Source organism: Streptomyces sp. NPDC127595, assembly GCF_042671685.1.
Taxonomy (GTDB): domain Bacteria; phylum Actinomycetota; class Actinomycetes; order Streptomycetales; family Streptomycetaceae; genus Streptomyces.
The window spans coordinates 671,349-900,696 of sequence record NZ_JBHXWK010000002.1; the positions used below are offsets into that span (position 1 = coordinate 671,349).

The following is a 229,348-nucleotide window of genomic DNA, read 5'->3' on the forward strand; positions in this document are numbered from 1 at the left end:
AGCTGCCGTTCCAGGACGGACAGCGCCGGATGGCTGTCCGGCAGGTCGAGCGCCAGCAGCTCGGTCGCCGCCGTGGCGGCCGCCAGCGGATTGCGCAGCTCGTGCGAGAGGGTCGCGATGAACCGGTCCTTGGCTCGCTGCTCCTCCCGCAAGGTCTCGCCCGCCGCGTCGAGATCGGCGTTGGCGCGGCTCAACTGCTCGTTCACCTCGCGGATCTCCCGTGCGCGCACGAAGAGGTCGATCTCCATGCCCTGCGCGCGCATCTGCGCGTCGGCGACGGCACGCTCCTGCTCCCGTCCGACCTGGCGCAGATGGACGAACTCGGTGACGTCCTCCACGCGGTGGATGATGTGCGTGACGTGCCCTTCGCCGTCCAGCACCGGGGTGTTCACGGGACTCCAGTACCGCTCGGCGAACGCGCCCGCCCCGCCCGTCGGGATGTCGTAGCGCTGCAGCGCCATGGTGTCCGTACGCCCGGTGTCCACCACCGTCCGCAGGGAGCGGCGCAGGTTCGCGACGCCGTCGGCGGACGGGTCGCCCGGGTTGTCGGGGAACACGTCGAAGATGGGGCGCCCGACGATGCTCCGCCCGGTGCGCGTGGCCGTCAGATATGCGCGGTTGACCTCCACGATCGTGAAGTCGGGCGCCAGGATGAGGAGCGGGGAGAGCGTCGAGTCGAACAGGAGCCGGAAGTCCGGCCCGGGGTGCGGGGTGTTCTCGGACATGGCGGCCTCAGGGATCGAGTCGGTAGCCGAAACCGCGCACCGTGGTGATCCGTGGCGCGGGGGTGGGCAGGCCGGTGAGCTTGCCGCGCAGCCGGTAGACGTGCTCGACGACGGTCGCGGGCTGCTGCCAGGACGCTCCCCAGATCTGCTCCAGGAGCTGTGCGGCGGAGAAGACCCGGCCGGGGGAGCGGGCCAGCAGCTCCAACACGGCGTACTCCTTGGGCCGCAGCGCCAGCGGCACGCCCGCGATGTCGGCCCGGCGGGCCGCGGTGTCGACGCGCAGCGCCCCGACCTCCAGTACGGCCGGCGCCTCGGGCGGCTGCGAACGGCGCAGCACCGCGCGGATACGGGCCACGAGTTCGCGCTGCGAGAAAGGCTTGACCAGGTAGTCGTCGGCGCCGATCTCCAGCCCCGCGACCCGGTCCGCCTCGTCACCGCGCCCGGAGACGACGATCACCGGGAGGCGGCTGCTGGAGCGCAGCGACCGCAGCAGTTCGAGGCCACTGCCGTCCGGCAGTCCCAGATCGAGGACGACCAGATCGATACCGCCGTCGTACAGCACGGCTTTCCCGGCCCGTGTGTCGATGGCCCACGCGACGGTGAACCCCGCACGTTCCAGATAGGAATGGCACATCAGTGCGAAGTCGGGATCGTCCTCGATCAGCGCGAGGTGTGGACGCATTCCGCACCACCCGGCCCAGCTGCCGCCCCCATGTTGTGCCGCTGGTGAGCGGGCGTTGATGCCCCGACCATGTGGCGAAGGTAGAACAGGAGACACCCACGGTTCAAGGGGGAGCCGCCCGGGGGGATTTCCGGCGCGGGCTCGTGCGGTGCGGGGATCGTTCACCGCCGTACGAACCCGCGCCGGGGGCGCGCCGACTGTCACCCCCCGGGCGCCGGGTGACCGGCCCACGTACGGTGTACGACCCCGGCGCACGGGCCGCGACACAGGGCGCGCGTGGGGTCAGTCGCGTGATGTGGTGTGTCCGCGGCGTGGGAGTGGATCCGGTCCGCAGAAGGCCGGAGAGACGGACACCGACGTCGTACGGGCGTAACCGCTCGCAGCGTCCGCCAGGTCTCACGTCGGGTTGCGTCGGCGGATACGGGCGGCGAGTACCGCCACATCGTCCTCCGCCTGACGGGCGTTGAGACGCACGAGTACCTCGTCGAGCAGTTCGTCGACGCCCGCTCCCGGCGGCAGTCGCATCTCGGCCAGCCGGGCGAGCGAGGCGTCGATGTCCTCCCCGCGCCGCTCCACCAGACCATCGGTGTACATCACCAGGGTGTCATCGGGAGTGAGCTCGCGGGTGGCCTGTTCGTAGCCGCCCACCCCGGTGCCCAGTGGGGGACCGACCGGCAGTCGCAGCAGCTCACCGGTGCCGTCCCCGGTGAAGACGACCGGGGGCAGGTGCCCGGCGGAGGCGATCGCTGCCGTACCGCGTGCCGGGTCGACCTGGACCAGCAGACAGGTGGCAGGGCGCCGGTTGCCGTCCTCGGCGACCGCGGCGTCGAGCCTGCGCAGCACCCGGTGCGGCGGCAGGTCCGTGGAGGCGACATAGCGCAGCATCGAGCGGTACGCGTTCATGTCGACCGCCGCGTTGAGGCCGTGCCCCATGACATCGCCCACGACCAGCAGGGTGCGCCCGAAGTGCAGCCGCACGGTCTCGAACCAGTCGCCGCCCACCAGGGTGGTACCGCCGGCCGGCAGATAGCGGGTGGCCAGGTCGAGGTTCGGGTGCGGTCGGCCCGGTTCGGCCAGCAGCGCCTTCTGGAGGTTCAGCACCGTGCCGCGTACGGCGTTGTGCTGGCGCGAATGGCCGATGTGGACGGCCGCGAGGCGCGCCGCGTAGTGCGTGCCGGAGGTCTCCGGGTCGGTGAACTCCTTCCCCTGCCGGACGGCGAGCAGTACCCCGTACAGACCGCCGTGGGCGAGCAGCGGAACGGTCATGACCTGCCGCGGGACCCGTCCGGACAGGTCGATCGAGGCGCTGATCGGGTGCCCCTCGTCCAGCGCCTGCACGGACAGGGGCCGTGCCCCGTGCGCGGGCCAGGGGGTGAGCAGCTCGGTGTCTCCCGCCGTGGCGACGCGCGACAGGTCCGGGGCGTGCGGGTGCTGCGTGGTGGCGGGGGCGTCCGCGGGCAGCAGGTCCACCGCCGAGGCGTCGCAGAAGTGCCGGCACACGAACGCGGCGAGCTCCTCGCAGGTGACCCGTTCGTCCAGCGTGGTGCCGATCGACTCGACGGCATCCTCCATGGCACCGAACGGCGACTGCGCACCCGGAGCGTCCTCACCGCCTAGGTCCGTCATGCCACCTCCACCGCCCTGCGTACCTGGGTCCATCCACGCACGGGGGAGACGGGCCCGCACCCCGGTCAGTGCCGGGGCGGTATCTCGTTCACCAGCACGGCAGCTCCGTCGAAGCGGCCGGCCTTGAGGTCCTGGAGGGCCTCCTGGGCGCGTGACAGCGGATAGGTGTGCGTGGTCGCCCGTACGCCGTGGCGTGCCGCGAGCGCCAGAAACGCCCGCCCGTCCTCGCGGGTGTTCGAGGTGACGCTGCGCAGCTCCTTCTCGTAGAACAGCTCCCGCTCGTAGTCGAGGGGCGGGGTGTCGCTCAGATGGATCCCGGCGACGGAGAGGACCCCGCCCCGGTCGAGTGCCCGCAGGGCCACCGGGACCAGCTCGCCGACCGGCGCGAACAGGATCGCGCTGTCCAGCGGCTCGGGAGGCTCCTCCTGCGCCCCGCGGGCGGATGCCGCCCCGAGGCCGAGCGCCAGCCGCCTGGCCGCCGGGTCCCGCGTCAGGACGTGCACGGTGGCACCCTGCGCGAGCGCGAGCTGCGCGCACAGGTGGGCGCTGCCGCCGAACCCGTAAAGGCCTAGCCGCCCACCCGGCGGCAGCGCGGCCCGCAGCAGCGCCCGGTAGCCGATGATGCCCGCGCACAGCAGCGGGGCCAGGGCGACGTCGTCCATGTCGCCGGGCAGCCGGTACGCGAAATCGGCGGCGACGGTCGTGTACTCCGCGTAACCGCCGTCGGCGTCCCAGCCCGTGTACGACGAGTCCGGGCAGAGGTTCTCGGCGCCGCGCGTGCAGTACCCGCATGTGCCGTCCGTGCCGCGCAGCCAGGCGACGCCCACCCGGTCGCCGAGGGCGTGGCCGCGCACGCCCTCGCCGAGCGCCGCGACCACGCCGACGACCTCGTGCCCCGGCGTCACTCCCGGCCGGTGTACGGGCAGGTCGCCCTCGGCGATGTGCAGATCGGTGCGGCAGACCCCGCAGGCACGGACCTGGACGAGGAGTTCGCCGGCGCCCGGCACCGGTACCGGTTTCTCGACGAGACGCATGGGCCCCTGTTCGATCGGCCCGGGCCGATCCACCTCCCACGCTCGCATCATCCCGTGCCCCGTCCCGTCGACGAATGTCGTTGTCCGCCTTCCAGTTTCATGCGGAACGTCCCGTTCGGCGCGCGGCCCGGCGCCCGGCTGACTAGCGTGAAACGTGCAACCAGACACCCAACCGGAGAAGGTCGACGTCATGGCCGTACAACCAGAGGGAACGCCCTGTTGGGCGGACGCGATGTTCAGCGATGTCGAGGGGGCCAAGAGTTTCTACGGTGACGTGCTCGGCTGGACGTTCGGTGAGGCGTCCAGCGAGTACGGCAACTACACGCAGGCGTACAAGGACGGCAAGACGGTGGCCGCGGTCGTCCCGCCGATGCCGGGGGCGGAGGGCCAGTCCGCCTGGTGCCTGTACTTCGCCTCGCCCGACGCCGCCGCGACCACGCAGAAGATCCGGGACAACGGCGGCACGGTCCTGATGGAGCCCATGCAGGTCGGCGACTTCGGCACGATGGCCCTGGCCAGCGAGCCCAGTGGCGCCGTCTTCGGCGTCTGGCAGGCAGGCGTCCACGAGGGCTTCGAGGCCACGTCCGTGCCCGGCGCCTACGCCTGGGCCGAGGTCTTCACCCGCGAGCCCGAGAAGACCGACGGGTTCCTGCCCGCCGTCTTCCCGTTCACGGCGAAGCAGATGGACCACGACGAATTCGACTTCAGGGTCTTCAACGTCGGGGAGGACACCGTCCTTGGCCGGATGAAGATGACGGACGACTTCCCGCCCGAGGTCCCGTCGTACGTGAACGTCTACTTCGCCGTCGACGACTGCGACGAGGCGGTGGCAAGGGCGACCGGGCGCGGCGCCGTCCTGCGCTTCGGGCCCATGGGCAGCCCGTTCGGCCGGTTCGCGGCGCTGAGCGACCCGCAGGGCGCGTCGTTCTCCGTCATCGACCTCAACACGACCGAGGGCGAGATGCCCAAGCTGACCGACGTGTCCTGAACCCGGCGCCCGCCGGGGCAACCGTGCGGACGTGGTTGATCGTCCCTTCTTGTGGCCGCCGCATCTTCGGGTGACCGAACCCCCACAAGAATCGCGGGAGATCACATGCTCCGCATTCACTTCACGTCGCACGATCTGCAGAACATCCGGGTGGCCCGGCAACCGGATCCGCTGTGGGAACTGGTCTGCAGCGTCTGCCGGTTGGAGACCGGACAAGGGCCGCTCGACTTCGGTCACTGGCGCCGTGCGGCCCGCGACCGGCTCTCCACGGACCCGGTCGCGAGCCGGGCGCTGCGCCCGCTGCGGACGCTGATTCCGGCGGCGGGCTACATACCGGACTTCCTCACGCCTGCGGTGTCCGGCGGCGAGCTTACGGCCGGTCTCGACGAGCTGCGGCGCACCCCGCGCACCCGGCTGGTGCGCGACCTGACCCGGCTGGCCGACTCCCGTCCCGTTCCGGAGTGGGCGACCTCGCTCGGCAGACCGGGCGGCGACTCACTGAGGTCCCTGGCCAACGCTCTCGGGATCTACTTCCGTGCCCTGCTGGAGCCGTACTGGCCGCACATCCGCAGGGCGGTCGCGGACGACGTCGACCTGCGCTCCCGGCACCTCCTCGACGGCGGCACCCAGGCGCTCCTGGACGGGCTGGGTCCACTGGCGCGCTGGAGGTCACCCGTGCTGGAGGTGGACTATCCCATCGAGCGCGATCTCCACCTGGAGGGGCGCGGCCTGCTCCTCGTCCCCTCGTTCTTCTGCTGGCGCCGGCCGACCGCACTCGCGGACCCCGGACTCGACCCGGTGCTCGTCTACCCGGTGGGGAAGGCCCCGCTCACCATCGCGCGCGCCACGGACGACGGCGTGGAGCGCCTGCTGGGCCGTACCCGCAGCGCCGTACTGGCCGAGGTGGCGGGCCGGCACGCCCGGACCACCTCCGAGGTCGCCGCGGCCGTGGGGATCGGGCTGCCCAGCGCCAGCTACCAGATCGGCGTCCTGCGCGACGGGGGACTGGTGGCCAGCCGCCGTGACGGCAAATACGTCCTCCACACGGCCACCCCGCTGGGGCAACGGCTGATCGGGGAGCGCGGCCGCCTTCGACCCGGTACGGGAGCAGCCGTCCGGCCGTGACATCATCGGCGCCATGCCTGAACGTGTAGTGGCCGCCTGTGACGGGGCGTCGAAGGGGAACCCGGGACCCGCCGGATGGGCCTGGGTCGTGGCCGACGGGGACGAGACCCCGACCCGATGGGAGGCCGGCGCGCTGGGCACGGCGACGAACAACGTCGCCGAACTCACCGCACTGGAGCGCCTGTTGACGGCGATGGCGCCGGACGTTCCGCTGGAGATCCGGATGGACTCCCAGTACGCGATGAAGGCCGTCACCACCTGGCTGCCCGGCTGGAAGCGCAAGGGCTGGAAGACGGCCTCCGGAAAGCCCGTCGCCAACCAGGAACTGGTCGCCCGCATCGACGAACTGCTCTCCGGCCGTTCCGTGGAGTTCCGCTACGTCCCCGCGCACCAGGTCGACGGCGACCGCCTCAACGACTTCGCGGACCGCGCGGCGAGCCAGGCGGCGATCGTCCAGGAGCCCGCGGGCAGCGACCTCGGTTCCCCGCAGCCGCCGGCCTCGCCGGACACCGTCCCGGCCGCCGCCGCGCGCCGCCGCGCACCCGCCAAGACCGCGCGGCCGAGCGGCGGCCCGGCCCGCACGATCAAGGCGAAGTTCCCCGGCCGCTGCCTGTGCGGCCGCTCCTACGCTGCGGGCGAGCCCATCGCCAAGAACGGCTCGGGCTGGGGACACCCCGAGTGCCGTACGACGGAGACGGCCGACGCGTAGGGCCTGTCCGTATGACGGGGGCCGTGGACGTATGGGGCCTGTCCGTATGACGGAGACGGCCGACGCGTAGGGCCTGTCCGTATGACGGGGGCCGTCGACGTGTGGGGCCTGTCCGTATGACGGAGGCGGCCGACGCGTAGGGCGCCTTCGGCTGTCAGACCGTGTCGAACGTGTAGTGCGCGGTGTGATCCAGCAGGTCGGCCGGCCGGACGTCGCCCCACGGCTTCATCGTCTCGTTGAGGTCGACGACATCAGGGGTCCCGGCCACGGGCAGATAGCCGGAGCCGGGGTGACGGCGCTGCCAGTCGGCCCACAGCTTGTCCATGTAGGCGTGGTGGAGCCAGAACACCGGATCGTTCGGGGAGACGCCGGTGGCCATCTGGCCGCCCACCCAGACGTGCACCCGGTTGTGGAGGTTGACGCCCCGCCAGCCTTCGAGGTGGTTGCGGAAGCCGTCCGAGGAGCTGTTCCAGGGCGCCATGTCGTACGTCGCCATCGCGAGCACCGAATCCACCTCGGCCCGCGTGGGCAGGTCCCGGCCACTTCCGCCGAGCGACCGGCGCAGATACGTACGGCTGTCGACCCGGACGTTGATCGGCCAGTTGCCTGCCGACGCGGCGAAGGGGCCGTCCATCACCTGACCGTCCCGGCTGCGCCCGGTGCCGCCCAGGAAATCGGGTGCCCACAGGGACGCCCGCGTCGAGCGGTCGGTGCTCCAGTCCCAGTACGGCAGCGCGACGGAGGAGTCGATCGACTGCAGCGCCTGCTCGAACTCGATGAGGAATCTGCGGTGCCAGGGCAGGAAGGACGGCGAACGGTGGCCCGTCCGCTCGCCGTTGTCCGTGTCGCCGAGTATGAAGGCGTTGTGCGTGGTGACGAAGTCGTCGTACCGGCCACTGCGCTTGAGCTGGACCAGCGCGTCGGTGAAACGCCGCTTCTCGTCGGTGGTCAGGCTCGCCTGGTTCTTGCGTACGGTCATGTGCGGGACTCCACAGTCTGCTTGCGGGGCGGGTCAGTTGGCGCCGAACGGGACGAGCGGGGCCCCTTGCAGTTCCAGGACAGCGGCGTGGGCGGCGGCGCGCGGGGTGGCCACCGGGTCGTAGTGGCTGACGACGCTGATCCAGCTGCCGTCGGCGTTCCGCATCACGTGCAGTTCCACACCGTCGACGAACACGGCGTACCCGGCGCCGTGATGGTGCCCGCTCCCGCTGAGCGGCCGGCCCGTGATGCGGCGGCCCCGGTAGACCTCGTCGAAGGCTGCGGGAGCGCCGTGCTCGTGCCCGGCGGCGGAAGCCGTGGGCGCGGTGACGGACTGGGAAGCGGCCACGGCGGCGAACGTGGCCGCGGCACCGAGGGCACGGCGGCGGGTGAGCTCTGGCATACGGAGTCCTCCTGTATCTGGCTCTGTTGAACGACTCGGTATGCCTATCGGTTCGTCGGAGAGTGGGAGAAATCGGCGCATGCCGGTTGGCTGTGATCCGGACAATTAAGCAAATGTCGCGTGCGACCTGGCGCACAGCCCTCCACTGTTACGCTTCGCAGTCACTTGACCGCAATGTGCAACAAAGGGAGTGCGCGTGAAGATCGCGTGCGTCGGTGGCGGACCAGCCGGCCTGTACTTCTCGATCCTGATGAAGCGTCAGGACCCGTCCCACGACATCACCGTCTACGAACGGAACCCGGCCGGTTCGACCTACGGCTGGGGAGTGACGTACTGGGCGGGCCTGCTCGACAAACTCCGTGAGGGTGACCCCGAGTCCGCGCTCGCCGTCAGCGAGAGCTCGGTCCGCTGGAGCGAGGGCGTCGCCCAGGTGAGCGGATCCAGGACGGTGCACCCCGGCGACGAGGGGTTCGGCATCGGCCGCCGCCGACTGCTCGACCTGCTCGCCGAACGGGCCGAATCCCTCGGCGTACACGTCGAGTTCGAGCACGACGTGGCCGCCGACCGGCTGCCCGACGCCGATCTCGTCGTCGCGGGCGACGGAGTCAACAGCGCGCTGCGCGAGCGCCACGCCGATCACTTCGGCAGTGACGTCACGCTGGGACGCAACACCTACGTCTGGCTCGGCACCACCAAGGTCTTCGACTCCTTCACCTTCTCCTTCGTGGAGACGGAGCACGGCTGGATCTGGTGCTACGCCTACCCGTTCAGCGGGGAGCACAGCACCTGTGTCGTCGAGTGTTCCCCCGAGACCTGGACCGGCCTCGGGCTCGACGCGACGACCGAGGGCGACGGCCTGGCCCAGCTGGAGAAGCTCTTCGCCGACCTCCTGGACGGGCACGGGCTGATCGGCCGGGCGCAGAGCGACGGCAGTGCGCAGTGGCTGAACTTCCGCACTCTGACCAACCGGACCTGGCACCGCGGCAATCTGGTCCTGATCGGCGACGCGGCCCACACCACGCACTACTCGATCGGCGCGGGTACCACCCTCGCGCTGGAGGACGCCCTCTCGCTGGCCGGGGCGCTGCGCGAGATCCCGGACCTGGACGCGGCCCTCGCCCGCTACGAGCGGGAGCGCAAGGCCGAGCTCCTGGCGATCCAGAGCGCGGCCCGCCACAGCGCCCAGTGGTACGAGAACCTCCCGCGCTACATCCACCTCCCGCCGGCGCAGATGTTCGCCCTGCTCGGCCAGCGCCACTCGCCGCTGCTGCCGTACATCCCACCGCAGATGTACTACCGGATCGACCGTGCGGCCGGACAGCTGGAGGCGCTGCGCCGGTTCAAGCGCTGGCTGGGGCCGCGGCTGGCCCGCACGGTGCAGGCCGCCCGCTCCCGCGGGTAGCCGTTGCCAGGATGTTTCTTGGGTGAATAGCGATTCACCAGCTAAGGTGAATCGCTATTCACCCATCTTTTGTGTACTACTGGAGTATCTGTGGCGGCTCTGCGTGAGCGATTGACGGTCCCTGTGCTGGCGTTCGGCGGGATCCTCATGGCTGTCACGCAGACGGTGGTGGTGCCGCTGCTGCCGGATCTGCCGCGGCTTACGGGCTCCTCGGCGGGCGCGGTCTCCTGGATGGTGACGGCGACCCTGCTCTCCGGAGCGGTGCTCACCCCCGTGCTGGGCAGGGCAGGAGACATGTACGGCAAGAGACGCGTGCTGCTGATCGCGCTCGCGCTGATGACGCTCGGCTCGCTCGTGTGCGCCCTCACGTCCGACATCGCCATCCTGATCGCGGCCCGGGCGCTCCAGGGCGCGGCCGCCGCCGTCATCCCCCTGTCGATCAGCATCCTTCGGGACGAACTGCCGCCGGAGCGCACGGGCTCAGCCGTGGCGATGATGAGCTCCACCCTGGGCATCGGCGCCGCCCTCGGCCTGCCGCTCGCCGCGCTGATCGTCCAGTACGCCAACTGGCACGTCATGTTCTGGGTGACCACCGCGCTCAGCGCCACCGGCCTCGCCCTCGCCCGGTGGGCGGTGCGGGAGTCGCCCGTCCGCGAGCCCGGCCGCTTCGACACCCTGGGCGCGCTGGGCCTCGCCGCGGGACTGGTCTGTCTGCTGCTCGGCGTGTCACAGGGCGGCCAGTGGGGCTGGACCAGCCATCGGATCCTGGGTCTGTTCGTCGCCTGCGCCGTCATCCTGACCCTCTGGTCGATCCAACAGCGGCGCGCCGAACGGCCCCTGGTCGACCTGAAGTTGGCCACCCGCCCACGTGTCGCCCTGCCGCACGTGACCGCGCTCCTGACCGGCTTCTCCTTCTACGCCAACACACTGGTCACCGCCCAGCTCGTGCAGGCGCCCGTGGCCACCGGTTACGGGCTCGGCCTGTCGATCGTGGCGACCGGTCTGTGCCTGCTGCCCAGCGGGGTGACCATGCTGCTCCTCTCGCCGGTCTCGGCACGCATCTCCGCGTCCCGGGGCCCGCGTGTGACGCTGGCCATCGGCGCCGCGATCATCGCCTGCGGCTATGCCGTACGCATCGCGGACAGCCGCGACCTGTGGATGATCATCCTGGGCGCCACGGTCGTGTCGATCGGAACGACCTTTGCCTACTCGGCCCTGCCCACCCTCATCATCCGCGCCGTGCCCGCCGGGCAGACCGCGTCCGCCAACGGCGTCAACGTCCTGATGCGGACCGTCGGCCAGGCCGTGTGCAGCGCCGCCGTCGCCGCCGTACTCGTCCACCACACCAGCCTTGTCGGCGGTGTCTCCATACCCACGCTGCACGGCTATCTGCTCGCCTTCGCCATCGCGGGTACGGTCGCCCTGGTGGCGTGTGCCGCCGCGCTCGCCATACCCGCCGACCCCGCCCCCCGTGACATCCCGCCGACCCGAGACCGTACGGCAGTGACCCACGACGAGGCGCTCGAAGGAGCCTGACCACCGTGACCACCCCGCCCCCCGGTCTCGTGGCGCCCGCCACCGCTCCGCCGCGCCGCGACGCCGAGAAGACGAAGGCGGCCATCCTCCGCGCGGCCCGCTATCTGCTGGCCCGCCGCGCCCACGCGGACATCACGCTCAAGGCGGTCGCCGAGCGGGCGGGAGTGAGCGCGCCGCTGGTCCTCAAGTACTTCGGAAACAAGGACGCCCTCTTCGCACGCGTCATTTCCTTCGAGTCCGACGCCGACGACCTGCTGGACGCCCCGCTGGAGGACCTCGGCCGGCACATGGTCCGCCATCTGCTGATCGGCCAGACCGAGCGCGGCGCCGACCCCGTCCTGCGCATCGTGTTCGCCCCGCTCCAGGGCGAGCAGGGCGACATACTGCGCGCCAACTTCCGCACCCAGGTCAGCGGCCGCCTCGCCGAGCGCCTCGGCGGCCCCGACGCGGGCCTGCGCGCCGAACTCGCCGTCAGCACACTGCTCGGCCTCGGCGTCATGTACGGCATCGCCCGCGGAACCAGCCTCCGCGCGACCCCGATCGAGGACATCGTCGACCGGTACGGCCCGACGGTGCAGGCGCACATCACCCGCCCGGTGTGATGAACAGGCGGCTCAGTTCACCCCGTGCGGGCGGAACTGGACGCTGATCCGCGGCCCCGCCGCCCGTGCCGACTTGGGGACGGCGTGCTCCCAGGTGCGCTGGCAGGAGCCGCCCATCACGATCAGGTCGCCGTGTCCGAGCGGCCGCCGCACGGTGTCCCCTCCGCGGCGCGGGCGCAGCACCAGATCGCGCGGCGCTCCCACGGAGAGGATCGCGACCATGGTGTCCTCACGTGCTCCCCGCCCGATCCGGTCCCCGTGCCAGGCCACGCTGTCACGGCCGTCCCGGTAGTAGCAGAGCCCGGCCGTGGTGAACGGTTCACGGAGCTCGGCTGCGTAGTGCGCGGACAGCGCGTCCCGCGCCTCGTCGAGGACCGGATGCGGCAGCGGATCGCCGGCGCCGTAGTACGACAGCAGTCTCGGTACGTCCACCACGTGCTCGTACATCTGCCGCCGCTCGGCCCGCCACGGCACATCGGCGACGAGCCGCGCGAAGAGGGCGTCGGCCCCGGCCAGCCACCCGGGCAGGAGGTCGATCCAGGCGCCCTGGCCGAGCACGGTCCGGCGCATCCCGTTCAGCGGGGAGAGGCGCAGTTCGTCGGTCTGGTCGAAGAGCGAGGCCTGGAGGTGCGTGGACATGAGTCCAGCGTACTCCAGAATCGAATAAGTGTTCCATTGGTGGGTGGGTGGAGAGGCCGCGATGGCTCTCAGTGGTCCTCCCAGGAGACCGCCTCCGGATCGGCGAGCACCTCGCGGATCACATGCTCGGCGTTGGCCGCCATCACCGGGTTCGTCGTGCGGTAGTACGGGAGCTGGTTCAGGGCCATGGACAGGGCCCAGCCGCGGCCGCGTGCCCAGGTGGCGTGGTCGGCGCCCGTGGCGTGCCAGAAGGCGGGTCTCGCCTCCGCGGGGAGGAGGTTCCAGGCGGGGATGAGGTCACAGGCGGGGTCACCGATGCCGAGGGTGCCGAAGTCCAGGACGGCGCTGAGACGGCCTTCGCGGGTGAGGAGATTCATGGGCATCAGGTCGGAGTGGAGCCACACCGGCGGCCCCGTCCACAGAGGCGCCGCCAGCGCCGCCTCCCAGGCAGCCGCGGCCGCCGAGGTGTCGATCATGCCGTCCAGGTCGGCGAGCGCGGAGCGCGTCGAGGCGTCCACGGAGGCCAGCGGTCCGCCGCGGTAGGCGGGCGGCCCTCCTGGCAGGTCGACCTGATGCAGTGCGGCGACGAACCTGCCGAGGTCCGCGGCCAGCCGGTCCGGGTTGGCGAGACCGTCCGCGACCGGGAGTTCGCCGTCGAGCCAGCGCCCCACGCTCCAGGACCACGGATACCCCGCCCCGGGAGCACCGGTGGCGAGGATCTCGGGAATGGGGAACGGAAGCAGCGGGCCGAGGAGCGGCAGCCAGCGCCGCTCCTTCTCCACGTCACCGGCGCCCTCCGGGATGCGGGGGAGGCGTACGGCCATGTCGTCGCCGAGCCGGTACAGGGCGTTGACGGTCCCGGACGACGTGACGCGCTTGAGTGGCAGCTCGGCCCAGCGGGGGAACTGTGCGATGAGCAACTCCCGTACGAGCGAGTCGTCGATCGGCGCTTCATGGGCGTGCATCGGGCCTGCGGACATCAGCGCCTGCTCTCGGTCTCGAAGGTCAACTTCCGTCATCCTCGGGCTGTTTCGAGCTTGTTCGCAATGCCAGGCAACCCTGCGGCCACCGTCTTCGTCTTGATCGGCAACGGCCGGGCAGCGCGTCGACCGTACTGAGCGAGGGATTCCCAGATGGAAATCCGGTGCACTATGCGCTCTGTGTATACATGGTGTGTATACGTGAGGTGTATAGCGGGATGTCCGCGCGCTGCCCGTTGACAGCCAGTACCACCGGCGGGCGCTGTGACGTGGCCGACCGGTGGCAGACAGAAAGGCACTCATGTACGGCAAGGCTTTCGCCCCGGAGTACCAGGGCGCACTGACCACCCTGTCCGTGAACTCCTCGCTCACCGATGTCCTCGCGGCCGGCACCGAGCAACTCCGCGTGGCCGAGCGGGCGGGCGCGCGGGCGGAGGCGGCGCGTTCGGGCCTCGCTGTCGCCGAGGCGCACCGCCGCCTTGGGCAGGTGGCGGAAGCCGACCGGGCGTGGAAGGCGAGCTACCGCACCGCCCGCGAGGCCGGGGACGCGGCAGCCATGGCGTGGGCGCTGTGGAGCGGCGGCACGCTGGCCCGGCAGCGCGGCGCCTTCCCACTGGCCTGGCGGCTGCTACGGCTGGCCGCCGAACTCGGCGAGCACGCCGGTGACGTCGTGGTGCGCGGCTACTCCCTGGCCGGGATGGCGGAGACCGGCCGCATCCAGGGCGACTACGCGGCCGTGACCGCGCTGCACGAGCAACTCCTGGCCGAGGCCCGGAAGCGGGGTGAGGCCCGGCACACCGTGTGGGCCCTGGAGGGCATCGCGCAGATACACCGCAACACCGGCGCCTACGACACCGCCTACGCGATGTTCGAGGAAGCGGCAGGGATCGCCGCCCGCGCCGAGGACAGGCGCGGCCACGCCTGGGCCCTGCGCGGACTGGCGGACATCGTCTCCGTACGCGACCAGGACCCCGACCGCGCGCTGGAACTGCTGAGCGAGGCAGAGGTGTCCTGCCGGGCGATGAACCTGTCCGGCGCGCTCGCCTACAACCACAAGATGCGCGCCAACGTCCTCTACCGGGCCGGGCGTTACGAGCAGGCGCGCGACGTCTACATGCAGGCGTTGGCGGAGTTCGAGGCGATGAGTGAGCCGCGCGGCCGGGCCCTTGCCCGGCTCGGCCTGGTCAAGTCCCTGGCCCGGCTGGGCCGCGACCGCGCGGAGACCGACGCGGACCTGACCGACCTGGCCGGGGTCCTGGAGAGCATCGGACTGCGCCACGCGGGACGGATGGTCGAGGGGGCGCGGGCGGAGCTGGGCCTTGCGGTACCGGCCGGCACCTCCGCCATGGAGGTGACGCGATGACGCTCCTGTCCACATCCCTCCAGTCCCCGCCGAAGGCCCCCGCCGCCCCGCAGATCCTGCACCGCTGCCGCGAACTCGTCGCCCCCGCACTCACGAAGGCGATCGGCGGACTGCACCCCTGGATCGCCGAGATGGCCGGATACGCCCTGGGCCACTGCGAGGTGGGCGGCGCCCCCGCGACGTACAGCCAGGGCAAGGGCGTACGGCAGGCGCTGGCCGTCCTCGGCGCGGAGGCGGCCGGGGGTTGTGCCGACGCCGGTGTGCCGGGCGCGGTGGCCGTGGAACTGGTGCACACCTTCTCGCTGCTGCATGACGACATCATGGACGGCGACGCACTGCGCCGGGGCCGTCCCGCGGTGTGGAAGGCGTACGGCACCGGCCCCGCCGTCCTCGCAGGCGACGCGCTCTTCGCCCTGGCGGTGGAGACTCTCACGGCGGTGCCGGCGACTCCGCACGGCGCCACGGCGGTAAGTCAGTTGACGGCGGCGCTCGGCGATCTGGTCCGTGGCCAGGCGGACGATCTGCTGTTCGCCCACCGTCCCTGGACCGGTCCCGACGCGGTGGGCGTGGGGGAGTACGAGACGATGGCCGAGCACAAGACCGGAGCCCTGCTCGGCTGCGCGCTGGCCCTCGGGGCTCAACTCGGGGGTGGGCAAGGGGAGTCCGTGGACGCCCTGGACCGCGCCGGTCGTCATCTGGGCGTGGCCTTCCAGATCGCCGACGACCTGCTGGGCATCTGGGGCGATCCGGCGGTCACCGGCAAGCCGGTCCACAGCGACCTGCGCCAGGGGAAGAAGACGCTCCCGGTCCTCGCCGCGCTGAACGCCCCCGGTCACTCCGCGCTGGCCGAACTCCTCACCTCCCGGGCCGCCCTGGACGACTCCGCCGTACGCCGGGCAGCCGCCCTCGTCGAACAGGCGGGCGGCCGTGCCGCGGCCCTGCGCGAGGCCCGGCGCCATCTCACCGCCGCGCACTCCCTCTTGTCACGCGCGTCCTTGGCCTCGCGGCCCGCCCGTGACCTGCGCACCCTGCTGTCCTCCCTCGCTCACCGGGTGATCTGACACTCCAGGCCTCCGGTCCGGGACGGTCCGGACCGGAGGGCGCGCTGCGACCTCGGTCACATCCACGTGTCAACGCGTCCCACCAGGCAACCTCTTCACCTCCCGGCACATCTGTCGCCCCGGGGCGGGACAGCCCCCACGGCTTTCAAAGGTGCCGTGCGTGAGGGCGGTTGGCGATCCCGGCCGCCCCTTTTCGAAGGAACTCAGTGCGTATACCCCACATACGTCGCGTGGCGATCGCCGTCGCGGTGACGACGACCGTCACGCTCCCGACGGGCCCCGCCTTCGCTGCCGCGCCCGGCGGCGCCCAAGCTGTGGCCTCCTCGCCGGTGGACGCCGCCCGGGCGGCCGCGTTCGCCCACGCGTCGGCCACCGGTGTCGGCCGGGGAGACACCCTCCGGGCCAAGGACGTCATGACGGATCCGGACGGCAAGCAGCACGTCCGCTTCGTGCGCGCCCACCTCGGGATGCCGGTCCTCGGCGGTGACCTCGTCGTCCACCTCAGCCGGCAGTCGGCCTACCTCGGTGTGACCAGGGCCGCCGACCACGCCGTCGAGCCGGCCACGACCGAGGCGAAGCTGACGCCCGAGCAGGCCGAGCGGAAGGCCGCCGAGGTTGCGCAGGGCGACGCGGGCGAGGCCCAACTCGTCGTCGACGCCCGCGACGGCGCGAGCGCGCTCGCCTACCAGGTGCGCGTGACGGACAGCGACACGACCGAGGCGGGCGGCTCCCGCACGGTGGTCGTGGACGCCGGGTCCGGCCGGATACGCAGCGACGTTCCCGACAGCGACGAGTTCATCTCGCCGTCCCTGGACGAGACACTGCGCGAGCGCGGCGAAGAGCTGAGCCCTGAGACGGGCACGTCCGCCCAGCCGGGAAGCCTCCTGAGTACGGCGGCTGCCACCGCCTACCCGGTCAAGGCCACCGGCAGCGGTGCTTCCCTCTTCGCCGGCAAGGTGACGCTGACCACCACCCGGACGGCCCGCACCAGTTACCTCCTCAGGGACCCCACCCGGTGGAACACCGAGACCCGGGACGCCAAGGGCCAGGAACTGGAAGCCTTCTCGCGCGGCAAGAAGCTCACCGACGCCGACAACAAGTGGGGCAACGGCGCCACTTCCAGCCGGGTCACCGCCGCGGTCGACGCCCAGTACGGCATCACCCAGACCCTGGACTTCTACAAGAAGACCTTCGGCCGCAACGGCATCAAGAACAACAGCGCCGGAGCCCGCGCGATGGTCCACTTCGGCAACAAGGTCGGCAACGCCTTCTGGGACTCGACCTGCGGTTGCATGCTGTACGGCGACGGAGACGGCGACATGCTCAAGAAGCCGCTGGTCGTCCTGGACGTCACCGGCCACGAGCTGACTCACGGGGTCGTCGACGCCACCGCCGCACTCGAACCGACCCGGGTGGACCGGGACGGCAACCAGTACGGCGAGCCGGGTTCGCTGAACGAGTCCCTCGCCGACATCTTCGGCTCGGCGGTCGAGTTCTCCGCCAACAACCCGAAGAACCCGCCCAATTACCTCGTGGGCGAGAAGCTCGGGCTGGCCCAGAAGTTCCTGCGCCGCCTCGACCGCCCCTCCTTGGACAAGCTGGAGGGCGCGGTCGACTACTGGTCGCCCGAGGCCTACGACACCGAGGTCCACGCGGGTTCCGGCGTCTCCTCACACGCGTACTACCTGCTCGCCGAGGGCAGCGGCCGGAAGACGATCGGCCAGGTCGCCTACAACTCGCCCACGTACGACGGTTCGCGGGTGAGCGGCATCGGACGCACCAAGGCCACGGCGATCTTCTACCGCGCGCTGACCCGCTACATGGTCTCCACGACCGACTTCCACGACGCGCGCGAGGCCACCCTCAAGGCCGCCGCCGACCTGTACGGCGCAAGCAGTACCGAGTACAAGACGGTGGCGATGTCCTGGGCCGCCGTGAATGTCACCGCCACCAACGGATGACATGAGGGTGCCCCACCACCGGGGCGGGGCACCCTTCGCCGGTCCTTGCCTCAGTGCTGCTGAGCCTTCTGCGGTGTCACCTCACTGGGCCGTACGACGACGTACCCCTCGCCCTCCAGCTTGAGTTGTACGGCTTCACCCGAGCCGCCGCGGATCATTGAGCCGATCGACTGCGAACGGTGCAGCGAGGTGTGCAGGTTGGCGGTCCAGCCGACGATCGCGTCCGTGTCGACGAACACCGGCTGCTGCGGCGAGACGGGGATGACCAGCGGATTCCCCTCGCAGACCAGGCCGAGTCTGCCGTGGCCGGTGAAGACGCTGTTGAAGAGACCGCCGCCCGAGATGCCGGCGCCCTTCACGGTCTTTATGTCGTACGACACCGTGGCGTCGAAGCAGAGCACATTGCGCCCGTTGACGGTGAACAGGTCGCCGGGCTCGATGTCGACGATGAAGCAGTTCTGCGCCTCGTGCGCGAACCAGGCCTCGCCCTGGCCCCGGACGGTCATCAAGGGCAGCCCCTCGCCGGTGACGGCTCGCTTGAGCATGCCGCCGACGCCCTGGCCCTTGCGCTCGAACTGCAGATTCCCCCGGTAGGCGATCATCGCCCCCTGGCGCGCGAGCATGTCGCCGTTGACGGCGTACTTGATCGACTTCGCGTTCTGGATGGTCATGCCCGGCGCGACGGCGGGTTGCACCATGTGGTCACTGGAAAAGAGATCACCCTTCATGCGGGCATCCTGTCCCAGAGGGTGCCGTTCCGCCAGGATCCGGGTCGGCGGGAAAAGACATGAGAGGCCGGCCCGGATCAACCGGACCGGCCTCGCACGGGAGTTGTCAGGCGGCGCTCGGCGCTCCGACGTGACCGAAGAGGGCGTCGATGACTTCGCTGAGCTGAGCGGCGACCTCGGCGTCGTCGGCCGGGTGGGTCTCGGCGAAGCGGGTCACGGAGCCCGGGATGGACAGCTTGACGTCCTCCAGGACGGTACCGCCGGCGATGCCCACGGCCTTGCGGGCCTCGTCCTGCGCCCACACACCGCCGAACTGTCCGTACGCGGTGCCGACCACGGCGGTCGGCTTGCCGGCGAGGGCACTGGCGCCGTAGGGGCGCGACAGCCAGTCGATGGCGTTCTTCAGGACGGCCGGAATGGTGCCGTTGTACTCCGGCGAGAAGAGCAGGAACGCGTCGGCGCGGGCGGCTGCCTCACGCAGCCGGACGGCGGCGGCGGGCACGGTGCCCGCGACGTCGATGTCCTCGTTGTAGAAGGGGATGTCGGAAAGGCCCTCGAAAAGCTCCACCTCCGCGCCCTCGGGCGCGAGCTTGACGGCCGCCTCGGCGAGCTGGCGGTTGTGGGAGCCGGCGCGAAGGCTGCCGACGAGGGCGACGATGTGTACGGACATGAATGACTCCCGAAGCTGAAACATTGCTGCAACAAAGCGGACCAAGGTCCGTTTAAATGTGTATCACTGAAGCGGACCGCAGTCCAGTTGTCCTGGTGTGCCGTTACGCTGGCTTCATGTCCACCCCGCTGCCGCCCTTTCCGAAGAGACAGGAACCGAGCGACGAGCCGGTCCTGATGGAACTCGCACCCCAGGGCGACGCGCCGCAACTGCGTGCCGACGCCGCGCGCAACCGTGCGCGTCTGCTGGAGGCCGCCACCCGGCTGGTGGAGGAGCGCGGGGTGGCCAATGTGACGATGGAGGCCGTCGCCTGCGCGGCATCGGTGGGCAAGGGGACCGTCTTCCGGCGGTTCGGCGACCGCACCGGCCTGTTGATGGCGCTCCTCGACCACAGCGAGCAGCGGTTCCAGACCGGCTTCATCAGCGGGCCGCCCCCGCTGGGGCCCGGCGCCTCACCGGTGGAGCGCCTGCACGCCTTCGGCTGCGCCGCCCTGCGTCAGACGTCCGACCGGCTCGACCTGTACCTGGCCGCCGAGCCGGACGCCGGCCGTCGCTTCAGTTCGGCCCCGTACCGCGTCCGCCTCATGCACGTCGCGATGCTGCTCCGCCAGGCGGTCCCGGCCGCGGACACCGAACTCCTCGCGCAGACACTCATGGGATATCTGGAACCCGCCCTGATCAATCACCTGATCCGCCAGTGCGGGATGTCCCTCGACCGCCTGGAGTCCGGCTGGCACGACCTCGTGAACCGGAGCACCTGCTCGGTCTGATGGCGGTACCCCACGCCGCGGGAGGACAATTGCGCCATGGCGCATCGCCTTGGTGACGTGAGCGGGCCTGCCCAGGTGGCCGGGCCCGGTGAGGGAATCAGCCGGCAGGAACTGGCCCTCGCCGCCCGCAATCATGGGCTGCCACTGGAGGCCCTGCGGTACGACGTGACCCCTCCGGGGCTGCACTACGTACTCACGCACTACGACATCCCGTACACCGAGGGCTCCCCCTGGCGCCTGGACCTGGGGGGCCGGGTGCGGCAGCCGCTGGTACTCGCGATGGACGAGCTGAAGTCGTATCCCGCTGTCACCGAGCGGGTGACCATGGAGTGCGCGGGCAATGGCCGGGCGCTGCTGACGCCACGGCCGGTGAGCCAGCCGTGGCTGGTCGAGGCGGTCGGTACGGCGGAGTGGACCGGTGTGCCGCTGCGGGTGCTGCTCGCCGAGGCCGGAGTCCGGGCCGGGGCGGTCGACGTGGTGTTCACCGGCGCGGACCACGGAGTCGAGCGAGGTGTCGAGCAGGACTACCGGCGTGCGCTTCCGCTCGACGTGGCCACCGGAGGCGAGCCCGAGGTTCTGGTGGCCTACGAGATGAACGGCGCGCCGCTGCCTCCGCAGCACGGATGTCCACTGCGACTGGTGGTGCCCGGCTGGTACGGCATGGCCCACGTGAAGTGGCTGCGCGACATCACGGTGACCGACACGCCGTTCACGGGCTTCCAGCAGGCCGTGGCCTACCGGCTCCGGAAGGACGCCGGCGACGAGGGCGAACCGGTCACCCGGATCGCCCCGCGTGCCCTGCTGGTCCCGCCCGGCTTCCCGGACTTCATGTCCAGGGCCCGGGTCGTCCGGCCCGGCCCGGTGCCGCTGGAGGGACGGGCCTGGTCCGGGCGCGCGCCGGTCGCCCGGGTCGAGGTGAGCACGGACGACGGACGCAGCTGGTACGAGGCGGAGCTGGACCCGGTGCACAAGTACCGGTGGTCCTGGCGGACTTGGCGCTTCGACTGGACTGCCGCGCCCGGCAGCCAGGTACTCGGCGCGCGGGCCACCGATGCGGAGGGGAACACGCAGCCGCTCGATCAGCCATGGAACCGGGGAGGCTTCGCGAACAACCTCGTCCAGCGGGTCCCCGTGCTCTGCGTGGAACCTGACTGAACGCCCGTGCGGGCGGCCGGAGTTACCTTCACCCCGGCCGCCCCGAAGCCTTGTCAGCTGAACGGGTCCAGCGTGATGTAGGCCTGTTGCGGGTTGCCGTCATGCACGAGCGACTCATGGGCGCCGACGTCGTCGAAGGCGAACGCGTACGCCTTGCCGTCGGCCATCTGCGCGTGGATCTGGCGGGCGTAGTGGTTGGTCACCGAGTCCTGGTAGAAGCTCGCCGAGCTGGTGTCCGGCTGGTTGGGATTGACCAGGAGGGTGGTTCGGTTGAAGCCCGCGCACAGGGTGCGGGAAATCGGGCCGCGCACCAGGTCGTTGGGTGCGTCGAGGAGCTTGTGGCAGCCGAAGATGCTGTCGGCGTCCGGCTTCTGGAAGCTGGTGACGACCGCTCCGGCGCTGTTGGTGAAGTTCATGACGTTCCCGGAGACCCGGCCGAAGTACTTCGTGTTCGGCTGGTCACCGAAGGGCGTCACCGTCAGCGTCGAGGAACTGTACTTGGTCCACACGCGGTTGATGTAGTCGTTCATGACGGTGGTGGGCAGTACGCCCGAGCCGACCGCGTGGCCGGGGGCGAGGGCCCGTAGGACCGTGCCGTCGGACCGGGTCTGGATCAGGTTGGCCCAGCCGCCGGACTGAGCGCGCAGGGCGTTGATGACCGCGTTGTACCCGCCCGCCTTGAGGTGCCCGGTGTTCTTCGTCGTCCCGTCGGCGAGCTGGACTCCGACGGCGTACGGGGCCGAGAACATGTCCACCTGTGTGCTGTTGAGCCACAGACCGGAGTCGTTGAGCGTGTATTCCGACCAGTTGAAGAGGATGTTGCGGTTCGGGTCGCTCGGGTTCTGTACGGCCGGCTGTACCAGCCCGCCGGTCGTCAGCCGGAAGTCGAGCTTCTGACCGTAGGAGAAGTAGATCCGGCCGGAGAACTTGGGGATCCGGATCGTCTTCGACTGTCCGTTGGCGGGTCCGGCTATCGACGCGTCCGGCGCGGGCGTCGGCGGATTTCCGCCGGCGGGCCAGGCGTGGAACGTTCCGTTCACGTCGGCCCAGCCCTGCTGTCCGGTCGTCAGCAGTGTGCCGAGGTTGTAGATGTAGATCGGGTCGGCGCGGCCCGAGTTGTTCGTGAACTTCAGCGGGATGGTCGCCGGGACGGCGGCCTCGGCCCCGGACGGGGCCCCGAACGTGAAAAGGGCTGCGGCGAGGGTGGCCCCGGCCACTGCCAGGGACCGCCACCTGAATCGTTTGAGCACGCTCTTGTCCTCCTTCGGACGGGACGCCTCCGGTTTTTCTGAGAGCGCTCTCAGAATTGCGTCGGGCTGCGTACATGTCAACGCTTCGCGCAAGAATTGGTCTGGTCCAGGCGGACGGGCCCAATCGGGGCGGGGTACTCCAATGGGCCCACGCCGTTCGCGCGGCCCGGCACCGCCGCAGAGCATGAGGGAGTCCCGTACGGCAGGAAGAGGACGAGCCCCATGACCAGACGCATCCCCGCCGGTACCGGCCGGTCGAACCGATCCCGCAGGATCGCCGCCGCCTTCCTGGCCACGCTCGCCTGCGGCGCCGCGCTCGTCTCCTGCAGTTCGGACAGCGACAACGACACCGGTACGTCCGCCAGCCCGCGGCCCACCGCACCCGACGAGTCCTCCTTCACCGGGTCGGCGCCGTCCGCGTTGGCTTCCGAGGCCGCCTCGGCCATCGACTCCGCCCAGGCCTCCGCGTCGGCGGCGGCCTCCTCCGCGTCCGCCGAGGCCTCCGCGTTCGAAGCGTCGGTCTCGGCCGACACGGCGGCGGCCGCCGAGGCGGCTCAGGTCGAGCTGAAGGACGTGCGGGGCAGCGGCAACGCGACATCCGACGTGGCCGTCACCGGGTTGCCCAGGGCGCAGACCGGCGGGCTGCTCGCCGTGCTCGTCGCCATCACCAACAAGACCGAGCAGCAGGCCTCGTACGCCGTGCAGATCGACTTCGAGGACTCCGACGGCAAGGTCGTGGAGACCCGGTTCGTGGGAGCGCAGGACCTGGAACCCGGCGAGCGCGCCGAGCCTGTCGCCATCAGCAGGGAGCCCGTCGAGCCCAAGCTGACCCCTCGACTGGCGAAGGCCCAGCGGTACTGAGGCGCCGCCGGTTCCTGGTGGCGGAGCTTTGCGCGGGGGACATGGAAGAAGCCGTGGACGCGCTCAACACCAAGCGCGCCCACGGCCGTTGAGAAACCTCAGGCTGCCGGTTCCCGCACCAGGTGCAGGGCCGCGCTGGACCAGTCGCCCGGCGGCAGGGGGACGTGCAGGCCGTACTCGGCGAGCACCGCGGCGTGGTGCACGGCACCCGTGCGGGCGTCGCGGTAGCGGGCCCCGGGGGTCAGGCCGCGCAGCCGGACCGGCAGCTGCGGGGCGCCGTGGCGGGAGACACGCCGGTACACCAGGAGCAGGCTCTCCGAGGCGTCCGCCGCGGTGTACTGCACCGCGGAGACGGCGTCCTCGGCCGGTGGCGCCAGGCGGTCGAGCCTGCCGTGCTGCACGAGATGGCGCACCTGCTTGTACTCGGCCACCAGGGCCGCACCCTCGCGCAGTTCCTCCTCGGACCAGTGGGTGAGATCGCCCCCGATGCCCAGTGCGCCGGCCATCGACACATGGAAACGGAAGCGCAGCGGAACCGTACGGCCGGTGAGCTGGTTCGGCACGTCCGTCACCCACGCGCCCATCGTGCGCGCGGGATAGATCTGGCCGTAGCCGTGCTGGATCCCCATCCGGTCGGCGGCGTCGGTGTTGTCCGACGCCCACGCCTGGTCCGTACGGGACAGGATGCCCAGGTCGATCCGGCCGCCGCCACCGCTGCACGCCTCGATCCGCAGCTCCGGATGGTCCGCGCGGAGGCGGTCGATGACGCCGTACAGATTGCGGACGTACTGAGGTCCGAGCCGGTCGGCGCCGTCGGTCTTGCCGGGCCAGCCGGCCTCGCTGAACGCCCGGTTCATGTCCCACTTGAGGAAGTCGATGCCGTGGTCGCCGACCAGCCGGGTCAGCCAGTCGTACGCCCAGTCAGCGACATCGCGGCGGGCGAAGTTCAGGACCAGCTGGTTGCGCAGCTCCGAGCGGGGGCGGTCGGTGAAGTGCAGGACCCAGTCCGGGTGTTGGCGGTAGAGATCGCTGTCCGGGTTGACCATCTCCGGCTCCACCCACAGGCCGAAACTCATCCCCAGCCGGTGCACCGCGTCGACCAGCGGGGTCAGTCCGTCGGGGAAGCGGTCGGGCGTGGGTGTCCAGTCGCCGAGGCCCGCGTGGTCGCTGCGGCGCGCCCCGAACCAGCCGTCGTCGACGACGTACAGCTCGACGCCGAGCTCCGCCGCCCGTTCGGCGAGCGCCTTCTGGCTGACCTCGTCGACGTCGAAGCCCGTGGCCTCCCAGGAGTTGTAGAGCACCGGCGCGACCTCGTCCGGGTGCGGCAGGACATGGGCCAGGGTGTAGGCGTGCCAGGCGCGGCTGGCCGCGCCGAAGCCGCCTTCGGTGAACAGGCCGGCGAACGGGGGAGTGGTGAACTCCTCGCCCGGCGTGAGCGGCACGTTCATGCCGTCGTGGCCGACGCCTCCGGTGAATCCGGCCCGGCCGTCGGGGGTGCGCTGCGCGGTGATCCGCCAGCTCCCGCTCCAGACGAGGGCCGCGCTCCAGACCCGGCCGTGCTCCTCGGTGGCCTCGCCCGCGTCGAGCATCACCCAAGGGTTGGCGTGGTGGCTGGTGATACCCCGACGGCTGGTCAACACCGTCTCGCCGTAGGGCAGTTGGTCCCGGCGCAGCTGGCTCTCGGCGGACCACTGACCGGTGACGTGGCTGAGGCGGTAGTCCCGCAGCGGAGGCAGGCTCCAGGCGGCCGAGTCGGTGCGCAGCAGGGTGACGGGTTCGTCACCGGCGTTGCGGACGGTGGTCCAGCGTTCGATGACGTCCGTGTCGCCCTGGACGCGGTAGTGGAGCGTCACATGCAGGGGATAGTGACGGTCACGGAAGGCCAGCGCCAGCTCGTCGTCGGTGACCCGCAGGCCGGTGGACTGCCACTCGAAGGCGCGTGATCCGTCCGCGAACCGGACCTGGAGCGAGGGGGGTCCGTAGCGCGTGCCGCCGTCGACGGGAAGTTCCTCCCCGACGGGGGAGATGCCCTCGAAGCTGCTGGCCGCCGGAGCCGGGGGTACGACAAGGGACTCCGCCTCCGCGAGCGTCAGACGTGGGCCCCACGCGAGATGGCAGGGCGCCCCGGTCTCGTCGACTCTCAGCGCGTACGACGTGTTCGGTGTGGCCAGCAGCCAGACCCCGGTGTCCGGGGCGAAGGAGATCATCTAGAGGGGTCCTCACGTTCCAGGTGGTGCCACGAGACGGTACAAAGCCAACCTCGACCTTCGATCATGTGTCAACACCTGGTTGAGATCTGTCTTTTACAGGCGAGGTGGCGGTCAGGGAAGGTGCCCAAGATAATCTTGCTTCTTTTATTGACAGCAGAAAATAAGGGACTTAGGTTCCGGCCATGCGCTCGACCAGTCGAACAGAGACGTTCCCCGGTCACACACCGGCCATCTCCCAGATCTTCACCACCGTGCTCTCCCACGGTCCGCTCACGCGGTCGGAGATAGCGGGGCGGACCCAGCTGTCCGCGGCGGCGGTGACCAAGGCGGTCCGGCCCCTGATCGAGGCCGGGTACCTCCAGGAGGACGTCGACGAGGACGCACGACAGGCGTCCCTCGGCAGGCCGGCCAACCCGGTGCTGGTCGACGGGGGCCGGGCGCTGTTCATCGGGATCAAGATGACGGGCGACGAACTCATCGCCGTACTCACGGACCTGTGCTGCCGCATCCGGGTCGCCCGGCATGTGCCGCTCACCGCGCGCGCCCCCAAGGCGGTGCTGGCCTCGACCGCGGGTCTTGTGCAGGAGCTGCTGACGGAGGCCGACGGTTTCGGCGTCCAGGTACAGGGCCTGGGCATCGCGGTCTCGGGCGATGTGGACCGCGCGGCGGGGGTCGTGCGGTACTCACCCTTCCTGGAGTGGCACGACGTTCCGCTCGCCGACCTGGCCCGGATGACGACGGGGCTGCCGGTCACCGTCGACAACGACGTCCGGGCGCTGACCGTCGCCGAGCAGTGGTTCGGCGCCGGAGTCGGCCTGTCCGACTTCGCCGTGGTGACCGTCGGCGCCGGCATCGGCTGCGGTCTCGTGGTGCACGGGCAGGTCGTGAACGGCGCGTACGGCGTGGCGGGCGAGATCGGCCACGTCGCCATCGACCCGGCCGGCCCCCTCTGCCACTGCGGCAACCGCGGCTGTGTGGAGGCGATCGCGGCGGACTCGGCGATCGTCAGCAGGGTCCGGGAGGTGACCGGCGTTCAGGTCGCCGACGCCGCCGAGGCCCTGGACCTCGCCCATGACGGGAACCCCGGAGCGCGGGAGGTGTACGCCCACGCGGGGGAGGCGATCGGCCGCGGTATCGCGACCGTGGCCAATCTGTTCGGACCCGAGCGCGTGATCATCTCCGGTGAGGGACTGGCGGCGTACGACCTGTTCGCCGAGCAGATCCGCGACACGTTCGCCGCCGCCGCCTTCGGGTCGGCCGGGCGGTGCGACGTACAGACCCGCCCCCTGCCCTTCGAGGAATGGGCGCGCGGAGCCGCGGCCACCGCGATCCAGTCCTTCATCCGATCCGACACGTCCTGACCTTCGGACGCGTCAACACCCCAACCCACCAGCAGTGACAAGCACTGATACGCACGAGGAGCAACGATGACGCAGCAGAGCCGCAACCCCTTGGCTGCGCGCGGACCCAGCCGCCGCAGAGTGACCGGTGGTCTGATGGGGCTCGGGGCCGCCGCCCTGGCCGCGCCCGTTCTGACCGCGTGCGGTGGGGGACCGGGAGCCGACCCGAAGACGGTCACGTTCGGGTCCAACGGCGCCGACGCCACCCCGAAGAAGGCCTACACCACCGTCACCGACGCCTTCACCAAGGACAGCGGGCTGACGGTCAAGACGAACACCGTCGACCACGACACCTTCCAGAAGAGCATCACCACCTATCTGCAGGGCACCCCGGACGACGTCTTCACCTGGTTCGCGGGCTACCGCATGCAGTACTTCGCCAAGAAGAAGCTCGCCAGCCCGATCGACGAGGTGTGGGACAAGATAGGCGGCGGCTTCAGCGACGCGGCCAAGCAGCTCTCCAAGGGCGAGGACGGCAAGTACTACTTCGTGCCGCTGTACAACTACCCGTGGGGCGTCTTCTACCTCAAGAGCGTGTTCGCGGACCGCGGCTACGAAGTCCCGCAGAAGTGGAGCGAGTTCGTCGCGCTCGCCAAGAAGATGAAGGCGGACGGCCTCGACCCGGTCACCTCCGGATACGGCGGCGGCGACACCTGGAGCATCCTCGGCGCCTTCGACTACATCGACCTGCGGGCCAACGGCTACGACTTCCACATGTCGCTGCTGCGCGGCGAGACCTCCTGGACCGACAAGCGCGCCGTCGCGATCCTCGACACCTGGCGTGAACTGACCCCCTACTACCAGGCGAGCGGCGGCGGCCGTTCCTGGCAGGACGCCGCGCAGAGCCTGATCGACAAGAAGTCCGGCATGTCGGTCACCGGTCTCTTCATCGGCCAGCAGATCACCGACGAGGCGGTCCGCAGCGACCTCGACTTCTTCCCCTTCCCCGAGATCGACTCCGCGTACGGGCAGGACGCCGTCGAGGCCCCCACCGACGGGTTCATGCTCAGCCGCAGCCCCAAGAACGAGGCCGGCGCCACGAAGTTCCTGGAGTTCCTCGGCGGCGCGCAGGCCGAGGAGCTGTACGCGGGCGTCGACCCGAGCAACCTCGGTGTCAACGAGACGACCTCCACCGCCTCGTACAACGCCCTGCAGAAGAAGTCGGCCGAGCTCATCGGCTCCGCCAAGAACATCAGCCAGTTCGCGGACCGCGACAGTGACCCGGGCTTCATCTCCACCGTCGTACTTCCCGGCCTGACCGAGTGGCTCAGCCACCCCGACGACGGCACCGAGACGCTGAAGAAGATCGAGTCCCAGCGCTCGCGCTACTTCACGGCCTGATCAGGACCGGAAAGGTCGCACGCACCGTGTCCTCCGTACCCTCACTCCGCACCGTCCGCAAACGCGCCCGCAGTCTCGGCCGCGGCGACCGGATCTTCCTGACCGTCATCATCGGCATCCCGCTCGCCGCGCTGCTCTTCTTCGTGTGGCTCCCCGCACTGGCCTCGATCGCGCTGTCCTTCACCACCTGGGACGGCATCGAACTGACCGACATCCAGTGGATCGGCCTGGAGAACTACAAGGAGATCTTCACCAACTACCCGCCGTTCTGGCCCGCGGTGCAGCACAACGTGATCTGGCTGCTGTTCACAGCCCTGCTGCCCACGCCGTTCGGCATCTTCCTCGCCTACCAGCTGGACCGGAAGATCCGCTTCACCAGGATCTACCAGACCGCGATCTTCCTGCCGATGGTGCTCTCCCTGGCCGTCGTGGGCTTCATCTGGGAGATCATCTACAACCCGGACACGGGGCTCCTCAACGGCCTTCTGAGCTCGGTCGGTTCCAGCGAGCACATCGACTGGCTCGGCAACCCCGACCTCAACCTGTGGGCCGTGCTTGTCGCTTCGGCCTGGCGGCACACCGGCTACATCATGATCCTTTACTTGGCCGGCCTGAAGGGCTTCGACCCGGCGCTCAAGGAGGCCGCCGCGCTCGACGGCGCCAACGGCCGCCAGACCTTCCTGCGCGTGGTCTTCCCGGCCCTCAAGCCGGTCAACATCATCATCCTGGTCGTCACGGTCATGGAGTCCCTGCGGTCCTTCGACGTGGTGTACGTCCTTGGTGGCGGCGTCGGCAGCAAACCCGGCATGGAACTGCTCTCCCTCCTCATCACCGACAACATCATCGGCGAGTCCAGCCACATCGGTTACGGGTCAGCCCTCGCGGTCATCCTGCTCGTGGTCTCCCTTGCCGCCATCGGGACCTTCCTCTTCCAGACCGTCCGCAAGGAGGACCAGTGACCACGACCGTGCCGCGTCCGGCCTCCCGTCTGCGGGCCAGGCGCGAACCCCAGTCCCATGACGGCCCCTCCAAGCCCCGTAGCCAGGTCGGCCGCCACATCATGCTGGGCGGCATCGCCCTGCTCTGGCTCATCCCGCTGCTGTGGGCCATCTACACCTCGCTGCGTCCGTACTCGGACACCGCGAAGAACGGCTATCTCTCCTGGCCGCACAGCCTGAGCTTCGGCAACTTCACGGACGCCTGGGAACAGTCCGGGATGCCGCACTTCTTCTGGAACTCGATCCTCATCACCGTTCCGGCGGTTCTCGGCACCCTGCTGTTCTCGTCCGCGGTCGCCTTCTTCGTCTCCCGCTTCGACTTCCGCTGGAACATCGTCCTGTTGATGCTGTTCACCGCGGGCAACCTGCTGCCGGCCCAGGTCCTCATCACCCCCTTGTACAAGCTGTATCTCCTCGTCCCGCTGCCGTACTGGATGACTGATTCGCTGCTTCTGTACAACTCGATCTGGGGCATCATCTTCATCCACATCGCCTACCAGTGCGGGTTCTGCACCTTTGTCCTCAGTAATTACATGAAGACGATCCCCAAGGAGATCTCCGAGGCGGCGCTCGTCGACGGCGCCCCCGTCTGGCGGCAGTTCTTCCAGATCATCCTGCCGCTGTGCCGGCCGGCCTTCGCGGCTCTCGCGACCCTCGAGTCGATCTGGATCTACAACGACTTCTTCTGGCCGCTCGCCCTCATCGAGACCGGCGACAAGCGGCCCATCACCTCGGCCCTGGCCAACCTCCAGGGCGCATACTTCACCAACCCCAACCTGATCGCGGCCGGTGCGCTCATGACCGCGATCCCCACGCTGCTGGTGTACTTCGCGCTTCAGCGCCAGTTCATCAGCGGGCTCACGATCGGCTCCGGCAAGGGCTGAGCCGCCGGAACGCAGGGGCTTGAGCCGCCCTGTGCCCCAACCGTCCCGTTGACAACGTCGTCCTGGAGGTCGGACCCATGCGGTCATCCTCGTTCTTCACCATGCCCGGAGCCACTCCACGCTCCGGCCGTCGTGCCATAAGAGCCGTGCTCGTCATCGCCCTCACCGCGGGCGTGGCGACCGCCGTCCCGGCGGCTCAGGCGGAAACGCCCACTCCCGCCGCCGCGCCGGCCACCACCACCGCGCTGGCCGCCAAGCCGTTCATGGGCTGGTCGAGCTGGAGCATGCAGTCGTCGAAGTACCCGGGCCTCAACCCGGACGGCGACTACAGCTACCTCACCGAGGCGAACGTCCTCAAGCAGGCGGACGCCCTCGCGGCCAAGCTGAAGCCCTACGGCTACGAGTACGTCAACATCGACGCCGGCTGGTGGATGGACAAGACCTGGAAGTCCGGGTTCGACCAGTACGGCCGCCAGACGCCCGACCCGGTCCGTTTCCCCAGTGGCATGAAGTCGGTCGCCGACCACATCCACTCCAAGGGCCTCAAGGCCGGCATCTACCTGCCGGTCGGCCTGGAGAAGGGCGCGTACAACGACGGCAAGACGCCGATCTGGAACGCCGAGGGCTGCACGACGGCCGACATCGTCTACAGCGACCTGCGCACCACCAACGGCTGGGACAGCGCGTACAAGATCGATTTCTCGAACCCGTGCGCGCAGAAGTACATAGACTCCCAGGCGCAGCAGTTCGCCGACTGGGGTTATGACTTCCTGAAGCTGGACGGTGTGGGCCCCGGCTCCTTCAAGAGCGGCGACCAGTACAACAACGTCGCCGACGTCGCCGCGTGGCAGAAGGCCATAGCCACCGCCGGACGACCGGTCCACCTCGAGGTCTCCTGGTCGCTCGACATCGCGCACGCCGCCGACTGGAAGCAGTACTCCAACGGCTGGCGCATCGACACCGACGTCGAGTGCTACTGCAACACCCTGGTCACCTGGGAGAACTCGGTTGAGGACCGGTGGGACGACTCTCCCGCGTGGAGCAACAAGGGGGGCCCGGGCGGCTGGAACGACCTCGACGCCATCGACGTCGGCAACGGCGAGATGGACGGCCTCACCAAGGCCGAGCGGCAGAGCTACATGACCCTGTGGGCCATCAACAAGTCGCCCCTCTACACCGGTGACGACATCACCAAGCTGGACAGCTACGGAGTGTCCCTGCTGACCAACAAGGAAGTCATCGCCGTCGACCAGAGCGCCTCGCCCATCGCGCGTCCGGTCACCTCGGTCAACGACCAGCAGGTCTGGGGCACCAAGAACGCCGACGGCAGCTACACCGTCGCCCTCTTCAACCTCGGCGACTCGCCTGCCTCCGTCACCGCCAACTGGGCGTCCTTCGGCTTCACCGGCAACGCCTCCGTGCGCGACCTGTGGAACAAGTCGAACCTCGGCACCTACCAGAACAAGATCACCGCGACGCTGCCCGCGCACGGTTCGCGGCTGTTCACCGTCAAGCCCGGCGGCACCACGCTGGCGACGACGAGCTACGAGGCCGAGGCCGCGGCCAACACCCTCTCGGGCAACGCCTCCGTCGGCGGCTGCGACGCCTGCTCCGGCGGCAAGAAGGTCGGCAACCTCTACACCGGCGGCAAGCTGCAGTTCAACGACGTCACGGTGAAGAAGGACGGGATCTACACCGTCAAGGTCGCCTACGTCAGCGGTGACGCCCGCTCGGTGAACGTCTTCTCCAACACCGGTAACGGCACCAGCCAGAAGTTCCCCTCCACGGGCGACTGGAGCACGGCCGAGACCATCAGCGTTCAGCTGGCGCTGAAGGCGGGCACCAACACGATCACCTTCGACAGCGGCAGCGGATACGCGCCCGACATCGACAAGATCGTCGTCCCGCAGTCCGTCTGAGTTCAGTCGACAGGGCGGTCGTTCCGCAGACCGCCTGAGTTCAGCAGTCCGTCCGATCTGCTTCCCCGCGGGGCCCGGTGACCTGAACCCGGGCCCCGCGGGGAACCACCCCAACGCCGACGTCGCCTGCGGTGATCCCCCAACTCTCATTTCCGCAGCGGTCGTTCCCCCACCGGCCATGCCCGTATGAGCCGTTCCCGCACGAGCCGTTCCCCCGGATATGGAGTGCACAACCGTGGACATCCAGCACACCGAACCCAGCGACAACACCCCCAGCCGCAGAGGCTTCCTCGCCCTCGCCGCCGCTGCCGGCGCGGGCACCGCACTCGGCATTCTGCCCACCTTCACCGCTTCGGCGGCCCCCCTGCGCCCCACCGAGTCGCCCCTGCTCTCCGCGGCCGACGCCGCGAAGAACCAGCTCTGGTGGCAGGCTCCCGGCTCCCACAACTCGATGATCGAGCAGGGGCTGCCGGTCGGAAACGGGCGCCTCGGGGCGCTCGCGAGCAACGACCCCTCCAGCGAACTTCTGATGATCAGCGACGCCACCCTGTGGACCGGCGGTCTCAACGACAAGCTGGAGAGCGACGGCCAGTTCCCCTACGGCCGTGCCGACTTCGGCTCCCTGACCCTGCTGGCCGAGCTCACCGTCGCCATCCCGGACCACGACCTGGGCAACGTCAACAACTACCGGCGCACCCTCGACCTGGCGCAGGGCCTGCTCAGCACCTCGTACGAGATCTCCGGCGTGACCTACAAGCGGCAGGTCTTCGCCAGCCGCCCGGACGACGTCATCGTCCTCTACTTCTCCCAGCAGGGCGGCGGCTCCTACACCGGCACCGTCTCCCTCGCCGGCACCCACGGCGAGACCACCACCGCCAACAGCGCGGGACGGTACGCCTCGTTCGGCGCCACCTTCGCCAACGGCCTGAAGTACGGCGCCGCCGTCACCGCCTACAGCGGCACCGGCCGGGTCCGCGTCGACGGAACGTCGCTCACCTTCAGCGGCTGCAAGGACCTCACCGTCGTGTTCAGCGGCGGCACCGACTACGCGCCCGACGCCGCCGCGAAGTACCGCGACCCGTCCGTGAATCCCCAGAGTCTGGCCAGGACCAAGGTCCTGAACGCGGCCGGCCACTCGGTGAGCAGCCTGCTGCACACCCATGTCGCCGACTTCCGCCCCCTGTTCGCCCAGCTCGACATCAGCCTGGGCACCTCGTCCGCCGCACAGCGCGAGCTCGACACCTGGGAGCGGGTGCAGGCGCGCCACCGGGACGGCGTTCCCGACCCGGAACTGGAGGCCGCCTACCTGCAGTTCAGCCGCTATCTGATGATCTCCGGATCACGGGGCAGCCTGCCGATGGGCCTCCAGGGCCCGTGGCTGGACGGCAACGACCCGGACTGGATGGGCGACTACCACACCGACATCAACATCCAGATGAACTACTGGATGGCCGACCGGGCGGGCCTCTCCGACTGTTTCGACGCCTACACGGACTACTGCCTCGCGCAGCTGCCCGACTGGACAGAGGTCACGCAGCGGCTGTTCAACGTCTCGACCAACAGGTTCCGCAACTCCAGCGGCAAGGTCGCCGGCTGGGCCGTGGCCTTCTCCACCAACCCCTATGGCGGAAGCGGCTGGTGGTGGCACCCGGCAGGCAACGCCTGGCTCGTCCAGAGCCTGTTCGAGCACTACGAGTACACCCAGGACCGCGCCTACCTCAAGAAGATCTACCCCCTGATCAAGGGAGCGGTGGAGTTCTGGGAGGCCCGCCTCATCACCACGACCGTCACCGACGCGTCCGGGGCCAAGCGCGAGGTCCTGATCGACGACAGCGACTGGTCGCCCGAGCACGGACCGCAGGACGCCAAGGGCCTCACCTATGCCCAGGAGTTGGTGTGGGGCCTCTTCGGGAACTTCCACACCGCTTCCGAGCTGCTCGGCAAGGACGCCTCGTACAGGAAGACCATCGACGGACTGCGTAAGCGTCTGTACCTGCCCGTGGTCAGCCCCACGACCGGCTGGCTGGAGGAGTGGATGTCGCCCGACAACCTCGGCGAGACCACACACCGACACCTGTCCCCGCTCATCAACCTGTTCCCCGGCGACCGGATCCGCCCCGACGAATCGACACCGAAGGACATTCTGGACGGCGCGACGGCGCTCCTCACCGCGCGCGGCATGACCAGCTTCGGCTGGGCCCAGGCCTGGCGCGCCCTGTGCTGGGCGAGGCTGAAGGACGCGGACAAGGCGTACCAGCTCGTCGGCAACAACCTGAATCCGTCGGTCAACGGCAGCAACGGCAGCGCCATGAACCTCTTCGACATCTACGAGGTCGAGCAGGGTCGCGGCATCTTCCAGATCGAGTCGAACTTCGGTACCGGCGCCGCGATCATCGAGATGCTGCTCTATTCGCGCCCGGGACACGTCGAGTTGCTGCCGGCGCTGCCCGCCGCCTGGGCGGAAGCGGGCTCGGTGTCCGGCGTGGGCGTCCGCGGCGGCTTCGTGGCCGACCTGAGCTGGAAGAAGGGCAAGGTCACGCAGGTGAAGCTGAAGAGCGTCGGCGGCCGTGCCACGACGCTCGTCGCCGGCGGTGCCTCGCGGAAGATCAGCCTGAAGCCCGGTGAGTCCGTCACGCTGCGGAACCTGGGATGAGGGCCGCCTCTTTCGGGCGCCTGGCGACGGGCGCCGTCTCCGCGCTGATCATGGCGGTCTGCATCCCCCTGGGGTCCGCGTCCGCGACGCAGCCGCAGGCTCCGACCGTCACCACTGCGACCCCCGCCGCCGCGAAGGGCAAGCACTCCGTCGTCACCTGGGGTGCCAGCGCCGACCGGCAGAGCGAGGGCCCCGCCGACCGCAGTTACCGGCTGATCGTGCGCACCAGCGTCGGCGGCTCGAACATGCGGATCCGGCTGTCCAACGCCTTCGGCGAGAACCCGGTTACCTTCACCACCGCCTACGCGGGCCTGCAGAAGCAGGGCGCGGAGCTGGTCCGCGGCTCCAACCGGAAGCTCTCCTTCGGCGGGGCCGCGTCCGTCACCGCCCCGGCCGGCGAGACGGTGCTCAGCGATCCGCTGCCCGGAAAACTGGCCGCCCAGAGCAATCTGGTCATCAGCCTGTACGTGACGGGCGCCAAGGGACCGACGACCGGCCACGGCATGGCCATGCAGACCAACTACGCGACCGCGGGCAACCACGCCGCCGAGGAGGGCGCGGCCAGCTGGACCGATCCGATGGGGTCCTGGTACTGGCTGGACGCGGTCAACGTGGAGACCTCCACGTCCATCGGCTCACTGGTGGCGCTCGGCGACTCCATCACCGACGGCTGGCAGTCCAGCACCGACCTGAACCGGCGCTGGCCTGACTATCTCTCCCGTCGGCTCCAGGAGGCGGACACCCCCGTCAAGGGCGTCGCCAACGAAGGGATCTCCGGGAACAAGGTGCTGGCGGACGGCGCCGGGCAGAGCGCGCTGAACCGGCTACAGCGCGATGTGCTCTCCCAACCCGGCGTGCGCACGGTCTTCCTGTTCGAGGGCGTCAACGACATCAAGGCGCACTCGGGAGTCACGGCCCAGGACATGATCGACGGCTACCGGAAGATCATCGATCAGGCGCACGCGGCCGGCAAGTGCGTCGTCGGCTCCACCATCGCGCCCTTCAAGGGCTGGTACGAATGGGACGTGGCGGCCGAGTCCGTACGCCTGGAGATCAACGAATTCGTCAGGAACAGCGGCGAGTTGGACGCTGTCACCGACTTCGACAAGATCCTGCGCAGCCCCTACGACCACGAGAGGATCTCGCCGTTCTTCGACAACGGCGATCACCTGCACCCGAACGACGTGGGGATGGGTGCGATGGCCGACGCGGTCGACATCGGGAGCCTGACCTCCTGCTGAGGCCAGGCTCCGGACAATGGTGCGGTCAGGGGAAGTTGACCACCACCGAGGGAACCGTGGTGGTGCCCGAGGTCGGCGAGCCCGTGTCGTTGATGACGCGCTCGTACTGCCCCTGACCGCCCAGTGAGACGACCATGATGTTGTGGAACTTCACGTTCGCGTTGACCGGTGTCGCGAATCCGTGGTGCTGGAGGATCGTCGGATCGACGTTGTAGTAGCAGTAGCTGCCCAGGCCCCATGCTTCGTGCGTGGTCACGGTGTCGGCGACCTTGTAGGCCGCGTACCCCTTGATCGCGCCGTTCTGGATGGCGGCCTGGTTCGGCGCGTCGTACGCCTTCTCGTTCTGGAAGAAGATCGTGCGGCCGCCCTGCCCGTACCACTGGACGTCGTACTTGTTGAAGTGCTCGACGAACAGCCCGGTGGCCAGCACGTTGTTGCCGTTGACGCGGAGGCCGTAGTCGGCCCGGTTGGTCTCCCAGCCGACTCCCGTGCCGTGGTCGGCGCGCCAGATCCAGGTGTGGTCGATGATCGTGTTGCGGCTGTTGACGACGATGCTGGTGGTGGCCTTGCCGGCGCCCGCGCCGCCGATGCGGACGAAGACGTCCTGCACCGTGGTCGGGTTGACGGAGTGGTCCGCCGAAGCCCCGGTGGGCCCGACCTCCAGCAGAGTGGGGGAGTTGACGGTGCCGGCGTCGATGAGGAAGCCCGCGAGGCGGACACCGTCGACGTCGGCCACCTTGAGCGCGGTGACGCCGTTGTCCGGGATCAGGGTGGCGTAACCGAGGCCCAGGACCACGGTGTTGGCGCGGTTGACCTGGATCGGCTGGTCGAGGTGGTAGATCCCCGGCGTCAGCAGCAGATGGAGGCCCTGTGTGAGCGCCTCGTTGAGGGTGGCGGCGGTGACGCCGGGCTTGGCCACGTAGAACTGCGTCAGCGCCAGTGACGTACCGCGGGGCGTACCGGCTCCCCAGGTGGTGCCGCGCGCGTTGACACGCTTCTCCGGCAGGAAGACGCGGTACTCGGCGCCGTTGAGGTAGAGGAACGGCTTCTCGCGGGAGATCGGCGTGTAGGTGAGCGTGGTGTACGGCGGGTTCGGGAAGGTCTGCGCCGGGGCGCCGTCGACGCCCGAGAACACCATGTTCCAGACGGCGTTGAGCCAGCCGCCCACAAAGCTGTCGCGGGTGTACCACTGCTGCTGCGAGTACGGCCCGACCGTGCCGTCGATGCGGCTGTCGGCGATGTAGCCGCCGCTCGCCCAGCCGTAGCCGTTGGGGGAGAGGTTGAGCCCGCCCCTGACGTGCATCCGCCGGAAGGGCGCGGCCTGCGCGACGGCCCACCGGTTGGTGCCGTTGACGGGCGTGATCGCGAGGTTCTCCGCCGAACGCCAGAAGTTCTGCGTGGCGTTGCCGCCGAACCAGCCCGCGTCGACGGTGATGTCACCGTTGATCGACGTGTCGTCCGGGGACAGGCCGAGGCCCGAGATCGAGGTGTAGAAGCCGAGTTGGGCGTTGAGCCCGTTATAGGTGCCCGGCTTGAACAGGAACTGGTAGCGGCCCGTGCCGAACTGGGCCGTCTCCTGCTGCGCGAACACCTGGTCCAGTCTGGCCTGGATACCCGGGGTCGAGGGGTCGAAGACGATGACGTTGGGGCCGAGGTCACCGCCGCCGGGCAGAGCCAGCGGCTTGACGGGCGCGGCGGATGCCGGCGTGGACAGGCCGAGCAGCGCGGGCGCGGCCGCCGCTGCGGCCATCGCTCCGAGAACGGACCGGCGAGCGGGCGTGGCGGGGACCGAGTCCGAGGAATCCGAGGAATCTGTGAAGTCAGAGGGCATGGGGGCGACTCTCCTGGTTCAGGAAGTGAACGGGGGAAGGTACGGGGAGCGCTCTCTTGCCGATGCATGCTTCATCCGTGTGAACCAGGCGTCAAGAGTTGTGACCGGGATCCCGAATGTTGTTGCCGAGTGAACGGTCAAGTCGACGGCATTGTGCGTGAGTTCATACCCGTATGCGACCAGGCGGTGTCTCGTGCAGGGACGGCGACCGCGTTCAAGAGGTGCGCGAACGGCGGGCTCTGCCACGCGGAGCGCTTGCCGGCCGGCATCCTGCACGCCCCTCCCTGAGAGCGCTCTACGGCAGCCACGACAAGCGGGCCGCTATGGTGCGGAGACGGGCGGACAGGCTCCCACGCCGGAGTTCGCCGCTCGGCCGTGGGCGGCCGTGGGCGGCCGTGGAGAAGCCGACCGGTCATGTTCGTAGCTCGAGAGAGGCACATGTATGACGCACCCGATCACCGTGGGCGTGGACGGATCGGACGAGAGCCGGGCCGCCGTGGCGTGGGCGGGCAGGGAAGCCGTCCGGCGCCGACTGCCCCTGCGGGTGGTGTACGCCTGGCACGGGCAGCCGCACGAACTGGCCGGCGGCCCGGACCCCGAGGAGCAGGCGCAGCGAGCGCGGGACCTGGCGGAGGAGGCCGCGCGCACGGTGGCCGAGCGGCATGCGGACCTCTCCGTTTCGGCCGAGGTACTGGTCGGCGACGTTGTGGACTCACTGGTCGGAGCGGCCTCGGACGCCGAGACGCTGGTCCTGGGTTCGCGCGGGCACGGAGCGATCGTCGGCTTCCTGATCGGCTCCGTCGGCCAGCAGGTGATCGCCGAGGCGGCTCGTCCTGTCGTGCTGGTGCGTACGGATGACCAGGCCACGTCCGAGGCGGCCGGCCGCGAGATCGTCGTGGGTCAGCAGGGCGGCCCCGATGACAGCGCCGCCGGTCTCCGGTTCGCGTTCGAGACGGCGGCCGCCCGTGGCGCCTCGGTGCGCGTCGTACGTGCGTGGAGCCTGCCGCCGCTGTTCGCCTACAGCCCCGGTTCACTGAAGCTGCTCGACGAGGCCGGCGGTCTGGAGCCGTTCGAGACGAAGGCTCTCGCCGAGTCGGTGAAGCCGTGGCGCGAACGGTTTCCCGAGGTGCCCGTCACCGAGTACGTCGAGATGGGCAGCGCCGGCCAGGTGTTGCTCTCGTCGGCCGCGCGGGCCCAGCTGGTGGTCGTCCAGCGCCGTGCCGAACGCTCGGCGGTGGGATCACGGATCGGATCGGTGGCCCATGCGGTGATGCACCACGCGCCGTGCCCCGTGGCGGTCGTGCCGCACGCCTGAGTATCGCCGGAGCCGCTATTCGGGGTGACGCACGCCGCTGGTCTCGGGGGTGGCTGAGGCTCACCGGCAGCCGGTCCTGGGGCGGCTCACATGCCGAGGTGGGTTTCACGCAGAGGGTGGCGCGCATGCCGAGGTGGGTTTCACGCAGAGGGTGGCGCGCATGCCGAGGTGGGCCTACCCGCAGCGGCCGGGTCGCCAGTCGAGCCCCGGTCACAGTCCGACCGCTCCGTCGATGCGTTCGCGGAGCAGGTCGGCGTGGCCGTTGTGCCGGGCGTACTCCTCGATCATGTGGATCAGCACCCAGCGCAGCGACACCGCCCCGAGCCAGGAGTCCTCGCCCTCGACGTCCAGATCGGGCGCCTCGGTGACGAGGCGTTCGGCGAACTCCACCTCGGCGCGCCAGGCATCCCAGGCCGAGGCGACGACCGCGGGGTCGGGCACCGCGCCGTCGAAGTCCTCGTCGGGGGAGGCCTCGGTGGCGAACCGAGGTCGCGCGTCCTGCCCGGCCAGCACGTTGCGGAACCAGCGGCGTTCCACATCGGCGAGGTGCCTGACCAGTCCGAGGAGCGAAAGCGTCGAGGGTTCCACCGACCGCCGGGACAACTCCGCACCCAGGCCTGCGCACTTGAGCTCCAGCGTCGCGCGCTGGGCCGCCAGGACGGAGACCAGCATGCCGCGCTCGTCCCCGGTCGTACGGGCATTGAGACCGCGGTGCTTCTGGTCCGGTGCGGTGGACAAGTCGGCTCTTCGCTGCGGGGTGCTCATGCGCACGATTATGGGCGTGAGGCGCCATTCTGTCCGGCAGCGTTCAAGTCCCATACGCAGTAAGCATGTTGGGGTCACGCGAAAGCAGTTTTGGCGTGAACTATTGACGACAACATGACAGTCCGGTTGACTCGCCGCCCAGCGCCGGAACCGGTTCCGGAACCGGTACCGGCCCTGGGCGCGAGGACGAGACCCCCGTGATCCGGAGGCAGTCATGGCTGTGACCATCGCCGACGTGGCCCACGCGGCGGGCGTGAGCAAGACGACCGTTTCCCGGGTGCTCAACACCCGGGGCGAGGTCGACGCGTCGACGGCTGCCCGGGTCCGTGAGGTCATCAACCGCATGGGCTATGTGCCCAGTTCGGGTGCGGTCGGCCTGGCCCGGGGCAGCAGCCGGACCGTGGGCATGCTGGTGCCCTCGCTGACCTGGCCGTGGATGGGCGAGGTGCTGCAGGGCGTCGTCGACACCGTGGAAGCCGCCGACTTCGGCCTGCTGCTGTTCACCTGCAACCGGGGCACGGAATCCGTCCGTCGCTTCACCAGCCAGGTGTCGGCGCGGGCCTTCGACGGGCTGCTCGTGGTGGAGCCGGAGAACACCCTGGACATGCTGACGGCGCTGCACCGCGAGGGGCTGCCCGTCGTCCTGATCGACGACCGCGGGCACCACCCCGAGTTCCCGTCCGTCACGGCCACCAACTTCGAGGGCGGGGCCTCGGCGGCCCGCCACCTCCTGGCCGGTGGCCGGCGCAAGCCGCTGGTGCTCACCGGGCCCGCACGGTTCGGTTGCGTACGCGACCGGCTCGCCGGTTTCCGGGCCACCTTCGCCGAGCACGGTGTCGGGCTCGAGCTGGTCGTGGAGGGCGACTTCACCGAGACCGACGGCCGCCGGGTCGTACGCCGACTGCTCGCCGAGGGAAGGGAGTTCGATGCCGTCTTCGCGCACAACGACCTCGCGGCGGTGGGCGTCCTGGGTGCCCTGCGGGACGCAGGGATCAGCGTGCCCAAGGACGTCTCCGTGATCGGCTTCGACGACATCCCGATGGCCCCGCACACCGAGCCCTCGCTGAGTACGGTCCGCCAGCCCATGCGGGAGATGGGGGAGACGGCCGCACGCATGCTCCTCACCCGTCTGTCGGGCGAGGAACTGCCGACGGCTCCCGTGGTCCTGCCCACGGAAATGATCACGCGCCGGTCGGCGCCGGCGGCCTAGCCCTCGCCGAGCACCAGACGCACTGCCCCTCAGCTGCCCAGCCCTCGCCGAGCACCCACGCGCACTCCCCGTTGGCGGGTTGGCCGCCGACGAGCACCGCACGTACTGCCCGTCGGCGGCTCAGCCCCCGCCGAGCATCAGACGCCCCCCGGGCGGCCCGGCCCCCGCCGAGCACCCCACCCGCACTGCCGGGCGGAAACAACCGGAAGCACCAGAGCACGTCGACGTCCGAGCTCCCCCGCACCGCAGGACGTCGGCTTCAGAGCCGTACCACCGCACACCCGCACGGAGCACTGGCACCCCCAACTCCTTAGGAGAGCCGCATGCCTTCCTGTACCCCACCTCCCCGCACGGTCATGACCGCGCTGGCGGCCACCCTCTCCGCCCTGTCGCTGCTTGCGGCAGGACAGGCCTTCGCCGGCCCGGCGGCCGAATCCGTCGCGGCCGTCGCGGCCGTCGCGGCCTGGGACGCAGACCAGGCAGCTGCCGCCTACGCCGTGAACCCCGCCGCCGTCACCGCCTCGGGAAGCGAGAACGCCGGCACCGCCCCGGGTCTCGCCTTCGACAACAACGCCGCCACCCGCTGGTCCAGCCAGTTCGCGAACGACGCGTGGATCCGCGTCGACCTCGGCTCCACCCTCCGCATCGACCGGGTCGTCCTGGACTGGGAGGCGGCCTACGGCAAGAGATACGTCCTGGAGGTGTCGAAGAACGGCACGGACTGGACGCCCTTCTACACCGAGACCGCCGGCACCGGAGGATCGGTCACGGCGCACACCTACCCGCAGGAAGTCACGGGCCGCTATGTGCGGCTGCGCGGCGTCGAACGCGCCACGGCGTACGGGTACTCACTGTTCGCGTTCAAGATCTACGGCGGCGAACCCGCCCCGGCCTCGACGACCCGTACGAACCTCGCCCTCAACCACCCCGCCTACTCCAACCTCTACCAGCACGCGGGCAATTCACCGGCCTTCGTCACCGATGGCGGCTGGCCCGCCGACCTCAAGGCTGATCAGACCCGCTGGTCCAGCGACTGGAACGCCAACCGCTGGGTCTCCGTCGACCTGGGCGCGACCTCGACCATCAACTCCGTCGACCTGTACTGGGAGGCGGCCTACGCGGTCAACTACCAAATCCAGGTCTCCGCCGACAACGTGAACTGGCGCACCGTCTACCAGCCGTCCGCCACGGAGGTCGCCGCCCGCCGAGCCGACGTCAAGTCCCCGGCGGACGCGGTGGGCCGCCGCGACACGGTCACACTGGCGACGCCCGCGACCGGACGGTATGTGCGGATGCTCGGCACAGAGCGCCGCTCCTTCTACAACCCGGCGCCCGCGACCGCCCAATTCGGCTACTCCCTCTACGAGTTCCAGGTCTGGGGCACCGGCGGCAGCGCCGCGGCCGCCTACCCGGCCCTGCCCGGCGAGCAGTCGGGGACGTACCAGACGACGTTCTTCGACGACTTCACCGGGGCGAGCCTGGACCGCTCCAAGTGGCGGGTCGTGCGCACCGGTTACGAGATGGGCCCGGTCAACGGGGAGTCCCAGGCGTACGTCGACTCCACCAACAACATCGTCACCCAGAACGGCAGCCTGCTGCTGAAGTCCAGGTACTGCAACGACTGCACCTCGACACCGGCCGGGACCTACGACTTCACCTCCGGCCGCATCGACACCAACACCAAGTTCGACTTCACCTACGGGAGGGTCAGCGCCCGTATCAAGCTGCCGGTGGGCGACGGCTTCTGGCCCGCCTTCTGGCTGCTCGGCAGCAACGTCGACGATCCGAACGTCTCGTGGCCGGCCTCCGGTGAGACCGACATCATGGAGAACGTCGGCTACGCGGACTGGACCAGCACCGCCCTGCACGGCCCTGGCTACTCGGCGGACGGCAACATCGGGGCCCGCCAGACCTTCCCCGCCGGAGGCCGCGTGGACGCGTGGCACAACTACGCGGTGGAGTGGACACCGACCGGCATGCGCTTCTACGTCGACGACGTCCTCGTCCAGGAGACGACGCGCAACAAGCTGGAGTCGACCCGCGGCCAGTGGGTCTTCGACCACAACCAGTACGTCATCCTCAACCTCGCCCTGGGTGGCGCCTACCCGGCGGGCTGGAACCAGGTCACCACGCCCTACTGGGGTCTGCCGCAGTCGAGCGTGGACAAGGTCGCGGCCGGGGGAGTGCAGGCCGAGATCGACTGGGTGCGCGTCGAGCAGAAGAGGTGACCCGGACCGCCGTGAGGCCGTGAAGACGGGTGCGCGCAGGGACTCTTGACGAAAACTTGGTCTAGTCCTACCTTCCAGTCAACCGTTCAAAGACTGGGCTGAAGTTCACCCACGTGAACGTCAGCACCCCCCACTCAAGGGAGCCCGGATGCTCACACGTCTTCGAACACTCGGTGTGGCCGGCGCGGTGTGCGCCTCATCGCTGCTGGCCGCGCCGACGGCCTTCGCCGAAGTGGAACCCGGCGGCTGGACATCTGTCTCGCCGACGTACACGGTTCAGGAGCGGGGCTGCGGTACGGTCTCCGGCCTGACGTTCACGCTCACCTGCTCCACCGCCAGTGGGGACCAGCGAGCCGAGCGGCGGTACGCCACGTACACCGGCGGAACGCGGCAATTCGAGGGCTACTTCAGGATCTCCAGCCTCAGCGGCACCCGGATCAGCCTCAAGCAGACATTCAACGAGTCGGCGGCGGGCCCCTACTTCATGCTCGCGGTCGAACGCGGTGGACGGCTCTACGCGGTCCACGGCGGCACCACGCTCTCCAACGCGGGCACCGTCGGCGCCACCGTCCGCGTCAACACGGTCCACCAGGTGGGCACTTCGCACCGCACCTACATCAACGGCTCGCTCCAGCACACCTACGCCAGTCCCTCCGGAAGCTTCTACGACAAGTTCGGCGCCTACCGCACCGACAGCGGCACCGGACCCGCGACCGTCGTCTGGAGCAACGTCCAGTTCTGGCGGAAGTAGCAGCCACCGGATGCGTACCTCCCTGCGTATCGCAGCGCCGACAGTGCTCCTCCTTGCACTGTCGGCCTGCTCCGCGCCTCAGACGACAGACGAGGCAGGTGGCGACGCCGCGGTCGCCGCAGCAGCGGGCTCCGTGCTGCGTGCCTCCCTCACCACTCCCACGGACATCGATCTGAGCTGGCCGAAGGGCAGCTCAGGAGTATCAGGACACGCCCTGGAGTTCGCCACCGAGGAGTCGGGCCCGTACACCGTCCTCCAGTACCTGCCGCCGGGTGTGACGGCCTACCGGCACCCCGATCTGATGCCGAACACGACCTTCTTCTACCGGCTCCGAGCCTTCAACGGCCCGGCCTCTGCCCCGCTGGGCGTCACCCTCCCGCCCGGGGAACTGACAAAAGCGGACGAGGACTCCGGCCACGACTGGCTCCCCGCCCGCAAGGACCCGGCACGCGTCGCCCCGGGCCGGCCCCTGAACAATTCCGGTGCCGGCGCACCCACCGGATTCAAGGCCGTGGTCAAGCATGCGAACGGCATCCTGTTCACGTGGACGGACCACGCATCCGACGAAGCCGGCTTCCTCCTGGAGGCTCGTACGCCGGAAAGCTCCGAGTACGAGCCCCTCGTGGTCCTCGATCCCGACATCAACTCCACCGGACTGATCACCCTGCCCACGGAGAAGCAGGCTTCCTACCGCGTCCGGGCCTTCACCTACGGCGAAGTGTCGAACGTGGTCCACCTGACCACCGGCGAATGACTCCTACGCGCTGTCGGCCCGCGACATCCGCAGGGCGAGATCCTGGAGCAGGTCGGCCGTCTTGACGTCGGTGCGCCCGGAGTCATGGAGGTCGGCGAGTTCGGAGAAGAGGAAGGCGAAGGCGCCGACGAGCGAGATGGTGGCGGGCAGGTAGGCGTCCGCGACGGCCTGGCCCGCCTCGGCGGGTCCGGCGTCGGCCGGCACTTCGACCCTGGGGAAGACCTCTGTCACGAGCGCGCCGAGCTGGGTCTCGGTCGACTCGACCTCATCGTCGTCGGCGGAGTCGTCATCGGATTGGGCGATCCTGCGGACCATGGCGTTGGTCTCGGTGAGGACGCCGATGGCTCGCAGGATGATCTCCGTCTGTTCCATGCCGTGAGCCTAGACGGGCGATCCCCGACTGTGGGTTCGGTGTTCGGGTCGTAATGGTAGACAGTCGGCGTGAACAACCTTTCCCGCTCCCGCCAGGACCCCGCCCGATGACCGCCGGCATCGACATCCCGGACCGCCGGGGCCGCACCGGACTCGACCAGGTCGGCCGCGACCTGACCGGCAACCCCCGGATCAAGATCCGGGAGGTGACACTCCTGTCCAGCCACTGGTACGTGGAGCGCACCACGACCTTCGACTTCCAGCACGCCGACGGCACCTGGAGCACCCAGGAGCGCGAGACGCACGACCGCGGCAACGGAGCCACCCTCCTGCTGTACGACACCGAGCGCGAAACCGTGCTGCTGACCAGGCAGTTCCGCTACCCCGTGTACGTCAACGGACACCCCGACGGAATGCTGGTCGAGACACCGGGCGGCCTGCTCGACGAGGACGACGAGCACCCCGAGGTCGCCGTACGGCGCGAGGTGATCGAGGAGACCGGGCACACCGTCGGCGACGTCCATCACGTCTTCGACGTCTATATGAGCCCGGGCTCGGTGACCGAGCGGGTCAGCTTCTACGCCGCCTCCTACGGCCCCTCGACCCAGACCCACGAAGGCGGCGGCCTTGACGAGGAGGGCGAGGACATCGAGATCGTCGAACTGCCCTTTCGCCGGGCACTGGACATGATTCGCACCGGCGAGATCGCCGACGCGAAGACGATCATGCTGTTGCAATGGGCGGCTCTGGACGGCCCGTTCAAGGGATCCACGCGGTGACATGAGGTGCTCCCGCCCCGACCCGGGGTGCCGAGTGCCCTGACTTGAAGTGCTCTTCAAGTCCCAGACTCCCGTTCGGGCCCGCGGACTTCGGGCCCGAACGGGAGGGGACATCATGAAGTACCGCACGATCGGCACCGATCCAAGGACCCGTCGTGAGGTGAGCGTGCTCGCGCTCGGCGCGATGCTTTTCGGCTCACGCACGGACGAGAAGACCTCCTTCGCGGTGCTCGACCGTTATGTCGAGGCCGGTGGGAACTTCATCGACACCTCCGACAACTACGCGTTCTGGACCGACGGCGGCCAGGGCGGCCAGAGCGAGGAGTTGCTCGGCCGATGGCGCCGCAGCCGCGGCATCGGCGACGAGATCGTCATCGCCACCAAGCTCGGCGCCCGGCCGCTGGCCCCCGGCACCGGATACGTCGACAACCCCGAAGGCCTCTCGGCGAAGGTCATCCGAGAGGCGGCTGAGCGCAGCCGGGACCGCCTCGGCGTCGACAGGATCGACCTGCTGTACGCGCACATCGAGGACCGGACCGTTGCCCCGCAGGAAACTGTGGAGGCGTTCGGCGAGCTCGTTGAAGAAGGAAGCGTCGGACTGCTCGGGGTCAGCAACCACGCCATCTGGCGGGTGGAACGGGCTCGTTCCCTCGCTGCGGCGGCGGGACTGCCCGGCTACGAGGTCCTGCAGTACCAGCACAGCCACCTGCGACCGCGTACCGACATCCCCGACGAACTCTTCCCGGAGGGCAGCCTCGGCGGAGCGGGCGCCGAGCTGTTCAGTTATCTGAAGGCCGAATCCGCCCTCACCCTGGTTGCCTACTCACCCCTGCTGACCGGCGCGTACGTACGGTAGGACAAGACGCTGCCGCCCGACTACGACCACCCGGGAACTCCGGCCCGGCTCTCCGCACTCCGGGACGTGGCGAAGGAGACCGGAGCGAGCGTGACCCAGGTGGTGCTGGCCTGGCAGATCGGCGGGACCGTGCCGGTGATCCCGCTGGCGGGGGCGTCCTCCGTGGCGCAACTGGAGGAGAACCTGGCCGCCGTCGAGCTGGAACTGACGGTGGATCAGCGGGCGAGGCTGGACGCCGCCCACTGACGGGCGGGGCTCAACTCGCCACTGACGGGCGGTACCTGGCCGACCGCTGAGGGGCCAGGCCCGGCCTACGCGTCGTCGTCGCTCGGGGACCGGCGCGTGGTGAGGAGGAGGGCGATATCGTCGGGGCGCTCGGTGGCCTGCCGGGCCTCCGAGGTGAGCAGGTCGGCGGCGGCGGACACCGACGGGCCACCCGCCCGCCCGCGCCGCACGGCCGCTCGGGCCAGGTTCGCGCGGAGGGTTTCGACGCCCTCGTCTATGTCGGTGCCCGGCCGCTCGACCAGACCGTCCGTGTAGAGGGCCAGGACGGCCCCGGGCTCCAGCAGCAGCTCGGTCACCGGGTACCGGGCCTGCGGATCCACCCCGAGTACCACCCCGCCGGGCAGGTCCAGGATCTCCGTACGACCGTCCGGGTGGCGCAGCAGGGGCTGCGGATGCCCGGCCCGGGCGGCCCGCGCGATACCCGTGACCGGGTCCAGGCGTACGTAGCAGCAACTGGCGAACTGGCCTGGGTCGAGGTCGATGAGCAGCCGGTTGGTGCCGCTCATCACCTCGTCCGGGGACCGGTCGCTGAGCGCGAACGCCCGTACCGCACTGCGTAGTTGGCCCATGGTGGCGGCGGCCTGGACACCGTGCCCCTGGACGTCGCCGATGACCAGGGCCAGCCCGTCGCCCGCCTCCACGACGTCGTACCAGTCGCCGCCCACGTCCATGCCCAGGGTGCCGGGCAGATACCGCCCGGCGGTGGTCACCAAGGGGTGGGCGGAGAGGCGGTGCGGGAGCAGTGCCTCCTGGAGACCGCGGGCGAGAGCGGCTTCGTTGTCGTAGCGCCGGGCCCGCTCCAGGGCCTGGGCGATCAGCCCGGCGAGCGCCGTCAGAACCGTGCGCTCCTCGGCGCTGAAGGCACGGGAACGGTCGAAACCGAGGATGCAGGAGCCGACCGGCCGGCCGGAGGCGATCAGTGGCAGGAAGGCCCGGGATCCCTCCTCGGCGTCCAGTGCGATGCCGGGGTAGGCGGCCGAGAGCTGCTGCATCGACTCGTAGAAGAGGGGCCGGCCACTGGTGAGCGTTTCGACCCCCGGCAGCCGGGTGTCGAGGCCCACGCCGTCGAAGGGGGCGAGGAAGCCCTCGGGGAAGCCGGTCTCCCACGCCAGGTACAGGCGCCGGTCCTGGAGCAGATAGATGGCGAGCCGGCGGCCGCCGAACGCGGGCAGCAGCTCCCGCATCACCACCTCGGACACCTGGCGTGCGGTCACCGCTTCGGTCAGCGCGATGGCGAGGACGATGGGCCGGTACAGCGACGCCGTCGTGGGAGCGCCGTCCGTCGGCCCGTCGACCTCGGCCCCCCATCGGCCCGTCGCCTCGAACGGGTCGCCCTCGGCGGCGTCCGCCATCCGCCCCATGGGCACGAGCTTGCACGTCAGGCTGCTCGGCCCGGCGTAGATGGACATCGTGAGCCACTCACCGCCGTGCCGCCCCGGAGTCTGTCCACCGCCGTTCCCGTGCGGGCGTCTGACCTGGAAGTGCACGGGATCCGGCGACAGCAGGGCGCCGCGCACATGATCCTCGTACGACGGCCTGTTCAGCCAGGGCACGGCCTCCCACAGCGGCCGCCCCAGCAGCTCCGAGCGAGGGCGGCCGAGAAGTTCGGCGGCGCGCGGGTTGACGTAGGTGATCAGCCCGAGCCGGTCGAGTGCGAAGACGCCCTCCGGCAGGAGATCCGCCGCCCCTTCCGAGGCCAGGCCCGTGCCCGGATCGATGATCGCGCCGCTCACCCGGTACGGCGGTCCGGGCGCCGTGGCCGAGGTGCCCAGAGCCAGCAGACGCAGCTCGGCGTCCGCGGTGCGCACGGGCACCGGCTGAGCGGGCGGGCGGCCGGCGGCCGTCTCCCGCAGGGCTGTCAGCAGCAGGCGCGGATCCTCGTGGGACAGGGCGTCGGCCAGTGCCTCCGTCGTGGCGGCGAAGCCGGTGGGTGTGGTGGCGAGCAGCGCGTCGTCCGCGGTGACCGAGCCGTCGTGCGGATCCCAGGTGAATCCTCCGATGCAGCGCGCGGAAGGACCGTCGGAGGGCGCCTGCACACACATCGGCTCGTCGTCCCATACGACGATCTCGGGCCCGTCCTTGTCCAGCGCCGCCAGAGCGGCACCCAGCTCCTCGGCCACCGCCGTCATCCGGTCACGGTCGGGCAGCACCTCGGTGGCGTCCGAGGCCGACGGGCGCAGGACCGTCAGGACCCCGAAGGGCGTCGACGCGCCCACGACGGGGACGTACAGCGAACCGAACGGGAACGGCAGTCCGGCGGCAAGCTGCGGGTAGCGGCGCATCGTCTCCGTGGCATCGGTGAGCAGTACCTCCTCGCCGAGCCGATGGACGTCGGCGACCGGGAACGGCAGGTCCACGTGCATCCGCCACCAGGAGCGGAAGAGCTGACCGGGCAGGCCCGCGAGCACGGCCATCCGCAGCAGTCCCGGCGTGCTCGACCGCAGATAGATGCCGCCCGCGAAGCCGCGGGCCGCCCGGACGGCGTCCGCCACGGCCCCGGTGAGCAAGGTGGGCAGGCTTTCCAGCGCCTGGACCTCATGCTCGGCGCTCCCAGTCATCGGTCTGCCCTCGTCCGCCCGCCGCCAGGGAGTATCACAGCAAGAATGCGCCTGCCAGGCCCCTGACCGCACCTCGACGCCCACCGGAGCACGGGTCGCGCCGGTCGCCTCCGGCCGTCGCGATCTGCTGTGCCCAGCGCGAAGATACCCGGTTCACAGGAGTTCAGGAGCGGCTCGGCAGTGAGTGATTCAGTAATCGGGCCCGGTGGAGGGTGTCCCGGGGGTGAGTGTCTCGGCGGCGACGGCCGCCACGGCCTCGGCCACGGCGGCGAGCGCGGGAAAGTCGAGCTTCCACTGCTGCCAGAACAGCGGAACGTCGACCCCCCGGTCCGGCGCGATGTTCACCAACTGTCCGGTGCGCAGCAGCGGTTCGGCCTGCACCTCGGGAACCATGCCCCAGCCCATTCCGGCGGCGACGGCGGCGACGAACCCCTCCGAGGTGGGCACGAAGTGCCGCGAGGCGCTCGCCCCCTCGCCGCCCCGCAGGCCACGGACGAAGTCGTCCTGGAAGTCGTCGACCCGGTCGAAGGCCACCACCGGAGCGGCGGCGACCAGGTCGCGCAGGGAGGCGTCCGTGCCGGCGCCGAGCCACCGCTCCGCGAAGCCCGGGCTCGCGGTCGGCACGTACCGCATACGGCCGAGGGCGTGGACGGAGCAGCCCGGCACGGGGTCCGGTGACGATGTCACCGCCGCCATCACCACACCCTCGCGCAGCAGCGCCGCCGTGTGGTCCTCGTCCTCCCGGCGCAGCTCGAAGGAGAGCCGCAGCTCCTGCGGCACGCGGGTGAGCGCGGGCAGGAACCAGGTGGCCAGCGAGTCCGCGTTCACCGCGATCGACAGCCGCGTCGGCTCCCCGGAGCCGGTCATGCCCAGCTCGGCATGCGCCTCGCGCTCCAGCCGGGCCAATTGGCGCGCGAAACGCACCACGACCTCGCCGGACTCGGTCGGGCGCACCGGCTTCGTCCGCATCAGCAGCACCCGGCCGGTGCGCTGCTCCAGCGCCTTGACGCGCTGGCTGACCGCCGAGGGCGTCACATGGAGTGCGCCGGCCGCCGCGTCGAAGGTGCCCTCGTCGACGACCGCGAGGAGCGTGCGGACCTGATCGAAAGGGAGTTCCGTCATCATGTGCGCTAATGATACGTAAGAATCCTTAGCTGTACTCTTGACACTTGCCTTTCTAGCGTCGGTGTCATGACAGACGCGCTGGCCGCCGCGGCCGCCGGATTCGGTACCGGACTCCCCTCATCGTCGCCATCGGCGCCCAGAACGCCTTCGTCCTGCGCCAGGGCATCCGCCGCGATGCCGTACCCGCCGTGGTGGGCATCTGCTCCCTGTCCGACGCGGCGCTCATAGCGCTGGGCGTCGGTGGTGTCGGCGCGGTGGTCGTGGCCTGGCCCGCGGCGCTCACCGCGGTCGGTCTGATCGGCGGCGCCTTCCTGCTCGGCTACGGCTTCCTGGCGGCCCGCCGGGTGCTGCGCCCGGCGGCCCTGGAGGCGGCGTCCGTGCCGGCGGGCTCGCGCCGCCGTGTCCTGCTCACCTGCCTGGCGCTGACCTGGCTCAACCCGCACGTCTACCTCGACACCGTGTTCCTGCTCGGCTCCATCGCGGCCGACCACGGCCCGTTGCGCTGGACCTTCGGGCTGGGGGCGGTCCTGGCGAGCCTGTGCTGGTTCGTCGCCCTGGGTTTCGGAGCCCGGCTGCTCAGCCGCTTCCTGGCCCGGCCGTCGGCCTGGCGCGTACTGGACGGCCTGGTCGCCACGACGATGGTCGCCATGGGCGCGATGCTGATCGCGGGGGCCTGACCTTCGTAGGCCCGTTCCAGGCGCACCGTCGTACGCCTGGAACGGGCGCACGTGTTTGAACCCCGCCGACGCAGATGGATCCCGCTCGGTCATAGTGATCCCTGAAGACAAAAGATGTAGCGAGCAACCAGGACGAGTGTGGACACGAGCAAGAGCGGTACGGACAGCGACCCCGCGACGGATGACCGGCCCCTGGGACCGGTGCGGGCGAACGGGAGCGGATGGCGTCGCTGGGCGATGGACACCACGCCGCTGCGCCGCCCGGCGTTCCGCCGCCTGTGGACCTCGACCATCGTCACGTCCGTCGGCAGCCAGCTCACCGCCGTCGCCGTGCCCAAGCAGATCTACGACATCACCGGCTCCTCGGCATGGGTCGGCTACGCCAGCATCGCCGGCCTGCTGCCCCTCGTGGTCTTCGCCCTGTGGGGCGGCGCGATCGCCGACAGCATGGACCGGCGCAAGTTGCTCCTGATCACCAACACCGGTATGGCCGTGACGTCGGTGCTCTTCTGGATACAGGCCGCCGCCGGACTCGACTCGGTTCTCGTACTGATGGTGCTGCTCGCCCTCCAGCAGGCGTTCTTCGGCCTGAACTCCCCGGCCCGCCAGGCCTCCATCGCCCGGCTTGTCCCCAAGGAGGAACTGCCCGCGGCGAACGCGCTCGGCTCGACCGTCATGCAGACGGGCCTCGTCGCCGGACCGCTGCTCGCCGGCGCACTCATCCCCGTCATCGGCCTGGCCGAGCTCTACCTGATCGACGCCGTGGCCCTGTGCGTCACCGTGTGGGCGGTCGTACGGCTTCCCGCGCTGCCGCCGCTGGCGGAAGGGGCGTCCAAGCGGGCCGGATGGCGCGAGGTCGCCGCCGGATTCCGTTACATCGCGTTGCACAAGGTGCTGTTGCTGTCCTTCCTCGCCGACATCATCGCCATGGTCTTCGGCATGCCCCGCGCCCTGTTCCCGCAACTCGCCGCACAGACCTACGCGCCCTACGGCGAAGGGCTCGCGCTAGGTCTCCTATTCGCGGCGATCCCCATCGGCGCGGTGCTCGGCGGCCTGGCATCGGGCACCTTCTCCCGGCTCCGCAGACACGGCCTCATGGTCATCGTCGCCGTCGTCGCCTGGGGAGCCGCCATCACGGGGTTCGGACTGAGCACCAGCCTGTGGGTGGCGGTCGCCTTCCTCGCCGCGGCCGGAGTCGCCGACATGGTGTCCATGGTCTTCCGCGGCGCGATCCTGCTCTCCGCCGCCACGGACGAGATGCGCGGCCGCATGCAGGGCGTGTTCACGGTCGTCGTCGCAGGCGGTCCCCGTCTCGCCGACGTCCTGCACGGAACCGCCGGGTCGGTCTTCGGGGCCCGCGCCGCGGTCGTGGGCGGCGGCCTGCTGGTGATCGCCGCCACGCTGGTGCTGGCCACCGCCACACCGGCTCTGAGGCGTTACACGATCTGATGGGCGCAGCCGCCCCCGTCGGTCATAGAGTGACCCGCATGGGGGAAACACGGCCTACCTCGGAATTCCACGCGGGCAACGTCACCGCCGAGAGCGTTGCCCGGCTGGTGGCTGCCCTGGATGCCCAGGACACGAACGACGGCGTACAGCGGCTCCGCGCGTGGGCGCACACCGCGGTCGCCGCACGCCCGGGAGAACGGGCGATCGACATCGGCTCGGGCACCGGATCGCAGACCCAGGCACTGGCTTCCGCCGTCGGTCCGCACGGCGAAGTGCTCGGCATCGAGCCGAACAACGGGCTGCGCATGGTGGCCGAGCAGCGCGCGGTGGCGGCCGGCAGCCCGGCCCGCTTCGTGGACGGCGACGCGCTCGTCCTGCACCTGCCCGACGCCTCGGTCGACATCGTGTGGTGCGAGCGGGTACTCCAGCACCTTCTGGAACCGGAGAAAGCCGTCGCCGAGATCGCGCGCGTGCTGCGCCCCGGTGGCCGCGTCGCCCTCCTCGACACCGACTGGGCGACCACGATCCTGCACCCCGGTGACCCCGAGACCGTCGCCGCGATCACCTCCGGCGCGCTGTCCGCGGCGGCCGACCCCTACTCCGGGCGTAAAGTGGTCGGCCGGCTCACGGCGGCCGGGCTGGTCATCGACGACCGCGGATCGCAGGCGCTCCTTCAGGACCACACATCGGTGGCCTGGCCGCTGCTGCGCATGCTGGGCGAGTCCGCCGTACGCCGTGAACTGATCACCGAGGAACAGCGCGACCGCCTGTACGCCGACATCACCGAGGCCGCCGAGCAGGGGGCGCTGCACATGTCGGTGACCATGTTCGGAGCGGTCGCGCACCGCCCGTAGGAGAGCGGGTGGGCGAGACAGCACATTGGGCGAATAAGAGCGTTCGACGGAATATGGGTATTCAGCCGTCGCCGAACGGAGTACTCAGCGGGTTTTTCCCCGGTATTGGGGGTACCCGAGCAAAATGAACACGGCGAGCTATGAAGTAATCGCAGCGAGCGGGGCACTGAAAGCGGGCGCTGCCTTCATCGGGGGTCTCATCATCGTGGCCGGCCTCATCTGGGCTGTCCGGATGGGCATCAGGGTGCGGAGCGAGGAGTCGCGGCCGCCCACCGCGGAAGAGCAGCCCACGCTTCCTGCTTCCGGTGCGATCCACGAGGTCCGCGAGAGGCGGGAACCCGACGAGGTGCCGCGCGCCGCGGACGAGAGCGAGCGGCTCAAGCCGACCCAGATGCACGCCTCGGGGAGCAAACACGCCGACGACCAGAGCCGACGGCGCTGGGGCAGCGGCTCCGGCAGGGACAGCGGCGGCAGCGGCCCGGGTACGACGTAACCGGCACCCGGCGCATTCCACCCACGCGGCGCGACCTCGCCTCGGCGCCGCTTTTCGCGTGTCCTTAAGGGAAGTCGCCCTGGGGGAAATCGGCTGCCGATTCGGGGGAGCCGCCCTGCGGGAATTCGGCTGCCGATTCGTCGGGAGCCAGGTCGGTGCGCAGCCGGAGCCACGACGGCTGGCGCAACAGCCCGGCTCGCGTACGAGTGCTGTAGCGGACTTCACCGACGAGCCGCGGCGTCACCCAGTGCGCCGCGGCCACCGGCGGGACCTCGTCGAAGGGACAGCTGTCGGTCTCGGCGGCCCGCAACAGCCCGGCGAGTTCCGATCGCTCGGCCTCGCTCCAGCCGGTGCCCACACTCCCGGCGTAGCGCAGCCGCCCCGCGTCACGCTGGCCCACGAGCACGGCGCCCGGCAGCCCCGACAGCCGTCCCCTGCCGGGGACCCAGCCGCCGACGATGACGTCCACCGTCCGTACGTTGCGGATCTTGATCCAGGAACGCGAGCGCACCCCGGGCTCGTACACGGAGTCCAGCCGCTTGCACACCAGCCCCTCCAGACCGCCCTCGCGCGTCGCCCGCAACGCCAGCTCCCCATGGCCGACGAGCGCGGAAGGCGTCGACCAGAACGGCCCGTCGAGGCCGAGCCCCTCCAACTCCTGCCGCCGCCGCACGTAGGGGAGCGAGGTCATGTCGTCCCGCAGATACATGACGTCGAACAGGACGAGATGCGCGGGCGTCTCCGCCGCACGACGGGCGGCCTTGGCCGGCGACCGGGCCAGTCCCATGCGGGACTGCAGGAGCTGGAAGTCACCACGGCCCTGCTCGTCAAGGACCAGGACCTCACCGTCCAGAATCGCGGGGACCGGGCCGAGTACGCCGCCCAGCGCACCGAACTCCGGATAGGCGGCCGTGATGTCCTCTCCCGACCGCGCGCGCAGCACGACGCCGCCGTCCCCGGGCAGATAGATCACCGCGCGCTGGCCGTCCTGCTTGGTCTCGTACGCCCATCGGGCGTCCTGCCCGACGGGCGGCAGGCCGCCGGGTGTGGCGAGCATGGGAGCGATCCGGGGCAGTGTCACAGGTGTGTTGTCGACAGGCGTCCGGTCACCCACGCACCCTGGCCCGCCCTTTCGCCTGAACGGCGTCGTGCCGTGAGCCCGGGACGGGGTCACCCGACCGTCCTCTGCCCAATGGCCGCCGTGAGCGAAAAGGCCCCGCCCGCCCTGTTACTCGGACGCCACCGGGACGACTGATTTGCCAGCTCCCGGGGACGCCAGCTCGGCGATCATCCGGGGCACCTCGCTGAACCCGTACACCGTGCCCACCGGTGTGGTGATCGCACCCTGTTTCGCCAGGTTCGCCAGCCGGTCCCACACAGCGGTCTCCGCGTCCGCGTCGTCATGGGGCGTGGCGAGCACGCCGACCGCCGTGTAGTTCCGCAGCAGCACCTGGAGCCCGACCGCTTCCTTCGGCTCGCCGAACCTCAGCACGCGCCACGCACGACCCGAGAACGTCTCGGACCTCGTGATTCAGTCGGTGACGATCTTCAAGAGGGAATACCGCACGACGAGGTTTAACCTCCGGTGAGAACTCATGTGCCGAGCGCCTGAGCCATCAGGGTCTGGAGATGCAGCCCGCGGTGGACGTCGAGCTCACCGGACTTTCCCGCACGCACGTTGGTGGCGAACTCCCGGCGCAGCACGGGCCAGCTCTCCTCATGGTCGAGCGCGGCTCCGTCGTACACGAGTTCCGGCTGTGGCCCGAACAACTCGATCCGCGTGATGCCCTGCTCGACATTGACGGACCCCGACAGCGACGCCTGGCTCACCGCTCCGCTCGCGTGTTCACAGGTGAGCTCGATCCAACGGCGTGGGTCTCCGGTCCCGCGTACCCGCACGATGGGCCCCATGGCCGCGTCCAGCAGATCGAGAACGTGCGGTCCGAGGTCCAGCAGCGCGCCGTGTTCCAGACGCCAGGGGGTGGCGAACTCGCCGCCCAGGAAGGCGCCGGTCACCATGCAGGCCCGTGCTCCCACGGCGTCGACGCTCTGGGCGGCCGCGAGGAACCGTCGGGTGGCGGGGTTGTAGCGGCTCGTCAGGACGAGCTGGGAGACGACGCCTGCCGTGTCGACGGCATCGACGAGTCGCTGCGCCGACGGAAGGTCCAGCGCGAGCGGCTTCTCCAGGAGCAGCGCCTTGCCCGCTTCCGCCGCACGGCCGGCGAGCTCCGCTTGCACGGAGGGCGGAACCGCGAAGGCGACCGCCTCACAGGTGTCGAGCAGATCCTCGAAACGCTCGGCGACGTCGGCTCCATAGGGTGCGGCGGTCTCACGGGCCGCCTCACTGCGGCGCGCCCACACCGCGGTCAACTGCGTCTCGGGCCCGGCGGCAAGCAACCGTGCATGCACAGCACGCGCCCACGGCCCGGCGCCGACGAGGCCGACCTTGACTGGTGAATGGTTCCAGGGAAGCGAAGCGCCGGTCACAAGAAGTCTCCTTTGCGGTGTGAGCGCACCAACTTCACCATGTCTACTGCGGCTGCGACCAGGAGGGTGTCGGTGGGTGGACCGCGGCCGGGCTGTGGCCCGTCAGGGAGCGGCCCGTGAGCAAGTGGCGCGTCATCGAGCAGACGGCCGAGCGGGCGAAGGTCGAAGAACGCCTCCGTATCGCCCGTGACATCCACGACGTCGTCACGCACAGCGTGGGCAGCGATGTCTGACACCAAGGGCCCTGGTGCCGGCGCCTTCGAACCATGTCCGTTCCTGACCTGGGTGGGGCGGGCCGAAAGAACCCGGCGAGGCTGAAGAACGAAGCCTCCACGGGCGGGGGATTGGGATGGCACCGGCCTGCTCCTCCGTGACGGAGGGTTTGAAGGGTTTCAGCCTCTCCGGCGTTTGAGGAGCGGGGGTCCAGGGGGCGGAGCCCCCTGGGAACGGGACGGGTAGGGGCGGAGGGGGCGAAAAGGGCTTTAGGCGGGCCGCAGCCAGACCGTCGCCAGTGGTGGGAGGGTGAGTTGGATGCTTGCGGGGCGGCCGTGGGCGGCGTGGGGTTCGGGTTTGACGGGGTCGGGGTTGAGGACGTCGCTGCCGCCGTAGCGGCCCGCGTCGGTGTTGAGGATTTCGTGCCAGGCGGGGATGTCGTCGGGGATGCCGAGGCGGTAGTTGTGGCGGACGACGGGGGAGAAGTGGGAGACGGCCAGGAGGGGGGTGCCGTTGGCGTCGTGGCGGAGGAAGGCGAAGACGTTGTCGTCGGCGGCGTCGCCGGCGATCCAGGTGAAGCCGGCGGGGTCGGTGTCGCGTTCCCAGAGGGCGGGTTCGCGTTGGTAGACGGTGTTGAGGTCGCGGACCAGGTCGCGGATGCCGCGGTGGTCGGGTTCGGCGCTGTAGGCGGGGTCGAGGAGCCACCAGTCGGGTCCGTGGGTTTCGGACCATTCGGCGCCCTGGGCGAATTCCTGGCCCATGAAGAGGAGTTGTTTGCCGGGGTGGGCCCACATGAAGCCGAGGTAGGCGCGGAGGGTGGCGCGTTGTTGCCACCAGTCGCCCGGCATCTTGGATACCAGTGAGCGTTTGCCGTGGACGACTTCGTCGTGCGAGATGGGCAGGACGTAGTTCTCGCTGTAGGCGTACACCATGGAGAAGGTCATCTCGTGGTGGTGGTACCTGCGATGAACCGGCTCACGTTCCACATACTCGAGAGAGTCGTGCATCCAGCCCATGTTCCACTTCAGACCGAAACCAAGACCACCGTCGGCGGTCGGCCGTGTCACGCCCTCCCAGGCCGTCGACTCCTCGGCGATGGTGATGACGCCGGGGTTGCGGCGGTAGACGGTGGCGTTCATTTCCTGGAGGAAGGCGACGGCGTCGGGGTTTTCGCGGCCGCCGTGTTCGTTGGGGGTCCACTGGCCGGGTTCGCGGGAGTAGTCGAGGTAGAGCATGGAGGCGACGGCGTCGACGCGGAGGCCGTCGATGTGGAATTCCTCGCACCAGTAGACGGCGTTGGCGACGAGGAAGTTGCGGACCTCGCGCCGTCCGTAGTCGAACTCCAGGGTGCCCCAGTCGGGATGGGCGGCGCGGAGGGGGTCTTCGTGTTCGTAGAGGGGGCGGCCGTCGAATTCGGCCAGGGCCCAGTCGTCGCGGGGGAAGTGGGCGGGGACCCAGTCCATGAGGACGCCGATGCCGGCCCGGTGGAGGGCGTCGACGAGGTGTTTGAAGTCGTCGGGGGTGCCCAGGCGGGCGGTGGGGGCGTAGAAGCCGGTGACCTGGTAGCCCCAGGAGCCCCCGAAGGGATGCTCCGCCACCGCCATGAACTGCACATGTGTGAAGCCCAGGTCGGCGACATAGGAAGGGAGTTCCTGAGCCAGTTGGCGGTACGTCAGTCCCGGGCGCCAGGACGCCAGGTGGATCTCGTAGACGGAGAACGGCGCCTCGTGGACGGGACGTGAGGCCCGGGTCGCCATCCAAGTGGCGTCGTCCCACGTGTACGACGACGACGTGACGATCGAGGAGGTGTTGGGCGGGATCTCGGTGCGGCGGGCCATCGGGTCGGCGCGGAGCGTGTGTGACCCGTCCGGGCGGGTGATGTCGAACTTGTAGAGCTCGCCGTCGCCGATCGCGGGCACGAACAGTTCCCACACCCCGGAGGACCCGAGCGACCGCATCGGATATCCCGCCGCGCCGTCCCAGTGGCAGAAGTCCCCGCAGACCCTGACCCCCTGGGCGTTCGGCGCCCACACCGTGAAGCGGGTGCCGGCGACGCCCTGGTGGGTCATCGGGTGGGCGCCGAGCGCCCGCCACAGTTCCTCGTGTCGGCCTTCGCCGATCAGATGCAGGTCGAGCTTGCCGAGCGCGGGCAGGAAGCGGTACGGGTCCTGCACCGCGAACTCCGTGCCGTCGTACGTCACCGACAGCGTGTACTCGGGGATCGTGTCGAGGGGCAGTACGCCCGAGAAGAGCCCGTCACCCAGGTCCTCCAGCTCACTGCGCTGCCCGTTCACTACCACGGCCACGGCCTGGGCGTACGGACGCAGCACACGGAACAGGACGCCGTCCGGTACCGGGTGTGCGCCGAGCAGCGCGTGCGGATCGTGGTGGGTGCCCGACAGCAGACGGGCCCGGTCCGTCGCGTCCAACGGGGTGTCCAGCAATGCGTCCATCGAAGTGGCCGGCCGTACGCCGACCGATGCGGTGCGGACTGTCACGGCTTCAGCCTCCTCAAGGGGGTCAACGGGATGGGTGGGGATGGTCGCCCGGCGCATGTCAGCGGCCCTCGGCGAGGCGCTTGACCGCCGCCATCGGCACGGGCAGCCAGTCGGGACGGTGCCTCGCCTCGTACAGCACCTCGTACACGGCCCGGTCCGTCTCGTACGCGCGCAGCAGCTCGGGTTCCTCGCGCGGGTCCCAGTCCGCCTCGGCGGCGTAGCCCGCGCAGAAGGCCTCCCGGCAGTGCTGCGCCCACTCGGGGCGCCATGGATGGCGGGACAGGGCGGCGTAGTCGAAGGAGCGCAGCATGCCCGCGACATCGCGTATCGGGGACTGCACGCGGCGGCGCTCGGCGAGCGGGCGGGCCGGTTCGCCCTCGAAGTCGATGACCGACCACTGTCGGCCGGCCCTCAGCACTTGCCCCAGGTGGAGATCGCCGTGAATCCGCTGTGCGGGACGGACCGCCGACTCAAGGGCGGCGAGCGTGTCGAAGGCTGACCGTAGCCCGGCCGCGTACGGCCGCAGTTCGGACACGGAACGCGCGGCCGCGTCCAGGCGCTCACTCATTCCCTCGGCGAGCCGCCGGTTCTGCCGTCGGCTCGGGGCATCGACGGGGAAAGCCGTGGCCAGCGCGAGATGCACCTCGGCGGTGGCGCGCCCCAGTTCGAACGCCTCGGCTGTGAACTCCCGTCCCGAGGCGAGGGACTGGAGCGCCAGGGTCCAGCCGTCGTCGGCCTCGCGCAGGAACGGCTGGAGGACGCCGAGCGTCGCCTCGCGCGGGTGCGAGGTCCGGATCCAGGCCGCGGGCGCGGGTACCCGGGTGCAGCCCTGCCGGGCCAGTGCCGCCGGTACCTCCAGGTCCGGGTTGATGCCCGGCTGGACGCGGCGGAAGACCTTCAGGATGAACGAATCCCCGTACACCAGTGAGGAGTTGGACTGCTCGGCGTCGAGGAGGCGCGGGGCGAGGCCGGCGGGTACCGCGAATCGCGGGTCGCGTTCGAAACGCAGGGGGCCCGCCGTTCCCGGGGTACGCAGTCGCTCCAGGAGCATGCCCGCCGCCTTGGGATCGTGGAGGGCGTCGTACACGATCAGGTCGGCGAGCGGGCCCTTGCTCGGGCGACCGATGACGGCGTGGGCGAGGCCGGGAGGCAGGGCCTTCCTCACCCCCAGGAGGAGTTGATAGCAGTCGTCGGGAGGGGGAGTGCCGGTGCCGCCGTGGGCGGGCAGCCCGAAGTGTTCGGTGCGGACCAGGAGGTGCAGGCATCCCGGGTACAGCTCGGTCGTCGACACCAGCGTCAGATCCGTGACGGCGCGGCCCTTGCCCGCGAACCAGCGCTGCCGCGGCAGCCATGCGTGCAGCAGCTCGGCGAGCGAGATGAGCAGCGGAGCGGGGCTGAGGCCGCTCGGACGGTGCGGCGCGGTCTTCTGCATGGCGACACGTCCTTTCAGGGGCGGGCGGTCTTCGAGGGCACGCGGTCGGGATGAGAGGCAGTCGGTCGGGATGAGAGGCAGTCGGTAGGGACCAGAGGCAGGCAATCGGCATCATCGGGATCATCGGGATCTGAAGCGGCGGTAGGGATCAGGGGCAGTCGGTCAGGGTCGCCTGATGACGGTGGGGGCGACCGCGCGACGGAGGCGGAACCAGTAGAAGCCGTGCCCGGCGAGGGTCAGCAGATAGGGGAGCTCACCGATGGCGGGGAAACGCACGCCACCGATCAGCTCGACCGGGTGGCGGCCGTCGAACTCCCGCAAATCCAGTTCCGTTGGTTGTGCGAAGCGGGAGAAGTTGTGGACGCACAGGACGATGTCGTCCCCGCTTTCCCCAGTCGGGGGGGCTTCGCGGAGGAAGGCGATGACGGCGGGGTTGGAGGAGGGGAGTTCTGTGTAGGAGCCGAGGCCGAAGGCCATGTTCTGTTTGCGGATCTCGATCATGCGGCGGGTCCAGTGCAGCAGTGACGAGGGCGAGGACATGGCGGCTTCGACGTTGGTGACCTGGTAGCCGTAGACGGGGTCCATGATCGTGGGGAGGAAGAGGCGGCCGGGGTCGCAGGAGGAGAAGCCTGCGTTGCGGTCGGGGGTCCATTGCATGGGGGTGCGGACGGCGTCGCGGTCGCCGAGCCAGATGTTGTCGCCCATGCCGATCTCGTCGCCGTAGTAGAGGATCGGGCTGCCGGGGAGGGAGAGCAGCAGGGCGGTGAAGAGTTCGATCTGGTTGCGGTCGTTGTCCAGCAGCGTCGCGAGGCGGCGGCGGATGCCGATGTTGGCGCGCATGCGGGGGTCTTTGGCGTATTCCGCGTACATGTAGTCGCGTTCCTCGTCGGTGACCATTTCGAGGGTGAGCTCGTCGTGGTTGCGCAGGAAGATGCCCCATTGGCAGCCCGACGGGATGGCGGGGGTCTTCGCGAGGATTTCCGAGACGGGGTAGCGCGATTCGCGGCGTACGGCCATGAAGATGCGGGGCATGACGGGGAAGTGGAAGGCCATGTGGCATTCGTCGCCGCCGGCGGAGTAGTCGCCGAAGTAGTCGACGACGTCCTCGGGCCACTGGTTCGCCTCCGCCAACAGCACCGTGTCGGGATAGAGGGCATCGATCTCTTTCCTCACCCGCGCCAGGAATTCATGGGTGGCGGGGAGGTTTTCGCAGTTGGTTCCCTCGACCTGGAAGAGATAGGGCACGGCGTCCAGGCGGAAGCCGTCGATACCGAGGTCCAGCCAGAAGCGCAGCGCGGCCAGGATCTCCTCCTGAACCCGCGTGCTCTCGTAGTTGAGGTCCGGTTGGTGGGAGAAGAAGCGGTGCCAGTAGTACTGCTTGCGGACGGGGTCGAAGGTCCAGTTGGAGGCTTCGGTGTCGACGAAGATGATGCGGGCGTCCTGGTACTGCTTGTCGTCGTCGGCCCAGACGTAGTAGTCGCCGTAGGGGCCGTCGGGGTTGGCGCGTGACTCCTGGAACCAGGGGTGCTGGTCGCTGGTGTGGTTCATGACGAAGTCGATGATCACGCGCATGCCGCGCTGGTGGGCGGCGTCGACGAACTCCACGAAGTCGGCGAGGTCACCGAATTCGGGCAGGACGGCGGTGTAGTCGGAGACGTCGTAGCCGCCGTCGCGCAGCGGGGATTTGAAGAAAGGGGGAAGCCAGAGGCAGTCCACGCCCAGCCATTGCAGGTAGTCCAGCTTCGCGGTGAGGCCTTTGAGGTCGCCGATTCCGTCGCCGTTGCTGTCCTGGAAGGAGCGGACCAGGACCTCGTAGAAGACGGCGCGTTTGAACCACTCGGGATCGCGGTCCTTGGCCGGGGTGTCCTCGAACGTGTCCGGGACGGGCTCGTTGACCATCATGCGGGAGACCCTCCGATCGGCTGGGCGGGGCCGACGGCGAACACATCCGCGGCGCCCACGGCGAGCACATGCGCGGCGCCGACGGCGAACACATGCGCGGCGCCCGGCTCCAGGCGCACGTAGTTGGCGCTGCCCCAGCGGTAGGTCTCGCCGGTCAGTTCGTCGCGCACCGGCACGGACTCGTGCCAGTCCAGGCCGAGTTGTGGCATGTCCAACGAGACCGTCGCCTCCTGAGTGTGGTGAGGATCCAGATTGGCCACCACCACGACCGTGTCATCGCCCGTGCGCTTGCTGTACGCGATCATGGCGTCGTTGTCGGCGTGGTGGAAGTGGAGATTCCTGAGCTGGTGAAGGGCCTTGTGGCGCCGCCTGATGTGGTTCAGCTCCGTGATCAGGGGCGCGATCGTCCTGCCCTCGTGCTCGGCGGACTCCCAGTCGCGCGGCCGCAGTTGGTACTTCTCGGAGTCCAGGTACTCCTCGCTGCCCGTCCTGACCGGGGTGTTCTCGCACAGCTCGTACCCGGCGTAGATCCCCCACGCGGGCGAGAGGGTCGCGGCAAGAACGGCCCGTACCTCGAAGGCGGCCCGCCCGCCGTGCTGGAGGTACTCGGGCAGGATGTCCGGCGTGTTCACGAAGAAGTTGGGGCGCATGAACGCCGCTGTCTCACCGGCGAGTTCGGAGAGATAGGCGGTCAGCTCCGCCTTGGTGTTGCGCCAGGTGAAGTAGGTGTACGACTGCTGGAAACCCACCGCCGCGAGCCTGCGCATGACCGCGGGCCGGGTGAACGCCTCCGCCAGGAAAATCACGTCCGGGTCGGTGTGATTGACCTCGGCGATGACCCGCTCCCAGAACACCACCGGTTTCGTGTGCGGGTTGTCGACGCGGAAGATCCGCACGCCATGGTCCATCCAGAAACGGAGCACCCGCACGGTCTCGGTGATCAGCCCCGGCATGTCCTTGTCGAAGGCGATCGGGTAGATGTCCTGGTACTTCTTCGGAGGGTTCTCGGCGTACGCGATGGTGCCGTCCGGGCGGTGGTGGAACCACTCCGGATGTTTCTCCACCCACGGGTGGTCCGGTGAGCACTGGAGGGCGAAGTCGAGGGCCACTTCGAGACGCAGGTCCGCCGCCCGGCGTACGAACGCGTCGAAGTCGTCGATCGTGCCGAGGTCCGGGTGGACGGCGTCGTGACCGCCCTCCGGGGAGCCGATCGCCCAGGGCACGCCGACATCCGAACGGCTCGCCGACAGACTGTTGTTGGGGCCTTTGCGGAACGTCGTGCCGATGGGGTGGATCGGCGGCAGGTAGACGACGTCGAAGCCCATCTCCGCGATGGCGGGCAGGCGTTCGGTGGCGGTACGGAACGTGCCGTGCGGTCGCTCGGGCGTGCCCTCGGAGCGCGGGAAGAACTCGTACCAGGAGCCGTACAGGGCCCGCTCGCGCTCCACCTTCAGGGGCAACGGCAGGGAACGGGAGACCCGTTCACGCAACGGGTGCTCCGCGAGAACGGCGTCGGCCTCCAAGGCGGCCGCGAGACGCGCGGCCGGCGGACGGGACTCGTCGCGCAGGGCGCTCGCGACGGCGAGCACCACTTGCCGGCCTGCCGCTTCCGGAACTCCGGAGGCGGCCCGCTCGTACAGCTCGGCGCCCTCCTCCAGCATCAGATCGGAGTCGATCCCGGCCGGAATCTTGATCCCGGCGGCGTGGCGCCAGGCGGTGAGGGGATCGCGCCACGCCTCCACCAGGTAGGTCCAGTGGCCCGCTTCTCCCGGTGTGACCTCGGCGCCCCAGCGGTCGGTGCCGGGGGCGAGTTCGCGCATCGGGGTCCACGGTCCCGGGCGGCCGCTCGGGTCGCACAGGACGACATTGGCGGCGACCGCGTCATGGCCCTCGCCGAAGAGGGTCGCGGTGACCTGGAAGGTCTCGCCGCACACCGCCTTCGCCGGCCGCCTGCCGCACTCGACGACCGGGTGGACGTCCACCACCGGAATGCCGACGGTGTGGGCGTCCGCGACCGGCACGGAGACCGACTGGGCCTCCGCGCCTGAAACGGAGGCCGAGCCCGTACCCCTGATCGGCACACTGAACGAGCGGCCGCCCGTGGCCGGGATGTCGAGCGCGCCGACATCCACGGTCGGGATACGACCGGTGTCCGGATCAACGTCCATGGGTACTCGCCTCCGCCGTCGTCTCGCCCAGCCTGTGGTTCAGATCCGCGTCGCAACGCCCCGACGCACTGGGGTGCTCAGGGGCACTGGCCCACCGTCCGGCTCGGCCCCCGGCCCTGGGCGCCTCGGCCCCTCGCCAGCGACGAAGCGGCGCGCACATAGTGCTCGGCCGCGTCCGCGGCCTCGCGTGCGCAGCGCTTGCCCATCAGCACGCACAGCGTGTATCCCGTGTTCTCGAAGTTGCCCCGCACGGTGTGGTCGGCGGGGGCCGCGAGCAGCAGACGTTCCCAGGCCCGGTACCGCTCAAGATGCCTGGCGACCTCGGCTTTGGCAGGCAGCAGCATCACGCTGGTCACCTTCCCTCTCTCGGACGCGCACGGCTCGCCGGGATGGCGAGTGAGGGCCGTGCACGCAGGGGCACCGATCCGTTACAGAGATCAACGCCCTCACCCATGGTGCCTGCACGGACACCGAGCGTCTTGTTGGCTCTTCAACAACATTGGGATCGGTCTCGTGTTGCACGAATGGAGCAGCACTCCCACTCTGGGACTGACTCAGAAGCGACCAGCGCTCACGCTACGTGTTCGGGGCTCGGCCCGCGGGGGCGAGGAGGAGCGGGAGCTTCGCCGGTGAGGAGCCAACGACAATGAAAGCTGCAGTGCCCTGCTACTACCACCTCGACGTGGAGGTCAGCCCGGAACGGGTCGGACAGGTCAGGCGCATTCTGGCCGCTCACCTCCGGTACTGGAACCTGGAGAATCTCGTCGAGTCCGTCTGCCACTGTGCAGAAGCGCTGCTCCATACGATCGAGGAGCACGCGGCGGACAAGAACACGACCATAGAGATGTGGTGGAACGGTCAGCACTTGATCACCGCCGTGTCGGACAACGACCAGGACATCCGTCCGCACAACACACCACAAGGCTGCCTCGCGCAGATCGCCGCTCTGAGCGACGGCTGGGGCTGCTGCGCCACCGGAGCCGGCGGAAAGATCATCTGGTTCTCGTGGCGGGCCCGGGCCGCCGAACGCGCCCCGCTCATGCCGCCCGCACCCGCGCCGAGCCTGCGGGAGGCGCGCCGGATGCCTCGCGCACTGCCCGTACCGGCGCTCGTCGGCTCCCGCGACAACCCAGGAGTCGTGCTCATCGACTCCCATGACGACGCCGAGCCCGTGGTCGCCGTCCAGTGATCCCACGCCGACACCCAGCCCGGGTCGCCGTCAGGTGATCCCGGGACGGCACGGAGGCCGTGGTCGCCAACCACGGTCCGTCCCTTGGCTCACCGAGGCCGTGGTCGCCAACCACAGGTCCCCCCAGACGGCACGGAGGCCGTGATCCCCGTACGGTGATCACGTGCGTATCCGAACCGGCCGCCCCTATCCACTGGGCGCGGTATTCGACGGCGAAGGAACCAACTTCGCCCTGTTCACCGAAGTCGCCGAACGCGTCGATCTCGTACTGATCGACGCGTTCGGCGTTCCTCGCACCGTCACGCTCACCGAGGTCGACGACTTCGTCTGGCACTGCTACCTGCCGGGGATCGGGCCCGGGCAGCGCTACGGCTACCGGGTGCACGGACCCTGGGACCCGGCCGCCGGACACCGCTGCAATCCGGCGAAGCTGCTGCTCGACCCGTATGCCAGGGCGGTAGACGGACAGGCGGACAACGACGCCTCGCTCTTCGAACGCGCGGCCGACGGGCCCGATCCGGCCGACAGTGCCGGTCACACCCTGCTCGGCGTCGTGACCGACCCGTTCTTCGACTGGGGCTACGACCGCCCGCCGATGCGCCCGTACGCCGAGACCGTGATCTACGAGGCCCATGTGCGGGGACTGACCCGCACGCATCCGGGGGTCCCCGCCGAACTGCGCGGCACCTACGCGGGGCTCGCCCACCCGGCAGTCATCGAGCACCTGACCTCGCTCGGAGTCACGGCGGTCGAGCTGATGCCGGTGCACCAGTTCGTCCAGGACGGTTTCCTGCGTGACCGTGGGCTGTCCAATTACTGGGGCTACAACACCATCGGCTTCTTCGCGCCGCACAACGCCTACGCGGCACACGGCACGCGGGGCGAGCAGGTCACCGAGTTCAAGTCGATGGTGAAGGCACTGCACGCCGCCGGCCTCGAGGTGATCCTCGACGTCGTCTACAACCACACCGCCGAGGGCAACGAACACGGCCCCACGCTCTCCTTCCGCGGCATCGACAACGCCTCCTACTACCGCCTGGTGGAAGGCGACCGGGCGCACTACTACGACACCACCGGTACCGGGAACAGCCTGCTGATGCGGCACCCGAACGTGCTCCAGCTCATCATGGACTCGCTGCGGTACTGGGTCACCGAGATGCGCGTCGACGGGTTCCGCTTCGATCTCGCGGCAACTCTGGCCCGGCAGTTCCACGAGGTGGACCGGCTCTCCGCGTTCTTCGACCTGATCCAGCAGGATCCGGTGGTCGGCCGGGTCAAGCTCATCGCCGAGCCCTGGGACGTCGGCGAAGGCGGCTACCAGGTCGGCAACTTCCCGCCCCTGTGGTCGGAGTGGAACGGCAAGTACCGTGACTGCGTACGGGACTTCTGGCGCTCCGGCGACCACACGCTCGGCGAGTTCGCCTCCCGGCTGACCGGCTCCTCCGACCTGTACCAGCACGACCGGCGGCGGCCGCGCGCCAGCATCAACTTCGTCACCGCGCACGACGGGTTCACCCTGCGTGACCTGGTCTCGTACAACGACAAGCACAACGAGGCCAACGGAGAGGACAACAAGGACGGCGAGAACACCAACCGCTCCTGGAACTGCGGCGCGGAGGGCCCCACCGACGACGAAGGGGTGCTGGAACTGCGCGCCCGCCAGCAGCGCAACCTTCTCGCCACCCTGCTGCTGTCCCAGGGCATCCCGATGCTCGCCCACGGCGACGAACTGGGCCGCACCCAGCAGGGCAACAACAACGCCTACTGCCAGGACAACGAAGTCTCCTGGATCGACTGGAAGTTGAGCGACGAGCAGCGCGAGCTCATGGACTTCACGCGGCGTGCCATCGCGCTGCGCGCCGCCCATCCCGTCCTGCGCCGTCGCCGCTTCTTCCTCGGCGACACCCCGACACACGAGCATCAGCCGCTGCCCGACCTGATGTGGCTGCGGCCGGACGCGCGCGAGATGACGGACGAGGACTGGCTGCGCCCCGACGCCCACGCCGTCGCCGTCTTCCTCAACGGCGACGCCATCGCCGAGCCGGACCCGTACGGCGACCCGGTGGTCGACGACTCCTTCCTGCTGCTCCTGAACAGCCACTGGGAGCCGGTGACCTTCCGCCTTCCCGACGCGACCTACGGCGAGCGGTGGACCGTGCGGATCGACACCGCGGATCCGCAGGGGCTGCCGGACGAGTCCGAGCGCAAGGCGGGCACCGATGTGCGCGTCGAGGCACGCAGTCTCCTGCTGCTGTCCCGGCCCCACCGGGCCGAGGCGGTGCGGGCGCGGGCCGCGTTCTGACGTACTGGACGGGCGCCCCGCGTGCCAGAATTGTCCCGTGGAACGGGGGCTCCTCGAGCGCGACCACGAGCTCGCCCAACTGGCAGCCGCCGCGCGCGAAGCGGCCGACGGCGCCGGATCCGTGGCGCTCGTCTTCGGAGAGGCCGGGATCGGCAAGTCCAGCCTGGTGAAGGTACTGCCCGAGGTGCTGCCCCCCGACGTGCGTGTGCTGCTGGGGGCGTGCGACGACCTCACCACCCGACGGCCGCTGGGGCCCTTCCGTGACCTGGTCGGGAGCGTCGGTTCCGAACTCGCGAGGGTGCTCACCGTGGGCGGCGACCGCCATCTGGTGTACGACGCCCTGCGGACGGAGCTGAGAAGAGCGCCGCATCCTGCGGTACTCGTCGTCGAGGACGTGCACTGGGCCGACGAGGCCTCCCTGGACGCCCTGCGCTTTCTCGTCCGCCGGGTCGAGCGGCTCCCCGCGGTGCTGGTCCTGACCTACCGGGACGACGAGCTGGGTCGCGAACACCCGCTGCGCCATCTGCTCGGCCAGGTGTCCCGGGCGGAGCGCGTGCACCGCCTGCCGCTGTCCCGGCTCTCCCCGGACGCCGTACGCCGGCTGAGTGCGGCGAGCGAACTGGATCCGGCGCAGGTGTACGAGGTGACGTCGGGCAACCCGTTCTTCGTGACCGAGGTGGTGGCGGCCGGTGGCACCGGTGGGGTGCCGCCGACCGTGGTAGACGCCGTACTTGCTCGGCTGCGCGGGCTGGACGACACCACCCGGGACGCCCTGGAGCAGCTGGCCGTCGTACCCTCCGCGGTGGAACGCCCGCTGGTCAAGGCCCTGTTGAGGGACGACGTGGCCGAACTGTCGGCGGCCGAGCAGCGCGGGCTGATGGTCGTCACCCCGGAACGGGCGGGCTTTCGACACGAGTTGATCCGCCGCGCCATCGCCGACTCCCTGCCGGCCGCACGGCGGATCGAGCTGAACCGGAGCGTGCTCGCCGCGCTCGTCGCCGTACCCGGCTCCGACGCCTCCCGGATCGTCCATCACGCGGCTGAGGCGGGCGACCTGGAAGCGATCGCCCGGCACGGCCCCGGCGCCGCACACGACGCTTCCAGGGCGGGTGCCCATCGCGAAGCCGCCGCCCATCTCAGGCTCGTACTCCGGCAGCGCGAGCGGCTCAACCCGGCCGAACTGGCCGGACTCCTTGAGCAGTACGCGGTGGAGAGCTACACGATCGCGGACTCCGTGGCCGCCGTCGAGGCGGAGCGGGAGGCGGTCGCGCTGCGCCGGTCCCTGGGCGACGCGCGGGCGCTCGGCGCGGACCTGCGGTGGCTGTCACGGATCCACTGGTGGGCCGGTGACGCCGAGGAGGCTCGGACGGCGGCGAGGGAAGCCATCGCCGTACTGGAGGAGGCGGGCGACGACCGGCTGCTCGCGCTGGCGCTGAGCAACACCTCGCAGCTCCACATGCTCTCCGACCGGCACGCGCAGGCGATCGCGTTCGGTGAGCGCGCCATCGACCTGGCCCGTCGGGAGGGCGACGCGGAGATCCTCGCGCACGCCCTGAACAACGTCGGCTCAGCCCGCTGGCGGGGCGGAGACCCGCTCGGGCGGGCGCAGGTCGAGGAGAGCCTGAAAGTGGCACTGGGGGCGGACGAGGTCGAGCACGCCTGCCGGGCCTACGCCAACATCATCTGGAGCCTGCTGGAGAACCTGGAGTATGCCGAGGCCGACCGCTTCCTGGCCCCGGCGATGCAACTGGCCGACCGGGCGGAACACCTGGGCTTCCTCAGCTATCTCAACGTCGAGATGGCCCTGCGCCGGTTCGCCGCCGGTGCCTGGGACGACGCAGAGAAGTACGCCGAGGTCGGCGCGCACGACTTCGTGCCCGCCCGCTGCCCCGCGTTGACCGTGCTGGGTCGGGTACGGGTGCGCAGCGGCAGGAGCGGCGGCGACGAACTGCTCGCTCAGGCCTGGGAGATCGCGGTGCGCAGCAGCGAGCTCCAGCGCACCGGACCGGTCGCGGCAGCCCGGGCGGAGTCGGCCTGGCTCCGCGGCGATCACCCCGCGGTGACCGCTGCCGCGAGCACGACGTTCGCGGAGGCCTGTCGGCTGGATGCCGCTGCGCACCGGGCGGAGCTCGGCTACTGGCTCGCCAAGGCCGGGCAGCCGGTTCCGAGGGACGGCTCGAAGCACCCGTACGCCCTCCAGACCGCGGGGCACTGGCGCGAGGCGGCACGGGTCTGGCAGGCGGCGGGATGCCCCTACGAGCATGCCGCCGCCCTCGCGGAGAGCCCCGATCCCGACGACAAGCTCAGCGCCCTCGCCGAGCTGGACGCGCTGGGCGCGGAGCCGCTCGCCCATCTGATCCGCGCGGAGCTGCGCGCACTGGGCGTGCGCCGGATCCCGCGGGGCCCGCACGCGGCGACCCGGGAGAACCCCGCAGGGCTCACGGAACGCCAGTTGCAGGTCATGGGGCTGCTGACACAGGGGATGACCAACGTCGAGATCGCCGAGCGGCTGGTGGTGTCGGTACGCACGGTCGACAACCACGTCTCCGCCGTCCTGGACAAGCTCGGTGTCCGCACCCGGCGCCAGGCCGCCGCCCGTGCCGTGCAGCTCGGCATGCTGCCCCGTCGGTGAAAGGTGGGTAGCCGCCTGCGGTGAGGTGGGTGGCGGGCACGGATATCCGGGTAGCGGGAGCCGGACTAGAACAGGCGGATCGCATCCATCAGAGGGAGACTGGTACGGGGGACCCGGACAGGGGAACCCGGAACCGCTCCCCGGACACGGGGGACGTATATGTCCATCACGCCTGCACAAGCAGCAAGCCAGGAACTCAGCCGGTTCAAGGGGCAGTTGATCGGTCCGGACGACTCCGGGTACGACGAGGCCCGCAGTGTGTACAACGGAATGATCGACAGGCGGCCGGCCCTGGTGGCGCGCTGTACGAGTGCCGAGGACGTCTCACAGGTGGTGGGCTTCGCCCGCGACCACGGCCTTCTGCTCGCGGTCCGCGGCGGCGGCCATCACGGAGCGGGCCTTGGCACCTGCGACGGGGGTGTGGTCCTCGATCTCTCCCCGCTCAAGGATGTCGAGGTCGACCCGCAGGGGCGCACGGTACGGGTCGGCGGCGGCTGCGTGTGGGGCGAGGTCGACGCTGCCACCAACGCGCACGGTCTGGCCACGCCCAGCGGCATCATCTCCACGACGGGCGTCGGAGGCCTCGCCCTCGGCGGCGGACTCGGCCACCTCACCCGCAAGTGCGGGCTCACCATCGACAACATCCTCGAGGCCGACCTCGTTCTCGCGAGCGGCGAGCAGGTGCGCGCGAGCGCCGACGAGAACGCCGACCTGTACTGGGCGATCCGCGGGGGAGGCGGCAACTTCGGAGTCGTCACCTCCTTCTTCCTGCGGCTGCACGAGGTGAACACAGTCGTCGCGGGCCCCACCTTCTGGCCCGTCGAGCTCACCGCCGAGGTCCTCACCGCCTACCGCGATTTCCTTCCGCACGCGCCCCGCGAGCTGAACGCCTTCTTCCTGGTCGGATCCGTCCCGCCGGCCCCGCCGTTCCCCGAGGAACTCCATCTGCGCAAGGTCTGCGGCGTCGTGTGGTGCTACATCGGGGACGACACGGACGAGGCCGCGCGGCTGATGGCGCCGCTCCTGGACGCCCTGCCCCAGCCGCTGCTGCACGGCCCCGGGCCGATGCCGCATCCCGCGATCCAGTCCGCGTTCGACGGGCTCTACCCGCCCGGCGACCAGTGGTACTGGCGCGCGGACTTCGTGAACGAGGTCCCCGGCGAGGCGGCCGAACTGCACGCCAAGTTCGCTGCCGAACTGCCGACTTGGAAGTCGACGATGCACCTCTACCCGATCGACGGCGCCGCCCACGACAAAGCCCCGACGGACACCGCGTGGAGCTACCGCGACGCGCGCTGGGCTTCCGTCTACGCGGGAGTGGATCCCGACCCGGCCAACGCCGACCTCATCAAGCGGTGGACCGTCGACTACTTCGACGCGCTGCACCCGTACTCCGCGGGCGGGGCCTACGTGAACATGATGATGGACGAGGGCCAGGAGCGCGTACGGGCCAGCTATCGCGACAACTACGCACGCCTGGCCCGTATCAAGGCCGACCGCGACCCCGGCAACCTGTTCCGGCTCAACCAGAACATCGAGCCGGCGTCGGGGTCCTGACGGTCACGGCGTCCTGACCGTCACGGCTTGCGGGCCACACCGCCGTGGACGTCCGTGGGCTCGGGCGACGTACCGGGCTCCGGACGCCACAGCGGGCACGACACTATGCCGGGTTCCACCAGTTCGAGGCCCTCGTAGTAGGCGCTGACCTGATCGGGGCTGCGCAGCACGTACGGGACGGCGCCGGTGTCGTCGTAGCCCTGCTGGGCCTCCTTGAGTGCGGCGTCGGTGTCGGTGCTGTCGTAGTGCACGAAGTAGCTGCCGGAGGGCAGGGCGGCCTGGAGGCGACTGACGATCGACTTGGCCTCCTCGTAGTCCTGGACGTGACCGAGGATGCCCATCAGCATCAGGGCGATCGGCTGGTCGAAGTCCAGGATCTTCCCTGCCGCCTCGATGATCTTCTCGGGCTCGTGCAGGTCGGCGTCGATGTAGTTCGTGACACCCTCGGGCGTGCTGGTGAGCAGGGCCTGCGCATGGCGGAGCACCAGTGGGTCGTTGTCCACGTACACAATGCGCGACTCGGGCGCGATGCGCTGGGCGACCTGGTGGGTGTTGTCGTACGAGGGAAGGCCGGTGCCGATGTCGAGGAACTGGCGGATGCCGAGTTCCTCCGTCACGAAGGTCACCGTGCGGATCAGGTATTCGCGGGAGGCGCGGGCCATCACCTCGATGTTCGGGGCGACTTCGCGGTAGGCGTCGCCCGCCTCCCGGTCGACCTCGTAGTTGTCCTTCCCGCCCATCCAGTAGTTCCAGATGCGGGCCGAGTGCGGCACCGTGGTGTCGATCTTGGACAATGCCTCTTGGTCGGGGGTGGTCCGGCCGTCTGCCATGGGATATCTCCTACCGTTACCGTGCGTCACGCGGTCTGTCGCTAACTTATCGTCAACGTCTGTGTGCAGCCTCTTAGTTGAGGGCAAGGGGGTGCGGGGCCGTGGACCGGCCGGCTCAGGTCTGCCGCGTCGAAAATCACCACGGGGGCGTGCTCGGCCAGGGTGCGGAACGCCCGCTCGTAGGCGCCGGCCGCCTCGGTGTCGTCCGTCGCGCCCGTCACATGGACGAGCGCGCCGTCGCGTTCGGCGACCGCCTCGGCGAAGTCGAGCGCCTGGATCCAGGTGACCCGGGAGCAGCCACGGCGCAGTGGCCCGTAGACGAGCTCGTGGATGAGGCCGCCGTAGACAGCCAACCGGCCGGAGGCGGCAAGGAGTTCGCGGTAGGGGCGGACCGGGTCCACGTGGTGGAGGTGCCCGCGCGAGCGTCGGATCAGGAATCCGTGGTGGGTGAGCCGCTCGGTCAGGCCGCTCCTGCCGATGCCGTCCGGGCCCTCGACGACCAGCGTCCGGCACTCGGTGAGGGCCTGGTGGAGGAGCATCCCCGCACCCACTCCCTCCGCAGGACGACCGACTTCCTCAGTGTGCAGGGGACAACCCGCACGGCGGGAGGGTGCGTGCGGGTTGTCCGGTTGTGCAGCCGTAGTGGCGGCCCGCGGGTGACGCGGCGCCGGCCCTCCGGCAAAACGTGGCGGCCTCAGGCGATCAGGAAGTCCGCCTGGCCCGACTTGGCGCCCTGGAGGAACGAGACCATCTCGTCCCGGGTGTAGACCAGCGCGGGACCTTCCGGATCCCTGGACTGACGGAAGGCGACACTGCCGTCGGGCAGCCGCTTCGCCTCGACGCAACTTCCGCCGTTGGTACCGCTCCAGGGCTTCTGCCAGCCCTCGATGCCCAGGTCGACGGCCGGCATGCCGCTGTGGATGGGTCCCATGCGTTCCATGGATCACAACTCCTTACGCAGTTCAGCCAGGATGGTCCTGGTTCGTGCTACCGGTTCCGCCTGCACGGACATCCGGTCCAGTACTTCGAGATAGGTGACGACATCGTCGGGACGGTCGACGTAGACCGCGCCGGCGAGGCTCTCGGTGTAGATGACGTCGGGCAGTTCGGAGAAGCCGAAGCGGAAGTGGTGGAAGGGACCGAACGCGCCGGGGTGTGCCCCCACCTCGAAGCGCATGATCTGGATCCTGACCTTCGGCATGTCCAGGGCCTCCTGGAGCCGGTCGATCTGAGCCCGCATCACCTCGGCGCCGCCCACGGGACGGCGCAGCACCGTCTCGTCCAGGACGGCCCAGATCGCGGGCGCGTCCGGCTTGGCGAGCAGGTCCTGGCGCTTGACGCGCAGGTCGACACGGCGGGCGATGTCCTCCTTCGACTCGTTGGGAAAGCCGACCCGCATGAGGGCGGTGACGTAGTCGTACGTCTGCAACAGGCCTGGAACGTAGTGGGGTTCGTAGAGACGGATGACGCTGGCTTCGCTCTCCAGGCTCACGTAGGCGCTGAACCACTCGGGCAGCACGTCGCGGTACTTGTACCACCACCCCGGCTGGTTGGCTTCCCTCGCCATGGTGAGGAAGTCGTCGATCTCCGCGGCCGGAACACCGTAGGTTTTCAGCAACTCCCTTACGTACGGGATGCGGAGTCCGACCTCGGCCTTCTCCATCCTGCGAACGGTGAGCGGGGTGACCTCGATGGCGCGGGCCGCGTCCTCGAACGACACCCCGGCCGTTTCCCGCAGTTGCCTCAGCCGCTTGCCGAGAACCATCCGCAGGACGGTGGGTGCGCTGCCGCCGGAGCGGTTGTCGCTCACGTCCTACCTCCCTGAACGGCAATCACAGCGTGAAGTGTGCCACGCGGTCGTTGACAGAGACAGAGCGATGCGGATCGTTCTGAAATTATCAGAACGCCGGTTGCATGTTGAGTGTGTCGACCACCATAGTGATCGAGTGACCTGTTGCACCGTCAGCGGTGCGAGGGGGTCAACTGTGTTGGGCCGTACGGGAATTGGTGCATCGGGGGCACGTACGGCCGGACGCGGCTGCACGTGACCGTGATGCGAGACCGGGATGGCCACCGTGACCGACGGACAATCGAGGAACCCGGGCAGGGCACCCGCAGGGGCCAACAAGGCGCTGGCGGTGGCCCTCAAGGACGCTGCCTGCTCGTACGCCTCACTCGCCCTCCGGGTCAATGAGCTGGGCCGCCGCCAGGGCGCCGATTCCCACTACGACAAGGCGTCGGTCACCCGCTGGCTCCAGGGCCAGCAACCACGGGGCACCACACCCGAGTTGATCGCGGCCGTGCTCTCCGAGCGGCTCGGCCGCGCTGTGTCCCCCGCGGACCTCGGCTTCCTCCCCGATCAGCAGCGCCCCGTCGCGGGCCGGGCGCTGGTCTACGGCGAAGACGTGGCAGAAACCCTTCACACCCTGGCCGAGCTGGGGTCGACCGACATCTCCCGCCGCAGCCTCCTCGGCTCGGTCCCCTTCGTCGCCGCCGCGCTGACGAACCCCCAACGCGAGTGGCTGCTCTGGCTGTTGGAGCACCAGGACGACGACCGGCCGAACCTCGCGGCGAGCGGCGGACCGGTCGAGCAGGTCCACGCGATGATCGCCATGTTCGACCAGATGGACAACCAGTACGGCGGCGGCGGAGTGCGCACCAGCATCGTCCACTACCTCGCCACCGAGGTCGTCCCGATGCTCCAGCGGCGCGGTACGCCGCCGCATCTGCAGCGCTCGTTGTACGCAGCCGCCGCGCGCCTGGCCGCGATGGCCGGCTGGAGCTCGTACGACGCGGGGGAGTACGGCCTCGCCCAGCGCTACATGACCCAGGCGCTGCGCCTGTGCGCCGAAGGGCGCGACCGGGTCCTCGGCGGCCAGATCCTGGCCGGGCTCTCCCATCTGGCCACCAGCCTCGGACGTCCCGACGAGGGGGTGGCCCTGGCCCGGGCCGGTATCGCCACCGCGAAGGACGCGGGCAGCCCGCTCGGTCTGATGCGCCTGTACGCCATGTCGGCGCGCGGACACGCCGCACGGAACCGCGCGGGTGACGCAACCGAGGCCCTGCGCATGGCGGAGCGGCAACTGGACGCCAGCCGGGGAGCCGGGCAGGAATCCGCCTGGGTGCGCTACCTCGACCATCACTATCTCCAGGCCGAGTCCGCGCTCTGCTTCCGCGACCTCGGGCTTGCGGCGCAGGCGGAGCGCACCGCGGGCGAGTCGCTGAGCGCCAACGCCGACCGGCGCAGGCGCCAGGCCATCAGCCGCTCCGTGCTGGCGACCGCCCATCTCCAGCAGGGCCGCCTCGACGAAGCCCTCGGCACCGCCACCGCGGCTCTCGACACCCTGAGCACCGTGCACAGCGAACGGTCGACCCAGGCACTGCGCGACTTCCGCGGGCGGCTGGAGTCGCGCCGCCACGAGCCCCTTGTGCAGGAGTTCGAGCGCAAGGCCCGCCCGGTGCTGGGGGCGGTCGCATGACGGAGCGACCTCCTGTCTTACCCGTCCCTGGTCTCTTAGTAGCCGTCGGGCGAGGGCGCGTTCTGGGCCCGGTCGACGGGGAGATGCGCCCCGGAGATCCCGCTCGACCAGTCGGACAGCAGGAAGGCCACCACCCGGGCGACCTCCTGGGGCGCGACCGGCTCTCCGCCCGGGAACTCCGCGGCCAGGAATCCGGCGAAGGCCTCGGGGTCCTCCCGCCGCATGCGGTCCCAGCGCCGGCCCGGGATGAGCATCGATCCGGGGGAGACGGCGTTCACCCGGATTCCGTCCGGACCCAGCTCCCGGGCGAGCGATGTCGCCAGGTGGATCTGCGCCGACTTCGCGACCCCGTACTGGACGGGCGGACCGGGCTTCCAGCCGGAGATCGACGAGATCACCACGACCGAGCCGCCGCCGACGGCCCGCAGATGCGGGACCGCGGCGCGTACCAGCCGCGCCGTATGGCCGACGTTCACTTCCCAGGTGGCCGCCCAGTCCGCGGCCTGCGCCTGCTCGAAGGAGCCCCCATGAGATCCGCCCGCGCAGGCCACCACCCCATCAAGACCGCCAAAACGTTTCGCCGCGGCCGCGACAAAGGCCTCGAGGCGCTCCGGCTCGGTGACGTCGAGCGGCTGGGTGAACAGTGGGGCATCCAGCGAGCCGGCCAGTGCCGCCAGGCCGAACGGGGTGCGCGCGCAGGTCGCCACCTGTGCCCCCTCGGCTGCCAGCAGCCGCACGATCTGCTCGCCGAGCCCCCGTGTGCCACCGGTGACCAGTACGCGTTTGCCGCGCACGCCGGACCACCCGGTGCCACCGCTTCGGTGGACCTCGGCCCGGCTCCCGCTCACGTCCCTCACGTGATCGAACATACATCCCGCGCCACTACGGTCCAGCAACCGGACAACCCCTGTTCTCCCTGGTCCCCGCCCTGGTCCGGCGTGTTGGCTGCAGAAGCAGCCATCAAGACCGTCCCCCACCGTGCTGCACCCGAAGGAGGATCGATGACGGCATCCAGGGCGCATCGCCGCGGGCCGTCGCCCTCACTGGCACGTGACGTCCACTCGGCCGATGACCGCGCACCGGCGGGGCGGAGCCGGCCCGCCGAGGCCGCCGTGACACCCGTTGCGCCACTGATCCCTGAGAGCAGGACCCACCTCCTGCGGACGACGGTCCCCGCACACCCCTCACGCGCGTCAGGCGTGCGGTCCATGGTGGCCGAGTACCTGATGCGCCTGGGTGTCCCGCCGGAGACCGTTGACAACGCTGTCCTGGCGACCGGCGAGCTGTTCGCCAACGCCATCCGACACGGCAGCCGCCCCGGCGCCGGCGACCCCATCACCGTCACCATCGAGTGCACCCAGCACGAGCTGCGCGTGACGGTCGCCGACCGCTCGTCGGCCCTGCCGTGTCCCCGTACGGCGGAGAAGGCCGAGGAGTCGGGACGCGGACTGGCCATCGTGGCCGCGCTGGCCGACGACTGGGGCATCGCGCCGCCCGAACCCGGCACCACCGGCAAGAGGGTGTGGTTCGCGCTGGCGCTTCAGGAGACGCGATGAACGCTTCCGCAGGTCACCTTGCCGTCGGTCCTGATGCGCGGCGCGACCGGGTGGGGGCGCGCAGGATGGTTCCGGCGCTGGCGACGGCGCTCGCCGGAGAACTGGAGCGCAGGGCAGAAGAGGAGCGTCGCCTGATGCGGCAGGCCGGGACCCACCCCGCCCCGCAGTCCCGCCGAGCCATCGACGAGCGCCGTGGAGCCAACGCCGCGGCCCTCAGGACGATCGTCGACCACCATGGCTGGCCGGCCGCCGACCTCGTCGGCGCACCCGCCTCGACGGCGGCCCTCATGATCCTTCTGCATGCCACCGACCTCGACTTCCAGCTCAGGTGCCGTGATCTGATCGCGCAGGCCGCGGCGGACGATCGCTGCCCCGCCCTGCACCACGCCTATATCGCCGACCACTGCGCCGTCGAACAGGGGCAGCCGCAGTTCTACGGCACCCGCGTCAATCCCCTGACCCTGCGCCCGTATCCGATTCGCCGGCCCCAGACCCTCGACGAGCGCCGCCACGATGTCGGGCTGGGCCCGCTGGACGAACAGATGCGGACGCTGCGCGCGGGGGATTGAGACGCCCGGGGAACGTGATGTGCGGCACGTACTGAAAGACCGGCGAACCGCCTTGGGAAGGGTTATGGCTGCGCACGGCTTGATCGCCGATCAAGTAAAGGGAAATCCCTGGCCACGGCATGTCCCGCTCATTTGACACTGCGTCGAGAGCACAGATAGGAAACAGCTCTCTGAGGTGGAGAGGTGCACTGTGCGCGATCTGAACGTGGTCGGGGACTGGCAGGAGTACGAGGAGCATGCCGGCCTCCGCGTCCGCGTCCACGGCGTCGAAAAGGCGGAGCCACCGCGCGGGCGTGACGACGCCGCCGAGGAACTCACCTACTTCCGGTTCCGTGTCACCGTCGAGAATCGCACGAGTGAGCGTTTCGGTATTCATCTCGAAGACGGTCAGATCGATATCCGCGTCGGTGACGACGGCGAGAGTGCGTTCCTCGACTGGCGGAACTCACAGTTCATCGAGGGCTACGACATCTATCCGCTGCGGCGGGCCACCTCCGTCCTGTATGCCGCGTGCCCCGACGCCCGGCTGTCGCGGGTGGACATCCAGATTCAGCTCAAGGTCGACGAGGAGTGGACCGAGCGGTATCTGTGGGCCGGCGGAATCGTCTCCTGCGAGGTTCCGGCGGACGCCGGTGAGCGTCCCGAGCCGGGCAGGGACAGCCTGGCCTGCCAGGTGAGCAACTTTCTGCGGAAGGAAGCGGGGTCATGAACCGGGCGCTCCCGTGACCGGGGTGCGCCCGCCTTCGGCGTGACGCGCACGTCCCGGGCAGAGCCTGCGTCTCCCGGGCCGTATGACCCGTCGGGAGTTCCTCAGTGTTCCGCGGCCGGGTTTCCCTCGACCCACTGGATGAGGAGTTGGCGCACGTAGGGGTTGCCCTCCTGGGCGGCATGCGCCAGCCGTTCGGAGCCTGCTCGTGCCGCCCGCCAGGCCGCCGGCGTGTCCTCCTCGTGGGCGAGGTCCGCGGCGCCGAGTGCGTCGGCCGCGAGGCCCCGCAGTTCCTCGGACAGATCGTCGTCGGCCGCGGCCCGGTGCGCCTCCAGCCGGAGGGCCGCCATGTCCCGGGAAGAGGCGGAAGGCAGCGCCAGGGGCTGGGCGTACCCGCTGACGGCGATGACGACACAGAAGGTGGCGACGTCCTGGCGGCTCTCACGCTGTCCCTTCGCGACGGCGGGCGCGAGCCACTTCGGCGCTCTCCAGTGCGAGACCGACGTGGCCACGAGGAGGGCGACGGCAAGCACCACGAGGGGAATCCAGCCACCCAGGGAGAATCCGATGGGCCCGAGCACCAGGAAGCAGACCCCGCTGAGCATCCAGATGCGACGGCGGCCGAGTCTCAGGTGTCGGGGATCCATACGGTTCAGTGTCGCAGGAGTGCCCGTTCCGGAGTGAGGGGGCGGGTGATTTCGCCCAAGGCCCACCGCCCCACCAGGTACGGCCGGATCAGGACAGCTTGCGGCCCACCCCGCCGTAGGCGTCGACGGCGATGTCGGTGCCCGCGGAACCCCCCGAGTCCGGACGCCAGTTCGTGACCTGGACGATGCCGGGCTCCACCAGCTCGAGCCCGTCGAAGAAGCCGCCGATCTCCTCGACGCTGCGCACGTAGTACGGCACGGCGCCGCTGGAGTTGTACGCGTCCGAGGCGGCGATCATCGCCTCACTGGTGGCGGTGCCGTCACTGATCACGAGGTAGCTGCCCGCAGGGAGCCCGCCGAGGATCCGGGACACCAGACCACGTGCCTCGTCGTGGTCGGCGACGTGGCCGAGGGTGTTGAGGATCATCAGTGCGACCGGCCGAGACAGGTCGAGCGTGCCCGCGGCGGCTTTGAGAATGGCGTCGGGTTCATACAGGTTGGCGTCGAGATACGCGGTCCGGCCCTCCGGGGTGCTCGTGAGCAGGGCGCGGGCGTGGGTGAGCACCAAGGGGTCGTTGTCGACGTACACGATCCGCGCGTCCGGTGCGAACCGCTGGGCCACCTGGTGGGTGTTGTCGGCGGTCGGCAGACCCGTGCCGATGTCCAGGAACTGCCGGATGCCCTGGTCCACCGTCAGATGCCGGACCACGCGCCCGAGGAAGTGGCGGCTGGTGCGTGCCACGTCGACCAGCCCGGGGGCTATCTCCTTGATCTGGTCGCCGACTTCGCGGTCGATCTCGTAGTTGTCCTTGCCGCCGATGAAGTAGTTCCAGAAGCGCGCCGAGTGCGGCCTGGTGGTGTCGATACGAGCCCGCAGCTCGGCGGCGGCAGCGAGTTGGGGGTCCGGGTCCGACACGGGGGCGCCTCCTGAGCAGCGGTGTTCGACGGTCGACCATCAACCTAGACGAACGGGTGCGCTCCACGCATCGAGTCGACGCCCCAACTCCTCACGGGCGTACGGGTTTTGGCCAAGTGTCGGATGACTCCGGCCGCTTGGGGTGGCTGGCGGAATCTCGGACCTAGGGCAGCAGTTTGTCGAGGGCCGCGGGTCCCTCCGCCGTCAGTTTGCGCTCGGCCCAGGCGAGGTTCTTCGGGGTGATGTCCCGGCCCGCCGCGAGTACCAGGTCCTCGGGGGTCACAGTGCCTCCGGAGCCGGTGTGCAGCAGCGCGTCGGGCGTCACCATGTCGTCGGACGGCAAGGATGAATCGGGCTGGCTGGTTGGCATGATCTCTCCCTGTTCCACCTGCACCTCCTCTCACGCTACGGGCATTCCGTACGCCCCGCGCGGGCGCAGCTCAGGCGGCCCCGACAGGGACGCGGCCCCGTTCGGGCGTACAGCGATATCGTCCTGCGGCCGGCGAGGTGATGGTGGAGACACTCGCAACCCCGCGACTGATCGGAGCTTGCTATGCGTATCCGTCTGATGGCTGCCACCGGGCTGGCGGGCGCCGCCCTGCTGCTCACCGCCGGCACCGCCGCGGCCGACCCCAACCCGGTCGGTGTCGCCAAGGACAGCCCCGGTGTCCTGTCAGGCAACGTCGTCCAGATTCCCGTCGACCTCGACCTCAATGTCTGCGGCAACTCCATCAACGTGGTCGGGCTGCTGAACCCGGCCGCCGGGAACGAGTGCCAGAACCACTGACGGGAATGCGGCGCCGGGCAGGGTCTCCCTGCCCGGCGGTGCCCTGCCGGCTCAGTCGTCCTGTCCGGTGAGCGGTTCGTTCGAGGGCGCGATGATCCGGGCCGTGAGGTCGGGCGCGGTCATGTCCGGGTCGAACGGGAACATGGGGCGGCGGATACGGCGGTGGCCCAGCCGGACCAGGTCCTGGTCGACGCCTCCCGGGGTGAGCGCGAGCTTCCAGCCGGCGGACATGTCGAACAGTTCCGGTTCGAGGTAGCCGATCTTGACGATGACGATGTCGGCGCCTCGCGGGTCGAGCGCGAGGCCGGTGAAGTCGTGCTCGTGGTGGTACGGCTTGCGCAGCCGGGTCAGGATCACGTGCACGCTGCCGACCCGCAGGACGACCTCGGTCCCGGCGTCCCGGTCCCCGTGCCGCACCGCGTGGACCACCCCGGTCATCGTGATGGGCCCGGCATGCCGGTCGTCCACCTCCGCTCCGGCTGTGACCGTGACGGTCGCACCGACGCCCGCCTTCTCGGCGGCCTCGACGGCGTCCGGGCCCGGCACCGAGGCGTAGATGACCACAGGTCCTGACGGGTCCTTGAACTCCGGCCGGGCGAGCACGCGTTGGAGACCCCAGGTGACGTCTCCGGCGCCGCCGGCCGTCGGGTTGTCCCCGGTGTCGCTGACGAAGTACGGCCGGGCGTCGGGGGAGGAGGCGAGCGCCTCGTCGAGGCACTCGTCGAGTGACCCGGTCGGCGCGACGAACGCGAACGAACGCCGTGCCTCCCAGAATCCGCGGGCCAGCCACTCGGCGCCCGCGGTGACCGCGGGCGTGGACGAGCCTGTGACGACGACCGCGGCCCGGTTGCGTGGTTCGTCCGCCCAGGCGTATCCGACCCAGATCGCGGCGTCGGTGACTCCGTCCATCGCCTCCACGTCGTCGACCGCGGCGTAGACACTCCTGGCCGGTTCGATGCGCGTCGAGGTCTGCTCGCCGGCCAGCAGGACGGGCACCGGGATCCAGGCCTTCACCGGCCGGGGCGCACCGGTCGTGAGCAGGTCCACGAGATTCCGCGCGGCCCGTTCCTTCGTCTCCAGGTGGTCCTCGTGCGGGGCCGTCCGGTAGCAGGTGATCAGGTCGCTCATGTGGGCCAGCTCGCGCGAGACATTGCCGTGCAGGTCCATCGAGGTGGACACGATCACCTCGGGTCCTACGGTCGCGCGGACCCGGGCCAGCAGGACGGCCTCGGCGTCGTCGATGCCCTCCACCGTCATGGCGCCGTGGATGTCGTACCAGAGGCCGTCGAGGCGTGGCAGGGCCGCGAGCCGTTCGACGAGTTCGTCGCTCAGCTCCGCGAACGCGGCCGCGGTCACCGTACCGCCGGGCAGCGCCTTGCCGACGAGAGCGCCGTGCCACTCGGCGGCCTCGCGCAGCGGCGTCCGGTGAGCGAGGAAGGGATAGCGGGTCAGGACGCCCTCGCCCCGCAGCGGATGGAAGGCCGAAGCCTCGGTCCGCGCGGGCGAGAACGTCGACGACTCGATGCCGAGCCCGGCGATGGCTATGACGGGACGGGCGACGGCTGTACGGGTTCGAGGCACGGTTCCTCCTTGCGGCATGGCCTTGGCCGGTGGGTCAGGTGGTGGTCACGGCCTGGAGCGCGTGCGCCAGGGCGTGCTGGAGCGCGAACTGCCCCGCGCCGACCAGTCCCGCATCGGCCCCGAGGCTCGCCCGCTCGATCACCAGATGCCTGGTCACCAGCGGATGGCAGCCCTCGTACAGCTGACTGCGTACGGCGGCAACGAACGGTTCGAGGGTGGAGACGATGCCCCCGAGGTACACGGCGTCGGGGTTGAAGAAGTTGACGTTCGCGGCCAGCACCATGCCGAGGTACCGGCCGGCCTGGCGGACGGCGCGGGTCGCCTCCGGGTCGGCGTCGGACGCGAGGCGGACCACGTCCTCGATCGACGTGACGTCGAGACCCCGCTCGCGCAGGATCCGCACCAGCGCGGCGCCCGAGGCGACGGTCTCCAGGCAGCCGGTGTTGCCGCAGGAGCAGGGGATGGCGTGGCCCGCCTCGACCCGTACGTGGGTGATCTCGCCGGCGGCGCCGGACCCGCCCCGGTAGAGCCGCCCGTCGACGATGACGCCCGCGCCGATCGCTGAGCCCGTCTTCACCATGATCGACTGACGTCGCCCGGCGGGCTGGACGCTGTGCTCGCCGACGGCCATGCAGTTGGCGTCGTTCTCGATCGCGGCCGGCACTCCGAAGCGGTCCTGAAGCCAGGCCAGGACGGGAAACCGGTTCCAGCCGGGCATGCGCGAGGGCAGTGTCACCACGCCGGAGGCCACGTCGACCGGACCCGGCAGGGAGAGACCGACACCTCTGAGCAGGTGCCGGCCGTGCTGCTCGGCGAGGGACTCCAGCGTCTCGGCTAGCCCGGGAAGCGCGGCCTCGGGCCCGTCCGCCGTCGGGAACGGCACGGTCGAGACATCGGTGATCCCGCCACCGGGGAGTACGACACCGACGTGGGCGTGTCTGCCGCCGAGCTCGGCGGCGATCGCGAAGCCCTCGCTGCCGCCGAGGCGCAGCACCTTGCGTGGGCGGCCTCCGGTGGAGGAGCGCGTGCCCTCCTCCGCGACGAGCCCGAGGGCGACGAGCTGGCCGACCGTGAGCGAGATCGTCGACGGCGCGGCGCCGAGCAGCTCGGCGAGCTCGGTGCGGGTGGTCGCCTGCCCGGAGGCGAGCAGTTCGAGGACACGCTCGGCCAGTGACGAGACGCCGGTGACGCCCCTGCGGTGCGTCCCGCCCTTGTCAGGCATGGGTTTTTTCAGTCATGGGCGAAATAACTTCCGACGTGGGGTCCGAGGCGATGAGAGTACGTCCAGAAGCGGCCCTTCCACTTTTTTCAGAACAGCAGAAACAGGCTTTTTACAGGAACGCGTCTGTTTCTTCGACCAGTCGGGCCGTTGACTGGCTCCCGCCACCCGCCGTTGTTCCCCCTGCGGATCCTGAGGAGAGCCATGTCCCCTGCTCGCACGACACTTGTCGCCGGTGCCGTCGTCACGGCGGGCGCACTGCTGCTCGCCGGATGCTCAGGGTCGGGCGGCACGTCGTCCGCGTCCCGCGACTCCATCAACTACGCGCTGCCCGCGAACTTCACCCCGAACTGGATCCTTCCGATCGGCACCGCGGCCCACCTCAACACCAACAACAGCTCCATCTCCGACAGCCTGTGGGAGCGCCTGGTCGCGTACGACGGCTCGACCGGCAAGGTCGCCTGGAACAAGAAGGCGTCGATAGCCACCGCCGCCGACTTCGCCTCCGACGGCAAGAGCGTCAAGATCACGCTCGGCGACCGCACCTGGAGCGACGGCAAGCCGATCACGTCACGCGACGTCGAGTTCTGGTTCAACCTCATCAAGGCGAACAAGGAGGAGTGGGCGGGGTACAACCCGGGCAAGGCGCCGGACAACTGGACCTCGCTCAAGACGGTCGACGACCGGCACTTCACGATCACCTTCGACAAGGCCTACAACTCGCAGTGGATGCTCGCGAACGAACTGACCGACATCCACCCGCTCCCTCAGCATGCCTGGGACAAGACGAGCGCCACGGCCGCGGTGTCGGACGCCGACCGGACGGCCGCGGGCGCCAAGCAGGTGTGGACGTACCTCAACAACGCCGCGAAGAACATCTCCGGGTACGAGAAGGACTCGCTGTGGAAGACCATCAGCGGCCCCTACTCGGTCAAGTCCTTCTCGACCTCCGGCAAGGTCGTGCTCGCCGCCAACAAGAAATACGACGGCGGTGAGAAGCCCGGCATCGCGACCGTGAACCTGCTGCCGTTCACGACGGCCGACGCCGAGAAGAACGCGCTGCGCTCCGGGAGCGTCGACTACGGCTACATCGAGCCGACCGACCTCGACCAGAAGGACAGCTTCACCGCGCAGGGCTACTCGGTGAAGCCGTGGTCCGGCTGGGCGATCACCTATATGCCGTACAACTTCAACAACCCTTCCATGGGCGCCGTGTTCAAGCAGCTGTACGCCCGCCAGGCGGTCCAGAAGTCGATCGACCAGGACAGCCTGGCGAAGGTCATCTTCAACGGGACCGCCGTGCCCGGCTACGGCCCGATCCCGCAGGGCCAGTCCTCGGACTTCCTCTCGCCGACGCAGAAGAACAACCCCTACCCGTACTCGACCTCGGCGGCCAAGTCGCTGCTGACCAGCCATGGTTGGACCGAGCAGGACGGCGTCATGGTCTGCACGGACGCCGGCGGCGGTGCATCGCAGTGTGGCGCGGGGGTCGCCAAGGGCACCAAGTTCCAGATGGAGGTGCTGTCGCAGTCAGGCTCGACAGTCACCGACAACATGATGAGCGCGATCCAGTCCTCCCTTGAGAAGACCGGGATCAAGTTCACCATCAAGACCGCGCCCGTGAACTCGGTGCTGTCCCAGACCCCGCCGTGCACCGCGAGCGAGTCGATCTGCAAGTGGCAGCTGTCGTTCTTCGGCACCGCGGGCAGCTGGTACTTCAACGCCTTCCCCACCGGTGACTCGCTCTTCCAGACCAACGGCGGCTCGAACTTCGGCAACTACTCCAACCCGCAGGTCGACCAGCTGATCTCCGCCTCCACGACGTCGAACGACGCGCAGGCGGTGCAGGACTACAGCGCGGCCGTCGCGAAGGACCTGCCGGTCATCTGGCTGCCGGAGCCCGACTACCAGATCTCGGTCGTCAAGGAAGGACTCGGCGGCTTCTCGCAGGACTCGCTCGCCAACTTCCACCCGGCCCAGTGGAAGTGGACCAACTGACCGCATGGACACGCTCCTCTATCTGACCCGGCGCGTCCTCCAGTCCCTCGCGGTGATCCTCATCGTGACGGTGGTGGTCTTCTGCCTCCTGCACGCACTGCCCGGGGGTCCCGCACGCGGGATCCTCGGCCCGCAGGCCACGGCTCAGCAGATCGCGCAGTTCAACCACGAGCAGGGGCTGGACCGTTCACTCCCCGTCCAGTACGTCTACTACCTGCGCACCCTCCTGCACGGTGACCTCGGCACGTCGTACACCCTGAACGAGGCCGTGTCGCGGCTCATCGAGCAGCGCCTCCCCAAGACCCTCGTCCTCACCGTGCTGTCCGCGCTGGTCGGGCTCGCGCTCGCGATCCCGCTCGGCATGTGGCAGGCGGTGCGGCGCAACAAGCCGGCGGACTACGTCATCACGACACTGAGCTTCATCGCGTACGCGACGCCGGTCTACTTCCTCGGCCTCGTGCTGGTCCTCGTCTTCACCCAACTCCTGCCCTGGTTCCCCTCGCAGGCACCTCAGGGCGACACACTCGGGCAGGTGCTCGCGCAGCCGAACGCGCTCGTCCTGCCGGTCGTCGCGGGAGCCGCCTCCATGGTCGCCGTGTTCAGCCGCTACATGCGCGCCGCGACCCTGGAGAACCTCTCCGAGGACTACGTACGGACCGCGCGGGCCGGTGGCGCACGGCCGCGCGCCATCCTGTGGCGGCATGTGTTCCGCAACTCGCTCACGCCCGTCATCGCGATGCTCGGCTACTACATCCCGGTGCTCTTCGGCGGTGCGCTCGTGGTCGAGCAGCTCTTCAACTACCCAGGGATGGGGCTGCTGTTCTGGAGCGCCGCGCAGTCCTCCGACTATCCGGTCCTGCTCGGCTGCGTCCTGGTCATCTCCGTCGCGACCGTCATCGGCACCCTGCTCGCCGACATCGTCCAGCGGATCGTCGATCCCCGAGTGAAGGCGGGCCGGACATGAGCGCCGTACTGAGCGTGGAGACCGCCCCCGGGTACAGCCTGTCCGTACGCCGGTTCACCCGGAACAGGCTCGCGGTGGCAGGACTGGCCGTCGTCGTGCTCTTCCTGCTCTTCTGCTTCGTCGGCCCGTGGATCTACTCGACCGACCAGACCCACACGGACCTCACGCAGGTGAATCTGGCACCCAGTGGCGCGCACCTGCTCGGCACCGACGCCGTCGGACACGACGAGTTCGGACGGCTCATGTTCGGCGGCAAGGTGTCCCTCCTCGTCGGACTCGCGGCCGGCATCCTCGCGACCGTCATCGGCACGCTCTGGGGCGCGGTCGCCGGGTACGCGGGAGGCTGGATCGACGCGGTCATGATGCGCGTCGTCGACGCCGGAATCGCCATCCCGGCGCTCTTCATCCTCCTCGTCGTCTCCGCCATCACCACCCCGGACACCTGGGGTCTCGTCCTCATCCTCGGACTGGTGTCCTGGCTCGTGCCCTCACGCCTCATCCGGGCCGAGACACTCACCCTCAAGGGCCGCGACTACGTGCTGACCCTCCGCGCGATCGGCGGCACGCACGGCCGGGCGATCGCCCGGCACATCCTGCCGAACTCGGTCTCGACGATCGTGGTGGCGGCGACGTTCCAGGTCGCCGACGCCATCCTGCTTGTCGCCTACGTGTCCTATCTGGGCCTGGGAGTCCAGCCGCCGGCCACCGACTGGGGCGGGATGCTGTCGGCCGGTCTCACCGCCGCCTACTCCGGCCGCTGGTGGCTCATCGTGCCGCCCGGCCTCGCCATCATCGTCGTCGTCTGCGCGTTCAACGCCATCGGCGACGGCCTGCGCGACGCCTTCGACGTACGGGGGCGCGGATGACCGCCGACATCCTGCGGATCGAGAACCTGGGCGTCACGTTCTCGACCGAGACGGGCGACGTGCCCGCCGTGCGTGATGTGTCGTTGTATGTGCGACCCGGTGAAACGCTCGCCCTGGTCGGCGAGTCCGGCTCCGGCAAGTCGACGGTCGCGCTCGCCGCGATGGGGCTGCTGCCGGGCAGCGCCCGCGCCAACGGCCGTGCCCTGGTCGACGGGACCGACGTCATCGCCGCCGCCGAGGCCGACCTCGTCGGCCTCCGGGGCCGTACGGCGTCGATGGTGTTCCAGGAACCCGCGACCGCGCTCGATCCGCTGACCCGGATCGGCGCCCAGATAGCCGAAGTCGTACGCAACCATCGGCCCGTCACTTCCAAGGAAGCGGCCCGTGAGGCGGTCGGACTCCTGCGCCGCGTCGGCATCCCGGACCCGGAGACAAGGGCGTCCGCGTTCCCCTTCCAGCTCTCCGGCGGACAGCGACAGCGCGTCGTCATCGCCATGGCGATCGCGAACGCGCCGAGCCTGCTCATCGCGGACGAGCCCACCACCGCGCTCGACGTCACCGTGCAGGCCGAGATCCTCGACCTCCTGCGCGCACTGGCCGCCGACTCCGGCACGGGGGTTCTGCTCGTCACCCACAACATGGGTGTCGTGGCGGACTTCGCGGACCGCGTCGCCGTGATGCTCCAGGGCGAGGTCGTGGAGACGGGGCCGGTGGAGGAGGTGCTGCTGCGGCCCACGCACGAGTACACCAAGCGGCTCCTTGAGGCGGTGCCGCGGCTGGTGGTCGCCGACGTGGTAGCGGCGGAGGCCCAGCCGGCCATCGAAGGGGCCGAGTCGGAAAATCAACCGCCCTTCGGCGGCGCCTTGCCAGAGGATCAGTCGGCATTCGACGCGCCGGACGGTGAGCCGGGGCCCATGGCGTACAGGTCGGCCGCCGGCCGGCCCTCCGCCGACCCGGTGGTCGATCTGCACGAGGCGGTGCCGCCGTTGACGGTCGCGGAGCGGGGAGGGGTGCAGGACAGTCGCGTCCACGGCCGGCCCTCCGCCGCCCCAGTGGTGGATTTGCAGGAGGTGTCGGTCCGGTTCGGGCGCGGGCCGCGGGCGGTACAGGCGCTGAGCGGGGTTTCGCTCACCGTCCGGCCCGGCGAGACCGTCGGACTCGTCGGTGAGTCCGGTTCGGGCAAGTCGACCGCGGCCCGTGTCGCCCTGGGCCTGCTGTCCCCGTCGTCCGGCTCGGTCGCGCTCTTCGGGGCCGATCTCGGCCGGACCAGGGGACGGGCCCGCCGCGCCCTGCTCTCCGGCGTCGGCGTGGTCCTCCAGGACCCGGTGGCCTCCCTCGACGCCCGGATGAGCGTGGGGGAGTGCGTCGCGGAGCCGTTGCGCGTGCACCGCCGAGGGATGTCGTCGGCGGAGCGCCGGGCCCGGGTCGGGGACGTACTCGAACGCGTCCGGCTGCCAAGGGACTTGGCACAGCGCGGCCCGCGCGAGTTGTCGGGCGGCCAGCGTCAGCGGGTGAGCCTCGCCCGCGCACTGGTCCTCGAGCCGCGGCTGCTGGTCGCCGACGAGCCGACGAGCGCGCTCGACGTGAGCGTCCAGCAGTCGGTACTCGAAGTGATCGCCGAGCTCCAGGACGAACTGGGTTTCGCCTGTCTGTTCGTGTCCCACGACCTCGCCGTCGTACAGCAGTTCGCTCAGCACGTCGTCGTCATGCGTGCCGGGCGCATCGAGGAGGAGGGCAGTACCGCGACCACGCTCCTGCACCCCAGGACGGACTACACACGCCGGCTCATCGCCGCGGTGCCGGTGCCCGACCCGGTCCTGCAACGCCGTCGGCGCGAGGATCGGCAGGCCGTCCCGGGGGTGAAGGCGTGAGCGACTCCGAGGTCCGCCCGGCGCCCGAGGTGTTCGCCGGAGTCGACATCGGCGGCACGACCACACAGGTCCTGCTCTGCACAGCCGACCTCGACGTGGTCGACTCCGTGGAGGTGCCGACACCGGCGAGCGAGGGCGGGCAGGCGATGGTCCGCGCCGCGCTCGACGCACTCGGCGTCCTCCGGGCCCGGGTGCCCGCACGGCTGCTCGGAATCGGCATCGGCGCGGCCGGCGTCGTCGACAGCCGCGCCGGGCGCATTCTGGTGGCGAGCGACTCCTTCAACTCCTGGGCCGGGTTCGCGGTGACGGCGACCGTGGAGGAGGCGCTCGGCGTTCCGGCCTTCCTCGACAACGACGTGAACGCCTTCCTCCGCGGAGAGGCGGCCAAGGGTGCGGTCAGGGGCGAACCGTACGTGCTGGGGATGACGCTCGGCACGGGCGTCGGCGGCGCGCTGCGGCTGAACGGCGAACTGCTCGACGGCCCGCACGGAGCGGCGGGCGAGGTGGGCCACGTCCCGGGTTTCGGTGATCTCCCCTGCACGTGCGGTGGCCGCGGGCACCTGGAGACACTCGCCTCCGGCCGCGCGATCCGGGCGCGGTACGGCGAGCGGACCGGACTGCTCCGCACCGCACGAGGTGTCGCGGAGGCGGCCGTTGAGGGTGACCCCGACGCGATCGCCGTGTACGAGGCCGCGGGCGCGGGAGTGGCCCGCGCGATCCTGATCACGGCGGGCCTGGCCGACATCACGACGGTCGTGATCGGAGGCGGAGTCAGCGGGGCCTGGGATCTGCTCCAGCCATCAATCGGGGCCGCACTCGCCGCAGAGCCACCCGTCAGCGGACATCCGATCCGGGTCGTACGGGCCGGGCTCGGAAGCGGGGCCGTCGCGATCGGGGCCGCTTCCCGCGCGCGTACCGAACTCGGTGTGGTCGCACAGGTGTAACTGACGTGTCCTGGATGCCGAGTTGACGCCTGGCGTTGCCTGCCTTGGCTTGTACATGTCCGGGGATCCAGGCCAGACTGTGCGCCGAAACCAGCGCCCCCCACCGAGGAGTAGACCCATGCGCATGCTAGTCCGGCAACGTTGTCAGGCAGCCCTGGCCGGTCTTGTCACGCTCGCCACGGCCGGTGTACTCACCGTCTCGGCCACCGCGCCCGCCGCCGCCGCGGACACCTGGACCGAGGTGGGCTCGGACCGCGCCGACCCGCTGGCCGAGAGCCAGGGCCTGACCTCGGTCGAGGTGCCGGCCGGCAGCCCGAACCGCTACACCGGGGTCGGCACCATCCCCATCGACGTCTACGCCCGCGGCTGGAACCACGTCGGCGACCCGGACGCCTCCTACAACGGCTACTACATCGAGCCGTACCAGGCCGACGGCGGCACCGCCAAGATGTTCCGGGTACAGGCGCCGGGCGGCGCGTGGTCGGAGTACGTCCACACGCTGAACTCCTGGGAAGCGCTGAACAACTCCTGGGTCACGGTCTCCCCGAGCGGCTCGTACATGGTCAACGGCGAGTACGGCACCATGACCAGATTCCTGGTGTTCCCGACCCCGGGCGTGAACCCCAGCACCTCGCCCTCGGCGGACCTCCCGCTGGCTTCCACCATCACCCTGGACCACGCCGTACGTGACGTACAGGGCTGCGACTTCGTCACCTCGACGCAGCTCCTCTGCTCGTCCGACGACCCGGCGGGCACGCTCTTCGGCTACACCAAGCCGCTGCTCCAGATCGACCTGTCCGCCGAGCCGGGCAGCACCAATGTGACCGGTCACGTCACGGCCCTGCGTCAACTCCCGCTGCGCAGCGGGTGCACGGGCACCTTCGAGGCCGAGGGCATCGACTACGACCGGCGTACCGGAACCCTGCGCGTCATCGTCATCTCGCCCGGCTTCTGCGTCCTGACCGACAGCATGACCTACAAGTTCACCAAGAGCTGAGCAGAGACGCCGGGGGTGTCCGAGCGGGTGTGCGGTGTCCAACTGGCTGGATTTGGGCCAGGGTTCGCCCAGCCGCCACCTCGGGCACTCCACGGCGCGGCCACCTCCCTCCATACTGTGGGCCGAATTTCGGCGCGGACCCGTGAACGGACCGAAAGGGATGGCCCACTCATGATCGGATGGCGCACCTCCGCCGTTGCCACCACGCTCGCCTGCACCGTGGCCCTGGCCTGCACCGCGGGCGTCCTCGCGGCACCCGCGGGCGCGAACGAGCAGCACCGGCCCAAACCCAGAGCCTTCGACCTGCAAGCGCACCGCGGCGGTCTCGGACTGCGGCCGGAGAACACGCTCGCCTCCTTCGCCCACGGGCTGGAGACCGGCGTGAGCACCCTGGAGCTGGACGTTCAGATCACCAAGGACGGTCAGGCGGTGGTGACCCACGACCGGCGGGTCACCGGCACCAAGTGCCAGGACACGGCACCGGTCGTCCCCGGTGACCCGCAGTACCCGTACGTCGGGAAATACGTGAACACCCTCACCCTCGCCCAGGTCAGGACGCTGGACTGCGGCTCCCTGACGCTGCCCGCCTTCCCCGAGCAGGTGGCGGCCCCCGGCGCGCGGATGCCCTTGCTCCGCGAAGTGTTCGACCTGGTGAAGAGCTACCGCGCCCATGACGTCAAGCTCAATGTCGAGACGAAGGTGGAGGCGGGCGCGCCCACCGAGACCGCGCCGCGCGAACAGTTCGTGCAGGTCACCGCCCGTGAGATCCGCCGGGCCCGCATGCTGCGCCAGGTGACCGTCCAGAGCTTCGACTGGGGCGCTCTGATGGCGATGCACAAGGCCGAGCCGACGCTGCCGCTGGTGGCGCTGGACAACAAGGACTTCCTCCAGGCCGGCCGGCCCGGCGCGTCCCCCTGGCTCGGCGGCATCGACATCGACGACTTCGGCGGAGACCCCCTCAAGGCCGTCAGGTCCTTCGGCGCGAGTGCCTATTCGCCGGTTCACGGAAGCCCGCAGAACGGCAAGGTCACCGACCCCGACTACGTGCCGTACGTCACCGCGCGGATGGTCGACGAGGCGCACCGGCTGGGCCTCAAGGTGATCCCCTGGACCATCGACGACCCGGCCACCATGAACAAGCTCATCGACGACGGCGTCGACGGTCTGATCACCGACTATCCGGACCGGCTGCGCGCCGTGCTGGCCGAGCGGGGCCTCAAACTGCCCAAGCGGTATCGGTAGGACTACAGTCGATAGGACAACCCGATTGATGGGGGGTTTCCGGCGGTGGTGCAGGATGAGGCCGTGATCGGCTGCACGGGGGAGCTGATCATCGGCACGCGCGGAACCGCCGGCCCCGGCGAGATCCTGGTGCGCGTCAGAGGCGGCTCCGAGACCTTTCTCGCCTGGTCCCAGGAGCCCCTGCCGACGGGAGCGACGGTGCTCGTGATCGAGTCCCGGGGCTGTCGTGAGGTCGACGTCATCAAGTGGGCCGATCCGCTGGACGTACTGGGCGACGACGGCCACGCCGACGCCGGCTGAGGAGGAGAAGCATGTTTGGTTACCGCGTTCCCGCCCCCGACGAGGCGATGCTGATCTCGGGAGGCAGGCGTGGACTGGGCGGCGCCCCCTTCCGGGTGGTGACGGGGCACGGAAAGTTCGTGCTCCCGGTCTTCCGCAAGACCCGCTTCCTCACGCTGTCGATGTGCGAGGCCGAAGTCACCGAGACCTGTGTCACCCGGCAGGGCATCTCGCTGCACGTCCGTGCCGTCATCGCCTTCAAGGTCGGCAACGACACGGAGAGCATCATCAACGCGGGGCAGCGCTTCCTCTCCGACCAGGAGCAGATGTCGGTGCTGACCGGCCGGATCTTCGCCGGGCATCTGCGCTCCATCATCGGCTCGATGACGGTCGAGGAGATCGTCACCGAGCGGCAGAAGCTCGCCGCGGAGGTCCTGGACACCTCGAAGGTCGAGATGGCGAAGATCGGCCTGATCGTGGACTCGCTGCAGATCCAGTCCATCGACGACGGCGACACCGGCTATATCGAGGCGATGTCCGCTCCGCACAAGGCGGCCATCCAGCGACAGGCGCAGATAGCCCAGGCCCAGGCGACGCAGGCCTCGGTGGAGGCGGAGCAGGTCGCCGCCCGTAACCAGGCCGAGTACGCGCGGCAGACCGCGATCGTACGGGCGGAGTACTCGGCCGAGGTGGACCGCGCCCAGGCGCAGGCCGCGCAGGCCGGACCACTGGCGCAGGCCCACGCGCAGCAGGAAGTGCTCGCCGCCCAGACCGAACTGGCCCAGCGCGCCGCCAAGTTGCGGCAGCAGCAGCTCGTGGCCGAGATCGTGAAGCCCGCCGAGGCCGAGGCCGAGCGGATCCGGGTGCTCGCCATCGCGGAGGCGGAGCGCATGAAGATCCAGGCCGCGGCCGCCGCGTCGTACGACCGCGTGGCCCTCGACCGGATGCTGATCGACCAGCTCCCGCTCATCGTGAAGGAAGCCGCGGGCGGCCTCGCGGGCGCCAACGTCAATGTCCTCAACGGCGCGGACGGACTCGGTGAGATCGCCGCGGGCCTGGTGGCCCAGGGCCTGACGATCCTGGACTCCGTCCGACAGAACCTGAACGGCCAGAACGCCGACAGCAGCGCCGAGAAGGCCAAGGAACTACTGGAACTGCAGAGGTACTCGGGTACGCCGGGCAAGGACATCGACGAGGGGGAGCGGGAGGACGGCCCCGGTAACGCCCGTTAGGGCGGTTTCGGTGCGACCGCGCGAACACGGGACCGTGCTCCGCAGTTGACGCTGCGTCAGGAGAGCCAGCCGGAGGAGCCGGCCCCGGGAGGAAGGGCGCGGGCGCTCGGGACAGCGGCGGGAGGTCTCGGGGGGAGACCCCCGGATGCGGGATCGGCGTTGATGATCCAGTCGAGTTCACGCTGGATCCTGTGCGCCTCGGTGCGGACCTGGAGCGGTATGTCGCCGCGCTCGGATATCAGTTGGGCGTAGATCGGTACGTCGTGCACGGTTGGCGCTTCTCCTCCGGGTCGGTGCCTCGCCTCCACGGTAAGGCCGCGGCGTCGCCGCAGGACTCATCCTCCCAGTTCGGACAGAACCGGAAGCACGCGGCCAAGGAGTGACATGTTCAGGGCGCGAGTTGGTGCGTCGCCCGGTCGAGGAGTGGACGCCCGTGCCGACCGGAGGTACCCGAACGGCCTCTGTGCGAAGGTCCGTTCGGTCAGAGGTAGCCTTCGCGGAGGGCATAGGCCACGGCATGTGCGCGGTTGCGCAGGTGCAGTCGGGTGGTCAGCCCGTGTATGACCTTCTTGACCGTACGTTCGGAGTAGGACAGCTTGCCCGCTATCTCCCCCGTGTCCATTCCCTCGGCCACCAGCCTCAGGACATCGACCTCACGCGGTACCAGGCCGGAGAGCGGTGCGCCGGCATGGCCGGCCGCGGTGCGCTGGAGTGAACCCACCTGAGTGATGAGGCGTCCCAGGAGATCCGCCGGCAGATCACCGTCGCCCCGGGAGGCCGCGAGCACGGCCTGCACCAGCCGCTGCGCACTTGCCTCGTGGCGCCAGACGATCGCCCCGACGCCGCACTCGATGACTTCGAGGAGCTCGGCCTCACGGATCGCGCCCACCACGAGGACGACGCGCGCGCCGTCACCGCGTACCAGCTTGCGCAACAGCGCGAGCGTGCTCTCGTCCGGCGTCTCGTTCACGAGAACGGCCACCGTGCCGGGACCGGCCTCCGTCTCGTCGCGGAGATCTATCACCGGCTGCTGCCCCAGCAGACTGCGTACTCCGGCCCGGGAGATCGGGTCCGGCGCCTGGACCACCACGGGTATCCGGCCGGTCGGATCCACCGCGTCCGCTTCGGTGGGCCGGTGCGACCCGCCTGCGTCAGTGGTCGGTGGTGAGCTGCGCAACCGTTACTCCCAAGTCCGCATGCGTGTGGCCCCCGTGACGTCAGTGCCCGATGGGCTTGTTCCAGACTTCTGGGCCCGGTGTGTCCGCGCAATCGTGGAGGACCACGAGACGCACCACGAGATCGATCATGAGGCGCCCACCGGAGGAGGCATCGATGCGCGAACCCGGACCGCTGCGTGAACGTCTGGACGCCGTCGAGCTGTTGGCGACCGAGGCGGATCGTGCCCGGGCCGGGTCCGGTCGTCTGGTGCTGCTCAGAGGGGCGACCGGCACAGGCCGCACAGCTCTCCTGGAAGCTGTCGCCGGACAGGCACAGGCACGCGGCACACGGGTGCTCTGGGCCCGCTGCTCGCCCGACGACCACGCCGTCCCCTTCGCCGCGGTGCTCCGCCTGGTGTCTTCCGCGGACGGGGCGATGATTGCTGCCGAGCCGGGCCCCGGGCACGGTGACACGACGTACGACCGGACGTACGCGGCAGAGCTGTGGAACCGCTTGCGCGCGTACGCCGACGGCGAGCCCCTGCTGGCGGCCGTGGACGACGTGCACTTCGCCGACGAGTCCTCGCGCCGCTGGCTCGTGGACGCGGCCCGGCGGCTCGACGGACTCCCCCTGATGCTGGTGGTGACCGAACGCTGTCAGTACGACATCGATCCGCCCTCGGCGGGCCTGGCCCACACGCTCTCACCCACCCTCGTACGCACCCACACGCTCGGCCCGCTGAGCGCGAACGCCGCCGCCCAGCTGGTCCGTTCGGACGTGACGACCGCGACACCCGACTGGGTGGAGGACTGCGTACGGGCAGGTGCGGGCAGTCCGCTGCTGCTGCGCGCCCTGCTGGAAGATCTCCGCGCGACGGAGCCGGAGGGCCACCTGCCCGAGACCGTGCCGGGACCTGCGCGGCGCTGTATCCGGGCGCCTATCCGGCCGCCGTCGCCTGGTGGCTGGACAGCGCGGGACCCGCGACGGCCGGTGTCGCCCGCGCCCTCGCGGCGCTCGACGGTGATGTCCTGGACGACGGGCAGCGTGAGGGGACGGCCGGACTGCTCGCCAAGATGGCGGGGGTCGACCCCGCGAGAGTGCCGGGCTGGCTCACTGCAATGACCCGCCTCGGACTGCTGCGCCCCGATCCGGACGGTCGGCCGCGCTATGCCCACCCCCTGCTGCGGGACGCGGTGCTGAGCGGCTGGTCCGGCGCCCGGCGGCAGGCGGCCCACCGCACGGCGGCCGAGGTGATGCTGCGCCGCGGCGATCACGCCGAAGCGGTGGCCGGACAGCTCCTGCGGACGTCCGCGCTCGGCGTGGGCGCGGAATGGGCCACGGCCGTACTCCTGGACGGTGCGAGCGTCGCCGTCCGGCACGGCAGAACCGATGACGCTGTGTCCTATCTGCGCCGCACGCTGGAGGAGCCGCTGACGCCCGCCCGCCGGGCCACGGTCCTCATGGAACTGGGCTCGCTGGAGTTCGCGGCCACCCGCTCCTCGGCCGGGATACCGCGGCTCGCCGAGGCGGCACGGCTGCCGGGCACACCCCGGGACCGGGCGCGGGCCGCGGTCGCTCTGGGGACGGCGCTGGCCCTGCGGGGCGAGGGGCGCGCGGCGGTCGAGGCGCTCCGCGGCCTGGACGAGCAGCTGGCGGACCATCCCGACCTGATCCGTCTGCTGCAGCTCGCCTCGGCACTGCTGTCGGACCATGACCGGGCGATCAGGCAGGAGGCCTACCGGTGGCTGTACGACACCGCCGAACGGTCGCCGCACCTCATCGGTACGGCCGGCCGGGCACTCCTGGTGCGCTACGAGTCCACGGCAGGCCACATTTCCGCGGCCACGGCGATGAAACGGATCCGCGGGCTCCTCGACGAACCCGCCGACCCGCACGCGGAACCCTTCCTGCTGGGCACGGCCGCCGCCGTAGCACAGTGGGCCGACGAACCCGACGAGGCCGAAGGACTGGTGGGCCGCGGACTGGCAGGGCAACGCCCGTCACTGCTGCACCCCATGCATCCGGCGCTGCTGAATGTACGGGCGGACATCGCCGCGGGCCGCGGCGCGTACACGGAGCTGCTGGCCGACCCCCAGGACTGGCAGGTCACCGAATCCCGCCCGCACCGGTCCGATCCGGCCAACGCGCACGCACACGCAGTGATCGCCCTGGTCGAGACGGGCCGCACAGCGGAGGCGGCAGGCCTCGCGGACAGCTTCGATCTCCGGGACGCGCGCGACTCCTGGGAACTCAACCGATTCCTGTACGCGCGGGGCGTGCTGCGGTCCGCGTCGGGTGATCAGGCCGGCGCGCTCGCTGACTTCCTGGAGTGTGGGCGGCGGCAGTCCGCGCGTGATGTGGTGAGCCCGGTCGTCACGCCCTGGCGCAGCGCGGCGGCCGACTGCCGTGTCGCGCTCGGGCGTCCGCAGGAGGCCCTCGCCCTGGCCCGGGAGGAGATGCGGCTCGCGCTGGTGTGGAACACCCCGCGGCTGGTGGGCCGCGCGATGCGGGCGCTCGCCACGGCGACCGGAGGCAGGCAGGGCCTGGAACTGGCCGACAGAGCCGTACGCATACTCCGGGACGCGGCCGCGCAGACCGAGCTGGTCCCGGCCCTGATCGCACAGGGGCGGCAGCTGTCCGCCGCGGGCGAGCGGGCCCGCGCCCGCACGGCCCTGCGGGAGGCCGCCGGGCTCGCGGAACGGCTGGGCGCGCTGCGCATGCGGTCCCTCGCGGAGGAGGCGCTGCCCGAAGCACGCTCCCGGGGCGGCGCGACGGCGTTCACCGGCTGGGCGGCACTGACCGGCAGCGAACGCCGCATCGCCGCCCTCGCCGCCGACGGCCGGACGAACACCGAGATCGCGGAGCTCCTGCACCTGGCCCGGCGCACCGTCGAGACCCACCTCACCAGCGCCTACCGCAAGCTCGGCATCCGCCGCAGGGCGGAACTCGCCGCCGTGATGGGCGAACGGGCGCCCGGTCCGGCGAGGGGCGCCTGAGGCCCGCAGGTTGCGCAGGTCCCGGGATCCTGGGTGCGCACACGGGAGACGCACCCTTCACACGGGGCGCATGCCGCCTTGCCGGAGCGCCCGCTCTCACTCCCTCCCGAAGGCGCGACAAGGCGCTGAGAATGAGGCGCAGTGAACGGGTCCCGTCCACCATCCGCAGAGGGACGGGGCCTGTTCGCGTGGGCGCGCCGTCGTGTCGGGCCGGGAGGGCCGGGCGTTGTCAGAGGCCGTCGTCCAGGGCGGCCCCCTGTGAGTCGTGCCGACCGGGCACCGCTCGCCCCCTGGACCGCCACTCGGCCACGAGGGAGGCGTAGATCGGGGGACTGGCCCCTTGCGAATCGGCGTGTTCAGCAGGCGGCCGAGGATGCGTTCCCTGGTCCAGGAGGCTCCCGGCCGTGGTGGATGTGCTGTCCATGCCGCTGCAACGCGGGAAGGCTCGCCGGTGGTACGCCCGGACTCGCCGATGACGCCGAATCGAGTGAGCATGCCCCCTCGATCGGGGCCATGTACTGATCGGAGTACTTATCGGACGGGCGACTCAGTTCTTGTGGGCACGCAGCGCGGCGAGGGCGCGGTCGGCGTGTGCGCTCATCCGCAGTTCGCTGCGGACGACCTCCAGGACCGTACGGTCCTGTGCGATGACGAAGGTGGCCCGCTTGGTGGGCGCCAGGGAGAAGCCACGCTTCACGCCGAAGCGCTCACGGACGGTTCCCTCGGTATCCGACAGCAGCGGAAAACCGAGCGTGTGCCGCCCGGCGAACTCCTGCTGCCGGTCGACCGAGTCACCGCTGATGCCGACCGGCCGCGCTCCGGCGGCGGCGAACTCGGCGGCCAGATCACGGAAGTGGCACGCCTCGGCCGTGCAGCCCGCGCTGAGGGCGGCGGGATAGAAGAACAGCACCACCGGTCCCTCGACGAGCAGCTCCGACAGATGCCGGACCGTACCCGTCTCGTCCGGCAGAGCGAAGTCCTCGACCTTGTCACCAACAACGGCACTGCTTGTCATGACCGACCCTTTCCACCCTTGGCGACGCCACGTGCCCACAGCACGAGCGGTACTTGCAGCGGAAGCCGCGCCAGGGCTGCGGCCTTGAGCGGCGCGGGCTTGTGACGCCAGTCCACGGCCATCTGGACGTTGGCCGGGAACACTCCGACGAAGAAGGCAGCGGTGGCCAGCGCCGCGACTCGCCGAGTGCGCGGCAGCGCCAGTCCGGCCGCCAGCGCCAGTTCCGCCACACCGCTCCCGTAGGTCCACGCACGGGGCGTCCCGGGCAGCGCACTCGGGATGGTCGCGTCGAACTGGCGCGGAGCGATGAAGTGAGCGGCGCCCGAGGTGGCCAGCAGGCCGGCGAGCAACAGGGGCGAGCGTTCCGAGCGTGGCACGGTTCCTCCTCTGGACCTGTCGCGCGACATTACTGGATGGTAAGTCGGCGGGAATGAGGGGGGTGCCGCTCGTTTCCGTTCCTCCGGACCGATGCCTCGCCCGGGAAGGACCGTCCAGGCGCGATCAGTGTGTTTGGAGCGGACTTTCTCGGTGAGTCGTAGAGGTGGATCGCAAGTGTCGAGCGAGCGAGGATGTGAACTGCGATGGCCAAGAACCAGAAGGCGAAGGCCAAGATGGAGCAGGCCAAGGGCAAGGCCAAGGAGGCCGCCGGAAGCGCGGTGGGCAACGAGCGTCTGACCGCCGAAGGAAAGACGGATCAGGCGAAGGGCGACGCCCGCCAGGCCAAGGAGAAGGCGAAGGACGTCTTCCGGCACTGACGGCACACCTACGCCGCAGGGCCCGCCGCATCTAGATGCGGCGGGCCCGCTTCATGGTGGGTTCCTGGGGGCGCACAGGAGATGACCTCCGTCCGCGGCTCACGCCGTCAGCGCCTGCCGCGGTGCGGGCGTCACCGACGACCGTGGCGCGGCCGCCAGAGCCGGCCGGGGTGTGGCCGTCACCGCCTGCCGTGGCGCGGCCGGCACGGACGAAGCGTCGCGCACCGCCACCCGCACCGGATACGTGGTCTTCGCCGGGTCCACCACCGGATCGCCCAGCACGAACAGCCCCGCCGCGTGCAGGGCGTCGCACTCGGCGGTGGGCAGCGCGACATGGCAGCCTCCGCGCGCGGCCGCAGAGCCGACGGACTGCCAGTAGCCGTACCGCCGACGCCCGTTGGCGTGCACCGTGAGGAAGACGGGACCGCGCTGCTCCATGACGAGACGCAGGACTTCGGCGCTGGCGGGGCTGAGCGGATCGCGTGTGCGGGGGAGAGATCGGAGCATGGGTCACCGTCCTTCGGTCGGAGCCTGCGGCATGGCGCGGCGGTGGAGAGGGGGCGTCATGTGCGGGCGGCCTTTCGACGGACGGGGATCGATCGTGTACCGCCGGGAGCGGTGACGTTCTTGCTGTTGATCATTGTTCCCGATGGCACTGACAACGCGGGTGGGGCAGCGCTCCGGTGCGTCGCCTGTCTTGTCAGACGCATGCTCAACTTCGGGCGTTCCACACATCGGTGATGTCCCCGGGTCCCTCACATTTTCGACGGCACCATGCGCCCCGTAGGTGCGTGGATGTCCCCTCAGCGCCGGTTACCTACCCGAGGAACGCAGCCGTGGTCGCCACGAACCGGTCGGCGTCGTCGAGCCACGGGAAGTGTCCGGCGCCCGGCTGAACCACCAGCGTGGCGTCCTGGAGGAGCCCCGCGAGCTCGGTCACCGCATGAGGAGGTGAGTTCAGGTCGACCTCCCCGGCCAGGAGAAGGACCGGCGCCCCGAGCAGGGCCAGCGCCGCGCGCGTGCCTTCCGGGTCGAAGGCGCCCTCGGCGCCGTAGGCCGTCGCGGCTTCCTGGTTCCGTTGACCGTCCTCGGCGGCGTGATGAGCTTGCGCCCTCTCGTCCCAACGGCCGTAGAGAAACGGTGCGATGGCCTCCCAGGAGTTCTCCGTCGCCCGGCCGGAGGTGATCGCTTCCAGGGCCGCGAACGCCGCCGGGTACCACGGCTCGTCCTGGCGCAGCCGCGCGGTCTCGCGCCGGAGTTCCCCGGTGACCGCCAGCCCGACGGCCAGGACGCTAGGCGTGATCAGGGCGAGCCTGCCCACCCGCTCCGGGTGCCGGGCGGCATACAGCGCCGCCAGATTCGTACCGCCGGAATGCGCGAGCAGATCCACCCTCTCCAGACCGAGATGCCCGCGCAGGGCCTCCACGTCGTCGACAAGACGGTCGCAGCGGTACGAGGAGAGGTCCTCCGGTGTCTGCGACTGTCCCGTGCCCCGGAGATCCAGCATGACCAACTGCCGGTGCGCGCCAAGGCCGCCGAGGTCACCGAGGTACACGGACGCCTGCATCGGTCCGCCGGGCAGGCAGAGCACAGGAGTCCCGTCCCCGACCACGTGGTAGGCGAGTTTGGTGCCGTCAGGTGCGGAGAAGTGGGGCATGGCCAAGACCCTGGCAGCGTCGTACGGCCGGAGCAACCGGATTCCCCTGGTGCCGCAAGGCCCGGGAACCGGCTGCTCTGCGCGGGGGAGGCCCGCTGGTGGCAAGATGGAAATCCGGGTGGGCGGCGGTCGCGCTTCCACAAAAAGGCAGGTGGTCCATGTCGCAGCAGACCCGCGAGGACTGGGAGCGGTTCGCCGTGGCCCTGGCGGAGATGGCACGCGATCTGCTGGCCCAGGACTCGGTCCAGGCCACCATGGACCGCATCGTGGAACATGCGACGGTTCTGATCAACGGCTGCGACGAGGCCGGCATCCTCACCGTGCACCGGGGCGAAGTGAAGTCCCTGTCGGCGACGAGCGAAGTGGTGCGCACGGCGGACCGGATCCAGCAGGACCTCGAAGAGGGGCCGTGCTTCGACGCCGTGACCGACCGCACGCAGGTCTATGCCATCGAGGATCTGAACCGCCCCCACGAGCGCTGGTCCCGCTTCGCCCCCGAGCTGCGGAAGCTGGGCATGGGAAGCATGATGGGCTTTCTGCTCTTCACCGAGGACGACGAACTCGGCGCGCTCGACCTCTACTCCCACCACCCGTGCACCTTCGACGAGGTGGCCCAGCGAGCGGGCTGGATCCTCGCCTCGCACGCGGCTGTGGCGTTCTCCGCGGCCCGCACCCACCAGCAGCTCGGCCACGCACTGGAAACCCGCCACGAAATCGGTGAGGCCATGGGAATTCTCATGGAACGCCATGGCCTGACCGAGGAAAGGGCCTTCGGCGTCCTCAAGAAGGCCTCCCAGGACCACAACATCAAACTCCGCGAGATCGCCCGCCGGATCTGCGAGACAGGCGAGAAACCGGCCTGAGCGCGTCCGCGAGAGGGGCGGACAGGCCGGCGCCTGAACCCGTCTGCGAGACGGGCGAGAGACCGGCCGGAACGCGCATCTGGAGGTTTCCATGGCCGTACAGCGCGTGGGCCTGGTGATCCACATGGGCCGCCCGGCCGCCAAGGACGTCGCCCGCACGGTCCACGAATGGTGCGACGCCCACGACATCCCCTGCACCGACATCGATGTGTGGGCCAAGGACCACCAACGCCTCGGCGGCCGGGCGGAGGCACAGGCGGCGGGAAACCCCGACCTCGTGGTGACCCTCGGCGGCGACGGTACGTTCCTCAGAGGGGCGCGGATCGCGCTCAAGAGCGGGGCAAGCGTTCTGGGCGTCGACCTGGGCAAGGTGGGCTTCCTCACCGAAGTACAGGCGGGCGACGTCGGCGAAGCACTGGAAGCCGTCCACCACGGCCGTGCCACCGTCGAGGAACGCATGACGCTGACCATGCGCGCCTCCCGGGCCCTGGAGATCCCCGAGAGGATGGAGGCTTTGCTGCGCTACGGCCGCGGCCCCGCGCTCCCGCCGCCGCAGGTGCGCCCCGAGACCACCGAGGGGGAGGGCTGGGGCCTGGCCCTCGACGTCCTGGCCCTGAACGACGTCGTCGTGGAGAAGCTGGCCCGGGACCACCAGGTGAGCCTGGGTGTCTACCTGGCGGGCCGCCTGCTTGCCTTCTACTCGGCCGACGCCGTCGCGGTCGCCACCCCCACCGGCTCCACCGCCTACTGCTTCGCCGCCGGCGGCCCGATCCTCTCCCCGCACATGGACGGGCTCGTCTTCACCCCGATCGCGCCCCACATGACCTTCAACCGCAGTGTCGTGGCCGCCCCCGACGAACCCGTGGCACTGCGTGTCCTGCCGCACTCGGGACAGGCAGCGGTCAGTGTCGACGGCCAGCTGCGCGGGGTGCTCGACCCCGGTGACTGGATCGGCGTCTTCCGCGCCCCGCAGCGAGCGCGCCTCATCCGTCTGCACCCCACCGACTTCTACGGCAGGCTCCGCGACAGATTCCGGCTCACCGACGCACCCGCCACGGCGACGGACGGAGAACCGGCGCCGTTCTTCCGGCCCGACTCACCGGTGCCCTCGGACCTCGCCCACCTGCGACTGCCCCCGCCACCCACGGCCCGCTGAGCCCACTGCTTACCTCATCTTGACCCTCCCTTTCCCAAAATACCTCTGACACAGAGCTATCGTCGAAGCGTGGAGTCAGAGAGCTTTCCCGAGGCGCTTGCCGACACCCTGGCCGGAGTGCAGAGGCTGATCAGGCGGCGGCTGCGCAGCGGCACGAACGCGCCGCACCTGCGCGGTGCCGAGATCGGCCTGCTGCGTCTGGTCGTGACCCGGCCCGGCGTCGGTGTGTCGGAGGCCGCCAAGGACCTTTACCTGGCGGGCAATTCGGTCTCGACGCTCGTCAACCAGCTCGTCCGGCAGGGCTTTCTGATCCGCGAGACGGACCCCGCCGACCGGCGGGCCGCGCGACTGCTGCCCACACCGGCGGCCGAAGAACGGCTGCGCGACTGGCGAGAGCGGCGCGCCGCGCTCGTACGCCGGCAGGTGACCCGTCTCGACGAGGCCGACCGCGCCGCACTGGAGGCAGCCCTCCCGGCCCTGCGCAAGCTGGCGGCGAACCTGCACGAGGAGGCCGAGGAGACATGACGCGCGACACGACCGGAAGGGCAGACCCCGTGCAGCAGGGGAGCACTGTGAACGGCGAGGAGGCACGCGCCGACGACATACGGGCCGTGGCAACCGATCCCCGTACGGACGCCGTCACCTGCTCCGCCCTCACCTACGCCTTCGGCGAGACGACCGCGGTCGACGCACTCGACCTCTCCGTCCGCGACGGTGAGGTGTTCGGCCTGCTCGGCCCCAACGGCGCCGGCAAGACCACGGCCATCCGCTGCATCACCACGCTCCTGCCGGTCCCCGCCGGCATGGTCCGCGTCTTCGGGCACGACGCCACCCGCGAACGTATGCCGGTACGCCGCCTGTTGGGCTATGTACCGCAGCAGCTCTCCGCCGACTCCGGGCTCACCGGCCGGGAGAACGTGGAGCTGTTCGCCCGCGTCTTCGACGTCTCGCGCAAGGAACGCGCGGCACGCGTGGAGCAGGCGCTCGCGGCGGTCGACCTCTCCGAGGTGGCCGACCGGCTCGCAAAGACGTACTCCGGAGGCATGGTCCGCCGCCTCGAACTCGCCCAGGCACTGGTCAGCGCGCCCCGGCTGCTGATCCTCGACGAACCGACGATCGGCCTCGACCCGATCGCCCGGACCAGCGTGTGGGACCACATCAACGCCGTACGCGCCGCCACCGGCATGACCGTCCTGGTGACGACCCACTACATGGACGAGGCCGATCAGTACTGCGACCGCGTCGCGCTGATGCACCAGGGCCAGATCCATGCCCTCGGCACCCCCGAAGAGCTGAGGAGGGGCCTCGGCGAACGGCGTGGAACCACGAATCCCGGCGAACTGCCCACGCTGGAGGACGTCTTCCGCGACATCGCGGGCAGCGGCCTCGACGAGAAATCAGGAGACTTCAGCGATGTCCGAAGCACCCGCCGTACCGCGAGCCGTGTCGGCTGACCTCGTCCGCCCGGCCGGCCTCGACCTGCTCCTCGTACCGCCGCAGGCCCGTACCGGCTGGCGTGTGCTGCCCGCCCGGGTCGCCGCGATGTGCGCGGTCGAGCTGCAGAAGATCCGCCACGACCGCACCGAGTTGTACACGCGGGCGATCCAGCCGGCACTGTGGCTGCTGATCTTCGGCGAGACCTTCACCAAGATCAAGGCGATACCCACCGGCGGCATCCCCTACATCGACTACATGGCGCCGGGCATCATCGCGCAGTCCGCGATGTTCATCGCCATCTTCTACGGCATCCAGATCATCTGGGAGCGCGACGCCGGCATCCTGACCAAGCTGCTCGTCACTCCGACCCCACGGTCTGCGCTCATCACGGGCAAGGCCTTCGCATCCGGGGTCAAAGCGGTGATCCAGGCGGTCGTGGTCGTCCTCATCGCCGCACTCCTCGGCGTCGGGATGACCTGGAACCCCCTTCGCCTGCTGGGCGTTGTGGTCGCCGTCATCCTGGGATCGGCCTTCTTCTCCTGCCTCTCGATGACCATCGCGGGCATCGTGCTCAGCAGGGACCGTCTGATGGGCATCGGCCAGGCCATCACGATGCCGCTGTTCTTCGGCTCCAACGCCCTCTACCCGGTGGACATCATGCCGGGCTGGCTCCAGGTCGTCAGCAGGATCAACCCGTTGAGTTACCAAGTGGACGCGCTGCGCGGGCTGTTGCTCGGCACGCCCGCCCACCTGGCACTCGACTTCGGCGTTCTGACCGTGGCCGCGGCTCTCGGCATCTGGTCCGCCTCGGCACTGCTGGGCCGCCTGGCCCGTTGACAGCGGCCAGGGCAACGGCCGCGCGCCCTACCGGTTGTCTTCGGGGCGCGTACCGAACTGGTCCCTCAGCTTGTCCTGGCCGGTGTCGACCTGACCGCTGTACTTGCCCTGGGTCTTGTCGTCGATGGCGTCGCCCGCCTTGTCGATGCCCTTGTCGGCCTGCGCTTCGTGGCCCTTGAGCATGCTCTTCAGCTTGTCCATTACGGACATGATGGTGTCCTCTCGCTCTTGCCCCCACGGCCCCAGTGTTCCCGTGGAGCGGTGTCCCCGCATCTCAGCGCCGCGGGAAGCGGCGGCCGCCCCGCCCCGGGCATGATCGATTGGTGGGGTCGGGTACACCGCACTAACGTCGGTGTAGTGAACGTCCACGTTCACTTCTGACTGAGACGCAGGACATCAGACTGAGACGCAGGACATCCTCATGACAGGCGCTCAGACGACACCCACCGAGCCTGCCGAATCCCCGGAGCGGGGCAAAGGCAGCGGTATCGCACTCCTCGTCATCGCCTCGTGCCAGCTGATGGTGGTCCTCGACATCACCATCGTGAACATCGCACTGCCGCACATCCAGACCTCGCTCGGCTTCTCGACCGAGAACCTGTCCTGGGTGATCAACGCCTACACGCTGACCTTCGGCGGTCTGCTGCTGCTCGGCGGGCGGCTGGGCGACATCCTCGGCCGGCGCAGGGTCTTCATCTTCGGCGTGCTCCTCTTCGTGTTCGCCTCACTGCTCGGCGGACTCTCCCAGGAATCCTGGCAGTTGCTGGCAGCACGAGCGCTCCAGGGCGTCGGCGGCGCCATCGCTTCGCCCACCGCCCTGTCGCTGATCACCACGACCTTCCGTGAAGGGCCCGACCGCAACAGGGCGTTCGGCGTCTTCGCGGCCGTCTCGGCGGGCGGCAGCGCGATCGGGCTGCTCGCGGGCGGCGTGCTGGTGGAGTGGCTCGACTGGCGCTGGGTCCTCTTCGTCAACGTGCCCATCGGCCTGCTGATCGTGCTCGCGACACCCCGCTACATCCGCGAATCCGAGCGCCGACCGGGCCACTTCGACCTCCTCGGCGCGCTCACCTCCACCCTCGGCATGGTGCTGCTGGTCTACGGCTTCATCCGCGCCTCGGAGGAGGGCTGGAGCGACAGTGTGACCGTCGTGGCCTTCGTGGCCGCGGTCGTGTTCCTCGCCCTGTTCATCATCACCGAGCGCCGGTCCAGGCAGCCCATCACCCCGCTGTGGATGTTCCGCGACCGCAACCGCGCCGGCGTCTACGCGATGATGCTGACCCTGGCCGCCGCGATGTTCGGCATGTTCTTCTTCCTGACCCTCTTCGTGCAGAACATCCTGGGCTTCAGTCCGCTGCGCGCCGGCCTCGCCTTCCTGCCGGTGAGCGTGATCATCGCGATCGGCGCGGGGTTCGCCTCGCAACTGCTGCCCAAGTGGGGCCCCAAACCGTTCATGGCGGTCGGCGCGATCCTGGCCGCCGTGGGACTCGGCTGGCTGACGCTGACCGATGTCGACAGTACGTACGCGGGCAGCATCCTCGGCCCCATGCTGGTCTTCGGCTTCGGTATGGGCCTGCAGTTCGTGTCACTGACGCTGATGGCCGTGTCCGGCGTGGCACCCCAGGATGCGGGAGCGGCCTCCGGGATCCTCAACGCCACCCAGCAGGTGGGCGGTTCCCTCGGCCTGTCGGTGCTGGTCACCGTCTACGGAACGGCCAGCCGCAATGAGGCCACCGATCAGGTCGCCCGGTTCATGGCGGACGCGAGCCCGGCCCAGCGACTGGAGTTCCGCAGGACGGGCCAGCTCCCGAAGCCCTGGAGCGACCAGGTGCTCGCCTCCGGTATTTCCAGCTCGTTCATCGTCGCCGCCATCTTCGCCGTCGTGGCCGCACTGGTCGCTCTGATCGTCATCCAGGTGCGCCCCGACGACCTGGAGCGCCTCCAGGGCGGCGCTGGCCTGCCGCTCGCCCAGTCCGAGCATGCCTCGGAAACCCTGGCCGAAACGGGGCCGAGGACCGCCATGGAGCCCGCGTCCGAGCCGGACGCGGGTGACGGCCGGCCTCCTCCTGCGGGCCCTCAGGCCTGAGCGTCGGAAGGCAGCGGCTGCTCGGTCCAGATCACCTTGCCCGTGGGGGTGTAGCGGGTGCCCCAGCGTTCGGAGAGCTGCGCGACAAGGAACAGCCCGCGTCCGCCCTCGTCGGTGCTGGCCGCGTACCGCAGGTGGGGTGAGGTGCTGCTGGCGTCGAAGACCTCGCAGATCAGACTGCGGTCGCGCAGCATCCGTACCCGGATCGGTCCATTGCCATAGCGGATCGCGTTGGTGACCAGCTCGCTGAGTATCAGCTCGGTGGCGAACACCATGTCGTCCAGTCCCCATAGGGCGAGCTGCCGGGTGACCGACGCACGCAGCTCACCGACGGCCGCCGGGTCGGCCGGCACCTGCCAGTCGGCGATCCGGTCGGCACCGAGTGCGTGGGTGCGCGCCACGATCAGCGCGATGTCGTCGCTCGGCCGGGCCGGGAGCAGGGCGTCCAGAACGACCCGGCAGGTGTCCTCCGGTGACCGGTCGGCCCCCGCCAGGGCGGTGCGCAGCATCTCAAGACCCACGTCGATGTCCCGTTCCCGGTCCTCGACGAGCCCGTCCGTGTAGAGAACCAGCCGGCTGCCCTCCTCCAGCACGAGATCGACCGTCTCGAACGGCAGACCACCGAGACCCAGCGGCGGACCGGCGGGCACCTCGGGGAACTCGACGCTCCCGTCGGGAAGGACCAGCGCCGGCGGCGGGTGGCCGGCCCGGGCGGCGGTGCACTTCCGCGAGATCGGGTCGTAGATCGCGTATAGGCAGGTGGCACCCGTGATGGCGCCGCCGCTGTCCTCCGCGTCCTCGTCCTGGTCGATACGGCTGACCAACTCGTCGAGGAGTCCCAGCAGTTCGTCGGGCGGCAGGTCCAGCGCCGAGAAGTTGTGCACGGCGGTACGCAGCCGCCCCATCGTGGCCGCGGCGTGCAGCCCGTGCCCGACGACATCGCCCACGACGACGGCGACCCGGCTGCCCGACAGCGGCAGTACGTCGAACCAGTCACCGCCCACCCCCGCCTGCGCGGGGAGATAGCGGTAGGCGATGTCCAGGGCGGTCTGCTCGGGCAGGTTTCGCGGCAGCAGACTGCGCTGCAGCGTCACGGCCATGGTGTGCTCGCGTGTGTAGCGGCGCGCGTTGTCGATGGACACCGCGGCACGGGCCACCAGTTCCTCGGCGAGAGTCAGATCCTCCACGTCGAAGGGCTCCGGCTTCTCGGAACGCCAGAACTGGACCACGCCCATCACCAGCGGGCCCACCCGCAGCGGGACGGTGATCAGCGAGTGGATTCCGTACTCGACGACCTGCGCGGAGCGCTCCAGGTCCTGGGCGTGCCAGCCGGTGGCCTTGCTGAGGTCGGGTTCGACGAGGGACTGGCCCGTGCTGAGGGTGCGGGCCTGCGGTGAGGTGGCCACGAAGGTGATCTGTTCGCCTACCGGGTAGAGGGGTGCGTCCTCGCGGATTCCGCTGGACGCCGTGCGGCGCATCCTGCCGATCGTCTCCGGCTCCTCGCCGCTGTGCACGGCCTCGGCCAGGTCCACGGTGACGAAGTCCGCGAACCGCGGCACGGCCACCTCCGCCAGCTCCTCGGCGGTACGGGTGACGTCCAGGCTCGTGCCGACGCCCACACCGGCGTCGTACAGGAGTTTGAGGCGTTCGCGTGCCACCTCGGCCCTGCCGGACAGCGCCCTCAGCTCGGTCGAGTCACGCAGGGTCGCCACGCTGCCGGACGGGCCGCCCTCGAAGTCCGTCAGCCGCTGGTTGACGGCAAGGAGCCGGTCTCCGACCAGATGCACCTCGTCGGTGGCGACCCGTCCCGAGGCCAGCAGGCCGGCGATGTCCGAATCGAGGCCGAGGTCCGCGAGCAGCCGCCCGTCGGCGTCCTTGGGCAGGTCGAGCAGCCGGTGCGCCTCGTCGTTGGCGAGCAGCAGCCTTCCGTCGTCGCTGATGATCACGCCCTCCCGGACGGCGTGCAGCACCGCGTCGTGGTGCTCGTACATCCGGGTCATCTCGTACGGGCCCAGGCCTCGCGTCTGGCGCAGCAGCCGTCTGCTCACGAGTGCCGTCCCGGCCGTGGCCAGGGCGAGGGCGGCGGCAGCCGCGGCCAGCAGGAGCGGCAGCTGCCGGTCCGCGACACCGCCCACGTTCGCCGTGGTGATTCCGGCCGACACCAGGCCCACGACCGATCCGTCAGGCGCCTTGACGGGAACCACGGCCTGTACCAGCGGCCCGATGGTCCCGTTGATCTCCTCGGTGATGGAGTGGCCGGCCAGGGCCTGGGAGATGTCCCCGACGAACTTCTTTCCGATCCGGTCCGGGAGGCGGTGGGTGTAGCGGATCCCGTCGGTGTTCATGACGACGATGAAGTCGACCTTCGTCGCCTTGCGCGCGGCTTCGGCGCGCGGCTGGAGCACGGCCGTGGGGTCGGGGGAGCGCAGCGCCTCGACCATGCCGGGCGAGTTGGCGAAGGTCTCGGCGACGGCGAGCGAACGGTTGTGCGCCTCCACCGTGCTGTCATGCCGTACCTGGAGGACCAGTGCCACCACCGCGGACACGACCAGCAGCAGCACGATCACCACCTGCAGCATGAACACCTGACCGGCGACGCTGCGCCCGCTCACCGCCGACCACAGCCGCCCGTACGGCTTCCGGGGCGTCCCGCCCTGTGGCCCCCGCGGATGGAGTGGTCTGTGGGGTGTCCGGGCCGACTGAGCCCGGGATCGACCCATTAGTCGGACCATGTGCATATGTCTACACTGCCCGGCGCCCGGAGGCGAGAGGCGTCACCCGTTGTGACAGAGACAGCTGCGCCGCGGCGAGGCCGCTGCGCAGCTCTGCCGGGTTCGTCCGGCTGCATCATGGAGGTGGGTCTATTTGGGATCATTTGTCTCTCGGGGCTGTCTCAAGCGCTGGAGGTCGTCATGGAAACCACGGACCGCTACCGGCTGTCGTTCACCCACCAGCGACCGGATACGGACACCACGACCGATGAGGTGATCGTCGAACGGACCGACACCGTGGGGCCGGGTGGCAACCCGGTCTACTGCGATCCCACCGGCATCCTCCGCGCCGAGATCAGCCCGACGGGGGAGGTGCGGATGCTGGCCACCGGCGCCTATCAGGCACCTACGGCGCCCTCAGCCGAGCCACTGCCCTGAGGGCCGGTGCCCCTCGGCATGTCAGTGCGGTGGGTGACACTGGGCCGGTGATTGTCGAACGTGCGTATGCCCACCTCTCCTCGTACGACCAGGACACCTGGCCGTGGTCGGTGCCCTGCGTACGGCAGCTGCTCGACGAGGGGCTGCGCTTCACCGCGCCGGTGACCTTCCTCGTCGGGGAGAACGGCTCGGGGAAGTCGACCCTGGTCGAGGCGCTCGCGGAGGCGTTCGGCCTGGACTCCTACGGCGGCTCCCACGACTGGCGCTACGCCTCCCAGCGCGGAAAGTCGGTGCTCGGCGAGCGGGTGAGGTTCGACGCGGCACCGCGCGGGCGCCGTATGGCCTCCAGCTGGTCGGCCCGCAAGGGCTTCTTCCTGCGGGCCGAGACCGCGCTCGACGCCCTGGGCAGGGAGGGTTTCTCGCCCGAGTCGGTGAGCCACGGCGAAGGCTTTCTGGCCGCGTTCCGCGGCAAGTTCCTTCAGGCCGGGCTCTATGTCCTGGACGAGCCGGAGGCCGCCCTCTCCTTCTCCTCCTGCCTCGAACTCATCGGGCACATCGACCGGTTGACCAAGGAGGGCGGCCAGGTCATCTGTGCCACCCACTCCCCACTGCTGACCGCCCTGCCGGGCGCGGACATCGTCGAGGTCGGCGAGCACGGCATGCGCAAGGTCGCCTGGCAGGAGCTCGGCGTGGTGGACCACTGGCGCCGCTACCTCGCCGATCCGCACGCCTATCTGCGGCACATCGTCGAGCCGTAGAGGTCGATTCGCCGCCGGCCACGGACCGGCGGAGACGGCGCGCTCTCCTTGGCGGCACTGGCGGTGGCTGCACATGTGCCACTACATTTGGCTGCATGAGTGTAGTCACCGTGCGGATCCCCGACACCATGGACCACGCGTTGCGCGCCGCCGCCGCCGACGCACCCTCGCTGAACGCCTACATCGTGCAGGCCGTACGCCGTCAGATGACGCTCGACGCCGCCCGCAAGCTGGCCGCCGTCGACGCCCATGGCCCCCTCGATCTCAACGGCGAGGGCGACGCCCTGTGATGATCCGCAAGGGTGACGTGTGGGACGTCGACACCGGCAAGGGCACCCGCACGGTGCTGGTCGTCAGCCTCGACGGGCTCGCCGACGCGTACGGGGCTGTGGTCGCGCTCGTCCTGCATGCCCCGGCCGTGCACCCCGACACCGCCATGAGCGTGCGCCTGGCCGCCCCCGTGGAGGCGTCGGTCGTCGCCGTCAACCTCGTTCAGCTCTCGGCATCCCGCTTCGAGACGGGGACCCCGCACGGCAACATCGGCTCCGAACAGCAGGCGCTCGTCGACAACGCACTCCGCGCGGTCCTCGACCTGTGAGCGCCGGGCGTGTGCGACGGCGCCCGCCCCGAGGCCGGACTACTCGAACCGGGAAGGGTCTCCGGCTCCCCGGCGTACGATCTCGGCTTCCCCGCTGGAGAAGTCGATGACCGTCGTCGGCTCGGTGCCGCAGTCACCGGAGTCGAGGACGGCGTCCACCACGTGATCGAGTTCCTCCTTGATCTCCCACCCCTGGGTCAGGGGCTTGTCCTCGCCGGGCAGGAGCAGGGTGCTCGACAGCAGCGGCTCGCCCAGTTCGGCGAGGAGCGCCTGGGCCGCGACATGGTCGGGGATCCGGACGCCGACGGTCTTCTTCTTCGGGTGCAGCAGCCTGCGCGGGGCCTCCTTCGACGCCGGGAGGATGAAGGTGTAGCTGCCGGGGGTCGACGATTTGATCGCCCGGAACACCGTGTTGTCGAGGTGCACGAAATGGCCCAGCTGCGCGAAGTCCTGGCACATCAGCGTGAAGTGGTGGCGGTCGTCGAGCCGACGGATCGCGCGGATCCGGTCGAGCCCCTCCCGGTTGCCGAGCTGGCACCCGAGCGCGAAACACGAGTCCGTCGGATAGGCGACGAGACCTCCGCCGCGGATGATCTCAGCCACCTGGCTGATGGTGCGCGGCTGCGGGTTGTCCGGGTGCACGTCAAAGTACTTGGCCATACGTCGAGCTTAGGACCGCGGAGGCGCCGTCACCGACCGCCTCCGCAGCTGTGCCCCGTTGTCCCGTCTTCCGCGGGCGGGGCAACTCACTTCGCCCACCACGCGATGGCGGGCGGTCTTGTGAGCCTGTGCTATCCGTCCGACGCCTTCGCGTACTCCCTGGCCATGCCTCCGGCGAAGTCGTACACCACGGCCTGTTCGTCTCCCACGACCCACGCGTCGTGTCCGGGCGGGACGACGAACACGTCGCCCGGTCCGACCTCGCTCTCGCCGCCGTCGTCCATGCGGATATGCATCCGTCCCTGGACGACATAGCCGTTGTGATGGACCTGGCAGCTCTCGGTTCCCGCGATGGGTGCCACGGACTCGGACCAGCGCCAGCCCGGCTCGAAGGTGCCCACGGCGAAGTCGAGCCCGGTGAGGTGCACAGCTTCGAGGTGACCGCGAGGGAAATCCCGCCGCTCATCCGGCTTGTCGACCGTCTTGACCTCGATCATGACGGCTCCCTTCACATCAGAACCCCTGCATACCATCGTCTGCCTGTCCACCTGAGGGCGCCATTCGGGGTAATGGTGCCGGCCACCGTGGAGGCTCCGGGCCGCTGTCGGTCAGACGCTCACGATCCCCACCACGACGTTGATGACCGTGGCGAGAATGCTGGTGCCGAATACGTACGACAGCAGAGTGTGTCTGAGCACGATCGAGCGGATCCTGGAATTCGAGACGTCGGTGTCGGAGACCTGATAGGTCATTCCGAGGTTGTAGCTGAAATAGAAGAAGTCGCGGTAGGAGGGCGGCTGGTCGGAGTTGAAGTCGATTCCGCCGTTGTCCTCGTAGTACACGTAGGCGTAGCGGGCGGCGTAGTTCAGGTGCAGGGCGGACCAGGCCAGGAATACCGCGCACAGGGCCGTGACGGCCGCCGCCTGGCCGTCCTCGGCCTTGCTGCCGCGCACCAGCAGGAGCACGATCGCGGACAGCCCGCACAGGGCCACCGCGACGACCACGATCTCGTCGGTCACGGGCCGGAAGTCCTCGCGCCGCGCGTTGCGGCGGGTAGCGGCGGCGTCCATGGGCCACAGCACCAGCCAGCCCGCCACAACGAAGAACAGTTCCGTCGCGGCGATCCCCGCCAGCAGCCCCAGAAAGACGTCCGTCTGCAGTCCTACGGCCACACCGCCCCCGGCACCGAGGACCACCGAGCCCGTCAGGCGTGGCACGGCGTCCAGGGGAAGCTTCATCTTCATACACGGCCACGTTAGCCCTGCTGCCGCAGGTGAGCCCGGCGGCCCCGTGACTTCGGGATCACACCGTGCGGCGCCGGAGAGGAATGGTCACCTCGTCCTCGACGGGCGGATCCAATTCCTGCCGGCGGTTCCCCGTTGCGGAGAAGCAGCGCAGCCGGATGGAGTCCGGGGTGACGTCCAGACGTAGGAAGCACTTGAAGAAGGGCGGGCTGTACGTCGCCGAGCCGGGCGAGAACAGCTGGGTGTAGGTCTTGCGCACCGGGAGGCGGAATCGCGAGGTGGGACCGGGGCGGCGGCCGGCGCCCAGCAGGCTCGCCACGAGGCGGGTGCGCGGGGTGACCTCGGCGGGCTCACCCCGCTCGCGGGTCGGGCGGATTCCGAGGCGCTCGGCGATGACCGCCCTGGCCTGGGCCTCGGTGAGCGTGAAGAAGCGACGCAGGTGGAGGCGGCGACCGTAGAGCCTGCTGTAGAAGGCGAGGGAGTCACCGCGCAGCGGGTAGCAGCGGAAGTCCTCCTCCGGGACTCCGGCGACCTCGGTGGCCGAGACGGGCGGGATGGTGTGGGTGGCGTGCATGAACGCCCCGCCGCCGCCCGCGACCACGTACTGGATGACGCGACTGTCCACCCGTACCGGATAGCGCTGGTAGTTGTGGATGTCGCCCCCTATCGCGGCGACGTAGTGATGCCCGGGATCGCGCACGATGTCGTCGACGGTGCCGCCGCCCTCGATGGGGCAGGGGTGATGCTCGGCATCGACGTACAAGGGCGTGCCGGTGATGAGGATCTTGGGGGTGTCTCCCTTGGACACCTCACGCAACCAGCGGCCCTGCTCGGCATCGACGGTGCCCAGGAGCCCGGTGTCGATTCCTATGATGCGCACCGGTCCGGCATCGATGGCCCAGTACGGGCCTGGCTGGACGGCCTGTTGGGCGGGCGCCGAACGCATCTTCCGCGCCTCGGCGAGACGTTGCTCGTCGGGCGTGGCAGGTGTGTGCCACAGCAGCGACCGCAGCCAGGCTCTCGACAGCAGGCGCGGCCCGGCTTGCGGTGCCGATGCCGATTCCGGCGTCGGCGGCGTCGCGTCGCAGAACTCGCGCATGAAGGCCCGGAGGTCTTCGTACCAGTCGTGGTTGCCCGGTATCGCGTAGATGGGTGCCTGGTAGTCCCTGAACGGGCGGTAGAACTTCGTGCCGTAGTCGTCGGCGCCGCCGACCGGATAGACCACGTCACTGGCGAGTACGGCGAACCTCGTGTCCTGACCGACCCTCAGAAACCCTGGGACCACGGCGTATTGAGGGTCGTCGCCCTCGCCGGTGTCGCCGATGACCATGAAGGAGAACTCGTCCGGATCATCGCGCCGGATCACCGCGTCGGCGGGCGCCCCGGCGGCCCTCCGTGCCTCCACCCACTGATTGCGGGTGCGGCCCGTGGGGTCCCCGAACCAGGAGGCCAGCACGCCGTTGCGGGCGGGCCACAGCGTCTTCGGGTTGAGCCACGAGAGTTTCTCCACCCGGTGTGGCATCAGTGCCTTGTAGTCGCCGAGTTCCGGCGTCCCCCAGCCGGCGCCCTCGGAGGTGTCGCGTGATGAGTCGGACATTTGTGAACCGTAACAACGGTCTTGTGACAGGTGAGGGGCGGGGACGGTTCGAACCGCATACCTCGGGGGGCGGGGCTTCGTGGGCGGGTGCCTCGCCGTTCCGGCACATGGCGCGTGCCGGAACGGTCCTGACCACCGATCAGGCGGTGTGCAGGGTCAGCCCGTAGCGGCTGAGGATCTCGTTGATGGGCTGGAACCAGATTTCGCCGCCGCTGCTGCAGTTGCCCCAGCCGCCGGAGGTGACGCCCTGGGCCTGGTCGCCGCTGATGAAGGAGCCGCCGGAGTCGCCGCCTTCGGCGCAGACGTTCGTCTTCGTCATCTGGCGCACGGCACCCTGGCTGTAGTTGACCGTCTCGTTCTTGGCGAGCACGGTGCCGCAGTGCCAGTGGGTCGTCGAGCCCGAACGGCAGATGGAGGCGCCGATCGGGGCCTCACCCGAGCCGCGGACGAGCTGGTCGGAGACGGTTCCCCAGCCCAGGACCACGGGCGCGGTCCACCAGCCGCTGCCGACGTTGACCCAGGCGTAGTCGTTCTCGGGGAAGGAGGAACCCTGGAAGTTGCCGATGTAGCTGCCGTCCCAGCCGCTCACACCGGCGCTGGGCTGTCCGCAGTGTCCGGCGGTGACGAAGCCCCCGTACACGGAGAAGCCGATGGAGCAGCGGACGTTGCCCGTGTAGTACGGGTCTCCGCCGACGGTCCCGGCAGCGAGGGTGCGCGGCGTCCGTCCCGTCTCGTCGACCGTCACCGGACCGGCCTGGCGCGCCTGGGCCACGAAGGCCCGGACATCGTTGTCGTTCTTCTGAGCGGCGACCACGTCGACGACGACCGAGCTGGTCCTGGGGTCGACATGCCAGCCGCTGACGCCGGCGGGGGCGTCGAGCTTGTCGATCCGCGCCATGGCGGCGTCGAGCTGCCGCTCGCTGTGCTCGACGAGAGTGACGCGGGCGCCGGTGGCCTCGACGGCTTCCCGACGTGCGTTGTCGGTGATCGCGACGGTGAGCTTCCCGCTCTCCGCCTCGAACCACGACCCGCCGTACGAGCCGCCTGCGGCACGCTCGGCCGCGCGCTCGACGGTACGGGCCGTCTCCTCGGCCTTGAGCCGGGCGGTGGCCTGAGTCTCGGTCAGGCCCAGGTCCCGTTGCATGGCGGTGATCAGGCCCGCTGACGCCGGGGCTTTTTTCGCGGTGGTGGGGGTCTCGGCGGCGGATGCCTGGGTGCCGACACCGGCGGCCACGGTGCTCAGGAGCAGGGCTGCGGACAGACAGGATCGCAGAACTGTCTTGCGTCTCAAGGGAGTTGCCTTTCGTCGTTCCGGTCGTGGGGTAGGGGAGCGGAAGGGCAGGGTGAGAGCGCTCTCTGGAACGTGCGTCGATGACGGTAGCCGGTGATTGTGGGCAGGTCCATGCCAAGAGCAGGGATTGTTGACCTGCAGCTCCGACAGGAGATGTAGCTGCGTACGGCATGTGTGTGTCCGTATCTGTGGGTTGTCTGTCTCTGCTGCCGTGGCGCCGCGCCGCCGATCCGACGAGGCTGGATTGTGTCGCCGGACGGACCGGCAGCGGCAACGAGCAAGAAGTGCGGGTGAAGGAAATGACCACAGACTCCAACCCGGTCGCCGGGGTGAGCGTGCCGGACACCAAGCTGGCCAGGGAAGCGACCGAACTGGTCAGGGACACCACGAGCGACCTCGTGTACCACCACTCGCGCCGCGTGTATCTGTTCGGCGCGCTCCAGGGCGGCAACCGCGACCTGAGCTTCGACCCCGAACTCCTCTACTTCGGCGCGATGTTCCACGACCTCGGACTGTCCGAGCGCTTCCACTCCAGCGGACGTCGCTTCGAGGTGGACGGAGCGGACGAGGCCCGCCGCTTCCTGCGCACGCACGACGTGCCCGAGGACAGCATCCGCCGCGTGTGGACGGCGATCGCCCTGCACACCACGCCCGGCATCCCGCAGTTCATGGAACCGGAGGTGGCCCTGGTGACGGCGGGCGTCGAGTACGACGTCCTGGGCATCGGCTACGAGGACATCTCCGCCGCCGACCGCGCCCGCATCGTCGCCCTGCACCCCCGGCCCGACTTCAAGAACCAGATCCTCGGTGCCTTCACCGACGGCATCAGCCCCAAGCCGGAGACCACCTTCGGCAACGTCAAGGCCGACGTACTGGAGCACTTCGTACCCGGCTTCGAGCGGGGCGACTTCGTCCGCACCATCCTGGACTCTCCGTGGCCCGAGTGACCCCCGGCGTCTTCGGCACCGCGGCCCATGTCGTCGCGGTGCTGGCCTTCGACGGCGTACAACTGCTGGACGTCACCGGCCCCGTGGAGGTCCTCACGACGGCCAACGCCTACGGAGCCCGCTACGACGTGCGCCTGGTGTCCGTCACCGGAGCCGACATCCGCACCTCGGCGAACGTGCGGATCGGCGTCGACGGAAGCTGGGACGAAGTCCCCGCCCGGCTCGGCACGTTGATCGTCCCCGGCAGACGTGAATGGCGGCAGGCGGTCGCCGACGGAGGCCTGGTCGGCGCCGCCGTGGACCTCGCGGGACGTGCCAAGCGGGTCGCCTCCGTGTGCGCGGGCGCCTTCGTGCTGGCGGAGGCGGGAGCGCTCGACGACCGCCGGGCCGCGACCCATTGGCAGCTCGCCCACGAGTTGGCAGTCGCCTACCCCAGGGTGACGGTCGAGACGGATCCGCTGTTCGTACGGGACGGCAACGTCATCACCTCCGCGGGCGTCACCTCGGGCATCGACCTCGCCCTGGCCCTCGTCGAGGAGGACCACGGCCCCGACATGGCCCGCGAGGTCGCCCGCGAACTCGTCGTCTTCATGGCGCGCCCCGGCGGCCAGTCCCAGTTCAGCGCCCGCCTGACGCCACGGGACGCCACCCACCTGGTCGTCCGCCGCGTCATGAACCTGGTGGGAGCCGACCCCGCCGCGGCCCGCGACCTGGACGCGCTCGCCCGCGGCGCCGGAGTCAGCACCCGCCACCTCAGCAGACTCTTCCGCGCCCAGACGGGAATGACCGTCGGCCAGTACGTCGAGTCGGTACGCCTCGAAGCCGCACGGGCCCTGCTGGAATCCGGCACCGACACCGTCGACATGGTCGCCGAGGAGGCGGGCTTCGGGTCGGCGGAGTCCATGCGCCGGGTCTTCCAGCAGGCGCTGGGCGTCTCACCGACGGCGTACCGGGCGCGCTTCCGTACGACGGGCAGCGCGGTGGAGGCGTGAGCGGCCGTCAGTCGCGTGTGCGGGCCAGCAGCAGGGCTACATCGTCGTCGGGCTCGGGGCGCAGTGCGTCCAGCAGCATGTCGCTGGTGCGCTCCAAGGACAGCCGGCTGCTCTGCAGGAGCCGTGTCATCGTGTCCAGGCCCGCGTCGATGGGCTCCGTACGGTTCTCGATCAGACCGTCGGTGTAGAGGGCGAGCAGTGAACCCGGGGGCAGCTCCACCTCCATGGTGCCGAAGGGCACGCCCCCGACGCCCAGGGGCACGCCGCCGGGGATGTCGAGCAGTTCCGCATCGCTGTCGGGACGGATCAGCACCGGCGGGAGGTGACCGGCGCTGGACAGCTCGCAGGTGCCCCGCCGCGGGTCGCACACGGCGTAGACACAGGTGGCGATCGTGTCGCCGAGAGAGCCCGCGATGTCGTCGAGGTGGCCCAACAGCTCGGCGGGAGACGGATCGAGCCGCGCCAGGGCGCGGGTGGCGGTGCTCAACTGGCCCATGACCGCGGCCGCTTGGACACCTTTGCCCATCACGTCACCGACGATCAGACCGGTCCGGCCCCGGCTCAGCGGCAGCACGTCGTACCAGTCCCCGCCGACCTCGCTCAGGGCGGGCAGATAGCGGACGGCGATGTCGAGTCCGTCGTGGTCCACCGGAGTGCGGGGGAGCAGGCTGCGCTGGAGGGTGAGCGCGGCGCTGCGTTCGCGTCCGTAGAGCCGGGCGTTGTCGACACAGATCGCCGCGCGCGCGGCGAGCTCCGAGGCGAGGATGCGGTCCTGTTCGTCGAACGGCCGGGTGTTGATCGTGCGATAGAGGCTGAGCGTGCCCAGCACCTCGCCCCGAGCGACCAGTGGGACGGCCAGATAGGAGTGGACGCCTGCCATCCGCAGGGTCTGAGCGGCGTGCGAGTCCCTGGCGATGCTTCGCATCATGGCCGAATCCACGTGTTCGACCAGGATCGGCCTGGCTTCCCTGACGCACTGGGTGATGATCCGCGTCGAACTGTAGGTGGCCAGCTCGCCTACCGGGTCGGCGGCGTGAATGGCGTCCGTGAGGTATCCGGCCGCCACGGCCAGCGCCCGGAACTCGGCCTGGGCGTCTCCGACGACCGCCGTGGTGGTGCCGTGGGCGACCACGGCTTCCAGTACGTCGACGGCGGCCAGGTCCGCGAGCTGCGGTACGGCCACGTCGGCCAGTTCCCGGGCGGTCTGCTGAAGATCCAGTGTGGTGCCGATGCGGGCACCGGCGTCCGCGATCACGGACAGGTGCTCGCGTGCCTGGGAGATCTCGGCCGCTGCCTGCTGCCGCTCCGAGACGTCGATGATGGACATCGCGAGGCCGAGTACGCGGCCCTCCGCGTCCTGGATGCGGTGGTACGACTCCGAGTACGCGCGCTCCTCGGAGTCCGCCGGCGTCCTGCCGACGGACTGCTGGTCCAGCAGCGGCCTGCCACTGGCCAGCACAAGACGCATGCGCGACTCGATGGCCTCCACGTCGAGACCCGGCAGCATCTCAGCGACCCGATGCCCGAGGACCGCCTCCTCAGGGAGGCCGTTGATCCGCTCCAGCGCCGGATTGAGACCCACCCAGCGCAGATCGTTGTCGAAGACGGCGATGCCCACCGGGGTCTGCTGCACAAAGCTGTGGGACAGGGCGAGGTCCCGCTCCACGCGCCGTACGGTGGTGGCGTCCGTCACCAGGCTCAGCAGGTGGATGCGCCCGTCCCTGTCGTGCAGTCGCATGGTGCGGAACTCGACGGGGCGTTCCGTGCCGTCCTTGTGCCGCATGGGGAAGACGCCCGCCCAGCGCGCTCCCGACCGCACCTGCGCGAACACCTGGCGCGCCCTTTGCAGGTTGTCGGCCGATACGAGGAGTTCGTCGGTGCGGTGGCCGAGGGCCTCTTCCGCCCGGTATCCGAGCAACTGTTCGGCCTCGGGGCTCCAGAGCACGATGTGCCCGTAGCTGTCGACCACGACGGCCGCGACCCTCAACAGGTCGAGCAGCCCTCCCGGCGCGGCGGTGACCCCGTCGTCGTTCCCGGTTGCGTACCCGTGCATTCCAGCCGCTCCTTCCGGCGCGGCACCATCGGCATCGCCAAGTTCCGCCCTTCCGGTTCTCCGATTACGTCACACCGTGCCCCGGAGGGCAACAGCTGAACCACGGGGCAGCCCTGAAACCGCAGGTCGCGGGCGTGAGGCCAGGATTCCCCGATATCTCGCCCACGGCCGTACGGGTGACCGCCCGTGCCGTCCGAAAACGTACCTCTGCGGCTCGCGCCCGGTCAGACACTTTCACCGGTCATGGCCCTATGAACCTCGCGGTCCTCTGGCTACTCTCCGCCGCATGATTTCCACGGTGGTCTGGGGCACCGGCAACGTGGGCCGTGCGGCGATCCGCGCCGTCGACGCCCACCCGGCGCTGAAACTCGCGGCAGTACTCGTCCACAACTCCGACAAGGTCGGCCGCGACGCGGGCGAGCTCGGCGGCCTCGACCATGGACTGGGGGTCACGGCGACCGACGACATCGACGCCGTACTGGCCGCCGCTCCCGGGGCCGTCGTGTACGCGGCGACCGGCGACATCCGGCCCGACGAGGCGCTCGACGACATCGGCAGGGCGATCCGCGCCGGCGCCGTGGTCGTCACCCCCGCGCTGTACCCGCTCTACGACCAGCGCAACGCCCCGCCCGAGTTCCGCGATCCGGTGCTGGGAGCCATCGCGGACGGCGGCGGCTCGCTCTTCGTCTCCGGCGTCGACCCGGGCTGGGGCAACGACGTCCTGCCGCTGCTGATCAGCGGACTCGGCACCACGATCGACGCCATTCGCTGCCAGGAGATCTTCGACTACTCCACGTACGAGCAGGAGGACTCCGTCCGCCATCTGATCGGTATGGGGCATGGCATGGACTACGAGCCGCTGATGCTCGCGCCGTCGATCCCGACCATGGTCTGGGGCGGGCAGATACGGCTCATGGCCAGGGCCCTCGGCGTCGAACTCGACGACATCCGGGAGACGTTGGAACGCAGGGCGCTCGACACCACGGTGAGCACCCGGACCATGGGGGAGTTCGAGGCGGGTACCCAGGGCGCCGTGCGGTTCGAGGTGCAGGGGATCGTCGGTGGCGAACCCCGCATCGTCATCGAGCACATCACGCGCATCCACGCGTCCTGCGCACCGGACTGGCCGACCCCGCCCGACGGCGGCGACGGAGCCCACCGCGTCATCATCGAGGGCAGCCCCCGCATCGAGGTCACCGTCGAGGCCGGCGACGAGGGCGAGAACCGGTCCGCGGGCGGGAACGCCACCGCGGTGGGCCGGCTGGTGGGCGCCATCGACTGGCTGGTGGACGCGGAACCCGGACTCTACGACGCGCTCGACGTCCCGCTGCGCCCGGCAGTCGGCCGACTCGGAAGGAAGTGACCCCATGACCATGCAGATCGACATCCCCGAGGGCCAGGAGCCGATCGGGTACGTGTGGGGCGAGATGGTCCCCGGTATCGGGATGGCCGCCGCGAACTTCTCGCTGTCCGTCTACGAGCACACCACCCTGGGACTGCGCGAGTTCGAGGCCGCGCGCCTGCGCATCGCGCAGATCAACGGGTGTCTGTTCTGCCTCGACTGGCGGACCGAACGGGAGGGCCGGAAGGTCGAGGACGAGTTCCCCGAGGCGGTGACCCAGTGGCGTACCACCGACGCTTTCGACGACCGCACCAGGCTGGCCGCGGAGTACGCCGAGCGGTACGCCCTGGACCACCACGGTCTCGATGACGAGTTCTGGACGCGGATGACCGCGCACTACACTCAGCACGAGATCGTGGAGCTGAGCATGAGCATCGGTTCCTGGCTGGCGTTCGGCCGGCTCAACCATGTACTCGGCCTGGACGCCGTGTGCGTGCTGCCCACGCACTGAACCGAGTTTCCCGTGGGCGCCGCCGTTACAGGTCGGTGGCGATGATCTTCTCGATGTTCCGTTCGGCGAGTGCGGTGATGGTGACGAACGGGTTCACGCTGGTGTTGCCGGGAATGAGCGAACCGTCGATGACGTAGAGACCCGAATAGCCATGCAGACGCCCGTAGTTGTCGGTGGCCTTGTTGAGGACCGCGCCGCCGAGCGGGTGGTAGGTCAGGTGATCGCCCCAGATCTTGTAGACGCCGAAGAGGTCGGTGCGGTAGATCGTCCCTTCCGTCGCGTTGATCTTGTCGAAGATTGATTTGGCCATGTCGATGGACGGCTGCTTCCAGGCGGTCTGCCAGTTGAGTTCGGCCTTGCCCGTCGCGGCGTTCCAGGTGAACTGGGCGCGGTTCGGGTTCTTGGTGATCGACAGATAGAACGAGGCCCACGTCTCGATACCGGTGGGCAGCGGTGCGACCTCGGCGAACGCGCCACCGGCGGTCCAGTTGTCGATGCCGCCGCACGGGATGCTCGCCTGGAGGGAACCGGTCGCATCCCACAGGTGGTTGGCGCGACCGCACATGACGTTGCCGTTGTCGCCCCAGCCCTTGCCGATCTCGGAGTTGAGGGCGGGCAGCGCGCCGGTGGCCTTCAGCTTGACCAGCAGCTTGCTGGTGCCGACGCTGCCGGCCGCGAAGAAGACGCGGTCCGCCGTCACGGTCTTGGTGGTCGTGGTGTCGCCGTTGGTGTTGATCTGGTCGATGAGGACCGTGTAGCCGCCGCCGGCCGCCGGTGCGACCGAAGTGACCTTGTGCAGTGGCGAGATGGTGACCCTGCCGGTGGCCGAGGCCTGCGCGAGGTAGGTCTTCTGCAGGGACTTCTTGCCGTAGTTGTTGCCGTAGAGGATCTCGCCCGCCATCGCCGACTTGGGGACTGTTCCGGCCGCCTCCTGCTTCATGTAGTCCCAGTCGTATACGTCGGGGACGAAGACGAACGGGAAACCGGACCGCTGGGCGTGCTTGCGGCCGACCCGCGCGTACTGGTATCCGGGCGTGGTGTCGAACCAGGCCGGGTCGATGGTGCCGACCCCGAGCGCGGAGTTGGCCCGCGGGTAGTAAGTGCCGTACATCTCATCGGCGTTGACCGAGGGGAGGACGGCGGCGAAGTTCTCGCGCTTGGGTGTGACGGCCATGCCGCCGTTGACCAGGGAACCGCCGCCGACACCGCGGCCCTGGTAGACGATGATGCCGCCCATTTCCTCGGCGTCCAGGATCCCGGTGTAGCGGGGGACGTCCTTGTCGATCGGGAAGCCGAGGAAGTTGCTGAGGGGCTGTTTGGTCCTGGTGCGGAGCCAGTAGGACCGGTAGTCCGGGGTGGTGGTGTTGGCGAAGATCTTGCCGTCCGTGCCGGGGGTGTCCCAGGCCATGCCCATCTCGATCATGTGGACGTCGACGCCTGCCTGGGCGAGGCGCAGGGCGGCGACGGCGCCGCCGTACCCGGTGCCGATGACCAGGGCGGCGACATGGGCGCCGGGGGTGATGGGACCGGCCGCCGCGACCGCCTGTTCCTGTGCCGAGGCGACGTGAGCCGAGAGGGTGACCGCTCCAAGAATAGAACCTGTTCCAGTGATGAATCTACGACGCGAGACACCTCTGGTGGCCTTGTTGTGCATGGTAGTGTCGTTCATGTGACACTCCTCACTCTTGACGAGTGAGAACACGTTCTACTGTTGCCAGCTTGTTAAGTCACTACATACCTCTAGGTAACTTGCGTCCGATTTTGGGACGGCAGGTGGCTCCCGGCCGGGGGGGCGGAGGGTCGTCGTGGGTGAACCGCCCCTCGGCGTGGCGCCGGGTGTACCGCCCCTTGACTCCACAAGGCCCCCGTGCAACATTTCCTGACGCCACATCAGAACCAGGACGCCCGGCGGCCGTTGCCTCCCGGGGTACGGCATGCTCTCCCGTCCCTCCGCCCGGTTGGAGCGCCCTGCCGTGTCCGACAGCGCGACCCTGCGAGACGTTCCGAAACTGCTGCCGTGCCCGGAGCGTCGCGGCGCCGGGTGCTCGGCGCGACGGGAGCCTCCCTGGCGCTCGCGGCCGGCCTTCCGGGAGTGGCCGACGCCGCGGACCTGTCTCTGCTGGGCACGTACGGGGCCCGCCATGATCTCATTCGTCATGGCCAACAGCCCGCTGCGGTTCCGGTGGATGGAGGGATACAGCGACTACTACCCGGAGTTGCCCGGCGGACCGCCCGGCGGCCGCTCCATCGGACCCGATCAGCTCGACGGGAACATCCTGGGCGCCGAACTCGCCCGCCTGAACCCCTCGTACATGACGGTCCCCAGCGGCATGGTCGTCTTCAGCGCCGACTACAAGTGGCTCAGGCGCAGGCTCCACGATCGGACCCGCGATGACCTTCGGGTACAGCGCGGCCCTCGACATCGCGGCCGGCCTCTCGTGATCAGGCCTCGAACTCGGTGAGATCGATGGCATGAACGTGCAGCGGATAGCCGTACACCGGGTGGGTCGTCTCGCGTTCCTGCACCATGCCTAGCTTGGTGATGATGTTCTCGGAGGCGTCGTTGCCCATCCGGTTGATGGCGATGACACGGTCGAGGCCGCGGTCCTGGAGCGCGAACTCCAGCGTGGCATGGGCGGCTTCGGACGCGTACCCCTGGCCCCAGAACTGTGAGCCGAGCCGCCAGCTGATCGCCACGGCGGGCAGCACCTCCGGCAGGAACTCGGGCACGGACAGACCGACGAAGCCGGCCACCTCGCCCGAGGCCAGCAGCTCGACCGCGAAGATCCCGAACCCCTCCTCGTCCCACTCCTCCTCCCACCGCTCGATCTCCTCGGCGGTGTACTCCAGGTCGCGCACCGAGCCGTCGTCGATCCAGTGCATGACCTGGGAGTCCGCGTTGATGTCCGCCATCGGCGTGAGGTCGTCGTCGTACCAGCGGCGGAGAAGGAGGCGGGGGGTGTGGATCTCGGTCATGGCGCCCATCCTGCCTGACGGACGGATCGTCCGGCCAATGGCCGGCTACCGCACGGGGCGCTGCTCGTCCCGGTCGGCCTCCGCCGCGATCTCGTCGGCCGGGCGGTGCTTGTCGGTGTGTCTGTAGCTGGGGAGGACGGCGAGGACGATCAGGGTTCCGGCGGTCATGATGACGGCGCCGAAGAGACTGGTGTGGGCGACGGAGCGGGCGAAGGACTCGTGAATGGCGTCGACGAGGGTCTGAGCCTGTCGGGGTCCGCCGCCGGGGTCCTTCGCGACCTGTTCGGCGACGGCGAGGCCGCCGCCGACCGAGTCCTTGGCCGCGTCCATCGCGGCGGGCGGGAGGTGGCCGCCGACCATGTCGGTCAGCTTGTCCTTGTAGGTCGTGGACAGGAGCGAGCCGAGAATGGCGATGCCCAGGGAGCCGCCGAGTTCCAGCGCGGTGTCGTTGGCGCCACCGCCGACGCCCAGCTTCGACTCGGGGAAGGAGCCCATGATGGTGTCGGTGGCCGGGGACACGCTCAGGCCGATGGCGAAGCCGAGCAGCAGCAGAGGTGCCAGGAAGTCGGTGTACGTGGAGGCCGACTCGACCCGCGTGAGCAGGGCGACGCCTGCCGTGCCGATCACCATGCCGGTGCCCACCACCGGCTTCACGCCGAGCTTCGGGGCCACCCGCCCGGTCACCATCGCGCCGAGGAAGACCGCTCCGGCCAGCGGCAGCAGTCGTAGACCCGTCTCCAGGGCGTTGTAGCCGAGGACGAACTGAAGGTACTGGGTGGAGTAGTAGATCGCGCCGAAGGTACCGAAGAAGAAGAACAGCACCGCGAGTATGGAGCCGCTGAAAGGGCGCTGCCTGAACTTGCGCACGTCCAGCATCGGATGCGGGTGGACGAGCTCCCAGGCGACGAAGGCGGGGAGACCGACAGCGGCGACCCCGGCTGCGACGATCGGGCCCGTGCTCCAGCCGAAGTGCGGGCCCTCGATGGTCGCGTAGACCAGGGAGCCGACGGTGACGATGGAGAGCAGGCCGCCGAAGTAGTCGATGGCGCCCATCTTCGCAGCCTTCGACGGAGGCACCAGGAGCAGGGCGCCGGCCACACCGACGATCGCGAGGGGGACGTTCATCAGGAAGGCGGACCCCCAGGCGTGGTTCTCCAGGAGCCAGCCGGCGGCCAGTGGCCCGGCGGCGATGGCGAGGCCCGAGGTGGCGCTCCAGACCGTGATGGCCTTGGCCCGCTCGGCTATGGGGAAGATCGCGACCAGCAGGGACAGCGTGGCCGGCATGACAACGGCGGCGCCGACGCCCATGACGGCACGGGCGACGATGACCAGGTGGGCCTTGTCGACCAGGCCGCCCATCACCGAACCGGCCGCGAAGACCAGCAGGCCCAGGATCAGTGCGCCGCGACGGCTGTACTTGTCGCCGACCGAGCCCAGCACCAGCATCAGCGCGGCGTAGGGGACGGTGTAGCCGTCGACGACCCACTGCAGGTCACTACTGGACAGATCGAGGTCCTTGGTCATGTCCGGCGCGGCCACGATCAGAGACGTGTTCGCCATGACGACGATCAGCAGGCTCAGGCAGAGCACCAGCAGTCCCCACCAGCGCCGTGGACAGGGCTCGGTCATCTTCTCGACAGGTGTGTTGACAGCGAGCGGCATCGAAAGCTCCTCGGCAGGAGGCGAAGCGGAGGCTTCGGCGGTTCGCGGATCGGTGTGAGCGGCGCCGGCACGGCTTTCGGCCCGAGAGGGCACTGCGGCACCGCGAGGCGATTAATTGCCCACGCACGAGCAGGTAATTTCCCATGGATGAGCAGGCTAGTTAGTTGCTCGTACGTGTGCAACTATCTGATGTCCTCCCAGCGACGACCGGAGGTATCGGCATGGCCGGCGCATACATCGCAGACACCTCGGAACGCAGCCGCACCCGCCTCACCCGGGCCCGCATCATCGAGGCGGCCAGGCAGGAACTCGGCCGCGACCCCGACAGCAGCGTCGGTGACATCGCCGAGGCGGCAGGTGTGGTGCGTCGTACGGTCTACGGCCACTTCAACGGCCGGGCTGCGCTCGTGGAGGGGCTGGTGGAGGACGCCGCGCTGGCCCTGCGGCAGGCGCTCGCGGTCCCGGAGGGGCGCGCGCCGGACGCCGTCGCGATGCTGGCGCGCTTCGTCCTCGCCGTGTGGCGTGTCGGCGACCGCTACCGCATCCTGCTCCGCCTCGCCCCCCAGGACCTCGTGGCCGAGCGTGTGGACGAACTCCTCGCCCCCGCCCGCGACATGGCGGCGGCGATCATCGCCCGGGGTCAGCAGCAGGGGGTCTTTCAGGCCACAGTTCCGCCCGGCCCGCTGAGCCGGGCGCTGGAGGGGGTCCTGGTGGAGCTCCTGGAGTGTGTGAACGCCGGGATCTGGGCGGACGACGGTACGCGCACCGCGACCGCCGCCCTGATCGCGATGGGAGTGGACGACGGACTCGCCGTCGTATGCGTCCGACTCCTCGGCCGGTCCGAGTGGATCGGCGGTTAGGTCTCAGAGGTGGCGAATTGCCCGGTCGAGGGAAATCGCAGTCCTGACGGATTCATCATTTGCCGCCGCAGACACCTTGACGGGGAGTCTCTCAGACTTGATGATTTCATCACAACGATGAAGTTGCTCGGAGGGCACCATGTCTGAAACCCACGTCAACGGGGCTGATGTAAAGACGGCCCACCAGGACCTCCACAGCGAACAGGGTGCCCAGCGCGGCGAGCATCCGGGCAGATCCCGGAATCCCGTGATCAAGGTGGCGGACCTGGCCTGGCTGGAGTTCGAGAAGCCCGACCTGGACCGGGCCGAGGTCTTCGCCCGTGACTTCGGCTTCCAGACCGCCGCGCGCACCGAGAACGAGCTGTGGCTGCGCGGCACCTTCTCCGGCCCACCCTGCATGGTGATCAGACGCGGGCGCACGTCCCGTTTCATCGGCCCGGCGTTCCGGGCTGCCGAGCGGGCCGACCTGGACCGGCTCGCCCGGGCGACGGGGACGGACGTACGGGATGCGGACGTCCCCGGCGGCGGCAAGGTGGTCGGCCTGCTCGACCCCTCCGGCTTCCCGGTACGGGTCGTGCACTGCGCCGAACCGCTTCCCGAGCTACCAGGACAGCGGCCGCTACTGCTCAACTTCGGTACGGAACACCGTCGTACGAACGTCACTCAGCGCCCGGCACGGGAGCCGTCCCGTATCCAGCGGCTGGGTCATGTGGTGCTGGAGACGCGGGTGTTCGCCCGGGCTCTGGACTGGTATCTGGACACCCTCGGGATGATCGTGTCCGACTTCCTCTTCCTGGACGGGCAGCGCGGACGCGGCCCGTCGATGGCGTTCATCCGCTGCGATCTGGGCGGTCTGGCCGTCGACCACCACACCCTGGCCATGCACCTGGGGCCGGGCAACGGCTATGTGCACTCCGCCTACCAGGTGACCGACCTCGACTCGATCGCGGCCGGCGGCGAGTACCTGAACGAGCGCGGCTATGAGCGCAGTTGGGGCATCGGGCGGCACGTCCTGGGCAGCCAGATCTTCGACTACTGGCGTGACCCGGACCGCTTCATGCTGGAGCACTTCGCCGACGGCGACCTGTTCTCCTGCGACCTCGAACCCGGCTGGGCCCCCATGTCGACGAGCGGCCTTGCTCAGTGGGGCCCACCCGCCACCAGAGACTTCCTCGGCGCGAGCCCCTCGCCCCAGCGGGTCCGCGATGTCATCGAGGCCCTGCGCGGCGACAGCGAGATGGACCCGGCGCGTCTGCTGGGCCTGCTCAAAGCCGCCAAATCCTGACCTCCACCCCTCTGACGAAGGCAATGACATGAGTACCAACGTCCTGCGCACCGCCAACGGCTGGTGGGTCGTCCGCGACGGCCGTGCCGTCCTCGTCGACACCAAGGCCGTTACCACAGCCGAGCTGATCGCCGACCGCGCCGCCGTGGGGGAGGCAGCCGCTTCAGGTGAGGCGGGCACGCCGGTCACCGGCCTGGTGGCGCTCACCCCGGTGACCACCCCCTGCCGGGTGGTCGCCCAGATGGTCAACTACCGCAGCCACGCCCGCGATTCCGGCTTCACCGGTGACATCCCGCCCGCCTTCTTCCGCAAGGCGTCCGGCTCGGTCAGCGGCCCACGCGAGAGCATCGTCCGGCCCACCCACGTGAAGTTTCTCGACTACGAGATCGAACTCGGCCTCGTCATGGGCGCACCGCTGCCGGTGGGTACCGTGGTCGAGGAGGGGGATCTGCCGTCGTACGTCGCCGGACTCGTGATCACCAACGACGTGAGCGCCCGTGACGTACAGCTGACCAAGACGCAGTTCTACGAGAGCAAGTCGTACCCGACCTTCACACCGACCGGCCCCTATCTGGCGCTCCTCGATCCGGACGACTTCGCCCATCTCCTCGATCTGCGGCTCAAGTTGTCGGTCAACGGTGAACTGCGTCAGGACCGCACTCTCGCCGACATGATCGTCCGCCCGGCGCAGGCCCTCACCCTGCTCGCCCGCTTCCAGACCCTGGACCCCGGCGACCTGCTGCTGACCGGTACCCCCGGCGGCACCGCCCTCAAGGCCCCGCCCAAGCCGGTCGAGAAGATCGGCGCGCTGCTGCCGGCCGCCGTGAAGTGGAAGGCGTTCTTCAAGACCCAGGCCAAGAACCCGCACTACCTGCAGACGGGCGACGTGATCACGGCTGGCATCGCGACCCCGGACGGCCGGATCGACCTCGGCGAGCAGCACACGCCCGTCACGCACGCGAAGTAGCACCCGAAAGAGCTGCGTACGCCCGTCACGCACGCGAATTAGCACCCGAAAAGAGCCGCGCGCACGCCCGTCACGCACGCGAAGTAGTACCCGAAAAGAGCCGCGCACGCCCGTCACGCACGGGAAGAAGCGCCCGATAAGAGCCGCACATGAGCGTCGAGAAGAGCCTGTTGAGGAGCGCCGCACGATGACCGAGCCGTATCCGGACCCCTTCACCACACCCGATCCGCAGGCCGTCGCAGACAGCCGCATCGCGGACTTCGCCCGCCATGTCGGCGTGGACGGCACCGACTACGCCGCCCTGCACCGCTGGTCGGTCACCGACCTGACGGGCTTCTGGGGCGCGGTGTGGGAGTACTTCGACGTCGACGCGGACACCCCGTACGAACGGGTGCTGGCCGAGGAGACCATGCCCGGTGCCCGCTGGTTCCCGGGTGCCACCCTCAACTACGCCCACCACGCCCTGCGCAAGCTGCCCTCAGACGGTCCGGCGATCATCGCCCTGGACGAGACCGGCAGCGGCTACGAGGTGACGGGAGACCTGCTGCGTGCCCAGGTCGCCTCCGTTGCGGCGACCCTGCGCGACCTGGGCGTGGGGGTGGGCGACCGGGTGGTGGGTTACCTGCCCAACACCCCGCACGCGATCGTCGCGTTCCTGGCTGCCGCGAGCCTGGGTGCCGTGTGGTCGGTGTGCGGGCAGGACTACGCACCCCAGGCGGCCGCCGACCGGTTCGGCCAGCTCGAACCCACCGTGCTGATCGCTGCCGACGGCTACCTCTTCAACGGCGCCACCCACGACCGCCGCGAAGCCTCCCTCGAACTCGCCGCCGCGCTCCCGGCGTTGAAGGCGACGCTGCTGGTGGACCATGTGGGCCTGCCGTGGCCGTCGAAGGCGTACCCGTCGCTGGTCGTCCCGTGGGAGGACGCCTCCACCCGCACCGAGGAACTCGCCTGCACGCCGGTGCCGTTCGACCACCCTCTGTGGGTCGTCTTCTCCTCCGGTACGACAGGTCTGCCCAAGGGCATCGTGCACGGCCATGGCGGCGTGCTTCTGGAGCACCTGAAGACCCTGGGCCTGCACTCCGACCTGGGCCCCGGAGACCGTCTCCTGTGGTACACCACCACCAACTGGATGCTGTGGAACATGGTCGCCTCGACTCTGCTGACCGGTGCCACGACATGCACGTACGACGGCAGCCCGGCGCCGTTCGCCAAGCTCGACGTCCTGTGGGAGCTGGCGGCGCGCCACCGGGTCACCGCGTTCGGCACCAGTCCCCAATACCTGCTGGGCATGGACAAGTTCGGTATCGATCCCTCGGGGCACGACCTGTCGTCCGTCCGCGTGGTGGGCTGTACCGGCTCAGCGCTGCCCGCCTCCGCCTATCCGTGGGTCCGCGACCACGTGGGCGAGCGTGTGCTGCTGGCCTCGATCTGCGGTGGCACGGACGTGGTGGCCGGCTTCGCTGGCAGCGCGCCCAACACCCCCATCTGGGCGGGGGAGTTGTCGGCGCCGCACCTGGGCGTGGCGCTGGCGGCGTTCGACGACGAGGGCTTCCCGGTCGTGGACCAGGTCGGCGAGCTGGTGGTGACCCGACCGATGCCCTCGATGCCGTTGTACTTCTGGAACGACGCCGACGGCAGCCGCTACCACGACGCCTACTTCTCGACGTATGCCGGCCTGTGGCGGCACGGCGACTGGATCACGATCACGGGACACGGCTCGGTGATCGTGCACGGCCGTTCGGACTCCACCCTGAACCGCAACGGCGTACGGCTCGGCAGCGCCGACATCCACGACGTCGTCGAACGCCTTCCGGAGATCACGGAGGCGCTGGTGATCGGCGCGGAGGAGCCGGACGGCGGCTACTGGATGCCGCTGTTCGTGGTCCCAGCCGCTGGGGTGACCCTGGACGACGCCCTCCGGGAGAAGATCCGCGGCGCCATTCGCAGCGAGGTGTCCCCGCGCCATGTCCCCGACGAGATCCTCGATGTGCCGGGCATCCCGCACACCCGCACCGGCAAGAAGCTGGAGGTCCCGATCAAGCGCCTGCTCCAGGGCGCCCCGGCGGAGCAGGTCGTCAACCCGGACGTTGTGGACGAGCCCGGCCTCATCGACCACTACGCCCGCCTGGGCGCCGAACGGCGGGCCCAGGCCGTGTGACAACCGCGCGGATCGCCGTCGCCGTCGCCGTCGTACGAGGGAGGGTCTCAGATGGCCCGACTGGTGGCCCGATCCTCGGATCGGCTAAGGGGCGGTCCGCGCGGACGGGCCAGGGATCGGTCTGCTCGGGTCGGGCAAGGCTCGGGCCGGGGCGTGCGTGACAGAATGAAGGGTCCGTTCTTCGCTCTGCCTTCATCGAGGTTCTTCCGTGTCCCAGCCCGTTGGCCGCGTGCCGCAGCGACGCAATGCACGGTCCAACCGGGCGCGCATCCTGGCCACCGCGCGCCAGGAACTCGGGCGGAACCCCGACATCACCCTGGAGGAGCTGGCCCGCGCCTCCGGAGTGGTCAGGCGCACTCTCTTCGGGCACTTCCCGGGACGGGCCGCGCTCCTGGAGGCGCTGGCCGAGGAGGCCGCGGAGGCTGTGCAGGCCGCCGTGGCCGTCGGAGACAAGGAGACGGAGCCGGCCGAGCGGGCGCTCGCGCACTTCTCCCTGTCGGTGTGGCCGGTCGGCGACCAGTACCGGATGCTCCTGGCGCTTGCCCAGCGCGATCTGGGAATGGAACGTGTCGCCAAGATCCTCGAACCCGCCCGACTCAAGGTCGCGGCCATTGTGGAGCGCGGGCAGCGGGATGGCGTCTTCCCCTCCCATCTGCCACCCGCGGTGCTGAGCGCCGGGCTGGAGGCGATGACGGTCGCCCTGCTGACCGAGGTCAACACCGGGGCGCTGGAGGACGACGGGACCCGTACGGCCGTCGCCACGCTCATCGCGGCCGGCGTGCCGGAGAAGCAGGCACGCCTCGTGGTCAATGACGTGGCCGCCACGACCACGAGGAGCCTGTAGCCGACGGCTGAGCCGCGGTGCTGCAGACAAATTGGTTCGAACGGACCCCGGCGCGAAGGCGCTGGGGTTTTGTCACATGTACCAACTTCTTTAATTACCCTCAGCTGTGCAATTATCTGCTCGTGCTCCTGTGGCTTGACGGGTCGGCGCGCTGTCGACCCCTGCTCAGGCCCCGACTTCCCGATCCCGTAGTGGAGAAGCCAGTGAACTTCGGCGGACCAGATGATCTGACCTTCTCCCATCCGGTGCCGGTGGCTGTCGTCGGCGGCCGGTACGAGCTGCGCCTGCTGCTCGGTTCCGGGGGCATGGCCGAAGTGCACCTCGCGCACGACGCCCGGCTCGACCGGCTCGTCGCGGTGAAGACGCCGCGCGCCGATCTCGCCCACGACGCGGAGTTCCAGGAACGGTTCCGCCGGGAGGCCATGTCGACGGCCTCGCTCAACCACCCTGCCATCGCCGCGGTGTACGACACGGGCGAGGACGCCTCCATGTCGTACGGCGGAGGTTGGGCGGGCGCCGGATTCCCGCTGCCGTACCTCGTGATGGAGTACGTCGACGGTACGACCCTGCGTGAAGCCCTTTACTCCGGGCCGCAGTTGACCGTCGAACGTGCTCTGGAGCTGACGGCCGGCGTCCTGCGAGCCCTCGACCACTCCCACCAGCAGGGCATCGTGCACCGGGACATCAAACCGGCCAACGTGATGGTGACGCAGGCCGGTCAGGTCAAGGTCATGGACTTCGGGATCGCCCGCGACGCGCGGGACGTCGGCATGACACAGACGTCCGTCGTCATCGGCACCGCGCAGTACCTGTCGCCGGAACAGGCGCTCGGGCAGGACATCGACGCCCGGTCCGACCTGTACTCGGTGGGCTGCATGCTGTACGAACTGCTCACCTTCCGCACGCCGTTCACCGGTGAATCGCCGATGGCGGTGATGTACCAGCACATCCAGGAGGCGCCGAGCCCGCCGAGCCTCTACAACCCCGAGATCGGCCCCGACCTGGACGCGATCGTCCTCCGCGCCCTGCAGAAGGAGCCCTGGTACCGCTACCAGTCCGCCGGGGAGATGCTCGCCGACATCGAGGCGCTGTTGAGCACGGGATCGAGTACGGGATCGAGTGCGGGATTCAGTACGGGGTTCAGTACGGGACCGGTGGCCGGTCCCGCGTCCCCGACGGCGGGGACCGACGACTCGTACGACGACGGTGGCTCGTACGACCGGGACGGCTGGCACGGTGACGAGGAGGGCCCTGGGCGCCGCCGGGGGAGCGTGGCGCTGGTCGTGGCCGGTGTCGCCGTCCTGGCCGCGGCGCTCCTGGTCGGCTGGCTCATGTTCGGGCGCGGCGGGGCCGACGACGGCAAGGCGGCTGTGCCGGCGCTGGTCGGCATGACTCTCGACGAGGCTCGGAGCGCGGCGGACAACGTCGGCCTCACGCTCACCGTGACAAAGCGGGAGCCCTGCGCGGACCAGCCCACCGACCACGTCTGTACGCAGAGTCCGACGGACGGCGAACTCGACAAGGGGGAGGCCCTGTCGGTGACCGTCTCCACCGGTGCGCCGAAGGTGGAGGTGCCGGATGTCGTCGACAAGGACGAGGACGACGCCTCCCGCACCCTGGAGGGCGAGGACTTCAAGGTGAAGCTCCGGCATGTCGTGTCCACGGAGGACCCAGGCACCGTCCTCGAGCAGGACCCCGAGGGTGGCGACAAGGTCGAGAAGGGCACCGAGATCACCCTCACGGTGGCCAAGGAGGCCGAGAAATCCACCGTCCCGGACCTCACCGGCAAATCGGCGAGCGAGGCCCGGGAACTGCTGGCCGAAAACGGCCTGAAGCTGGGTGACACGACCGAGGTCGACAACGGAGCCGAGGCCGGCACCGTCGTCGGACAGAGCGTCCCCTCCGGCGAGGAGGTCGATCCGGGCTCCACTATCGACATCCAGGTCGCCAAATCAGTGGAGACCGTGCTAATCCCGACCGACATCGTCGGCAGGACCCTCGCCGAGGTCCAGGACGAACTGAGCGGCATCGGGCTCCAGGTCAGTGTCGCCTCCGGGTACTCCCAGTCGTCCGACGCCGTCGTGACGTCGAGTACCCCGCAGGCGGGCAGCGAGGTCGAGGCGGGCAGCACGGTGATCGTCGTCACCGAGGAGGCGAGTGACGAGTCGTCCGACGACGAGACACCGGCCGACGACACGGCGGAGGCGGCGACAGCGCCTACGGACGGCGGTCAGTAACAACTCACCAATGCCGGACGCCGGCGAGCCCTCAACCGCACACTGTCGGTCGAGGGCTCGCCGGCGTCCGGCGTCGGCTCTCCGAGGGTCCGTCTTCAGTCGAGATCGGGCAGGGGGCGCCAGGCGACTTCACGGGCGTCCTCGGGCGGGACGCCCAGCATGCGCAGCAGCATTTCCACCAGGCTTGACGCCGCCTCGTCGCCGTCGCGCTCGGGCTGGGCGAACCGGAGCTCCACCAGCGCCAGCAGCGAACCGCCCAGGGCGGTCACCGCGGCGGTCGGGTCGGTGATGGTGAAACGCCCGGAGGCCATGCCGACCTCCACGTCTCGTATGGCGCGCGGAGCCAGGCCCGAGTCCGAGTGGAGGTGGCTGAGGCCGCGGTGCCGCAGGACCTGCATCAGCTCGGGCCGGGAGTTGGCCAGGCGTGCGCTGAGGCGGAAACCACCCGCGAGGAGTTCCGCAGGGTCGTCGACGTCCTGCAGATGCTCGTCGAAGGCTTGGCCGAGCTCTTCGAGGGCGTCCAGCACCGCCGCGTCGAACAACTCGGCCTTCGACTCGAAGTGGTTGTAGAAGGTGCCGAAGCCGACGTCCGCCCGGTCGGCGATCGTCTGGATGCTCGCGCTGGTGTCGCCGGTCTCGGCGAGTATCTGCCGGGCCGCGCGGACGAGCGCCTGACGAGTCTCGGCACGACGTCGTTCGAAGCGATTGCGTGGGGGCGCTGACGTGGGCATACGTGCGACTCTACCAATGTGACCCATCCACCACAGTTCTGATGAGCTGGTCAGTACAGCGCTGATGCATTCATCACCACCGTGAGAGTGACGGGCGAGTCATTCGCCATTCACCCGGCCGCTGCGCCGCCCGGTTCGGTGCCTGAGCCGGAGTACTGCCCGAGGAAATCCGAAGTGCGCTGACCATTTCCTATGGAGCTTCGAAAGGCCAGAAGTGGCCGGAATCGAAGAGGTGCACACCGCTTCCTTCCGGGAGTTTCGCGATGCCCAGGGGATCGGTGTAGAACTCGCGGGACTGGAGAGGGTCGTCCGCTCCCTGCAGCAGCAGGACGGGGCCGGGAGCGTCGACGAAGCGGTGCGTGACGGTGATCTTGCCCAGCTGCTCCTCGTCGCCGTCCGCTTCGGGCGCGCGTGGCGGCGTCTCGGAGAGTTCAGCCAGGAGCCGGTCCACCCCGGACAGCCTGTCGAACGCCCTTTCCACTCCCGCGTGGACGCGTGCCGGAGGTGTTGTGTATCCGTACAGGCCTGTGTCGTAAGGCATGGCGGAGTCCTCCAGAACCCCCTGGCTCCGGTGGGGCGAACCGCCTTGAGAGGCGGTTGTCGGTCAGCGCGTGGCACTGCCCGACAGGGCGGCGAATGAGGTCTGTTCGACGTGCCCACGGGTGGTGCACAGCAGGGGTGCCCAGACGGCTGTGTCGTTGAAGCCCCGCCCGCCGGCCGGGACTACGTCCATCACGACGCGGTCGGGGCGCAGCAGGACGGCGTCGGCGCGGCCCCGCCGCAGCCAGGCGTCGAGGGTGCCGTCGTCGCGGAGTTCGGCCGCGGGCACCGCCCGGATGCCGAGCCCATGGGCGAGTGCTGCCAGCGACGGCGAGGGCTCTGCGGCGGTCAGGATGGTGAACGTGTCGCCGAGGACTTCGTCGAGACGGGCCCGCTGTCCGTCGGCGTCAACCCACGGCTGCGGACAGTGGGTTCCCACGAGGCGGCTGCCCCGGCGGGTGCGGCGCCCCACGAGAGGTCCGGGGGTCAGTGCCGGACTGAGGTCGCGGTTGGCCGCCTCGGTCAGACCGGGTATGCGGCAGATCACGGACAGGAGCCTGCGGCGCAGTGCGGCGGCACTGTCCTGACCGCCGGTCATGGCCCAGCCCAGGGCGACCGCGAGCCGGATCACATGCCGCGCGTGCGGCTTGCGCTCACTCTCGTAGGTGTCCAACAGCCGCTCGTTGCCGCCTTGTCGGAGGACGCGGGCGAGCTTCCAGGTGAGGTTGTAGGCGTCGCGCAAACCCGAGCACAGCCCTTGTCCGATGAACGGCGGCGTGAGGTGTGCCGCGTCGCCCAGGAGAAAGACCCGGCCGCTTCGCCATCGGTTCGCGACCCGCGCGCGGAAGGTGTACTCACTCTCGCGGACGATCTCGAAGTCCCCGTCGTACGAGGGCGGCAGCCACGGAGCGACCAGCTCGCGGACCGGCTCCCGCCCGTCCCGCATGCGGAACTCCCAGCGGTAACGGTCCTCGCCGACGCGCATGAAGGTCGCCGGCCGCTCCGGGTCGCAGACCTGGTCGACGCCCTCCCAGCAGCGGACATCGGCCGTCGTCCGTACGTCGATGACGGTCCAGCGTTCGTCGAAGCGCAGGTCCTCCCATACGGCGCCGATGGCCTCGCGGGTGAGGCTGTTCGCGCCGTCGCAGCCAAGGACCGCGTCGGCCCACAGGTGGTGCTCTCCGTCGGGCGCGCGGTAGGTGACGCGCACCGGGCCTCCGGTGTCCGGCCCGATACCGGTGACCTCCACTGCGCTCCGCAGTTCGCACTCCGGGCGCCGGGCCAGGGCGTCGCGCAGCAGTCGCTCCAGTGCGGGCTGCTCGAACATGCTGGTCTGCGGGTAGCCGTGCGGGCCCTGCCCGACACGGCGGAACTCGGCCATCACCCGGTGCCGGGCGTCGAGCAGCCGCAGCCCCTTGCCCGGGCGGGCCATCGCGGCGAACGCCTCGCCTACGCCCGCGGCCTGGAGGATCCTGCGCACCTCGTCGTCGACGACGAGGGCACGAGGGAGTGGATAGACGTCTTGGTGGCGTTCGAGGACGATGCTGCGGATTCCGTGCCGGGCGAGGAGGAGGGCGGTGGTCACGCCTACCGGCCCGGCGCCGATGATGGCGACGGGGATGTCTGCGGAGCGGTGCTCGATGCTCATGTGCGGCTCATTTCAGGTCCTGTCAGCAGCAGGTCGCCGGGGTCCAGGATCTGTTTCACTCGCCGTGTCCCCCCGGCAGTGTCGCCGTAATGAGGAAACTATCAGATCTGGTAAGGCGATCGTCAATAGAGCAGTCGTCGTGAGATGACTGTTTCATCAGAACTGGGGTGTCTATGTATGATGTGACCGCTTCACGCCCGCGCCCAGGCGGCCGGCATGGCCCTCAGCCGAGCTGCTCGGCCAGTCCGACGAGAATGCCCTCGGGTCCGCGGACGTAACAGAGCAGATAACTGCTGTCGAACTGCGCCACCTCGCCGACGAGTTCGGCGCCATGGGCTTGCAGGCGGGCAAGGACGTCCTGGATGTCGTCGACGGCGAACATGATGCGACGAATGCCGAGCGTGTTGGTCGGTGCGATGGCAGGCTCGGCGCTGATCGCCTGCGGCGTATGGAACTGCGTCAGCTCGAGCCGGCTGTGGCCGTCCGGGGTCCTCAGCATCGCCACGTCCTGTCGGGCGTTGTCGAGCCCGATGACACGGTCCACCCAGCGTCCCTCGACCGGCATCTTGCCCTCCAGCTCCATGCCGAGTTCGACGAAGAAGGCGATGGCGGCGTCAAGGTCGGCGACCACGATGAGGACGTTGTCCATCCGCTGGATCGTCATGACGGGTCTCCTTGGTGGTGGGGCATCGGTGGCCGTATCCGCCCCTGAGACGGAGCCGCCGGGCCGTTCTCGACATCCTCTGCCATATCTTCTTCGGGAACCGTTTGACGCAGCGACGTCTGTCCCATCGGAGTCGATGAGTGCGCGTCGGATGCAGTGGCGCCGGGGCGGAGGCGGCGCAGCGCATGGATCAGCAGCGGGGGGAGCAGGGCGCCCTGCACCGCGATCGCTGCCCAGAAGAGTCCGGCGTGACCGGACCGTTCTGCGAGTTCGTAGCCCTCGCCTCCCACGATGCCGCTGGCGAACGCGCCGATTCCGGCCGCCAGTCGTTGGTGGCCGAAGACGACGGCGGGTGTGCGGCCGGACCGGTTCAGGGCTTCGAGGTCGTTCTTGAGGAAGAGGATGATCTCGCCGAGGCAGATGAGCAGGGCTCCGGCCAGGACGGCCGCCGGGTGGCCGAGGGCGAGGGTGGCCATGCCGGTGGCCAGCGCGGCGAATCCGAGACGCAGGGCGCGGGAGTAGGACAGACGGGCTATCCAGTCCGACATGAGGGGCTGCGCGACGACCAGAAGCAGGGCATACAGCGCGAGGACCAAGGCGTAGAAGAACGTCGAGGTCCGGGGCACGGCGTAAACCGCGAGGTAGTGCTGGAAGAACATGAAGACGTACACGCTCAGCACGGTGATCGCGAAGGGCAGGAGGGACAGTCCGGCGAGTGTCTTCTCCCGGCGCCGCGGCACTCCCTCGGCGCTGACTCTCCCTTCGTCCGGTCGGCGGTCGGGCCTCTCCACGGGCAGCAGTGCGTGCCCCACTGTGATCGCGGCGAACAGCACGGAGACCGCCGTGAACAGCCCCGCCGAGGCGCTGAGTACGAAGGGTGCGGCGGCGATCGGGCCCAGTGCGACACCGGCGTTGAGGGCGGAGCTGCTCGCAGACAACAGCAGTGGGCGCTGCTCCTCCTCCACGTGGTGCACCAAGTACCCCTTGTTGGCGGGCAGATAGAGCGCTGCGCCGCAGGACACGAGGAACAGCGCGGTGACGGCCGCGGCCGGGTGACTCAGGCCCGGCAGGAAGCAGGCGAAGCCCGTCGTACGGATCATCAGGGCGAGCAGCATGGTGCGCTGCAGCCCGATCCGCTCGGAGATCTCGGCCCCGACGACGCCGCCGGAGAACTGCACGAGCGAGGCGATGGCGAGCACCACGCCGACGGTGCCGAGTCCCATGCCCAGCCGCTCGTGCAGCAGGATCGACATGTACGGCAGCACGGCGAAGCTGCCCAGGGGGATCAGGAACGAGCCGGCCAGCAGAAAGTACTGCGGGCCGGTGAGCGACTTGAGCGGAGCGAGGCGCGAGCGCGGACGTCCGCCCCGCTTCCGCGACGACGGCGTGGTCATTCCTGGTTGTCGTCGGTCGCGATGACCGGCCGTACGCTCCCGGCGGCGCTGAGCGCCCGGTGCAGGGCCAGTTCGGCCGTCGCAGCCTCGGCCAGGACGATGCCTGTGCAACTGCGCTGGTCGCTCAGGTGCTCCACGCGCCGCCCGGGGACGGCGGTGGGATACCACTCGGGCGAGCCGGGGAAGGCGGACAGACCCTCCAGGCCGGTCCAGCCGGTGAGCGTGCCGGGCCGGTCGGGGTAGACGAGCACGAAGGCGGTCGCGGGACCGGGCCTGTCATCCACAGCGACAGCGACGGCGTCCAGCAGCGCGGGGCGGCGGCCGAGAGCTGTGTCGACCATGGCGTCGTAGACATTGCTGCCCAGGGCGCGGCACAGGGCCTCGCCGACGAGCGCGCCACCGATACGGCGGTTGATCTCGACCAGTTCCGGGCCCGCGGAGGTGAGGACGAACTCCACGTGCGCGAAGCCGCTGTCGTGGCCCGCCGTCGCCAGTACGCGAGCCACCCAGTCCTGGATCAGGTCGAGTTCGGCGCGGGGGAGCGCGACGGGGAAGGCCGCCGCCTCCTCGCGTACGGAGGGCTCGGGGGACATCTGCCGGCTGAGGACACCGAGCAGCTTCGTCTCGTTCTCCCAACTGAGCGTCTCCGCGCTGTAGACGGGGCCGGAGAAGAAGGGCTCGGCGAACAGCCGCCCGTTGAAGGGACGTTGGGCTGCCTCGGCGAGCGCCGTGCGCAGTTGGTGTTCGTCGCGTACCGGCCAGACGTTGCGCGAGGAGGTGCCCGCGGAGTCCTTCAGGACGGCGGGCAGACCGACCTCACGGAGGATCTCGGGAGCCGAGGAAGGGTCAGCGGGGACAGCGAGAGCGCCACCGCGGCTGAGACCGCGCTCGTGGAGAAGGTTGCGCACCCGGCTCTTGTCCCGTAGTTGGCGGACCGCGGTCGGGTCGGGTCCGGGCAGTCCGAGTTTGGCGGCGAGGTCGGCGCCCGGGACGCTCCAGGTGTCGGTCGAGTTGATGAGCCCGCGCAGGTCGGGCACGGCGGCCAGAGCGGCGGCGCAGGCGGCTTCGTCCGTGGTGTCGAGGTCGACGATGTCGAGTGCCGTGGGGTCGAGGTGGGCGAGTTCGTGGCGGTAGACGTCCCGGTTGCCGGTGAGCAGACACAGGCGGTGTCCTGCGTTGCCGGCCGCCTCGATCAGGCGTCCCAGGCCGAAGGTGAGTGCCTCCAGGGCGGCGATGGTCACGATGCCTGGTCCTCCTTGGTCGATGCGGCGAGCGAGGCCGTTGCCTGCGCGGGAACAGCGGGTACAGCAGGTACGGCTGGAGCAGAGGGCACGGCGGGACCAGCGGGTACAGGCACGGATACGGCGGCCGCGGCAGATTGCCGTACGTCGTACCGCCGCCGCTTCCACTCCATGACCGACCAGGGCAGCGCCAGGTCGGCGAGGCTGGTGATCTGGTGCGGCTTCAGCGTGCGCGGGTCGAGGGCCTCGTGGTGGCGGGCGAAGACACGTTCGGTGTAGCGGTGACCGGTGTCGGCGCCGATGACCAGGTGCGTGCGCTCGGGGTCGCGGGCGGCCTCCCAGCCAGCGACGAGGTGGGCGGCACCGGTGGACAGGCCGGCGAACACGGCGTGTTCCCGCAACAGGCCGACGGCGCCGGCCATCGCGTGCCGGAAGTCGAGCCAGTGAAGGGTGTCGTAGAGGTCGTGGCGCACGTTGTCGAAGGGGATCGAGCTGCCGATCCCGGCGATGATCGCCTCGGGGTCGCTGAACCCCTCGCTGCCGAAGGTGACACTCCCGAAGGGCTGGAGTCCCAGCAGCCGTACGTCTCGCCCGCGCCCGCGCAGCGCCACGGCCAGCCCGCCGCTCGACGAGCCCGTGCCGACGGCCCCCACCACGGTCAGCGGCACATCGGGCAGCGCACGGTCCACCAGGTCGGCGAACTCCTGGTAGCCGGTGTAGTGGACGCCGTCGTGGTACTGGCGCATCCAGTACAGGCCCGGCCGTTCGGCGAGCAGCTGCCGGACCCGGCGGACCCGCCCTTCCTGGTCGAGTCTCAGATCCTTCGAGGGCGGCATCTGGTCCACGGTGGCGCCGAGGATCTCCAACTGCGCGCGCATCGTGGCGTCGACGGTGGTGGAGGCGACGATGTGGCAGTGCAGGCCGTAGCGGTGGCAGGCCATCGCCAGGGCCAGCGCGTAGATGCCGCTGGAGCTGTCGACGAGGGTCTGGCCCGGTTTCACGGTCCCGCGCTCCAGCAGGGTGCGGACCGCGCCGAGGGCGGCGTACACCTTAAGCGTCTCGAAGCGGGCGAGGACAACGTTGCCGGACAGCCGCAGCAGGTCGGGGGCCTTGATCGCGTCGGTGATGTGCTCGTGGACCGGAGCGCCGGGTGTGCCGGGCGCGATACGTGTCGAGGTCACCGTCATCGCCCGACCGAACGCAGGTAGTGGCCCAGGTCTTCGGCACCCGTGACGTTGCGCGGGCCGCTGACCGCGTCGCCGTAGGACATGACGAGGAAGTGGTTGTCCTTCACCGCCGGTATCGACTTCAGGCTGGGCAGTGACTTGAGGTAGGCGATCTTGTCCTTGGCCGGCTGGTCGGCGTAGTCGATGATCACGATCACCTCTGGCTTGGCCTTGATGACCGGTTCCCAGCCCACCGTCGTCCAGCCCTTGTCGAGATCACCGAAGACGTTGGTGCCTCCGGCCGCGGTGATGATGTCGTTCGGAGCGGCGTGCCGGCCGGCGGTGAACGGCTGGTCGGTGCCCGAGTCGTAGACGAACACCTTGGCCGGGTCGTCCCCGGAGGGCCAGGTCTTCTTCAGCGCGGTGACACGGTCCTTGAGGTCGGTGACGAGTTCGTCGGCCCGCTTCTCGACGCCGAAGATCTTCCCCAGGTTGTCGAGGTCGGTGTAGAGCGCCTCCAGCGGTGTCACGTCGACGCTCTTGTCGCCGTAGTCCCAGCAGGTCTCGGTGTGCAGATAGCTGGCGATGCCGACCTTGTCGAGCAGGGCCGGGGTGATACCGCGTTCCTCGCTGAAGCCGGAGTTCCAGCCGGCCAGTACCCAGTCGGCCTTGGCGTCGACGACGATCTCGCGGGTGATGCGCTCGGTGCCCAGCCGCTCGACCTCGGTGTAGTCCTCGCGCCAGGGCGAACCCTCGATGGACGGGTCGCCGAGTTCGTTCATCACATAGCCGCGCATCTGTTCGGCCAGGCCGAGGGAGAACATCTTCTCCGCGCCGCTGACGTCGTAGGCGACCGGGCGCTCGGGGCGGGTGTACGTGACGTCCTCGCCGCAGTTGGAGACCGTGACCGTGGCGGGCTCGGCCTCCGCCGTGGGTTCGACCTCGGCGCCGCAGCCGGTGGTCACCAGGAACCCTGTTGCCAGGAGTCCGGCGGCGAGCGCGCGGGGGAACGATGGTCTGATCACGAGTGTGGTCCTTCCGGGGAAGCGTCGGCTGGTGTGGGGGTGCCGGCGGGCGCCGGGACGAGGTCGTAGAGCAGTTGCGGGGTTCCGGTCCGTGGATGGGGCACGACCATGGCGTCGACGCCGAACACCTTGCGGACCAGCTCGGGCGTCAGGACCTCCGCGGGAGTGCCCGAGGAGACCAGACATCCGGAGCCGAGCACAGCGATGCGGTCGCAGACCTGGGCCGCCAGATTGAGGTCGTGCAGGGCGGTCAGGACGGTCAGTTCGGACGAGCGCAGGAAGGAGAGCAGTTCGACCTGGTGCCGTACGTCCAGGTGGTTGGTGGGCTCGTCGAGGACCAGGACGCGGGGTTCCTGGACGAGGGCGCGGGCGACCAGTACGCGCTGGCGCTCGCCGCCGGACAGGGTCAGCACGCTGCGGTCCGCGAGGTGGGCGATGTCCAGTCGGTCCATCGCCTGCCGGCACAGCTCGCGCTCGCGAGCGGTCAGCGGATGGTTGCCGCGGGCGTGCGGGGCGCGGCCGAGGGCCACCACCTCCTCGACGGTGAAGTCGAGTTCGGTGTGGCTCTCCTGGGTCAGGGCGGCGATCGACCGGGCGCTCTCGCGCAGCTTCAGCGAGGTCAGGTCGGCGCCGTCGAGCAGGACGGCCCCGGACGTCGGCTTCAGCGCCCGGTAGACGCAGCGCAGAGCGGTGGACTTGCCGCTGCCGTTGGGCCCGACGAGCCCGACGACCGAGCCGGCGGCCACGTCGATGTTCAACCGGTCGATGAGCGCCCGCCCGGCCGCCTCGACGGACAGGTCGCGCAGCGAGAGGACTGACGGGGTGGATGAGGCCATCTACTGACCCCCGAACAGATAGCCGCGCCGCCGCATCAGCACGACGAACACCGGCACACCGATCAGCGCGGTGATCACTCCGAGCGGCAACTCCTCCGGCGCGAAGGCGGTACGGGCCACCAGATCGACCCAGACCATGAAGCAGGCCCCGGCGAGCGGCGCAACGGCCAGCACCCGTCGGTGAGTCGAGCCGACCCAGATTCGTACGATATGGGGAAGCACCAGGCCGACGAAGCCGATCGCGCCGCTGACCGCCACGATCAGCCCGGTGACGGCCGCGGTGAGGACGAACAGCCCCCGCCGCAGGCCGTCCGCGTCCACGCCGAGGCTCGCCGCGGTCTCGTCCCCCAGCGACAGCACGTCCAGCGACCGGCTCTGCCGCAGCAGCACCACGATCGCGACCAGTACCGCCGCCGCCACCAGCGGCAGTGACTCCCAGGTCGCCGACCCCAGGCTGCCGAGCAGCCAGAACAGCACCGTCCGCGCGGCCTGCCCGTTCGGGGAGAGGAAGACCAGGGCGCTCATCAACGCCTGGAATCCGTACGCCAGCGCCACCCCGGTCAGTACCAGTCGCAGCGGCGTCAGGCCGAGCGGACCGCGCGCGGCCAGGTAGACCAGCACCGTCGTACCGAGGGCACCGAGGAACGCGGCGGCCGACAGGGCGAAGACCCCAAGACCCGCGAAGATTCCGAAGACCACGACGGCTGTCGCCCCCACGGACGCGCCCGACGAGATGCCCAGTACGAACGGGTCCGCCAGGGCGTTGCGCACCAAAGCCTGGATGGCGACACCCACGACGGAGAGCCCGGCGCCGACGACCGTCGCGAGCAGCACCCTGGGGGTGCGCACATGCCAGACGATGGAGTACCCGGTCACCTCGTCCGCCCCGATGCGGCCGCCGGTGAGAGCCGCCCACAGGAAGTGCACGACATCGCCCGGCGGTACGACGGTCGGCCCCAGCGCGATGCCCGCCACTACGGAGAACACCAGCGTGACGGACAGCGCCACGAGTGTGGTCAGCAGCCTGCCGCGGCCTGCGGGACGGTCCTCCGGATCCTGCTGCGGCTCCCTCTCCGAGGAGACGGCGGGACCTGCCGAAGAGGTCCCGGATGCGGCCCCGGTCATGAAGTCCCTTCATTCGCGCGGAAGTTGGTCGGCGGGGCGCGCCGAACTCCGCCCACCGATCAGTAGTCGGAGCGGAGTGCCTCAGAGTTCCCGCGTATCGGCGGTGAGTTTCGGCCGTGTTCCGCGCACAATCAGCCGCCGCGCGTGGTTGTCGTACGCGCTGCCGTCGAAGTCGCCGTAGCACCGCACGTCGGTGAAGCCGGCCGCCTCGAAGAGGGCGCGCAGTTCGGCGCCGCTGTAGAGGAAGGAGGTGATCGACGCCTCGCGCGCCACCCCGGCGCGCACCAGCGTCCAGTCGGTGCGCAGCCGCGTCCAGTTGTCCAGGACGGTGTCGCGCTGCACCACGTACGCGCCGCTGTCCAGCTCGACGAGCTTGGGCCGGCCGATCCAGCCCGCGAGGACCTCCTTGCCAAGGACGTCGATCAGTAGCTGTCCGCCGGGCGTGAGGGAGTCGTGGGCGTTGCGTAACACCCGCGCGTTGTCGGCCGGTTCGTCGAAGTAGCCGAACGACGTGAAGACGTTGAGGATCACGTCGTACGACTCCGGCTCGACGTGCGTCAGCATGTCCGCCTGGACCAGCCGGACATCGACACCGGCCGTCGCGCAGGCGGCTTCGGCCCGTTTCAGCATGACCGGGCTGAGATCCACCCCCGTCACGGTGTGACCTCGACGTGCGAGCGGCACCAGATACAGGCCGGGCCCACAGCACAGGTCCAACACCCTGCGTCCGCACGGGAATTGCAGCAGTGGCGATTCGGTGACGACGTCCGCCGTCTCCGCTCGTCTGCGCTCGGAGAACATGGTCTCGGCGAAGTCCGACCAGAATCCGTCGTCCTCGTACCAGTGCATACGGCTGCAACCTTTCACCGGGGCCGGGCGGGGCCGGGCGCCGGAGCGCCGCGACCTCGTGAGCGCGGGGCGTCTCCTGCAGTGGTCGGTTGCAGATCGGCTCTGGTTCCCGGCGGGTTCGAGAGGGGCTCGGTCCGTGCGTCCTCCGGTGCTGGGCGTTCGACGACGAGTTCGTTCGGAGAACTCAGTCGTCGTCCTTCGACCGGGAGCCGTCGCTTTCCAGCAGGCCCAGTTCGCGCAACCAGTTGTCGTCGAAGACCTTGGAGAGATAGTTGCGGCCGGAGTCGGGCAGCAGGACGACGACGAGGTCGTCCGGGCCCAGTTCGGCCGCCACCCGCAGTGCGGCGGCCACCGCGGTGCCTGCGGAGCCGCCGACCAGCAGCCCCTCCTCGCGGGCCAGCCGCCGGGCGGTCAGCAGGGAGTCGCGGTCGCTGATCCGCTCGAAGCGGTCGACGACCGCAGGGTGGTAGGACTCCGGCCAGGTGTCGTCCACGGTCTCCGGATGGCGGAAGCGGCCGATGCTCTCCACGTAGTACGGGCTCCCGTCGCCGCCGGAGTAGAGCGAGGCCTCCGGGTCGGCGCCGACGACCGTCACCCGGCCGTCACTCACCTTCTTGAGGTATTCGCCGGTCCCCGTGATGGTGCCGCCCGTGCCGATGCCGCACACCAGGTGGGTGATCCGCCCGTCGGTCTGCCGCCAGATCTCCGGTCCCGTCGTGCGGAAATGGGCCTGCGGATTGGCCGGGTTGTCGTACTGGTTGGCCAGCCAGCCACCCGGCGTCTCCTCGGCGAGACGGACGGCCACGGAGTGCACATGGTCGGGATGCTCGCGCGGCACGTCGGAGGGGCAGACGATGACCTCGGCGCCGTAGGCACGCAGGACGGCGATCTTCTCCGCGCTGCTCTTCTCCGGGATCGCGAAAACGCAACGGTAGCCGCGCTGCGCGGCGACCATGGCCAGGCCGACTCCCGTATTGCCCGAGGTGCCTTCGACGATGGTGCCGCCCGGCGACAACAGCCCGGCCAGCTCGGCCGCTTCGACCATGGCCAGCGCGATACGGTCCTTCACGCTGCCGCCGGGGTTGACGTACTCCAGTTTCACGTAGACCGGTGTGGACACCGCGCCGGTGACGCGGTTGAGCCGCACCAGCGGGGTGTTGCCGACCACGTCGGCCAGGGATGCGTGGACGTCCATGGCAGTGCTCCTTGCGTCAGACTGTGCCGCCGAATTCGGGATACCCGCGCCGTGCCCCCGGGCGGCGGTGGGGTCCGGATGAACGCGACGAGGCCGACCGCGTACAGCGGGGGGGGGGAGGCTTGGCGTCGACCTGCCCGTCTAGGAAATCGTCCGCGTTCCGGGACCGACCTGGACCGGCGCACCGGACCGGGGCGGCAGTTCGAGTCCGAGGTTCTCGCGCAGGGTGGTGCCGGCGTAGTCGTCGGCTACGATCTTTCGTTTGCGCAGCTCGTGCAGCAGGCCGTTGACGACGAAGTCGTGCAGCCGCGGATCCGCGAGGCCACCGAGCGAGATCACGTCCAGAACACCTGCCCGGAACCGCTCTTCAACGGCGTCGGCGAGCTGCTCGGGTGTTCCGGCGACGGCCCAGTGGCCGGTGTCCTGGGCCGCGATGACGAGCTCGCGCAGGGTGTAGCCCTGTCGCGCGTAGCCGGCGAAGATGTCGACCCGGCCGCGACGGCGGTTCACCGAAGCGACGTCAGGCAGCAGGCTCTCCGGCAGCGTCGCGTCGAGGGGAACCTCCGACAGGTCGACTCCGCCGCCGAGCATGTCGGCCACCTGGGCACGCCCGCGTTCGAAGTCGATCGACTCGCGCCGCTCGCGGACGAGCCGCTGTGCCTCTTCCTCGGTGGCGCCGTAGGTGGCGTGGAACGAGCTGAAGATCAGCGGGAGTCCGTCGGCCCGTCCGTGCTGCTCGGCCTGGCTGCGGATCTTCCGGGTGAAGGCCAGGGCGATGTCGAGGGTGGGGAGCGAGGTGAAGACGATCTCGGCGTAGCGGGCACCCAGGGCGGTACCGGCCTCGGACTGCCCTGCCTGGATCTGCACCGGGCGGCGCTGCGGCAGCGGCGGAATGTTCAGTGGACCGGCCACGTCGAAGAACCGGCCGGAGTGGTGGATGGGGTGCACCCGGTCCCGGTGCAGCACCGCCGTGCCGTCCGCACCGACGGTAAGCGCACCGGGTTCCCAGCTGTCCCACAGCGCGTTGACCACTTCCAGTGTCTCCGCGGCGCGTGCGTAGCGGTCCTCCGGGCTGGGCAGCCCGCCGGGTCCGAAGTTCTCCTCGCCGACCGAGGAGGTGACCAGGTTCCAGGCAGCCCGGCCGTTGCTGACGTGGTCGAGCGTTCCGAACAACCGGGCCAGGTTGAACGGGTGGTTGAAGGTGGTCGAGACCGTGGCGATCAGGCCGATCCGCGAGGTCACCTGGCTGAGCGCCGAGACGAAGACCAGCGGCTCCTGCGACCCGATCGCGCCCTGGGCGCCGAAGCTGAGCAGGTCGGCGGTGAACAGCGCGTCGATCCGCGCGGCCTCCGCGAGCTTCGCCACCCGCACGGCGGTGTCCAGGGTGGACCGGGTGGGATCGACCGCCAGGTCGTAGGTCTCCGATGTGCCGCCGGCACCGGTCACGGTCTTCAGCGTCCTGGGCAGCTTCGCGCTCACAACTCGTCCATTCTCACCGGCATCGGTGACATCTCGGGGCGGAGGAACACCCGCGGGCACGCCGGATCAGGTCAAGCCGGGCACCGCAGGTGTGTGCGGGCCTGTCGGACAGTGGCGAGGGCCCGCCGGGGAAAGCCGGAGCGAAGGGTCAGCGACAGAGCGCGGCGTGGGTCCGGCACAGGTCCACGTGCCGGCGCTTCGTCCAGGCCGGCAGCAGAACGATCGCGTCGGCCACCTGGGACACGTCCGCGTCGGCGGGCGCGAGGGTGGCCAGGCGCTCGGAGACCTGGTCCGCGGTTCCGGCCGGCCCGGCGCACGATGTCCTCACGGTGACTCCCATCGGCCTGGTGCCGGCGTCCGGCGGCGGGCGCGGCTTGGACGCGCCAGGTCTCCCGGCCGTCCCTGACGGTGCGGGATGAACGTACGTGGGAGCCGGGCCGCCTTGTCAAGAGCGCGCCTGCGCCGCCCCTGCCTGCCATACGCCGGGCCCGGGACCGCGATGCCTGGGCGGCCGAGGCCTGCAAGGGTTCCGGAGAACAGCGCCCCCGGAAACGCTGTTACGCGGCCGCCATGAGCTTGTCATACACGAGCAGGAATTCCCTTCCCGCGCCTGCCGGTTGCCCCGGGTATGACCATTGGAGTAACGCTCCCTCTGCAGAACCGGATCGACACCACGGTGCAACTCGCGCGGGAGGCTCACGAGGCCGGACTGCGCTCCGCGTGGTTCGGGCAGACCTTCGCGTACGACTCGCCCACGCTCGCCGCGATCGTCGGCCGTGAGGTGCCCGGGCTGCACGTCGGGACCGCCGCGATCCCCGTCTTCGGCCGCCATCCGCTGCTCATCTCCAGCCAGGCCCAGACCGCCCAGGCCGCCACCGGCGGCCGCTACCACCTGGGGCTTGCGCTCGGCACCAAGCAGTTGACGGAGACGGCCTTCGGTATCCCGTACGAGCGCCCCATCGCCCGCCTCCGCGAGTTCCTCACCGCCCTGCGCCAGCTCGTGGAAACAGGCAGCGCCGACTTCCACGGGGAGCTGCTGACCGCCACCACACCGCTGCCCGCAGCGGTGCCGGGTGCCGAACCGCCCGTGCCGCTCCTCGTCGCCGCCATGGCGCCGCAGGCGCTGCGTGCTTCCGGTGAGCTCGCGGACGGGATCATCCCGCTCCTGGCCGGCCCGCGCGCCCTCGCCGAACACCTCGTCCCGGCCGTCACAGCGGCGGCCGAAGCGGCGGGCCGGCCGGCGCCCCGGATCGTCGCCGTGGTGCCCGGCTTGGTCACCGCCGACATCGAAGCGGTGCGGCAGACGGCGACCGAGAGGCTCGCCTTCTATGAGCGGTTTCCGTCCTACCAACGCGTCATCGGACTCTCCGGCGGCACCCGGGCCGCCGACCTGGCCGTCATCGGCGACGAGGAGACCGTCGCCGCCGAGGTGCGCCGGTACCGCGAAGCCGGGGCGACAGAGGTGGTGTTCACCGCGACGGACCTGGGCAGCGAGGCGGACCGACACCGTACCTGGAAGCTGCTCGGCGAGCTCGCGAACCCCTGAGGCGTCGCGGACAGTAGGTGCCGGCCGGCACGCCCCTGTCACTGTCGCATGCGCGTACATCTAATGGTCTTGACACCTTCCAGGGCCGACGACGTAAGTTGAAGTGATCGGTACCGGACGGGTGGAGGCCCCGATGCGTGAACGTGGCGCCGCACCGCACGGTGCCGGCACGGGGACGCGGCTGATCATCCGGCGGCACGTCGACTACTGCCGCACCGCCTCCGCCGTCTGTCCTTCCGCACGACTCTGACCCCCGTCGGCCCGTCGGGCCGGCCGTCTCGTTGTGCCCTCGGAAGGAAACCCCATGTCCGGCCCCGCCCTGCGGCTCGCCGTCGAACTCGACGGCGACGGCGCCCATCCCGCGGCCTGGCGCCGCGCCGCCCACTCACCCGACCACCTGCTGAGCCCGCGCCGGGTGGCCCGCGCCGCCACCGCCGCGGAGAACGCCGGGTTCACCCTGCTCACCCTGGAGGACGGCGTACTCCCGCCCGGTGCCACGCCCGAGGTGGTCGGCCGCATCGGCGCGGTGGAGCGGGCCGCGTTCATCGCCGCGTCGACGAGCGTCATCGGCATCGCGCCGGTCGTCCCGGTCACGTATGCCGAACCCTTCCACGTATCAAGCCAGTTGGCGTCCCTGGACCACATCTCGATCGGGCGGGCCGGGTGGGTGGTGAGCGAGGAGGTACGTCCTGACGCGGCCCGCGCCTGGGGCCGCCCCCTCGTCGACGGCGCCGCCGCACGTGCCCGCGAGGCCCGCGACGGCGTCGAGGTCGTCCGCGCCCTGTGGGACTCCTGGGAGGACGACGCGGTCATCCGTTCCGTGGCCACCAGCCGCTACCTGGACCGAGAACGGCTCCACTACGTCGACTTCACCGGCGACACCTATGCCGTGAAGGGCCCCGCGATCGTGCCGCGTCCGCCCCAGGGGCAACTCGTGGTGCTCGGCCGGCCCGACCTCGTGCCCGCCGGGCAACTCGACGTCGCGCTCGTCGCGGGCCGCGACCTCGCCGAGGTCACGGACGCCGCGTCCGCCGCCGGCACCCCGCGCACTTTCGCCGAGATCGAGATCGCCCTCGACACCGCGGACGCCACGGCCGAGGAGCGCGTCGCCGATCTTGAGCGGCACGCGCCCTGGACCGACCGCGGACGGCTGCGCCACATCGGCTCCGCCGCCGGACTCGCCGCGCTCCTTGGCCGGCTGAGGGGCGTCGTGGACGGCGTACGGCTGCATCCGCTGGTGCTGGACGAGGACCTGCTGGAGCTGTCCCGGCTCGTCCTGCCCGACCTCTTCGAGCGGCGGCACGCCGTCCGTCCGCTGCCCGGCGCGTCCCTGCGCACCCACCTGGGCCTCGACCGGCCCGCCAACCGCTACGCCGCCGGTGCGGCGTCCGAGGCCCTCGAGGAGACCCGATGACCCGCACCGACCCGCTCGACGTACCCCGCCCGGACGCCCAGCTCCACTTCGGCGTCTTCTTCCAGGGCGTCAACCACTGGACCATCTGGTCCGACCTGGCCAGCGGCAGCCAGATCGACCCGGCAAGCTACCGGCGCGTCGCCCAGACCGCCGAGCGGGGTCTGTTCGACGCGTTCTTCCTGGGGGAGGGGCTGCGCCTGCGGGAGGTCGACGGCCGTATCCACGACCTCGACATCGCCGGGCGGCCGGACGCCATCACCCAGCTCGCCGCACTGGCCGCCGTCACCGACCGGATCGGCCTGGTCTCCACCTCCAACGTCACCTTCAACGAACCCGCCGACCTCGCCCGCCGCCTGTCCGGTGTCGACCTGCTCTCCGAGGGCCGCGCCGGCTGGAACGTGGTGACCACCGACAACGCATGGACCGGCGCCAACTTCCGCCGCGGCGGCTACCTCGACCACGCCGACCGCTACCGGCGCGCCGACGAGTTCCTCACCGTCGCCCGCGCGCTCTGGGACGGCTGGGAGAACGGGGCGGTCTCCGGCTCCCCGGGCGCCCCCGCCTGGGCGGCACCCGGAGCCGTACGCCAAGTCCGCCATCAGGGACCGCAGTTCGATGTCGACCTCGCACCCACCCTGCCGCGCAGCGCCCAGGGTCACCCGGTGATCTTCCAGGCCGGGGACTCCGGTGACGGCCGGGACTTCGCCGCCCGGAACGCCGACGTCATCTTCTCCAGGCACGGCGACGACTTCGAGGACGCGCTCGCCTTCGCCGACGACGTCCGGCGCCGCCTGCGGGCCGTCGGCCGGCCCGAGGACGACCTGCGCATCCTCCCGGGTACCGAGATCATCGTCGGGGTCACCGAGGAGGAGGCCGAGGAGAAGAAGCGGTGGATCCGTCTCCAACAGGTCACCCCGGCAACCGCGTTGGGCATCGCCGGGCTCCTGTGGGGTCTGGACCTCTCCGATCGGGACGCCGACGGGCCGCTGCCCAAGGAGGACCCGGTCGTCGCCGAGGACGACGGCTCCTTCGGCGCCCGGCGTGTCGTCGACCCGCGCAAGGTGGTCGCCGAGTGGCGGGAGAAGGCCGACGCGAACGGCTGGTCGCTGCGGGAGGCGGTCATCGCACTCGGTCCCCAGCGAGGCCATGTCGGTACCCCGGCAGGTCTCGCGGACAAGTTCGCCCACTGGGTGCGGCACGGCGCCGTCGACGGCTTCAACGTCACGCCGTACCTCATCCCCAGCGGCCTCGACGACATCGTCGACCTGCTCGTCCCCGCACTGCAGGAACGCGGTCTTTACCCCACCGAGTACGCGGGGACGACACTGCGCCAGCACCTGGGCCTGCGGGAGCCCCTCACCCACCGCTCCACGGCCGACGGCCGCCGGGCCGGCTGACCAGCCCCTCCTCCGCGACACCGGCCCATCCTCTCCCGAGGGTGGGCCGGTCGTACGGAACTCAGCGCGCGGCCTCCAACTGCGCGGGCTGCCAGCCCAGTTCGGGCGCGACCAGGTGGCGTACGTCGTGCAGGATCTGCTCGTACTCCTCCCGCCTGAGCTCGTACGGCAACTCGATACGCAGCTCCGACACCGCCGAGACCACCGGGTCCGCCGCCAGCTGCTCCAGGATCTGCTCCGCAGTGCCGACCACATCGGGTGCGAACAGGATCCGCTTCGGGCCCTGGGGGGCCAGGGTGCGGGCATGGCGGCTCGCCGCGTACTCCAGGTAGCGGGTGCGGGTGGCGCGGTCGGCGCTGTCGAGCGGCACGATGACGCGGCCCACCGCGACGCGGGCGGTGGACCGGGCGCGCCGGTATTCGGTGAGGAGGGTCAGCTGGGCTGTGGTGAAGTCGTCGGTGGTCTCGCCGGTGACGATGTTGCCGAACAGCAGATTGAGGCCGTACTCGGCGGCCCAGCGGACCGAGCGCAGGCTTCCTCCGCCGTACCAAATACGGTCCACCAGGCCGGGGTTGTGCGGTTGCAGGCGCGGCCGCTGGGTGTTGCCCGGCGACTGGATCACCGTGTCCGGGCCCCCGAGATACTCGCCGCGCAGGTTGTCGACGACGCGGGCGACCCTGCCGTAGGACAGGTCGAAGTTGCGCCAGTCACCGTCGTACACCAGGTCGCCGAGCAGTTCGGCGTGCGGCATGCCCGTGCTGAAGCCGATCTGGAGCCGGCCGCGGGACAGCACGTCGGCCAACGCCAGGTCCTCGGCCAGCCGGAACGGGCTCTCGTAGCCGATCGGGATGACGGCGGTCCCCAGCTCGACCCGCTCGGTGCGCTGGCCGGCTGCGGCGAGGAACACCGCCGCGGAGCCCACGCCGTGTTCGAGGTGGCGTTGCCGGATCCAGGCGCCGTCGAAGCCCGATCGCTCGCCGTACTCGAAGAGTTGGAGGGTCTCCTCCAGGCCGGTGTACGGATCGTCGTCGGCGAAGTTGCCCGGGGTGAGAAAGGCCAGCGAGCTGATCGTGGGGGTGCTCATACGGTGTTCGTCCTCGTGTGGTGTTCGGTCCTCATTGCTTTGCTGTCCGGAGGCGTCACCGGCTCACCTCCGGGGCGATCAGGCCGGCGGACTCGCTCCCGTCGGAGGGCTGTGCGGCAGCGGCAGCCGAGGTGTGCCGGCCGCCGGGGATCGCCGCGAGCAGCTCTCGGGTGTAGCCGTGGCCGGGGCGGGTGAACAGCTCCTCGCTGGTGCCTGTCTCGACTATGCGGCCGGCGCGCATGACGGCGACCTGATGCGCGATCTGGCGTACGACGGCCAGGTCGTGCGAGATGAACAGGTACGCCACTCCGGTGTCGGCCTGCAGTTCGGCGAGCAGGTCGAGGACCTGGGCCTGGACGGAGACGTCGAGCGCGGACACCGGTTCGTCGCAGACCACCAGGTCCGGTGAGAGAGCGAGGGCGCGGGCGATCGCGACGCGCTGCCGCTGTCCGCCGGACAGTTCCGCCGGGCGGCGGCCAAGGACCGAGGCGGGCAGTGCCACCCGGTCGAGGAGTTCCTTGGCGCGGGTCGTCCGGGAGGCGCGGTCGCCGACCTTGAACGCGCGCAGCGGCTCGGTGATCACCTCGTCGATGGAGAACCTCGGGTCCAAGGAGGCGTACGGGTTCTGGTAGATGAGCTGGGCCCGTCGGCGCAGTTGCCTGGCCTGTGCTCCGCGGGCGGTGGTGACATCGGTGCCGTCGAAGAGGACGCGCCCGGCGGTCGGGTCGGCGAGGCGCAGCACCAGGCGGGCGGTGGTGGACTTTCCGGAACCGGATTCGCCGACCAGCGCCAGTGTCCGCCCGCGGTGGAGGGTGAAGCTGACATCGTCGACGGCGCGCAGTGTGCGGGCCGAGCCTCCGGCGTTCGGCAGCCGGAACTCCTTGACCAGGTTGCGGATCTCGACCAGTGGCGCCTCCTTCGCGGCTGCGGCGGGCGGGACGGTGACCGTGGCCCGTGGTCGTGCGGGGGTCTCGACCAGCGGCGCCCCCTTCTCGGCTGGGGCGGCCGGGACGGCGACCGTGGTCCGGGGGCGGGCGCTGGTAAGGCTGGGGGCGCTGGCCAGCAGCCGTCGGGTGTAGTCGTGCTGCGGGTTCTCCAGGATGTCGCGGGTCGGACCGCTCTCGACGACCCGCCCCTGCGACATGACCACGATCCGCCCGGCCCGGTCGGCGGCGACGCCGAGGTCGTGGGTCACCAGCAGCACCCCGGTGCCGGACGCTTCGGTCAGGTGCTGCAGATGGTCGAGGATGACCCGCTGCACGGTGACGTCCAGCGCGCTGGTCGGCTCGTCGGCGATGATCAGCTTCGGCTTGGCGGCGATGGCGATGGCGATCAGCGCCCGTTGCCGCATACCGCCGGACAGTTCGTGCGGGTACTGCCGGGCGCGGGTGGCCGCGTCGGGCAGCCCGGCCAGGTCCAGGACGGCGATCGCGTCCAACGGCGCGGAGCGTCGTGTCGCCAACTGGTGGATGCGCAGCACCTCGGCGACCTGCTCACCGATGCGCTTGACCGGGTTGAGTGACACCGACGGGTCCTGGGGCACGAGGCCGATCCCCGCGCCGCGCACCGTGCGCAGCTCCCGCTCCGACAACGAGGCGAGGTCTTGCCGGCCGAAGCGGACGGTACCGGCGTCGATGCCGCCGTTCGCCGCCAGGAGCCGGATGATCGCATGCGCGGTCGTGCTCTTGCCGGATCCGGACTCGCCGACCACCGCGGTCACCTCACCCGGCCACACGTCGAGGTCCACGCCCTGCACGGCCCGTACGGTGCCGCCGCGGGTGCGGTACGACACCGACAGGTTCCGCACCTCCAGCAGCGGTTCCCGGGTGTCAGGGGCTGCGGTGGTCACGGCCTCGTTCGTCACGGCGTCATCCGTCTCGGGTTCGTTCGTCAGCGGGCCGGTCATCGCTGCCGGGACCATTCGCCGTCCAGCGCGCGGGCGATGCGGTTGGTGGCCAGCACCGTCGCGGCGATCACCATGCCGGGCAGCGCGGTGAGCCACCAGGCGTTGCCCAGGTAGTTGCGTCCGTCGGAGATCAACGTGCCCCATTCCGGCGCCGGTGGCGGCGCTCCGTAACCGAGGAAGCTCAGTGACGAGACGGCCAGGACGGCGGTGCCGAACTCCAGGGTGGCCAGCACGATCACAGGGCCCATCGCGTTGGGCAGCACATGCCGGCCGAGGACCGAGTACCAGCGTGCACCGCAGGAGCGGGACGCCTCGACGAAGACCGCCTGCCGCACGCGCAGTACTTCCGCACGCATCACCCGTGCGAAGCCGGCGACGCTGGCGATCCCGACGGCGACCGCGACCTTCACCGTTCCATAACCCAGGGCGGTGACCAGGGCCAGCGACAGGAACAGCGCCGGGATCGACAGCAGTACGTCGACGAAGCGCATCACCACGTCCTCGACCCAGCGGCCCACGAACCCGGCGACCAGGCCGAGCACCCCGCCGACCAGGAAGGCGACGCCCACCGCGATCAGCGTCGCCTTCAACGACAGCTGCGCACCGTGCACCACCCGGGAGAACAGGTCACGCCCCAGTTCGTCGGTGCCGAACCAGTGCGTACCGCTCGGCCCCTGGAAGTTCTCCGACGGCACTCCCTGCAAGGGGTCCTGCGAGGTGAACAGCCCCGGCCAGAACGCGGCAAGGACCACGAACACCACCGCGAGGACCGACGCCAGCAGGCCCGGTCGCAGCAGGAAGAACCGGGTCACCCGCCTGGGTTCGAACCCGCCCACCGGACCCGGATCGATGCCCGGCTCGACGGGTCGTGCCAGGCCGAGTGCGGCGCCGGCGGCGGCATCCTCGACAAGGGTCTCGCTCATGCGGGCCGCACCTTCCTGTTCGAGGCCACCACGATCCGCGGGTCCAGCAGCGGATAGACGAGATCGACGAGCAGATTCGCCACCACGAAGATCAGGGCTCCGAACACCACCACCCCCTGGACCAGCGGGATGTCCTGGGCCGTCACAGCGGCGGCCGTCACCCGGCCCAGGCCGTCGCGGGAGAACACCGTCTCGACGACCACCGAACCGGCGACGAGTTGCCCGGCCAGCAGCCCGACGATCGTCAACGCCGGCAGTGAGGCGTTGCGCAGCGCATGCCGCAGGTGAATGCGCAGCCGGCCGGCACCCTTGGCCCGCGCGGTCTCCACATAGGCCTGGTCGAGCGCCGTCAGCAGGCTCTTGGCCAGCACCTGCGCGACCAGGGCGCCGGTCGGGATCGCGAGAGTCACCGCGGGCAGCACCAGCCCCGGCAGCCCGTCGTTGCCGAACGCGGGGAACCACCGCGCCCGGAAGGAGAACAGCTCCACGAGCACCAGCCCGACCCAGAAGGTCGGCACCGACACCCCCAGCGGCGGCAACGACAGCAACAGCTGTCGCAGCCACCGCTGCGTGGTGTAGGTCGCCAGCATCGCCAGTCCGCCGCCCATGACCACGGCGAGCAGCAGCGCCGCTCCGGTCAACTGCAGCGTCTGCGGCAGCGCGTCGGCCAGGGTCGAGGTGACCGGCCGGCCGGTGGAGACCGAGTCCCCGAAGTCACCGCGCACCGCGTTGCCGAGATAGTCGGCGTACTGCACCAGCACCGGTTTGTCGAAGCCGTACTCGTGCCGGAGCGCGGCGATCTGCGCCGGATCGATCTGGCCCGAGTCCGCTCCGGCACCGGCCATCGCCGAGACCGGATCACCGGGCAGATAGTTCAGTACGAAGAACGACACCGTGTACGCCGCCCACAGCACCCCGAGCGCCTGTGCAAGGCGCTTGATCACATAGCGACGCATTCCCTGCGCACCTCCTGCTGCCGGCGCCCGGATCGGACGCTCCGTCGCGCATCCACCGGTTGCTAGCCGATCCAGGTGTCGTGGAGCTGGATCCGGCTGGAGGCATCGAACTTGAGGTCGTGCACCTTCTTCGACACCCCCAGTTGGGTCTGCAGCTCCACCACGGGGATGACGTAGGCGTTCCGCACGATCAACTGCTGCGCCTGGTCGACCAGTTCCTTTCGCTTGGCCGCGTCGGCGGTTGACGCCTGCTGGGTCAGCGCCGAGTCCAGCGGGCCCGTCGGCAGGTGGTAGAGGTTCGCCAGCTCGGTGGAGTACTGAGTGCGCAGGATGTCCGGGTCGGCGCGGGTCAGGTTGCCCCACGACGCGTCGAAGTCGCCGGACTGCAGCACGGTGGCGAACTGGGCGGTCTGCGTCTCGTTGAGGACCACGTCGACACCGACGGCCTTGAGCTGCTGCTGGATCAGCTCCAGCGCAGGCTGGTTCGTGGCCGCGTTGGCGAACCACCTGACATTCAGGCGCAGCTTGGTGCCGTCCTTCGCCCGGATACCGTCACTGCCGGTTTTCCAGCCGGCCGAGTCCAGCAGGGATTTCGCCTTCGTAGCGTCGAAGGCCAGGTCCGAGCCCTGGTCCGCGTAGTCCGGTGTGGTGTAAGCAAGGATGCTGGTCGCCGGTCGGGTGCCGGTCGGGTACACGGTGTCGACGATCTGCTGGCGGTCGATGGCGAAAAGGAGCGCCTGACGCACCTTCACGTCCTTCAGCAGCGGACGCGAGTTGTTGAGCGCCAGGTTGAACACCGCACCGGGATTGGCCCGCCGTTGCAGGTTCACCTGGCCGCCTGCGAGCGCTGCCTCGTTGGCCTTGCCGACGCTGCTGATCGCGTCCACCTGACCGGACTGCAGGCTCCCGGTGCGCACCCCCGCCTCGGGCACGACCTTGAACACCAGCTTGTCCAGGTACGCCTCGCCCTGCTTTGCCCACAGCGACGAACCCCAGGCGTACTTGCTGCGTTTGGTCAAGTTGATCGACTGGTTCTGGACGTAACTCTGCAGCACGAACGGTCCGGATCCGACCACACCCTTGCTGCACTTCTCCTGCGGGCTCTGCTTCGCACTCGCCGACGACTCGATACCCAGCGAGTGCGTTGACGTGGCCTGGAGGAACTGCGCGTTCGGCTGCTGGAACTTGACCCGCACCGTGAGCGGGTCGACCACGGTGGTGCTGTCCACGCCGCTCAAGTACCCCTGGGCCAGCGTCCCCAGGGCGCCGAGCTTCGGCACCGCGTCGAAGTTGTCCTTCACCACCTGCGCGGTCAGCGGTGTTCCGTCGCTGAAGGTGACACCCGACCGCAGGTGGAAGGTGAACGTGGTCGCGTCGGAGCTGATGTCCCAGCTCTTCGCCAGCCACGGCACGATTTTGCCGGTCTTGGGATCCTGGTCGGTCAGGGAGTCCACGATCTGGCGCAGGGAGTAGATGGTGTCGTTGCTGGCCACCTGCTGCGGATCCACGCAACCCACGTCGGAGCCCACCGCGAAGGTCAGTGTGCCACCCGACTTGGCCGGGCCGCTGTCGCTCGTCGAGCTGTCGCTGTCGCTCGACGTGCAGGCACTCAGCAGGAGGCTGCTTGTCACAAGTGCGGCGAGTGCCGCCCACCGGGTGGGTCGGGAATCCGGATGCGATCTCACGGAACGGGTTCTCCTACTCCAAAGTCACCACGCACGTGCCTGTGGAGACGATGGCGATGCGTGGCGGGAATGTTCGGAAGGTGCCAAGGGGGAAAGTGCCGACGAAGGCGTGACGGCACCGCGGACTCCGACAGCGTTGTGAGAGCCCGCAGGGAGCCGCCCACGGCGTCAAAGCCGTCGGCGAGCGTCACTCAGGAGGGCGGGAGGCAGGATCGCACTCAGCCGTGACACAGACAGCTGGTGAAGAGCTGCAGGTCGATGTGGCGTCGGCGGGAGAATCCGGAGAACACGGCAGCGGCCGCGATCGAGGCGTTCAGATCACTGCTGTACGGCACGCTGGTCCTCCCGATCTCAGGCCCGGTCAAGGGGCCACGCGCTTGCGGGGTCGATGACCCCGCCGGGCTTTCACCTGGAGCACCCCACCGCGGTGGAGGGTTGCCGATCAACGAGCCAGGGCTTGACGCTGACACTCAATGCCGCTTGGAACGCTAACCAGCGTCGCCATGATCCGTCAATGGGGACAGAGGAGTTGGACCACGTACGGCACGGCGGACCGAGCTGCGCATGGCTCGGGAACGCCCGGCCGAACTCTCCTGGTCAGGTGCCGGTCGGCGTCCGAGGAGCCCCCGCTCAAGAAGTCGTCGGCTCTGTCTGTTTCTTCATTCCAGATGGCCTTCGTAGATCTTTGCTGAAACCTGAGTAAGGTTTCGCCCAAATATGTGGCTTTATCCCTGATGTGGTCACATCCTGAACGTGGGAGATAAATGTGTACCTAGCAACTAGTCGGGGTGAGTTCCCGACTCTTGGCGCTTGGAGGGAAAGGCATGCAATGGAGCAGCCTGCAGAACAGCCATGGCCGGCTGTCCCGACTGGAACGTTCTCGGGACGCTCAGCCTGTCACCCCGACCTTGCCGGTCCGGGGCGGCGGAGGAGCCGAACCCGTGGATGACCGGCGTGTGGACCTGGCAGCCGCGCACGCGGCGCCGGAGTTGCTGGCGATTCGAGACCGGCTCCTTGTCGCCCTGGCGTTCTCGTCAGGAGTCTTCGAAGCAATCTGCTTTCTCTCCTTCGGGAAGGTCTTCACGGCGTTCCAGACCGGGAACCTGGTATTTCTCGGCCTTGGTGTAGCCGGTACGCGGCCGCCCGCCGGCCCGGACCCCGTTCGCGTGGTGATTTCCCTTGCCGCGTTCGCCGTGGGGGCCGCGCTGGCAACACGGATCCTGACCGCGTTCAACGGCGACGAGGAGAAGGAGGACTCCGAGATCTTCGAAGCCTGGCCGCGCCGTGTCTCCATCGCGCTCTGCGTCGCGACGGTGGCGCAGGTCGGATTCCTCATCGTGTGGATGGCGACATCTCCGTCCAGCCTTGTGTCCAACATTCTGGTCGCCCTCAATGCCTTTGCGATGGGCCTGCAGATGAATGCCGTTCGGTCGCTCCATGTGCCGGGCATTTCCACCACGGCGGCCACGGCCACCTTCATCAGCTGGGTTTCCGGTATCACCACCTGGACTCTCAAGCCCGCCGCCGCACGTCGCCTGACCGGGGTCCTGGTCGGCATGGTGGCCGGCGCTTTCGTCGGAGACTGGATGCTCAGCCACGCGCACACCTACGCGCCGCTGGTGCCAGTGGTCGTGATCGCAGTCGTCATCGCGATCGCCTCCGTGACGCTGAAGCAGAAACCCGCGCTGAGTCAGAAGCCTTCGCGATAGAGCGCGGGGGAGCGGTTGGAGCGCCGACGAGCGGGATCCCGGCCTCGGGCCGGTACGGCCCACATGACGGTCGTACCGGCTCGTCCATTCAGCGGCCCCGCGTCCCATGACGAGCAGGTGCCGCCGCCCTTGGACGGCGGCACCCGCTCATCGCGGCTTCGCCGAGACCCTTGGCCTCTTGTCCCCGTGGGCCCCCTGCTCCCTCCGCAACGACAGCCGCGGCGTCACGGAGACCCGTGGCTCATGGGCTCGCCGGCAACGACCTGCCATACCGCACAATGGTGCGATGATCGACGGTACTTCGCGGACGACAACTCAACCGCCTCCCCGGCTGATCAAGGACGACGAGTTGGCCGGACACTCCGTGGTGGCCAACAACGCCATGAACCGCGAACGGGTTCTGTCCGGCGTCAACAGCTACACCCGCGAACTCGGCTTCTCTCCCACGGAGTTCCTGAACGAGAGCGACCACGGCTCCGCCCCGTCCTGGCTGGACCTGTGCAGCGGAGAGGGGCTTGCCCTCCGTGAGGCAGCCACGCTGCTCCCGCAAGCCGCGTTGGCCGGCGTGGACTTGGTAGGCCCGCTGTCGCGCGCCGCGCTGCCCGACGGCCTCGAACTCATCACCGCGGACCTCGGCCGATGGTCCCCAGCGCGCCGCTACGACCTGGTCACCTGCGTCCACGGACTGCACTACATCGGCGACCGGCTCGCCCTGCTGGAGCGGGCCGCCGCCTGGCTCACCGAAACGGGTCTGCTCGTCGCCCACCTCGACCCCTCGACGCTGCGGCGACCCGACGGCGGTGACGCCTCCCGACCGGTCCTGGCCGCATTGCGCGCCGCCGGCTTCCACTACTCGGCCCGTCACCACCGCCTCAGCCTGCGAGGCGGCCGCCGCATCACCCTGCCCTTCACCTACCTCGGCGCCGACCCGTACGCGGGCCCCAACTACACCGGCCAGCCGGCCGTCGCGTCGTACTACCGCCCCCGTTCGCAGAGCCCTCGTCCGGAGACGACGGGAGGCCCTTGCCAGGGGCTGGACAAGTGACGAGGAAGGCAGCGATGACTTTCCAGCGGCGCGGCAGTCTCCATTGCCGTAACCCTTGGCGCGATTGCCGCTTGATTGCCGTGTGAGGAAGAGGAGCGAGTCCCGTGCGCATAGTGGTCAGTGAATTCATGAGCTTGGACGGAGTCGTGCAGGCACCGGGTGGTCCGGACGAGGACACCGAGGGCGGCTTCGCTCACGGCGGTTGGACTCACCCGTTCTTCGATCCGGAGGTGGTGGGCGGTGCCTTCGCCGACGCACTGACCAAGGCCGACGCGCTGCTGTTCGGGCGCCGCACCTGGCAGTCGATGGCCGCGGCGTGGCCCGAGCGAGGCGGCGACCCGTTCGCCGACCGAATGAACGCCATCTCGAAGTACGTCGTTTCCCGAACGCTGAGCGACGACGATCTGACGTGGAACAACACCGGGCGCATCCCCGGCGACGAGGCCGTCGCCCACATCCGCAAGCTCCGCGAGACGGACAGCGGCGACCTGTTGGTCATGGGGAGCCCCACGCTCGTGCGCACTCTTCTGCACGAGGGCCTGGTCGACGAACTCCGGCTCATGATCATGCCGGTGATCCTCGGCGGCGGTAAGTCGATCTTCCCCGGCGACGGTGCGCTGCGCACGCTCGAACTGGTCTCGACCGTCACCAGCGGCGCGGGCGTGAACGTGTGCACCTACCGGCCGGTCGAAAAGGGGTAGGCCGGGCGGAGCCAGGCGGGCACCGATGGATGAAGCGCGCGCGGACGCCCTCGCTGTGCCGGGGGCCGCTTCAGTGCTTGCCGAAGTACATGAGTTCCCACAGCGCCGGCGCGCTCACGCTGTCGACGGCCTCGCCGTGTGCGAGGCGCTCGACGGTGACTTCGCCGGTGAAGCGCAGGTACCCGCCGTTGAATCCGGCGAGTCTCGCCAGGATCCGCTTCGCCCCCTTGAGGGATTCGATCATGCGGCCCTGGACAATGGTCTTCTCGCGGCGGAAGGTGACCCGGAACCCGTCGCCGCCCTCGGGGGTGGCGTCGTAGTCGAACACCAGAGTGTTGGCGACCGGCTTCCCGGTGACCGGGTCGGGGTGTTCGTCGGACTTGGTGAAGCGGACCAGACTGGCGCGGTCGGCAAGGATCTCGCCGTTCTTGGCGAGCATGAAGATGGGGATCTCGGCGGAGCCGTACTTCTTCGCGGCGGTGATGTACGAGGCGATCACGGTGTAGTCGCCTGCCTCGGCGCGCGCCCAGTACCAGTGGTGCATGAGGCGGGCCATCTCGGCGTCGCCCCAGTTGTGGTCGTGATACCCGGTGCCCGTACGGGTCTCGGTCGTGCCGTCGACGGTGAGGGTGGCCTCGACCCGCCCCTGGGGGACGGAGGGCAGCCAGGCGAAGTACTTCTGCTTGTCCGCGCCGAACGTGACGTGCCCGGTCTCCGGCCGCCAGGAGGGGACCTGTCCGGTCAGGGTGATGTCCGCGACGAAGCCGTCGATGTCCGCGTGGATGCGGTAGGTGTGCAGGTCACCGCTGATGCGGTTGGCGCCGATGCGGACGTCGCACCGGTCGGTGGCGAAGTCGTGGTCGTGCGGATACTCCGGTGAGGTCCGTTCGATGTGTGTGCCGTCCGGCCGGTCGAACTCGATGGTGACCACCGGCGCGGGCGGCTGGTTGACGCCCTTGCCGACCCTGAAGTCCTTGGCCATGAAGTTGATCACCAGGGTGGATCCGTCGTCGAGAACGCAGTCGAAGTACCACCACTCGAAGGTTCCGGGGCCGCCGGGGCTCGAGCGGAAACCGTCCTCCCAGGGTGCGATCTCGCCCTTGGCGATCCCCAGACGCTCGTAGTCGGCCGGCCGGTCCGCCATGCGGCAATCCTCGGTGCGGGACATCGCCGCCTCCCTTTCTTTTGCAGTCGTGCGGTGGGTTCACAGTTGGTATCGGCGCATCCGGCGCCGACGTTGACCCATTCCCTTCGGGAGTCCGCCTTCGACTGAGCCGAGAGGCGCGAACCTCCTGCTCGACGGAATCGCACAGGCCAGGCAATCCGACGCTGCGACCCAAGCGCTCTGACCGCGGCGCTACGCTGCCGTCTCGTGCAGCAGACACGCCTCGACACCGCTCGGATCCGGGCGGCTCGCCGGGTGATCGACCCGATCTTTCTCGACACGCCGCTGTACCGCTGCGAGGCGCTGGAGCCCGACCTCGGGTGCATGGTGAGCATCAAGCTCGAAACGGCCAATCCGGTCCGCAGCTTCAAGGCCCGCGGCACCGAGGTGGTCGCGAGCCTGCTCGCCGACCGTGGCTCGCAGGCGGTGGTGTGCGCCAGCGCGGGCAACCTCGGCCAAGCTCTCGCGTGGTCCGGTCGCGGCCGCGGGCTGGACGTCACCGTCGTGGCATCCCGCTTTGCGACGGCGGTCAAGCTTGACCGCATCCGTGCGCTGGGCGCCAGGCTGGAGCTGGTGGACGGCGACCATGAGCCGGCTCGCGAGCGGGCGGCGGCCATCGCGCGGTACGACGGCATCCGGCTGGTCGAGGACAGCCTGGACCTCGAGACCTGCGAGGGGGCGGCGACCATCGGCCTGGAACTGGTGGGCACGGTGCCGTCGTTCGACGCCGTCCTGATCGCTCTCGGCGGCGGGGCGCTGGCCACCGGGGTGGGGCATGTGCTGAAGGCCTTGGCTCCCGGAGTCGAGGTGATCTGCGTCCAGCCGCTGGGCGCACCGGCGATGACCCACTCGTGGCGCAGCGGGCGCGTCGTGACCACCGACTCGACCGACACCATCGCTGACGGCGTCGCCGGCCGGTGTCCCATCCCGGCCGTCCTGGAGGACCTCCTCCTGGTCGCCGACGACGCCGTCCTGGTGCAGGAGGCGTCGATCATCGCCGGTATGCGGATGCTCCTCGACCACGCCGGCCTCGTCGTCGAACCGTCGGCCGCGCTCGGTATCGCGGCGATCCTCGAAGACCGTGACCGCTTCGCCGGCCGACACGTGGTCACCATCCTGTGCGGCAGCAACGTCGACCCGGACGCCTACCGCCGCTGGGTCAGTCAGACATCCGGGGGCGGTGGACGCGGCCGACGTGCGCCATAAATCGAACACGTGATTGAATTGCAGCGTGGCGCACCAAGAGGACTCGGTGCTGCCGCCCGAGCCCACCCGGGCCCGATGGGAGAAGGGAGGGCGTCACCCCCGAAGCTCCCACCGTGCCGGGCCACCGTCCCTCGACACCGCAGCGCGCCGCACGGAGGGAACGCGCGGGCCGCAACGAGCACCCGGATCAGAGCCCGACGCGGGCATCCGGATCCGTGTCCAAACCGTACGAACGAGGCTGGGTCCATGTCCGAACCATTGCCTGTGACCGTGGCTCCGCCCTTGCCGAAGGGCGGTCGCCGAGTTCGTGTGAACGGCGAGAATCTGGGGGTGGCGTACAACCTTGAAGACCTCACCGAGTTCCTGCGCCGTGCGGGCCTGGATGTGGATCCGGTGGCCGCCGCGGCCTCGCCGCTCATCGACTGGCGCGGCGTCGGGCCGGAGTGCTGGAGCCCCGAGAGCCGCAGTTGACCGATTGCGCCGTTTTGGTGAGTGATGGATCCTTTGCCGGATGAGATGGGCGGGTGGTGTGTTCTTATGCGTCCCCGGTCCGTCGGAATTCACGATGGCGGATATCCGGCTGCTCCCCTCCTGTAGACTTGAATGGGCCTAAGGTATGGGCTTTTGAGGATCCGTCAATTGTCTGCAGAATGAGGAGGGCGGGGTGCCGGACAGGAATATCGAGTTCGGTATGTACGGTGCTCGCGGAATCAAGGGCTTTAAGGCTGTGGCTCGTCGCCTCGATGCCCTTGCGGGTTATGTCGCGACCCCGGTCACCGTTCGGCGTGGTCTGCTGGCTCGGCTGCACTATCTCACCCGCACCGATCACGCCCGCACGGCCGCGCGCGAGGCCGGTCTGACAGTCACCGACCGCACCGTCAAAGCCTGGCTGGAGGGCAGGCGCAGTCCCTCGAAGAAGAACCTCGAAAAGATCGAGGCCGCCTACCGCACGGTGCGACGTCACAATGTCGCCCGTCATCTCCTCGGCCGTCTCAACGCTGCCGGTCGCGGGACCAGGGTCGAGATCCATCCGCTGAACCAGTCCCAGGTGGACCGTCCCCGTCAACGAGTCGTGGAGTTCCGCACGCTGAACGTGCGGAACTGGGACCGTGTGGTGGAGGCCTGGGCGGCTGGCGACGACCAGGCACTGGATGACGCCTGGGTGGAGCAGATCGTGGACCTGGGCAGCCAGTGGGGCCAGTACGAGTACGTGACCAACGTGGGGTTCGCGGCCTGAGAAACCGTCCGAGTCTCCAGCCTCGTACGGCTGTGTGGAATCGTCCGCTCATCGGGTCCGGTCACGCGCAGACAGGCGTGCGACCGACCGGACCCGATGAGCTGCGCAACGCGTGATCCGCATGGCTCATACGAGATACGCATCGCCTCACCTAGAGTGGGCGCGTGACGTTGACATTGGGCGAACGGGTGCGGGCGGCGGTGGCCGCGCTGATGCAGATCACGGGGGAGTCGCAGGCCGACCTCGCGAGCGCCCTGGGAGTGAGCCAGACGCAGATCAGCCGGCGCCAGTCCGGCACCGCAGCGTGGAGCCTCAACGACTGTGAAACTCTCGCCGCGCACTACGGGATGGACGTCCTGGACCTGCTGGCCGGCCCGACCCGGGCGTGCGAAGCCCTGTCGACACTGCGCTGGCGTCCGGCGCGTACGGCCTTCGATCCCACGGCTGCACTCCCGGCAGGTGTGAAGGGGGCGTCGCGGTGACCGGCTTCGAGGAGATCGACGCGCTGCTGGCCGGGGCTCGTCAGGAGGTCGAACTGCCGGCGGCCGGACAGCGGCGTGTGCTGCGCGAGTCGCTGAATCTGTCCCGTACTCAAGTGGCCCGGGTTCTTGGCGTGAGCCCGTCCACGGTCGGCGGTTGGGAGAGCGGACGCGACCCGGCGGGTGAAATCCGCGAGAAGTACGCGTACTTCCTCCAGGGGGCGCGCACGAAGCTGGCGGAGCAGGACGAGTCCGTGGGGGAGGCGGCGCCGTCCCATGAGCCCGAGCAGGCGGACGAGAGCTCCGCGGACACCGAGCCCGACAGTCCCGGCGCCGACGAGGTGGAGTCCCTGTCGGCGCCTCAGGCCTGCGTTCTGTGCGGGCACCCCGCTCACCATCAAGTCGCCGGGTTTCCGCAGCACTTGGACCCCACGGAGTGCAGTGGCGCACCCGAGCAGCCGCATCACACCGCACCGGCGACGGAGACCGGGGCAGGCATGAAGCCGGCACCAGCCCAAGCGCCTTCCGCTACGGCAACACCCACCAGGTCGCCGAGGTCCGTCAAGATCGTCCCGGTCGGGCGGCGCGTCCAGCCCGCCTCCGAGCTCCCCGACCGGATCGGCGACGCCGTGACGGCTGCGCTCGCCGCACACGCGGGTGACCTGGACGCGGCGACCGCCGCATTGGTCAAACGGGCGATCCCGGATGCGATGGCGCTGCTGGACGAAACCCGCAAGGGCGGCCGCTACGACGTCGTGGCTCACCCCTGGATCCCGGACATCCTGCGCAAGCAGACCGCCCGCGGCGCCGACCAGATCTGGGAAGCACGCCCGAAGTGGTTCCGCCCCGAACTCCCCGCCGGACAGCACGAAGTGACCGCCCTCGACATCAACGGCGCCTACCTCTCCGCGCTGAAGACCCACCTCCCGATCGGCCAGTTGGAACACTCCACCGGCTCGCCCCACGACCGCCGCCGCGCCGGCGTCCACCTGATCACCCCGCCGGTCTGGGAACACGAGGCGGTCCTGCCCAACCCGCTGGGCAACCGCGACGAACCCGGCCCCATGTGGGTCACGGAACCGACCCTGCGCCTCCTGCTGCGCCTGTCGGGGCCCAAGTACGGTCTGTGCGACCCACCGGAGATCCACGAGTCGTTCACCTCGGGGGCGACCGAGGGGCTGCTGGAGAAGTTCCGCGTCGCGCTGAAGGACGCGCGGGACGAGGCGATCGCCAAAGAGGACGACGTGACTCTCGAGTACGTGAAGGCGATGTACTCGAAGTTCGTCTCCACGATGGGGGAGTCCAACTACAACCGGGAGTTGTACCGCCCGGACTGGATGCACCTGATCCGCTCCCAGGCCTTCGCCAACCTCTGGATGAAGGCCTACAAGGCGTACGACGAGGGACTCATGGTGGTCCGCGCCATGGGCACCGACGAACTGCACGTGAGTGGTGACTGGCGCAGTGTCTTCCCCGAGGGCCGAGGCGTCTCCGAAGTGAAGATCAAGGACACCTACACCGTCGGCAGGGACACCGAGCCGGCAACCACCGACGAGCACAGCACTGTCCAGTAGCCACCTCAGCGAAATGCTGACGCTGCGGCGGTCGATGATCGGCCGGTCAGCGGGCGATGCCGATGAGGAGGGTGTCGACCAGGCGGGCGGTGAGGTGGTTGTCGACGGGCTGCCGGGTGAGCAGGGCCCGGAAGTGCAGGGGTGCGATGAGGGCTTCGAGGGCGAGGGCGGGATCGGTGTCCTCGGGGAGCTCTCCGCGGGTGACCGCGCGGTCGATCATGACGCGGGCCAGGTCGAACCGGGAACGCCAGAATTGCTCGCGGTTCTCGGCGAGGGCGGGGTCGTCGTCCGTGGCGGACATGGAGCGGGCGAGGGCCCTCCCGAAGGGCGTGGCCAGGTAGGCCGCCAGCGAGTCCGCGAAGGCAATGAGGTCCTCGCGCAGGCTTCCGGTGTCGGGGATGGGGAGCTGTTGCCGACTGTAGGTCAGGAGCGCGTCGGTCACGAGGTGTTCGCGGGTGTCCCAGCGCCGGTAGATCGAAGTTTCGTGGACGCCTGCCCGGCGGGCGATCTCGGGGACGCTGACAGTGTCGGAACCTCGCTCGGTCATGGCTTGCAGGGTCGCGTCCAGGACGGCCTGACGGACCCGCGCGGATCGGCCGCCGGTCCTGCGGCGGACTTGTCCCTCGCTCATCCCGCCATGCTAACGCAGCTTCCTTGCGTTAATTCTCCGGCCGGCGATACCTTGTTTGTTAACGCAGCATGTCTGCGTTAGTGGATCGGTGGAGAAGGGCGTGATGTCGTATCAGTGGCCGCTGAAGGCAGAGGATCTGTTCGGGGAGCGGTACCCGCAGATGGTCAACACCGGGCTGCCGGCCGAGGATGTGGACACGGTGCGTGCAGGGATCACCGACATGTGGGCGGACCGGCCCGGCGGGTGGGTGCACGAGTGGTCGGCGCTTGCGGCGCGGTACGCCGCGGCGGGCTCGCATGCCCTGTCGGCGCTCGCCTACGGGTGGGCGAAGTTCCCGACCCTGGCTGATGATGCCAAGCGGACCGCGCTGGCCCGCCAGGTCGAGCAGTATCAGCTCGCGGCGCCGGGGTTCGGTGTGGACTTCCGGCGCAAGGTGCTGGATCTGCCCTACCAGGGCGGAACGACGAAGGTGCCGGTGCACGTTCTCACGCCGCCCGGCGTCGTGGCAGAGGGACCCGTGCTGCTGTTCAGTGGCGGTGTCGACAGCTGGAAGATGGATCTGCACGCCCTGGCGGTGGTGTTCTGTCAGCAAGCCGGCCTGCGGGTGCTGGCCTTCGACATCCCGGGGACCGGTGAGTCCGAGGTTCCGATGAGCCCGGACGGCGCGGAGATCGTCGGCGGCCTGATCGGTCACGCCCGGACCTTGGGCAACGGCGTCGTGGTGCATGTGGGCATCTCGATGGGCGGCCATTACTCCGCGCGCTCCGGACTGGCCGGCGAAGTCGACGCCGCCGTGGTGCTGGGCGGGCCGGTCGAGGCGGCCTTCGCCCAGGACCGGCTCGGCCAGTTCGGGATGGAGGGCATCGTCGCCAACGCCCTGGGCTACGACCGCTCGCCGCCGCAGGAGGAACTGGCTGCGAGGCTGGCGGCGTTCACGCTGCGCCCACTCCTCGACCAGGACGGACAGGTACCGATGCTGGTCGTCAACGGCGCCGACGACGTCCACGTCCCGCAGGCCGACACCCTGGTGTTCGAAGGCCGCCGCGACACCGAGGTCCACCTGCTGCCCGGTACCGGGCACTGCGCGATCACCAAGCTCCCGGAGGTTCTCCGGATCATCTCCGAGTGGCGTCCCCGCACCCTGAACACCCAGGAGAGGGGGGCGGGTTGAGCGGCACCTATGGGCTCTCGTTCGATTGAGGGCCCCGTCCGCGTGCTGGTGAGCGCGCACGATCGTGGAGTTCACCGACACAGCCCATCCGCCTCCTCACCGCCGACAACGGGATAGATCTTTTGGGAACAGCTCGGGGCCCCGCGGCTCTTCAGGTCCGCGGGAGTGCTCCGCAGTGGCAGGTGGCGGGGGTGGGTGCCAGGAGGTGGTGGACGTAGGCGGGTGGGAGGTTGGAGAGGACGATCTCGCTGCCGACCACGTGGGGGGCTATGGCCTCGCGCAGTGCGTGCCGGGAGAGGGCCTGGCGGGGATGGACGTGTTGTATGGCGCCGCCTCCGAGGTAGCTGAAGAAGGAGAGTCTGCCGCCGGGGCGGAGGGATGCCAGGAGTTGGCGGACGACGGTTTCGATCTGGGCGGGTGGGAAGTTGGCGAAGGGCAGTCCGCAGACGATGGTGTCGTAGTGGCCGAGTTGCTGGTCCTGGATGAGGCCGTGGTGCAGTCGGGTGCGGTGGGCGATGGGGGTCAGTCGTGTGTCGTGGTGCAGGGCGGCGGCCAGGTGGTCGGCGAAGGGGCGGTTGGCCTCGACGAGTTCGAGGGTGTCGTGCGGGCCGAGGCGGGGGGCGAGGTGGCGGGTGACGGCTCCGGTTCCCGGTCCGACTTCGAGTACGGCTCGCGGCTGGTGTGGGGTGCCGGGCTGGATGTGGCGGGTGAGGGCGCGGCACAGGGCGGCTCCGCTGGGCGTGATGGATCCGGTCATTTTCGCGGTCCGGGTGAACTGCCGGAGAAAGGCCAGGGCTTCTGCCATTGCGGCTGATGCGGTGGGGGTCGACACGTGGGCACCTTTTACTGATGAAACAGGGGTGTGCTTAACGGGGTTGACGTTGGGCGGCAGAGGGCCTGTGACGAGCCCTTTGGCGAGAGCCGATGAAGGGCGAGACCGGTCACTGGCGGAGGGGTCTGGCCTCGGCCGTCCGGTAGAAGCCGGGAAGGGGTCATGCCACGGCCGGATCGGTGAGGTGCAGGACGGCAAGGGCCTGTGTCACGGCGGTGATGACCTTCGGGTCATGGGCGGCCTGGTTCCCGTTGAGGGTGCGCAGGCTCAGCACGGGGGTCGGGGCAGGGGTGGTGCGGGCGCCGGTGGCGCGAAGGATCGCCTTCAGGTGGTCTTCTGCGCCGTGGGACTGGTAGCCGACGACCAGGCCGGTGGTGGGCTTGCCGGCGAGAGGGGAGTCGTCGCGGGGCCGGGAGAGCCAGTCGAGGGCGTTCTTCAGGGCGGCCGAGATGCTGGCGTTGTTGACCGGGCTCAGGACCAGCAGGCTGTCGGCGGAGGTGACCTGGGCCCGCAGAGCGGCCACGACGGGTGGGGCAGGGTCGGTGTCTAGGTCCTCGTTGAACAGGGGCAGTCGGTCCAGGCCGGTGGCCAGGACAACCTGGTGCCCGGGGAGGTCCTGGGCCAGGGCCGCGTGCGCGACCTGGGTGGTGACGGCCCCCGTGCGCAGACTTCCGGACATGATCAGCGTGCGGTGACGGGCGGCGGGTTTGTGCGGCATGACGGCAAACTCCAAGGGAGGGAAAGACGGAGGGAAGGACGTCAGGGGGTCAGTGGGCCGGGTCGGCGATGGCGTCCAGGGTGCGCAGCGTCTGCGAGGACAGGCCGATCTCGGCGGCGGCGATGTTCTCGGCAAGGTGGGCGCGGGTGGAGGTGCCGGGAATCAGCAACATCGTGGGAGAGCGGTGCAACAACCACGCCAGAGCGATCTGCCGCGGTGTGGCCCCGAAGTCGGCCGCGACCTGTTCCAGTGCCGCCGCCTGCAGCGGCCGGAACCCGCCCAGCGGCCAGAAGGGCACGAACGCGATGCCCTGCTCGGCGCACCGGTCCACCAGGGCGTCGTCCTGGCGGAAGGCGACGTTGTAGTGGTTCTGCACCGCCACCACCGGGGCGATCTGCTGGGCGGCCTTGACCTGGTCGGCGCTGACGTTGCTCACCCCCAGGTTGCGGATCAGGCCCTGGTCGCGGAGCTCGGACAACACCGTGAACGGCTCGATGATGTCGGCCGCCTCCAGGGTGTCGGTCATGCGCAGGTTCACCAGGTCCAGTGCCTGAAGGCCGAGGTGGTCCAGGTTGTCGTGGACGGCCTGTACCAACTCCGGCCGCGACAGCGCCGCGGGCCACCCTCGCTCTGCCGTGCGGCGCGCCCCGACCTTGGTGGCGATGTGCAGACCGTCGACATAGGGGTGCAGGGCCTCACGGACCAACTCGTTCACCAGGTGCGGTCCGTAGTAGTCGCTGGTGTCCAGATGCGTGATCCCCGCCTCAACCGCCGCGCGCAGGACGGCCAGGGCTTCGTCGCGGTCGCGCGGCGGCCCGTAGGCCATCGGCCCGGCTAGCTGAAGGGCGCCGTAGCCGACGCGGGTCACCGTCAGGGTCTCGGACAGGCGCAGGGTGCCGCCGGGAAGTACGTCGCTCATCGCGAACTCCTTGCTGAGAACACAATCGGGGGAAGGACCGGGGCGAGGTGGTCCGGGACCCCGCCGAGGCGCTGGGCCTTGGTCTCAACACTGCCGCCGCGATCACAGACCCAACAGTCGATCACCGGATAGGCGTGCTGAACCTCCATTGGAGTCGATCGAGGAGGTCTGTACTTCCACAATGGTCGGGATAGGACGGCGCATCGTGCATTGCCTGTTGTAGGACGGGCGCCGCGCGTTGTCTCGCTGCATGGCTGCCGCTGCGCCGTGCAGATCAGCTGGGTGTCGATGCCTCACCGCGACAGGGCGTCCGCAAAGGTGGCGCGCACGTCGGCGACCACTGACGTGCGCCGACTGCACAAGGAGCCGTCCTTGGACCGGCCACCGTGCATCGGCTGGACAAGGAGCCGTCCCTGGACCGGCCACCATGCCTCGGCCGTACGAGAAGCCGTCCCTGGCCGTCGCAGTGCACCGGTCGTACGGAGCCGTCCGTGGTCCGGCGCAGCACTTGCCGCGGAGGCGGAAATGTTGAGCGTGGCTCGACGTCGGTCAGGCCGGAATGAGGCGGCCGTCGTGGAGTCGGGTGCCTGCCTGTTTGAGGCGGTGCAGGACCGGGACGACGTCGACCTGGTGGACTGCGTCGAGGGCGCCGACCTTGGTGGTGACGTAGGAGTAGAGGTCGTCCATGGTGCGGCAGGTGACGGTCACCAGGAGATTGGCGGATCCGGTGACAGCGGCGGCGAAGGTGGTCTCGGGGTGGGCGGAGAGGACTTCGCCGGTGGCGCTGAGCCGGCCGGGGGCGACGGTGAGCCACAGATAGGCGGGGGCGTGGAAGCCGAAGCGCGGGTAGGCCAGGTCCACGGCAATGCGGAGGGTTCCTGCTGCGAGCAGTTCCTCCAGGCGCGCGGCGACCCGGGACTTCGACCAGCCGCAGGCGCGGGCGAGTTCGACCACTCCCGCGCGCCCGTCGCGGGCGAGTTCGGCCATCAGCGGGCCGTCCTGCTCGCGCGGCACTCCCGCGTTCCGGACTTCCTGTGCCGCTCCGCCGGTGGTGGCGCGCTGCTGCTGCTCGGAGGTGTGGAACAGAGCCGCCTGTTCGTCGGTGAGTGGGTCGTCGAAAGCGAGCCATTTGGAGCCGCTGCCCAGGTGCATGTGCATGACCGCACAAGCGTTGAAGCCCAGCACCTTGGCGGTGCGTGGCAGGCGCTGCAGTACGGAACCGTGTGGCCGGGCGGGGTCACTGCGGGTCTGGCAGACGATCTCGGAGCCGCCCGAGGTGACGCTGACGTAGGCCGTGTCCTCGCGAGCGGCCAGCGCGTCCGCCAGGGCGTCGGTGGCGTCGGGACGGCACTGGACCCGGACGAACCAGGTTTGTTCTCCGAGCAGTGCGTGTCTGGGCAGGGCGCGCACGCGGACCGCTCCGTCGGCGACCAGGGCGCGGTAGCGGCGGGCCACAGTCTGCTCGGAGACCTCGGCCACCTCGGAGATACGCCGGAAGGATGCCCGCCCGTCGCGTAGCAGACATTGAACGATCCGCCGGTCCGTCTGATCCATAGCGGAAGTATAGATAGACCGCATCGATAGTCATGGAGCTTTGGCCGTGGCATGGCGGTTTGAGTGGGGGCGGTGGGCGGGGGGACAGTGGTGCCATGGCCCACCGAGTCGGTCCGCCCGGACCGCCACGGTCATCCCCCCTTTGTCTGCGCAAGGAATCTCCTGATGACGAAGTCCCCACACACTCATCCGGTCGGCGTTATGCGCGCCGTTACTTTCACCGCGTTCGGCGGTCCGGAAGTCCTCACCGTCGGCGATCGTCCGATTCCCGAGGTCACCGCCGGTCACGTTCGAGTCAGGGTTCACGCGCCTGCCGTACACCCGCTCGACGTGGTCGCCAGGGCGGGTTACCTGGGGCCGATGGTGCCTGGGGGGCCGACGTACGTCCTCGGTGTCGACGCCGTCGGCACCATCGACGCGATCGGTCCTGGCGTGTCCGACTTCGACATCGGGCAGGCCGTGCTGGCGATGTCGAACTGGCCGGAGACGAAGATCGGCACTCAGGCGGAATTCGTGGTGCTGCCCGTGGCCTTCATCGCGCCCGCCCCGGCAGGTGTGGCGCCGGCCGCTGCGGCGACGCTGCCGCTCAATGCCCACACCGCCACGCAGGCGCTGCGGATACTCGGGCTCAAGGCCGGCGACCGGATCGCCATCACCGGAGCGGCAGGTGCCATCGGCGGGTTCGCGGTCCAGCTGGCTCAACTGCGGGGCCTGCGGGTGGTCGCCGTCGCCGCTCCGGAGGACGAGCCGTACCTCACCGGCCTTGGGGCGACCTTCGTCGCCCGGGGTGACCGTCCTGCCGATGCGGTGCGCAAGGCGGCGCCGGGCGGGGTCGACGGGCTCCTCGACGCCGCGTCGGTCGGATCCTCGGTGATAGGAGCCGTGCGCGACGGTGGCTCCTTCGTTGCGGTGACGCCGCCGAATTCACCGCCTTCGGAGCGCGGTATCAAGGTCGGCCTGGTGCAGGCGCGTGCGGACGGCGCCGAACTTGCCGAGCTGGCGAGCTTGGTCGAAAGCGGTCGACTGAACCTGCGAGTTGCCCGGACGTTTCCGTTCGAGCGTGTCGCCGAAGCCCACACCATGCTGGCAAAGGGCGGGTTTCGCGGCGGCATCGTGCTCGTCGCCGACCAGCAGGAAGCAGACCTGTGAACCCTGGTGCGACTGGCAGGACCGCAGAACCGCTGTGGGCTTGAGCTCTGCCACCCCGACCTGTGGCACGGCGGCACGCCTACCGCTCGCCTCCCTGCCACAGCACGGGGCCGTGCTCCACCGAAGTGGATATTCGTACCTGGGGGTTCAGAATTTTTGTGAAGTGTGCATGCATGGCGGCACGGGAGGAAAGTAGTGCGTGCCGTGCCTCGATCCGCGCATCGTGCTAGGCTTGATCCAGTTGCAGTTGTGGTTCCCGTTGACTTCAAGTGCCTTAGACGAATCAATTTCGTCGGGCATTTTTGTATTTCCGGTGCTTTTTGCCGGACGGGGTTCATCTCGGCGACGCGGGGGTTCACACAGTGCGAACCCCTGGGCTTGGCCTCGAAGGAGATTTGACATGGCTACCGGTACGGTTAAGTGGTTCAACGCGGAAAAGGGTTTCGGTTTCATTGAGCAGGACGGCGGCGGCCCGGACGTCTTCGCCCACTACTCGAACATCGCCGCCCAGGGCTTCCGCGAGCTCCAGGAAGGCCAGAAGGTGAACTTCGACATCACGCAGGGCCAGAAGGGCCCCCAGGCGGAGAACATCACTCCCGCCTGACGCTGAAGCGTCTGAGGCAGCTGGGACTCCCACCCTTGTGGTGGGGTCCCAGCTTGTTGCTTTTTGCAGGGTTTGTCGGACGGGCGGTGATGGCCTGACTCGGACTCCTGCGACCCGGTAAACCGATCCCGGCGGATTCGGAGAGCTCCGATTCCGGCTGCTGTTTCTTACCGTGCCGGTGCGACCGGCTAATTTTTTGGTCTTACATTCGGCTCGTGCTTGCAATTCATTCGGCTTATTAATGCCGGGAATTCCTCGATGCGTGCCATATCGAGGAAGGTTCTCCATGAACCGCTCAGCTCGCACGAACGACCGTTACTCCAAGACGCGCAAGGACGGCTCCGCCGGTTCCGACCGAGGAGCCCGCTTCCGGCCGCAGGGCCAGGATCGCCCCGGTGCCCGCTCAGGCGGCAACGGACGCCGTCCGTCGGCGCCGCAGGGAGAGTTCGCGCTGCCGGTCACCCTCACCCCGGGGCTCCCCGCGGTGGCGGCCTTCAGTGAACTGGACTTCCCCGCCGCCTTGTTGAAGGCCATGGCGGACCTCGGCGTGACCGAACCGTTCCCGATCCAGGCCGCCACCCTGCCGAACTCCCTCGCAGGCCGTGACGTCCTGGGACGTGGCCGCACGGGATCGGGCAAGACGCTCGCCTTCGGTCTGGGGCTCCTGGTGCGTACGGCCGGACAGCGTGCCGAAGCCAAGAAGCCGCTGGCCCTGATCCTGGTCCCCACCCGCGAGCTCGCCCAGCAGGTCACCGACGCGCTCACCCCGTACGCCCGGCTGTTGAAACTGCGGATGGCCACCGTCGTCGGCGGGATGTCGATCGGCAGGCAGGCCGGCGCGCTGCGTACAGGGGCGGAGGTCGTTGTCGCGACGCCGGGCCGCCTCATGGACCTCATCGAGCGCAGGGACTGCCGTCTGGACCGGGTGAGCATCACCGTCCTGGACGAGGCAGACCAGATGGCCGACATGGGCTTCATGCCCCAGGTCACCGCACTGCTCGACCAGGTGCGTCCCGACGGCCAGCGCATGCTGTTCTCGGCCACGCTGGACCGCAACATCGACCTTCTGGTCCGTAAGTACCTGCATGACCCGGTGGTCCACTCGGTCGACCGGTCCGAGGGTGCGGTCACCACGATGGAACATCACGTGCTCTATGTGCACGGCGCCGACAAGTTCGCCGCCGCTACCGAGATCGCCGCCCGCGACGGGCGCGTGCTCATGTTCCTGGACACCAAGCACGCCGTCGATCAGTTCACCAAGCACCTGCTGTACAGCGGCGTCAAGGCCTCGGCGCTGCACGGCGGCAAGTCGCAGCCCCAACGCACCCGCACGCTGGCGCAGTTCAAGACCGGCCACGTCTCGGTCCTGGTGGCCACCAATGTCGCCGCTCGCGGTATCCACATCGACGACCTCGACCTGGTCGTCAACGTCGACCCGCCGGCCGACCACAAGGACTACCTGCACCGCGGCGGACGTACGGCGCGCGCCGGTGAGTCCGGCAGCGTCGTCACGCTGGTCACGCCCAACCAGCGCCGCGAGATGACCCGCGTGATGTCCGACGCCGGTATCAGGCCGCAGATCACCCAGGTCCGCTCCGGCGAAGCCGAACTGAGCCGTATCACCGGTGCACAGACGCCCTCCGGTGTTCCCATCGGGGGCGGCGGCAGCGCCTCCGAGCCGGTCACGGAGCGGCCCAAGCGCGGCGGAGCGCCCTTCCGCGGCATGGGCACTCGCCCGGGTCGCGCGGGTCGCGTCAGTGGTGAGTCCCGCAGGTCCGCCGAAGCCCGTCAGACCGCCGAGGCCCGAAAGGCCGCCCGGGTCCGTCGTGGCGCATAGTCCGAGCGCGGGCTGACTGGGCGTTGCACCTTGGGTTCGTCTTCTCGACGCTACTCAGGGGTCGCGATTCCGCGTCCGTGAAACGGAGGTGCTCACCATGGACCCCGCACACCACAGAGACTGGGACGCGCACTACGCGGAGGGCAAGTCCTTCCGTCCACTCGGCGACGGCGAACGGGCGTTGCTGGCCGGCCACGCACCTCCCAGGCCGGGGAGCCGGGCCCTGGACGTGGGCTGTGGACTGGGCGAACTGGCCCGCCATCTCGCCCGCACCGGATACCAGGTCGACGCCGTCGACATCGCCGAGTCCGCGCTCGCCCTGGGCCGCGCCATCACCACCCCGCCGGTCACCTACCTACGGTGCGACATCGAACAGGACGACCTCGCGGTGCTTCCGCATCCCCCGTACGACCTGATCACTTTTCGGCTCAGCATCGCCTTCATCGGCGACCGTTCCCACGTCCTGCGACGACTGCGTGAGCGCATGACGCCCGACGGCACCCTGTGCGTCATCACGCCCCGCGCGGATTCCGTCCCCGAGAGCCGGCGAGGCATCTCCCTCGACGAGGCCGAGATCGGCCTTCTCGCCGCTGACTGGCGCCAGGTCGTGCGGTACGACGCGGGGCGACTCGCAGTCCTCTTCCTCCGCGACTCACCCGCCGACCAGGGCGAAAGCCTTGCCGGACGTCGGCCGTGCAGCCGGACTGCAGCGCCCGCCGATCGACGTACGTCCTGACCGCCTCGCCCGCCCCGCTGCCCACGAGGCAGATCAGGCGGCCGGGGCGTCCAGGGGCCGTAGTTCGTCCGCGTACGAGACGGAGATCCGGCGCATCAGGCCGTCGTCGGTGATGTCGTACTGGCCGAGGCGCCACAGCGGTGGGGAGTACGCGTGGACGGAGACCGTGTCGTCGGTGGCGCCGGTGAGGCGGTGGATGTGTTCGGGCCCGAAGCAGAAGGAGTCGCCCGCGCCGACCGTGACGGAGAGGTGGCTGCCTCCTATGCGCGGGTTGGACTCGTTCAGCGCACCTTGGACGACGGCGACCGCGCCGGAGGAGATGTCGTGGTCGTGCCAGCCGGTGTCGTTCTGCCGGGTCCAGCACAGCAGCCAGACGTCGACGTACTCGTCGCGGTACAACGACGCGTAGTGCCGTTCTTCGTCCGAGAAAGCGACCTGTTCGCGCCAGAGTTCGGGACGGCCGGCGAGTTCGTCGACGAGTGCCTGGAGTTCACGCTTGTCGAGGGCGCGGTCAGGCAGGGCCTGATACGTCATTAGGTGGCTCCTTTCAGCAACCGGGCGGGGTTGACGGTGCGCAGGGCGTGGACGGCGGCGTCCGCGCCGAGGTCGGGGATGGTGAGGGGTGCGTAGGGGCGGTCGCTGCCGCTGACGATCACGTCGATGCCGACGGCCCGGACAAGCGCGTCCACGGCGCGTGCTCCGTAGGACGAGGTCTCGTAGAAGGCGTCGAAGTCGATCTCGCCGCGCCCTCCGCCGCGGGCCGCGAGCCGCTCGCCGTGCAGTGGGGCCAGGCCCGCGAGAGCGGCGAAGCAGACACGCAGGCGCGGGTGACGGGCGCGGCCGAAGGCGCGGAAGGCGAACCAGGACGCGTGCATCTGTGAGAGGTAGGGGACCAGGGCAGGCCACCAGGACGGCGCGTCGGGGGTGGGAGGCGCGGCGCCCGGGTGGATGAAGAGCGGTTTGTCGCGACGGATGAGGACGTCGAGGAGAGGTGCGCAGCGGTCCCAGCCGGTCGCGTCCAGCAGCGCGGTGGCGGGGAGTTGGAGGCCTCGGCAGCCGCGGCGGAGTTCCCGTTCGACCGTTTCGACCGCCTCGGGGATCGGTGATGACAGGCAGGGCGAGGCCCAGACGCCGAACGGTTCGGGCAGGGCCAGGGCGCCGTCGTGGAATACGTCGAGGAGCTGAGTGGACTCGGCCGGCGGCAGGTACTCGATGCCCAGCGGGCTGGACAGCGAGACCAGGGCCAGGTCGAGGCCGTCGGTCCGGGCCAGTGCGGTGCGCGCCGTGACGTCGTGGTCGGCCGGCTCGACCTCGTAGGGCGGTTCACCCGCCAGGTGCAGGGTCCAGCCGTCGAGGTGAGGTGGCGCGGTACGGGCGCGGAGCACCTCGATGAACTCGGGCGGCCAGATGTGCTGGTGGACATCGGTGGGCACGCGGCAGTCCTTCGGAGAGTCCTCGTGGAGAGTCGGTCGAGCATAGGTTAACCGCTTCACTTATGCGCTTAACTTAAGCGCTTAACAAGGTGGCGTGTCAAGGGTGCGCCGCAGAGCGGACAGGTCCCGGTAGTCTTCCCGACATGGCCAGGCCCAATAAGCGCACCACCCTCCGGGAGGTGGCCGAGGCCACGGGCCTCTCCACCGCAGCCGTCTCCTATGCCCTGCGCGGCAAGCACGTCTCGAAGGAGACGGAGGAGCGAGTGCGCAGGGCCGCCGCCGAACTCGGCTACGAGGCCGACCCCATCGCCCGCGCGCTGGCCAGCGGCCGCACCAGCATGGTCGGCGTCATCGCGGGCGACCTCCAGGACCTGTGGCAGCAACAGCTGATGGCGGCCATCGGCCGGGAACTGCTCGCCGGCGACCGCTATGCGCTGATTCTCGATGCCGGCGGTGATCCCGACCGCGAGCTGGTGCTCGCCAAGCAGCTGCTCGATCAGCGCGTCGACGCGCTGCTGGTGTCGCCGGTCAACCCTGCGGCCGAGGGATGGGCGGCGATCGCCGAGGCGCTTCCGGTGGTGGCCGTCGGGGACTCGCTCAGTGCGACCCGTACGGCCGGAGAGGTCATCTTCGACAACAGGGCCGGCATCGACGCCGTACTGGAGTATCTGCACGGCCTCGGCCACCGGCGGGTGACCGTGCTGACCCCGACCCGGCCGAGCACGCCGGACCGGCCCGCCGACGTGTATGCGCGCGAGGCCGCCGAGCGGCTCGGGCTGCGGGCCGAACTGGTGCCCTGCCCACAGGAGTTGGGCGAGGCGACGGCGGTCGCGCGACGCCTCCTGGAGGGCCCGCGGCCCGCGACGGCCGTCTTCTGCTTCTCCGACTCCCTGGCGTACGGGGTGTACGCGGCGGCTGCCGGGGCCTCACTCGAAGTCGGCCGGGACGTCTCGGTGGTCGGCTTCGACGATCACCCGGTGTCCCGCGTCCTCACCCCACCGCTGACCACGGTGGACTGGGGACTGGCCGGGATCGCCGACGAGGCCGCCCGGCTGATCGTCGCGGCGATCGAGGGGAAGCGGGTGCGGAAGAAGCGGATTCTCTGTGCGCCGCGGATGAGCGAGCGAGGCTCGGCGGTACGGGTGCAGGGGCCCTGAGCCTGCGCCTTCGGGCCCCCGCTTTCCCAGGGTTGCAACTGCCCTATGAACGGGCCTCCGTCCGCGGCACGTTGTAGCCCTCGACCCGTAGCGTGGGCCGGCCCGAGGGGAGAGCGTCGGCGGGCCAGGAGAGGGTGATCTCCCGTGACTCGCCGGGCAGCAGCCACACGTAGTTGTCGCCGTACAGCGTCGGCAGCACGCGAGCGCCGGTCCTGCTGTCCAGCAGCGACAGCCTGACCATCGCGGCGACGGCCGAGCCGCGGTTGTGGATCCTGGCGGTCGCCGCGCGCCGCGATCCCGTGCGCGCCACCTGCCCGATGTCGGCAGTCACCTTCACCGACTTGGCCTTGTTGAGCGCCTGCATGTCGGACGCCTTGCGGTAGCGCCAGTAGGTGTTCTGCGACAGGAGGCGTCCCCGGCCGTCCTCAAGGCCGAGGCGCAGAAGGTGGAAGTCCGGCAGGGAACTCGTGAACGCTGCGGTGAACGCCTCGGCCGTGGCGGACGAGGCGACATCCACCGTGGCGCGCCGGGTCGAGCCCAACTGCTTCCCGCCCAGGACGTAGGCGCGGGCCGTCACCGTCATGTCGTTGAGCGCGCGCGGGGTGTGATTGACCGCGATGACCTGCCAGTTCACCGGGTCGGCCTGGACGTGGACGGGCTCGCACGCCGCGCGGGAGCCGTAGTACATGCCGTTGACGTCGAAGTCGTAGTCGTACGTCTGCCACACCGTGCTGTGCCAGGCCGGGTGGGACATCCAGAGCATGAGGCCGGTGGCGTCCTTCCACAGGTGCTGGTTCCATGCCTCGAACATGGCCCGGCCGTTCTCGTAGTTGACGAACTGCGCCTTGCGCGCGAAGTCGTCGAGGTCCTTGGCGGTGTCGAGCCGGGTCTCGATCGCCGCCTGGTAGTTCTGTGGGGCCTGGTTACCCCGGGTGCTCCAGTCGTGGTAGAGCCACGCGCCGGCGATCGGCCACTCGGGCTCGTCGCCGACGAGGTTGCGCATGCTCTCCGCGGTGGACACCACGGGCATGCCGATCTCGGTGTGGAAGCCGAAGTTGCCGCTCCCGTAGGTGGCGGGGGAGAAGTAGCGGTCAGGCTCCACCCAGCCGTAGGGGCCGCCGCCCGTGACGATGCTGCCTGCCGAGTTGTTCTGGTAGAGGACGTCGGGCGCCTCGGCCCTGACCGCCTCGCGCATGCCGGTGTCGATGGCCTCGGGCGGGTTGCCCTCGTTCGCGCCGCACCAGACGACGACGCTGGGGTGGATGCGATAGCGCCGTACGGTGTCCCGCGCCAGGTCGTTGTAGGCCGGGTGGTCCGGCGGGTCCATCGCCCAGGCGTTGGGGAAGTCGTTCCACACCAGCAGACCGTGCTCGTCACAACTGGCGAAGAACTCCTCACGGTTGCTCGACGCGACCCAGTTGCGGATCATCGTGAAGTTCATGTCCCGGTGCATGCGCACGGCCGCGTCCATACGGGCGGCCGGCATCCGGCGCAGCAGCTCGTCCCAGCCCCAGTTGCCGCCGCGGCAGAAGACCCGGACACCATTGACGCTGATCTTCAGTGGATCCGGGGTGTTGTCCACGGACTTGACGTCCGTCCACGTGTCACCGTCGTCCGACACCTGGATCACATACGTCTTCGGGTACGCCTGCTCCCAGACGATCGCGACCCGGTCGAAGGAGACGGGCGAGCCCAGGTCCACCTGGATCCACTGGTTGTCCTGGTACTCCGAGGACCAGCGGGAGTTCGGGTTGCCGTCGGTGGCGTTGGAAGCGCTGTTGCCGGAATCCACCGTGGAGGCGGTGGCCGTCCTGTGCAGGGCCAGGTCGATACCGGGGGAAGCGCTGTCGACCACCGAAAGGGTCCATAGCGAGGTGCCCCAACTGGTCGCGCGGGCGCCACAGTTGATCCGTACGTACCGGGAGGTGTGGGCGGTGAAGTCCACCGTCTGCAGGCTGGCGGCGCCGCTGTTGAACGGCAGAGGCACCGCGCCGTTGTCCACCGACCCCGCGTCCGTCCACGCCGAGCCGTCGGTCGAGACCTGCACGACGAACGTCTTGGCGTACGCCTGCTCCCACGTCAGGTCGACCCGGTCGAAGGCGACCACGGACCCGAGGTCCACCTGGATCCACTGGTCGTCCTCGAAGGCCGAGGACCAGCGGGAGCCCGGGTCGCCGTCGGTCGCGTTGGCGGCGGAGTTGCCGGAGTCCTCGGTGGAGGCGGTGGCTGTCTTGTGGAGAGCCAGGTCAGCACCCGCCGAGGTGCTGTCGAACACCGAGAGGCCCCACAGTGAGAAGCCCCAACTCGTGGCTCGAGTCTGGCACTTGATCCGCACGTACCGTGCTTCTCGCGCGCCGAGAGGAACCGGCTGGGTGTAGCGGTTGCTGCTCCCGGTGAACGGCAGCGGTACGGCGTACTCGTAGCCGAACTGCCGTATGCCGAAACGGGTGGTGCGCCGGTCGCTCTCCTGGCCGTCGACGGAGGCGGTCAGCGTCAGGTCGTGCAGGTCGGGGCTGCCGTAGCCGTTGGGCCACCACAACTTGGGGTCGCGCAGCCGCAACGAGGCGTACGTGGAGGGCGCGAACGTCACGTCGGCGCTCGCGCCGCCCTCCACCATGACCGTCTGGGACACCCGTACGCCGTCGAAAGCGGCCGTGACGGTGACCCGTCTGCTCGTGGTGTCCACGTTGCGCACCGGGACCACGATCGTCACCTCCGCGCTGGAGGTGTCCGGCAGGTCGGGGAGTTTCGTGTCCACCCGGGGGTCGCCGATGACGGCGTGGCCGGTCGAGCGGAGCCGCACGTGGTTCCAGATGCCGCAGACCCGGTCGCGGACCGCCGGCATCCAGTCCCAGCCCGAAGCGGCCAGGTAGGTCGGCGAGTTCTGGTTCATCATGGTGGCGCCGGCGTCCACGAAGGCGAGTCCGGCCGGGCCCTTGTCGCCCGGGCTGCCGGGGAACGGCATGGGGGTGATCCTGACGGCCAGGGCCTGTTCGCCATTTTCGGCGAGCACCTTCGTCACATCGTGGGTGGACCGGGCGAAGGGATAGGTCAGACCGCCCACCTTCTGCCCGTTGAGCCAGACCTCAGCGGTGTGGTTGATGCCGTCGAACTCAAGCCAGATGTGCCGGCCCGAACCGGTGCGCAGAGCGCGGGGCAGCTCGAAGCCTCGCCGGTACCACCACGAGTGCCGGGAGAGGGCCTCCGGAATGTGCAGGTTGTTGAAGCCGGCCACCGGGTCGGGAAGATGGCCCTGCTCCACCAGTGAGGCCAGGACCGTCCCCGGCACAGTCGCTGGCAGCCAGCGGCTCGTGTCCACGTCCGGCAGGGAAAGCTCCGCGCCCTCCGCGCCGGCCCAGTCGTCCATGGTGAGCGTCCAGCCGGACTCCAGCGGGACCGTGCCGTCGGCGGCCGCCTTGAGCGCGGGTGCCCGGTGGTGGTGGACGCCCCAGTCGGTCCAGCCTGTCGCCGAGGGGCGGTGTCCGTTTGGCGTGCCGTAGACCTCGAAGCCGTTGAGCCCCAGCGGGTTGGCGTTGGAGCGCTTGGTCACGGTCATCCGCACCCAGCGGGCGGTGACCGGCTTGGCCGGCGTGATCTCCACGACGCCACCCCTGCCGGACGTGGTCCGGTGGATGGTGGCCCATGTGCGGTGGTCCCGCGAGGTCTCGACGACGAACTCCACCGCGCAACTGGACAGGATTTCCTGGCCCGTTGTGCGGTCGCGGGGATTGCCGCCGGTGGAGGGGACGAAGACCGGGTCGTCGGCCGTCGCCTCGAAGGTGAGGCGTACGGAGTCGACCGCGCAGTCCGCCTGCAGATCCACCGAGATCCACTGCGGGTCACCGTCGGCGGCACGCCAGCCGGTGCCCTTCACGCCCACCGAGTTGACCTTGTCCACGACGAACTCACCGGGCGTGGGCGCGTAGTCGGTGGACGACACGGAGACCGGGCGATACGCGGCGAGTTCACCCCGCGCGCCGGTGGACCCCGAAGGCGCCGCCGCGAAGGCGTTCTGGGGGAGTGCGACGCCAAGGCCGAAGCCTGCGAGCAGAGTTGAACCGGTGGCCAGGACCGCGCGGCGGGAGGGACGGGGCGGCTCGTGCGACATGTGCGGTGGTCCATTCCAGACGGCCCCGGAGGGGAGCAAGTGACCTCTGTGCTTGGTGCGATGACAACGTTGCCAAAGACTCCGTCGCCTCCGATCCCTTGTCAAGGTTTCTTGCACAGCTCGCTCACAGAGGCGTCGAGTTGAGGTCCTGTCCTGCCGCTCCAGCAGCTTCAGAAGACCGGGGCCGAGTCATCCCTGAGGATCACAGCAGCGCGGTACCCCGGTACCGTCCGCGCTTCGGAACCAGCCCGCGGTACCGGGTTTTCGGCCCCTCCCCGTTCCTATCGTTGAGGCACGGCCTCCGGCGGCACCGCGCACGGACCGGCCTCGCCACGCAAACGCAAGGACGGAACATGATCGAGATACAACGGCTGGTCAAGAGGTACGGCGAGAAGACAGCAGTGGACGGGCTGGACTTCACTGTCAAGCCGGGTGTCGTCACGGGCTTCCTCGGACCCAACGGCGCCGGCAAGTCCACCACGATGCGGATGATCGTCGGCCTGGACGCGCCCACCAGCGGCTCGGTCACGGTCAACGGCCGCCGCTACAAGGAGCATCGAGCCCCGCTGCAAGAGGTGGGGACGCTTCTCGAAGCGAAGTCGATCCACCCGGGTCGCTCCGCCTTCAACCACCTGAACGCCCTCGCGCTGACCCACGGCATCCCGCGCCGCCGGGTGCAGGAAGTCATCGAGATGACCGGGCTCAGCCAGGTCGCCGGCAAGCGCGCGGGAGCGTTCTCCCTGGGCATGGGCCAGCGGCTGGGCATCGCCGCGGCACTGCTCGGCGATCCGCAGACCGTGATGCTGGACGAGCCGGTCAACGGGCTCGACCCCGAGGGCGTGCTGTGGATCCGCCGCCTTCTCACCGGACTCGCGGAGGAGGGACGTACCGTATTCGTCTCCTCGCACCTGATGAGTGAGATGGCGTTGACGGCCACCAACCTGATCGTCGTCGGGCGCGGCAAGCTCCTCGCCGACACCACGGTCGAACAGTTCATCCAGCAGGCCGGGGGCCACAGCGTGAAGGTCCTGACGGGGGAGCCGGCCCGGCTGCGGGAGCTGCTGCTCGGTCCGGACGTGGAGATCACCGGTGCCACGGGTTCCGAGGAGCTGCACGTCACCGGCCTGGACGCACGTCAGATCGGCGCGACGGCTTTCGACCACTCCATTCCCCTCTACGAACTCACCCCGCAGACCGTCTCCCTGGAAGACGCGTTCATGGCCATGACCGGAGACGCCGTCGAGTACCACGGGACCACTTCCAGCACCCCTGTCGGGAGCACCGTATGAGCACCCTGACCGCCGAACCCACCGCCACCGGGACCCGCCCCGAGTACAAGGTCACCGGCGTCCATGTGCTGCGCTCGGAGTGGGCCAAACTCTGGTCGCTGCGCTCCACCTGGATCACCCTGGGCCTGTCCCTTGTGATCCTCATCGGCTTCGGGCTGATCTTCGCCTCCACCTACTCGTCCGGCGACGGGCGGGGGCCGGGTTCGGAGGCACAGGACGGGATCGCCGTCGCCCTCGGCGGGATCAACTTCGCCCAGCTCGCCCTCGGCGTGCTCGGTGTCCTGGTCATGGCCGGGGAGTACTCGACCGGCATGATCCGCTCCACCCTCGCGGCGGTGCCGACCCGCCTGCCCGTGCTGTGGTCGAAGATCGCCGCCTTCGGAGGCATCGCCTTCCTCGTCACCACGGTCGCCGTGTTCGTGTCCTTCTTCGCGACGCAGGGCGTCCTGAGCGGCTCCGACATCGTGCTCGGCATCTCGGACTCGGGCGTGGTGCGCAGTCTCCTCGGGGCCGGGGCCTACCTCGCACTGGCGGGGGTCCTGGGCGTGGCGCTGGGCGCGCTGCTCCGCTCGGTAGCCGGTGCCATCGGACTGCTGGTCGTGGTCCTCATGCTGCTGCCGGTCTTCACCGGACTGCTGTCCACCTCACTGCAGGACGACATCAGCCCCTACCTGCCCAGCAACGCGGGGGGCTCGATGTACGCGCTCCAGGAGGCGAGCAATACCCTCAGTCCGGGCGCAGGTCTCGCGGTCCTCGCAGGCTGGGTCGCCGTGGCCGTAGCCGCTGCCGCCTGGCGGCTCAAGCGCTCCGACGCGTGACGGGCACGTAAGCGCAAACAGCAAACAGTCCATGCCCCCGCGATCGCTCTAGAGTGATCGCGGGGGCATGCGACCTGGGCGGTAACCGAACCCGAAGGGGAAGGTGGAAGCGCCGTGCGATCCGGCAACCTCCCGCGGGGCGAACTGTTCCCGCCGGAACTGGACGTGCTGTGGAGCAGTCGCCTGGTGCGCCGGGTCGTCGGCCTGGCCAGTGCGGTGCGCAGACTGGGCCGTAAATACCCCGCACTGCTGGACTCGCTGCTGGCCCTGCTCGTCCTGGCGAACAGCCTGGTGGATCTGCTCGTACCCACCGATCGGCATGGCCTGGAGGCTCGTCCGGACACCACCGTGCTGCTCCTGGTGTCCATGGCCGGGCAGGCGCTTCCCCTGGTCTGGCGGCGCCGGGCTCCGTCCGTCGTCCTGGCGGCGGTGCTGCTCTGCTGCCTGATCCAGTGGTCACAGGGCGGGGAGCTCCGCAGCGGCGTCGGCAGCATCATGATCGCTCTGTACTCGATGGCCCGCTACGACTGGATCAAGAGACTGCCGTGGGCGGCGCTCGGGACGGCGGTGGCACTGACCGTGGCCGCCTTCTCGTTCCAGCCGATCGATCAGCAGTCCCTGACCATCCTCTTCTTCCTGTATTCCTCGATCACCGCCGCGATCGCCGTCGCCCTGGTCGTCCGGGTGCGCGAGGCCCAGCTCAGCGCGCTGGCCGACCGGGCCGCGCAGCTGGAAGTGGAACGCACGCAGCGTGAGCAGCTCGCCGTCTTCACCGAGCGCTCCCGGGTCTCCCGGGAGATGCACGACATCGTCGGACACAACCTCGCCGTCATCATCGGCCTCGCCGACGGTGCCGCGGCGGCCCCGGATGCCGAGCGCAGCGCCCAGATCCTGCGGATCATCGCGGGCACGGGCCGCCAGGCGCTCAGCGAGATGCGCCGCACCCTCGGCGCCCTGCGTGAACGCCCCGATGAACAGGAAGACACCGTCGCCCTGAGCCCACAGCCAGGAACCGCCGACCTCGCCGGTCTGCTGGAGCGTACGCAGGCCGCCGGGCCCCGGATCTCCTACCGCACCGCGGGGCGGCACGACGCCATGACTCCGGGCGTGCAACTCGCGGTTTACCGCATCGTCCAGGAAGCGCTGACCAACAGCCTCAAGCACGCGGGACCCGAGACCTCCGTCCAGGTCGTCCTGCGGGTCACCGACGAAGCTGTCGACGTGAGTGTCCGTGACAGCGGACCACCCCTGGGCTCACCGAAGCCCGGACCCGCAAGCCACCCGGGCCAGGGTCTCGTCGGCATACACGAACGTGCCGCCCTCGCGGGAGGCAGCGCCGAGGCCGGGCCGACGGACAGCGGTGGCTGGCTCGTGCACGCCTTCCTTCCCCTGCTTCCGCCCCCAGCCGTTGGAGAGAACCGGCCATGACCACGGTGCTCATCGTCGACGACCAGCCGTTGCAACGGCTCGGCTTTCGCATGCTGCTCGACGCCCATCCCGACACCAGCGTCGTCGGGGAGGCCGGACACGGCGCCGAGGCCGTACGGCAGACGGCGTCGCTGCGCCCGGACGTCGTCCTCATGGACATCCGGATGCCCGGTGTCGACGGCATCGAGGCCACCCGCCGCATCGTGGCGTCCGGAAGCCGTTCCCGGGTGCTCGTCCTCACCACTTTCGATCTGGACGAGTACGCCTACGGCGCGCTGCGCGCGGGGGCGAGCGGCTTCCTCCTCAAGGACGCGCTGCCGGACGAACTACTGGCCGGCATCCGCGCGGTCGCCGCCGGAGACGCGGTCGCGGCCCCGGCACTGACCCGAAGACTGCTGGACGCCTTCGTGAAGAAGTCGCCGGAAACGGCTGACTCCGGCGGAGCGGAAGCCGATGCCCGGCTGGCCGGTCTCACCGGCCGTGAGCGGGAAGTCCTGCTGGCCATGGCCCGCGGGCTGACCAACACCGAAATCGCGGAACTGCTGGTGCTGTCGGCCTCCACCATCAAGACCCATGTCAGCAAGGTCCTCGCGAAGATCGGCGCCCGCGACCGTGTCCACGCCGTCATCATCGCCTACGAGGCGGGCATCGTGGGGACCGACCGACCTCGGTGACCTGCCGGCTCCCTGGTCAGGCGGCCGGGTCGCTGAGCACGGTGGTCACCAGGTCGAGGAAGCGGTCGAAGTCGAGGCCGGACACGGTCCGGATGACGGGCAGGTCCTTCCGTCCGTGGTGCGCACGGCGTTCGACGACCGTCATGCCACGGGTCAGTTCGCCGCGTCGTTCCACGTCGCAGCGGACCTCGACACACTCGATGAGCGTGGGGTCGATGACAGCGGCGACGGCCACGCTGTCGATGAGGGAACAGTACGACTGGTAGCCGCGACCGTTGACGTAGTCCACCACCCGGGCGGCGAGGTCGGCTTCAGGGGTCCGCGCGCGGCGCAGCCGGTCGAGGTCACCGGCGCGGAAGTTGATACGGGGGTGGGTGGCGATGTCGAGACCGACGGCAACGAGATCGAACCCGGCCCGGAAGACCCGGTGGGCCGCTTCGGGGTCGACGAATATGTTCCATTCGCTGACCGCGTTGTCGCCGGTGGCCTGGGACCAGGCGTAGGGGGTGAGCCCGTAGGAGCCGCCGATGATGACGAGTTCGGTCACCTTCTCGGGAAGCAGGGGATCGATCTCCAGGGCGAGGGCGATGTTCGTCAGCGGCGCGAGTGCCGCGATGCTGATGTCACCGGCGTGGGCGTTGACGGTGTCCACGATCAACTGCGGGGCCGGGCGTGGGTCGACGGCGCGCGCCGACGCGGGGAAGTGGGACTCGGCGAGGCCGTCGCTGCCGTGCGAGAAGGGGTCGACCGGATAGTAGCCGTCCAGCGGCAGTAGAGGTCCCTGGCCGACCGGAATGTCATCGCGGCCGAGCAGGTCGAGGACGCGCAGCGCGTTGGCGGCGGTCCTGTCCGAGGTCAGGTTGCCCGTCGCCGCGGTGACAGCGAGGGTCCGCAGCGCGCGCGACTTCAGCGCGAGGATGATCGCGAGAGCGTCGTCCATGCCCGGGTCGGTGTCGATCAGAAGGTTCTTCACACGTGCCTTTCTCGCGTTCGGCGTCCCGGCTCCGGGCGTCCGGGGGAGTACGCAGCCAAGAGCCGGGACACTGAAAGGTATGGTAGGTATAACAACAAGCAGATTCAATGGGGGATGTCGAAACTCGGGGGAACGCAGAGGAACTCGGAGGAGCGAGGGTGTCCCAGCGGCTCGTTGCGGTGTTCTCCCACGCGGTGACCGATGAGGTGTACACGGCCGACGGCAGGCCGGCGGCCCGCGAGGTCGGCGGAGCCGGGGCGTACGCGGCCGTCGGGGCGAGCCTGGTGTCCGCACCCTGGAGCACGGCCATCGTGTCGGGGGTCGGCGCCGCTGACCGGCCGCGGCTGAGCGCGTGGTTCCGCCGGCGCGAGATCGACCCCGTAGGACTCTTCGAGGTCGGCGAGCACAGCCCGGTCACCCGCGTGCGCTACCTCGACGACGGGGAGCGCGTGGAGGAATCCGTGCTCGGGGATGCCCACTTCGCCGCCCACACCCCCTTCCCCAGCCGGTGGCCGGTCGATCAGGACCGGTTGGCGGGCGCCTATCTCTTCCACGACACCGACGAGCGGTACTGGAGCGAGGTCGCCGCGCTGCGGCCGCGGTGGCGCGGCCCGGTCCTCTGGGAGATCGCCGCCGACGCCTGCACTCGGGCCGGCCGCGCCCGGGTCACGGAGCTGGCCGGGCTCGTCGACGTGCTGTCCCTCAACGCCGCCGAGGCCGCGGCCCTCACCGGCCGGCCGGACCCCCTGGACGCGCTGGCCCGGCTGCCGGGGAACGGCCTCGTGGTGATCCTGCGGTGCGGTGCCGCCGGGTCCCTGGTCCGGTGCGGACGCAGGACCTGGCACGTGGGGACGGCGCCCGGCCCGGTGATCGACCCGACCGGTGGCGGCAACGCGTACTCGGGAGCCTTCCTGGCCGCGTACGCCTCGACCGGCGACATCCCCGCCTCGGCGCGGGCCGCCGCGGCCGCCGCCTCGCGCACCATCGCGCAGTACGGCGCTCCGGCCGTCGGCCCCCGGGAGCGCGACGAAACCCGGCGCGCCGTCCGCGAAGTGACGGTGTCCGCGACCACCACGTGACGAGGGAGCAGATATGTCGGCTGGTGCAGATGCAGGTCTGGGTGCTGAAGCAGGCACGAGCGACACGCCGGGATCCCCGGCCTGGAACCCCGCCCGCATCTACGACGACTACGCCCTCGCCGGCCACCTGCCCCGCCGCGGGCTGCTCCGGGACGGCAGGCCGGCGCTGTCCGGCATCGATCCGAGCAAGGTGGCCCGCTACGTCCTGGTGACCGTCCGCGATCCGCTCTGCGCGTACGACGAGGATCCGGCCGAGCAGATCGCGCGGCGGCTCGACGAGCCCGAACGGATCGGCAACTCCGGGATGTTCACGACGTACTCGGGGTTCTGCGAGAGCGTGCCCGTGACCGTCGTCTCGGGCGGGAGCGGCTCCCCCGAAGCCGAGCTGATCATGCATGAGCTGCTGGAGTTCACCGAGGCGGACACCTTCGTACGGGTCGGCGGCTCCGGCGGTATCCACCCCCGGGCGCTGCCCGGAGACGTGGTGGTCACCACCGGGGTCGTACGGGACGAGGGGATGACCCGCGCCTACATTCCGGCGTCCTATCCGGCGGTCGCCCACCATGAAGTGGTCCTGGCGATGTCGCGGGCCGCCGTCGAACTCGGCTGCTCCTTCCACCAGGGCGTCACCAGGTCGAGTGACTCCGACTTCTGCGGGGTGGGCCGCCCCGGAGTGGGAGGCTATTTCCAGCCATGGCATCTCGACATCCTCGAAACCTGGGCCCGGGCCGGCGTGCTCAACGGGGACCGGGAGTCCGCGGCCGTGGTGACGCTCGCCGGGCTGTTCGGCAAGCGCGGTGGCTCGGTCTGCTCCGTCGCCGACAATGTCATCGCCAACAGGCCTTTCGTCGCCGGAGCCGGTCATGTGGCAGCCGTCGACGTCGCGTTGCGCGGCGTCGTCCAGCTCGCCCGTCTCGACGCGGCCAGGGCGGCTTCGGGCGGTGGCCCCTGGGTGCCGGCCTCCTTCGAAGCAGTGTCCGAAACTCGTTGACATCACCCAACAGTGGTCCTATGGTACTGAGATCAGTACCAATAACAACGAGGTTAGCGGTGCTCCTGACGGTTCCGGAAGGGCCGGCGTGCGGTAGCGAAGGAGCTTGGTACATGAGCAGATCAGGGATCCGGGTGCTCGGCGCGGGCCTGGCGGCGATGGCGGTCGTGCTCTCCGCGTGCTCCGGCGGCAGTTCCTCGGCCGCCGGTGGTCGTCAGACCCTCCAGCTGTGGTTCTGGGGCGCGTCGCCCCAGCAGCAGAAGACCATGAAGTCGGTGCTCGTCGACGGGTTCGACAAGTCACAGAGCAAGTACAACCTCGAAGTCACCTACAACAACGCGGTGGACAAGAACGTCCAGGTGGCGCTCTCCGCCAACAAGGGACCCGACATCGTCTACGGATCGGGACCGTCCTTCTCCGCGGCCTACGCGGTCCAGGGCAAGCTGGCCGACATGACCCCGTACGCGGAGAAGTACGGGTGGAAGGACCGGATCCTGGCGCCGATGTACGACTCGGGAACCGTGAACGGCAAGCTCTACTCGCTGCCCAACTCGTTGGAGAACCTGGGCATCTTCTACAACAAGAAGGTCCTCGACCAGCTGGGCGTCGGGGTGCCGACCACCTTCGCGGAGCTGACCGCGGACATGGACAAGGCCGCCAAGGCGGGCATGTACCCCTCGGTCACCGGCAACAAGGGCTGGAAGCCGGTCAACCAGAACTACATCTCGATGTTCCTGACCCATGTGGCGGGCGGCAAGGCCGTCTACGACGCGCTGCAGGGCAAGATCAAGTGGACCGACCCGAAGATTGCTGCGGCGGTCGACGACTCCGCCGACTTCTACAAGAAGGGCTATCTCGGCGGGAAGGACTACGCGGACCTGAACTTCACGGAGTCCATGCAGTTGCTGGCCCAGGGCAAGTCGCCCTTCTTCTTCGGCCCCACGCTGGCTTTCCAGTTCGCCAGTGACTACTTCAACGACGCCGCCGGGAACACCTCGGACCTCGGCTTCGCCCCCTTCCCGAACGTCACCGCCGGTCTGCCCTCGCCCAGCGGGACGCTCGGCACCACGGCCTCGCTGTCCATCAACGCCCACTCCTCCAACAAGGACGGGGCGGCCGAGGTGATCGACTACATGATGAGCGACAAGTTCGCGCAGGAGATGAACAAGACCTGGCCCGGGTACTGGGGCGTCCCGCTGAAGAACTGGGACCTCGACCCCGACTCGTACACCGGTCTGTCGAAGGCGTTCGTCCAGTCGGTCAAGGACACCGTCGACATGGTCAGCACGGGCGACTACGGCTTCTTCGCCGGCACCTTCTTCCCGCCGGCCACCGCCACCGCCTTCACCGACGTGGACGGGGTCTGGCTCGGCACGGAGAGCACGACCGACTTCCTGAAAAAGATCCAGTCGACCTTCGACGACGAGAAGGCCAAGGGTCTGGTGCCGCCGGTGCCCGAACCCGCCGGGTGACGGTCCCTCCCCACCGATCCAGACCGTCGGATGCCGCGGCTCACGGCGCGGCATCCGACGCTCGGAGGAATGCGAGCATGACAGCTACGGCAACTCTGGCGCCCCACAGGGAAGGCCAGGCCCCCGCTCCGGACCACCGGGCCCGCCGCGCCTACCGACGCCGCCGGTCGCTGGTCAACCACCTGCTGGTCGCACCGGCCCTGCTCCTGTCGGTCCTGGTCGTCGTCGTGCCCGGCGTCCTGACCGCGATGGCCGCCTTCACGGACTGGACCGGCGTCGGCTTCCACGCGAACTACGTCGGCCTGAGCAACTTCACCGACATCCTCGCCGACCCCGTCTTCACGACCGCCCTGAGCAACAACATCAAATGGCTCGCGCTCTTCCTCACCCTCCCCGCCGTCTTCGGCCTGCTCACCGCGTGGCTGCTGCTCCGCAGACGGCGTACGCGCACCTTCTACCAGGTCGTCTACCTCATGCCGTACGTCCTGGCGCCGGTGGTCAACGCGATGGTGTGGCTGAGCATCATCTACAACCCCAACGGCGGCGTCACCGGCGTCCTGCACATCGACTCACCGCTCTCCAGCCTGCACGGGGCGATCTACGCGGCCGCGGCGGTCGACATGTGGCACTACTGGGGCTTCCTCACCGTCGTCTACTTCGGCGCCATGCGGCAGACCCCGATCGAGCAGGTGGAGGCGGCCATCGTCGACGGCGCGGGCTCCTGGCAGGTCTTCCGGCACGTCTATCTCCCCAGCATCCGCCCGACACTGCTGCTCATGGGCGTGATGACGGTCATCTTCTCCTTCCTCGCCTTCGACTACGTCTACCTGCTCACCCAGGGCGGCCCCGCGCACGGCAGCGAGGTGCTGGGCACCTACGCCTACGCCTTCGCGTTCTCCGCCTTCGAGTTCGGCAAGGCGGCCGCCGTCGGACTCATCATGAGCTTCTTCGGACTGATCGCCTCGTGCGTCTACACCTGGATGAGCCGGAGGCAACTGTCGTCATGAGCAACCGACTCAAGGGCGTCATGGCCCACGCCGTGCTCCTGGTGTTCGCCGCCACAGCCCTCTTCCCGCTCCTGCTGGTCCTGCTCAACAGCTTCAAGACCAACGCAGGCGTCACCGGCAGCCCCTTCGCGCTCCCGAAGACCTTCAGCATGTCCAACTTCGAAACCGCCTGGCAGTACGGCCAGTTCGGCACCGGATTCATCAACAGCCTGCTGCTCACCGGGACCACGGTCGTCGTCGTACTGGTCTGCTCGTCGCTGGCCGGGTACGTGCTGGCCGGACAGAAGATCCGCATGTGGCCCGCCGTCATGGTCTACCTGACGATGGCCATGACGGTGCCGATCCAGCTCTTCATCTTCCCGCTGTACGCCGGAGTCGCCGCCCTCGGGCTGCTCGACAACGTTTTCGCCGTCGGCGTCATCCTCGCCGCGATCAACATGCCGTTCGCGACCTTCCTGATGCGCACCTTCTTCCTCAACGTCCCCAAGGAACTCGAAGAGGCGGCGCTGGTCGACGGCGTCAACATCTTCCAGCTGATCCACCGTGTCCTGCTGCCCGTCGTACGGCCCGGTCTGATCACCGTGGGGATCATCGTCGGCCTGAACGCCTGGAACGACTTCCTCATCTCCTCGACCTTCCTGCACGACCCCGCCGACCAGACCGTCACCCTGGGCTTCCTCTCGATGAACGGCACCTTCTCCACCCAGCTCGGGGCCATGATGGCGGGCGCCCTGATCCTGATCCTCCCGGTCCTCGGCGTCTTCATCGCCCTCCAGCGCTACGTCGTGGACGGCATGGCCGGCGGCGCGGTCAAGGGCTGACATGACGACACATTCCGTACGACAGGCCCCTGTTGAGCGCCCGCGGTACGCCGAGCAGGTCTACGCCGGAGTCCTCGGCAAGATCATCGGCGTCTATCTGGGCCGCCCCGTCGAAGGCTGGCCCTACCAGGACATCACCGACCGGTTCGGAGAGGTCGGCCGGTACGTCAACGGCGACCTGGGTGTCCCGCTGATCGTCGCCGACGACGACATCTCCGGCACCCTCGCCTTCGCCCGCGTCATCCTCGACAACCCGGGCCGCACGGTCGAGGCGGCCGACGTCGGCGACACCTGGCTCAACTACGTCATCGAGGACCGCACCATCCTGTGGTGGGGAGGCATGGGCCGGTCCACCGAGCACACCGCCTACCTCAACCTGCGCCGCGGGATACCGGCCCCGCGCAGCGGATCCATCGCCGTCAACGGCCGCACCCTCGCCGAGCAGATCGGCGCCCAGATCTTCAGCGACGCCTTCGGCCTGATGCACCCCGGCGACCCCGACCGCGCCGTCGCCCTGACCAGGACCGCCGCCTCGGTCAGTCACGACGGCGACGCGCTGGAGTCGGCCGGACTGCTCGCCGCGATGCGCGCGCTGGCCTTCGACGAGCCCGACCTCGACCGACTCCTCGACGCCGGAACCGCCTACGTACATTCCCCGGCGGTACGCCGCCTGCTGGACGACGTCCGCGCCAACTGCTCCGCCGCACACGACTGGCGCGACATCCGCGACTGGGTGGACCGGCACTACGGATACGCCCGCTACCCCGGCCCCTGCCACGCCCTGTCCAACCTGGCGATGTCGCTCGGCGCGCTCCTCGGCGCCGGCGACAGTTTCCCCACCTCGGTGATGATCGCCTCGTCCGTCGGCTTCGACACCGACAGCAACGCCGGAACCGTCGGCTGCCTCAACGGCGTGCGCCTCGGTCTCGACGCGCTGAGCGAGGGCCCCGATCTCAGGACTCCCGCGGCCGACCGGCTCCTGGTCGTCACCTCCGACGGAGGGGAGTGCGTCAGCGACGCCACCCGCGAGGCCGACCGGATCCTGGCCTCCGCCGCCTCCCTCGCCGGGGGCGAACTCCCGCCGCCCCGGGCCCGGTTCACCTTCGCCTACCGCGGTTCGGTCCAGGGCTTCACCGCCTGCCCCTACCACCCGGGCGGCGAGGTCCTGGGGACAGAAAACGGTCTGCGCGTCGAGCTCGACGGTTCCTCCGAGGCGGTGACACGACATGTGTCCACCCCGACATTCCTCGACCCCGCCGAGACCAGCGGCAACTTCTCCACGCTCGCCAGCCCCACGCTCTACCCCGGCCAGACGCTGACCGCCCGCCTGTCCGCCGCGCGCGACGGCACGAATGTCCGCCCTTACTGCCTGTACGCCGACGGTGACCAGGTCAGGACCGTCCTCGGCGCGGCACATCCGCTGGGTCCCGGCCCTCGTACGGTGACCTGGCAGGTCCCTCCCGCCGACGGACTGGTCCCCTTCCGGGTCGGGTTCGCCTTCACCGGCACCGGGACGGAGGCGTTCCTGCACGAACTCGACTGGCGCGGCGCACCGGAGTACTTCGAGCAGAGCGGCGTCCTGCTCTCCTCGATCTGGGACACCAAGCCCCAGGCACTCGCGCCCTGGGTGAGCTCGGCGAAGAACTTCGAGGCCGACTTCGCGGTCACCTACTCCGTCTCCCACCCGGACACCCTCGGCGTCGTCACCACCGGCACCCGGGACTGGACCGACTACGCCGTCACCAGCCGGCTCACCTTCTCCCTGCACGAGAGCGCAGGGCTGGTGGTCCGAAGCAGGGGCCACCGACGTTTCCACGCCGGGGTCTTCACCGGCGGGGACCGGCTGCGCCTGCTGCATCAGCGCGACGGCGAACGCCGCGTCCTGGCCGAGACCCCGTTCCCGTACGACCGCGACCGCCCCTACGGGGTGGAACTGCGCTGTCGTGGCAGGGACCTCGAGCTGTTCGTCGACGGCAGCTCCCTGCTCACCGGTACCGCCGCCGACACCCTCGGCGGCGGCGCCGGATTCCTCGTGGAGCGCGGCGCCGTCGCGGCCGACGGCGTACGCATCTCACGGCTTGCCGCGCCCTAGTCGGTACAGCGCGGTGAAGGACCAATGAAACGAACACGAAAGGCACATCGATGAGCACTCCCCCCACGATCGGCAAGTGGCAGCGCTTCAGCGTGAACACCAAGCCCGCCGACGGGTACGCCGCACCCGTCGGCTACACCGATCTCACTCCGCGGCTCAGGGACGCCGTCCCGCCGCAGCTGGGCGACGGGACGCTCACCGTCTACATCCCGCACACCACCTGCACGCTGATCCTCAACTCCGGTGTCGACGGCACCACGCTGCACGACATCCGGCTGTACATCGAGGGGCAGATCCCCGTGGACCGCCCCTTCGTCCACCTGCACGACGGACCCCAGGACGCGGCCGCGCACGTGCGGTGCGTCTTCGGCGCCCAGTCGCTGACTTTGCCGGTCGTCGACGGCGAGTTGGGGATCGGACACAGCCAGGGCATCTACCTCCTGGAGCTGGACGGGCCGCGCGACCGCACCGTCCAGTACGCCTTCTCCCGGTTCTCGCAGTGACGCTGGTCGGCATCCACGGGGGCCTGTCGGTCGATCATCTGGTCACCGAACCCGCCGGGGCACGTTTCTCGTGCCCCGGCGGGCCCGCCCTGTTCGCCGCACTCGGCGCCCGGCTTGTCTCCGGCACCGATGTCCGCGTGAGCTGTCCGTTGCCGGAGGACGCGCCCGAGTTCGCGCGGCTCTTCGATGACCTGGGTGTCGACCGGCTGTACTGCCACCAGGTGCCGACCGTGCCGAGGCTGTGGATCCTGAACTCCGCCCGCGGACGGCGCATCGTCACTCAGGACACGGCGGCGCGTACCGAACTCGAAGGACCCGATCCGGTCGGACCGGAGGCGCAGGACTCGCTTGCCGCGCCGGCAACCGGCTTCCGGGACGGCCTCGACGGACTCGTCGCCTCGTCCCCCACCGAGCGTCCCGAGGCGGACCCCAAGACCCGAGTCGGCCTCGACCCGCACCAGGCCCTGGTCGCCGAACAGGGCCTGGACCACCTGCGCCGGATGGTCTCGGCGACGACCGTACTGCTGCCCAGCCGCGTCCAGTTGAGCCTGCTGGACTGCGATCCACGCCGTGCCGCCAGGTCACTGGCGGCCGAGTTGGGCCTGCCGGTGGTCGCCCGCCTCGACGCCGAGGGCAGTTACGTCGTCACCGCCGACGGCATCTGGTCCGTACGCGACCACGCGGTCACCGTCGTGGAGACCACCGGCGCCGGTGACGCCTGCGCGGGCGCCGTCGTGGCCGCTCTCGCGGCGGGTGCCGACCCCGTCGAAGCCGCCCTGTTCGGCACCAGCATCGCCCGCACCGCCCTCGCGGGCTGGGGCCACGAGGCCCTCGCCGCGGCGACCCCCATCGCACGGCCCTTCCCCGGTATCACCACCCGCAAGGAGCACTAGAACCATGTCCGCCACACCCGCACCCGTCACCGTGAGCGCCGTGCTGCGCGCCGCTCTGCTGGACGTGCCCCCGGTAACCCTCGGCAGCGTCCCCGACCTGGGGCGCGCGGTCTTCGTCGGCTCGGGGGACTCCCTTGCCTCCGGCCTGGTCGCCACCGGTTTCGGCCACCGCGCCCTGTCGGCGGGCGATGTCACCTGGAGCGAGACGCTGCCCGCCGCCTGCGACACCCTGGTGGGCATCTCGCACTCCGGAACCTCCGGCGCCACCGTCCGGGCCCTGCGCATGGCCCGGACCGCCGGGCTGAAGACCGTCGCCATCACCTCGCAGGCGTCCTCACCGCTGGCGGACAGTGCCGACGAGGTCCAGTTGGTGCCCTCCCTGCGCGTGGAGGAGGTCGTCCCCTGCGCCGGACACGTCATGCTCGCCCAAGGGGTGGCCGCCGTCTGCGGAGTCGACACCTCGCTCTTCAACAGGGCCCTTGCGGACAGCCTGGACGGCGTCCGCGTGGCGGTCGAGGCACAGGTGGACGCGCTGCCCGAGTCCGTACCGGCCGCCATGTCGGTCCTGTCGCTTCCGGAGCTCTGCAGCGGAGCCGACTTCTGGGTCCTGAAGCTGATCGAGGCCTGCGGACTCGCGGTGCGCAGTGTGCCCCTGGAGGAGAGCGGCCACGTCGACTACTTCATCGGCCCCGAGCGGCACCTCACGCTGCAACTGATGGGCCGCCACGGACGAGCGCGATTCGACCGCCTGGCCGAGGCCCTGCGTACCACCGGCCAGACCGTCGTTCAGGTCCACGCAGGCGAGCTGACGGACGCCGATGTGCCGGACGAGGCCGTTCTGCGTGACATCACCACGGCGGTGGCCGGGGCCTGGTTCGCCCACGGCGCGGCTCTTCGATGGGGTCGGCCGCCCTTCCGCGGGGGAGCAGTGAACCTGGACGCGAAGCACATCAAACTCGACGCCTGACGCCCGCGCCGCACGCCTTCGCGCGACCCGCCGTTTCCACGAGCCCCGCCCGATAGGTGCTAATATTGAGACCAATTGTGCGTCGTGGACTGCGGCGCGCGAAGGCCGAGGGGAGTCCGTACGTGTCCGTCGTCGATGGTGCGACGACCGACCGGGGGCGCATGTCCGTGCACCCGGTGGATCGCAGGTCGCCCATGCCCGCCTGGGCTCAGGTGCAGCGTGATCTGCGCCGGCAGATCGACCAGGAACTCCAGACGGGCTACCGGCTGCCGACCGAGCGCGAACTCTCCGAACTCTACGGCGTCAGCCGTATCACCATCCGGCAGGCGCTCGGTGCCCTGGCCGCGGACGGCTACGTCGAGCGCAGGCAGGGCGCCGGGACCTTCGTCGCCGACATCCCGGAACCGGTGCAACACGACTTCGCGCTCACCACACCGTGGCGGGACCGCTTCCATGCCGCGGGCCAGACCGCGAAGTCCCTCCAACTGCGCGACGAGCCCGCCGAACCCGAGCCCCACGAGCTGATCAAGCTCATCACCCCGGAGGAAGCCTCCGCCAAGCGGCTTCACCTCAAGCGGCTTCACGTGGTCAACGACCGTGCCATCGGGCTGACGGACTCGTGGGTCCCCGAGCCCGTGGCGCCCGGACTGTCCGACCGGCTGCTCATCGATGGCTCACTGTCCCGGACCCTTCGCGAGGTCTTCGACCTCGTCCCCTTCGACGCGAACCACTTTCTCGAGGTCGGCGCGGCCAATTCCCAAGAGGCCCGCCTGCTGAACACGACCCTCGACGCGCCGCTGTTCGTGGTGTGGTCGGTGGCCCGTCTCGAAGGCGGGCGACTGCTGGAGACGACACGGACCGTGTGGCTCGGGAGCAGGGTGCGCTTCCACTACACGTCGTGACCGTTTCCTCGTGATCTCCCTGCCCTGGTTGGGCAGCGCCGGTCGGCGCGTCCCGATAGGCCCGATGTCCCTTCGGCGGGCATGGTGGAAGAGTGATCGTGCTGGCTGTGCTGTTCGCTGTCCTGGGGGCCGCCAGTAACGCGGCCGGTACCGCCTTTCAGCGGAAGGCGGCGTCCACCGTCGCGCAGGGCGGTGGACTGCGCCTGATCCTCGACCTGGCCCGGCGTCCGGCGTGGCTGATCGGGATCGCCGGGGTTGTCGCGGCCGCGGTCTTCCAGGCCCTGGCTCTGGTGAACGGGCCACTGGCGCTGGTGCAGCCCTTGTTCATCCTGGAGCTGCCGCTGGCCCTGCTGATCGCCATTCCGCTGCTGCACAGACGTCTGCCGCGAGCGGGCTGGTGGGCCGTCGCCGGTGTGGTCGCCGGCCTCGCCCTGGTCCTCGGCTCGGCCGCTCCCTCCGGGGCAGGCGACCAGGCCCCCATGGTGAGGTGGATCCCGGTGCTGGTGCTGTGCCTGGGGGCGATGGGCGGACTGGTCGCTGTGGCCCGTCCGGGACACCCGCCGCTGTTCCGGGCCGCGGTGCTGGGATCGGCGTCCGCCGTCGGCAACGCCCTGACCGCCGCGCTGCTGAAGTCGGCCACGGGCACCCTCGCCGACGACGGCTTCACCGCCTTCCTCAGTACCTGGCAGACGTACGGGTTCGCGCTGACCGGAGTGAGCGCGATCCTGCTGCTGGAGAACGCGCTGCAGGCCGGCGCCCTGGCGGCCTCGCAGCCCGCCCTGACCATCGGTGACGCGATGGTCAGCCTGATGCTGGGCGTCACCCTGTTCGGAGAGACGGTCCGTACCGGATGGTGGCTGATCCCCGAGGCGATCGGGACCGCGGCGATTCTGTGGGGCGTGCTGCGGCTGACCCGTGAGGTGCCGCACATCCGCCAGGTCACGGGGTAGCGGTTCAGCTCCCGGAGCGCCCGGGATCAGAACTCCTCATGCACCTCGGGGTCTCCGCCGATGCGCCGCGAGGGCAGGCCGGTGACCGCCGCCATCTCGGCAGGCGTCAGCTCGAAGCCGAAGATGTCGAGGTTCTCGCGTTGGCGGCCGGGGTCCGCGGACTTGGGAATGGGGACCGCGCCCAGTTGCGTGTGCCACCGCAGCACGACCTGTCCCGGTGTCACGCCATGGGCCTCGGCGACCTGCACGACGACGGGGGTCTCCAGCAGGTCGGTGCCGTGGCCCAAGGGGGTCCAGCTCTCCGTGAGGATGCCCTTGTCTGCGTGAAAGGCCCGCAACTCCTCCTGCGGGAAGAAGGGATGCAGCTCGACCTGGTTCACGGAGGGCAGGACACCGGTCTCCTCCTCCAGCCGCGTGATGTGCTCCGGGGTGAAGTTCGAGACGCCGATCGAGCGGACGAGGCCCTCCGCACGGAGTTTGACCATCGCCTTCCAGGACTCCACGTACTTGCCGACGCGGGGGAGCGGCCAGTGGATCAGATAGAGGTCCACGTACGCCAGGCCCAGACGGCTGCGGGACTCCTCGAAGGACGCGAGGGTCTCCTCGTAACCGTGATGCCGGCCCGGCAGCTTCGTCGTGACGACGATCTCCTCGCGAGGGATGTCGCTGCGGGCGACGCCGCGCCCGGTGCCGGTCTCGTTGCGGTAGTTGGTGGCCGTGTCGATGAGGCGGTAGCCGATGTCCAGCGCCTCGGCGACCGCTTGCTCCGCCTGAGCGTCGTCCATCGGATAGGTGCCCAGCCCGAGAGCGGGGATCTTCGAACCGTCGTTGAGCTTGTGCGCGGGGATGCTGATCACAAAAGGGCCTTCCCATGTTGTTGTGCGGTACAAGCGGTGTTGTCGATGCGCGGAGTTGGTGACCTGGTCAGGACTGCGGCAGCCAGACGGGGGCGCCGCTGCCCCGGGGGACGAGCACCGTCCGGAAGCGGCCCGGGGTGGCGGACATGACGACCTGGTCGGTCACCCCCGTGTAGTGGCCGCAGGGGGTCTGGGCGGTGAACTGGTCGGGGGTGAGGTAGGCGTGGGGCGAGTCGGGGCCGCCGGTTCCGGCGATTTCGTGGGCGTAGGCACGGTCGAAGATACCGAGGCTGAGGATCCAGGCGGACACCCTGCTGAGACTGAGGCTGACCCGGTAGCTGCCGCCCTGGATGGTCCGGAGGATGAGGGCGCGGATGATTCCGGTGGTGGCCAGCCAGGACAGCACATAGTCGTTGACAACGCCGATGGGCGGCAGCGCCGGGCGGCCGTCGGTCCCCTCCCGGAGCATGACTCCGCTGACGCAGCCGGCGGTCTGGTCGAAGCCCACGCGGTCGGCCCAGGGTCCGCTGTCACCGTGCAGGCTGACGGTCGCGTAGATGAGGCCGGGACGCACCGCCGCGGCTTCCTCGGGAGACAGACCGATCTTCTCCAGGAAGCCGGGGCGGCGGTTGGCGTAGAAGATGTCGGCGTCACGCAGGAGATCGCGGATGCGGCTCTGGCCTTCGGGGGAGTACGGGTCGACAGTGGCCGACCGTGCCCCGACGTTCGCGGTGTAGTAGGTGACGTCGTTCTCCCACTCGGTGGGACGCCACAGGTTCAGCACGTCCGCGCCGTGCTGGGCGAGGTCACGGCCGATGCCCGCACCCGCGATGACGTGCCCCATTCCCAGCGCACGCAGACCGTCCAGGGGCTGGGAAACTCCCGCCGGCAGGGGTTCGGGCTCGCTGTCGCCGATCTTCTCGATCTTGATCAGCGGCTCGTGGGCGAGGTGATCCCGGTACTGCGGTTCGGCGAGGAACTCCTCGGTCGTACGCAGCATCGGCATCACGACACCGGCATCCGCGCCGGCCTGTTCCAGCTCGGCCGCGTCCCACGTACGGATGGCCTCCGCGACGGCGGCCTCGTCCGGGTAGGTCCCCAGCAGCCGGAGCGTGGCGTCCTTGATCTTCGGATACAGGTTCAGCGGCATGACCCAGCGCTCGTCGCGGGTCTCGTAGAACCGCAGGCTGAACGGGTTGTCGGGGTCATGCGGCCGGCCGGGACTGAATCCGTTGAGCTTCTCCCACTTCTTGTCGTAGAAGGGGCACAGGCGATGCGGGGCCTTCCGCAGGTCCATGGTGATGTCCTGCCCTTCGCCCCCGCGGTGCCGCCACATCGACGCGAGGGCCACGGACTTGGCGGTCATGCCCAGCGCGGGGACCGCTCCCAGACGGAGGGTGGAGGGGACGATCGGGTCGGCTCCCAGGAAGGTGATCGCGCCGCCGCTGTCCCCGGGCCGCATCCCGATGTCGGCCAGGACGTCGTGCAGGGCGTGGTGGATGTCGAAGTCGTCGTCGGCCGTGAGGGGATGGGCTACGGCCTGGGAGATCTTTTCGGTGAGCGAGTTCATGGTGGGGGGCTTTCCACAAAGGGAATCGGGGGAGGCCAAGCTGCGCGGGGGTGCGCCTGGCGCGTCTCGGGCTGCTCTCGATCGCAGGCCTACGGCTGGTGCGCTTGGGCTGTGCTCGATCGCGTCCTACGCCTGGCGCGCGTCGGGCGTCTCGGCGAGGGCCCGCATCAGCAGGACCTGCTTGCGGTCGCGTTCGGCGGCCAGCTCGTCGATCCCGGCGCCGAAGTTCCGCGCCTGCTCGCTCAGGGTTGCCACGGTGGCGTCGTCGAAGGCGACGTGCTCACGGGCCATCTGGTCCCAGCGCTTCTCCATCCCGGGGCCCAGGTGCGTGACGAAATGCTCCAGGCCGCCCTGCCCGCCGCCGAGATGGAAGGTCTGGAACGGGCCCGCGACCGCCCAGCGCAGACCGATGGAGGAGGTGACGATGGCGTCCAGTTCCTGTTCGGTGACGACTCCGTCGGCGACCAGCTGAACACATTCCCGGAAGATTGCCGATTGCAGGCGGTTGGCCACGAACCCGGGAACCTCCTTGCGGAGCACCTGGGGGCTTTTACCCAGGGCCGTGTAGAAGGCACGGGCCCGCTCGACCGTTTCCTCGCCGGTGCGCTCACCGGGCACGATCTCCACGAGCGGAACCAGATGCGGCGGGTTGAAGGGGTGGCCCACCACCAGACGTTCCGGTCGGCGCAGCACGGTGGCGATATCGGTGGCCGGAATGCCGGAGGTGGAGGTGGCGAACAGGGCGGTGGCCGGGGCGTTCTCCTCGATCGTTCGCCACATCTCCTGCTTGACGTTCAGCCGTTCGGGGCCGTTCTCCTGTACGAGGTCGGCCTCACGCACGGCGTCGGCCAGGTCGGGTTCGAAGCTGAGGCGCTTGGTGAGGTCCTCCGCGTTCAGGCCCAGGCCCTGGAGTACGGGCACAGTGCCGTCGATCAGTTCCCGCACCTGGGTGTCGATGCCGGGCTGTGGGTCGCTGAGGGTGACCTCCAGACCGTGGGCGAGAAACAGTGCGGCCCAGGAGGCGCCGATCACGCCTCCGCCGACTACCGTGACGCGGCGGATTCCGGCGGCGTCGGTGGATTCAGTCATGGCGGGTCCTCTCTGAGGAAGGGGCGGTCCTACGGGTGCGGCTGTCCCGGAACGGGAGGGTTACGCGGCTCAGGCGAGGTAGTCGTGGACGACTGCCGCGCGGCCCAGAGTGAGGTCCGCGAGGATGTGGCTCGCGGAGACGACTTCGAGTACGGGCAGGTCGGACAGCGGCGCGAGCGCGTGGGCGAACAGTTGCAGGCGGGCCGGCCCTGACCAGGCGCCCTTGATGGTCACGTCGGAGATCTGGGCGCGGACCAGTTCGCAGATACGGGGACTTCCGTCGTAGCCCGGCAGCTTCTTGAGCATGAACGTAGGCAGGGTGACTTCGTCGCGGGCCTCGGCGGGGTCCAGAAGGCGGTGCTTGTAGCCCATGGTGGCGGTGGCGACACGCAGGCTTCCGTAGTCGAGGGTGCCGACCAGGGTGTCGGAGTCGACGTACAGCCGTGGCGCGCCCAGTTTCTTGGGGAAGGCGCTGATCTCGCGGCCGCTGGCGATGGCAGGGAAGCTGTCGACGTACATGGCCAGGCTGTACTCGCCGCGCTCGCCCTCGTGCTCGACGGCCACGACCTGGCCGGACTCGGTGTAGTCGCCGAGACCCGTCACGTCGGGCATGCGCATCACCTCGAAGCGCACCAGGGGCTCGGGCACACGCAGCGGTTCCGGTACGACGGCGGCGAGTGCCTGCGGGTCGGTGCGGTAAGTGATGTTGAGGTACTCGCGGTTGGTGAACCGGTAGGGGCCCGTCGGGAAGGCAGGGGCGTTCAGGGGAGTGGTCAGAGACCGCACGACGTCGTCCGCGCGCATACAGGATCGCCCTTCTCTCTTCTCAGCTGCCAGGAACTCTCTGCCGTACCGGATCCCAGTAGTTGCTATATACAACTTGTTGTTAGGTGCAACGGTAAATCGGAGTGACCTATTCCTGCAAATCCATACTGAGGTCTAGAGGCGGCCGGCGCTCAGGAGAGCCGGGACCGCTCCGGGCCGGGTCACAGCCAGCCGCGGCGGGCCGCCGTGAGACTGGCCTGGAAGCGTGTTGAGGCGCCGAGTTCGCTCATCAGCCGGTGGATCCGCCGCTGGGTGGTCCGCTCGCTCCAGCCCTGCGAGCGGGCGATGGCCGCGTCCGTGAGGCCGGAGGCGAGCAGGGCCAGCAGGGAGCGGGTGTCCGAGTCGGGCTGGACGGGAACGGCTCCGGGCTGCCGAGTGGGGTTGTCGGCAGGAGGCTCTCCGGCATCCGGCAGGGCGACCGCGCGCTCCCATTCGGCTTCGAACAGGGACTCCAGTGCGACGAGCATGGGGGACTGGTGGATGAGATAGGCCGCCGACTGACCGCCGGCCGCGAGGCTGAAAGGGATGATGGCCGCCTGGCCGTCGCTGATCACCAGCTTCAGCGGCAACTCGGGGCGTACCCGGGCCTTTTCGCCCGCTCTGATGCTGGGCGCGATGTCGTTGTGCATCCTGCCCGGCCAGGCCACCGCCGCACGGTCGTAGATCACCCGGTGGGTCACACCGTGCCGTTGGCGCTCGATCTGCCGGTCGAGGCCGCTCCCCGGCCGGTCGACATAGGGCGGCCGGTCGAACGCGCGCAGTTGGTGCCGGGCGTCGGCCGTCAGCCGGCCCACCGCGGAACTGATGTCGTCGCGCTCGGTGAGCAGCTCCACCGCCATCTCGGGATGCGCGATCCGCGCGGCCTCCCGGTAGGTCGCCATCAACTGGTGCACCAGTGAACGCGCTTCGTCGAGGCGGTGCTGCTGCTCGTCGATCAGAGCGGTGACCGCGATGTCGGGGGCGGTGGCGGAGAAGCGGGGCGGCCGTCCGGTGGTCCTGGTCGCGAGACCTTCCTTGACCAGTACCGACAGCAGCCGGCCGGCGCCGCCCGGGGACAGTCCGCAGCTCTTCGCCAACTCGGAGGCGGTGCAGCGCGGATGCTCCACCAGGGCCGTGTAGACGTGCTCTGTTTCCTCCGTAAGTCCCAGCACGTTAAGTCCCATGAACCCTCCGCCGTGCAGGTGGCGACTGTCCGCCACCCGGCGTACTTCGGCCACCAAGATTGCCTTGCGTCACTTCCGACTCCGTTGACATCTTCCATCAGTAAGAAGGCGGCGCGTCGCCTACCCCCGTAAGCGGCAGTGCGTCCCGCCGGTCAGCCTGCCGTGCTGAACCGGAAAGGCCTGCCCGTGCTCCAAGCGCATGCCCGCCACAGACGGCACACCGCCGCGGCTCTCGCCCTGGCGGCACTGGCCACCGCCGTCGTCACCGGCACCGCGTCCGCGGCCCCGTCCCCCGTGCCCGTCGCTTCCCCCGCACCCTCCGGTTCCGAGCAACCGCCCACCGGGAAGACGCCGTTGGACGGCGCCGTCAAGGGCGCCGCCGAGCCGCCCGCGCAACGCCAGGGAGTGGTGCCGGGCCAGGTGCTGGTCACCCTGGACCCGGACACCTCCGTCACCGGGGCCGCCCTTTCCGGCAAGGCCCAGCGTCAACTGGACGCCCGCGCGCCGCAGACCAGCGACAAGGCGCTGGACACCAAGCTGCATGCGGTGGGTGCCACCTCCCTGCAGCCGCTGCTGCCCTCGCTGTCCACGGCCGACACCGGATCCCTGACCGAGGCCGCGCGCGGCCAACTGGGAGCCGAGGCGCCCGACTTGTCGCGTACCTACGTGGTCAAGGTCAAGGCGCAGGACTCCACGGCCGTCGCCACTGACCTCCAGGGCACGTCCGGAATCGCGTACGCCGAACCAAACCGCTACGTGAACACCATGAACGCCGGAGCGCAGCCGCTGCCCGCCTCGGCCGGCGCGGGCGCCGCGAAGGCTCCCGCGATGGCCTCCGACGCCGACCCCGCTGACCTCCCGTCGAACTACGCCGTGTCCTCCTCCGCCCAGGCGTTCCTCAACGCGGGGGGAGTCAACGCGATGGGCGCCTTCTCCACCCTCCAGGACGGCTACGGCCAACTGCCCGGCACAGGCCAGACCATCACCAACGTCTCCATCGGCGACCTCACCGACCAGTCGATGGCGGACGCCGGGGACAACTACGTCAAGAGCTACGGCCCGACCACGGTCCTGAAGGACGGCAAGCGGTACCTCGATCTGCCCTCGATGCCGCTGATCCCCACCTACGTGGCCGGCAGCGACGGCACCCTCGACCCGTCCGCCTCGACCAAGAACCAGGACCCCTCGCTCGGCGAAGTGCTCCTCGACTTCGGCGTCATGGCCCCGCTGCCCCACGACCAGCAGCGCGAGGACGCCCTCGGCAGCGGTTACACCGACCTGCTCGGCATAGCCCCGGGGGCCGACTACCGCCTGGTCGTCCCCCAGGAGCCGACGATCGAGCAGATAGCCGGCGCTCTGCTGGCCGCCGCCCACCAGTCGCCCCGCCCCGACGTCATCACCGCGAGCCTCGGCTTCGGCACGGACTCGGTCGGATTCCCGGGCCGATATCTGGAGGACGACCCCTTCGTCCGGTCCGTGGTCGCCTCGATCGTCCACAAGGACGGCATCGTGGTGTCGATCTCCTCGAACGACGGGACCCGGCTCTACACCCCCGCCGCGGTCGGCCCCGACGGCGGCAGCACCCCCACCGACACGGCCCCGAACGCCCGCTCCGCCACCACCATCGACGATGTCGCGCTGACCACCACCCCGTCCAAGGTGCCCGACACCGGCGCCATCGCCGCGGGCGGCACCACGCTGGACGACACACTCGCCGTACCGGCGAACGCCGACAGCCCGTACGCCGCCACCGGCACCCTCGCGGAGACGAGGATCAGCGGCTTCGGTACCTTCGCATCAGGCTTCGGCAGCCGGGTGGACCTGTCCGCCCCCAGCGACAACATCATCGCCTTCCAGCACAAGGGAGGCGGCAGCGCGCAGGCCGTCACCGCGGTGTTCAACGGTGGTACGTCGGCCTCCGCGCCCGAGATAGCCGCGGCCGCCGCGGTCGTGCTCCAGGCCGGCCGGCTTGCCGGACGCGACCTGAGCCCCCAGCAGGTGAGGGACCTGCTGGAGAAGACCGGCCGCGCGGTCGAGAGCCCGCCGCAGATCGACCGGACCCTGCACGTCGGACCGCAGATCGACGTGACCGCCGCGACCGAGAAGGCGCTGGGCGGCAAGCTGAAGAGCGACGGACCTTCGGTCGTACGGTTCTCCGTCGCCCACCGGGTCACCGTGGGCGCGCTCGGCGGCACCTTCCTTGAGACCACCGACCAGAACCGTATCGACCTCGGTGACATGGCCTCCGGCGGCAACGGCGAGGGGCTGGTCGGCCCGGTGACCTTCGCCGCCGACGTCACCGGCCTGCCGCAGAGCGCCAAGCCCCGCTACACGCTCACCGTCGCCGGCGACCATCCGGTCACCTTCTCCTCCGACACCCCGGCGATCCGGGTGACGCCCCGGCAGTTGCTGTCGGCGGCAGGGCTTCCGGTCGTCTCCACCACCGACCGCGACATCGAGCTCACCTTCAAGGTGCAGATCGGCGGCAGGACGCAGGCCACCGTGCACCGCACCCTGGCCATCGGCCCGAGCGACGGTCGCTACGTCCAGTCCACCGCGCCGCTCGCCCCCGCCACCGCCCAGGCAGGGAAGGCGGTCACCGTCTCCTACGACCTCACCGGTGTCACCACGGCGACCGCCCCCGAACTGGTCGTGTCCACCGTCGGCCACTGGAACCCGGTCCTCGGCCCGGTCTTCTCCGCCGCCTGGCACCAGACCCTGACCGCGACCACGGGCACCGTCACCATCCCCGCGGACGCCTTCAAGGGCGGCGGCGGGATCTACGGCATCGGCATCGCCCTCTCCGGCTTCGGCGGCAACCCCAGCCTCACCAAGTACGGCGAGTTCGCCCCGATCCGCATCGCCGGCGGCACCGCGGCCACCCGGCCGGACGCCCCGACCATCGCAGCGACCGGGACCGGCACGACGTACGGACACACCGCCGAAGTCACCCGCGCCGCCCCCGACTTCGGCCTTCGCTACGACGTACGTGGCGTCCCCGGTGCCAAGTCCGCGATCGTCGAGTTCTCCGCCCCGGCCCCGACGCTGTTCGGCTCGCTGAACACCTTCAGCAACGCCAACGGCTCGGCGCTGGACAACGACGGAGTGGACACGCCGTCGACCGCTGGCAAGGAGCTGTCCGGCACCTCCGGCACCGTCCGTCTCGACGCGCTGTCGCTCGGCCTGACCACCTCCGCGACCTACAGCGTGCGTGTGCTCGCTCTCGACGGCCACCAGCGCGTCATCGGGCAGGCGTCATCCGTCTCCAACCTGGCTGTCGACGATGGCCTCGCCCCCGACGGCAGTTCGGTGCTCAGCTTCAGCGCCGCGGGCAAGGACTCCATCGCCGCGCTGCGCACCACCGCCGGCGGCACCGAGGTGCGGCACTACTCCACCTCGACCGGTGCCTACGGAGCCGTCCTTACCTCGGACTCCGGCAGCGGTTCGGACTACCAGGTGATCGGCGTCGCCCCGGAAACGAACCGGGTGCTCCTCGGGCACGTGAGCGCAGCCGGCGGCGACGTCCGGCTGGAGACCTGGAACACCGCGACCGACACACTGGTCGGCAGCTCGACCATGCGGGCTGCGGAGTACCTGGTGGTCTCCGGACGGGTCGACGCCCAGCGCGACCGGGCCGCCGTACTGCTGCGCGCCAAGGTGGGCAACACCGACTCGGTGCTCCCCATCGACCTGGCCACCGGCACCACCGGTGATCTGATCCAGGCCGACAACAACGGCAAGATCCCGACCGGGACGTACAGCCTGCTGGACATCGACCAGTCCACCGGGGACGTGTTCCTGGGCAAGATCGCCACGAGCATCATCTGCCTCGGTGGTGTCGCCCCGGCCAGGGTGGACCTCGACACCGGAACCGTGACCACGGACGGATCCGTCTCGGCCTGCGGCCACGGCATCGCCTCGGACGGCGCGGGCACCCTCTACAGCGCGTCCGCTACAGCGATCAGCACCAAGATCGTGCCGACCGCCACCCTCACTGCATACGACGAGGCCACCCAGACCACCGGTGACGCCTTCGCGCTGCGCAAGGGCACGCCCGTGTCGCTCGCCGTGGACGGCGTCCACCACATCGCCCTGGTGTCGTTCACGGCCCCGGAGGGCACTGTGTACTTCGGCTCCCAGCAGGGTGTCGTCTCCGACAACAACGCGACCAGCCAGGTAGCGGTCGTCGACCTCACCACAGGAAAGGTCATCCGCACCCTGAACGGCCTGAGCGTCACAGGCCGGGGCGGGCTCCTCCTGCACGGTGTGCAGGACCCCTCGATCCAGCTCGATCCGACCACCCGCACCGCTTGGACCTATGGTCCGGACGGCGGCCAGATCCAGGAGTTCTCCTACTGATGAGCTGCTGACCGCTTCGACTTGGTACCTCGGCGGTTCTTACCCCGGGCGACCGCGCGTCGTGGAAACCGGGCCCAGAGAGATCGGATGGCTGGTCCCGGAGTCCGAGTATCCAGCCAGGGCAGGGGAGTTGTCGCACATCGTGTGACAACTCCCCTGCCCTGGCTGCATTCCTTGCCGTGTACCGGTAGATAAATCTCAATGTGTTTCCTGTGAAAGGGAGTTGTATTCGCCTGTCACTCCAGCACCCCAGGGGACAGTGGTCTCATTGACGAGCCCCTGACAGAATGCTGAAGCTTGTAAGGCTGAACATTCATCGGTTCTCTGCTGACCCCCCACCAAAGACAGGGACAACAGTGCTGCGAGCAAGACGCAACAGATCCTCCGTGACCGCCATAGCCGGGGCGTTGACCCTCGCGGCGGCCATGACGACGGGGATCACCATTGCCCCATCGGCCTCCGCGGACGGCGGAAGCACGGCGGTCGCCGAAGCCACGACCGCTGACCGGACTGTCACTCTGATCACCGGCGACCAGGTACTGCTCGGCCAGGACGGAAAGGTCGCGGGAGTCACCCCGCCCAAGGGACGGGAGGCAGTCCCCGTCCAGATCATCGAGAGCGGCGGACACACCTATGTGATCCCCGCCGATGCCGAACCGCTGATCGCCTCGGGGAAACTGGACCGGGAGCTGTTCGACGCGGCCGAGTTGGGCCGCTCCGAGTACGCCGACCTGGCGGGTGGCGGGTCACCCGTGATCGTCGAGTACAGCAGGGAGAACCCCGCCGCTCGGACGAGCCTGCACGCGCAGACCACTACGGCCGTCCGTGAGCTCGACGCGGTGGACGGCGAGGCACTCGTCCTGAGCCCGCAGGAGACGGCCAAGGCGTGGTCGTCGCTCACCGACACCTCCGAAGGCGTGAGCGAACTGGCGCCGGGAGTGGCCTCCATCAGCCTCGACAAGGTGGTGAAGTCCGCGCTGGACGTGAGCGTGCCGCAGATCGGCGCGCCTGAGGTGTGGAAGGCGGGCTACGACGGTACCGGCGTGAAGATCGCCATCCTCGACACGGGTATCGACACCACTCACCCCGACGTGGCCGGCAAGGTCATCGCCCAGCAGAACTTCAGCACCGACGCGGACTTCCAGGACCACAACGGGCACGGCACGCACGTCGCCTCGACCGCGGCCGGGACCGGCGCGGCCTCGGACGGCAAGTACCGGGGGGTGGCGCCGGGCGCGGAGCTGCTCAACGGAAAGGTGCTCAACACCGGCGGCTCCGGCCTCACCTCCGACATCGTTGCCGGCATGGAGTGGGCCGTCGAGCAGGGCGCCGACGTCGTGAACCTCTCGCTTGGCGCCACCGACACCCTGGGGACCGACCCGCTCGAAGAGGCCGTCGACGCGCTGTCCGACCAGGCGTTGTTCGTGATCGCCGCGGGCAACTCCGGTCCTTCGGCGAGCACCATCGGGACTCCGGGCGTCGCTGAGTCCGCGCTGACCGTCGGCGCCGTCGACAAGCAGAACGTCCTCGCGTCCTTCTCCTCCCGGGGCCCGCGCTTCGAGGACGGGGGCGTCAAGCCCGACGTCACCGCACCCGGCGTGAACATCACCGCCGCCTCGGCCGCCGGTACCCTGCCCGATGCTCCGCATCCCACCCCGGAGTACGTGACGATCAGTGGCACCTCGATGGCCACCCCGCACGTCACAGGCTCGGCGGCGCTCCTTGCCCAGCAGCACCCGGACTGGAGCGGGCAGCAGATCAAGTCGGCGCTGGTCGGCTCGACCGCCCCGGGCGACTACAGCGTGTACGAGCAGGGCACCGGCCGGGTCGACCTGGTCCGCGCGACCGGGCAGACGGTCGTGGCGGAGCCCACCTCGTTGAACTTCGGCGCCGTGGCGTGGCCGCACACCGACGACGAGCCGCTGACCCGGACGATCACCTACCGCAACGACGGCGACCAGGCGGTGACCCTGGACCTGGCCGCCACCGGCACGAACCCGACCGGCGCCGCCGCACCTGAGGGGTTCTTCACCCTCGGCGCCCCCCAGGTCACCGTGCCCGCAGGCGGCACGGCCGACGTGAGCGTGACAGCGGACACCCGGATCGGAGGAGACGCCGACGGCGCGTACAGCGTCACGGTGACCGCCACCGGCAGCGGCCAGACCGTACGGAGCATCGGCGGCCTGGACCGCGCGGCGGCGACACACGATGTCACCTTCAAGGCCACCAACCGGGACGGCTCGACGCCCGGCTTCTACGACTGGGCCGCCTACCTTGTCGGCATCGGAACGGACACCTTCGACCTGGTCCAGGGAAGCAACGGCACGGGAACGGTACGTGTGCCCGCCGGCGACTACACGATCGTGGGCAAGACCTTCACCAGGGGCGGCACCGGCGGTTTCGGCCTGGACTACCTCGTCGCGCCGAAGCTGTCGGTCGATCACGACATGACCATCGAGGTCGACGCCCGGAAGACGCTGCCGGTCGACGTGTCGCTGCCGGACCCCAAGGCCCTGCACTTCACCTCGTTCATGTCCACCACCGTCAAGGACGGCGGAAGCGGGACGAGCACCACGGTCGGGCTGGCGGGGAACGCGACCGGTACCCGCACCGCCCAGATCGGCGACCCGCTGACGCCGGGCGAGGTGACCTCGCACTTCGGCGCCCACTGGTACAACGGCGCCACCGAGTACCACATCGCGGACACTCTTGAGGATGCCTTCTACACCGGCCACACGCAGCATGTGACCTGGGACGATCTGGCCAAGTTGACGCTGCGGCTGGGTGCGTCGGCGGCCGGAGCGCTGGGGGTGAACTGGACTGTCGCGCCCGATCTTCCGCTCGGCGCTGTGGGGTTCTACTCGGAACTGCCGAGCACCAGGACGGTGTACGTGCAGGGCGACTACCGCTGGAGCGAGTACTTCCAGCAGGTCTCACCCACCAACGGCACCGTCCAGGCGGCGTACCAGCTTCCTGACAAGACGTACGCCAGCGGCACCAGTCACACCGCCACCGTCAACACCGGCGTCTTCGGCCCCGTTCTCGGCGAGGGCCTCGGAAAGGGACTGGTCCGGAACGGCGACACTCTCACCGGCAGCATCGTGCCCTTCGCCGACGGCGAGGGCCACAACGGAGGAAGCGCGTACGACACGGCGTCGACCACGGTCTATCGCAACGGCAAGGAATACGCGACGGCGGACGGCGTGCTCGACGCCGCCGGCTTCCAACTGCCCGCGGACAAGGCGCGGTACCGCGTGGTGACCACCGTCGATCGGGCCAAGTCCGGTGTGGCATCGGTCAGTTCGTCGGTCACCTGGCAGGCCGAGTTCACCTCGGGGCATACTGCTTCGGCCGTCGCGCTGCCGACGAGCGTGGTCCGCTACACCCCGGAGCTCGACCTCGACTCCACTGCCGCCGCCGGTGCCAGGCAGTCGGTGCCGGTCGCCGTGCAGGGCTCGGCCGCCGGACGTGGTCTGGCGGCACTGCAGGTGTCCGTCTCCTACGACAGCGGCGAGACCTGGCGCCCGCTCGTCGTGCGGCAGGGCACGGTGACGGTGGACAACCCGGCCGCGGGGGGTTCTGTCTCCTTCCGGGCCCGGCTGACGGACCGTAAGGGCAACACCTTCGCCCAGACGATTGTTGACGCCTACCGCACCAAGTGATTCCTTGCGCCCGCGCTGCCGGCTTCGGCCGGCGGCGCGGGCGTCCGCACGCGGACCAGAAAGCAGCGTCGGGTCAGTCGGTCACCCGCACCACGGCCGTCGCCCCCGCCCGCACAGTCGGCGTCGCGTAGGTGTACGTCACCCCGTCGACCGTCTTGGTCCGCACACGCTGCGGGACACCGTTCACCGTGATCTTCTTGTGGACGCCCTGGAAGCGGGCTTCCCACTGATAGGCGCCGTTGCGCGCGTTGTTGGTCAGCGTGGACTTCGTCGCGCCGTCGTGCCGCACGGTGATCGTGCTCGTGCCGATGGGCACGTCCGCCGTCCGGAGCCACTTCATGCCGGACGGCAGCCGCGACTGCGTGGTCACCTTGTGGTTCGCCGCGTCCGGCTGGATGCCCATCAGGCCTTCGACGGTCTGGCTGACCAGGGAGAACGACACCTCGGGATAGTCGCCGTTGGGCCCCTGGCTGGAGTTGATGTGCTGGATTTCCCGCTGGCCGTAGATCTTCTTCATCCACGTCCAGGCGGTGTCGTTGCGGTTGTTCTTGAAGAACATGTCGGGCAGGTACGTCGTCGACTCGATGTTGGGCGAACCCTCCGGTCCCAACTCCTGTGCCTGGATGTAGTCGAGATAGGCGTCGTTGCGCGGGCCGGGATCGAGGAGTTGCTTCATGGGCACGAACACGCTGTTCTCCTTGCCCCAGCCGGTGACCGGGGTGCCGGACGTGGTGTACGCGCGGACCAGGTCGGCTCCGCTTCCGCCGCCGCTCCATTCGTCGTTGTAGTACTCCTTCAGGTCGGCCGCGCGCCGGTCGTATGTCCTGGCCAGCGCGGTGTCGCCCTTGCCGCGCGCGAGCGTGGCCATCGCCAGGTACGCCTGGTATTGCGCGGCGATGCCGTCACCTGCCTCGGCGAGGCCGTCGCCGTCCTGCTCGTTGTAGCTGGCGGCGCCGGCGAAGATGCCGTTGCCCGTGCCCTCGGCGACCTTGACCTCGCCGTTGGGTACGGCGCTGTTGTGCAGGTCGATGAACTCCTCGGTGGAGTGCCGGTAGAAGTCCCACAGCGCCGGGTCGTCGACGTAACTCCTGTCTCCGGTCCAGAGGTACGCCTGGCCTGCCTTCTCGACGAGTTCGAAGACGGCCGGCACCTCGCGCACGAAGTTGTCCGGGCTCTTGTAGTCGATGCTCAGGTAGGTCTTGGCATCGAAGTTCAGGGCCCACACCGGGAAGTACTTGTGCTCGGCGGTGGACGACGACGCGTAGGAGCGGAGCATCGTCTTGTTCTCGGCGTCCAGGCCGAGAATGTGGGCGCCGGCGAGCTGATGGGTCATGTCACGGGAGTAGTAGGCGCTGCGGTTGGCGTATCCGGCCCAGTAGGAGGCCGCGTAAGGCGCGGTGCCGGTGCCGCCGGTCTGGTACTCGTCGACGTTGATCGGTCCCACCGAGCCGGGTAGCTGGACCCAGCTGTTGGCCTTCTTCTTGGCCCAGTCGAACATCTCGACGACCTCGGGATCGGACGAGGTGACCTTGGGGTCGGCGGGCGCGGCGGGCGAGATCATCAGGTCGTCTGCGTTGACCCAGGCGGTGCCGGAGCCGAAGGAGATCTCCAGCTGGTCGCCCGTCTTCAGCTTGACGCGGCTGATGGTGTAGCGGGCGTACGAACGGCGCTCCGGCAGGGTGATCGTCTCGGCGGTCTGGCCGTTGACGCGGACCGTGTACGTGCCGCCGGTGCCGGCGCTTCCGATCCAGGCGGAGAAGTCGTAACTGCCGTTCCGGGGCGCGACGAGGGTCAGGGCGGCGCTCTTGCCGGCTCCGGCGTCGAGGTAGAGGAAACGGGCGCCGCCGTGCGAGTTGCCGGTGCCGACCCCGGTGCCGGCGCCGAAGGTCCAGCCCGTGCCGCCGTTCTCGAAGCCCGGGTCACTGAGGGCGAGTTGAGCCGGAGAGGTCGAGGCGGGGGCGCCGTCGGCTCCCGTCGCCGCCGTCGCCGACAGCGCGGGGGCCATCGGCGTGAGCAGGGCAACAGCGGTGAGCAGCACAAGCCTTGAGGGCTTCATCGGATCTCCCGGTCTTCGGTGACGGCGGGGCGGGGCGGCCAAGTGGCGGCAAGCTAGCAGGAGCGGAAGCGGAGATTCAATGGTCATGCGCAGGAAACCCGCAAGAAATGCAGACACAGTGCCACGATGAGCAGATCGATCGACAGAAAGTTTTCACTGATCTCTTGCAAGTCAAGTGGCCGCTTGTTAGTTTCCAGCCGCGCCACAAGAGCCGCGCACCCGCCGGACCCCCGGAGCAGCCATGGAAGCCTCGCCCCTCAGCCAGCCACCGCCGGACGACCCTCCGCGACTCGGTCTGGACCGACGGCGCCTGCTCGCGCTGGGCGGTTCACTGCTCGCTGCCGGGGCCGGGACCTCGCTGCTCGGCGCCTGCTCGGTGACCGGCGCCACCAAGGCGGGGAGTCCCGGCGACCCGGACAAGGCGGCGATCACCGTCTGGAGCTGGCAGGGTCCCGCCGCCGCCATGAAAGCGCTGGTTCCCGCCTTCAAGGCACAGCATCCGGGCATCGACGTCACTGTGCAGGACATCGGCAACCCGGCGATCTGGGACAAGATCACGACGGCCATGGCGGCGGGCGGCCAGGGTCTTGCGGACGTCCTGCACATCGGCGTCGACTATCTCCCGGCCTACACCGAGAAGTTCCCCGACGGGCTCGCCGACCTCGGCCCGCTCGGCGCCGACCGCTACCGCGACGTCTTCGCCGACGGCATGTGGCAGACCGTCACCCGCAAGGGCAAGGTCAACGCCCTTCCCTGGGAGGCCAATTCGGCGGGCTTCTACTACCGGGCCGACATCTTCGAGGCCGCCGGTGTCGACGGCGAGGCGCTGGCGACGTGGGACGAGGCCATCGACGCCGGGAAGAAGATCAAGAAGAGGACCGGGGTGCACCTGCTGGGCATCGACAAGCCCGCCTCCCAGCCGGACGCCGCCAACTTCTTCCAGATGCTGCTCCAACTCCAGGGCACCTTCTACTTCGACGCCGAGGGCCGGATCACCCTCGGTTCCCCCGAGGCCGTCACCGCGATGACCCTCATCAAGGAGATGAACGACGCCGGCCTGGTCAGCGATCTGGCGGGCGGCTGGACAGCCCTTGAGAACTCCATCAAGGCCGGCACCGCGGCCGTACTGCCCTGGCCCACCTGGTTCGGCAGCATCATCGAGGGTCTGGTCCCCAAGGAATCCGGCAAGTGGAAGGTCCGCCTCCCACCGGCGGTGAAGCCAGGCGGCACCACGGCCGCGACCGTCAACTCCACCCATCTCGCCGTCGCCGGCTCCAGCATGCACCAGGCCGCCGCCTGGACGTTCGTCGAGTACGTCCTGACCAGGCCGGCCTCACAGGAGGCCATCTACCGCAGCAACGGCATCGCGCCCGCCCTGCTCGAGGCCTACAAGGCCCCCGTCTTCCACGAGCCGTCGAAGTTCTTCAGCGGCCAGCACAAGGGCGAGATCTTCCTCAGCGCCCTCAAGGCCCGCTCTCCCGCCGTCAATTACTCCGCCGACTACGCCCGCGCCCTCAAGACCGTCGCCGACGCGCAGACCCAGGTGCTGCTCAAGGGCGCCGACCCCGCCCGGGCCCTGCACAACGCAGCCGACCAGCTCGCCCGCCAGACCGGACGGGAGCTCGCCTCATGACCACGACCACCACCGACGGCGCCCTGAAGACCGTCGGCGCCGCCCGTCCGGCCATTGCGCCCCGCCCCACCGCGCGAATCCTGCGCCGACGCGCTGTCCCGTACCTCTTCATCCTCCCCGCGCTCGTCCTCTTCGCCGTCTTCAAGCTGTACCCGATCGGCTCGTCGTTCCTGATGAGCCTGTACGAGAACGTGAACGGCACCCAGGAGTTCGTGGGCGCGGGCAACTACACACGGGCACTGGACGATCCGCTGCTGTGGACCGCGCTGAAGAACACCGCGATCATCCTGGTCGTCCAGGTGCCCGTCATGCTGGCCCTGGCCGTCGGTATCGCCGTCGCCCTCAACTCCACGGTCCTGCGCGGCCGCGCCTTCTTCCGGCTCGGCTTCTTCCTGCCGACGGTGACAGGGCTCGTCGCGTACGGCATCATCTTCGCCGTCCTGCTCAACACCCAGTACGGACTGGTCAACTGGCTGCTCGGCCTGGTGGGCATCGGTGAAGTCCCCTGGCTGACCGACCCGTTGTGGGCGAAGATCTCCCTCGGGCTCGCACTGACCTGGCACTACACCGGCTACAACGCGGTGATCTTCCTCGCCCGGCTCCAGTCGCTGCCCACTGAGCTGTACGACGCGGCGGCCGTCGACGGCGCCTCCGCCTGGCAGTCGTTCCGCCACGTCACCCTGCCGGGGCTGCGGCCCGCGCTCCTGCTGACGACGGTGCTCTCCACCATCGGCACCCTCCAGCTCTTCGACGAGCCGTACGTCCTGACCGGCGGCGGTCCCGACAACGCGACCCTCACCATCGGCGTGTACCTCTACCAGAACGCCTTCAAGTACTTCGACTTCGGCTACGCCTCGGCCGTCGCGTACATCCTCACCATCCTGATCGGCATCCTGGGCATCGTGCAGTTCCGCCTGCTGGGAGAGAAGTCGTGACCCTCACCGCAACCCGGCCGCGGTCCGGCCGCACACCCCGTTCGCGCTCACTGCTGCTGACCTCCTCGCTGGGCATCGCCGTGGCGGCCGTCCTGCTGCCGTTCTACTGGCTGATCATCGCCGCCACCCACAGCTCCAAGGAGATCTTCGACAGCCCGCCGCCGCTGCTGCCCGGCGGACACCTGATGGACAACCTCTCCACCCTGGAGTCGTCCGCGCAGTTCAGTCAGGTCGTCGTCAACTCCCTGCTCATCACGGTCATTTACACGCTCGCCGCCGGAGCGATCTGCACGCTGGCCGGATATGGCTTCGCCAAGTTCCGCTTCCGCGGCAGCGGCGCGCTGTTCGGGCTACTGATGCTCGGCCTGGTCATTCCCACGCAGGTCACGCTGATCCCGCTGTTCAAGATGATGGTCGACCTGGAGTGGCTCGGCACCTACCAGGCCGTCATCATGCCCAACCTCGCCCTGCCGTTCGGGATCTTCCTGATGCGGCAGTCGATGGCCGCGCTGCCCGACGAACTCATCGACTCCGCACGGATGGACGGCTGCGGGGAGTTCAGGCTCTTCCTCAAGGTCGTGCTGCCGCCGATGAAACCGGCGCTCGCCGCCCTCGCCATCTTCCTGTTCCTCTTCCAGTGGAACGACTTCATCTGGCCGCTGGTCGTGCTGCGCGACGCCGGTGAGTTCACGATCCCCGTCGCGCTGGCGTCCCTCCAGGGCCTGGACCAGACCGACTACGGCGCCCTGCTCACCGGCACGGCCCTCGCCGCGATCCCGATGGCCCTCGTCTTCCTCGCACTCCAGCGCCACTTCGTCTCCGGGCTCCTCGCCGGTGCCGTGAAGGAATGATCCCCGTAATGACCCTCAGCACCACCCAGCGTGTCACCTCCGGCGTGACCACCCAGCCCGTCACCACGGCCGAACTCCCTCCGGCGCGGTACGAGCCACTCCTTGACGGCGTCCGTATCGCGGCCCTCGCCCACGCGCCGGACACCCGCGCGCACTGGACGGTGACCGAACTCGGCGACGGGCAGGCGCTTTTGGAGATCCGTACGGACGGCGGTCCGGCTCCGACGGAGGTGCGGATGAGTGTGCCGCTCGGCGACGCGGCGGGCTACTGGCACCCGGGCGCCGGCTGGGAGCGCACCCTCGTCGCCGACTGGGCGGGCCGCTCGCGCGTCAGCCTCGTCGACGGCACCGCCGCGGGCTGCCTCTACGACCACGACGGCCGTACGCGCCTCACCTTCGCCGTCGCCGACCCGGTCCCCGAGACCGATGTCGTCTTCGGGGTGTCGGAGGAGAACGACACCCACGTGGTGCACCTGCACCTGGCCCCCGCCCCCGACGGCGGCCCGCGCCGCGTCCTGCTGGCCCGCTCGGCTCCCACGGTCGCCACGGCCATGCGCGGGCTGCGGAACTGGTTCGCCGCGCAGCCGCAGTGCGCCCCCATGCCGGTCCCCGACAGCGCCAGGGCACCCGTCTACTCCACCTGGTACGCCTTCAACCAGCGCGTGGACGCCGCATCGGTCGAGGCCGAGGCCCGCGCCGCCGCCTCCCTCGGCTGCGAGGTGCTGATCCTCGACGACGGCTGGCAGGAGTACGGCAGCGGCCGCGGCTACGCCGGGTGCGGCGACTGGCGCCCCGACCGGGCGAAGTTCCCCGACTTCACCGCGCACGTGTCCGCGGTGCGCGGTGAAGGCCTGCGCTACCTCGCATGGGTCGCGCCGCTGCTGCTCGGCCCCGCGGCGGACTGCGCCGAACGGCTTGCCCCCTGTGCCCCCGCACCCGCCGGCGTCCCGGGCGCCCACGTCCTCGACCCGCGGCGCCCCGAGGTCCGCGACCACGTCATCCGCCTGTGCACCCGGCTGGTCGCCGACCACGGCCTCGACGGGCTCAAGATCGACTTTCTGGACGAGGCCATGGCGTACCGCGGCGACGGCCCGCACGCCCACGCCGAAGGCACCGACATCAGCGACGTCGGCCAGGCCATGACCGTCCTGCTCACCGACCTGCGCGCCGCACTCGAAGAACTGCGCCCCGACGGCGAGTTGCTGCTGGAACTGCGCCAGCCGTACGTCGGCCCCGGCATGGCCCCGTTCGGCAACATGCTGCGCTCCTTCGACTGCCCGGGCGACGCCACCGGCAACCGGGTGCGCATGCTCGACACCGCGATGCTCGCCGTCGGCGGCGCGGTCCACGGCGACATGCTCCTGTGGGACCGGGACGCGCCCGCCCACGCGGTGGCCCGGCAGCTCATCGGCTCCCTGCACAGCGTGCCGCAGATCTCCGTACGGCTGACCGAACTGTCCCGTGATCACCGCGAGACCCTGGCGTTCTGGCTTGCCGAGTGGCGGCGGCTGCGGCCGGTGCTGCTGCACGGAGACGTCGAGCCCGGCCGGCCCGACGATCTCTACACCCTGGTCACCGCGGTGCGCGGAACCACCTGCGTCACCACCGTGCACAGCGACCGCGTCGTGCCCGTCGACACCACCGCGTACGACGACATCACCCTGGTCAACGGCACCGCCTCGGACCGCCTGGTGATCGAGGTGACCGGCGGGCAACGCCCGTTGCGCATGACCGTCCGTGACGAGTGTGGCCGTATCATCGACGACTGCGAACGGTCGCCGGCACCGGGGCTGCACATCGTGCCCGTACCTCGCTCGGGGCTGCTGGCACTACGGGTGGCGGAGGGAAACGCATGAAGGTCGGCATCACCGAGGTCGCGGACCGGGCGCGGGTGAGTGAGGCCACGGTCAGCCGCGTCATCAACCGGCGCCAGGGCGTGTCCCGCAAGACCCGCGAGGCCGTCGAGCAGGCCATGGCCGACCTCGGGTACGAGCGGCAGACGCGGGGTCAACTCATCGCGGTCATCACCGAGTTCGTCTCCAACCCGTTCTTCGCCGACGTCTGCGAACGGATCGAGTCCACCCTCGCCCCGCACGGCCTCAAGACCATCCTGTGCCCGTGCTTCCCGGGCGGAGTACAGGAGTTGGACTTCGTGACCTCGCTCGCCGACCGGGGTGTCGCCGCCGTCGTCTTCCTCTCGGCCAGCAACACGATCGAGGGCGCGGACCCGGAGGCGTACGAACTCCTGCGCTCCCGGCGGATCCCGTTCGTGGGCGTCAACGGCCAGTTCGAGGGCGTGGGGGAGGCGCCGGTCTTCTCCACCGACGACCTGCTGGCCGCCGAACTCGCCGTCGACCACCTCCACCGGCTCGGCCACCGGCGCATCGGCATGGCATCGGGCCCGGTCGGCAACCGCCCGGCCGACCGCCGGGTCAGCGGCTTCCTCTCCTCGCTCGCCAAGCGCGGTGTCGAGGACCCGGAGCAGTGGGTGGTCCGGCAGTCCTACACCGTGGAGGGCGGCCAGTCCGCCGCCATCTCGCTCCTTGGCCGCGGCGCCACGGCCATCGTCGCCGCCAGCGACTACATGGCCCTGGGCGCGATCCGCGGGGCACGCCGTCAGGGGTACGACGTCCCGCGCGACGTGTCCGTCGTGGGCTACGACGGCGCCATGATCATGGACTTCGTCGACCCCCCGCTCACCACGGTCCGCCAGCCGGCCGACCGCCTGGCCTCGGAGGTGGCCAGGAGCGTCATCGCCCTGGTCGGCAACCGCGACGTCCCCGTCGGCGAACTCCTCTTCGACCCCGAACTGGTGATCCGCGCGAGTACGGCGGCCCCGAGGGCGGAGTGAAGCGGGACCACGGAGCACCTTCGCCCGGTCAGGCGCTCGACTGCGGGCCCGCGAACGTGGTCAGTATGAGGTCGATGAGCGCCTGGGCGGCGGCGGACGGACGACGGTCGGCGGCCGTGACGAGGGAGATCTCGAACGCCGGTTCCGGTCGCACCGGCCGGAGGGCGACCGCACGGGAGCCGGAGGCCAGCGACTCGCTCAGGAACGCGAAGCCGAAGCCCGCCCTGACCAGTTCCACGACCGTGGGGATGTCGGCCACCTCCACGGTGACCTCCCGCCGCACTCCCGCTTCCAGGAACAGTCGGTCGACGCCGAGCCGGGTGCCCCATCCCGGTGGGAAGTCCACGAACCGCTCGCCGTCGAGTTCGGCGAGCGGAACGACGCGGCGACGGGCGAACGGATGGTCCTCCGGGCAGGCCAGCAGCATCGGCTCGGAGGCCAGCGGGTACACCGTCAGACCGGGCGGATAGTCGCTGGGAAGGGCGGCGAAGGCCAGATCGAGCCGGCCGTCGATCACCTGCCGTGCCAACTCGGTGGACCCGCCCTGGGCGGCGCTCGGGACGATCTGCACCTGCGGCCGTTCCCGGTGATAGCGGGTCAGTACGGCGGCCAGGTCGATCAGCGTCATCGAGTGCATGATGCCGATCCGCACGGTGCCGCGGAGCCCGCCGTGCACGGCGGCGACGGCGTCCCGGGCGGCATCGACGGCGGCCAGTGCGATCCGCGCCTCGACGAGCAGCGCCCGGCCGGCGTCGGTGAGCTCGACGTAGTGAGTGGTGCGGTCGAACAGCCGGCCGCCGAGTTCGCGCTCCAGCGACCGGATCGACACGGACAGCGCCGACTGGACGAGGTGCAGGCCCGCCGCGGCGCGGGTGAAGCTGCGCTCCTCGGCGACGGCCACGAAGTGCTCCAGATGCCGCAGCTCCATGTCATGCTCCAGGTTCATAACCGTCATGCCCAGTTTTCGTTGGACAGCATAACCGTGGTGGGCGGAGGCTCAAGGGGAGACGCGCGGCCAAGCCGCCCGCACCCCTCGGCAACGCGATAAGGAACCACGTCATGACTTCTGTCATCACCGTCGGACACGAGCAGCGAGAGGGTCACCCCGCGCACGCGCGGCGCCGCCGGCACCATTCGTTCGGGTTCTGGGCCGCCACGGTGGCCTTCCTGCTCAACATGGGATTTTCGGCCGTACCGACGCCCCTCTACGTGCTCTACCAGCAGCGTGATCACTTCTCCACGATCATGCTCACCGTCGTCTACGCGGTGTACGCGGTCGGGGTGATCGCCAGCCTGTTCTTCGGCGGCCATGTGAGCGACTGGGTGGGCCGCAAGAACGTGTTCGTGCCCGCGCTATTGGTCAACGTGGCCAGTGCGCTGATCTTCCTCTTCGAGCCCAGCCTGCCCGGCCTCCTTGTGGCCCGGGTCATCAGCGGGGTGTCCGTCGGTCTGACCACCGCGACGGCCACCGCCTACCTCGCCGAGCTGCACCTCGGGGCGTCCGGCGGCGACAAGGGCTCTCCGCGCCGTGCGCAGGTCGTGGCCACCGCGGCGAATCTGGGCGGCATCGGCGTCGGGCCGCTGCTCTCCGGACTGCTGGCCCAGTACGCGCCGCAGCCGCTGCGGCTGCCGTACATCCTGTTCGCCGCCCTGCTGACCGTGCTGGCCGTACTCGTCGCGGTCTCACCCGAGACCGCAGACCGCCCGGTCCCCGCGCCCCGTTACCGGCCGCAGCGTGTCGCGGTGCCGGTGCACGCCCGCCGGACGTTCTTCGCCGCCATCGCCGCGGGCATGGCCGCGTTCGCGGTCTTCGGCGTGTTCAACTCGCTGGCTCCGTCGTTCCTGGCCGGCACCATGCACCAGGACTCGCACGCGGTGGCCGGCGCGGTGGCGTTCGCCGCGTTCGCCGCGGGCGCCCTCGCCCAGATCGCGATGAGCCGGGCCGGGCTGCAGCGCACGCTCCGCGTCGGCCCGCTGGTCCTCATCCCGGGTCTCGCGCTCCTGGCCGGCGGGATGTGGCTGCCCAGCCTGACGATGTTCGTGATCGGCGGAGTGCTCAGCGGCGCCGGCGGTGGCCTGGCCTTCCGCGGCGCGCTCACCGCCGCAGGATCCACCTCCCCGCCCGAGTCGCGCGCCGAGGTGCTCGCCGGATTCTTCCTCGGTGCGTACATCGGACTGTCGGTTCCCGTGGTCGGCCTGGGCATCGCCTCCCAGTACGTGGCCGCGCGCACGGTGATGCTGGTGTTCGTGGTCATCGCGGCCGTCGCCGTGGTGCTGTGCACCCGTGTTGTGGTCGCGGAGCTTCACCGAACCGACCGGGAGCCGGCCCCCGAGTCGTTGCAGACACGCTGACCCCTCGTATCGGGAACCGACCTGCGACACCGGCCTCGCCACAGCCGTCTCTGCTAGCTGCCGAAACGTGTTCCCAGGCGTCGTACCTGGTCCGCGGTCAGCGAGGAGTTGAGGTTCCGGATCGTTCGTCGCGCTCCCACCAGGTGCAGTGACGCCAGCGTCGACCT

General features: G+C 69.7%; 196 protein-coding genes, 5 pseudogenes and 1 riboswitch (2 of these 202 only partly in view). Of the genes and pseudogenes, 112 read left to right on the top strand and 89 right to left on the bottom strand.

Translation table 11 applies throughout. From position 1 onward, the window contains the following. From ACFVKT_RS09555 to ACFVKT_RS09570, 4 genes are all read right to left on the bottom strand, one after another. Positions 1–725: the 5' end (the start) of an ATP-binding protein gene (locus ACFVKT_RS09555; RefSeq protein ID WP_385729332.1), read on the bottom strand. It extends 952 nt beyond the left edge of the window; the window shows 725 of its 1,677 coding nt (coding positions 1–725); the start codon lies at positions 723–725; its stop codon lies off the left edge, out of view. Between the two features lie 7 nt (positions 726–732). Next, a complete protein-coding gene (locus tag ACFVKT_RS09560) occupies positions 733–1,407 on the bottom strand; it encodes a response regulator transcription factor (RefSeq protein ID WP_385729334.1) in 675 nt (224 codons plus the stop codon). A gap of 396 nt (positions 1,408–1,803) precedes the next feature. Beyond that, positions 1,804–3,033, bottom strand: a complete 1,230-nt coding sequence (locus ACFVKT_RS09565) for a SpoIIE family protein phosphatase (RefSeq protein ID WP_385729336.1) — start codon at positions 3,031–3,033, stop codon at positions 1,804–1,806. A 65-nt stretch (positions 3,034–3,098) separates the two neighbouring features. Then, on the bottom strand, positions 3,099–4,115 hold the full coding sequence (locus ACFVKT_RS09570) for a zinc-binding alcohol dehydrogenase family protein (RefSeq protein ID WP_385729938.1): 1,017 nt from the start codon (positions 4,113–4,115) through the stop codon (positions 3,099–3,101). A gap of 142 nt (positions 4,116–4,257) precedes the next feature. Here ACFVKT_RS09570 and ACFVKT_RS09575 point away from each other — a divergent pair, with 142 nt between their 5' ends. The 3 genes from ACFVKT_RS09575 (at position 4,258) to ACFVKT_RS09585 (ending at position 6,889) form a co-directional block, all read left to right on the top strand. Then, positions 4,258–5,055 carry a VOC family protein gene (locus tag ACFVKT_RS09575; RefSeq protein ID WP_385729338.1) on the top strand — a complete coding sequence of 266 codons (798 nt, stop codon included), beginning with the start codon at positions 4,258–4,260 and terminating at the stop codon, positions 5,053–5,055. 105 nt (positions 5,056–5,160) lie between these two features. Next, a complete protein-coding gene (locus tag ACFVKT_RS09580) occupies positions 5,161–6,180 on the top strand; it encodes an ArsR/SmtB family transcription factor (RefSeq protein WP_385729340.1) in 1,020 nt (339 codons plus the stop codon). A 1-nt stretch (position 6,181) separates the two neighbouring features. Next, complete coding sequence (locus ACFVKT_RS09585; protein ID WP_385729940.1) at positions 6,182–6,889, top strand: ribonuclease H; 708 nt, start codon at positions 6,182–6,184, stop codon at positions 6,887–6,889. Between the two features lie 154 nt (positions 6,890–7,043). Here ACFVKT_RS09585 and ACFVKT_RS09590 read toward each other — a convergent pair whose 3' ends face one another. Both ACFVKT_RS09590 and ACFVKT_RS09595 read right to left on the bottom strand, forming a co-directional pair. After that, positions 7,044–7,868: a tyrosinase family protein gene (locus ACFVKT_RS09590; protein ID WP_385729342.1), complete on the bottom strand. Its 825-nt coding sequence runs from the start codon at positions 7,866–7,868 to the stop codon at positions 7,044–7,046. A gap of 33 nt (positions 7,869–7,901) precedes the next feature. After that, positions 7,902–8,270, bottom strand: a complete 369-nt coding sequence (locus ACFVKT_RS09595) for a tyrosinase cofactor (RefSeq protein WP_385729344.1) — start codon at positions 8,268–8,270, stop codon at positions 7,902–7,904. 196 nt (positions 8,271–8,466) lie between these two features. On the opposite strand from ACFVKT_RS09595, the gene ACFVKT_RS09600 reads away from it, so the two are divergent. The 3 genes from ACFVKT_RS09600 to ACFVKT_RS09610 all read left to right on the top strand — a co-directional run bounded on the left by ACFVKT_RS09600 (position 8,467) and on the right by ACFVKT_RS09610 (position 11,810). Continuing rightward, on the top strand, positions 8,467–9,672 hold the full coding sequence (locus ACFVKT_RS09600) for an FAD-dependent monooxygenase (protein ID WP_385729346.1): 1,206 nt from the start codon (positions 8,467–8,469) through the stop codon (positions 9,670–9,672). A gap of 69 nt (positions 9,673–9,741) precedes the next feature. Beyond that, positions 9,742–11,208 carry an MFS transporter gene (locus tag ACFVKT_RS09605; RefSeq protein WP_385729348.1) on the top strand — a complete coding sequence of 489 codons (1,467 nt, stop codon included), beginning with the start codon at positions 9,742–9,744 and terminating at the stop codon, positions 11,206–11,208. Then, positions 11,205–11,810 (top strand): TetR family transcriptional regulator, encoded by a 606-nt coding sequence (locus ACFVKT_RS09610; RefSeq protein ID WP_385729942.1) that lies wholly within the window; start codon positions 11,205–11,207, stop codon positions 11,808–11,810. The genes ACFVKT_RS09605 and ACFVKT_RS09610 overlap by 4 nt, the downstream gene beginning before the upstream one ends. Positions 11,811–11,822: 12 nt before the next feature. Here ACFVKT_RS09610 and ACFVKT_RS09615 read toward each other — a convergent pair whose 3' ends face one another. Together ACFVKT_RS09615 and ACFVKT_RS09620 are read right to left on the bottom strand one after the other, a co-directional pair. Then, positions 11,823–12,449, bottom strand: coding sequence for an alpha-ketoglutarate-dependent dioxygenase AlkB (locus ACFVKT_RS09615; protein WP_385729350.1), 627 nt, complete (start codon positions 12,447–12,449; stop codon positions 11,823–11,825). A 68-nt stretch (positions 12,450–12,517) separates the two neighbouring features. After that, the gene (locus ACFVKT_RS09620) at positions 12,518–13,429 is read right to left on the bottom strand and encodes an aminoglycoside phosphotransferase family protein (protein ID WP_385729352.1); all 912 of its coding nucleotides are present in this window, start codon (positions 13,427–13,429) and stop codon (positions 12,518–12,520) included. Between the two features lie 301 nt (positions 13,430–13,730). Between ACFVKT_RS09620 and ACFVKT_RS09625 the strand changes: the two genes are divergently transcribed. The 3 genes from ACFVKT_RS09625 (at position 13,731) to ACFVKT_RS09635 (ending at position 17,814) form a co-directional block, all read left to right on the top strand. After that, a complete protein-coding gene (locus ACFVKT_RS09625) occupies positions 13,731–14,792 on the top strand; it encodes a tetratricopeptide repeat protein (protein WP_385729354.1) in 1,062 nt (353 codons plus the stop codon). After that, positions 14,789–15,853: a polyprenyl synthetase family protein gene (locus ACFVKT_RS09630; RefSeq protein ID WP_385729356.1), complete on the top strand. Its 1,065-nt coding sequence runs from the start codon at positions 14,789–14,791 to the stop codon at positions 15,851–15,853. The genes ACFVKT_RS09625 and ACFVKT_RS09630 overlap by 4 nt, the downstream gene beginning before the upstream one ends. 206 nt (positions 15,854–16,059) lie before the next feature. After that, positions 16,060–17,814, top strand: a complete 1,755-nt coding sequence (locus ACFVKT_RS09635; protein WP_385729358.1) for a M4 family metallopeptidase — start codon at positions 16,060–16,062, stop codon at positions 17,812–17,814. A 50-nt stretch (positions 17,815–17,864) separates the two neighbouring features. Here the strand turns inward: ACFVKT_RS09635 and ACFVKT_RS09640 are convergent, their stop codons facing one another. After that, a complete protein-coding gene (locus ACFVKT_RS09640) occupies positions 17,865–18,542 on the bottom strand; it encodes an AIM24 family protein (protein WP_385729361.1) in 678 nt (225 codons plus the stop codon). A gap of 106 nt (positions 18,543–18,648) precedes the next feature. Next, entirely contained in the window at positions 18,649–19,212 is a 564-nt protein-coding gene (locus tag ACFVKT_RS09645; RefSeq protein ID WP_385729363.1) for an NADPH-dependent FMN reductase, read from the bottom strand. A gap of 116 nt (positions 19,213–19,328) precedes the next feature. Here ACFVKT_RS09645 and ACFVKT_RS09650 point away from each other — a divergent pair, with 116 nt between their 5' ends. Continuing rightward, on the top strand, positions 19,329–19,982 hold the full coding sequence (locus tag ACFVKT_RS09650) for a TetR/AcrR family transcriptional regulator (protein ID WP_385729366.1): 654 nt from the start codon (positions 19,329–19,331) through the stop codon (positions 19,980–19,982). 36 nt (positions 19,983–20,018) lie between these two features. Then, the gene (locus ACFVKT_RS09655) at positions 20,019–21,137 is read left to right on the top strand and encodes a sulfite oxidase (RefSeq protein ID WP_385729368.1); all 1,119 of its coding nucleotides are present in this window, start codon (positions 20,019–20,021) and stop codon (positions 21,135–21,137) included. A 53-nt stretch (positions 21,138–21,190) separates the two neighbouring features. Here ACFVKT_RS09655 and ACFVKT_RS09660 read toward each other — a convergent pair whose 3' ends face one another. Further along, on the bottom strand, positions 21,191–22,360 hold the full coding sequence (locus ACFVKT_RS09660; RefSeq protein WP_385729944.1) for a glycoside hydrolase family 64 protein: 1,170 nt from the start codon (positions 22,358–22,360) through the stop codon (positions 21,191–21,193). A 249-nt stretch (positions 22,361–22,609) separates the two neighbouring features. Between ACFVKT_RS09660 and ACFVKT_RS09665 the strand changes: the two genes are divergently transcribed. Further along, positions 22,610–23,248, top strand: coding sequence for a hypothetical protein (locus ACFVKT_RS09665; protein ID WP_385729370.1), 639 nt, complete (start codon positions 22,610–22,612; stop codon positions 23,246–23,248). A 98-nt stretch (positions 23,249–23,346) separates the two neighbouring features. On the opposite strand, the gene ACFVKT_RS09670 is transcribed toward ACFVKT_RS09665, so the two are convergent. After that, the gene (locus tag ACFVKT_RS09670) at positions 23,347–25,455 is read right to left on the bottom strand and encodes an alpha-galactosidase (RefSeq protein ID WP_385729372.1); all 2,109 of its coding nucleotides are present in this window, start codon (positions 25,453–25,455) and stop codon (positions 23,347–23,349) included. Positions 25,456–25,640: 185 nt separating this feature from the next. On the opposite strand from ACFVKT_RS09670, the gene ACFVKT_RS09675 reads away from it, so the two are divergent. The 7 genes from ACFVKT_RS09675 (at position 25,641) to ACFVKT_RS09705 (ending at position 35,894) form a co-directional block, all read left to right on the top strand. After that, the gene (locus ACFVKT_RS09675; protein WP_385729374.1) at positions 25,641–26,819 is read left to right on the top strand and encodes an ROK family protein; all 1,179 of its coding nucleotides are present in this window, start codon (positions 25,641–25,643) and stop codon (positions 26,817–26,819) included. Positions 26,820–26,885: 66 nt separating this feature from the next. Continuing rightward, entirely contained in the window at positions 26,886–28,199 is a 1,314-nt protein-coding gene (locus ACFVKT_RS09680) for an ABC transporter substrate-binding protein (RefSeq protein WP_385729376.1), read from the top strand. 26 nt (positions 28,200–28,225) lie between these two features. Next, entirely contained in the window at positions 28,226–29,158 is a 933-nt protein-coding gene (locus ACFVKT_RS09685; RefSeq protein ID WP_385729378.1) for a carbohydrate ABC transporter permease, read from the top strand. Next, positions 29,155–30,081 (top strand): carbohydrate ABC transporter permease, encoded by a 927-nt coding sequence (locus tag ACFVKT_RS09690; RefSeq protein ID WP_385729379.1) that lies wholly within the window; start codon positions 29,155–29,157, stop codon positions 30,079–30,081. Before ACFVKT_RS09685 ends, ACFVKT_RS09690 begins: the two co-directional genes overlap by 4 nt. A gap of 77 nt (positions 30,082–30,158) precedes the next feature. Further along, a complete protein-coding gene (locus ACFVKT_RS09695) occupies positions 30,159–32,000 on the top strand; it encodes an alpha-galactosidase D (RefSeq protein WP_385729381.1) in 1,842 nt (613 codons plus the stop codon). 220 nt (positions 32,001–32,220) lie between these two features. Then, the gene (locus ACFVKT_RS09700; RefSeq protein ID WP_385729383.1) at positions 32,221–34,653 is read left to right on the top strand and encodes a glycoside hydrolase N-terminal domain-containing protein; all 2,433 of its coding nucleotides are present in this window, start codon (positions 32,221–32,223) and stop codon (positions 34,651–34,653) included. Then, positions 34,650–35,894, top strand: a complete 1,245-nt coding sequence (locus ACFVKT_RS09705) for an SGNH/GDSL hydrolase family protein (protein ID WP_385729385.1) — start codon at positions 34,650–34,652, stop codon at positions 35,892–35,894. The genes ACFVKT_RS09700 and ACFVKT_RS09705 overlap by 4 nt, the downstream gene beginning before the upstream one ends. Before the next feature lie 25 nt (positions 35,895–35,919). Here the strand turns inward: ACFVKT_RS09705 and ACFVKT_RS09710 are convergent, their stop codons facing one another. Continuing rightward, positions 35,920–37,725, bottom strand: a complete 1,806-nt coding sequence (locus ACFVKT_RS09710; protein WP_385729387.1) for a coagulation factor 5/8 type domain-containing protein — start codon at positions 37,723–37,725, stop codon at positions 35,920–35,922. Between the two features lie 442 nt (positions 37,726–38,167). Between ACFVKT_RS09710 and ACFVKT_RS09715 the strand changes: the two genes are divergently transcribed. Next, the gene (locus ACFVKT_RS09715) at positions 38,168–39,040 is read left to right on the top strand and encodes a universal stress protein (RefSeq protein WP_385729389.1); all 873 of its coding nucleotides are present in this window, start codon (positions 38,168–38,170) and stop codon (positions 39,038–39,040) included. A gap of 210 nt (positions 39,041–39,250) precedes the next feature. Here the strand turns inward: ACFVKT_RS09715 and ACFVKT_RS09720 are convergent, their stop codons facing one another. After that, positions 39,251–39,805, bottom strand: a complete 555-nt coding sequence (locus ACFVKT_RS09720; RefSeq protein ID WP_385729391.1) for a DinB family protein — start codon at positions 39,803–39,805, stop codon at positions 39,251–39,253. 214 nt (positions 39,806–40,019) lie between these two features. Between ACFVKT_RS09720 and ACFVKT_RS09725 the strand changes: the two genes are divergently transcribed. The 4 genes from ACFVKT_RS09725 to ACFVKT_RS09740 all read left to right on the top strand — a co-directional run bounded on the left by ACFVKT_RS09725 (position 40,020) and on the right by ACFVKT_RS09740 (position 44,748). Continuing rightward, positions 40,020–41,015, top strand: coding sequence for a LacI family DNA-binding transcriptional regulator (locus ACFVKT_RS09725; RefSeq protein WP_385729393.1), 996 nt, complete (start codon positions 40,020–40,022; stop codon positions 41,013–41,015). A gap of 323 nt (positions 41,016–41,338) precedes the next feature. Continuing rightward, positions 41,339–43,243, top strand: a complete 1,905-nt coding sequence (locus ACFVKT_RS09730; RefSeq protein WP_385729395.1) for a discoidin domain-containing protein — start codon at positions 41,339–41,341, stop codon at positions 43,241–43,243. A gap of 148 nt (positions 43,244–43,391) precedes the next feature. Further along, on the top strand, positions 43,392–43,994 hold the full coding sequence (locus tag ACFVKT_RS09735; RefSeq protein WP_385729397.1) for a hypothetical protein: 603 nt from the start codon (positions 43,392–43,394) through the stop codon (positions 43,992–43,994). Positions 43,995–44,004: 10 nt separating this feature from the next. After that, positions 44,005–44,748 (top strand): fibronectin type III domain-containing protein, encoded by a 744-nt coding sequence (locus ACFVKT_RS09740; RefSeq protein ID WP_385729399.1) that lies wholly within the window; start codon positions 44,005–44,007, stop codon positions 44,746–44,748. 3 nt (positions 44,749–44,751) lie between these two features. On the opposite strand, the gene ACFVKT_RS09745 is transcribed toward ACFVKT_RS09740, so the two are convergent. Further along, positions 44,752–45,120 carry a hypothetical protein gene (locus tag ACFVKT_RS09745; RefSeq protein WP_385729401.1) on the bottom strand — a complete coding sequence of 123 codons (369 nt, stop codon included), beginning with the start codon at positions 45,118–45,120 and terminating at the stop codon, positions 44,752–44,754. 107 nt (positions 45,121–45,227) lie between these two features. On the opposite strand from ACFVKT_RS09745, the gene ACFVKT_RS09750 reads away from it, so the two are divergent. Then, positions 45,228–45,899 carry an NUDIX domain-containing protein gene (locus ACFVKT_RS09750; protein ID WP_385729403.1) on the top strand — a complete coding sequence of 224 codons (672 nt, stop codon included), beginning with the start codon at positions 45,228–45,230 and terminating at the stop codon, positions 45,897–45,899. A 115-nt stretch (positions 45,900–46,014) separates the two neighbouring features. Next, positions 46,015–47,001: pseudogene (locus ACFVKT_RS09755) on the top strand (aldo/keto reductase). 65 nt (positions 47,002–47,066) lie between these two features. Here the strand turns inward: ACFVKT_RS09755 and ACFVKT_RS09760 are convergent. Then, on the bottom strand, positions 47,067–49,598 hold the full coding sequence (locus ACFVKT_RS09760) for a SpoIIE family protein phosphatase (RefSeq protein ID WP_385729405.1): 2,532 nt from the start codon (positions 49,596–49,598) through the stop codon (positions 47,067–47,069). 189 nt (positions 49,599–49,787) lie between these two features. Continuing rightward, positions 49,788–50,723: a LysR family transcriptional regulator ArgP gene (locus tag ACFVKT_RS09765; protein WP_385729407.1), complete on the bottom strand. Its 936-nt coding sequence runs from the start codon at positions 50,721–50,723 to the stop codon at positions 49,788–49,790. A gap of 66 nt (positions 50,724–50,789) precedes the next feature. Here ACFVKT_RS09765 and ACFVKT_RS09770 point away from each other — a divergent pair. The 4 genes and pseudogenes from ACFVKT_RS09770 to ACFVKT_RS09785 all read left to right on the top strand — a co-directional run bounded on the left by ACFVKT_RS09770 (position 50,790) and on the right by ACFVKT_RS09785 (position 54,196). Further along, positions 50,790–51,400: pseudogene (locus ACFVKT_RS09770) on the top strand (LysE/ArgO family amino acid transporter). Between the two features lie 138 nt (positions 51,401–51,538). Next, positions 51,539–52,849, top strand: a complete 1,311-nt coding sequence (locus ACFVKT_RS09775) for an MFS transporter (RefSeq protein ID WP_385729409.1) — start codon at positions 51,539–51,541, stop codon at positions 52,847–52,849. Between the two features lie 38 nt (positions 52,850–52,887). Further along, complete coding sequence (locus ACFVKT_RS09780) at positions 52,888–53,703, top strand: methyltransferase domain-containing protein (RefSeq protein WP_385729411.1); 816 nt, start codon at positions 52,888–52,890, stop codon at positions 53,701–53,703. 124 nt (positions 53,704–53,827) lie between these two features. Continuing rightward, positions 53,828–54,196, top strand: a complete 369-nt coding sequence (locus ACFVKT_RS09785) for a DUF6479 family protein (protein ID WP_385729413.1) — start codon at positions 53,828–53,830, stop codon at positions 54,194–54,196. 64 nt (positions 54,197–54,260) lie between these two features. On the opposite strand, the gene ACFVKT_RS09790 is transcribed toward ACFVKT_RS09785, so the two are convergent. From ACFVKT_RS09790 to ACFVKT_RS09800, 3 genes are all read right to left on the bottom strand, one after another. Continuing rightward, positions 54,261–55,253 (bottom strand): ATP-dependent DNA ligase, encoded by a 993-nt coding sequence (locus ACFVKT_RS09790; RefSeq protein WP_385729415.1) that lies wholly within the window; start codon positions 55,251–55,253, stop codon positions 54,261–54,263. Positions 55,254–55,424: 171 nt separating this feature from the next. Continuing rightward, the gene (locus ACFVKT_RS09795) at positions 55,425–55,688 is read right to left on the bottom strand and encodes a hypothetical protein (RefSeq protein ID WP_385729417.1); all 264 of its coding nucleotides are present in this window, start codon (positions 55,686–55,688) and stop codon (positions 55,425–55,427) included. A 101-nt stretch (positions 55,689–55,789) separates the two neighbouring features. Further along, on the bottom strand, positions 55,790–56,683 hold the full coding sequence (locus ACFVKT_RS09800; RefSeq protein ID WP_385729419.1) for a Gfo/Idh/MocA family protein: 894 nt from the start codon (positions 56,681–56,683) through the stop codon (positions 55,790–55,792). 116 nt (positions 56,684–56,799) lie between these two features. On the opposite strand from ACFVKT_RS09800, the gene ACFVKT_RS09805 reads away from it, so the two are divergent. After that, positions 56,800–56,916, top strand: coding sequence for a histidine kinase (locus tag ACFVKT_RS09805; protein ID WP_385729422.1), 117 nt, complete (start codon positions 56,800–56,802; stop codon positions 56,914–56,916). 249 nt (positions 56,917–57,165) lie between these two features. Here the strand turns inward: ACFVKT_RS09805 and glgB are convergent, their stop codons facing one another. The 5 genes from glgB to ACFVKT_RS09830 all read right to left on the bottom strand — a co-directional run bounded on the left by glgB (position 57,166) and on the right by ACFVKT_RS09830 (position 65,240). Next, entirely contained in the window at positions 57,166–59,349 is a 2,184-nt protein-coding gene (gene glgB / locus ACFVKT_RS09810) for a 1,4-alpha-glucan branching enzyme (protein ID WP_385729946.1), read from the bottom strand. 103 nt (positions 59,350–59,452) lie between these two features. After that, on the bottom strand, positions 59,453–60,826 hold the full coding sequence (locus tag ACFVKT_RS09815; RefSeq protein WP_385729424.1) for a maltokinase: 1,374 nt from the start codon (positions 60,824–60,826) through the stop codon (positions 59,453–59,455). Between the two features lie 162 nt (positions 60,827–60,988). After that, positions 60,989–62,728, bottom strand: coding sequence for a maltose alpha-D-glucosyltransferase (gene treS / locus ACFVKT_RS09820; RefSeq protein ID WP_385729426.1), 1,740 nt, complete (start codon positions 62,726–62,728; stop codon positions 60,989–60,991). Further along, the gene (locus ACFVKT_RS09825) at positions 62,725–64,896 is read right to left on the bottom strand and encodes a maltotransferase domain-containing protein (RefSeq protein WP_385729428.1); all 2,172 of its coding nucleotides are present in this window, start codon (positions 64,894–64,896) and stop codon (positions 62,725–62,727) included. Before ACFVKT_RS09825 ends, treS begins: the two co-directional genes overlap by 4 nt. A gap of 77 nt (positions 64,897–64,973) precedes the next feature. Then, positions 64,974–65,240 carry a DUF5133 domain-containing protein gene (locus ACFVKT_RS09830; RefSeq protein ID WP_385729948.1) on the bottom strand — a complete coding sequence of 89 codons (267 nt, stop codon included), beginning with the start codon at positions 65,238–65,240 and terminating at the stop codon, positions 64,974–64,976. A gap of 302 nt (positions 65,241–65,542) precedes the next feature. On the opposite strand from ACFVKT_RS09830, the gene ACFVKT_RS09835 reads away from it, so the two are divergent. The 4 genes from ACFVKT_RS09835 to ACFVKT_RS09850 all read left to right on the top strand — a co-directional run bounded on the left by ACFVKT_RS09835 (position 65,543) and on the right by ACFVKT_RS09850 (position 72,576). After that, a complete protein-coding gene (locus tag ACFVKT_RS09835; RefSeq protein ID WP_385729431.1) occupies positions 65,543–66,085 on the top strand; it encodes a pep a2 in 543 nt (180 codons plus the stop codon). A gap of 163 nt (positions 66,086–66,248) precedes the next feature. Then, positions 66,249–68,387, top strand: coding sequence for a glycogen debranching protein GlgX (glgX, locus tag ACFVKT_RS09840; protein ID WP_385729433.1), 2,139 nt, complete (start codon positions 66,249–66,251; stop codon positions 68,385–68,387). Between the two features lie 37 nt (positions 68,388–68,424). Then, positions 68,425–71,019 carry an ATP-binding protein gene (locus tag ACFVKT_RS09845; protein ID WP_385729435.1) on the top strand — a complete coding sequence of 865 codons (2,595 nt, stop codon included), beginning with the start codon at positions 68,425–68,427 and terminating at the stop codon, positions 71,017–71,019. 159 nt (positions 71,020–71,178) lie between these two features. Next, the gene (locus ACFVKT_RS09850) at positions 71,179–72,576 is read left to right on the top strand and encodes an FAD-binding oxidoreductase (protein WP_385729437.1); all 1,398 of its coding nucleotides are present in this window, start codon (positions 71,179–71,181) and stop codon (positions 72,574–72,576) included. 20 nt (positions 72,577–72,596) lie between these two features. Here ACFVKT_RS09850 and ACFVKT_RS09855 read toward each other — a convergent pair whose 3' ends face one another. From ACFVKT_RS09855 to ACFVKT_RS09870, 4 genes are all read right to left on the bottom strand, one after another. Continuing rightward, positions 72,597–73,406, bottom strand: a complete 810-nt coding sequence (locus tag ACFVKT_RS09855; RefSeq protein ID WP_385729439.1) for an SAM-dependent methyltransferase — start codon at positions 73,404–73,406, stop codon at positions 72,597–72,599. Between the two features lie 41 nt (positions 73,407–73,447). Next, positions 73,448–73,945, bottom strand: a complete 498-nt coding sequence (locus tag ACFVKT_RS09860; protein WP_385729441.1) for a hypothetical protein — start codon at positions 73,943–73,945, stop codon at positions 73,448–73,450. 155 nt (positions 73,946–74,100) lie between these two features. Beyond that, on the bottom strand, positions 74,101–74,346 hold the full coding sequence (locus ACFVKT_RS09865; RefSeq protein ID WP_385729443.1) for a DUF397 domain-containing protein: 246 nt from the start codon (positions 74,344–74,346) through the stop codon (positions 74,101–74,103). 3 nt (positions 74,347–74,349) lie between these two features. Continuing rightward, a complete protein-coding gene (locus ACFVKT_RS09870; RefSeq protein ID WP_385729950.1) occupies positions 74,350–75,171 on the bottom strand; it encodes a helix-turn-helix domain-containing protein in 822 nt (273 codons plus the stop codon). Between the two features lie 301 nt (positions 75,172–75,472). Here ACFVKT_RS09870 and ACFVKT_RS09875 point away from each other — a divergent pair, with 301 nt between their 5' ends. Continuing rightward, positions 75,473–76,885, top strand: coding sequence for a hypothetical protein (locus ACFVKT_RS09875; protein WP_385729445.1), 1,413 nt, complete (start codon positions 75,473–75,475; stop codon positions 76,883–76,885). A gap of 35 nt (positions 76,886–76,920) precedes the next feature. Here ACFVKT_RS09875 and ACFVKT_RS09880 read toward each other — a convergent pair whose 3' ends face one another. Then, on the bottom strand, positions 76,921–77,733 hold the full coding sequence (locus tag ACFVKT_RS09880) for an SDR family NAD(P)-dependent oxidoreductase (RefSeq protein ID WP_385729952.1): 813 nt from the start codon (positions 77,731–77,733) through the stop codon (positions 76,921–76,923). A gap of 153 nt (positions 77,734–77,886) precedes the next feature. Between ACFVKT_RS09880 and ACFVKT_RS09885 the strand changes: the two genes are divergently transcribed. The 3 genes from ACFVKT_RS09885 (at position 77,887) to ACFVKT_RS09895 (ending at position 79,719) form a co-directional block, all read left to right on the top strand. Continuing rightward, positions 77,887–78,441, top strand: a complete 555-nt coding sequence (locus ACFVKT_RS09885; RefSeq protein WP_385729447.1) for an ATP-binding protein — start codon at positions 77,887–77,889, stop codon at positions 78,439–78,441. Further along, the gene (locus ACFVKT_RS09890) at positions 78,438–79,010 is read left to right on the top strand and encodes a DUF6624 domain-containing protein (protein ID WP_385729449.1); all 573 of its coding nucleotides are present in this window, start codon (positions 78,438–78,440) and stop codon (positions 79,008–79,010) included. Before ACFVKT_RS09885 ends, ACFVKT_RS09890 begins: the two co-directional genes overlap by 4 nt. Before the next feature lie 190 nt (positions 79,011–79,200). After that, complete coding sequence (locus ACFVKT_RS09895; protein WP_385729451.1) at positions 79,201–79,719, top strand: hypothetical protein; 519 nt, start codon at positions 79,201–79,203, stop codon at positions 79,717–79,719. Positions 79,720–79,820: 101 nt separating this feature from the next. Here ACFVKT_RS09895 and ACFVKT_RS09900 read toward each other — a convergent pair whose 3' ends face one another. From ACFVKT_RS09900 to ACFVKT_RS09910, 3 genes are all read right to left on the bottom strand, one after another. Then, positions 79,821–80,363 carry a hypothetical protein gene (locus tag ACFVKT_RS09900; RefSeq protein ID WP_385729453.1) on the bottom strand — a complete coding sequence of 181 codons (543 nt, stop codon included), beginning with the start codon at positions 80,361–80,363 and terminating at the stop codon, positions 79,821–79,823. 88 nt (positions 80,364–80,451) lie between these two features. Next, complete coding sequence (locus ACFVKT_RS09905; protein WP_385729455.1) at positions 80,452–81,279, bottom strand: SAM-dependent methyltransferase; 828 nt, start codon at positions 81,277–81,279, stop codon at positions 80,452–80,454. A gap of 163 nt (positions 81,280–81,442) precedes the next feature. Then, on the bottom strand, positions 81,443–81,649 hold the full coding sequence (locus tag ACFVKT_RS09910) for a hypothetical protein (protein WP_385729457.1): 207 nt from the start codon (positions 81,647–81,649) through the stop codon (positions 81,443–81,445). A 183-nt stretch (positions 81,650–81,832) separates the two neighbouring features. Here ACFVKT_RS09910 and ACFVKT_RS09915 point away from each other — a divergent pair, with 183 nt between their 5' ends. After that, positions 81,833–82,066: a chaplin gene (locus ACFVKT_RS09915; RefSeq protein WP_385729459.1), complete on the top strand. Its 234-nt coding sequence runs from the start codon at positions 81,833–81,835 to the stop codon at positions 82,064–82,066. A 51-nt stretch (positions 82,067–82,117) separates the two neighbouring features. On the opposite strand, the gene ACFVKT_RS09920 is transcribed toward ACFVKT_RS09915, so the two are convergent. Both ACFVKT_RS09920 and ACFVKT_RS09925 read right to left on the bottom strand, forming a co-directional pair. After that, on the bottom strand, positions 82,118–83,647 hold the full coding sequence (locus ACFVKT_RS09920; RefSeq protein ID WP_385729461.1) for a M81 family metallopeptidase: 1,530 nt from the start codon (positions 83,645–83,647) through the stop codon (positions 82,118–82,120). A 34-nt stretch (positions 83,648–83,681) separates the two neighbouring features. Then, positions 83,682–84,869 carry an ROK family protein gene (locus ACFVKT_RS09925; protein ID WP_385729462.1) on the bottom strand — a complete coding sequence of 396 codons (1,188 nt, stop codon included), beginning with the start codon at positions 84,867–84,869 and terminating at the stop codon, positions 83,682–83,684. A 201-nt stretch (positions 84,870–85,070) separates the two neighbouring features. On the opposite strand from ACFVKT_RS09925, the gene ACFVKT_RS09930 reads away from it, so the two are divergent. The 9 genes from ACFVKT_RS09930 (at position 85,071) to ACFVKT_RS09970 (ending at position 95,259) form a co-directional block, all read left to right on the top strand. Beyond that, the gene (locus tag ACFVKT_RS09930; protein ID WP_385729464.1) at positions 85,071–86,864 is read left to right on the top strand and encodes a peptide ABC transporter substrate-binding protein; all 1,794 of its coding nucleotides are present in this window, start codon (positions 85,071–85,073) and stop codon (positions 86,862–86,864) included. Between the two features lie 4 nt (positions 86,865–86,868). Beyond that, positions 86,869–87,828, top strand: coding sequence for an ABC transporter permease (locus tag ACFVKT_RS09935; protein WP_385729465.1), 960 nt, complete (start codon positions 86,869–86,871; stop codon positions 87,826–87,828). Further along, positions 87,825–88,694 carry an ABC transporter permease gene (locus ACFVKT_RS09940; RefSeq protein ID WP_385729467.1) on the top strand — a complete coding sequence of 290 codons (870 nt, stop codon included), beginning with the start codon at positions 87,825–87,827 and terminating at the stop codon, positions 88,692–88,694. Before ACFVKT_RS09935 ends, ACFVKT_RS09940 begins: the two co-directional genes overlap by 4 nt. Further along, positions 88,691–90,565: a dipeptide ABC transporter ATP-binding protein gene (locus ACFVKT_RS09945; RefSeq protein WP_385729469.1), complete on the top strand. Its 1,875-nt coding sequence runs from the start codon at positions 88,691–88,693 to the stop codon at positions 90,563–90,565. Before ACFVKT_RS09940 ends, ACFVKT_RS09945 begins: the two co-directional genes overlap by 4 nt. Positions 90,566–90,594: 29 nt before the next feature. Next, entirely contained in the window at positions 90,595–91,509 is a 915-nt protein-coding gene (locus ACFVKT_RS09950) for an ROK family protein (protein WP_385729954.1), read from the top strand. Between the two features lie 118 nt (positions 91,510–91,627). Then, entirely contained in the window at positions 91,628–92,506 is an 879-nt protein-coding gene (locus ACFVKT_RS09955; RefSeq protein ID WP_385729471.1) for a hypothetical protein, read from the top strand. Between the two features lie 171 nt (positions 92,507–92,677). After that, positions 92,678–93,748, top strand: a complete 1,071-nt coding sequence (locus tag ACFVKT_RS09960) for a glycerophosphodiester phosphodiesterase (protein ID WP_385729473.1) — start codon at positions 92,678–92,680, stop codon at positions 93,746–93,748. Positions 93,749–93,793: 45 nt separating this feature from the next. Next, positions 93,794–94,048: a hypothetical protein gene (locus ACFVKT_RS09965; protein ID WP_385729476.1), complete on the top strand. Its 255-nt coding sequence runs from the start codon at positions 93,794–93,796 to the stop codon at positions 94,046–94,048. Positions 94,049–94,059: 11 nt separating this feature from the next. Beyond that, a complete protein-coding gene (locus tag ACFVKT_RS09970) occupies positions 94,060–95,259 on the top strand; it encodes an SPFH domain-containing protein (RefSeq protein WP_385729478.1) in 1,200 nt (399 codons plus the stop codon). A 56-nt stretch (positions 95,260–95,315) separates the two neighbouring features. On the opposite strand, the gene ACFVKT_RS09975 is transcribed toward ACFVKT_RS09970, so the two are convergent. Both ACFVKT_RS09975 and ACFVKT_RS09980 read right to left on the bottom strand, forming a co-directional pair. Then, a complete protein-coding gene (locus tag ACFVKT_RS09975) occupies positions 95,316–95,528 on the bottom strand; it encodes a hypothetical protein (RefSeq protein WP_385729480.1) in 213 nt (70 codons plus the stop codon). Between the two features lie 212 nt (positions 95,529–95,740). Next, on the bottom strand, positions 95,741–96,436 hold the full coding sequence (locus ACFVKT_RS09980; protein WP_385729482.1) for a LuxR C-terminal-related transcriptional regulator: 696 nt from the start codon (positions 96,434–96,436) through the stop codon (positions 95,741–95,743). 155 nt (positions 96,437–96,591) lie between these two features. On the opposite strand from ACFVKT_RS09980, the pseudogene ACFVKT_RS09985 reads away from it, so the two are divergent. Next, positions 96,592–99,413, top strand: a pseudogene (locus ACFVKT_RS09985) (AAA family ATPase). Positions 99,414–99,960: 547 nt separating this feature from the next. Here ACFVKT_RS09985 and ACFVKT_RS09990 read toward each other — a convergent pair. Both ACFVKT_RS09990 and ACFVKT_RS09995 read right to left on the bottom strand, forming a co-directional pair. Continuing rightward, on the bottom strand, positions 99,961–100,428 hold the full coding sequence (locus tag ACFVKT_RS09990) for a peroxiredoxin (RefSeq protein ID WP_385729484.1): 468 nt from the start codon (positions 100,426–100,428) through the stop codon (positions 99,961–99,963). Further along, positions 100,425–100,805 (bottom strand): DoxX family protein, encoded by a 381-nt coding sequence (locus ACFVKT_RS09995; protein ID WP_385729486.1) that lies wholly within the window; start codon positions 100,803–100,805, stop codon positions 100,425–100,427. The genes ACFVKT_RS09990 and ACFVKT_RS09995 overlap by 4 nt, the downstream gene beginning before the upstream one ends. Before the next feature lie 204 nt (positions 100,806–101,009). Between ACFVKT_RS09995 and ACFVKT_RS10000 the strand changes: the two genes are divergently transcribed. After that, a complete protein-coding gene (locus ACFVKT_RS10000) occupies positions 101,010–101,183 on the top strand; it encodes a CsbD family protein (RefSeq protein ID WP_385729487.1) in 174 nt (57 codons plus the stop codon). A gap of 99 nt (positions 101,184–101,282) precedes the next feature. Here ACFVKT_RS10000 and ACFVKT_RS10005 read toward each other — a convergent pair whose 3' ends face one another. Both ACFVKT_RS10005 and ACFVKT_RS10010 read right to left on the bottom strand, forming a co-directional pair. Next, entirely contained in the window at positions 101,283–101,690 is a 408-nt protein-coding gene (locus ACFVKT_RS10005) for a hypothetical protein (RefSeq protein WP_385729489.1), read from the bottom strand. 310 nt (positions 101,691–102,000) lie between these two features. Further along, complete coding sequence (locus ACFVKT_RS10010) at positions 102,001–102,840, bottom strand: alpha/beta fold hydrolase (protein ID WP_385729491.1); 840 nt, start codon at positions 102,838–102,840, stop codon at positions 102,001–102,003. 158 nt (positions 102,841–102,998) lie between these two features. Between ACFVKT_RS10010 and ACFVKT_RS10015 the strand changes: the two genes are divergently transcribed. From ACFVKT_RS10015 to ACFVKT_RS10035, 5 genes are all read left to right on the top strand, one after another. Beyond that, positions 102,999–103,703, top strand: coding sequence for a GAF and ANTAR domain-containing protein (locus tag ACFVKT_RS10015; RefSeq protein WP_385729493.1), 705 nt, complete (start codon positions 102,999–103,001; stop codon positions 103,701–103,703). A 91-nt stretch (positions 103,704–103,794) separates the two neighbouring features. After that, a complete protein-coding gene (locus tag ACFVKT_RS10020) occupies positions 103,795–104,859 on the top strand; it encodes an NAD(+)/NADH kinase (protein ID WP_385729495.1) in 1,065 nt (354 codons plus the stop codon). 69 nt (positions 104,860–104,928) lie between these two features. Next, entirely contained in the window at positions 104,929–105,384 is a 456-nt protein-coding gene (locus ACFVKT_RS10025) for a MarR family winged helix-turn-helix transcriptional regulator (protein WP_385729497.1), read from the top strand. Further along, positions 105,381–106,313, top strand: coding sequence for an ABC transporter ATP-binding protein (locus ACFVKT_RS10030; protein ID WP_385729499.1), 933 nt, complete (start codon positions 105,381–105,383; stop codon positions 106,311–106,313). The genes ACFVKT_RS10025 and ACFVKT_RS10030 overlap by 4 nt, the downstream gene beginning before the upstream one ends. Beyond that, positions 106,273–107,133, top strand: coding sequence for an ABC transporter permease (locus ACFVKT_RS10035; protein WP_385729501.1), 861 nt, complete (start codon positions 106,273–106,275; stop codon positions 107,131–107,133). Before ACFVKT_RS10030 ends, ACFVKT_RS10035 begins: the two co-directional genes overlap by 41 nt. 27 nt (positions 107,134–107,160) lie before the next feature. Here the strand turns inward: ACFVKT_RS10035 and ACFVKT_RS10040 are convergent, their stop codons facing one another. After that, on the bottom strand, positions 107,161–107,343 hold the full coding sequence (locus tag ACFVKT_RS10040; RefSeq protein ID WP_385729503.1) for an antitoxin: 183 nt from the start codon (positions 107,341–107,343) through the stop codon (positions 107,161–107,163). A 211-nt stretch (positions 107,344–107,554) separates the two neighbouring features. On the opposite strand from ACFVKT_RS10040, the gene ACFVKT_RS10045 reads away from it, so the two are divergent. After that, positions 107,555–109,216 carry an MFS transporter gene (locus ACFVKT_RS10045; protein WP_385729505.1) on the top strand — a complete coding sequence of 554 codons (1,662 nt, stop codon included), beginning with the start codon at positions 107,555–107,557 and terminating at the stop codon, positions 109,214–109,216. On the opposite strand, the gene ACFVKT_RS10050 is transcribed toward ACFVKT_RS10045, so the two are convergent. Beyond that, positions 109,207–111,948, bottom strand: coding sequence for a SpoIIE family protein phosphatase (locus ACFVKT_RS10050; RefSeq protein WP_385729507.1), 2,742 nt, complete (start codon positions 111,946–111,948; stop codon positions 109,207–109,209). The genes ACFVKT_RS10045 and ACFVKT_RS10050 overlap by 10 nt on opposite strands. A 180-nt stretch (positions 111,949–112,128) precedes the next feature. Here ACFVKT_RS10050 and ACFVKT_RS10055 point away from each other — a divergent pair, with 180 nt between their 5' ends. The 4 genes from ACFVKT_RS10055 (at position 112,129) to ACFVKT_RS10070 (ending at position 113,721) form a co-directional block, all read left to right on the top strand. Beyond that, the gene (locus ACFVKT_RS10055) at positions 112,129–112,365 is read left to right on the top strand and encodes a DUF6296 family protein (RefSeq protein ID WP_385729509.1); all 237 of its coding nucleotides are present in this window, start codon (positions 112,129–112,131) and stop codon (positions 112,363–112,365) included. 47 nt (positions 112,366–112,412) lie between these two features. Further along, positions 112,413–113,123, top strand: coding sequence for an AAA family ATPase (locus ACFVKT_RS10060; RefSeq protein WP_385729511.1), 711 nt, complete (start codon positions 112,413–112,415; stop codon positions 113,121–113,123). 95 nt (positions 113,124–113,218) lie between these two features. Continuing rightward, positions 113,219–113,413 (top strand): hypothetical protein, encoded by a 195-nt coding sequence (locus ACFVKT_RS10065; RefSeq protein WP_385729513.1) that lies wholly within the window; start codon positions 113,219–113,221, stop codon positions 113,411–113,413. Continuing rightward, on the top strand, positions 113,413–113,721 hold the full coding sequence (locus ACFVKT_RS10070) for a hypothetical protein (protein WP_384382930.1): 309 nt from the start codon (positions 113,413–113,415) through the stop codon (positions 113,719–113,721). The genes ACFVKT_RS10065 and ACFVKT_RS10070 overlap by 1 nt, the downstream gene beginning before the upstream one ends. Before the next feature lie 39 nt (positions 113,722–113,760). Here the strand turns inward: ACFVKT_RS10070 and ACFVKT_RS10075 are convergent, their stop codons facing one another. The 5 genes from ACFVKT_RS10075 to ACFVKT_RS10095 all read right to left on the bottom strand — a co-directional run bounded on the left by ACFVKT_RS10075 (position 113,761) and on the right by ACFVKT_RS10095 (position 118,513). Continuing rightward, positions 113,761–114,381, bottom strand: coding sequence for an L-threonylcarbamoyladenylate synthase (locus tag ACFVKT_RS10075; protein ID WP_385729515.1), 621 nt, complete (start codon positions 114,379–114,381; stop codon positions 113,761–113,763). 131 nt (positions 114,382–114,512) lie between these two features. Beyond that, a complete protein-coding gene (locus tag ACFVKT_RS10080; RefSeq protein ID WP_385729517.1) occupies positions 114,513–114,878 on the bottom strand; it encodes a cupin domain-containing protein in 366 nt (121 codons plus the stop codon). Positions 114,879–114,989: 111 nt separating this feature from the next. Then, positions 114,990–115,625 carry a DUF1345 domain-containing protein gene (locus ACFVKT_RS10085; RefSeq protein ID WP_385729519.1) on the bottom strand — a complete coding sequence of 212 codons (636 nt, stop codon included), beginning with the start codon at positions 115,623–115,625 and terminating at the stop codon, positions 114,990–114,992. Between the two features lie 58 nt (positions 115,626–115,683). Then, a complete protein-coding gene (locus ACFVKT_RS10090) occupies positions 115,684–117,222 on the bottom strand; it encodes a metallophosphoesterase family protein (RefSeq protein ID WP_385729521.1) in 1,539 nt (512 codons plus the stop codon). A 139-nt stretch (positions 117,223–117,361) separates the two neighbouring features. Further along, positions 117,362–118,513, bottom strand: a complete 1,152-nt coding sequence (locus ACFVKT_RS10095; RefSeq protein WP_385729523.1) for a S1 family peptidase — start codon at positions 118,511–118,513, stop codon at positions 117,362–117,364. Between the two features lie 299 nt (positions 118,514–118,812). Here ACFVKT_RS10095 and ACFVKT_RS10100 point away from each other — a divergent pair, with 299 nt between their 5' ends. Both ACFVKT_RS10100 and ACFVKT_RS10105 read left to right on the top strand, forming a co-directional pair. Further along, entirely contained in the window at positions 118,813–119,460 is a 648-nt protein-coding gene (locus tag ACFVKT_RS10100; protein ID WP_385729525.1) for an HD domain-containing protein, read from the top strand. After that, a complete protein-coding gene (locus ACFVKT_RS10105; RefSeq protein WP_385729526.1) occupies positions 119,448–120,452 on the top strand; it encodes a GlxA family transcriptional regulator in 1,005 nt (334 codons plus the stop codon). The genes ACFVKT_RS10100 and ACFVKT_RS10105 overlap by 13 nt, the downstream gene beginning before the upstream one ends. A 7-nt stretch (positions 120,453–120,459) precedes the next feature. Here the strand turns inward: ACFVKT_RS10105 and ACFVKT_RS10110 are convergent, their stop codons facing one another. Beyond that, positions 120,460–122,505, bottom strand: coding sequence for a SpoIIE family protein phosphatase (locus ACFVKT_RS10110; RefSeq protein WP_385729528.1), 2,046 nt, complete (start codon positions 122,503–122,505; stop codon positions 120,460–120,462). Between the two features lie 286 nt (positions 122,506–122,791). On the opposite strand from ACFVKT_RS10110, the gene ACFVKT_RS10115 reads away from it, so the two are divergent. Together ACFVKT_RS10115 and ACFVKT_RS10120 are read left to right on the top strand one after the other, a co-directional pair. After that, positions 122,792–123,868: a dihydrodipicolinate reductase gene (locus ACFVKT_RS10115; RefSeq protein WP_385729530.1), complete on the top strand. Its 1,077-nt coding sequence runs from the start codon at positions 122,792–122,794 to the stop codon at positions 123,866–123,868. Between the two features lie 10 nt (positions 123,869–123,878). Next, positions 123,879–124,358: a carboxymuconolactone decarboxylase family protein gene (locus tag ACFVKT_RS10120; RefSeq protein WP_385729956.1), complete on the top strand. Its 480-nt coding sequence runs from the start codon at positions 123,879–123,881 to the stop codon at positions 124,356–124,358. A 25-nt stretch (positions 124,359–124,383) separates the two neighbouring features. Here ACFVKT_RS10120 and ACFVKT_RS10125 read toward each other — a convergent pair whose 3' ends face one another. Continuing rightward, positions 124,384–126,027 (bottom strand): GMC oxidoreductase, encoded by a 1,644-nt coding sequence (locus ACFVKT_RS10125; RefSeq protein ID WP_385729532.1) that lies wholly within the window; start codon positions 126,025–126,027, stop codon positions 124,384–124,386. A gap of 463 nt (positions 126,028–126,490) precedes the next feature. Here ACFVKT_RS10125 and ACFVKT_RS10130 point away from each other — a divergent pair. Then, positions 126,491–126,721, top strand: a pseudogene (locus tag ACFVKT_RS10130) (3-oxosteroid 1-dehydrogenase); the annotation flags it as partial. A gap of 79 nt (positions 126,722–126,800) precedes the next feature. Here ACFVKT_RS10130 and ACFVKT_RS10135 read toward each other — a convergent pair. Further along, positions 126,801–127,334, bottom strand: a complete 534-nt coding sequence (locus ACFVKT_RS10135; protein WP_385729534.1) for a GNAT family N-acetyltransferase — start codon at positions 127,332–127,334, stop codon at positions 126,801–126,803. 45 nt (positions 127,335–127,379) lie between these two features. After that, positions 127,380–128,996 carry an MFS transporter gene (locus tag ACFVKT_RS10140; RefSeq protein ID WP_385729536.1) on the bottom strand — a complete coding sequence of 539 codons (1,617 nt, stop codon included), beginning with the start codon at positions 128,994–128,996 and terminating at the stop codon, positions 127,380–127,382. A 221-nt stretch (positions 128,997–129,217) separates the two neighbouring features. On the opposite strand from ACFVKT_RS10140, the gene ACFVKT_RS10145 reads away from it, so the two are divergent. The 6 genes from ACFVKT_RS10145 (at position 129,218) to pknB (ending at position 137,350) form a co-directional block, all read left to right on the top strand. Further along, positions 129,218–129,856 carry a TetR/AcrR family transcriptional regulator gene (locus ACFVKT_RS10145; RefSeq protein WP_385729538.1) on the top strand — a complete coding sequence of 213 codons (639 nt, stop codon included), beginning with the start codon at positions 129,218–129,220 and terminating at the stop codon, positions 129,854–129,856. A gap of 139 nt (positions 129,857–129,995) precedes the next feature. Further along, positions 129,996–131,141 (top strand): VOC family protein, encoded by a 1,146-nt coding sequence (locus ACFVKT_RS10150; protein WP_385729540.1) that lies wholly within the window; start codon positions 129,996–129,998, stop codon positions 131,139–131,141. A 28-nt stretch (positions 131,142–131,169) separates the two neighbouring features. Beyond that, entirely contained in the window at positions 131,170–132,108 is a 939-nt protein-coding gene (locus ACFVKT_RS10155) for a fumarylacetoacetate hydrolase family protein (protein ID WP_385729542.1), read from the top strand. 187 nt (positions 132,109–132,295) lie between these two features. Beyond that, the gene (locus ACFVKT_RS10160) at positions 132,296–134,269 is read left to right on the top strand and encodes an acetoacetate--CoA ligase (protein WP_385729544.1); all 1,974 of its coding nucleotides are present in this window, start codon (positions 132,296–132,298) and stop codon (positions 134,267–134,269) included. A 208-nt stretch (positions 134,270–134,477) separates the two neighbouring features. Continuing rightward, positions 134,478–135,113 (top strand): TetR family transcriptional regulator, encoded by a 636-nt coding sequence (locus tag ACFVKT_RS10165; protein ID WP_385729546.1) that lies wholly within the window; start codon positions 134,478–134,480, stop codon positions 135,111–135,113. A gap of 191 nt (positions 135,114–135,304) precedes the next feature. Next, positions 135,305–137,350 carry a Stk1 family PASTA domain-containing Ser/Thr kinase gene (gene pknB / locus ACFVKT_RS10170; protein ID WP_385729548.1) on the top strand — a complete coding sequence of 682 codons (2,046 nt, stop codon included), beginning with the start codon at positions 135,305–135,307 and terminating at the stop codon, positions 137,348–137,350. Between the two features lie 95 nt (positions 137,351–137,445). On the opposite strand, the gene ACFVKT_RS10175 is transcribed toward pknB, so the two are convergent. The 14 genes and pseudogenes from ACFVKT_RS10175 to ACFVKT_RS10240 all read right to left on the bottom strand — a co-directional run bounded on the left by ACFVKT_RS10175 (position 137,446) and on the right by ACFVKT_RS10240 (position 151,571). After that, positions 137,446–138,081, bottom strand: coding sequence for a TetR/AcrR family transcriptional regulator (locus ACFVKT_RS10175; RefSeq protein WP_385729550.1), 636 nt, complete (start codon positions 138,079–138,081; stop codon positions 137,446–137,448). A 190-nt stretch (positions 138,082–138,271) separates the two neighbouring features. Next, entirely contained in the window at positions 138,272–138,622 is a 351-nt protein-coding gene (locus tag ACFVKT_RS10180; protein WP_385729553.1) for a hypothetical protein, read from the bottom strand. A gap of 63 nt (positions 138,623–138,685) precedes the next feature. Continuing rightward, positions 138,686–140,269, bottom strand: a complete 1,584-nt coding sequence (locus ACFVKT_RS10185) for a bifunctional 3-(3-hydroxy-phenyl)propionate/3-hydroxycinnamic acid hydroxylase (RefSeq protein ID WP_385729555.1) — start codon at positions 140,267–140,269, stop codon at positions 138,686–138,688. A gap of 223 nt (positions 140,270–140,492) precedes the next feature. Continuing rightward, positions 140,493–140,933 carry a VOC family protein gene (locus ACFVKT_RS10190; protein ID WP_385729556.1) on the bottom strand — a complete coding sequence of 147 codons (441 nt, stop codon included), beginning with the start codon at positions 140,931–140,933 and terminating at the stop codon, positions 140,493–140,495. Beyond that, a complete protein-coding gene (locus ACFVKT_RS10195) occupies positions 140,930–142,327 on the bottom strand; it encodes an MFS transporter (protein WP_385729558.1) in 1,398 nt (465 codons plus the stop codon). Before ACFVKT_RS10195 ends, ACFVKT_RS10190 begins: the two co-directional genes overlap by 4 nt. Then, positions 142,324–143,568: an ATP-grasp domain-containing protein gene (locus tag ACFVKT_RS10200; protein WP_385729560.1), complete on the bottom strand. Its 1,245-nt coding sequence runs from the start codon at positions 143,566–143,568 to the stop codon at positions 142,324–142,326. Before ACFVKT_RS10200 ends, ACFVKT_RS10195 begins: the two co-directional genes overlap by 4 nt. After that, positions 143,565–144,755, bottom strand: coding sequence for a pyridoxal-phosphate dependent enzyme (locus ACFVKT_RS10205; protein WP_385729562.1), 1,191 nt, complete (start codon positions 144,753–144,755; stop codon positions 143,565–143,567). Before ACFVKT_RS10205 ends, ACFVKT_RS10200 begins: the two co-directional genes overlap by 4 nt. Continuing rightward, the gene (locus tag ACFVKT_RS10210) at positions 144,752–145,759 is read right to left on the bottom strand and encodes an ABC transporter substrate-binding protein (RefSeq protein ID WP_385729564.1); all 1,008 of its coding nucleotides are present in this window, start codon (positions 145,757–145,759) and stop codon (positions 144,752–144,754) included. The genes ACFVKT_RS10205 and ACFVKT_RS10210 overlap by 4 nt, the downstream gene beginning before the upstream one ends. Then, a complete protein-coding gene (locus tag ACFVKT_RS10215; RefSeq protein WP_385729566.1) occupies positions 145,756–146,595 on the bottom strand; it encodes an ABC transporter ATP-binding protein in 840 nt (279 codons plus the stop codon). The genes ACFVKT_RS10210 and ACFVKT_RS10215 overlap by 4 nt, the downstream gene beginning before the upstream one ends. Continuing rightward, a complete protein-coding gene (locus ACFVKT_RS10220; RefSeq protein ID WP_385729568.1) occupies positions 146,596–147,720 on the bottom strand; it encodes a FecCD family ABC transporter permease in 1,125 nt (374 codons plus the stop codon). A gap of 81 nt (positions 147,721–147,801) precedes the next feature. Continuing rightward, positions 147,802–148,569, bottom strand: a complete 768-nt coding sequence (locus ACFVKT_RS10225) for a class I SAM-dependent methyltransferase (protein WP_385729570.1) — start codon at positions 148,567–148,569, stop codon at positions 147,802–147,804. Between the two features lie 187 nt (positions 148,570–148,756). Further along, positions 148,757–149,764 (bottom strand): annotated as a pseudogene (locus tag ACFVKT_RS10230) (PLP-dependent cysteine synthase family protein); the annotation flags it as partial. 141 nt (positions 149,765–149,905) lie between these two features. Further along, entirely contained in the window at positions 149,906–151,243 is a 1,338-nt protein-coding gene (locus tag ACFVKT_RS10235) for an NtaA/DmoA family FMN-dependent monooxygenase (protein ID WP_385729572.1), read from the bottom strand. A gap of 148 nt (positions 151,244–151,391) precedes the next feature. Beyond that, complete coding sequence (locus tag ACFVKT_RS10240) at positions 151,392–151,571, bottom strand: hypothetical protein (protein ID WP_385729574.1); 180 nt, start codon at positions 151,569–151,571, stop codon at positions 151,392–151,394. A 300-nt stretch (positions 151,572–151,871) separates the two neighbouring features. Here ACFVKT_RS10240 and ACFVKT_RS10245 point away from each other — a divergent pair, with 300 nt between their 5' ends. From ACFVKT_RS10245 to ACFVKT_RS10255, 3 genes are all read left to right on the top strand, one after another. Next, positions 151,872–152,789, top strand: coding sequence for an LLM class F420-dependent oxidoreductase (locus ACFVKT_RS10245; RefSeq protein ID WP_385729576.1), 918 nt, complete (start codon positions 151,872–151,874; stop codon positions 152,787–152,789). 304 nt (positions 152,790–153,093) lie between these two features. Continuing rightward, positions 153,094–154,203 (top strand): LLM class flavin-dependent oxidoreductase, encoded by a 1,110-nt coding sequence (locus ACFVKT_RS10250; protein WP_385729577.1) that lies wholly within the window; start codon positions 153,094–153,096, stop codon positions 154,201–154,203. Then, positions 154,200–155,600 (top strand): NtaA/DmoA family FMN-dependent monooxygenase, encoded by a 1,401-nt coding sequence (locus ACFVKT_RS10255; RefSeq protein WP_385729579.1) that lies wholly within the window; start codon positions 154,200–154,202, stop codon positions 155,598–155,600. Before ACFVKT_RS10250 ends, ACFVKT_RS10255 begins: the two co-directional genes overlap by 4 nt. Positions 155,601–155,661: 61 nt before the next feature. Here ACFVKT_RS10255 and ACFVKT_RS10260 read toward each other — a convergent pair whose 3' ends face one another. From ACFVKT_RS10260 to ACFVKT_RS10280, 5 genes are all read right to left on the bottom strand, one after another. Next, positions 155,662–156,684 (bottom strand): LLM class flavin-dependent oxidoreductase, encoded by a 1,023-nt coding sequence (locus ACFVKT_RS10260; RefSeq protein ID WP_385729581.1) that lies wholly within the window; start codon positions 156,682–156,684, stop codon positions 155,662–155,664. 55 nt (positions 156,685–156,739) lie between these two features. Further along, entirely contained in the window at positions 156,740–158,605 is a 1,866-nt protein-coding gene (locus tag ACFVKT_RS10265; RefSeq protein ID WP_385729583.1) for a dipeptide ABC transporter ATP-binding protein, read from the bottom strand. Continuing rightward, a complete protein-coding gene (locus tag ACFVKT_RS10270) occupies positions 158,587–159,513 on the bottom strand; it encodes an ABC transporter permease (protein WP_385729585.1) in 927 nt (308 codons plus the stop codon). Before ACFVKT_RS10270 ends, ACFVKT_RS10265 begins: the two co-directional genes overlap by 19 nt. Beyond that, positions 159,510–160,469, bottom strand: a complete 960-nt coding sequence (locus ACFVKT_RS10275) for an ABC transporter permease (protein ID WP_385729587.1) — start codon at positions 160,467–160,469, stop codon at positions 159,510–159,512. The genes ACFVKT_RS10270 and ACFVKT_RS10275 overlap by 4 nt, the downstream gene beginning before the upstream one ends. A 62-nt stretch (positions 160,470–160,531) precedes the next feature. After that, on the bottom strand, positions 160,532–162,154 hold the full coding sequence (locus tag ACFVKT_RS10280; protein ID WP_385729589.1) for an ABC transporter substrate-binding protein: 1,623 nt from the start codon (positions 162,152–162,154) through the stop codon (positions 160,532–160,534). Between the two features lie 368 nt (positions 162,155–162,522). Continuing rightward, a riboswitch (SAM riboswitch) is annotated at positions 162,523–162,632 on the bottom strand. Between the two features lie 346 nt (positions 162,633–162,978). On the opposite strand from ACFVKT_RS10280, the gene ACFVKT_RS10285 reads away from it, so the two are divergent. From ACFVKT_RS10285 to ACFVKT_RS10295, 3 genes are all read left to right on the top strand, one after another. Further along, complete coding sequence (locus ACFVKT_RS10285; RefSeq protein WP_385729591.1) at positions 162,979–163,863, top strand: YoaK family protein; 885 nt, start codon at positions 162,979–162,981, stop codon at positions 163,861–163,863. Positions 163,864–164,149: 286 nt separating this feature from the next. After that, positions 164,150–164,908: a class I SAM-dependent methyltransferase gene (locus ACFVKT_RS10290; RefSeq protein ID WP_385729593.1), complete on the top strand. Its 759-nt coding sequence runs from the start codon at positions 164,150–164,152 to the stop codon at positions 164,906–164,908. 104 nt (positions 164,909–165,012) lie between these two features. Beyond that, entirely contained in the window at positions 165,013–165,609 is a 597-nt protein-coding gene (locus ACFVKT_RS10295) for a dihydrofolate reductase family protein (protein WP_385729595.1), read from the top strand. A gap of 70 nt (positions 165,610–165,679) precedes the next feature. Here ACFVKT_RS10295 and ACFVKT_RS10300 read toward each other — a convergent pair whose 3' ends face one another. Then, positions 165,680–166,753, bottom strand: a complete 1,074-nt coding sequence (locus tag ACFVKT_RS10300; protein ID WP_385729597.1) for a lipocalin-like domain-containing protein — start codon at positions 166,751–166,753, stop codon at positions 165,680–165,682. A gap of 228 nt (positions 166,754–166,981) precedes the next feature. On the opposite strand from ACFVKT_RS10300, the gene ACFVKT_RS10305 reads away from it, so the two are divergent. The 5 genes from ACFVKT_RS10305 (at position 166,982) to ACFVKT_RS10325 (ending at position 171,270) form a co-directional block, all read left to right on the top strand. Continuing rightward, entirely contained in the window at positions 166,982–167,980 is a 999-nt protein-coding gene (locus ACFVKT_RS10305) for a threonine/serine dehydratase (protein ID WP_385729599.1), read from the top strand. A 330-nt stretch (positions 167,981–168,310) separates the two neighbouring features. Continuing rightward, the gene (locus ACFVKT_RS10310) at positions 168,311–168,451 is read left to right on the top strand and encodes a hypothetical protein (RefSeq protein WP_385729601.1); all 141 of its coding nucleotides are present in this window, start codon (positions 168,311–168,313) and stop codon (positions 168,449–168,451) included. 193 nt (positions 168,452–168,644) lie between these two features. Next, positions 168,645–169,217 carry a transcriptional regulator gene (locus tag ACFVKT_RS10315; RefSeq protein ID WP_385729603.1) on the top strand — a complete coding sequence of 191 codons (573 nt, stop codon included), beginning with the start codon at positions 168,645–168,647 and terminating at the stop codon, positions 169,215–169,217. Between the two features lie 164 nt (positions 169,218–169,381). Then, a complete protein-coding gene (locus tag ACFVKT_RS10320; RefSeq protein WP_385729605.1) occupies positions 169,382–169,699 on the top strand; it encodes a helix-turn-helix transcriptional regulator in 318 nt (105 codons plus the stop codon). Then, positions 169,696–171,270, top strand: a complete 1,575-nt coding sequence (locus ACFVKT_RS10325; protein WP_385729607.1) for a helix-turn-helix domain-containing protein — start codon at positions 169,696–169,698, stop codon at positions 171,268–171,270. The genes ACFVKT_RS10320 and ACFVKT_RS10325 overlap by 4 nt, the downstream gene beginning before the upstream one ends. 46 nt (positions 171,271–171,316) lie before the next feature. Here ACFVKT_RS10325 and ACFVKT_RS10330 read toward each other — a convergent pair whose 3' ends face one another. Continuing rightward, positions 171,317–171,901, bottom strand: coding sequence for a TetR/AcrR family transcriptional regulator (locus ACFVKT_RS10330; RefSeq protein ID WP_385729609.1), 585 nt, complete (start codon positions 171,899–171,901; stop codon positions 171,317–171,319). Positions 171,902–172,004: 103 nt separating this feature from the next. On the opposite strand from ACFVKT_RS10330, the gene ACFVKT_RS10335 reads away from it, so the two are divergent. Continuing rightward, positions 172,005–173,072: an alpha/beta fold hydrolase gene (locus tag ACFVKT_RS10335; RefSeq protein ID WP_385729611.1), complete on the top strand. Its 1,068-nt coding sequence runs from the start codon at positions 172,005–172,007 to the stop codon at positions 173,070–173,072. A gap of 151 nt (positions 173,073–173,223) precedes the next feature. Here ACFVKT_RS10335 and ACFVKT_RS10340 read toward each other — a convergent pair whose 3' ends face one another. The 4 genes from ACFVKT_RS10340 to ACFVKT_RS10355 all read right to left on the bottom strand — a co-directional run bounded on the left by ACFVKT_RS10340 (position 173,224) and on the right by ACFVKT_RS10355 (position 177,095). Continuing rightward, complete coding sequence (locus ACFVKT_RS10340; RefSeq protein WP_385729613.1) at positions 173,224–173,829, bottom strand: class I SAM-dependent methyltransferase; 606 nt, start codon at positions 173,827–173,829, stop codon at positions 173,224–173,226. 235 nt (positions 173,830–174,064) lie between these two features. Continuing rightward, on the bottom strand, positions 174,065–174,622 hold the full coding sequence (locus tag ACFVKT_RS10345) for an NADPH-dependent FMN reductase (RefSeq protein WP_385729615.1): 558 nt from the start codon (positions 174,620–174,622) through the stop codon (positions 174,065–174,067). A gap of 49 nt (positions 174,623–174,671) precedes the next feature. Further along, on the bottom strand, positions 174,672–175,541 hold the full coding sequence (locus tag ACFVKT_RS10350; protein ID WP_385729618.1) for an oxidoreductase: 870 nt from the start codon (positions 175,539–175,541) through the stop codon (positions 174,672–174,674). Positions 175,542–176,090: 549 nt separating this feature from the next. After that, positions 176,091–177,095, bottom strand: a complete 1,005-nt coding sequence (locus ACFVKT_RS10355) for an Lrp/AsnC family transcriptional regulator (protein WP_385729620.1) — start codon at positions 177,093–177,095, stop codon at positions 176,091–176,093. A 90-nt stretch (positions 177,096–177,185) separates the two neighbouring features. Between ACFVKT_RS10355 and ACFVKT_RS10360 the strand changes: the two genes are divergently transcribed. The 4 genes from ACFVKT_RS10360 (at position 177,186) to ACFVKT_RS10375 (ending at position 181,421) form a co-directional block, all read left to right on the top strand. After that, positions 177,186–178,244 (top strand): NADP-dependent oxidoreductase, encoded by a 1,059-nt coding sequence (locus ACFVKT_RS10360; RefSeq protein WP_385729622.1) that lies wholly within the window; start codon positions 177,186–177,188, stop codon positions 178,242–178,244. Positions 178,245–178,644: 400 nt separating this feature from the next. Further along, a complete protein-coding gene (locus tag ACFVKT_RS10365) occupies positions 178,645–178,848 on the top strand; it encodes a cold-shock protein (RefSeq protein WP_126388790.1) in 204 nt (67 codons plus the stop codon). 286 nt (positions 178,849–179,134) lie between these two features. Further along, positions 179,135–180,685, top strand: coding sequence for a DEAD/DEAH box helicase (locus tag ACFVKT_RS10370; protein ID WP_385729625.1), 1,551 nt, complete (start codon positions 179,135–179,137; stop codon positions 180,683–180,685). 97 nt (positions 180,686–180,782) lie between these two features. Then, the gene (locus ACFVKT_RS10375; RefSeq protein ID WP_385729628.1) at positions 180,783–181,421 is read left to right on the top strand and encodes a class I SAM-dependent methyltransferase; all 639 of its coding nucleotides are present in this window, start codon (positions 180,783–180,785) and stop codon (positions 181,419–181,421) included. A 33-nt stretch (positions 181,422–181,454) separates the two neighbouring features. Here the strand turns inward: ACFVKT_RS10375 and ACFVKT_RS10380 are convergent, their stop codons facing one another. Then, a complete protein-coding gene (locus ACFVKT_RS10380; RefSeq protein WP_385729630.1) occupies positions 181,455–181,955 on the bottom strand; it encodes a cysteine dioxygenase in 501 nt (166 codons plus the stop codon). Then, positions 181,955–182,854 carry an amidohydrolase gene (locus ACFVKT_RS10385; protein WP_385729632.1) on the bottom strand — a complete coding sequence of 300 codons (900 nt, stop codon included), beginning with the start codon at positions 182,852–182,854 and terminating at the stop codon, positions 181,955–181,957. Before ACFVKT_RS10385 ends, ACFVKT_RS10380 begins: the two co-directional genes overlap by 1 nt. 143 nt (positions 182,855–182,997) lie before the next feature. On the opposite strand from ACFVKT_RS10385, the gene ACFVKT_RS10390 reads away from it, so the two are divergent. After that, on the top strand, positions 182,998–184,011 hold the full coding sequence (locus tag ACFVKT_RS10390; protein WP_385729634.1) for a LacI family DNA-binding transcriptional regulator: 1,014 nt from the start codon (positions 182,998–183,000) through the stop codon (positions 184,009–184,011). A 43-nt stretch (positions 184,012–184,054) separates the two neighbouring features. On the opposite strand, the gene ACFVKT_RS10395 is transcribed toward ACFVKT_RS10390, so the two are convergent. Then, a complete protein-coding gene (locus tag ACFVKT_RS10395) occupies positions 184,055–188,119 on the bottom strand; it encodes a discoidin domain-containing protein (protein WP_385729636.1) in 4,065 nt (1,354 codons plus the stop codon). A 353-nt stretch (positions 188,120–188,472) separates the two neighbouring features. Between ACFVKT_RS10395 and ACFVKT_RS10400 the strand changes: the two genes are divergently transcribed. From ACFVKT_RS10400 to ACFVKT_RS10415, 4 genes are all read left to right on the top strand, one after another. Beyond that, positions 188,473–189,408: an ATP-binding cassette domain-containing protein gene (locus ACFVKT_RS10400; RefSeq protein WP_385729638.1), complete on the top strand. Its 936-nt coding sequence runs from the start codon at positions 188,473–188,475 to the stop codon at positions 189,406–189,408. After that, positions 189,405–190,226: an ABC transporter permease gene (locus tag ACFVKT_RS10405; RefSeq protein WP_385729640.1), complete on the top strand. Its 822-nt coding sequence runs from the start codon at positions 189,405–189,407 to the stop codon at positions 190,224–190,226. Before ACFVKT_RS10400 ends, ACFVKT_RS10405 begins: the two co-directional genes overlap by 4 nt. 114 nt (positions 190,227–190,340) lie before the next feature. Further along, entirely contained in the window at positions 190,341–191,654 is a 1,314-nt protein-coding gene (locus ACFVKT_RS10410; RefSeq protein ID WP_385729642.1) for a sensor histidine kinase, read from the top strand. After that, positions 191,651–192,328, top strand: coding sequence for a response regulator (locus ACFVKT_RS10415; protein ID WP_385729644.1), 678 nt, complete (start codon positions 191,651–191,653; stop codon positions 192,326–192,328). The genes ACFVKT_RS10410 and ACFVKT_RS10415 overlap by 4 nt, the downstream gene beginning before the upstream one ends. 16 nt (positions 192,329–192,344) lie before the next feature. Here the strand turns inward: ACFVKT_RS10415 and ACFVKT_RS10420 are convergent, their stop codons facing one another. Continuing rightward, positions 192,345–193,301, bottom strand: a complete 957-nt coding sequence (locus ACFVKT_RS10420) for a nucleoside hydrolase (RefSeq protein ID WP_385729646.1) — start codon at positions 193,299–193,301, stop codon at positions 192,345–192,347. 158 nt (positions 193,302–193,459) lie between these two features. On the opposite strand from ACFVKT_RS10420, the gene ACFVKT_RS10425 reads away from it, so the two are divergent. The 11 genes from ACFVKT_RS10425 (at position 193,460) to ACFVKT_RS10475 (ending at position 204,978) form a co-directional block, all read left to right on the top strand. Next, a complete protein-coding gene (locus ACFVKT_RS10425) occupies positions 193,460–194,380 on the top strand; it encodes a carbohydrate kinase family protein (RefSeq protein ID WP_385729648.1) in 921 nt (306 codons plus the stop codon). A 13-nt stretch (positions 194,381–194,393) separates the two neighbouring features. Further along, positions 194,394–195,371 carry a nucleoside phosphorylase gene (locus ACFVKT_RS10430; RefSeq protein WP_385729650.1) on the top strand — a complete coding sequence of 326 codons (978 nt, stop codon included), beginning with the start codon at positions 194,394–194,396 and terminating at the stop codon, positions 195,369–195,371. Between the two features lie 113 nt (positions 195,372–195,484). Beyond that, entirely contained in the window at positions 195,485–196,843 is a 1,359-nt protein-coding gene (locus tag ACFVKT_RS10435; protein ID WP_385729652.1) for an ABC transporter substrate-binding protein, read from the top strand. Between the two features lie 77 nt (positions 196,844–196,920). Further along, on the top strand, positions 196,921–197,850 hold the full coding sequence (locus ACFVKT_RS10440) for a carbohydrate ABC transporter permease (RefSeq protein WP_385729654.1): 930 nt from the start codon (positions 196,921–196,923) through the stop codon (positions 197,848–197,850). Next, positions 197,847–198,671: a carbohydrate ABC transporter permease gene (locus tag ACFVKT_RS10445; protein WP_385729656.1), complete on the top strand. Its 825-nt coding sequence runs from the start codon at positions 197,847–197,849 to the stop codon at positions 198,669–198,671. Before ACFVKT_RS10440 ends, ACFVKT_RS10445 begins: the two co-directional genes overlap by 4 nt. Before the next feature lies 1 nt (position 198,672). Further along, positions 198,673–200,763: an ADP-ribosylglycohydrolase family protein gene (locus tag ACFVKT_RS10450; protein ID WP_385729658.1), complete on the top strand. Its 2,091-nt coding sequence runs from the start codon at positions 198,673–198,675 to the stop codon at positions 200,761–200,763. Between the two features lie 50 nt (positions 200,764–200,813). After that, the gene (locus tag ACFVKT_RS10455) at positions 200,814–201,266 is read left to right on the top strand and encodes a secondary thiamine-phosphate synthase enzyme YjbQ (RefSeq protein ID WP_385729661.1); all 453 of its coding nucleotides are present in this window, start codon (positions 200,814–200,816) and stop codon (positions 201,264–201,266) included. After that, positions 201,263–202,159 (top strand): PfkB family carbohydrate kinase, encoded by an 897-nt coding sequence (locus ACFVKT_RS10460; RefSeq protein WP_385729663.1) that lies wholly within the window; start codon positions 201,263–201,265, stop codon positions 202,157–202,159. The genes ACFVKT_RS10455 and ACFVKT_RS10460 overlap by 4 nt, the downstream gene beginning before the upstream one ends. A 4-nt stretch (positions 202,160–202,163) precedes the next feature. Continuing rightward, positions 202,164–203,126, top strand: coding sequence for an SIS domain-containing protein (locus ACFVKT_RS10465; RefSeq protein ID WP_385729665.1), 963 nt, complete (start codon positions 202,164–202,166; stop codon positions 203,124–203,126). A 122-nt stretch (positions 203,127–203,248) separates the two neighbouring features. Beyond that, positions 203,249–204,028 carry a GntR family transcriptional regulator gene (locus ACFVKT_RS10470; protein ID WP_385729667.1) on the top strand — a complete coding sequence of 260 codons (780 nt, stop codon included), beginning with the start codon at positions 203,249–203,251 and terminating at the stop codon, positions 204,026–204,028. A 92-nt stretch (positions 204,029–204,120) separates the two neighbouring features. After that, entirely contained in the window at positions 204,121–204,978 is an 858-nt protein-coding gene (locus ACFVKT_RS10475) for a DMT family transporter (RefSeq protein ID WP_385729669.1), read from the top strand. Positions 204,979–205,004: 26 nt separating this feature from the next. Here the strand turns inward: ACFVKT_RS10475 and ACFVKT_RS10480 are convergent, their stop codons facing one another. The 5 genes from ACFVKT_RS10480 to ACFVKT_RS10500 form a co-directional block, all read right to left on the bottom strand. Then, positions 205,005–205,835, bottom strand: a complete 831-nt coding sequence (locus ACFVKT_RS10480) for an aldo/keto reductase (RefSeq protein ID WP_385729671.1) — start codon at positions 205,833–205,835, stop codon at positions 205,005–205,007. Positions 205,836–205,902: 67 nt separating this feature from the next. Beyond that, entirely contained in the window at positions 205,903–207,405 is a 1,503-nt protein-coding gene (locus ACFVKT_RS10485) for a CoA transferase (protein ID WP_385729673.1), read from the bottom strand. Between the two features lie 126 nt (positions 207,406–207,531). Continuing rightward, positions 207,532–208,494: a 3-hydroxyacyl-CoA dehydrogenase NAD-binding domain-containing protein gene (locus ACFVKT_RS10490; RefSeq protein ID WP_385729676.1), complete on the bottom strand. Its 963-nt coding sequence runs from the start codon at positions 208,492–208,494 to the stop codon at positions 207,532–207,534. 69 nt (positions 208,495–208,563) lie between these two features. Next, a complete protein-coding gene (locus tag ACFVKT_RS10495) occupies positions 208,564–209,298 on the bottom strand; it encodes an acetoacetate decarboxylase (protein ID WP_385729678.1) in 735 nt (244 codons plus the stop codon). A gap of 182 nt (positions 209,299–209,480) precedes the next feature. Further along, positions 209,481–210,482 (bottom strand): helix-turn-helix domain-containing protein, encoded by a 1,002-nt coding sequence (locus ACFVKT_RS10500; RefSeq protein WP_385729679.1) that lies wholly within the window; start codon positions 210,480–210,482, stop codon positions 209,481–209,483. 186 nt (positions 210,483–210,668) lie between these two features. Between ACFVKT_RS10500 and ACFVKT_RS10505 the strand changes: the two genes are divergently transcribed. Both ACFVKT_RS10505 and ACFVKT_RS10510 read left to right on the top strand, forming a co-directional pair. After that, positions 210,669–214,841 (top strand): hypothetical protein, encoded by a 4,173-nt coding sequence (locus tag ACFVKT_RS10505; protein ID WP_385729681.1) that lies wholly within the window; start codon positions 210,669–210,671, stop codon positions 214,839–214,841. A 386-nt stretch (positions 214,842–215,227) separates the two neighbouring features. After that, a complete protein-coding gene (locus ACFVKT_RS10510) occupies positions 215,228–218,503 on the top strand; it encodes a S8 family serine peptidase (protein WP_385729683.1) in 3,276 nt (1,091 codons plus the stop codon). Positions 218,504–218,576: 73 nt separating this feature from the next. Here the strand turns inward: ACFVKT_RS10510 and ACFVKT_RS10515 are convergent, their stop codons facing one another. Continuing rightward, positions 218,577–220,559, bottom strand: a complete 1,983-nt coding sequence (locus tag ACFVKT_RS10515; RefSeq protein WP_385729685.1) for a hypothetical protein — start codon at positions 220,557–220,559, stop codon at positions 218,577–218,579. Positions 220,560–220,800: 241 nt separating this feature from the next. Here ACFVKT_RS10515 and ACFVKT_RS10520 point away from each other — a divergent pair, with 241 nt between their 5' ends. Genes ACFVKT_RS10520 through ACFVKT_RS10540 form a run of 5 tightly spaced genes read left to right on the top strand, consistent with a single transcriptional unit; the run spans position 220,801 to position 226,829 of the window. Next, positions 220,801–222,192: an ABC transporter substrate-binding protein gene (locus ACFVKT_RS10520; protein WP_385729687.1), complete on the top strand. Its 1,392-nt coding sequence runs from the start codon at positions 220,801–220,803 to the stop codon at positions 222,190–222,192. Next, complete coding sequence (locus ACFVKT_RS10525) at positions 222,189–223,127, top strand: carbohydrate ABC transporter permease (RefSeq protein ID WP_385729689.1); 939 nt, start codon at positions 222,189–222,191, stop codon at positions 223,125–223,127. Before ACFVKT_RS10520 ends, ACFVKT_RS10525 begins: the two co-directional genes overlap by 4 nt. Next, positions 223,124–223,978, top strand: a complete 855-nt coding sequence (locus tag ACFVKT_RS10530) for a carbohydrate ABC transporter permease (RefSeq protein WP_385729691.1) — start codon at positions 223,124–223,126, stop codon at positions 223,976–223,978. Before ACFVKT_RS10525 ends, ACFVKT_RS10530 begins: the two co-directional genes overlap by 4 nt. A gap of 8 nt (positions 223,979–223,986) precedes the next feature. Further along, positions 223,987–225,834: a glycoside hydrolase family 36 protein gene (locus ACFVKT_RS10535; protein ID WP_385729693.1), complete on the top strand. Its 1,848-nt coding sequence runs from the start codon at positions 223,987–223,989 to the stop codon at positions 225,832–225,834. Continuing rightward, complete coding sequence (locus ACFVKT_RS10540) at positions 225,831–226,829, top strand: LacI family DNA-binding transcriptional regulator (protein ID WP_385729695.1); 999 nt, start codon at positions 225,831–225,833, stop codon at positions 226,827–226,829. Before ACFVKT_RS10535 ends, ACFVKT_RS10540 begins: the two co-directional genes overlap by 4 nt. Before the next feature lie 28 nt (positions 226,830–226,857). On the opposite strand, the gene ACFVKT_RS10545 is transcribed toward ACFVKT_RS10540, so the two are convergent. After that, on the bottom strand, positions 226,858–227,784 hold the full coding sequence (locus ACFVKT_RS10545) for a LysR family transcriptional regulator (RefSeq protein WP_385729697.1): 927 nt from the start codon (positions 227,782–227,784) through the stop codon (positions 226,858–226,860). Between the two features lie 104 nt (positions 227,785–227,888). Here ACFVKT_RS10545 and ACFVKT_RS10550 point away from each other — a divergent pair, with 104 nt between their 5' ends. Then, positions 227,889–229,181, top strand: coding sequence for an MFS transporter (locus ACFVKT_RS10550; RefSeq protein ID WP_385729699.1), 1,293 nt, complete (start codon positions 227,889–227,891; stop codon positions 229,179–229,181). Positions 229,182–229,234: 53 nt separating this feature from the next. Here ACFVKT_RS10550 and ACFVKT_RS10555 read toward each other — a convergent pair whose 3' ends face one another. Next, positions 229,235–229,348 carry the 3' portion of an SDR family oxidoreductase gene (locus ACFVKT_RS10555; RefSeq protein ID WP_385729701.1) on the bottom strand. The gene runs 1,431 nt beyond the window's last position, so only the last 114 of its 1,545 coding nucleotides appear in the window; the start codon falls outside the window, past its right edge — the gene reads right to left on this strand; its stop codon occupies positions 229,235–229,237.

Excerpts from the sequence above, each read along its gene's own strand:
- ACFVKT_RS09560 (WP_385729334.1), bottom strand. The coding sequence starts at position 1,407 with ATGCGTCCACACCTCGCGCTGATCGAGGACGATCCCGACTTCGCACTG.
- ACFVKT_RS09565 (WP_385729336.1), bottom strand. The coding sequence starts at position 3,033 with ATGACGGACCTAGGCGGTGAGGACGCTCCGGGTGCGCAGTCGCCGTTC.
- ACFVKT_RS09570 (WP_385729938.1), bottom strand. The coding sequence starts at position 4,115 with ATGCGAGCGTGGGAGGTGGATCGGCCCGGGCCGATCGAACAGGGGCCC.
- ACFVKT_RS09575 (WP_385729338.1), top strand. The coding sequence starts at position 4,258 with ATGGCCGTACAACCAGAGGGAACGCCCTGTTGGGCGGACGCGATGTTC.
- ACFVKT_RS09580 (WP_385729340.1), top strand. The coding sequence starts at position 5,161 with ATGCTCCGCATTCACTTCACGTCGCACGATCTGCAGAACATCCGGGTG.
- ACFVKT_RS09590 (WP_385729342.1), bottom strand. The coding sequence starts at position 7,868 with ATGACCGTACGCAAGAACCAGGCGAGCCTGACCACCGACGAGAAGCGG.
- ACFVKT_RS09595 (WP_385729344.1), bottom strand. The coding sequence starts at position 8,270 with ATGCCAGAGCTCACCCGCCGCCGTGCCCTCGGTGCCGCGGCCACGTTC.
- ACFVKT_RS09615 (WP_385729350.1), bottom strand. The coding sequence starts at position 12,449 with ATGTCCACGCACCTCCAGGCCTCGCTCTTCGACCAGACCGACGAACTG.
- ACFVKT_RS09620 (WP_385729352.1), bottom strand. The coding sequence starts at position 13,429 with ATGTCCGCAGGCCCGATGCACGCCCATGAAGCGCCGATCGACGACTCG.
- ACFVKT_RS09625 (WP_385729354.1), top strand. The coding sequence starts at position 13,731 with ATGTACGGCAAGGCTTTCGCCCCGGAGTACCAGGGCGCACTGACCACC.
- ACFVKT_RS09630 (WP_385729356.1), top strand. The coding sequence starts at position 14,789 with ATGACGCTCCTGTCCACATCCCTCCAGTCCCCGCCGAAGGCCCCCGCC.
- ACFVKT_RS09640 (WP_385729361.1), bottom strand. The coding sequence starts at position 18,542 with ATGAAGGGTGATCTCTTTTCCAGTGACCACATGGTGCAACCCGCCGTC.
- ACFVKT_RS09645 (WP_385729363.1), bottom strand. The coding sequence starts at position 19,212 with ATGTCCGTACACATCGTCGCCCTCGTCGGCAGCCTTCGCGCCGGCTCC.
- ACFVKT_RS09650 (WP_385729366.1), top strand. The coding sequence starts at position 19,329 with ATGTCCACCCCGCTGCCGCCCTTTCCGAAGAGACAGGAACCGAGCGAC.
- ACFVKT_RS09655 (WP_385729368.1), top strand. The coding sequence starts at position 20,019 with ATGGCGCATCGCCTTGGTGACGTGAGCGGGCCTGCCCAGGTGGCCGGG.
- ACFVKT_RS09665 (WP_385729370.1), top strand. The coding sequence starts at position 22,610 with ATGACCAGACGCATCCCCGCCGGTACCGGCCGGTCGAACCGATCCCGC.
- ACFVKT_RS09670 (WP_385729372.1), bottom strand. The coding sequence starts at position 25,455 with ATGATCTCCTTCGCCCCGGACACCGGGGTCTGGCTGCTGGCCACACCG.
- ACFVKT_RS09675 (WP_385729374.1), top strand. The coding sequence starts at position 25,641 with ATGCGCTCGACCAGTCGAACAGAGACGTTCCCCGGTCACACACCGGCC.
- ACFVKT_RS09680 (WP_385729376.1), top strand. The coding sequence starts at position 26,886 with ATGACGCAGCAGAGCCGCAACCCCTTGGCTGCGCGCGGACCCAGCCGC.
- ACFVKT_RS09695 (WP_385729381.1), top strand. The coding sequence starts at position 30,159 with ATGCGGTCATCCTCGTTCTTCACCATGCCCGGAGCCACTCCACGCTCC.
- ACFVKT_RS09700 (WP_385729383.1), top strand. The coding sequence starts at position 32,221 with ATGGAGTGCACAACCGTGGACATCCAGCACACCGAACCCAGCGACAAC.
- ACFVKT_RS09705 (WP_385729385.1), top strand. The coding sequence starts at position 34,650 with ATGAGGGCCGCCTCTTTCGGGCGCCTGGCGACGGGCGCCGTCTCCGCG.
- ACFVKT_RS09710 (WP_385729387.1), bottom strand. The coding sequence starts at position 37,725 with ATGCCCTCTGACTTCACAGATTCCTCGGATTCCTCGGACTCGGTCCCC.
- ACFVKT_RS09715 (WP_385729389.1), top strand. The coding sequence starts at position 38,168 with ATGACGCACCCGATCACCGTGGGCGTGGACGGATCGGACGAGAGCCGG.
- ACFVKT_RS09720 (WP_385729391.1), bottom strand. The coding sequence starts at position 39,805 with ATGAGCACCCCGCAGCGAAGAGCCGACTTGTCCACCGCACCGGACCAG.
- ACFVKT_RS09725 (WP_385729393.1), top strand. The coding sequence starts at position 40,020 with ATGGCTGTGACCATCGCCGACGTGGCCCACGCGGCGGGCGTGAGCAAG.
- ACFVKT_RS09730 (WP_385729395.1), top strand. The coding sequence starts at position 41,339 with ATGCCTTCCTGTACCCCACCTCCCCGCACGGTCATGACCGCGCTGGCG.
- ACFVKT_RS09735 (WP_385729397.1), top strand. The coding sequence starts at position 43,392 with ATGCTCACACGTCTTCGAACACTCGGTGTGGCCGGCGCGGTGTGCGCC.
- ACFVKT_RS09740 (WP_385729399.1), top strand. The coding sequence starts at position 44,005 with ATGCGTACCTCCCTGCGTATCGCAGCGCCGACAGTGCTCCTCCTTGCA.
- ACFVKT_RS09745 (WP_385729401.1), bottom strand. The coding sequence starts at position 45,120 with ATGGAACAGACGGAGATCATCCTGCGAGCCATCGGCGTCCTCACCGAG.
- ACFVKT_RS09750 (WP_385729403.1), top strand. The coding sequence starts at position 45,228 with ATGACCGCCGGCATCGACATCCCGGACCGCCGGGGCCGCACCGGACTC.
- ACFVKT_RS09760 (WP_385729405.1), bottom strand. The coding sequence starts at position 49,598 with ATGACTGGGAGCGCCGAGCATGAGGTCCAGGCGCTGGAAAGCCTGCCC.
- ACFVKT_RS09765 (WP_385729407.1), bottom strand. The coding sequence starts at position 50,723 with ATGATGACGGAACTCCCTTTCGATCAGGTCCGCACGCTCCTCGCGGTC.
- ACFVKT_RS09780 (WP_385729411.1), top strand. The coding sequence starts at position 52,888 with ATGGGGGAAACACGGCCTACCTCGGAATTCCACGCGGGCAACGTCACC.
- ACFVKT_RS09785 (WP_385729413.1), top strand. The coding sequence starts at position 53,828 with ATGAACACGGCGAGCTATGAAGTAATCGCAGCGAGCGGGGCACTGAAA.
- ACFVKT_RS09790 (WP_385729415.1), bottom strand. The coding sequence starts at position 55,253 with ATGCTCGCCACACCCGGCGGCCTGCCGCCCGTCGGGCAGGACGCCCGA.
- glgB (WP_385729946.1), bottom strand. The coding sequence starts at position 59,349 with ATGGACGCATTGCTGGACACCCCGTTGGACGCGACGGACCGGGCCCGT.
- ACFVKT_RS09815 (WP_385729424.1), bottom strand. The coding sequence starts at position 60,826 with ATGCAGAAGACCGCGCCGCACCGTCCGAGCGGCCTCAGCCCCGCTCCG.
- treS (WP_385729426.1), bottom strand. The coding sequence starts at position 62,728 with ATGATGGTCAACGAGCCCGTCCCGGACACGTTCGAGGACACCCCGGCC.
- ACFVKT_RS09825 (WP_385729428.1), bottom strand. The coding sequence starts at position 64,896 with ATGGACGTTGATCCGGACACCGGTCGTATCCCGACCGTGGATGTCGGC.
- ACFVKT_RS09830 (WP_385729948.1), bottom strand. The coding sequence starts at position 65,240 with ATGCTGCTGCCTGCCAAAGCCGAGGTCGCCAGGCATCTTGAGCGGTAC.
- ACFVKT_RS09835 (WP_385729431.1), top strand. The coding sequence starts at position 65,543 with ATGAAAGCTGCAGTGCCCTGCTACTACCACCTCGACGTGGAGGTCAGC.
- ACFVKT_RS09850 (WP_385729437.1), top strand. The coding sequence starts at position 71,179 with ATGTCCATCACGCCTGCACAAGCAGCAAGCCAGGAACTCAGCCGGTTC.
- ACFVKT_RS09855 (WP_385729439.1), bottom strand. The coding sequence starts at position 73,406 with ATGGCAGACGGCCGGACCACCCCCGACCAAGAGGCATTGTCCAAGATC.
- ACFVKT_RS09860 (WP_385729441.1), bottom strand. The coding sequence starts at position 73,945 with ATGCTCCTCCACCAGGCCCTCACCGAGTGCCGGACGCTGGTCGTCGAG.
- ACFVKT_RS09865 (WP_385729443.1), bottom strand. The coding sequence starts at position 74,346 with ATGGAACGCATGGGACCCATCCACAGCGGCATGCCGGCCGTCGACCTG.
- ACFVKT_RS09870 (WP_385729950.1), bottom strand. The coding sequence starts at position 75,171 with ATGGTTCTCGGCAAGCGGCTGAGGCAACTGCGGGAAACGGCCGGGGTG.
- ACFVKT_RS09875 (WP_385729445.1), top strand. The coding sequence starts at position 75,473 with ATGGCCACCGTGACCGACGGACAATCGAGGAACCCGGGCAGGGCACCC.
- ACFVKT_RS09885 (WP_385729447.1), top strand. The coding sequence starts at position 77,887 with ATGACGGCATCCAGGGCGCATCGCCGCGGGCCGTCGCCCTCACTGGCA.
- ACFVKT_RS09890 (WP_385729449.1), top strand. The coding sequence starts at position 78,438 with ATGAACGCTTCCGCAGGTCACCTTGCCGTCGGTCCTGATGCGCGGCGC.
- ACFVKT_RS09900 (WP_385729453.1), bottom strand. The coding sequence starts at position 80,363 with ATGGATCCCCGACACCTGAGACTCGGCCGCCGTCGCATCTGGATGCTC.
- ACFVKT_RS09910 (WP_385729457.1), bottom strand. The coding sequence starts at position 81,649 with ATGCCAACCAGCCAGCCCGATTCATCCTTGCCGTCCGACGACATGGTG.
- ACFVKT_RS09915 (WP_385729459.1), top strand. The coding sequence starts at position 81,833 with ATGCGTATCCGTCTGATGGCTGCCACCGGGCTGGCGGGCGCCGCCCTG.
- ACFVKT_RS09925 (WP_385729462.1), bottom strand. The coding sequence starts at position 84,869 with ATGCCTGACAAGGGCGGGACGCACCGCAGGGGCGTCACCGGCGTCTCG.
- ACFVKT_RS09930 (WP_385729464.1), top strand. The coding sequence starts at position 85,071 with ATGTCCCCTGCTCGCACGACACTTGTCGCCGGTGCCGTCGTCACGGCG.
- ACFVKT_RS09935 (WP_385729465.1), top strand. The coding sequence starts at position 86,869 with ATGGACACGCTCCTCTATCTGACCCGGCGCGTCCTCCAGTCCCTCGCG.
- ACFVKT_RS09940 (WP_385729467.1), top strand. The coding sequence starts at position 87,825 with ATGAGCGCCGTACTGAGCGTGGAGACCGCCCCCGGGTACAGCCTGTCC.
- ACFVKT_RS09945 (WP_385729469.1), top strand. The coding sequence starts at position 88,691 with ATGACCGCCGACATCCTGCGGATCGAGAACCTGGGCGTCACGTTCTCG.
- ACFVKT_RS09955 (WP_385729471.1), top strand. The coding sequence starts at position 91,628 with ATGCGCATGCTAGTCCGGCAACGTTGTCAGGCAGCCCTGGCCGGTCTT.
- ACFVKT_RS09960 (WP_385729473.1), top strand. The coding sequence starts at position 92,678 with ATGATCGGATGGCGCACCTCCGCCGTTGCCACCACGCTCGCCTGCACC.
- ACFVKT_RS09970 (WP_385729478.1), top strand. The coding sequence starts at position 94,060 with ATGTTTGGTTACCGCGTTCCCGCCCCCGACGAGGCGATGCTGATCTCG.
- ACFVKT_RS09990 (WP_385729484.1), bottom strand. The coding sequence starts at position 100,428 with ATGACAAGCAGTGCCGTTGTTGGTGACAAGGTCGAGGACTTCGCTCTG.
- ACFVKT_RS10000 (WP_385729487.1), top strand. The coding sequence starts at position 101,010 with ATGGCCAAGAACCAGAAGGCGAAGGCCAAGATGGAGCAGGCCAAGGGC.
- ACFVKT_RS10005 (WP_385729489.1), bottom strand. The coding sequence starts at position 101,690 with ATGCTCCGATCTCTCCCCCGCACACGCGATCCGCTCAGCCCCGCCAGC.
- ACFVKT_RS10010 (WP_385729491.1), bottom strand. The coding sequence starts at position 102,840 with ATGCCCCACTTCTCCGCACCTGACGGCACCAAACTCGCCTACCACGTG.
- ACFVKT_RS10015 (WP_385729493.1), top strand. The coding sequence starts at position 102,999 with ATGTCGCAGCAGACCCGCGAGGACTGGGAGCGGTTCGCCGTGGCCCTG.
- ACFVKT_RS10020 (WP_385729495.1), top strand. The coding sequence starts at position 103,795 with ATGGCCGTACAGCGCGTGGGCCTGGTGATCCACATGGGCCGCCCGGCC.
- ACFVKT_RS10030 (WP_385729499.1), top strand. The coding sequence starts at position 105,381 with ATGACGCGCGACACGACCGGAAGGGCAGACCCCGTGCAGCAGGGGAGC.
- ACFVKT_RS10035 (WP_385729501.1), top strand. The coding sequence starts at position 106,273 with ATGTCCGAAGCACCCGCCGTACCGCGAGCCGTGTCGGCTGACCTCGTC.
- ACFVKT_RS10040 (WP_385729503.1), bottom strand. The coding sequence starts at position 107,343 with ATGTCCGTAATGGACAAGCTGAAGAGCATGCTCAAGGGCCACGAAGCG.
- ACFVKT_RS10045 (WP_385729505.1), top strand. The coding sequence starts at position 107,555 with ATGACAGGCGCTCAGACGACACCCACCGAGCCTGCCGAATCCCCGGAG.
- ACFVKT_RS10050 (WP_385729507.1), bottom strand. The coding sequence starts at position 111,948 with ATGGTCCGACTAATGGGTCGATCCCGGGCTCAGTCGGCCCGGACACCC.
- ACFVKT_RS10055 (WP_385729509.1), top strand. The coding sequence starts at position 112,129 with ATGGAAACCACGGACCGCTACCGGCTGTCGTTCACCCACCAGCGACCG.
- ACFVKT_RS10065 (WP_385729513.1), top strand. The coding sequence starts at position 113,219 with ATGAGTGTAGTCACCGTGCGGATCCCCGACACCATGGACCACGCGTTG.
- ACFVKT_RS10070 (WP_384382930.1), top strand. The coding sequence starts at position 113,413 with ATGATCCGCAAGGGTGACGTGTGGGACGTCGACACCGGCAAGGGCACC.
- ACFVKT_RS10075 (WP_385729515.1), bottom strand. The coding sequence starts at position 114,381 with ATGGCCAAGTACTTTGACGTGCACCCGGACAACCCGCAGCCGCGCACC.
- ACFVKT_RS10080 (WP_385729517.1), bottom strand. The coding sequence starts at position 114,878 with ATGATCGAGGTCAAGACGGTCGACAAGCCGGATGAGCGGCGGGATTTC.
- ACFVKT_RS10085 (WP_385729519.1), bottom strand. The coding sequence starts at position 115,625 with ATGAAGATGAAGCTTCCCCTGGACGCCGTGCCACGCCTGACGGGCTCG.
- ACFVKT_RS10090 (WP_385729521.1), bottom strand. The coding sequence starts at position 117,222 with ATGTCCGACTCATCACGCGACACCTCCGAGGGCGCCGGCTGGGGGACG.
- ACFVKT_RS10100 (WP_385729525.1), top strand. The coding sequence starts at position 118,813 with ATGACCACAGACTCCAACCCGGTCGCCGGGGTGAGCGTGCCGGACACC.
- ACFVKT_RS10110 (WP_385729528.1), bottom strand. The coding sequence starts at position 122,505 with ATGCACGGGTACGCAACCGGGAACGACGACGGGGTCACCGCCGCGCCG.
- ACFVKT_RS10115 (WP_385729530.1), top strand. The coding sequence starts at position 122,792 with ATGATTTCCACGGTGGTCTGGGGCACCGGCAACGTGGGCCGTGCGGCG.
- ACFVKT_RS10120 (WP_385729956.1), top strand. The coding sequence starts at position 123,879 with ATGCAGATCGACATCCCCGAGGGCCAGGAGCCGATCGGGTACGTGTGG.
- ACFVKT_RS10125 (WP_385729532.1), bottom strand. The coding sequence starts at position 126,027 with ATGAACGACACTACCATGCACAACAAGGCCACCAGAGGTGTCTCGCGT.
- ACFVKT_RS10135 (WP_385729534.1), bottom strand. The coding sequence starts at position 127,334 with ATGACCGAGATCCACACCCCCCGCCTCCTTCTCCGCCGCTGGTACGAC.
- ACFVKT_RS10140 (WP_385729536.1), bottom strand. The coding sequence starts at position 128,996 with ATGCCGCTCGCTGTCAACACACCTGTCGAGAAGATGACCGAGCCCTGT.
- ACFVKT_RS10145 (WP_385729538.1), top strand. The coding sequence starts at position 129,218 with ATGGCCGGCGCATACATCGCAGACACCTCGGAACGCAGCCGCACCCGC.
- ACFVKT_RS10150 (WP_385729540.1), top strand. The coding sequence starts at position 129,996 with ATGTCTGAAACCCACGTCAACGGGGCTGATGTAAAGACGGCCCACCAG.
- ACFVKT_RS10155 (WP_385729542.1), top strand. The coding sequence starts at position 131,170 with ATGAGTACCAACGTCCTGCGCACCGCCAACGGCTGGTGGGTCGTCCGC.
- ACFVKT_RS10160 (WP_385729544.1), top strand. The coding sequence starts at position 132,296 with ATGACCGAGCCGTATCCGGACCCCTTCACCACACCCGATCCGCAGGCC.
- ACFVKT_RS10175 (WP_385729550.1), bottom strand. The coding sequence starts at position 138,081 with ATGCCCACGTCAGCGCCCCCACGCAATCGCTTCGAACGACGTCGTGCC.
- ACFVKT_RS10180 (WP_385729553.1), bottom strand. The coding sequence starts at position 138,622 with ATGCCTTACGACACAGGCCTGTACGGATACACAACACCTCCGGCACGC.
- ACFVKT_RS10185 (WP_385729555.1), bottom strand. The coding sequence starts at position 140,269 with ATGAGCATCGAGCACCGCTCCGCAGACATCCCCGTCGCCATCATCGGC.
- ACFVKT_RS10190 (WP_385729556.1), bottom strand. The coding sequence starts at position 140,933 with ATGACGATCCAGCGGATGGACAACGTCCTCATCGTGGTCGCCGACCTT.
- ACFVKT_RS10195 (WP_385729558.1), bottom strand. The coding sequence starts at position 142,327 with ATGACCACGCCGTCGTCGCGGAAGCGGGGCGGACGTCCGCGCTCGCGC.
- ACFVKT_RS10205 (WP_385729562.1), bottom strand. The coding sequence starts at position 144,755 with ATGACGGTGACCTCGACACGTATCGCGCCCGGCACACCCGGCGCTCCG.
- ACFVKT_RS10215 (WP_385729566.1), bottom strand. The coding sequence starts at position 146,595 with ATGGCCTCATCCACCCCGTCAGTCCTCTCGCTGCGCGACCTGTCCGTC.
- ACFVKT_RS10220 (WP_385729568.1), bottom strand. The coding sequence starts at position 147,720 with ATGACCGGGGCCGCATCCGGGACCTCTTCGGCAGGTCCCGCCGTCTCC.
- ACFVKT_RS10225 (WP_385729570.1), bottom strand. The coding sequence starts at position 148,569 with ATGCACTGGTACGAGGACGACGGATTCTGGTCGGACTTCGCCGAGACC.
- ACFVKT_RS10245 (WP_385729576.1), top strand. The coding sequence starts at position 151,872 with ATGACCATTGGAGTAACGCTCCCTCTGCAGAACCGGATCGACACCACG.
- ACFVKT_RS10250 (WP_385729577.1), top strand. The coding sequence starts at position 153,094 with ATGTCCGGCCCCGCCCTGCGGCTCGCCGTCGAACTCGACGGCGACGGC.
- ACFVKT_RS10255 (WP_385729579.1), top strand. The coding sequence starts at position 154,200 with ATGACCCGCACCGACCCGCTCGACGTACCCCGCCCGGACGCCCAGCTC.
- ACFVKT_RS10260 (WP_385729581.1), bottom strand. The coding sequence starts at position 156,684 with ATGAGCACCCCCACGATCAGCTCGCTGGCCTTTCTCACCCCGGGCAAC.
- ACFVKT_RS10265 (WP_385729583.1), bottom strand. The coding sequence starts at position 158,605 with ATGGTCCCGGCAGCGATGACCGGCCCGCTGACGAACGAACCCGAGACG.
- ACFVKT_RS10270 (WP_385729585.1), bottom strand. The coding sequence starts at position 159,513 with ATGAGCGAGACCCTTGTCGAGGATGCCGCCGCCGGCGCCGCACTCGGC.
- ACFVKT_RS10275 (WP_385729587.1), bottom strand. The coding sequence starts at position 160,469 with ATGCGTCGCTATGTGATCAAGCGCCTTGCACAGGCGCTCGGGGTGCTG.
- ACFVKT_RS10285 (WP_385729591.1), top strand. The coding sequence starts at position 162,979 with ATGCAATGGAGCAGCCTGCAGAACAGCCATGGCCGGCTGTCCCGACTG.
- ACFVKT_RS10290 (WP_385729593.1), top strand. The coding sequence starts at position 164,150 with ATGATCGACGGTACTTCGCGGACGACAACTCAACCGCCTCCCCGGCTG.
- ACFVKT_RS10300 (WP_385729597.1), bottom strand. The coding sequence starts at position 166,753 with ATGGCGGACCGGCCGGCCGACTACGAGCGTCTGGGGATCGCCAAGGGC.
- ACFVKT_RS10330 (WP_385729609.1), bottom strand. The coding sequence starts at position 171,901 with ATGAGCGAGGGACAAGTCCGCCGCAGGACCGGCGGCCGATCCGCGCGG.
- ACFVKT_RS10335 (WP_385729611.1), top strand. The coding sequence starts at position 172,005 with ATGTCGTATCAGTGGCCGCTGAAGGCAGAGGATCTGTTCGGGGAGCGG.
- ACFVKT_RS10340 (WP_385729613.1), bottom strand. The coding sequence starts at position 173,829 with ATGACCGGATCCATCACGCCCAGCGGAGCCGCCCTGTGCCGCGCCCTC.
- ACFVKT_RS10345 (WP_385729615.1), bottom strand. The coding sequence starts at position 174,622 with ATGCCGCACAAACCCGCCGCCCGTCACCGCACGCTGATCATGTCCGGA.
- ACFVKT_RS10350 (WP_385729618.1), bottom strand. The coding sequence starts at position 175,541 with ATGAGCGACGTACTTCCCGGCGGCACCCTGCGCCTGTCCGAGACCCTG.
- ACFVKT_RS10355 (WP_385729620.1), bottom strand. The coding sequence starts at position 177,095 with ATGGATCAGACGGACCGGCGGATCGTTCAATGTCTGCTACGCGACGGG.
- ACFVKT_RS10365 (WP_126388790.1), top strand. The coding sequence starts at position 178,645 with ATGGCTACCGGTACGGTTAAGTGGTTCAACGCGGAAAAGGGTTTCGGT.
- ACFVKT_RS10370 (WP_385729625.1), top strand. The coding sequence starts at position 179,135 with ATGAACCGCTCAGCTCGCACGAACGACCGTTACTCCAAGACGCGCAAG.
- ACFVKT_RS10375 (WP_385729628.1), top strand. The coding sequence starts at position 180,783 with ATGGACCCCGCACACCACAGAGACTGGGACGCGCACTACGCGGAGGGC.
- ACFVKT_RS10380 (WP_385729630.1), bottom strand. The coding sequence starts at position 181,955 with ATGACGTATCAGGCCCTGCCTGACCGCGCCCTCGACAAGCGTGAACTC.
- ACFVKT_RS10390 (WP_385729634.1), top strand. The coding sequence starts at position 182,998 with ATGGCCAGGCCCAATAAGCGCACCACCCTCCGGGAGGTGGCCGAGGCC.
- ACFVKT_RS10395 (WP_385729636.1), bottom strand. The coding sequence starts at position 188,119 with ATGTCGCACGAGCCGCCCCGTCCCTCCCGCCGCGCGGTCCTGGCCACC.
- ACFVKT_RS10400 (WP_385729638.1), top strand. The coding sequence starts at position 188,473 with ATGATCGAGATACAACGGCTGGTCAAGAGGTACGGCGAGAAGACAGCA.
- ACFVKT_RS10405 (WP_385729640.1), top strand. The coding sequence starts at position 189,405 with ATGAGCACCCTGACCGCCGAACCCACCGCCACCGGGACCCGCCCCGAG.
- ACFVKT_RS10415 (WP_385729644.1), top strand. The coding sequence starts at position 191,651 with ATGACCACGGTGCTCATCGTCGACGACCAGCCGTTGCAACGGCTCGGC.
- ACFVKT_RS10430 (WP_385729650.1), top strand. The coding sequence starts at position 194,394 with ATGTCGGCTGGTGCAGATGCAGGTCTGGGTGCTGAAGCAGGCACGAGC.
- ACFVKT_RS10435 (WP_385729652.1), top strand. The coding sequence starts at position 195,485 with ATGAGCAGATCAGGGATCCGGGTGCTCGGCGCGGGCCTGGCGGCGATG.
- ACFVKT_RS10440 (WP_385729654.1), top strand. The coding sequence starts at position 196,921 with ATGACAGCTACGGCAACTCTGGCGCCCCACAGGGAAGGCCAGGCCCCC.
- ACFVKT_RS10445 (WP_385729656.1), top strand. The coding sequence starts at position 197,847 with ATGAGCAACCGACTCAAGGGCGTCATGGCCCACGCCGTGCTCCTGGTG.
- ACFVKT_RS10450 (WP_385729658.1), top strand. The coding sequence starts at position 198,673 with ATGACGACACATTCCGTACGACAGGCCCCTGTTGAGCGCCCGCGGTAC.
- ACFVKT_RS10455 (WP_385729661.1), top strand. The coding sequence starts at position 200,814 with ATGAGCACTCCCCCCACGATCGGCAAGTGGCAGCGCTTCAGCGTGAAC.
- ACFVKT_RS10465 (WP_385729665.1), top strand. The coding sequence starts at position 202,164 with ATGTCCGCCACACCCGCACCCGTCACCGTGAGCGCCGTGCTGCGCGCC.
- ACFVKT_RS10485 (WP_385729673.1), bottom strand. The coding sequence starts at position 207,405 with ATGAACTCGCTCACCGAAAAGATCTCCCAGGCCGTAGCCCATCCCCTC.
- ACFVKT_RS10490 (WP_385729676.1), bottom strand. The coding sequence starts at position 208,494 with ATGACTGAATCCACCGACGCCGCCGGAATCCGCCGCGTCACGGTAGTC.
- ACFVKT_RS10495 (WP_385729678.1), bottom strand. The coding sequence starts at position 209,298 with ATGCGCGCGGACGACGTCGTGCGGTCTCTGACCACTCCCCTGAACGCC.
- ACFVKT_RS10500 (WP_385729679.1), bottom strand. The coding sequence starts at position 210,482 with ATGGGACTTAACGTGCTGGGACTTACGGAGGAAACAGAGCACGTCTAC.
- ACFVKT_RS10515 (WP_385729685.1), bottom strand. The coding sequence starts at position 220,559 with ATGAAGCCCTCAAGGCTTGTGCTGCTCACCGCTGTTGCCCTGCTCACG.
- ACFVKT_RS10520 (WP_385729687.1), top strand. The coding sequence starts at position 220,801 with ATGGAAGCCTCGCCCCTCAGCCAGCCACCGCCGGACGACCCTCCGCGA.
- ACFVKT_RS10525 (WP_385729689.1), top strand. The coding sequence starts at position 222,189 with ATGACCACGACCACCACCGACGGCGCCCTGAAGACCGTCGGCGCCGCC.
- ACFVKT_RS10535 (WP_385729693.1), top strand. The coding sequence starts at position 223,987 with ATGACCCTCAGCACCACCCAGCGTGTCACCTCCGGCGTGACCACCCAG.
- ACFVKT_RS10540 (WP_385729695.1), top strand. The coding sequence starts at position 225,831 with ATGAAGGTCGGCATCACCGAGGTCGCGGACCGGGCGCGGGTGAGTGAG.
- ACFVKT_RS10545 (WP_385729697.1), bottom strand. The coding sequence starts at position 227,784 with ATGACGGTTATGAACCTGGAGCATGACATGGAGCTGCGGCATCTGGAG.
- ACFVKT_RS10550 (WP_385729699.1), top strand. The coding sequence starts at position 227,889 with ATGACTTCTGTCATCACCGTCGGACACGAGCAGCGAGAGGGTCACCCC.